The 186,299-nt window shown below is 61.4% G+C and carries 170 protein-coding genes and 4 pseudogenes (1 of these 174 only partly in view); 88 read left to right on the top strand and 86 right to left on the bottom strand.

From position 1 onward, the window contains the following. Positions 1-524: 524 nt before the first annotated feature. From ATN84_RS23970 to ATN84_RS23955, 4 genes are all read left to right on the top strand, one after another. Complete coding sequence (locus ATN84_RS23970; protein WP_068885015.1) at positions 525-1,478, top strand: TAXI family TRAP transporter solute-binding subunit; 954 nt, start codon at positions 525-527, stop codon at positions 1,476-1,478. Between the two features lie 81 nt (positions 1,479-1,559). Continuing rightward, the gene (locus ATN84_RS23965; RefSeq protein WP_068885014.1) at positions 1,560-3,674 is read left to right on the top strand and encodes a TRAP transporter permease; all 2,115 of its coding nucleotides are present in this window, start codon (positions 1,560-1,562) and stop codon (positions 3,672-3,674) included. After that, positions 3,671-4,042, top strand: a complete 372-nt coding sequence (locus ATN84_RS23960) for a DUF1850 domain-containing protein (RefSeq protein ID WP_068885013.1) — start codon at positions 3,671-3,673, stop codon at positions 4,040-4,042. Before ATN84_RS23965 ends, ATN84_RS23960 begins: the two co-directional genes overlap by 4 nt. 150 nt (positions 4,043-4,192) lie before the next feature. Beyond that, entirely contained in the window at positions 4,193-5,836 is a 1,644-nt protein-coding gene (locus tag ATN84_RS23955; protein ID WP_153020364.1) for an ArnT family glycosyltransferase, read from the top strand. A gap of 5 nt (positions 5,837-5,841) precedes the next feature. On the opposite strand, the gene doeB is transcribed toward ATN84_RS23955, so the two are convergent. The 10 genes from doeB to ehuR form a co-directional block, all read right to left on the bottom strand. After that, complete coding sequence (doeB, locus tag ATN84_RS23950) at positions 5,842-6,846, bottom strand: N(2)-acetyl-L-2,4-diaminobutanoate deacetylase DoeB (RefSeq protein ID WP_068885011.1); 1,005 nt, start codon at positions 6,844-6,846, stop codon at positions 5,842-5,844. Between the two features lie 9 nt (positions 6,847-6,855). Then, positions 6,856-8,037 (bottom strand): ectoine hydrolase DoeA, encoded by a 1,182-nt coding sequence (gene doeA / locus ATN84_RS23945; RefSeq protein ID WP_068885010.1) that lies wholly within the window; start codon positions 8,035-8,037, stop codon positions 6,856-6,858. 30 nt (positions 8,038-8,067) lie between these two features. Further along, positions 8,068-9,060 (bottom strand): ectoine utilization protein EutC, encoded by a 993-nt coding sequence (gene eutC / locus ATN84_RS23940; protein WP_068885009.1) that lies wholly within the window; start codon positions 9,058-9,060, stop codon positions 8,068-8,070. Positions 9,061-9,062: 2 nt separating this feature from the next. Further along, positions 9,063-10,052 carry a hydroxyectoine utilization dehydratase EutB gene (gene eutB, locus ATN84_RS23935; RefSeq protein ID WP_068885008.1) on the bottom strand — a complete coding sequence of 330 codons (990 nt, stop codon included), beginning with the start codon at positions 10,050-10,052 and terminating at the stop codon, positions 9,063-9,065. A 4-nt stretch (positions 10,053-10,056) separates the two neighbouring features. Next, complete coding sequence (eutA, locus tag ATN84_RS23930; RefSeq protein WP_068885007.1) at positions 10,057-10,836, bottom strand: ectoine utilization protein EutA; 780 nt, start codon at positions 10,834-10,836, stop codon at positions 10,057-10,059. 10 nt (positions 10,837-10,846) lie between these two features. Then, positions 10,847-11,503 carry an ectoine/hydroxyectoine ABC transporter permease subunit EhuD gene (gene ehuD, locus ATN84_RS23925; RefSeq protein ID WP_068885006.1) on the bottom strand — a complete coding sequence of 219 codons (657 nt, stop codon included), beginning with the start codon at positions 11,501-11,503 and terminating at the stop codon, positions 10,847-10,849. Between the two features lie 9 nt (positions 11,504-11,512). After that, positions 11,513-12,172, bottom strand: a complete 660-nt coding sequence (gene ehuC, locus ATN84_RS23920) for an ectoine/hydroxyectoine ABC transporter permease subunit EhuC (RefSeq protein ID WP_068885005.1) — start codon at positions 12,170-12,172, stop codon at positions 11,513-11,515. 80 nt (positions 12,173-12,252) lie between these two features. Further along, on the bottom strand, positions 12,253-13,104 hold the full coding sequence (gene ehuB, locus ATN84_RS23915; protein WP_068885004.1) for an ectoine/hydroxyectoine ABC transporter substrate-binding protein EhuB: 852 nt from the start codon (positions 13,102-13,104) through the stop codon (positions 12,253-12,255). Positions 13,105-13,150: 46 nt separating this feature from the next. Next, positions 13,151-13,948, bottom strand: coding sequence for an ectoine/hydroxyectoine ABC transporter ATP-binding protein EhuA (ehuA, locus tag ATN84_RS23910; RefSeq protein WP_068885003.1), 798 nt, complete (start codon positions 13,946-13,948; stop codon positions 13,151-13,153). A 124-nt stretch (positions 13,949-14,072) separates the two neighbouring features. Continuing rightward, entirely contained in the window at positions 14,073-15,458 is a 1,386-nt protein-coding gene (ehuR, locus tag ATN84_RS23905) for a MocR-like ectoine utilization transcription factor EhuR (RefSeq protein ID WP_068885002.1), read from the bottom strand. A gap of 85 nt (positions 15,459-15,543) precedes the next feature. On the opposite strand from ehuR, the gene ATN84_RS23900 reads away from it, so the two are divergent. The 4 genes from ATN84_RS23900 (at position 15,544) to ATN84_RS23885 (ending at position 19,817) form a co-directional block, all read left to right on the top strand. After that, positions 15,544-16,035: an Lrp/AsnC family transcriptional regulator gene (locus tag ATN84_RS23900; RefSeq protein WP_068885001.1), complete on the top strand. Its 492-nt coding sequence runs from the start codon at positions 15,544-15,546 to the stop codon at positions 16,033-16,035. 122 nt (positions 16,036-16,157) lie between these two features. Next, positions 16,158-17,651, top strand: a complete 1,494-nt coding sequence (locus ATN84_RS23895) for an NAD-dependent succinate-semialdehyde dehydrogenase (RefSeq protein ID WP_068885000.1) — start codon at positions 16,158-16,160, stop codon at positions 17,649-17,651. 24 nt (positions 17,652-17,675) lie between these two features. Further along, positions 17,676-19,055: an aspartate aminotransferase family protein gene (locus ATN84_RS23890; protein WP_068884999.1), complete on the top strand. Its 1,380-nt coding sequence runs from the start codon at positions 17,676-17,678 to the stop codon at positions 19,053-19,055. 387 nt (positions 19,056-19,442) lie between these two features. Then, the gene (locus tag ATN84_RS23885) at positions 19,443-19,817 is read left to right on the top strand and encodes a helix-turn-helix domain-containing protein (RefSeq protein WP_068884998.1); all 375 of its coding nucleotides are present in this window, start codon (positions 19,443-19,445) and stop codon (positions 19,815-19,817) included. A 101-nt stretch (positions 19,818-19,918) separates the two neighbouring features. Here the strand turns inward: ATN84_RS23885 and ATN84_RS23880 are convergent, their stop codons facing one another. Then, positions 19,919-20,338, bottom strand: a complete 420-nt coding sequence (locus tag ATN84_RS23880; protein WP_068884997.1) for a YciI family protein — start codon at positions 20,336-20,338, stop codon at positions 19,919-19,921. Positions 20,339-20,743: 405 nt separating this feature from the next. Further along, a pseudogene (locus tag ATN84_RS23875) lies at positions 20,744-20,993 on the bottom strand (type II toxin-antitoxin system ParD family antitoxin). 159 nt (positions 20,994-21,152) lie between these two features. Here ATN84_RS23875 and ATN84_RS23870 point away from each other — a divergent pair. The 6 genes from ATN84_RS23870 to ATN84_RS23845 all read left to right on the top strand — a co-directional run bounded on the left by ATN84_RS23870 (position 21,153) and on the right by ATN84_RS23845 (position 27,389). Then, positions 21,153-21,872, top strand: a complete 720-nt coding sequence (locus ATN84_RS23870; protein WP_068884996.1) for a FadR/GntR family transcriptional regulator — start codon at positions 21,153-21,155, stop codon at positions 21,870-21,872. Then, positions 21,869-23,035 carry a PLP-dependent transferase gene (locus tag ATN84_RS23865; RefSeq protein WP_068884995.1) on the top strand — a complete coding sequence of 389 codons (1,167 nt, stop codon included), beginning with the start codon at positions 21,869-21,871 and terminating at the stop codon, positions 23,033-23,035. Before ATN84_RS23870 ends, ATN84_RS23865 begins: the two co-directional genes overlap by 4 nt. Before the next feature lie 39 nt (positions 23,036-23,074). Continuing rightward, complete coding sequence (locus ATN84_RS23860) at positions 23,075-24,328, top strand: ABC transporter substrate-binding protein (protein WP_068884994.1); 1,254 nt, start codon at positions 23,075-23,077, stop codon at positions 24,326-24,328. Positions 24,329-24,530: 202 nt separating this feature from the next. Beyond that, complete coding sequence (locus ATN84_RS23855) at positions 24,531-25,460, top strand: carbohydrate ABC transporter permease (RefSeq protein ID WP_068884993.1); 930 nt, start codon at positions 24,531-24,533, stop codon at positions 25,458-25,460. Between the two features lie 4 nt (positions 25,461-25,464). After that, positions 25,465-26,298: a carbohydrate ABC transporter permease gene (locus ATN84_RS23850; protein ID WP_068884992.1), complete on the top strand. Its 834-nt coding sequence runs from the start codon at positions 25,465-25,467 to the stop codon at positions 26,296-26,298. Between the two features lie 5 nt (positions 26,299-26,303). Then, a complete protein-coding gene (locus tag ATN84_RS23845; RefSeq protein WP_068884991.1) occupies positions 26,304-27,389 on the top strand; it encodes an ABC transporter ATP-binding protein in 1,086 nt (361 codons plus the stop codon). A gap of 11 nt (positions 27,390-27,400) precedes the next feature. On the opposite strand, the gene ATN84_RS23840 is transcribed toward ATN84_RS23845, so the two are convergent. Further along, positions 27,401-27,676: a type II toxin-antitoxin system RelE/ParE family toxin gene (locus tag ATN84_RS23840; protein WP_068884990.1), complete on the bottom strand. Its 276-nt coding sequence runs from the start codon at positions 27,674-27,676 to the stop codon at positions 27,401-27,403. Continuing rightward, positions 27,676-27,945 (bottom strand): CopG family ribbon-helix-helix protein, encoded by a 270-nt coding sequence (locus tag ATN84_RS23835; protein WP_068884989.1) that lies wholly within the window; start codon positions 27,943-27,945, stop codon positions 27,676-27,678. Before ATN84_RS23835 ends, ATN84_RS23840 begins: the two co-directional genes overlap by 1 nt. Positions 27,946-28,141: 196 nt before the next feature. On the opposite strand from ATN84_RS23835, the gene ATN84_RS23830 reads away from it, so the two are divergent. The 12 genes and pseudogenes from ATN84_RS23830 to ATN84_RS27920 all read left to right on the top strand — a co-directional run. Next, positions 28,142-28,732 carry an ANTAR domain-containing response regulator gene (locus ATN84_RS23830; RefSeq protein ID WP_068884988.1) on the top strand — a complete coding sequence of 197 codons (591 nt, stop codon included), beginning with the start codon at positions 28,142-28,144 and terminating at the stop codon, positions 28,730-28,732. Then, entirely contained in the window at positions 28,729-29,964 is a 1,236-nt protein-coding gene (locus ATN84_RS23825) for a CmpA/NrtA family ABC transporter substrate-binding protein (RefSeq protein WP_425287444.1), read from the top strand. Before ATN84_RS23830 ends, ATN84_RS23825 begins: the two co-directional genes overlap by 4 nt. Positions 29,965-30,390: 426 nt before the next feature. Beyond that, a complete protein-coding gene (locus ATN84_RS23820; RefSeq protein ID WP_068884986.1) occupies positions 30,391-31,740 on the top strand; it encodes a CmpA/NrtA family ABC transporter substrate-binding protein in 1,350 nt (449 codons plus the stop codon). Positions 31,741-31,785: 45 nt separating this feature from the next. Further along, positions 31,786-32,871, top strand: a complete 1,086-nt coding sequence (locus ATN84_RS23815) for an ABC transporter permease (RefSeq protein ID WP_068884985.1) — start codon at positions 31,786-31,788, stop codon at positions 32,869-32,871. 9 nt (positions 32,872-32,880) lie between these two features. Further along, on the top strand, positions 32,881-34,641 hold the full coding sequence (locus tag ATN84_RS23810; protein ID WP_068884984.1) for an ABC transporter ATP-binding protein: 1,761 nt from the start codon (positions 32,881-32,883) through the stop codon (positions 34,639-34,641). A gap of 12 nt (positions 34,642-34,653) precedes the next feature. Beyond that, a complete protein-coding gene (gene nirB, locus ATN84_RS23805; protein ID WP_068884983.1) occupies positions 34,654-37,104 on the top strand; it encodes a nitrite reductase large subunit NirB in 2,451 nt (816 codons plus the stop codon). A gap of 5 nt (positions 37,105-37,109) precedes the next feature. Next, a complete protein-coding gene (gene nirD / locus ATN84_RS23800) occupies positions 37,110-37,448 on the top strand; it encodes a nitrite reductase small subunit NirD (protein ID WP_082766462.1) in 339 nt (112 codons plus the stop codon). A 45-nt stretch (positions 37,449-37,493) separates the two neighbouring features. Next, entirely contained in the window at positions 37,494-38,345 is an 852-nt protein-coding gene (locus ATN84_RS23795) for a formate/nitrite transporter family protein (RefSeq protein ID WP_068884981.1), read from the top strand. Between the two features lie 4 nt (positions 38,346-38,349). Then, positions 38,350-41,211: a nitrate reductase gene (locus ATN84_RS23790; protein WP_244491191.1), complete on the top strand. Its 2,862-nt coding sequence runs from the start codon at positions 38,350-38,352 to the stop codon at positions 41,209-41,211. Continuing rightward, positions 41,171-42,253, top strand: a complete 1,083-nt coding sequence (locus ATN84_RS23785) for an NAD(P)-dependent oxidoreductase (protein ID WP_068884980.1) — start codon at positions 41,171-41,173, stop codon at positions 42,251-42,253. The genes ATN84_RS23790 and ATN84_RS23785 overlap by 41 nt, the downstream gene beginning before the upstream one ends. Before the next feature lie 243 nt (positions 42,254-42,496). After that, positions 42,497-42,850, top strand: coding sequence for a DUF488 domain-containing protein (locus ATN84_RS23780; RefSeq protein WP_068884979.1), 354 nt, complete (start codon positions 42,497-42,499; stop codon positions 42,848-42,850). Between the two features lie 325 nt (positions 42,851-43,175). After that, positions 43,176-43,397, top strand: a pseudogene (locus ATN84_RS27920) (choline ABC transporter permease); the annotation flags it as partial. Here ATN84_RS27920 and ATN84_RS23775 read toward each other — a convergent pair. The 11 genes from ATN84_RS23775 to cuyA form a co-directional block, all read right to left on the bottom strand. Then, a complete protein-coding gene (locus ATN84_RS23775) occupies positions 43,396-44,607 on the bottom strand; it encodes a M20 family metallopeptidase (RefSeq protein WP_082766460.1) in 1,212 nt (403 codons plus the stop codon). The pseudogene ATN84_RS27920 and the gene ATN84_RS23775 sit on opposite strands and share 2 nt — an antisense overlap. After that, on the bottom strand, positions 44,604-46,979 hold the full coding sequence (locus ATN84_RS23770; protein ID WP_068884978.1) for a penicillin acylase family protein: 2,376 nt from the start codon (positions 46,977-46,979) through the stop codon (positions 44,604-44,606). Before ATN84_RS23770 ends, ATN84_RS23775 begins: the two co-directional genes overlap by 4 nt. Before the next feature lie 9 nt (positions 46,980-46,988). Further along, positions 46,989-47,966, bottom strand: coding sequence for an ABC transporter ATP-binding protein (locus ATN84_RS23765; RefSeq protein WP_068884977.1), 978 nt, complete (start codon positions 47,964-47,966; stop codon positions 46,989-46,991). Then, positions 47,963-48,958 carry an ABC transporter ATP-binding protein gene (locus tag ATN84_RS23760; RefSeq protein WP_068884976.1) on the bottom strand — a complete coding sequence of 332 codons (996 nt, stop codon included), beginning with the start codon at positions 48,956-48,958 and terminating at the stop codon, positions 47,963-47,965. The genes ATN84_RS23765 and ATN84_RS23760 overlap by 4 nt, the downstream gene beginning before the upstream one ends. 10 nt (positions 48,959-48,968) lie before the next feature. Further along, on the bottom strand, positions 48,969-49,751 hold the full coding sequence (locus tag ATN84_RS23755; RefSeq protein WP_068884975.1) for an SDR family NAD(P)-dependent oxidoreductase: 783 nt from the start codon (positions 49,749-49,751) through the stop codon (positions 48,969-48,971). A 10-nt stretch (positions 49,752-49,761) separates the two neighbouring features. Further along, positions 49,762-50,625, bottom strand: coding sequence for an ABC transporter permease (locus ATN84_RS23750; protein WP_068884974.1), 864 nt, complete (start codon positions 50,623-50,625; stop codon positions 49,762-49,764). Between the two features lie 10 nt (positions 50,626-50,635). Further along, positions 50,636-51,556 carry an ABC transporter permease gene (locus ATN84_RS23745; RefSeq protein WP_068884973.1) on the bottom strand — a complete coding sequence of 307 codons (921 nt, stop codon included), beginning with the start codon at positions 51,554-51,556 and terminating at the stop codon, positions 50,636-50,638. A 17-nt stretch (positions 51,557-51,573) separates the two neighbouring features. Further along, positions 51,574-53,142 (bottom strand): ABC transporter substrate-binding protein, encoded by a 1,569-nt coding sequence (locus tag ATN84_RS23740; protein WP_244491190.1) that lies wholly within the window; start codon positions 53,140-53,142, stop codon positions 51,574-51,576. Continuing rightward, on the bottom strand, positions 53,111-54,046 hold the full coding sequence (locus ATN84_RS23735) for a polysaccharide deacetylase family protein (protein ID WP_068884971.1): 936 nt from the start codon (positions 54,044-54,046) through the stop codon (positions 53,111-53,113). Before ATN84_RS23735 ends, ATN84_RS23740 begins: the two co-directional genes overlap by 32 nt. A gap of 215 nt (positions 54,047-54,261) precedes the next feature. Then, positions 54,262-54,966, bottom strand: a complete 705-nt coding sequence (gene cuyB, locus ATN84_RS23730) for a cysteate racemase (protein WP_068884970.1) — start codon at positions 54,964-54,966, stop codon at positions 54,262-54,264. A gap of 16 nt (positions 54,967-54,982) precedes the next feature. Then, positions 54,983-56,005 carry a D-cysteate sulfo-lyase gene (gene cuyA / locus ATN84_RS23725; RefSeq protein WP_068885040.1) on the bottom strand — a complete coding sequence of 341 codons (1,023 nt, stop codon included), beginning with the start codon at positions 56,003-56,005 and terminating at the stop codon, positions 54,983-54,985. Positions 56,006-56,105: 100 nt separating this feature from the next. On the opposite strand from cuyA, the gene ATN84_RS23720 reads away from it, so the two are divergent. Beyond that, positions 56,106-57,038, top strand: coding sequence for a LysR family transcriptional regulator (locus ATN84_RS23720; protein ID WP_068884969.1), 933 nt, complete (start codon positions 56,106-56,108; stop codon positions 57,036-57,038). Between the two features lie 87 nt (positions 57,039-57,125). Here the strand turns inward: ATN84_RS23720 and ATN84_RS23715 are convergent, their stop codons facing one another. The 9 genes from ATN84_RS23715 to ATN84_RS23675 form a co-directional block, all read right to left on the bottom strand. Then, a complete protein-coding gene (locus ATN84_RS23715; protein ID WP_068884968.1) occupies positions 57,126-59,117 on the bottom strand; it encodes a PhoX family protein in 1,992 nt (663 codons plus the stop codon). Positions 59,118-59,230: 113 nt separating this feature from the next. Continuing rightward, positions 59,231-59,953 (bottom strand): transcriptional regulator NanR, encoded by a 723-nt coding sequence (locus tag ATN84_RS23710; protein ID WP_068884967.1) that lies wholly within the window; start codon positions 59,951-59,953, stop codon positions 59,231-59,233. A 107-nt stretch (positions 59,954-60,060) separates the two neighbouring features. Then, positions 60,061-61,974, bottom strand: a complete 1,914-nt coding sequence (apnL, locus tag ATN84_RS23705; RefSeq protein WP_068884966.1) for a D-apionate lactonase — start codon at positions 61,972-61,974, stop codon at positions 60,061-60,063. After that, complete coding sequence (locus ATN84_RS23700; RefSeq protein WP_068884965.1) at positions 61,971-63,011, bottom strand: Gfo/Idh/MocA family protein; 1,041 nt, start codon at positions 63,009-63,011, stop codon at positions 61,971-61,973. The genes apnL and ATN84_RS23700 overlap by 4 nt, the downstream gene beginning before the upstream one ends. A gap of 2 nt (positions 63,012-63,013) precedes the next feature. Next, positions 63,014-64,078: an ABC transporter permease gene (locus ATN84_RS23695; protein ID WP_068884964.1), complete on the bottom strand. Its 1,065-nt coding sequence runs from the start codon at positions 64,076-64,078 to the stop codon at positions 63,014-63,016. A 299-nt stretch (positions 64,079-64,377) separates the two neighbouring features. Then, positions 64,378-65,922 (bottom strand): sugar ABC transporter ATP-binding protein, encoded by a 1,545-nt coding sequence (locus ATN84_RS23690; protein ID WP_068884963.1) that lies wholly within the window; start codon positions 65,920-65,922, stop codon positions 64,378-64,380. Continuing rightward, positions 65,919-66,596: a DUF2291 family protein gene (locus ATN84_RS23685; RefSeq protein ID WP_068884962.1), complete on the bottom strand. Its 678-nt coding sequence runs from the start codon at positions 66,594-66,596 to the stop codon at positions 65,919-65,921. The genes ATN84_RS23690 and ATN84_RS23685 overlap by 4 nt, the downstream gene beginning before the upstream one ends. Before the next feature lie 161 nt (positions 66,597-66,757). Further along, complete coding sequence (locus ATN84_RS23680) at positions 66,758-67,681, bottom strand: D-ribose ABC transporter substrate-binding protein (RefSeq protein ID WP_244491196.1); 924 nt, start codon at positions 67,679-67,681, stop codon at positions 66,758-66,760. Positions 67,682-67,790: 109 nt separating this feature from the next. Beyond that, a complete protein-coding gene (locus ATN84_RS23675) occupies positions 67,791-68,615 on the bottom strand; it encodes a phosphogluconate dehydrogenase C-terminal domain-containing protein (RefSeq protein ID WP_068884960.1) in 825 nt (274 codons plus the stop codon). Between the two features lie 210 nt (positions 68,616-68,825). Here ATN84_RS23675 and ATN84_RS23670 point away from each other — a divergent pair, with 210 nt between their 5' ends. Next, complete coding sequence (locus ATN84_RS23670) at positions 68,826-70,154, top strand: four-carbon acid sugar kinase family protein (RefSeq protein WP_068884959.1); 1,329 nt, start codon at positions 68,826-68,828, stop codon at positions 70,152-70,154. A gap of 95 nt (positions 70,155-70,249) precedes the next feature. Here the strand turns inward: ATN84_RS23670 and ATN84_RS23665 are convergent, their stop codons facing one another. Both ATN84_RS23665 and ATN84_RS23660 read right to left on the bottom strand, forming a co-directional pair. Further along, the gene (locus tag ATN84_RS23665; protein WP_068884958.1) at positions 70,250-70,627 is read right to left on the bottom strand and encodes a hypothetical protein; all 378 of its coding nucleotides are present in this window, start codon (positions 70,625-70,627) and stop codon (positions 70,250-70,252) included. A 42-nt stretch (positions 70,628-70,669) separates the two neighbouring features. Next, the gene (locus ATN84_RS23660) at positions 70,670-71,065 is read right to left on the bottom strand and encodes a hypothetical protein (protein ID WP_068884957.1); all 396 of its coding nucleotides are present in this window, start codon (positions 71,063-71,065) and stop codon (positions 70,670-70,672) included. Positions 71,066-71,409: 344 nt separating this feature from the next. On the opposite strand from ATN84_RS23660, the gene ATN84_RS23655 reads away from it, so the two are divergent. The 3 genes from ATN84_RS23655 (at position 71,410) to ATN84_RS27105 (ending at position 73,488) form a co-directional block, all read left to right on the top strand. Further along, positions 71,410-72,438 carry a glycoside hydrolase family 25 protein gene (locus tag ATN84_RS23655; protein WP_068884956.1) on the top strand — a complete coding sequence of 343 codons (1,029 nt, stop codon included), beginning with the start codon at positions 71,410-71,412 and terminating at the stop codon, positions 72,436-72,438. Positions 72,439-72,835: 397 nt separating this feature from the next. Further along, positions 72,836-73,108 (top strand): hypothetical protein, encoded by a 273-nt coding sequence (locus tag ATN84_RS27110; protein WP_153020362.1) that lies wholly within the window; start codon positions 72,836-72,838, stop codon positions 73,106-73,108. Between the two features lie 92 nt (positions 73,109-73,200). Continuing rightward, positions 73,201-73,488 carry a hypothetical protein gene (locus ATN84_RS27105; protein WP_153020361.1) on the top strand — a complete coding sequence of 96 codons (288 nt, stop codon included), beginning with the start codon at positions 73,201-73,203 and terminating at the stop codon, positions 73,486-73,488. An 826-nt stretch (positions 73,489-74,314) separates the two neighbouring features. On the opposite strand, the gene ATN84_RS23650 is transcribed toward ATN84_RS27105, so the two are convergent. After that, the gene (locus ATN84_RS23650; protein ID WP_068884955.1) at positions 74,315-75,028 is read right to left on the bottom strand and encodes a GntR family transcriptional regulator; all 714 of its coding nucleotides are present in this window, start codon (positions 75,026-75,028) and stop codon (positions 74,315-74,317) included. Positions 75,029-75,290: 262 nt separating this feature from the next. On the opposite strand from ATN84_RS23650, the gene ATN84_RS23645 reads away from it, so the two are divergent. The 9 genes from ATN84_RS23645 to ATN84_RS23605 all read left to right on the top strand — a co-directional run bounded on the left by ATN84_RS23645 (position 75,291) and on the right by ATN84_RS23605 (position 87,528). Further along, a complete protein-coding gene (locus ATN84_RS23645; protein ID WP_068885039.1) occupies positions 75,291-76,376 on the top strand; it encodes an ABC transporter ATP-binding protein in 1,086 nt (361 codons plus the stop codon). Positions 76,377-76,419: 43 nt separating this feature from the next. Beyond that, on the top strand, positions 76,420-77,712 hold the full coding sequence (locus tag ATN84_RS23640) for an ABC transporter substrate-binding protein (RefSeq protein ID WP_068884954.1): 1,293 nt from the start codon (positions 76,420-76,422) through the stop codon (positions 77,710-77,712). A 246-nt stretch (positions 77,713-77,958) separates the two neighbouring features. Next, the gene (locus tag ATN84_RS23635) at positions 77,959-78,849 is read left to right on the top strand and encodes an ABC transporter permease (protein WP_068885038.1); all 891 of its coding nucleotides are present in this window, start codon (positions 77,959-77,961) and stop codon (positions 78,847-78,849) included. A 1-nt stretch (position 78,850) separates the two neighbouring features. Then, positions 78,851-79,672 (top strand): ABC transporter permease, encoded by an 822-nt coding sequence (locus tag ATN84_RS23630; RefSeq protein ID WP_068884953.1) that lies wholly within the window; start codon positions 78,851-78,853, stop codon positions 79,670-79,672. A gap of 10 nt (positions 79,673-79,682) precedes the next feature. Continuing rightward, a complete protein-coding gene (locus tag ATN84_RS23625; protein ID WP_068884952.1) occupies positions 79,683-80,417 on the top strand; it encodes an aspartate/glutamate racemase family protein in 735 nt (244 codons plus the stop codon). Positions 80,418-80,977: 560 nt separating this feature from the next. Next, positions 80,978-82,831, top strand: coding sequence for a TonB-dependent receptor domain-containing protein (locus tag ATN84_RS23620; protein ID WP_201026436.1), 1,854 nt, complete (start codon positions 80,978-80,980; stop codon positions 82,829-82,831). Position 82,832: 1 nt separating this feature from the next. Then, positions 82,833-86,714 carry a cobaltochelatase subunit CobN gene (gene cobN / locus ATN84_RS23615; RefSeq protein WP_068884951.1) on the top strand — a complete coding sequence of 1,294 codons (3,882 nt, stop codon included), beginning with the start codon at positions 82,833-82,835 and terminating at the stop codon, positions 86,712-86,714. Between the two features lie 23 nt (positions 86,715-86,737). Next, on the top strand, positions 86,738-87,202 hold the full coding sequence (locus ATN84_RS23610) for a MotA/TolQ/ExbB proton channel family protein (RefSeq protein WP_068884950.1): 465 nt from the start codon (positions 86,738-86,740) through the stop codon (positions 87,200-87,202). Further along, on the top strand, positions 87,202-87,528 hold the full coding sequence (locus ATN84_RS23605) for a DUF2149 domain-containing protein (protein WP_068884949.1): 327 nt from the start codon (positions 87,202-87,204) through the stop codon (positions 87,526-87,528). The genes ATN84_RS23610 and ATN84_RS23605 overlap by 1 nt, the downstream gene beginning before the upstream one ends. 9 nt (positions 87,529-87,537) lie before the next feature. Here ATN84_RS23605 and zigA read toward each other — a convergent pair whose 3' ends face one another. Both zigA and aztD read right to left on the bottom strand, forming a co-directional pair. After that, positions 87,538-88,761, bottom strand: a complete 1,224-nt coding sequence (zigA, locus tag ATN84_RS23600) for a zinc metallochaperone GTPase ZigA (RefSeq protein WP_068884948.1) — start codon at positions 88,759-88,761, stop codon at positions 87,538-87,540. 87 nt (positions 88,762-88,848) lie between these two features. Continuing rightward, on the bottom strand, positions 88,849-90,651 hold the full coding sequence (aztD, locus tag ATN84_RS23595) for a zinc metallochaperone AztD (protein ID WP_068884947.1): 1,803 nt from the start codon (positions 90,649-90,651) through the stop codon (positions 88,849-88,851). Positions 90,652-90,770: 119 nt separating this feature from the next. Here aztD and aztA point away from each other — a divergent pair, with 119 nt between their 5' ends. The 9 genes from aztA to ATN84_RS27100 all read left to right on the top strand — a co-directional run bounded on the left by aztA (position 90,771) and on the right by ATN84_RS27100 (position 97,785). Next, a complete protein-coding gene (gene aztA, locus ATN84_RS23590) occupies positions 90,771-91,547 on the top strand; it encodes a zinc ABC transporter ATP-binding protein AztA (protein ID WP_068884946.1) in 777 nt (258 codons plus the stop codon). After that, positions 91,540-92,406 carry a zinc ABC transporter permease AztB gene (gene aztB / locus ATN84_RS23585; protein WP_068884945.1) on the top strand — a complete coding sequence of 289 codons (867 nt, stop codon included), beginning with the start codon at positions 91,540-91,542 and terminating at the stop codon, positions 92,404-92,406. Before aztA ends, aztB begins: the two co-directional genes overlap by 8 nt. A gap of 19 nt (positions 92,407-92,425) precedes the next feature. After that, positions 92,426-93,367, top strand: coding sequence for a zinc ABC transporter substrate-binding protein AztC (gene aztC / locus ATN84_RS23580; RefSeq protein WP_068884944.1), 942 nt, complete (start codon positions 92,426-92,428; stop codon positions 93,365-93,367). A 130-nt stretch (positions 93,368-93,497) separates the two neighbouring features. After that, the gene (locus tag ATN84_RS23575) at positions 93,498-94,568 is read left to right on the top strand and encodes a CobW family GTP-binding protein (protein ID WP_068885036.1); all 1,071 of its coding nucleotides are present in this window, start codon (positions 93,498-93,500) and stop codon (positions 94,566-94,568) included. Next, positions 94,565-94,849 (top strand): hypothetical protein, encoded by a 285-nt coding sequence (locus tag ATN84_RS23570; RefSeq protein ID WP_068884943.1) that lies wholly within the window; start codon positions 94,565-94,567, stop codon positions 94,847-94,849. The genes ATN84_RS23575 and ATN84_RS23570 overlap by 4 nt, the downstream gene beginning before the upstream one ends. Next, positions 94,850-95,665, top strand: a complete 816-nt coding sequence (locus ATN84_RS23565) for a class I SAM-dependent methyltransferase (protein ID WP_068884942.1) — start codon at positions 94,850-94,852, stop codon at positions 95,663-95,665. 104 nt (positions 95,666-95,769) lie between these two features. Next, the gene (locus ATN84_RS23560) at positions 95,770-96,177 is read left to right on the top strand and encodes a DUF2946 family protein (RefSeq protein ID WP_153020360.1); all 408 of its coding nucleotides are present in this window, start codon (positions 95,770-95,772) and stop codon (positions 96,175-96,177) included. Positions 96,178-96,216: 39 nt separating this feature from the next. After that, positions 96,217-97,587 (top strand): PepSY-associated TM helix domain-containing protein, encoded by a 1,371-nt coding sequence (locus ATN84_RS23555; protein ID WP_068884940.1) that lies wholly within the window; start codon positions 96,217-96,219, stop codon positions 97,585-97,587. Positions 97,588-97,638: 51 nt separating this feature from the next. After that, positions 97,639-97,785, top strand: a complete 147-nt coding sequence (locus ATN84_RS27100; protein ID WP_201026435.1) for a type 1 glutamine amidotransferase family protein — start codon at positions 97,639-97,641, stop codon at positions 97,783-97,785. A gap of 119 nt (positions 97,786-97,904) precedes the next feature. Here ATN84_RS27100 and ATN84_RS23550 read toward each other — a convergent pair whose 3' ends face one another. Then, positions 97,905-98,627 carry a response regulator transcription factor gene (locus tag ATN84_RS23550; protein ID WP_068884939.1) on the bottom strand — a complete coding sequence of 241 codons (723 nt, stop codon included), beginning with the start codon at positions 98,625-98,627 and terminating at the stop codon, positions 97,905-97,907. A 3-nt stretch (positions 98,628-98,630) separates the two neighbouring features. Next, positions 98,631-99,860: a GAF domain-containing sensor histidine kinase gene (locus ATN84_RS23545; RefSeq protein WP_068885035.1), complete on the bottom strand. Its 1,230-nt coding sequence runs from the start codon at positions 99,858-99,860 to the stop codon at positions 98,631-98,633. 285 nt (positions 99,861-100,145) lie between these two features. Between ATN84_RS23545 and ATN84_RS23540 the strand changes: the two genes are divergently transcribed. The 6 genes from ATN84_RS23540 to ATN84_RS23515 all read left to right on the top strand — a co-directional run bounded on the left by ATN84_RS23540 (position 100,146) and on the right by ATN84_RS23515 (position 106,572). Beyond that, on the top strand, positions 100,146-101,159 hold the full coding sequence (locus tag ATN84_RS23540) for an ABC transporter substrate-binding protein (RefSeq protein WP_068884938.1): 1,014 nt from the start codon (positions 100,146-100,148) through the stop codon (positions 101,157-101,159). Between the two features lie 109 nt (positions 101,160-101,268). Then, entirely contained in the window at positions 101,269-102,750 is a 1,482-nt protein-coding gene (locus ATN84_RS23535) for a sugar ABC transporter ATP-binding protein (RefSeq protein ID WP_068885034.1), read from the top strand. Then, positions 102,747-103,694 carry an ABC transporter permease gene (locus ATN84_RS23530; RefSeq protein WP_068884937.1) on the top strand — a complete coding sequence of 316 codons (948 nt, stop codon included), beginning with the start codon at positions 102,747-102,749 and terminating at the stop codon, positions 103,692-103,694. Before ATN84_RS23535 ends, ATN84_RS23530 begins: the two co-directional genes overlap by 4 nt. Next, positions 103,691-104,641, top strand: coding sequence for an ABC transporter permease (locus ATN84_RS23525; RefSeq protein ID WP_068884936.1), 951 nt, complete (start codon positions 103,691-103,693; stop codon positions 104,639-104,641). Before ATN84_RS23530 ends, ATN84_RS23525 begins: the two co-directional genes overlap by 4 nt. Before the next feature lie 45 nt (positions 104,642-104,686). Further along, the gene (locus ATN84_RS23520) at positions 104,687-105,601 is read left to right on the top strand and encodes an SMP-30/gluconolactonase/LRE family protein (RefSeq protein ID WP_068884935.1); all 915 of its coding nucleotides are present in this window, start codon (positions 104,687-104,689) and stop codon (positions 105,599-105,601) included. A 71-nt stretch (positions 105,602-105,672) separates the two neighbouring features. Continuing rightward, positions 105,673-106,572, top strand: a complete 900-nt coding sequence (locus tag ATN84_RS23515) for an NAD(P)-dependent oxidoreductase (RefSeq protein WP_068884934.1) — start codon at positions 105,673-105,675, stop codon at positions 106,570-106,572. Positions 106,573-106,585: 13 nt separating this feature from the next. On the opposite strand, the gene ATN84_RS23510 is transcribed toward ATN84_RS23515, so the two are convergent. Genes ATN84_RS23510 through ATN84_RS23485 form a run of 6 tightly spaced genes read right to left on the bottom strand, consistent with a single transcriptional unit; the run spans position 106,586 to position 113,440 of the window. Continuing rightward, positions 106,586-107,521 (bottom strand): hypothetical protein, encoded by a 936-nt coding sequence (locus ATN84_RS23510; RefSeq protein ID WP_068884933.1) that lies wholly within the window; start codon positions 107,519-107,521, stop codon positions 106,586-106,588. 6 nt (positions 107,522-107,527) lie between these two features. Next, the gene (locus ATN84_RS23505) at positions 107,528-108,844 is read right to left on the bottom strand and encodes a TRAP transporter large permease (protein WP_068884932.1); all 1,317 of its coding nucleotides are present in this window, start codon (positions 108,842-108,844) and stop codon (positions 107,528-107,530) included. Then, positions 108,845-109,378 (bottom strand): TRAP transporter small permease, encoded by a 534-nt coding sequence (locus tag ATN84_RS23500; RefSeq protein ID WP_068884931.1) that lies wholly within the window; start codon positions 109,376-109,378, stop codon positions 108,845-108,847. 51 nt (positions 109,379-109,429) lie between these two features. Next, on the bottom strand, positions 109,430-110,404 hold the full coding sequence (locus ATN84_RS23495) for a TRAP transporter substrate-binding protein (RefSeq protein ID WP_068884930.1): 975 nt from the start codon (positions 110,402-110,404) through the stop codon (positions 109,430-109,432). Between the two features lie 58 nt (positions 110,405-110,462). Then, entirely contained in the window at positions 110,463-111,722 is a 1,260-nt protein-coding gene (locus ATN84_RS23490; protein ID WP_068884929.1) for an NAD(P)/FAD-dependent oxidoreductase, read from the bottom strand. Beyond that, on the bottom strand, positions 111,722-113,440 hold the full coding sequence (locus ATN84_RS23485; RefSeq protein ID WP_244491189.1) for a thiamine pyrophosphate-binding protein: 1,719 nt from the start codon (positions 113,438-113,440) through the stop codon (positions 111,722-111,724). Before ATN84_RS23485 ends, ATN84_RS23490 begins: the two co-directional genes overlap by 1 nt. Before the next feature lie 101 nt (positions 113,441-113,541). Between ATN84_RS23485 and ATN84_RS23480 the strand changes: the two genes are divergently transcribed. Together ATN84_RS23480 and ATN84_RS23475 are read left to right on the top strand one after the other, a co-directional pair. Continuing rightward, the gene (locus ATN84_RS23480) at positions 113,542-114,264 is read left to right on the top strand and encodes a GntR family transcriptional regulator (protein WP_201026434.1); all 723 of its coding nucleotides are present in this window, start codon (positions 113,542-113,544) and stop codon (positions 114,262-114,264) included. Beyond that, a complete protein-coding gene (locus ATN84_RS23475; protein WP_068884927.1) occupies positions 114,261-114,983 on the top strand; it encodes an aspartate/glutamate racemase family protein in 723 nt (240 codons plus the stop codon). Before ATN84_RS23480 ends, ATN84_RS23475 begins: the two co-directional genes overlap by 4 nt. 9 nt (positions 114,984-114,992) lie before the next feature. Here ATN84_RS23475 and ATN84_RS23470 read toward each other — a convergent pair whose 3' ends face one another. Beyond that, positions 114,993-115,898 carry a LysR family transcriptional regulator gene (locus tag ATN84_RS23470; RefSeq protein WP_068884926.1) on the bottom strand — a complete coding sequence of 302 codons (906 nt, stop codon included), beginning with the start codon at positions 115,896-115,898 and terminating at the stop codon, positions 114,993-114,995. 114 nt (positions 115,899-116,012) lie between these two features. On the opposite strand from ATN84_RS23470, the gene ATN84_RS23465 reads away from it, so the two are divergent. Further along, positions 116,013-116,723, top strand: coding sequence for a glutathione S-transferase family protein (locus tag ATN84_RS23465; protein ID WP_068884925.1), 711 nt, complete (start codon positions 116,013-116,015; stop codon positions 116,721-116,723). A 61-nt stretch (positions 116,724-116,784) separates the two neighbouring features. Here ATN84_RS23465 and ATN84_RS23460 read toward each other — a convergent pair whose 3' ends face one another. The 7 genes from ATN84_RS23460 to ATN84_RS23430 form a co-directional block, all read right to left on the bottom strand. Further along, positions 116,785-118,734: a putative bifunctional diguanylate cyclase/phosphodiesterase gene (locus tag ATN84_RS23460; RefSeq protein WP_244491188.1), complete on the bottom strand. Its 1,950-nt coding sequence runs from the start codon at positions 118,732-118,734 to the stop codon at positions 116,785-116,787. 110 nt (positions 118,735-118,844) lie between these two features. Then, on the bottom strand, positions 118,845-119,735 hold the full coding sequence (locus tag ATN84_RS23455) for an SIS domain-containing protein (RefSeq protein ID WP_068884924.1): 891 nt from the start codon (positions 119,733-119,735) through the stop codon (positions 118,845-118,847). 23 nt (positions 119,736-119,758) lie between these two features. After that, entirely contained in the window at positions 119,759-120,622 is an 864-nt protein-coding gene (locus ATN84_RS23450; protein WP_244491187.1) for an MBL fold metallo-hydrolase, read from the bottom strand. An 11-nt stretch (positions 120,623-120,633) separates the two neighbouring features. Beyond that, the gene (locus ATN84_RS23445; protein WP_068884923.1) at positions 120,634-121,569 is read right to left on the bottom strand and encodes a phosphoglycerate dehydrogenase; all 936 of its coding nucleotides are present in this window, start codon (positions 121,567-121,569) and stop codon (positions 120,634-120,636) included. Further along, positions 121,566-122,519: a shikimate dehydrogenase family protein gene (locus ATN84_RS23440; RefSeq protein WP_068884922.1), complete on the bottom strand. Its 954-nt coding sequence runs from the start codon at positions 122,517-122,519 to the stop codon at positions 121,566-121,568. Before ATN84_RS23440 ends, ATN84_RS23445 begins: the two co-directional genes overlap by 4 nt. After that, entirely contained in the window at positions 122,516-123,169 is a 654-nt protein-coding gene (gene eda, locus ATN84_RS23435) for a bifunctional 4-hydroxy-2-oxoglutarate aldolase/2-dehydro-3-deoxy-phosphogluconate aldolase (RefSeq protein ID WP_068884921.1), read from the bottom strand. Before eda ends, ATN84_RS23440 begins: the two co-directional genes overlap by 4 nt. 32 nt (positions 123,170-123,201) lie before the next feature. Then, positions 123,202-123,831, bottom strand: coding sequence for a glucose-6-phosphate isomerase (locus ATN84_RS23430; RefSeq protein ID WP_068884920.1), 630 nt, complete (start codon positions 123,829-123,831; stop codon positions 123,202-123,204). Positions 123,832-124,015: 184 nt separating this feature from the next. On the opposite strand from ATN84_RS23430, the gene ATN84_RS23425 reads away from it, so the two are divergent. From ATN84_RS23425 to ATN84_RS23390, 8 genes are all read left to right on the top strand, one after another. Beyond that, positions 124,016-124,996, top strand: coding sequence for a sugar ABC transporter substrate-binding protein (locus ATN84_RS23425; protein WP_068884919.1), 981 nt, complete (start codon positions 124,016-124,018; stop codon positions 124,994-124,996). Positions 124,997-125,079: 83 nt separating this feature from the next. Continuing rightward, positions 125,080-126,588, top strand: a complete 1,509-nt coding sequence (locus tag ATN84_RS23420) for a sugar ABC transporter ATP-binding protein (protein WP_068884918.1) — start codon at positions 125,080-125,082, stop codon at positions 126,586-126,588. Between the two features lie 11 nt (positions 126,589-126,599). Further along, on the top strand, positions 126,600-127,571 hold the full coding sequence (locus tag ATN84_RS23415; RefSeq protein ID WP_068884917.1) for an ABC transporter permease: 972 nt from the start codon (positions 126,600-126,602) through the stop codon (positions 127,569-127,571). Between the two features lie 57 nt (positions 127,572-127,628). Then, entirely contained in the window at positions 127,629-129,131 is a 1,503-nt protein-coding gene (locus ATN84_RS23410) for a xylulokinase (RefSeq protein ID WP_068884916.1), read from the top strand. Then, positions 129,128-129,811: an HAD family hydrolase gene (locus tag ATN84_RS23405; protein ID WP_068884915.1), complete on the top strand. Its 684-nt coding sequence runs from the start codon at positions 129,128-129,130 to the stop codon at positions 129,809-129,811. Before ATN84_RS23410 ends, ATN84_RS23405 begins: the two co-directional genes overlap by 4 nt. 1 nt (position 129,812) lies before the next feature. Continuing rightward, positions 129,813-130,586 carry an SDR family NAD(P)-dependent oxidoreductase gene (locus tag ATN84_RS23400; RefSeq protein ID WP_068884914.1) on the top strand — a complete coding sequence of 258 codons (774 nt, stop codon included), beginning with the start codon at positions 129,813-129,815 and terminating at the stop codon, positions 130,584-130,586. Continuing rightward, entirely contained in the window at positions 130,577-131,668 is a 1,092-nt protein-coding gene (locus ATN84_RS23395) for a glycerol dehydrogenase (protein WP_082766455.1), read from the top strand. Before ATN84_RS23400 ends, ATN84_RS23395 begins: the two co-directional genes overlap by 10 nt. A gap of 14 nt (positions 131,669-131,682) precedes the next feature. Next, positions 131,683-132,429 (top strand): SDR family NAD(P)-dependent oxidoreductase, encoded by a 747-nt coding sequence (locus ATN84_RS23390; protein WP_068884913.1) that lies wholly within the window; start codon positions 131,683-131,685, stop codon positions 132,427-132,429. A 12-nt stretch (positions 132,430-132,441) separates the two neighbouring features. Here ATN84_RS23390 and ATN84_RS23385 read toward each other — a convergent pair whose 3' ends face one another. Further along, positions 132,442-133,590 carry a DUF2778 domain-containing protein gene (locus ATN84_RS23385; RefSeq protein WP_082766454.1) on the bottom strand — a complete coding sequence of 383 codons (1,149 nt, stop codon included), beginning with the start codon at positions 133,588-133,590 and terminating at the stop codon, positions 132,442-132,444. Positions 133,591-133,896: 306 nt separating this feature from the next. Beyond that, positions 133,897-134,979, bottom strand: a complete 1,083-nt coding sequence (locus ATN84_RS23380) for a LacI family DNA-binding transcriptional regulator (RefSeq protein WP_244491186.1) — start codon at positions 134,977-134,979, stop codon at positions 133,897-133,899. 161 nt (positions 134,980-135,140) lie between these two features. Between ATN84_RS23380 and ATN84_RS23375 the strand changes: the two genes are divergently transcribed. Genes ATN84_RS23375 through ATN84_RS23350 form a run of 6 tightly spaced genes read left to right on the top strand, consistent with a single transcriptional unit; the run spans position 135,141 to position 141,103 of the window. Then, entirely contained in the window at positions 135,141-136,175 is a 1,035-nt protein-coding gene (locus ATN84_RS23375) for a TRAP transporter substrate-binding protein (protein WP_068884911.1), read from the top strand. 23 nt (positions 136,176-136,198) lie between these two features. Then, positions 136,199-136,723, top strand: a complete 525-nt coding sequence (locus ATN84_RS23370; protein ID WP_244491185.1) for a TRAP transporter small permease — start codon at positions 136,199-136,201, stop codon at positions 136,721-136,723. Continuing rightward, positions 136,720-137,997, top strand: a complete 1,278-nt coding sequence (locus ATN84_RS23365) for a TRAP transporter large permease (RefSeq protein ID WP_068884910.1) — start codon at positions 136,720-136,722, stop codon at positions 137,995-137,997. The genes ATN84_RS23370 and ATN84_RS23365 overlap by 4 nt, the downstream gene beginning before the upstream one ends. A 10-nt stretch (positions 137,998-138,007) precedes the next feature. After that, complete coding sequence (locus ATN84_RS23360; RefSeq protein WP_068884909.1) at positions 138,008-138,547, top strand: VOC family protein; 540 nt, start codon at positions 138,008-138,010, stop codon at positions 138,545-138,547. Between the two features lie 7 nt (positions 138,548-138,554). Further along, positions 138,555-139,820: a ribulose-bisphosphate carboxylase large subunit family protein gene (locus ATN84_RS23355; RefSeq protein WP_068884908.1), complete on the top strand. Its 1,266-nt coding sequence runs from the start codon at positions 138,555-138,557 to the stop codon at positions 139,818-139,820. After that, positions 139,820-141,103, top strand: coding sequence for a four-carbon acid sugar kinase family protein (locus tag ATN84_RS23350; RefSeq protein ID WP_068884907.1), 1,284 nt, complete (start codon positions 139,820-139,822; stop codon positions 141,101-141,103). The genes ATN84_RS23355 and ATN84_RS23350 overlap by 1 nt, the downstream gene beginning before the upstream one ends. A 9-nt stretch (positions 141,104-141,112) precedes the next feature. Here ATN84_RS23350 and ATN84_RS23345 read toward each other — a convergent pair whose 3' ends face one another. Next, positions 141,113-143,149, bottom strand: a complete 2,037-nt coding sequence (locus ATN84_RS23345) for an acyltransferase family protein (protein WP_068884906.1) — start codon at positions 143,147-143,149, stop codon at positions 141,113-141,115. A 247-nt stretch (positions 143,150-143,396) separates the two neighbouring features. On the opposite strand from ATN84_RS23345, the gene ATN84_RS23340 reads away from it, so the two are divergent. After that, entirely contained in the window at positions 143,397-143,882 is a 486-nt protein-coding gene (locus ATN84_RS23340; protein ID WP_068884905.1) for a hypothetical protein, read from the top strand. Positions 143,883-143,931: 49 nt separating this feature from the next. Here the strand turns inward: ATN84_RS23340 and ccoS are convergent, their stop codons facing one another. From ccoS to ccoN, 8 genes are all read right to left on the bottom strand, one after another. After that, positions 143,932-144,141, bottom strand: coding sequence for a cbb3-type cytochrome oxidase assembly protein CcoS (gene ccoS, locus ATN84_RS23335; RefSeq protein WP_068884904.1), 210 nt, complete (start codon positions 144,139-144,141; stop codon positions 143,932-143,934). Next, positions 144,138-146,429 carry a cation-translocating P-type ATPase gene (locus ATN84_RS23330; RefSeq protein ID WP_082766453.1) on the bottom strand — a complete coding sequence of 764 codons (2,292 nt, stop codon included), beginning with the start codon at positions 146,427-146,429 and terminating at the stop codon, positions 144,138-144,140. Before ATN84_RS23330 ends, ccoS begins: the two co-directional genes overlap by 4 nt. After that, entirely contained in the window at positions 146,426-146,914 is a 489-nt protein-coding gene (locus ATN84_RS23325; protein ID WP_068884903.1) for a FixH family protein, read from the bottom strand. The genes ATN84_RS23330 and ATN84_RS23325 overlap by 4 nt, the downstream gene beginning before the upstream one ends. After that, positions 146,914-148,509, bottom strand: coding sequence for a cytochrome c oxidase accessory protein CcoG (gene ccoG / locus ATN84_RS23320; protein ID WP_068884902.1), 1,596 nt, complete (start codon positions 148,507-148,509; stop codon positions 146,914-146,916). Before ccoG ends, ATN84_RS23325 begins: the two co-directional genes overlap by 1 nt. An 80-nt stretch (positions 148,510-148,589) precedes the next feature. Beyond that, positions 148,590-149,513, bottom strand: a complete 924-nt coding sequence (ccoP, locus tag ATN84_RS23315) for a cytochrome-c oxidase, cbb3-type subunit III (protein ID WP_068884901.1) — start codon at positions 149,511-149,513, stop codon at positions 148,590-148,592. Positions 149,514-149,519: 6 nt separating this feature from the next. Beyond that, on the bottom strand, positions 149,520-149,669 hold the full coding sequence (locus ATN84_RS23310; RefSeq protein ID WP_068884900.1) for a CcoQ/FixQ family Cbb3-type cytochrome c oxidase assembly chaperone: 150 nt from the start codon (positions 149,667-149,669) through the stop codon (positions 149,520-149,522). 11 nt (positions 149,670-149,680) lie between these two features. Then, positions 149,681-150,412, bottom strand: coding sequence for a cytochrome-c oxidase, cbb3-type subunit II (ccoO, locus tag ATN84_RS23305; protein ID WP_068884899.1), 732 nt, complete (start codon positions 150,410-150,412; stop codon positions 149,681-149,683). Positions 150,413-150,423: 11 nt separating this feature from the next. Continuing rightward, on the bottom strand, positions 150,424-152,046 hold the full coding sequence (ccoN, locus tag ATN84_RS23300; RefSeq protein ID WP_068884898.1) for a cytochrome-c oxidase, cbb3-type subunit I: 1,623 nt from the start codon (positions 152,044-152,046) through the stop codon (positions 150,424-150,426). A gap of 261 nt (positions 152,047-152,307) precedes the next feature. Between ccoN and ATN84_RS23295 the strand changes: the two genes are divergently transcribed. Beyond that, complete coding sequence (locus ATN84_RS23295) at positions 152,308-152,745, top strand: hemerythrin domain-containing protein (protein ID WP_068884897.1); 438 nt, start codon at positions 152,308-152,310, stop codon at positions 152,743-152,745. A 19-nt stretch (positions 152,746-152,764) separates the two neighbouring features. Here ATN84_RS23295 and ATN84_RS23290 read toward each other — a convergent pair whose 3' ends face one another. The 3 genes from ATN84_RS23290 to ATN84_RS23280 form a co-directional block, all read right to left on the bottom strand. Continuing rightward, positions 152,765-153,514, bottom strand: coding sequence for a Crp/Fnr family transcriptional regulator (locus ATN84_RS23290; protein WP_244491183.1), 750 nt, complete (start codon positions 153,512-153,514; stop codon positions 152,765-152,767). Between the two features lie 127 nt (positions 153,515-153,641). Further along, on the bottom strand, positions 153,642-154,202 hold the full coding sequence (locus tag ATN84_RS23285) for a DinB family protein (RefSeq protein ID WP_068884896.1): 561 nt from the start codon (positions 154,200-154,202) through the stop codon (positions 153,642-153,644). 41 nt (positions 154,203-154,243) lie between these two features. After that, complete coding sequence (locus ATN84_RS23280; RefSeq protein ID WP_068884895.1) at positions 154,244-155,137, bottom strand: LysR family transcriptional regulator; 894 nt, start codon at positions 155,135-155,137, stop codon at positions 154,244-154,246. 123 nt (positions 155,138-155,260) lie between these two features. Here ATN84_RS23280 and ATN84_RS23275 point away from each other — a divergent pair, with 123 nt between their 5' ends. The 3 genes from ATN84_RS23275 to ATN84_RS23265 all read left to right on the top strand — a co-directional run bounded on the left by ATN84_RS23275 (position 155,261) and on the right by ATN84_RS23265 (position 158,693). Next, positions 155,261-155,878 carry a nitroreductase family protein gene (locus tag ATN84_RS23275; protein WP_068884894.1) on the top strand — a complete coding sequence of 206 codons (618 nt, stop codon included), beginning with the start codon at positions 155,261-155,263 and terminating at the stop codon, positions 155,876-155,878. Positions 155,879-155,917: 39 nt separating this feature from the next. Then, positions 155,918-156,829: an EamA family transporter gene (locus ATN84_RS23270; protein WP_068884893.1), complete on the top strand. Its 912-nt coding sequence runs from the start codon at positions 155,918-155,920 to the stop codon at positions 156,827-156,829. 112 nt (positions 156,830-156,941) lie between these two features. After that, positions 156,942-158,693, top strand: a complete 1,752-nt coding sequence (locus ATN84_RS23265; protein WP_068884892.1) for an adenylate/guanylate cyclase domain-containing protein — start codon at positions 156,942-156,944, stop codon at positions 158,691-158,693. A gap of 35 nt (positions 158,694-158,728) precedes the next feature. Here ATN84_RS23265 and ATN84_RS23260 read toward each other — a convergent pair whose 3' ends face one another. After that, positions 158,729-159,196 carry a MarR family winged helix-turn-helix transcriptional regulator gene (locus ATN84_RS23260; protein WP_068884891.1) on the bottom strand — a complete coding sequence of 156 codons (468 nt, stop codon included), beginning with the start codon at positions 159,194-159,196 and terminating at the stop codon, positions 158,729-158,731. A 134-nt stretch (positions 159,197-159,330) separates the two neighbouring features. Here ATN84_RS23260 and ATN84_RS23255 point away from each other — a divergent pair, with 134 nt between their 5' ends. Further along, positions 159,331-160,326 (top strand): alpha/beta fold hydrolase, encoded by a 996-nt coding sequence (locus tag ATN84_RS23255; protein WP_082766451.1) that lies wholly within the window; start codon positions 159,331-159,333, stop codon positions 160,324-160,326. Between the two features lie 66 nt (positions 160,327-160,392). On the opposite strand, the pseudogene ATN84_RS23250 reads toward ATN84_RS23255, so the two are convergent. Further along, positions 160,393-161,308 (bottom strand): annotated as a pseudogene (locus ATN84_RS23250) (LysR family transcriptional regulator). A 103-nt stretch (positions 161,309-161,411) separates the two neighbouring features. Here ATN84_RS23250 and wrbA point away from each other — a divergent pair. Together wrbA and ATN84_RS23240 are read left to right on the top strand one after the other, a co-directional pair. Beyond that, complete coding sequence (gene wrbA / locus ATN84_RS23245) at positions 161,412-162,038, top strand: NAD(P)H:quinone oxidoreductase (protein ID WP_068885026.1); 627 nt, start codon at positions 161,412-161,414, stop codon at positions 162,036-162,038. A gap of 2 nt (positions 162,039-162,040) precedes the next feature. Further along, a complete protein-coding gene (locus ATN84_RS23240) occupies positions 162,041-163,249 on the top strand; it encodes an MFS transporter (RefSeq protein ID WP_068884889.1) in 1,209 nt (402 codons plus the stop codon). Between the two features lie 4 nt (positions 163,250-163,253). Here the strand turns inward: ATN84_RS23240 and ATN84_RS23235 are convergent, their stop codons facing one another. The 8 genes and pseudogenes from ATN84_RS23235 to ATN84_RS23205 all read right to left on the bottom strand — a co-directional run. Beyond that, positions 163,254-163,979, bottom strand: coding sequence for a GntR family transcriptional regulator (locus tag ATN84_RS23235; RefSeq protein ID WP_068884888.1), 726 nt, complete (start codon positions 163,977-163,979; stop codon positions 163,254-163,256). A 68-nt stretch (positions 163,980-164,047) separates the two neighbouring features. Next, on the bottom strand, positions 164,048-165,244 hold the full coding sequence (gene uxuA, locus ATN84_RS23230) for a mannonate dehydratase (RefSeq protein WP_068885025.1): 1,197 nt from the start codon (positions 165,242-165,244) through the stop codon (positions 164,048-164,050). A gap of 23 nt (positions 165,245-165,267) precedes the next feature. Then, the gene (locus ATN84_RS23225; RefSeq protein ID WP_068884887.1) at positions 165,268-166,761 is read right to left on the bottom strand and encodes a mannitol dehydrogenase family protein; all 1,494 of its coding nucleotides are present in this window, start codon (positions 166,759-166,761) and stop codon (positions 165,268-165,270) included. An 8-nt stretch (positions 166,762-166,769) separates the two neighbouring features. After that, on the bottom strand, positions 166,770-168,047 hold the full coding sequence (locus ATN84_RS23220) for a TRAP transporter large permease (RefSeq protein ID WP_068884886.1): 1,278 nt from the start codon (positions 168,045-168,047) through the stop codon (positions 166,770-166,772). Continuing rightward, on the bottom strand, positions 168,047-168,541 hold the full coding sequence (locus ATN84_RS23215) for a TRAP transporter small permease (protein WP_068884885.1): 495 nt from the start codon (positions 168,539-168,541) through the stop codon (positions 168,047-168,049). Before ATN84_RS23215 ends, ATN84_RS23220 begins: the two co-directional genes overlap by 1 nt. A 76-nt stretch (positions 168,542-168,617) precedes the next feature. After that, positions 168,618-169,610 carry a TRAP transporter substrate-binding protein gene (locus tag ATN84_RS23210; protein WP_244491182.1) on the bottom strand — a complete coding sequence of 331 codons (993 nt, stop codon included), beginning with the start codon at positions 169,608-169,610 and terminating at the stop codon, positions 168,618-168,620. A gap of 76 nt (positions 169,611-169,686) precedes the next feature. Beyond that, on the bottom strand, positions 169,687-170,046 hold the full coding sequence (locus ATN84_RS27910; protein WP_342027699.1) for a zinc-binding dehydrogenase: 360 nt from the start codon (positions 170,044-170,046) through the stop codon (positions 169,687-169,689). Positions 170,047-170,099: 53 nt separating this feature from the next. Continuing rightward, positions 170,100-170,837 (bottom strand): annotated as a pseudogene (locus ATN84_RS23205) (alcohol dehydrogenase catalytic domain-containing protein); the annotation flags it as partial. A gap of 90 nt (positions 170,838-170,927) precedes the next feature. Between ATN84_RS23205 and ATN84_RS23200 the strand changes: the two are divergent. Then, positions 170,928-171,380 carry a PACE efflux transporter gene (locus ATN84_RS23200; protein WP_068884884.1) on the top strand — a complete coding sequence of 151 codons (453 nt, stop codon included), beginning with the start codon at positions 170,928-170,930 and terminating at the stop codon, positions 171,378-171,380. On the opposite strand, the gene ATN84_RS23195 is transcribed toward ATN84_RS23200, so the two are convergent. Genes ATN84_RS23195 through ATN84_RS23170 form a run of 6 tightly spaced genes read right to left on the bottom strand, consistent with a single transcriptional unit; the run spans position 171,377 to position 177,242 of the window. Next, entirely contained in the window at positions 171,377-172,141 is a 765-nt protein-coding gene (locus tag ATN84_RS23195) for a phosphodiesterase (protein ID WP_068884883.1), read from the bottom strand. The genes ATN84_RS23200 and ATN84_RS23195 overlap by 4 nt on opposite strands. After that, a complete protein-coding gene (locus ATN84_RS23190; RefSeq protein ID WP_068884882.1) occupies positions 172,138-173,205 on the bottom strand; it encodes a LacI family DNA-binding transcriptional regulator in 1,068 nt (355 codons plus the stop codon). Before ATN84_RS23190 ends, ATN84_RS23195 begins: the two co-directional genes overlap by 4 nt. After that, the gene (locus ATN84_RS23185; protein ID WP_068884881.1) at positions 173,202-174,047 is read right to left on the bottom strand and encodes an ABC transporter permease; all 846 of its coding nucleotides are present in this window, start codon (positions 174,045-174,047) and stop codon (positions 173,202-173,204) included. Before ATN84_RS23185 ends, ATN84_RS23190 begins: the two co-directional genes overlap by 4 nt. Further along, entirely contained in the window at positions 174,044-174,865 is an 822-nt protein-coding gene (locus tag ATN84_RS23180) for an ABC transporter permease (protein WP_068884880.1), read from the bottom strand. The genes ATN84_RS23185 and ATN84_RS23180 overlap by 4 nt, the downstream gene beginning before the upstream one ends. A 60-nt stretch (positions 174,866-174,925) precedes the next feature. Further along, the gene (locus ATN84_RS23175) at positions 174,926-176,059 is read right to left on the bottom strand and encodes an ABC transporter substrate-binding protein (RefSeq protein WP_068884879.1); all 1,134 of its coding nucleotides are present in this window, start codon (positions 176,057-176,059) and stop codon (positions 174,926-174,928) included. A 25-nt stretch (positions 176,060-176,084) separates the two neighbouring features. After that, positions 176,085-177,242 carry an ABC transporter ATP-binding protein gene (locus ATN84_RS23170; protein WP_068884878.1) on the bottom strand — a complete coding sequence of 386 codons (1,158 nt, stop codon included), beginning with the start codon at positions 177,240-177,242 and terminating at the stop codon, positions 176,085-176,087. A gap of 231 nt (positions 177,243-177,473) precedes the next feature. On the opposite strand from ATN84_RS23170, the gene ATN84_RS23165 reads away from it, so the two are divergent. From ATN84_RS23165 to ATN84_RS23135, 7 genes are all read left to right on the top strand, one after another. Continuing rightward, positions 177,474-178,388 carry a LysR substrate-binding domain-containing protein gene (locus ATN84_RS23165; RefSeq protein ID WP_244491179.1) on the top strand — a complete coding sequence of 305 codons (915 nt, stop codon included), beginning with the start codon at positions 177,474-177,476 and terminating at the stop codon, positions 178,386-178,388. 103 nt (positions 178,389-178,491) lie between these two features. Further along, entirely contained in the window at positions 178,492-180,099 is a 1,608-nt protein-coding gene (locus ATN84_RS23160) for an FAD-dependent oxidoreductase (protein ID WP_068884876.1), read from the top strand. Beyond that, entirely contained in the window at positions 180,078-180,938 is an 861-nt protein-coding gene (locus ATN84_RS23155; RefSeq protein ID WP_068884875.1) for a transporter substrate-binding domain-containing protein, read from the top strand. The genes ATN84_RS23160 and ATN84_RS23155 overlap by 22 nt, the downstream gene beginning before the upstream one ends. 48 nt (positions 180,939-180,986) lie before the next feature. Next, positions 180,987-181,733, top strand: coding sequence for an amino acid ABC transporter permease (locus tag ATN84_RS23150; RefSeq protein ID WP_068884874.1), 747 nt, complete (start codon positions 180,987-180,989; stop codon positions 181,731-181,733). Then, complete coding sequence (locus ATN84_RS23145) at positions 181,730-182,569, top strand: amino acid ABC transporter permease (RefSeq protein ID WP_068884873.1); 840 nt, start codon at positions 181,730-181,732, stop codon at positions 182,567-182,569. The genes ATN84_RS23150 and ATN84_RS23145 overlap by 4 nt, the downstream gene beginning before the upstream one ends. Positions 182,570-182,615: 46 nt before the next feature. Further along, entirely contained in the window at positions 182,616-183,344 is a 729-nt protein-coding gene (locus ATN84_RS23140) for an amino acid ABC transporter ATP-binding protein (RefSeq protein WP_068884872.1), read from the top strand. 134 nt (positions 183,345-183,478) lie between these two features. Further along, positions 183,479-185,524 carry an NADH:flavin oxidoreductase gene (locus ATN84_RS23135; RefSeq protein WP_068884871.1) on the top strand — a complete coding sequence of 682 codons (2,046 nt, stop codon included), beginning with the start codon at positions 183,479-183,481 and terminating at the stop codon, positions 185,522-185,524. A gap of 20 nt (positions 185,525-185,544) precedes the next feature. Here ATN84_RS23135 and ATN84_RS23130 read toward each other — a convergent pair whose 3' ends face one another. Continuing rightward, positions 185,545-186,299: the 3' portion of an NAD(P)/FAD-dependent oxidoreductase gene (locus ATN84_RS23130; RefSeq protein ID WP_068884870.1), read on the bottom strand. The gene runs 541 nt beyond the window's last position; 755 of the gene's 1,296 nt are visible here — the last part of the coding sequence; its start codon lies beyond the right edge, outside the window; it ends in the stop codon at positions 185,545-185,547.

Below are 186,299 nucleotides of genomic sequence, written 5' to 3'. Positions count from 1 at the left end.
AGCTCAGTGAATCATGCGCGAGCAAATGAAGCGAGACGCTTTTTCAACGGCCTGCTAGAGCATCCCCAAATTAAAATGAAAATAAGGTGGAAGGCTGCCAGTCCAGCCATGTCTTGAAGCGAAAGGGACACTCGCGCCTCGAAGCGCGCAACCCGATTATGAGACGGCGCCGACTGCGGCCTTCAAAGAGCATGGTTGTAAGGAATCGCCGCTGCCCGCAAGGTTTATCAGTGTCGGATAGGCGGTATCGAACAGTGTTGGCAACGCTGTCGGTGTTGTGCTCTCGACCAGCATCCACCGTAAAGATACTCATGAGGCAAAACAGGCTGAAGCGCTTCAGGTCAGGACGATATTTTCAGCATCGTGTCTCAATCTACGATCCGATGGCTGTACCGCTTGCGCCTTTGACATGACCGTTTGAAACATACATTAAAGGTTGCTTTTCCCGCCCGATGACGAACTAATTGGAGGGAAGCCCGATCGTCCGGCGATCGGCAGCATATTGAAACGGGAGGTTTATTCGTATGCGTGGAATGAAAGGGAAACTGCTGATCGCTGCCGCTGCGGCTCTGTCGATCGGATTTGGCGCGGTCGCGGCGAAGTCGCAGGAGTTCATCAATATCCTGACGGGCGGAACGAGCGGCGTCTACTATCCGCTCGGCGTCGCCATGGAGAAGGTCTATGCCGATATTCCCGATGCCCGTCCCTCCGTTCAGTCGACCAAGGCATCCATCGAGAACCTTAATCTGATCAACAGCGGCCGCGGCGAGATCGCCTTCACGCTCGGCGATTCCCTGCGCGACGCATGGGAAGGCAATGCGGATGCGGGCTTCACCAAGAAGCTGGACAAATTGCGCAGCGTCGCCGCGATTTATCCGAACTATGTCCAGATCGTCGCTTCCAAGGAATCCGGCATCAAGACGCTTGCCGATCTCAAGGGCAAGCGCCTCTCGGTAGGCGCGCCGAAATCGGGCACCGAGCTCAACGCCCGCACCATTCTTGCGGCGGCGGGATTGAGCTATGAAGACCTGGGGAAGGTGGAATATCTGCCCTTCGCCGAATCCGTCGAGCTGATGAAGAACCGTCAGCTTGACGCGACGCTGCAATCTGCCGGTTTGGGGGTCGCATCTTTGCGCGATCTCGCCAATTCGGTCGCTATCACCGTCGTCGAGGTGCCAACTGCTATCGTCGAAAAGATCGGCTCTCCCTATGTGGCCAGCACCATCCCGGCCGGCACCTATCAGGGCCAGGATGCGGATGTTCCGACCGCCACCGTCATTAATTATCTCGTCACGCGCGAGGATCTCGACGAGGAACTGGTCTACCAGATGACCAAGCGGTTCTTTGAAAATCTCGACCAGCTTGCCGCGGCCCATTCGGCAGCGAAGATGATCAAGCTCGACAAGAATACCATCGTCTCGCCGGCACCGCTGCATCCCGGCGCGGAACGCTATTTCAAGGAAAAGGGGATCGAATAATCCCTTTGCGCGGAGGCGGGAATCATCCCGCCTCTTGCCCTTTTTCGCGCAATCGATTGATCGTTTTGGGAAGCGCCGCTGATGTCTTCAAGCGAGCAGACGGCCGCGGAGGCCGTTGAACATATTCCGGGCTGGGGTGCGGGCGCCGGCGCACGCATCCTTTTCGGCATTGCCGTCGCCTTTTCCACGTTTCAGCTCTGGACGGCGGCCTATTCGCCTCTTCCGAGCCAGGTCGTGCGGTCGGTGCATGTCGGCTTCCTGATGCTGCTGCTATTCGGCCTTTACGCCAATGCCCGCACGGCGACCGGCGGGCGCTCGGTCTTCTGGTGGATTTTGGCTGTGCTTGCCTTCGTGCTCAGCCTCTATCATTGGGTGTTCTATTCCGATCTCATCCTGCGTGCCGGTGATCCCAACACAGCCGATCTCGTTGCGGGCGTGCTGGTGACGGCGCTCGTCTTCCTCGCGGGCCAGCGCATGATGGGATGGGCGCTGCCGGTTATATGCGGGCTCTTCCTCGCCTATGGCCTGTTTGGCCAATATCTACCGAGCCCGCTCAATCACAGGGGCTATGATTTCGCACAGGTTGTCGAGGCGCTCTATCTCGGCACGGAGGGCATATACGGCACGCCCATCTACGTGTCGTCGAGCTATATCTTCCTGTTCATTCTCTTCGGCGCCTTTCTCGAACGCGCCGGCATGATCCAGCTTTTCACCGATGTGGCGTTGGGATCTGTCGGCCATACCAAGGGTGGACCGGCCAAGGTTTCGGTCTTTTCCTCCGCCCTGATGGGCACGATCAACGGTTCGGGCGTGGCCAATGTGGTGACGACGGGCGCTTTCACCATTCCGTTGATGAAGCGCTTTGGCTTCAGGCCGGCCTTTGCCGGCGGCGTTGAGGCCGTGTCGTCGATGGGCGGTCAGATCATGCCGCCAGTCATGGGCGCGGTCGCCTTCATCATGGCCGAAACGCTCAACGTACCTTATATCGAGGTGGTGAAGGCAGCCATCGTTCCCGCCCTGCTTTACTTCATCACCGTCTTTGTCATGGTTCATCTGGAGGCTGGCCGGCTGGGGCTGGAGGGTCTGCCGAAAAGCGAATGCCCGAGCGCGATCGGCGCGTTGCGGCAACGCTGGTATCTGATCCTGCCGCTCGTGGCACTCGTCTGGCTTCTGTTCTCCGGCTATACGCCGCTGTTTGCGGGCACGGTGGGTTTGAGCCTGACTGCGCTGATTATCCTGGGCGCGCCCCTGTCCGGCAGACTTGCCCTGCCGCTGCGCGTCCTGTTCTGGATTGCGCTCGGCCTGATGTCGGCGGCGGCATTCGGGACGAGCTTCAACATCCTCGGATTTCAGGTCCGCGGCATCACGCTGATCCTCATTCTGCTCGCAACGCTGGTGGTCCTGAACTTCCTCATCCGCGGCGGACGGGAGACGTTGCGCCTGTGTCTTGAGAGCCTTGGCGAGGGTGCCAAGAATGCCCTGCCGGTTGGTATCGCTTGCGCGCTTGTCGGGATCATTATCGGTGTTCTGGCTCTCACCGGCGCGGGATCGAGCTTTGCCCGTGTTATCGTCGCGATCGGCGAGAACTCGCTGTTCCTTTCCCTTATTCTGACAATGATCACCTGCCTGATCCTCGGCATGGGCATCCCGACGATCCCCAATTACATCATCACCTCCTCGATCGCCGGCCCGGCGCTGCTGCAACTCGACGTGCCGCTGATCGTGACGCATATGTTCGTGTTCTATTTCGGCATCATGGCCGACCTGACGCCGCCCGTGGCACTCGCGGCCTTCGCCGCGGCGCCGATCGCCAGGGAAAGCGGCATGAAGATCGGCATGCAGGCGATCCGCATCGCCGTGGCTGGTTTCGCCGTGCCTTTCATGGCGGTCTATGCGCCTGTCATCATGCTTCAGGATGGAGGGCCGCTGGTCGCGGAAATGGGCTATTGGCCGGCCGTCGTCTATATGATCGGCAAGGCGCTCCTGTCCATTCTCATGTGGGGCGCGGCGTCGATTGGCTATCTGCGCGGCCGGCTTAAATGGTGGGAGCGCGTGTGGGCCTTCGTGGCAGCCGCATTGATGATCGCAGCGATACCCCTCAGCGACGAGATCGGTATCGCGGGCTGTGTGCTGTTCATTGCCTGGCACTGGTGGCGCACGCGACAGGCGGTCGCGCCCGCTCGTTCCAGATCATGAGCCTGTGCATCCTTGCCGGCGGCGCGGTGACGAGGATCGCCACCGCCGCCTTCATGTTGTCGTGGATGCATAGCGTCGAGAAAATCCCTTGGCAGGAGGATTGGCGCGTCACCCCTGAAGGGCTGCAGATCATCGAAGCGAGGGTCAAGGGTTCGGGTGCCGGAATGGACCCGCCGGAGAATGCTGTCCTGAAAGACGGCTGGTGGCGCTACAGGCCCGAGATACCCCCGCAGCCCTCCGTCAGCCTGGCGTCATCGGGAGTGACCGGCGGCGGCTGGACGCTTTGCGCCAACGGGTCGTGCCGGGTGCTCGGCAGTGAGCCGGGCAAGCCGGTGGTGTTGAAATCCTGCCCGAAGGGGGAAAAATAACAACTGCCGTTGCCGCTCCTGCGCGAGAAGGAAACGGGCGCCGGAAAATTCTCCCTGATCTGCAATTATCCGTCATATTGCCGCCACGGTGAGACCATCAGTCTATCGGCCGAGAGCAGGTGGTATCCTCCAAAAAAGCAGGAATCGTTCGTGGTCCCCCAACCGTCTTCCACGTCCCTCGCGCTGAACCGCGCAAGGGGCCTATCATGGGCCGGCGGTGTTCCGGCGCTGGTGTTCCTTCTCGTCGCAGTCGCCGCCCTCTGGGTGCGCCCGCCATTGGCGATCGATGAAACGCGTTATCTCGCCGTCGAATGGGAATCCTATATAACCGACAATCATCTTCTCCTCACGCTGAACGGTGTCCCCTATACCCACAAGACACCGCTGCTTTTCGCGATGGTCGAGGAGATATGGGACATAACGGGTCCCAACCAGATGTTGGCGCGGCTGATCCCTATCCTCTTCGGCGCGGCCGCAATTCTGCTCCTCCGGGTCCTGACCGGCATTCTGGCGCGCGACGAAGGGGAAGGGGTTCTGCCCGTCGGGCAGCCGCACTGGATACTCGCCGGCCTGCCTATGTTCGCAATCTTCGGCCAGGCATTCATGTTCGACACGATGCTCGCCTGTGGCGCACTCATTGCCATCATCGGTACCGTCACGGCCGCGCATGGGCGCATGCGCTCCGGTCTTCTGTTGCTGCTGCTCGGCGTCTCGCTGGGCTTCGCCAGCAAGGGGCCGGTCATCCTGCTGCACACGGCGCCGGTCGCGCTGTTGGCGCCCTTCTGGGTTATGGGCGAATTGCCGGTTTCGCGTATGAAATGGACGCTGCTGGTGGTTGCCGCCATATTGGGCGGCGCGGCGATCAACGCCGTGTGGGTCGTGCCCTCCTTCATTGAAATGAGCAAGTCCTCGGGCTGGGAACTGGTCTGGACCCAGACTTTCGGCCGCGTCGAGGGCAAGTTCGGGCATCCGCGTCCGATCTGGTTCCTGTTCGCGCTGCTGCCGGCGCTGCTGCTCCCCTGGACGTTGAGCAGCGCCACATGGTCGCGCTCCGTATGGCGGAGAGCGCTAAAGTCGGAAAGCGTTCGGCTCGGCCTCGTCTGGTTCGTCTCCGCCCTGATCCTGCATTCGCTCTCGGCGGGCAAGCAGGCCTATTACCTCTTTCCCTCGCTGCCGGGTGCGGCGCTCGTCATCGCTGGCTTTGTCGAGAGCGCTGCGGCGGAGAGGAAGGATGCGCTGAAATTTCCGTTAGCCGCAGGCGCGATGTTGATGGTTGCCGGAGGCATCATCTTCCTTGCCGGCGCGCTTTTTCCCTCCCAGATTCGCGCGACTTTCGGCTTCGATCCCGCTACCACCGTCCTTCCGCCGGTCGGCCTTTTGCTTTGCGGTCTCGCCTGCTGGGGCATCATGCGGGCGCGCGACGGTCGACGGCTTGCGGCCGGGGCCATTGTTGGGCTTGTCGCCTTCCTGTTCGCGCAGATGAGCCTGGCGCCGATCTGGCAGCAGAACGATCCCTCACGCATTGTCCAGGCTGTTCCGGGCCTGAATGAGCGGCCCGTGGCATGGGTCGGCGGCTATAATGGCGAAATCAGCTTTGCCGCCGCCCGAACCACGCCCATTGATATCCTCGACGACACCAGCCAGGCGCCAGCCTGGTTGAGCGAACATCCGGAAGGGGTTGTCTTCAGCCATGTCGACAATACGGAGGCGCCGGTCACGGGTGTTGACGCGACATTCCTGCGTTGGCGCGGCCATTATCTCGCGGCCCTGACCCGTGAGAAGGCTTCTGAATAACGTCGCTATTCGACCACCCCGACCACGGCCACGCAATCGCCCGGCTTGACGAGGCCGGGGAAATGACGCGCGGCGAGGATGCCGCCCATCCTGGCGCGGATTTCCGCCGGTGCAGCACCCGCGAGTCCGACCGGATGAATGCGCGCGACGATCTGGTCCTCAGCCACCGGGTCACCGAGATCGACCATGGTCTCGATCAGGCCTTCCTCTTCGGCAAAGGCGAAACAGTCGCCAAAGGGCATGTCGAGCCACCGCGTTTCGCGGTGCTCGATCTCGCCCGAGACAATGCCGGAATGGCGCAGCACGTTCATGACGCCGCGCTTGGCGATGGCGATCGTCTCGGCCCGGGCCGTGCCGCCGCCGCCGAGCTCGGTAGTGACGAAGATCTTGCCCATTTCTTCGGCCGTCGTGTCGTACATGCCGACCGCGTCGATCTCGAGCATCCGCATCGACCAAGGGGCGGAGAATGCCTTCACCGCTTCGAAGGCGCGGGCTTCCTGCCCCTTGTCGGCAAGGATATGGGCGGCGGCGAAGGGCACAAAGTCGAGTGTCTTGCCGCCTGAATGGAAGTCGAGCACGATATCGGCACGCGGCAGCAGTTCGCGGGTGAAGTAATCCGCGATCTTCTGCGTCACGGTCCCGTCGGGGCGGCCGGGGAAGCTGCGGTTGAGATTGCCCTTGTCGATGGGAGACGTGCGCGTTCCCGCCCGGAATGCCGGATAGTTCATCGCCGGGACGATGATCACGGTGCCATTTACATCTTTCGGATCGAGCGTGCGGGCGAGATCGAAGAGCGCGATCGGCCCTTCATATTCGTCGCCGTGGTTGCCCCCGGTCAGAAGCGCGGTAGGGCCCCTGCCGTTGCGGATGACGGCGATGGGGATCATCACCGACCCCCAGGCAGAGTCGTCGCGGCTATAGGGCAGCCGCAGGAAACCGTGCTGAACGCCGTTCCTGTCGAAAGCGACGGTCGGCACGATCGGGGAGGGCGGCAAAAGGCTGGCAAGCATTTTAAAGCCTCAATCCTTCACAAGCAGCTTGCGCGGAACATTGGCAAGGCATTCCACGCCCGTTTCGGTGATGAGAATGCTTTCCGTGATTTCGAGGCCCATGTCCTGAAGCCAGAGGCCGGTCATGAAATGGAAGGTCATGCCGGGCTTCAGCTCCGTCCTGTCGCCAGGCCGCAGGCTCATCGTGCGCTCGCCCCAATCCGGCGGATAGGAAAGGCCGATCGGATAGCCGGTGCGGTTGTCCTTGACGATGCCGTATTTCTTCAGGACCGCGAAGAAGGCATTGGCGATGTCCTCGCAGGTATTTCCCGGCTTGGCGGCGGCAAGTCCCGCTTCCATGCCCTCGAGCGTTGCCTTCTCGGCGTCGAGGAATTCCTGCGTCGGCTTGCCCAGGAAGACCGTGCGCGACAGCGGCACATGATAGCGGTTGTAGCAGCCGGCGATCTCGAAGAATGTGCCTTCGCCCTTCTGCATAGGACGATCGTCCCAGGTCAGATGCGGGGCGGCCGCATCGGCGCCCGATGGCAGCAGCGGAACGATGGCTGGATAATCGCCGCCGAATTCCGGCGTGCCGCGAATGCCGGCATCATAGATTTCCGCCACGAGATCGCATTTGCGCATGCCCGGCTCGGCCATTTCGGCGATGCGCTCATGCATCAATTCAACGATACGCGCCGCCTTGCGCATATAGTCGAGTTCCTGCGAGCTCTTCACCGCGCGCTGCCAGTTGACGAGCGCTGTGCCGTCGACAAAGCGGGCATTGGGCAGGTGCTTCTGCAGCGAGGCGAAGGCGGCGGCGGAGAACCAGTAATTGTCCATCTCCACGGCGATGGTCATCTTGTCCCAGCCGCGTTCCGCGATAATCTTTGCGAGATAGTCCATTGGATGGCGTTCGGTCGACTGAACGTAGTGGTCGGGATAGCCGATGACATTGTCGTGGGCGAGATAAGCCGTCCGCTTGGCGCCGTTGGCATCCTGTCCGCGCCCATACCAGATGGGCTCACCCTCGGGTGGGATGATGACGGCCTGGTGCACGTAGAACGACCAGCCGTCATAGCCGGTGAGCCAGGCCATGTTGGACGGATCGCTGACGATCAGGAGATCGATGCCGCGCTTTTGCATTTCCACGCGGGTCTTTTCCAGCCGCTGCGCATATTCCTGGCGGGTGAATTTCAGATTTGGCTCACTCATTTGGTCGTTTCCTTGTCGGGCTAAACCCGTTCAGCTTTCGAAGACTGTTCCGATCTGCGCGCACTTTGCCCTGTCACGGGCGAGCGTGGCGATGGCGGTATCCTGCACGCCGGTTCCGGTCAGGTCGGCGAGCGTGATGGCTTGCGGGGAGGGGCGTCGCACCGCCTTCCCCGAGATGATGTCGCCCAGTTCGTCGAAATGGGCGTCGGCTGCGACAAGACCCTTTTCGATGGCATGGTGCAGTTCGCCCAGAAGCCGGGTCTGGCTGAGACGGTCGGCGACATAAAGGTCGGCCCGGGTGATGACGGCCGGATCGATCTCGTTCTTGTGTTCGGCGTCCGAGCCCATGGCGGTGACGTGCTGGCCGGGCTCCAGCCATTCCGCACGCAAGACCGGCTCGCTCGCCGGCGTCGTGGTGATGATGACATCGGCGTCATGCACGGCGCTTGCCGGGTCGCTTTCGGCCTTCACGCCGATGTCGAGTCTTGCCTGCAAGTCCGCGGCTGTTTTCCGCGCCTTGTCCGTGTCGCGTGCCCAGATGCGCGCTTCGCGGATGGGGCGCACGAGGGTCAGCGCTTCAAGCTGCAGCCGTGCCTGGACGCCAGCGCCGAAGACGGCCGCGACGGCCGCATCAGGCCGCGCCAGATGCTTGGCGGCGACCGCGCCGGCTGCGGCGGTGCGCACATCGGTCAGATAGCCATTGTCGAGAAGCAGTGCTTCCACCAGGCCGGTGCGCGAACTCAGGAGCACCATCATACCGTTGACGCTCGGCAGGCCGAGTTTCGGATTATCGAAGAAGCCGGGGCTGATCTTGATCGCGAAGCCTTCGATCCCTGGAACGTAGGCGGTCTTGACGTCGACCTCGCCGCGATATTCCGGAATGTCGAGCCTGAGGATCGGCGGCATGGCGACGGCCTTGGTCGAGAGCGCCGCGAAGGCGGATTCGACACAGGCAATTGCGTCGCGATCGAGCGGCACGATCTTCCGGAGATCAGCTTCGGTCAGGATCGTCATGCGGGGCATGGTCAGGTCTCTTCCATATGCTTGTCGCCGCAGACGACACGGCGATGCTGGGTCATGTCGATGTTGCGGCCCGAAAGGATGGCGACGACCGGACCAGATGCCTTGATGCGATCGGCAAGCAGAGCACCGATGCCTACGGCTGCCGCACCCTCGATGATCTCGCGTTCCATCGCATAGGCATGAGTGATGCCGGCGGCGATCTCGTCCTCGGAAAGAAGCAGGACGTCATCGAGGAGATCGCGCACCATGGCGAAGGTGTAGCGATTGGAAAGGCCGATGCCGCCGCCGAGCGAGTCCGCAAGGCTCTCGCTTTCCTCGACAAGAACGGGGTGCCCGGCATCGAGGCTGGCGCGCATGGCGGCCCCTGCCGCCATGGAAACGCCGATGATCTTCGCCCGCGGCCGCAATGCCTTCACCGCTGCCGCGACGCCGGCGGCGAGCCCGCCGCCGGAAACCGGTACAAGGGCCGTGTCGACCTCCGGTACATCCTCGACGATCTCGAGCCCCATCGTGCCCTGTCCGGCGATGATCGCGGGATTGTCAAAGGGCGGCACCATAGTAAGGCCGTCTTCCTTCACCAGCCGGTCGACCTCCTCCTGGGCATCATCCTGCGAATTGCCGATGATGCGGATCTCGGCGCCGAGACGGCGGATCTCGTCCACCTTGTTGCCGGGCACGAGGCGGGACATGCAGATGACGGCGCGGACACCTTCGAGCCTGGCGGCATGGGCGAGCGCCCGCCCGTGGTTGCCGGTCGAGGCCGTGGTGACGCCGTGGCGCTTCTCCTCGGCCGAAAGACGGCGCATCGCGTTGGATGCGCCGCGCAGCTTGAAGCTGCCCGTTGTCTGGCGGTGTTCGAGCTTCAGATAAACCGGCACGCCCATCCGTTCGGAGAGGGAAGGCGAGGGGAGCGTCGGTGTGCGCACGATCCGGCCCACGATGGCACGGCGTGCTTCTTCGATCTCGGCGAGGGTGACGGGTCTGTCGGACATGGTCTCACCAGGCAGCCATCGGCAGGCTCATCAAGCGGCCCAGTTCCGGCTGCGGCACGGTCTCGCCGCAGATGCGCAACGTCGCCCAGCTCGTCGCCAGATTGCTGGTGATGACGGGCTTGCCGATGGCACGTTCGATTTCGGCGGCAACGCCTGCTGACCTCAACGCCGTGCAGGAAATGAACAGCGCATCAGCATCGGGGGACATCGCCTCGCGGGCCGCCGCGATGAGCGAGGCTGGGCTGATGCGCGCCATCTGCCGGTCGTCCTCAAGGCCGAAGCAGGTGAAGCGCGCGATATGGAAGCCGCTGGTGATGAAGTAATCGGCCATTGGCGCACTGGTGCCGATCGTATAGGGCGTAAGGATGCTGATGCGGCGTGCGCCCACGGCATAGAGCGCCTTGACCGAGGCAAGCGTCGGCGTGATGACGGGAACGCCGGGTTTCGCGGCCTGGATCGCCGACTGGATCTCGTGATCGCCGATGACGACCGACGCCGATGTGCAGGAATAGCAGACGGCATCGAGTTCCTCATCTGGCAGGATCAGCCTTGCCGCCCTAGTGAGTTCCGGCTGCATGCGCCGCAGGTTTTCCGGCGTTGTCGGATTGGCGTAGGCGACGCGCGCGGTGTAGAGCGCGATGCGGTCGCTCGCCACCATTCTCCGAAAATCAGGCTCGGTGGTGTGATCGGTCGCCAGAATGATGAGGCCAACGCGCTTTTCGACCGGACGGTCGTCATAGTCGAGCGGCATTTCGGTGCGCCGGATGGCGGCGGGAACATCCATGATCCTCTCCTCAGCCGATCCGGCCATAGCGGCGTTCGAGCCAGCGCAGCCCGATGACTGAAATCAGGCTGATGGCCAGGAAGAACGCGCCCACGAGGGTGATCGGCTCGATATAGCGGTAGTTGAAATTGGCGATGCTGCGCGCCTGGTTCATCAGTTCAAGCACTGTGATCGCGGAGAGCAGCGGCGTTTCCTTGAACATGGCGATGAAATAATTGGCGAGCGCCGGGATCATTGGCGGCAATGCCTGCGGCAGGATGACCCGCGTCCAGGTCTGGAAGGCGGTGAGGTTGCAAGCCTTTGCGGCTTCCCACTGGCCACGCGCCACATTCTCGATGCCGGCGCGATAGACTTCGGCGGCATAGGTGCCATAATGCAGCCCGAGGCCGATCACGCCCGCCACCAGCGGCGCCAGCGTGATGCCCATGTCGGGCAGCACGTAGAAAATGAAATAGAGCTGCACCAGAAGCGGCGTGCCGCGGATGAACTCCGCGATGAAGCCTGTCGGCATCGAGATGAGCCGGTATTTCGAACGCCGGAGAATGGCGATCACGAGACCGAGCGCCGCCGCCACGATGGAGCCGAGCAGGGTTGCGAGAATGGTGATCTTCACGCCCTCGAAGAGGGTCGGAAGGATCTGCATGACGAAGGCCCAATCCCATTCCATCGTAGCCTCCTATGACCTGACGCCGTCAAGGCCGCGCGTCATGTAGCGCTCCAGCCAGCGGACGGCGAAGGAGATGACGCTGGCGATGATGAAATAGAGAATGAGGATGGTGAGGAAGGGAAACAGCGTGTTGCCGGTCTGCGCGCGCACCACCTGCGCCTGGAACGTCATGTCGGCGAGCGAAATGAGCGACACAACGGCGGACCCCTTCAACAGCTCGATCGCATTGTTGCCGAATGTCGGCAGCATCAGCACGAAAGCTTGCGGCAGGATAATGTAACGAAGCGTCTGCCACCGGTTGAAATTGAGCGCGACGCATGCCTCATACTGTTCCTTGCCGATGGATTTGACCGCACCGCGCACCACCTCCGCGCCATAGGCGCCGACATTGAGGCCGAGCGCCAGCACACCGGCCTGCAGCGGCGTCAGCGAAAAGCCGAACAAGGGCAGGACGAAATAGGCCCAAAAGAGCTGCACGAAAATGGAGGTGCCGCGGAAGAACTCGATATAGGCCGTGGCAAGCCAGCGCACGACTGCAAACCGCGACAATCTTCCCAGTCCTGCGATGAATGCCATCACAAGCGCCAGAGCCGATCCCATCAGCGTCAGCTTGATCGTTACAAGCGCGCCGTCGAGGATAAGCTGCAGATAACCGGCCCACTGGCCCATAGGCACCGCGCCTCTTTACTAAACCTTGAGAAAGAAGGCTCCAGCCGCGAGCAGGCTGGAGCGTTGGGAATGGCGCGCGGTCAGTTCGATGCCGAGCAGAGCTTTTCGCGCGTCGTCGACATCGCGGCCTCGGCCGAGAAGCCGTAGGGCTCGATGATCTTGGCGAATTCGCCAGACTGCTTCATCGCCGCCAGCTCCTTGTCGAAGGCATCGCGCAGCGCGGTGTCGTTCTTGCGGAAGGCCGCTCCATCGCAATAGACCGGCGCGCCGACGACGGGGGCTACCACCTCGATGTTCGGATCGTTGGCCTTCTTGACGAGATCGTTGATCGAAAGGACCGGCAGCGAATAGACGTCGATGCGACCGTCCTGCAGCATTTTCAATCCGCTCTGGCCGTCCGGCACGACGATGACGCGGTCGCGCGGGACGCCGGCTTCAAGCGAGAGACGCTCTTCCGTGCCGCCGCCCGGCGCGCCGATGGTGGCCGAGGAATCCTTAGCGATATCGGCGTAGCTCTTGAAGCCCTGCGGGTTGCCCTTCTTTACCAGGAATGCCTCGGCGTCGCAGAGGATCGGTTCGGAATAGGCGACGGCGTTGCAGCGCTCCGGCTTCATGAAGAGGCCGGCGGTCACCGCGTCATGCCGGCCGGCCTGCAGGCCGGGGATCATCGCGCCATATTCGGAAATGGAGGCCACCACGTCGTTGACGCCCAGCTTCTTGAAGACGGCACGGGCGACATCGGGGCCCGCACCCGAAACGGTGCCGTCGGGATTGACGGCGGTGAATGGCGGTTCATTGGCGATGGCGATGCGCGCGAAGCCCTGTTCCTTCAGCTTCTCCAGCGTGTCCTCGGCCTTTGCCGGTATGGCGAAAAGAAGGGATGAAAGCACGGCGGCACTGACGGCACCGCCCAGACGATTGATGTTGATCATGTTCCCAGCTCCTTTGGTTTTACGCTAATCACGGCGGACGGGTCGCTCAGACGCGGTGTCCTGCCGCGATGATTTTCTTCAGGAAGGCCTGCGTCCTTTCCTGCTTCGGATGACGGAAAATCTCGTCCGGCTTGCCCTCCTCGACGATCTTCCCCCTGTCGAAGAACAGGATGCGATCGGCGAAATCATGAGCAAATCCCATCTCATGAGTGACGAGAAGCATGGTCATGTCGGTCTCCTCGCAAAGCCGCCACAACACGTTGAGAACCTCCTCGACCAGTTCGGGGTCGAGAGCGGAGGTGACTTCGTCGAACAGCATGATCCTGGGGCTGAGCGCCAGCGCGCGAGCGATCGCCACGCGCTGTTTCTGGCCGCCTGAGAGCTGCGCCGGCATCGCCTTCGCCTTGTCGGCGAGGCCGACCATATCGAGCAGTTCCATGGCATGGCGCTCGGCATCGGCGCGTTTGACGCCCTTGGTCAGGATCGGCGCGAGCGTCACATTATCGATCACGCTCATATGCGGAAACAGGTTGAAAAGCTGGAAGACCATGCCGATCTTGGTGCGCATCTTGTGCAGATGCCGCTCGTCGGCCGGCAGCATGCGGCCATTCTTGGGCATGCTGTAGAGGTTTTCGCCTTCAACAAGGATATCGCCGCTGTCGATGCCCTCCAGCGTCATGAGGATGCGCAGGATCGTCGTCTTGCCCGAGCCCGACGGCCCGATCAGCGCCAGCTTTTCGCGGGGCGCGACCTTGAACGACAATCCGTCGAGCACCTTGAACGAGCCGAAACTCTTGCTGATGCCGTTAATCTCGATGATCGGTGCTGCATTGGCAGATGCCATGCGTGTCTCCCCCTGATTGAGACAGCTTTTGCGCAGACGATGGGGCACTCAGCAAATCATGTCAATTCCAAAAATCAAATCATGACAATTTAAAGTCAGTGTGATGACAAAACGGCCTGATTGCTCAAATGGCGAGCAGCAGATGTTCGGGATCTCCACGCAACAGATTGGCGACGACCCCGAGGCCGGTGCGCAGCTCTTCCTCGGTCGTGGAGCCGAGCGAGATGCGGACGGCGCGGCCTTTCTCATCCGGCGAGATGCGGAAGGAGGCGCCCGGCGCTATAGCCACGCCCTGCAGGCGCGCATGCGAGACAAAAGTTTCCTCGGTGCGTTCGCCGCTGAGGGGCAGCCAGATATGCAGGCTCTGCGGGTGGGAGAGGAACGGGATGTCGGGCAGCATCTGCGCGGCGATCTGGTGGCGCTTGCGCAAGGCCTCCCTTTGCCAATCGACCAGTTCCAGTGCGGTGCCGTCGGCAACCCAGCGGGTCGCGATTTCCGCCACCATCGGCGTCGCCATCCAGTTCGACACCAGATGCCGGTTGGCCACCGCGGCGACATAGCGGTCCGGCGCCACGAGATAGCCGATGCGCAGGCCGGGGACGACCGTCTTGGTGAAGCTGGTGAAATAGAAGGTCCGCTCGGGCGCGAAGGCCGCGACCGGTGGAGGACGGTTCTCGACGAGGGCGCCGAGAATATCGCTCTCGATGATCGCGATGTCGTGCTGCCGCGCCACTTCCGCGATTGCCTCCCGGCGCTCGGCGCCCATCAACGTCGCCGTAGGACTGATCGCCGAAGGCTGGATGAAGACCGCACGAATGCCGGTGTTCCGGCAGCAGGAATCGAGCGCATCGGGCAAGATGCCTTCCTGATCGATGGCAAGTCCCTGCAGCGTCAGGCCGAGATAGGAGGCGAGCGGCGTCAGCGTGTGATGGCCGATTGCTTCGGTCGCGACCGTCGAGCCGGGAGGGGCGGCGCTCATCAGCGCCACCGTCATCGCCGCCGTCGCGCCATTGGTGAGGCTTATATTCGCGGCGGGCGCGTCAAGCCCGCAGACCTTCAGCCATTCGACCGCCATGGCCCGATGGCGGGGAAACACCACATTCGGGCGGAAGGAGAGGGCGGCGCTGGGGGGCAGCGTTTCCGCCAGCCGGGCAAGCGCCTTCTTCATCAGGTCCAGATGCATTGTCTCGCAGACCGGCTTCAGGATCGACAGATCGATGACCTCGCCAAGCCGCTCGGGCAGATAGGGCGGATCCGGCTCGCGCCGCTGCGGACGCACGAAGGTGCCGCGTCCGGTCTCGCCGGAGAGCAGGCCGCGGCGGATCAGTTCCTCATAGGCGCGGCTCACCGTCTGCACGGACAGATCCAGCTCATAGGCCATCCGCCGGTGAGGGGGCAGGCGCGCGCCGCCTTCGAGCTTCCCTTCCGAGATGGCATGAGCAATCTGGTCGGCAAGCGAGAGATAGGCCGGCCGGCGCAGGGTGGTGGGATCGGGTCGCCATATTGTCATGATTTCATAAGTGATCGAAGTCAGTGCAATTGACAATCGAAAAATGACAGCGTCATGTTTGTCAGGCTCTCACGATGGACATGAAATGGCTTCTCTGAAACTCGATCCGATCGATATCCGCATCCTTGACGAAATCCAGCGCGACGGCCGTATCACCAAGCTGGCGCTCGCCGAACGGGTGGGGCTTTCGCCGACGCCCTGCTGGACGCGGCTGCGGCGGCTGGAGAAGGCGGGCATCATCACCGGCTATCATGCCCGTGTCGCGCTGCGTCTCGTCTCTCCGGTGGCGACCGTCCTGGTGGAGGTGACGCTGGGCGCGCACCGGCAGGCGGATTTCGACCGATTCGAACGTGCGGTGAAGACCATTCCGGAGGTGGTGGCCTGCTGGTCGGTCGGCGGCGGCGTCGATTATATCCTGAAGGTCGTGGCCCGCGATATCGACGCCTATCAGCGGCTGATCGACGACCTCCTGGAGCGGGAGATCGGCATCGACCGCTATTTCACCTATATCGTGACGAGGACGGTCAAGGACGATGCGGTCCTGCCCGTCGCCGATCTCGTGTCGCCTCAGGCCTAGTCCATCTTTCTGCAAAACGCGCGAAATCGAGACGATTTCTCCTCAAGTCGCACTGTAAACAGCCTCTTTCTCCCAGAATTCCTGTCAGGATTTGCCTGACCAACAAGCCTGGGAGAGCTTTCATGTCCGCTCATTTCGCACGTCCGGACCGTCATCCTGATATCGACCGCCTGACCGATCGCCGCATGCTGCGCGAACTGGCCTATATCGATGGGCACTGGACAGCAGGGCAGGCAGGCCAGACCTTCGAGGTGCGCGACCCGGCGACGGGTGCGGCCATTGCCTGGGTTGCGCGGCTTGGAGTGGAGCAGACCGATCAGGCCATCGATGCCGCCGCCAGGGCGTTCCCTGGCTGGCGCGATCTTCCGCCGCGCGAGCGCAGCGCCAGGCTTTGCCGCTGGCACGATCTGATTTTGACGGCGAAGGAAGATCTGGCGCTGATCATGACGCTGGAACAGGGCAAGCCGCTCGCCGAATCGCGGGGTGAAATCGACTATGCCGCCTCTTTCATCGAGTGGTACGCGGAAGAGGCGAAGCGGCTTAATGTGGAAAGCGTCACCAGCCATCTGGCCGATGCCGAGATGATGGTCCGCCGCGAGGCGGTGGGTGTGGTCGGTGTGGTCACGCCGTGGAATTTTCCGTCCGCCATGCTGACGCGCAAGGCGGCTGCCGCCCTTGCCGCGGGCTGCACCATCGTCGCCCATCCCTCCTCCGAAACGCCGCTGTCGGCGCTGGCGCTTGCGGAACTGGCCGACCGGGCGGGCATTCCCGCCGGGGTGTTCAACATCGTCACTGGTGATGCCGCGACGATCGTCGGGCGCCTCTGTGAAGACGCCCGCGTCCGCGCCATGAGCTTCACCGGGTCGACCGAGATCGGCCGGCTGATCGCGGCGCAATGCGCGCCGACGGTCAAGAGCCTCGTTATGGAACTCGGCGGCCACGCACCGCTGATCGTCTTTGCCGATGCGGATGTGGAGCGCGCCGTCGATATCGCCATCGGCGCGAAATTCGCCACCTCCGGTCAGGATTGCCTCGCCGCCAACCGCATCTATGTGGAGCGGCCGGTCTATGACGCCTTCTGCAAGGCTTTTGCCGAGAAGATTGCGGCGCTGAAGGTCGCGCCGGGTCTGGAAAGCGACGCGGAGATCGGCCCGCTGATGCACGAGCGCGCCGTCCGCAAGGTGGAGGAGCAGGTGGAGGATGCGCTGAAGCGCGGCTCTCGCTGTCTCACCGGCGGTGGCCGCCACGAGGCCGGGCCGCTCTTCTATCGTCCGACGCTTCTGACCGATGTTCCTGATGATGCGCTGGTCATGCGCGAGGAAACCTTCGGGCCGGTAGCGGCCGTGACGTCATTCGAGACCGAGGAAGAGGTCGTCGTTCGTGCCAATGATACCGAATATGGCCTTGTCGCCTATGTCGTCACCAGGGACGGTGCCCGCATGTTGCGGCTTGGACGGGCGCTCGAATACGGCATGGTGGCCTTCAACCGGGTCAAGATCACCGGCGCGCCCATTCCGTTCGGCGGCGTCAAACAGTCCGGCCTCGGGCGCGAGGGTTCGCGCCACGGCATCGAAGCCTTCACCGAACTCAAATATCTCTGCCTCGACCTGAACTGAAATACGAACTGACAGGAAATCGACATGCTTGACCGCTCGAACGAACTCACCGCCTGGGATCGCGATCATTTCTTCCACCCGTCGACCCACATGGGCATGCATGCGCGTGGTGAAACGCCGACGCGCGTGATCCGCGATGGCGAGGGCGTCCATATCACCGACAGCGCCGGTCGCCGGAGCCTCGATGCATTCGCCGGCCTCTATTGCGTCAATGTCGGCTATGGCCGGCAGGAAATCGCCGAAGCGATCGCCGAGCAGGCGAAAAACCTCGCCTATTACCATGCCTATGTCGGGCACGGCACGGACGCCTCCATCACGCTTGCGAAGATGATCATCGACCGCGCGCCGGAGGGCATGAGCCGCGTCTATTTCGGCCTGTCGGGATCGGATGCCAACGAGACCAACATCAAGCTCATCTGGTATTACAACAACATTCTCGGACGTCCGGAGAAGAAGAAGATCATCTCGCGCTGGCGCGGCTATCACGGCTCCGGCGTCATGACCGGCAGCCTCACCGGCCTCGAGCTCTTCCACAATGCGTTCGATCTGCCGCGCGCGCCGATCCTGCACACCGAAGCGCCCTATTATTTCCGCCGGCCGGATCGCTCGATGAGCGAAGAGCAGTTCTCGCAATATTGCGCCGACAGGCTGGAGGAGATGATCCTGGCCGAGGGCCCGGAAACCGTCGCAGCCTTCATTGGCGAGCCGATTCTCGGCACGGGCGGTATCGTGCCGCCGCCGGCCGGTTATTGGGAGAAGATCCAGGCCGTCCTGAAGAAATACGACATTCTGCTCGTCGCCGATGAGGTCGTAACCGGTTTCGGCCGTCTCGGCACGATGTTCGGCTCGGACCATTACGGTATCAAGCCTGACCTGATCACCATCGCCAAGGGGCTGACCTCGGCCTATGCGCCGCTTTCGGGTACCATCGTCTCCGACAAGGTCTGGCAGGTGCTGGTCAAGGGGTCGGACGAACTCGGCCCCCTCGGCCATGGCTGGACCTATTCGGCGCATCCGATCTGTGCTGCGGCGGGCATCGCCAATCTCGAACTGATCGACAAGCTCGACCTCGTCCGCAATGCCGGCGAGACCGGCGCCTATTTCCGGCGGAGCCTCAGCAACGCGCTGGCGGACCATCCCAATGTAGGCGAAGTGCGCGGCGACGGCATGATGGCGGCGGTGGAATTCGTCGCCGACAAGGACGATCGGGTGTTCTTCGACCCAACGCTGAAGACAGGCCCCAGGATCGCAACGGCGCTGGCGGAGCGCGGCGTCATCGGTCGAGCGATGCCGCAGGGCGATATCCTGGGCTTCGCGCCGCCGCTTTGCCTGACGCGTGAGGAGGCGGATACGGTGGTTTCCGCCACGCTCGACGCCGTCGAGACGGTGCTGCCGCGCGCCTGACACACCGGCAAATAACGATAGAAAATCTGATGGGCCGGGCCTCGAAAGGGACCCGGCTTCTTCTTAATACCTCTCCAGGGGTTGACCCCAACAGGGAATAGCCGGTACTTGGAGTTGTGCCTGTTTTCTTCGCCCGGCATCGCCGTGGCAGAATTTTCACAATAGCCGCGTATAGTCGGCGGGGCATCGGGCAAGCCAGTGGCTTGCCGGAGATGGTGCGATGCGCTTCTCGCGCGCCATCCGTTTCTACCGTTTCGGGTAGAGCTTCCGTTAAAGGCCAGGCGCTCGTCCCATGCTTTGCGGAAGGTTCAGGACAACACTCAGGCGAGACAGGAGGATAGAGCGATTTTCGATCATCATCCCGATAATGAATTCGCACAGGATACAATGGGGGGCCGTATTTCGCTGGCCCGCGAGGCGATGCAGCTCTCGATCGCACAGGCTGCGCGCCGGCTCGGCGTCAAGACATCGAGCTGGAGAGCCTGGGAAACCGACAGCGCCGCGCCACGCGCCAACCGGGTTCCAATGATGGCGGGCATTCTGGGCGTCAGCCCATCATGGTTGCTGGTGGGGAAGGGGCCTGGCCCGTCGGAAGACAATCCGATCAAGCTCGATACGCTGCAGCTCCACTCTCTTCTGCGGGACCTGCGCGTTGCAATGGCGGATGCCGCGTCGGCGCAGCAGCGGGTCCAGGATCTGGTCGGGCAGCTTGAAGTGCTTAACGGCAAGGTCGAACCTGGCGAGAGCGAGCGGGTTTTCTGAAGAAATCCCTATTCGTCCGTTCCTGATGAATAATGCGCCGACTGCAGGCATTGCCAACGCCCGCAGTCGGTGATGGATTGCATCTGCCGCAGTGGGACCGTTCAGATTTTATTCTCTGTGATCTTCTCACCGAGCTTGCGGTGATGTTCCACGGCTTCGCTTTCGCCGAAGTCCTCGAGCTCGAACACCGGGCGGATTTCGAGCTCGCTCGGACCGGGCATTGGATTGGGGCAGCGTTTGGCCCACTCCACCGCCTCGGCCATATCCTTGACCTGCCAGAGCCAGAATCCTGCGACCAGCTCGCTGGTCGCTGCGAACGGCCCGTCGATAACAGCGCGGCTCGAGCCGTCAAAGGCTATGCGCTTGCCGTTTGAAGACGGCTTCAGTCCCTCGCCTGCCAGCATGATGCCGGCATTGATCAGCTCTTCATTGTATTTGCCCATGGCTTCGAGCAGCTCCTCGGAGGGCATCGCGCCCGCTTCACTGTCCTTCGTCGCCTTCACCAGAACCATTACACGCATTGTCTTGTCTCCTTTGTTTGAGGCAGCCTTGCAGGCTCCATGCCTAAATGACGAACGAAGTTGGGCCGAACCGACATCGGCCCGAAACTTTTTGCGCGAAAGGAGAGTGTAGCGTGCAGTAGCGAGTCCGGGATATGGTCGAGCGACTTGAGGCGCTCAACCGCGTGCCATCGAACGTTCAACGAGAGCTTGGCGAGAGTGAGCTTTCTGAAGCAATGCAGCTAATGATCACTGCTCAAGGACAAGCGGGCGGCTGGTTTGGACATCGCCCGCCCAATCCTCTTGTCCGTGGCGCACGCGGACGACGAATATATCGCCGACATGATCAACATGATAGGCGCACACCTTCCTCGGCAATAGCGATAATATCGTCTTCGGCGTGAAGAGAAAGGCGAAAGCCCGCTCTCAGTGGCCACGTGGCTTAGCGGCTCTAGCCAAGGCCGCCGCAAAAAGCTCATCCTTCGACCGGCTGCCCGCCGCTCTCCAGTCCTTCGTCAACAAGGCGCTGCATTGCTGCAATCTTGTCGTTCCGTTCCTGATCTCTTCTGATCAAGTCGCGCACATAATCGCTCGCATTGGCATACCGGCCTGTTTTGGTCTGTGTCTCGACCCAATCTTTCATGAGATCGGGCAAGGATATGTTCATCGTCGCCATGCGACCTCCTTTTGAACAATTATGACATATATTGGCAAAGTTTGTCAAAGAATTGATGCTGTAAGACCTCGCTTGACGCCTGCCTCTCCCCCATGCAATCTATCAGATGTCAGACCAATTTCGGCGGTTCGGGAGCAAGTGGGGACGAGGCTGGACAGCATGAATATCGGCAACACCAGGCCTGATCTGCAGCCATTGCCGCCGGCGGACCGCACGCGCGCCGTGCTCAAGGCGCTTGCCGATTATATCGAACGCTCGAAGCTCAAGGCGGGCGATCGCCTGCCGGCCGAGCGCGAGCTTATGCAGGCCCTTGCCGTCGGCCGCTCGACGGTGCGCGAAGTCATCCGTCAGTTTCAGGCGCTGGGCGTCGTCGAATCCCGCAAGGGCAGCGGAACATATCTCTTGCGCGCCGTTTCCGCCGGCACGGTGCATATGCCGCTGTCGATCGATGCCATGCATCTGCGCGATGCGCTCCTCAAGACGCTTGACGTCCGTCGCGGGCTCGAGGCCGAAGCCGGCGCGCTCGCCGCCATCCGGCGGACCCCGGAAGATTTGGCAACCATCGAGGCGCGGCTGAACGAGATGGAATACGCCCACAACGTGAAAGGCTCTTCGAGCCGCGAGGATCTGGCCTTTCACCTGGCGATCTATGACGCCACGCATAATTCGCTGTTCCCGCAATTGCTGGAGCAGATGCGCGAGGCGTTCGAGCGGTTCTGGGACCGGCCTTTCGATCGGCCGGATTTCGCCCGCCGCTCCTTCCCCTTTCACCGCCAGCTCTACGATGCGATCGCCGCCGGCGACCCCGCCCGAGCGCGCGAAAAGACATTAGCGATCCTGCAGGTCGTTGAGGAAGACATCAAGGACATGGCGAAATGAAAAGCGGCGTCGATATCATCGATCAGGCCTCCCTTATCGTCGCCCATGACGAAGGCAATGCCTTCGAGGCCGTGGTGCCGCCCATCGTTCAGACCTCACTTTTCACCTTCTCGTCCTATGCCGAGATGGAGGCGACCTATCGCGGTGAGAAGGTGCGTCCAACCTATACGCGCGGGCTGAACCCTACGGTCAGGCATTTCGAAGAAATGCTTGCGAAGCTCGAAGGCGGCGAGGATGCGCTCGGTTTCGCCAGTGGCATGGCGGCGATTTCCTCGACCGTGCTTTCCTTCGTTGAGCCCGGCGATCGCATCGTCTGCGTGAAACATTGTTATCCCGACGCCTATCGGCTCTTCGGCACGCTTCTCAAGCGCTACCGTATCGACGTCGCCTATGTGGATGGTCTCGACGAGGAGGCGGTAGCGAAGGCGTTGCCGGGCGCGAAGCTCTTCTATATGGAAAGCCCGACGAGCTGGGTGATGGAAGCCCATGATGTCGGCGCCCTGGCCGCGCTCGCCCGCCGGCATGGTGTGACGAGCGTTATCGACAACAGCTGGGCGAGCCCGATCTTCCAGCAGCCGCTGGCGCTCGGCGCCGACCTGGTGGTCCATTCCGCATCGAAATATCTTGGTGGCCATAGCGATGTGGTCGCGGGCGTCGTCACCGGATCGAGGGAGCTTATCCAGAAGATCAGAAGCATCGCCTATCCCTATCTCGGCGGCAAGCTTTCACCCTTCGATGCCTGGCTCCTGATCCGGGGCCTGCGCACCTTGCCGATGCGCATGAAGGCGCATGAGGCGGCAGCACTCTCCATCGCCCGCCGTCTGGCGGATCATGATGCGGTGGAGACGGTCTGCCATCCCGGCCTCGGCAACCAGCTGCCGCCGGGCCTTTCCGGAACGTCTGGCCTGTTTTCTTTCATTTTCAGGGAAGGCGCCGATATACCCGCCTTCACCAATGCGTTGTCGCTGTTTCAGCTCGGTGTGAGCTGGGGCGGGCATGAGAGCCTGATCGTTCCGGGCCGCATCGTCCTTGCGCAGGCCGCACAGCCCAATTCCGCCGTCGATTTCGGCATCAGCCCGCGGTCGATCCGCCTCCATGTCGGTCTGGAAGGGGCTGACATGCTGTGGAGCGATCTCGAAGGAGCGATAGCGGCTGCCTTGTAACCAGTAGCAAACATCAATCATAAAAAGGGGAGTACGACAATGAAGAAGCTCATAACCGCAATGCTGGCGACAGTGCTCATGTCGGGCGCTGCCTATGCCGAAAACCTCAAGCTGGTGGAGGTCATCACCAGCCCCGAGCGCACCGAGACGCTGAAGAGCCTCGTTGCCAAGTTCGAGGAGGCCAATCCCGGCACGACGGTCGAGATCATCTCGCTGCCCTGGGGCGAGGCTTTCGAAAAGTTCGCCACCATGGTTTCGGCGGGCGAAACGCCGGATGTCATGGAAATGCCCGACACCTGGCTGTCGCTCTACGCCAACAACGGTGCTCTGGAAAACCTCGAACCCTATCTGGAAAAATGGGAACATACGTCCGGCCTGACCAGCCGTGCGCTGGAGCTGGGCCGCGCGGTCGAAGACAAGGCCTATATGCTGCCTTACGGCTTCTATCTGCGCGCGCTTTTCTATAACAAGAAGCTCTTCGCCGAGGCAGGCGTTTCCGAGCCGCCGAAGACGCTCGATGAATTCGTCGAGGTCGCGAAGAAGGTTTCTGCGTTGCCGGGCAAATCAGGCTATTGCATGCGCGGCGGTCCGGGCGGCCTCAACGGTTGGGTGATGTTCGGCGCGGCCAATGCGGGATCAAACGAGTTCTTCAAGTCGGACGGCACCTCTACCTTTGCCGATCCGGGCTGGGTCAAGGGCCTGACCTGGATGGTCGATCTCTACAAGAACGGCTACGCGCCGAAAGACAGTGTCAATTGGGGCTTCAACGAAATCGTCGCGGGCTTTTATTCCGGCACCTGCGCCATGCTTGACCAGGACCCCGACGCGCTGATCGCAATCGCACAGCGCATGAAGCCTGAGGATTACGGCGTCGTGCCGATGCCGAAAGGCCCGGCGGGCAAGGCCTTCCCGACGATCGGCTACGCCGGCTGGTCGATGTTTGCCTCAAGCGAGCACAAGGATCTCGCCTGGAAGCTGATCGCAACGCTCGAAGGTCCGGAAGGCAATATCGAGTGGAACAAGCGGACGGGCGCGCTGCCGGTTCATACCTCCGCAGAGAAGGATCCGTTCTATGCCGGCGAGCAGTTCAAAGGCTGGTTCGAGGAACTCGCCGACCCGAACGCGGTGCCGACCGTGATGCCGACCTATCTGGAAGAATTCGCTTTCTTCAAGGATTCGCTCGTCATCAAGACCAGCCAACAGGCGATGCTCGGCGAGATCACGCCGGAGGATCTGGCCAAGGAGTGGGCCGACTACATGACGGCGGCACAGAAGAAGTTCCTGGCGAAGTAATTCCGCGCTCGCAGCCGCCCCCTCACCGGTTCGCTGCGCTCACCACCTCTCCCCAAGGGGGAGAGGAGATGCAGTAGCGCTGTTTGCACCCTCTTCTCCACTCGGGGAGAAGGTGGCCCGAAGGGTCGGATGAGGGGCCTTGGCGCCATACGCGGTGGTCCCAAGGAGAGAGACGTGTTTGTGGAAAAGGCAAGATGATTTCATGAGCGTGACCGTTGCACACGCACACCCGGAGCACCGGCCGGTGCTCGACCGGCTGGGGCGTGTTCTCGAACCCTATCTCTACACCGCCCCCGCCGTCATCCTGATCGTGGCGGTGATGCTGGTGCCGCTGGTCCTCGGCATTTCCTATGCCTTCCGCGATATCCGCCTGTTGAACCCGTTCTCAGGCGGCTTCGTCGGGCTCGAGCATTTCCAGGCGCTCGCCAAGGACCGCGCCTTTCTCGGCGCCTTGAAGAATACGTTGTGGTGGACCGGCGCCTCCGTCTTCCTGCAATTCGTCCTGGGGCTGATCCTGGCATTGCTGCTCGACAAGCCGTTCCGGGGGCGGGGGTTGGCGCAGGCGCTCGTCTTCCTGCCCTGGGCGGTGCCGAGCTTTCTTTCCGGCCTCAACTGGGCCTGGCTGTTCAACCCGGTGGTCGGGCCGATCCCGCATTGGCTCACCGCCCTCGGCCTGATGGGTGAACCGTCGAACATTCTTTCCGATCCGAACCTTGCCATGTGGGGGCCGATCATTGCCAATGTCTGGTGGGGCATTCCGTTCTTCGCCATCACCATGCTCGCCGCCCTGCAGGCGATCCCGCGCGATCTCTACGAGGCCGCCGCGATCGACGGCGCCAACGGCTTCCAGCGCTTCCTCTCGATCACGCTGCCGTTCCTCGCGCCGACCATGGCGATCACCATTCTCCTGCGCACGGTCTGGATATCGAATTTCGCCGATCTCATTATCGTCATGACCAATGGCGGCCCCGCCGACCGCACGCAGATCGTGGCGAGCTACATCTTCACACAGGCCTTCCGCAGGCTCGATTTCGGCTATGCCTCGGCGATCGCACTGGTCCTCCTTATCCTGCTGCTCGTCTATTCCATGCTGATCGTGCTTCTGCGCCAAGCCATGCTGAGGAGGGGCTAAACTGATGCGAAAGAAACGCCTTGGGCTCACAATAGCGCACCGGCTGGCGATCCTCGCCTATATCGTCGTCGCGCTTTTTCCCCTGTTCTGGCTTCTGAAAGTGTCGGTCACGCCGAACGAGCTTCTCTATTCGGAAGGCGTGAGGCTCTGGCCGTCGAGCACCACCTTCCAGCATTTCAGCTTCGTTCTCGTTCACAGTGATTTTCCCAGGTTTTTCAAGAACAGCGTCATCGTCTCTGGCGGAACCGCCATCATCGTGACGATCCTTGCGTCCCTTGCCGGTTATGCGCTGTCGCGCTTCACCTTCAGGGCGAAGTACTGGATCGTGGCGCTCATGCTTTTGACGCAGATGTTCCCGCTGGTCATGCTGGTGGCGCCGATTTTCAAGATGCTGTCGCCGCTGGGGCTCACCAACAGCCTGACGGGGCTCATCATCGTCTATGTCGCCTTCAACGTGCCGTTCGCGACCTTCCTGATGCAGTCCTTCTTCGACGGCATCCCGAAGGATCTGGAGGAGGCGGCGATGATCGACGGCGCGACGCGCTTCATGGCTTTCCGGCAGATCATCCTGCCGCTGACCTTGCCCGGCATCGCGGCGACGCTCGGCTTCGTCTTCACCGCGGCATGGAGCGAGTTGCTCTTCGCGCTGATGCTGATCTCCGGCAATCAGGCGGCGACGTTCCCGGTGGGGCTGTTGTCCTTCGTCTCGAAATTTTCGGTCGATTTTGGTCAGATGATGGCCGCGGGCGTCTTGGCGCTCATCCCGGCCTGTCTCTTCTTCCTTCTCATCCAGCGCTATCTCGTGCAGGGCCTCACCGCTGGCGCAGTAAAAGGCTGACTTCCATGGCATCCATCCATATCGAAGATATCCGCAAGGCCTATGGCGATTTCCACGTGCTTCATGGCGTCGATCTCGATATCGCCGATGGCGAGTTTGTCGTTCTCGTCGGCCCTTCCGGCTGTGGAAAATCGACGCTGCTGCGCATGATCGCTGGGCTCGAGGAGGTGACATCGGGCACCATCCGCATCGATGGACGCCGGGTCAACGATCTCGACCCAAAGGACCGCGACATCGCCATGGTGTTCCAGTCATATGCGCTTTATCCGCACATGTCGGTCAAGGACAATATGAGCTACAGTCTGCGCCTGCGCAAAGCCGCGAAGGAGAAGATCGCGGGCGCGGTGAACGGGGCGGCCGGCAAGCTCGGTCTCGAACCGTTCATGCAGCGCCGCCCGCGCGCGCTTTCCGGCGGCCAGCGCCAGCGTGTGGCCATGGGCCGCGCCATCGTGCGCCAGCCCAAGGCGTTCCTTTTCGATGAGCCCTTGTCCAATCTCGATGCACGCCTGCGCGAGCACATGCGCGCCGAAATCAAGAAACTGCACAAGGAACTGGGCGCTACCTCCGTCTATGTCACCCATGACCAGATCGAGGCAATGACGCTCGCCGACCGGATCGTTGCGATGAATGGCGGCGTCATCCAGCAGGTGGGAAGCCCGCTCGATCTCTATGACCGGCCGGCCAATCTCTTCGTCGCGGGCTTCATCGGATCGCCGGCGATGAATGTTTTCGAGGCGCGCTACCGCCACGCAGGTGATGCGGCGGAGGCGGTGCTTGGCGACGGAACCACCATCCGGCTTGCGCGGGCCTATCCCGTTGCCGAGGGCGCCCGCATCACCATCGGCATCCGTCCGGAGCATGTCATCGTGGGCGAAAATGGTAGGGGTATCCCGGCGGTGGTGGAACTCGTCGAGCCGACCGGCTTCGGCACGATCCTGCATCTGCGGCTCGATGGCGTGCATATCAAGGCCTTTTCGCTCGAACGCCAGGCGCCCGCGAGCGGAGCGGCGGTCGATATTCGCTTCGCACCCGACCGCCTGCATGTCTTTGACGAGAATGGCGCCCGTATCGAAGCCGGAAAGGCGCCATAGCTCAAGCCGTTTCAGCGGTTCTCTCGGGTGTGCCACAGCCGGAGCACGTAGACGGTCATCCCCTGAATTTCGTAACGCATCTCGTAATGGCCGACGAGCAGCCGCCTGACCTCACGCGGCTGGAACTCGAAGAGCTGTTCGCCAATGCGCGGGTTGGCCAATAGGACGGCCGGGGCTTTTGTCAGTGCCTGCACGACGCGAGCAGCAGCCGGTTTGTTCACAGGAGCCAGGAAGTCGTATAGGCGTGCCAGATCGGAGAGCGCCTTGCTGGTCCATTTCAGCTCCATCAGCGAGGCAGCGGGAGCGGGTCGTCGGTGCTCAGGCTATCCGCCCAGGCTTGTACGGCCTGCTGATCGATGACATTGCTAGAATCCACATCGGCGAGGGCCTCGCGGGTTAGTCGTTCCCGCTCTTCCTCCTGTGCAAGCCAGGCCGACAGCGCCTGCTTCATGATCCAGCCGCGTGAGCGCTCCAGCCGTTCAGCCATCTGATCGACCTTATCGGCCAGCGGAAGCGGGATATGGGCGGTCAGAACCTTGGTTCCTGTCTGTGCCATCGATCGGGCCTTCGATTTTGATTTACTTCTAATCATGGTGATTAAATCGAAATCGGTCAAGCGAATGGCGTTTTTGAATCCTAAAGGGAAGCCATTCAAAATTGCAAGTAGCACAAAAATTATGCATAACGAAATTTGCAAATTGTTTTAGCAATATTGCATTGCGAAAACACATGACCTGCGGCATGAATGCGCCATGACGCATAGCGACCTGACCATTCTGGTGATCGACGAGAACGCCATCCGGTCCTCAATAATCGAGGAAGGGTTGCGGCAGGCCGGTCATGGCAATGTTACCGTCATTCATGATGCCCAAGGGGTAGGGCGCATCATCGAAAATCTTCGCCCCGATGTCATCGTCATCGATCTGGAAAACCCCAATCGCGACATGCTGGAAAGCATGTTCCAGCTTTCCCGCTCCGTCAAACGGCCCATCGCCATGTTCGTCGACCGATCCGATCAGAGCATGATCGAGGCGGCGGTGGAGGCCGGCGTCTCGGCCTATATCGTCGACGGACTCAGGCAGGAGCGCGTCAAGCCGATCCTCGACATGGCGATCAGCCGTTTCAACGCCTTCTCGAAAATGGCGCGTGAACTGGAGGAGGCGCGCAGCGAACTGGAGAACCGCAAGATCATCGACCGTGCCAAGGGCATCCTGATGAAATCGAAGGGCCTGAGCGAGGAGGAGGCCTATCGCCTCTTGCGCAAGACGGCCATGAACCAGAACCGCAAGATCGGCGAGATCGCGCAAAGCCTCGTGATGGCCGCCGGCCTGCTGGAGAAATGACGATGATGGATGGTGCTGAAATCTCCGTCGGCTTCCTGCCGCTTCTCGACAGCGCGATCCTCATTGCGGCTGCTGAAAAGGGCTTTGCCCGTGATGAGCGCATCGAGATGAAGCTGGTGCGCGAGACATCTTGGGCCAATATACGCGACCGGGTGGCGGTCGGCCATTTCCAGGCCGCCCATATGCTGGCGCCGATGCCGATCGCCTCCAATCTTGGCCTTTCGCCGCTCTCCGTCCCGATGGTCGCGCCGATGGCGCTGGGTCTTGGCGGCAATGCCGTGACCGTTTCCGTGCCCCTCTACGAGGAGATGGCGGCGCATGGAATGACCGGCGATCTCGATCCGGCGGATGCCGGGCGGGCGCTCAAGGCGGTGATCGCGGCGCGCGGCGGGGCGGAGCGGTTGCGCATCGCGGTGGTGCATCCCTTCTCCGGGCATAATTACGAATTGCGCTATTGGCTCGCCGCCTGCGGGATCGATCCCGAACGTGACGCCGAGATCATCGTCGTGCCGCCGCCGCTGATGCCGGATGCGCTCGCCTCGGGCAATATCGATATGTGCTGCGTTGGCGAGCCGTGGAATAGCGTCGCCGTCAGCCAGGGAGGCGGCCGCATCATCACAGTCAAGGCGAGGATCTGGCGCAACAGTCCGGAAAAGGTGTTGGGCGTGACGGCACGTTGGGCGGATGCCAATCCCGACGTACTCGATGCTTTGCTGCGGGCGCTTTATCGTGCGGCCGAATGGTGTGGCCGATCGGAAAACGCGGAGGAATTGGCGGCCGTCTTGTCACGCCCGCATTGGCTGGATGTCGATGCGAAGCTTCTTCTCGGCTGCCTGACCGGTGCGTTGGCCACCCGGCCCGATCGCATCGTGCAGGTCGATGATTTCTTCGTCAGGCATGAAAAGGCCGCGACCTTCCCCTGGCAGAGCCATGCGCTATGGTTCTACAGCCAGATGGTGCGCTGGGGTCAGAGCCGGCATTCGCCGCAGAATGCGGAAATCGCGCGCGATTCCTACCGGCCGGATATCTATCGCCGCGCGCTCAAGCCTCTTCCGACGCCGCTTCCGGGTGCCAATCTCAAGGTGGAGGGCGCGCTTTCCAGGCCGCAGCATGTCGGCGCATCGAAGGCCGGGCTGGTGCTGGGTCCCGACGGCTTCTTCGATGGCCGCATCTTCGATCCCGACGCGATTGACGCCTATATCGCCGGCCAAAACCAGCATCGCGGAAAATAAGCGCATTTTTCTGCGCTGCACAAAAATTGGGCCGAGCGCGAAAATTTAGGCTGCTATGGGGTTAGCTGGTTTTGGGCTCCGCTCCTGCGGATACGGATTAAGTAACTGATAACACTGAACTAAAAATTCCATTTTGAAATTGGCACGATTCGTGCTTGTTTATTTTCAAGTCCGGAGGGGACTCACATATAGAAACGTCCAATGAAGGGCGTTCAAAGGCAAAGCTGCCAAAACGACGATCGTTGCCCGTTCGGGCGCGACTGCTCGTTTGGCAGCTTTTTCTGTTTGTGGGCCTCTTTTCCGGAAATGCGGACGCACGTGCAAAAGGCTGGGAATGCCGAAAGCACGATGGGGAACAAAGAACACGATCTGGCAAAGGAGGCCGGAAACATGGTGCCTGGAAGACGATTGAAATGCTCCCTCGCGATGGCGGCCCTGCTTCTCGGCATGGCAGCAGGCAGCGCTCATGCCGAGATGCTCGATGTCGAAAAGGACGAGTTGAAATTCGGCTTCATCAAGCTCACCGACATGGCGCCGCTGGCAATCGCCTATGAGAAGGGCTATTTCGAGGATGAGGGACTGTTCGTCACGCTGGAGCCGCAGGCCAACTGGAAGGTGCTGCTCGACCGGGTGATCACCGGCGAGCTCGATGGCGCCCATATGCTGGCCGGCCAGCCGCTGGCGGCCACCATCGGCTTCGGCACCAAGGCCCATATCGTCACTCCCTTTTCCATGGATCTGAACGGCAACGGCATCACCGTCTCCAATGCCGTCTGGGAGATGATGAAGCCGAACATTCCGCACGATGCCGACGGCAAGCCCGAGCATCCGATCAAGGCAGATACGCTTCAGCCGGTCATCGCGAAGTACAAGGCCGAGGGAAAGCCGTTCAATCTCGGCATGGTGTTCCCCGTCTCCACCCATAATTACGAGCTGCGCTACTGGCTTGCCTCCGGCGGCATCAACCCCGGCTATTATTCGCCGAGCGACGTCTCCGGTCAGATCAAGGCCGACGCGCTCCTCTCCGTCACGCCGCCGCCGCAGATGCCGGCGACGCTGGAGGCCGGAACCATCGACGGCTACAGTGTCGGCGAGCCGTGGAACCAGGCCGCCGTCTTCAAGGGCATCGGCGTTCCCGTCATCACCGATTACGAGATCTGGAAGAACAATCCGGAGAAGGTTTTCGGCCTCACCAGGGAATTCACCGAGAAATATCCCAACACCACGCTGGCGCTCACCAAGGCGCTGATCCGCGCCGCGATCTGGCTCGACGAGAACAACAACGCAAATCGGCCGGAGGCGGTGGAGATCCTGTCGAAGCCCGAATATGTCGGCGCCGACGCGGAGGTGATCGCCAATTCCATGACCGGCACCTTCGAATATGAGAAGGGCGACAAGCGCGAAGTGCCTGATTTCAACGTCTTCTTCCGCCATTTCGCGACCTATCCCTATTATTCCGACGCCATCTGGTACCTGACGCAGATGCGCCGCTGGGGGCAGATCCCGGAGCACAAGGACGATGCCTGGTATGCGGAGACGGCGAAGTCGGTCTACCTGCCCGATATCTATCTGAAAGCTGCCCGGATGCTGGTCGACGAGGGCCAGGCCAGGGAGGAAGACTTCCCCTGGGATGCCGACGGCTACAAGGCGGCGACATCCGATTTCATCGACGGCGTCGCCTATGACGGCCGCCAGCCCAACGCATACATCGATACCCTCGAGATCGGCCTGAAAGGCGACCAGAAAATCGAAGGCGCGGATGTCGTCGGCGGCTGACCCGGTCGGCCGCCGAAACGAGATCGCATTGCAAGGAACAGCGACATGACCAATGCCACCGACATCATCAGCCAGGACAGCGCGGTGCGCGCTGCCCGCCGGGAGGCGCTCCTGCAGCGGATCAACCGGGTCGCCGTCTGGCTGAACGCCTTCGGCCTCGGCTGGCTCGCGCCCATCCTGCGGATCCTTGCCGGCGACAACGCGTCCGAGCAATTCGCCGAGCTGAAGAAGGTGCTGTTCATCCCGCTGGCGGGCATTCTGGCCTTCCTTCTTGCGTGGGGCGTTCTGGCGCCGCGCGTGCAGACGTCGCTCGGGGCCATTCCCGGCCCCGTCGCGGTCGCCGAGCAGGCGCATGTGCTTTGGAACGATCATCTGGCGGAGCGGGCGAAGGCGGCCGCCTTCTACGAACGGCAGGATGCGCGCAATGCCAAGCTCGTCGCCGAGGGAAAAGCCGACCAGGTGAAGGAGCGCGTCTATACGGGGCGGCCCACCTATATCGACCAGATCCTCACCTCGCTTCTCACCGTCGGCCTCGGTTTCGTGATCGCCACGGCAATCGCCGTGCCGCTCGGCATCGCATCGGGCCTTTCCAGGACCTTCAACGGCGCTATCAACCCGCTGATCCAGATCTTCAAGCCGGTTTCGCCGCTCGCGTGGCTGCCGATCGTCACCATGATCATCTCGGCACTTTATACGAACCCATCGGAAATGCTGCCGAAATCGCTGGTCATCTCCGCCGTCACGGTCACGCTCTGCTCGCTCTGGCCGACGCTGATCAACACAGCTCTCGGCGTCGCCTCGATCGACAAGGATCTCGTCAATGTCGGCAAGGTGCTGCAGCTTTCCACGGCGACGACGGTCCGCAAGCTGGTGCTACCTTCCGCTCTGCCGCTGATCTTCACCGGCCTGCGCCTGTCGCTCGGCGTCGGCTGGATGGTGCTGATCGCCGCTGAAATGCTGGCGCAGAATCCGGGGCTCGGCAAGTTCGTCTGGGACGAGTTTCAAAACGGTTCCGCCGCTTCGCTGGCCCGCATCATGGTGGCGGTGCTCACCATCGGCATCATCGGCTTCATGCTGGACCGCGTCATGTACGCGCTGCAGCAGGCCTTCACCTTCTCTTCGAACCGGTAGGAGCTCGGGATGCCCATTCTCGAAGCGAGCGGCGTCTGCAAGTCCTTCGGTGCTGGGGAAAGCCGCAACGATGTGCTGGCAGACGTCAATCTGAAGGTGGAGGAGGGCGAGTTCGTCGCCATCGTCGGCTTCTCCGGTTCCGGAAAGTCGACGCTGATCTCCCTGCTGGCCGGACTTTCCCGGCCGGATAGCGGCGGGGTTCTCTTCAGGAACCGGGAAGTAACGGAGCCTGAACCGCAGCGCGGCGTCGTCTTCCAGTCCTATGCGCTGATGCCGTGGCTGACCGTCAGGGGTAACGTGGCGCTCGCCGTCGACAGCGTTCACAAGGACAAGCCGAAGGACGAACGGCGGGAGATCGTCAGGAAATATATCGACATGGTGGGGCTTGCCCACGCGGTCGACCGCAAGCCGGCGGAGCTTTCCGGCGGTATGCGCCAGCGCGTGTCGGTCGCCAGGGCGCTTGCCATGCAGCCGGAGGTGCTCCTGCTCGACGAGCCGCTTTCCGCGCTCGATGCGCTGACGCGTTCCAAGCTCCAGGACGAATTCGCCGAGATCTGCCAGAAGGAGAAAAGAACGATCGTCCTCATCACCAACGATGTCGATGAAGCGATCTTGCTTGCCGACCGCATCATTCCGCTGACGCCGGGACCGATGGCGACGCTGGGGCAAAGCTTCAAGGTCGATATCCCGCGTCCGCGCGATCGCGGCGCGCTCAATTCCGATCCAGAGTTCATCCGCATCCGCGCCGAGGTGACGGCCTATCTGATGGATCTGGGAGCAAGCCGCGCCAGCGAGAACCAGCGGCAGATCGACCTGCCGAACGTCGTGCCGATCACCCAGAAGCCGCGGCCCGAAAAGCTGCCGGCGGCTTACGCGCGCAAGGCCAGCTCGGCGGTGGAGAAGGGCTATGTCGAGTTCTTCGAGGTCAGCAAGGTCTATCCGACGCCGAAGGGGCCGCTGACGGTCGTCGATGGCTTCGACATGAAGATGACGAAGGGCGAGTTCATCTCCATCATCGGTCATTCGGGCTGCGGCAAGTCCACGGTTCTCTCGATGGTCGCGGGCCTCAATCCGATCACGTCGGGCGGCATCATCCTCGACAATCGCGAGGTGAGCGGCGCCGGTCCCGACCGCGCCGTCGTCTTCCAGGCGCCGTCGCTGATGCCCTGGCTCACCGCTCGCGAGAATGTCGCGCTCGGCGTCGACAAGGTCTATCCCGATGCATCGCCGGCCGAGCGAAAGGATATCGTCGAATATTATCTCTCGCGGGTCGGTCTTGGCGACGCCATGCACCGGCTCGCCGCCGATCTCTCCAACGGCATGAAGCAGCGTGTCGGCATCGCCCGCGCCTTCGCGCTCTCGCCCAAGCTCCTGCTGCTCGACGAGCCCTTCGGCATGCTGGACTCGCTCACCCGCTGGGAGCTGCAGGAAGTGCTGATGGATGTCTGGAAGCGCACCCAGGTGACGGCGATCTGCGTCACCCACGATGTCGACGAGGCGATCCTTCTCGCTGACCGCGTGGTGATGATGTCGAACGGGCCGAATGCCCGGATCGGCAACATCATGGAGGTGGACCTGCCGCGGCCGAGGACGCGCAAGGAACTGCTCGCCCACCCGGATTACTACGCCTATCGCGAGGAACTACTCGACTTTTTGGAAGCCTATGAAGGCGGCGCCAATCCCGATGAGGATCAGCTTCGCTCGATCCAGGAAAAGCGCCTTGCACGCATTGCCCGCCAGAAGGCGGTCCGCACCGAAGCGGCGGAATAGGAGGAAATGATAATGGCAAAACAGAAACTCGTCGTCGTCGGTGCCGGCATGGCTTCGGGCCGCATGCTGGAACATCTTTTCGAGGCCGCACCCGATGCCTTCGACGTCACGCTCTTTGGAGCCGAGCCGCGCGGAAACTATAACCGCATCATGCTTTCGCCCGTGCTTGCCGGCGAGAAGACCTATGGTGAGATCGTCACGCACGATGCCGCATGGTATGCCGAACAGGGCGTCAACTGCCGCTTCGGCGAGACGGTCACGAAGATCGACCGGAAGGGCAAGTTCGTCGTCACCGCCAAGGGGGAGACGCCCTATGACAAGCTGGTGGTGGCGACCGGCTCGGCGCCCTTCATCATTCCCGTTGCCGGCAAGGACCTGCCCGGCGTGCGCGCCTTCCGCGACCTCGATGATGTCGAGGCCATGGTGGCGGCTGCCGGCAAGCCGAACGCCAAGGCAGTGGTGATCGGTGGCGGGCTTCTCGGCCTCGAAGCGGCGGCTGCGCTGCGGCTGCGCGGCATGGAGGTGGTCGTCCTTCATCTGATGGGCCACCTGATGGAGCGCCAGCTTGACCCGGCGGCTGGTTATCTCCTCCAGAAGGAACTCGAGAGCCGCGGCATCAGGGTCCATTGCAAGGCGCAGACCAAGGCCATTCTTGGCACCGACCATGTGGAAGCCGTGCTCCTCGATGACGGCACGACCTATCCCGCTGACCTCGTGGTCATGGCGGTCGGCATCCGCCCGGAAGTGCGCATCGCCAATGACGCGGGCCTGCATGTCGAGCGTGGCATCGTCGTCAACGACCAGATGGTTGCCTCCGATCCCGATATCCTTGCCGTCGGTGAGTGTGTCGAGCATGAGAACATCTGCTACGGCCTCGTCGCGCCGCTCTATGACATGGCCAAGGTGGTGGCGAAGACGCTTGTCAAGGAAGACGCCGCCTTCCGCCCGGTGGAGACTGCGACACAGCTTAAAGTTACGGGTGTAAGCCTTTATTCCGCCGGCGATTTCGCCGAGGCGCCAGACCGCGAGGAGATCGTGCTGCGCGATGCGAGCGCCGGCATCTACAAGCGACTGGTACTGAAGGAGAACCGCATCCTCGGCGCGGTGCTTTACGGCGAGACCGGGGACGGCGCCTGGTTCTTCGATATGCTGCGCAAGGGCACCGACGTAAAGGAAATGCGTGAGACGCTTATCTTCGGCCAGGCCTATCAGGGAGGATCCCCCCTGGACCCTATGGCGGCCGTTGCAGCCTTGCCGGATGATGCGGAAATCTGCGGCTGCAACGGCGTATGCAAGGGAAAGATCGTCGGCACGATCAACGAGAGAGGGCTGACCTCGCTCGATGACGTGCGGGCTCACACCAAGGCGTCGGCCTCCTGCGGCTCCTGCACCGGCCTGGTCGAGCAGCTGATGACGCTGACCCTGGGCGACAAATATAATCCCGCCGCCGTCCAGCCGATGTGCGGCTGCACCGATCTTGGCCACGACGATGTGCGCCGTCTGATCAAGGCGAAGGGATTGAAGACCATCCCCGCCGTCATGCAGGAGCTGGAATGGAAGACCTCCTGCGGCTGCGCCAAGTGCCGGCCGGCGCTCAACTATTATCTCGTCTGCGACTGGCCGGATGAATATGCCGACGATTACCAGTCGCGCTATATCAACGAGCGCGTCCATGCCAATATCCAGAAGGATGGTACCTATTCCGTCGTGCCGCGCATGTGGGGCGGGGTGACCAGTTCGAAGGAACTGCGCGCCATCGCCGATGTGGTCGACAAGTTCAACGTGCCCATGGTCAAGGTGACGGGCGGCCAGCGCATCGACCTGCTCGGCATCGAGAAGGAGGATTTGCCGGCTGTGTGGGCCGATCTCGGCCAGGCCGGCTTCGTCTCCGGTCAGGCCTACGCCAAGGGCCTCAGGACAGTGAAGACTTGCGTCGGTTCCGACTGGTGCCGCTTCGGCACGCAGGATTCGACCGGCCTCGGCATCCGCATCGAGAAGTTCATGTGGGGTTCGTGGACGCCGGCGAAGCTGAAGATGGCGGTTTCCGGCTGTCCGCGCAATTGCGCCGAGGCGACCTGCAAGGACATCGGTGTTATCTGCGTCGATTCCGGTTTCGAGATCCACTTCGCGGGTGCCGCCGGTCTCGACATCAAGGGAACCGAGGTCCTCGGCCTGGTGAAGACCGAGGATCAGGCGCTCGAACACATCGTTGCGCTGACGCAGATGTACCGCGAGCAGGCCCGCTATCTCGAGCGCATCTACAAATGGGCCAAGCGCGTTGGGCTCGACGAGATCCGCCGTCAGATCATGGATGATGCCGAAAAGCGCAAGGCCTATTTCGACCGCTTCGTCTTCTCCCAGAAATTCGCCCAGGTCGATCCCTGGTCCGAGCGCGTCTCGGGCAAGGACAAGCACGAGTTCAACCCGATGGCGACGGTGGAATACCGCCAGGCGGCGGAGTGAGGGAGATGGACATGAACTGGATCGAAATCGGCACCCTTTCCGACATTCCGCTGCGCGGCGCACGTTGTGTGAAGACGCCGCAGGGCAAGATCGCGGTGTTCCGCACGGCGGAGAACGACGTCTTCGCGATCGAGGATCATTGTCCCCACAAGGGCGGACCGCTCAGCCAGGGCATCGTCCATGGCCGCGCCGTCACCTGTCCGCTGCACAATTGGGTGATCTCGCTGGAGAGCGGCAAGGCGCTCGGCGCCGACGAGGGCGAGGTGCGGACGATCCCCGTGAAGAACGAGGGCGGCAAGCTCTTCATCGCGCTGGAACGCCTGATGCTCGCGGCGGCGGAATAGCGAAACCGCTGATCGCTGGATCATTCCAACAACAAGGAAACGGCAATGTCTTATGTTCAACCCCAGGACTTCGTGACCAAGATGATCGATGCCGGCGAGGCGAAGGTTTTCATGTCGACGCGAGATACCCTGATCCGCGCCTTCATGGCCGGTGCGATCCTGGCGCTCGCCGCCGCCTTCGCTGTCACGATCAATGTCCAGACGGGCCAGCCGCTCGCCGGCGCCATCCTCTTTCCGGTCGGCTTCTGCCTTCTCTATCTCATGGGCTTCGATCTCCTGACCGGCGTCTTCACCCTCGTGCCACTCGCGCTGATCGACAAGCGTCCGGGCGTGACGCTCGGCGGGGTTCTGCGCAATTGGGGCCTGGTCTTCACCGGCAATTTCGCCGGCGCGCTGATCGTCGCGCTGATGATGGCGATCACCTTCACCTTCGGCTTCAGCGTGGAGCCGAACGAGGTCGGCCAGAAGATCGGCCATATCGGCGAGGGTCGCACGCTCGGTTATGCCGAACATGGCGCCGCCGGGATGCTGACGCTCTTCATCCGCGGCGTGCTCTGCAACTGGATGGTGTCGACCGGCGTTGTCGCCGCGATGATGTCGACCTCCGTTTCCGGCAAGGTCATCGGCATGTGGATGCCGATCATGCTGTTTTTCTACATGGGCTTCGAGCATTCGATCGTGAACATGTTCCTGTTCCCTTCGGGCCTGATGCTCGGCGGCAATTTCTCCATCATGGATTATCTGATCTGGAACGAAATCCCGACGGTGATCGGCAATCTCGTCGGCGGCCTCAGCTTCGTCGGCCTGACGCTTTACGTAACGCATGGGCGCACCGGCGCCAAGCGCGCCGCGCCTTCTGGCCGGATCATCGATCCCGCCGGCGTTCCCGCGGAGTAAGCCCGTGGCGCTCGAGCTCTTGGGAGGAGAAGTGCCGGCAGGTGGGCCGGGGGAAACGTCCACCCGGACCACCTGCCCCTATTGCGGCGTCGGCTGCGGCGTGATCGCCACCTTGGCGGATGACGGGGGCCTCAGCGTCCGGGGCGACCCGGATCACCCCGCCAATTACGGCCGGCTCTGCTCCAAGGGCTCGGCGCTGGCCGAGACGATCGATCTCGACGGACGGCTGCTTTACCCGGAAATTGCCGGCCGGCGTGCCGGCTGGGATGAGGCACTTGAGCTGATGGCGCGGAAATTTTCCGAGACCATTGCCGAGCACGGGCCCGATGCGGTGGCCTTCTATGTCTCCGGCCAGATTCTGACGGAGGATTATTACGTCGCCAACAAGCTGATGAAGGGGTTCATCGGCTCGGCCAATATCGACACCAATTCGCGGCTCTGCATGGCTTCCTCCGTCGCCGGGCACAGGCGCGCCTTCGGCGCGGATACCGTGCCGGGCGTCTATGAAGATCTGGAGCAGGCCGATCTGGTGATCCTGACCGGCTCCAACCTCGCCTGGTGTCATCCGGTTCTTTATCAGCGTCTCGCCGCGGCGAAAGCGGCACGCCCTGAGATGAAGGTCGTCGTCATCGATCCGCGCCGCACCATGACCTGCGACATCGCCGACATGCATCTCGCCGTCCGCCCGGACGGAGATGTCGCCCTCTTCAACGGTCTCTTGGTGCATCTCGCCCACAGCCAGGCGGTGAACGCTGAATTCATCGGCGACCATACCAATGGTTTCGCGGACGCTCTGGCAGCGGCGCGAGCGAACGAGGCGGATATTTCATCCCTCACCGGCCTTTCGGATGGGGAGATCGAAGACTTCTACGGGGTGTTCGAGGCCACGGACAAGGTGGTCACTTGCTACAGCCAGGGGGTAAATCAGTCCTCTTCGGGCACCGACAAGGTCAACGCCATCATCAATTGCCATCTGGCGACGGGCCGCATCGGCCGGCCGGGCATGGGGCCGTTTTCGCTGACCGGCCAGCCCAATGCCATGGGCGGGCGCGAGGTCGGCGGCCTCGCCAACATGCTCGCCGCCCATATGGAAATCGAGAAGCCCGAGCACCGCGAGCGTGTGCAGCGCTTCTGGAACGCGCCCGTTATCGCCGACAAGCCGGGCCTCAAGGCGGTCGACATGTTCAAGGCCGTGGCTGATGGACGGATCAAGGCGCTCTGGATCATGGGCACCAACCCCGTGGTGTCGATGCCGGACGCGGATGCGGTTGCGGATGCTATCCGTAACTGCCCGTTCGTTGTCGTCTCCGACATCATGCACGACACCGACACCACGCAATATGCGCATGTTCTTTTGCCGGCCGCCGGCTGGGGCGAAAAGGACGGTACGGTGACGAATTCCGAGAGGCGGATTTCTAGGCAACGGCCGTTCCTAGCTCATCCCGGTGAGGCGCGACCCGACTGGCGCATCATCTGCGATGTGGCGATGCGGATGGGTTTCGGTGAGGCGTTTGCCTTCCAGAGCCCGGCGGAGATATTTGCCGAACATGCGGCGTTGTCGGCATTCGAGAACGAGGGTGAGCGGGATTTCGATATCGGGGATTACGCAGGAATTTCCGGGCCTGCCTATGATGCATTGCAACCCTTCCAATGGCCGGCGCCAGTGCGAGGCACCCCCCTCTGGCCTGCCGGCCATCTCCCCTTCAAGGGGGGAGATTACGGTGTCATCGAGGTTCGGCATCAGTCGCAGACGCTGAAGGATGAAAAGGGAGGACCGTATCATCTGATCTACCCCCTTGAGGGGGAGATGGCCGGCAGGGCAGAGGGGGGTAACTTCCGCTTCTTCGCCGATGGCCGCTTCTACCATCCCGATCGCAAGGCGCGGTTCATCGCCGTCCAATCGGCGGTGACGGAGCGCGTCAATACTGCGTACCCGCTGGTACTCAACACCGGCCGCATTCGCGATCAGTGGCACACCATGACGCGGACGGCCAAGAGCGCCCGGCTGTCGGCCCATCTCGCCGAGCCCTTCGCCGAGATCAATCCGGCGGATGCGGAAGCGCTTGGCATCGCCGACGCCACGCTGGTGCGCGTCGCCAGCCTGCACGGCAAGGTGGTCGTCCGCGCGCTGATCACGGCGCGGCAACCGCGCGGTTCGGTTTTCGTGCCGATGCACTGGACCGATCAATTCGCCTCCAACGGACGCGTCGACGCGCTGGTGCCCTCCGTCACCGATCCCACATCCGGCCAGCCGGCGCTGAAGCACGTGGCGGTCTCGGTCGAGCCTTATGAGGTCCGTTCCTACGGCTTTGCCGTATCGGCGGACCGTCCGCTGCCCGATGGGGCGGATTATTTCGCCTTCGCCAGGGTCGGGCACGGTTTCCGCATGGAATGCGCCTTTGCCGAGGCACCGGAGAGCTGGGAAACATGGTGTCGGAGAACCTGGCGGCTGCCGGACGATCTGGAGGCGCTCGCCTATTTCGACCGGGAGACCGGCGACAGCCGCATCGCCTTCTTCGACGGGGAAAGACTGGTGCTCGCCTTTTATGTGGCCCGCCGGCCTGTGGCCGTCTCGCGCACATGGGCCGTGGCGCAGCTTGGCGCCACGCATGGCGAGGCGCGGCGTCGCATCGCGGTGATGGCCGGGCGGCCTGGTGCCGACCAGCCGGATATCGGCGCCATCGTTTGCTCATGCTTTTCCGTCGGCATCAACCAGATCGCCGCCGCCATCGATGGCGGTTGCGGCTCGGTGGACGCAATCGGTGCGGCGCTCAAGGCCGGGACCAATTGCGGATCATGCCGCTCCGAAATCAGGGAGATACTGGATGCGTGTCATCGAAAACACCAGGTTCAGGCGGCGGAATAAGGCGACGGAGGACGCAGCCAGGATCGCGCCTCTCTCGGTTCTTCCGCTGTTCATCTCGCTGAAGGGAAAGCGGGCGCTGGTCGCCGGCGGCTCGGCGGCAGCGGCCTGGAAGGCAGAGCTGCTGGTGATGAGCGGCGCGACGGTGGAAGTCCACGCGCCGGACGACGATCTCCGCGAGGAAATGCATGCGCTTCTGGCGGCGCACGGGCCTAAAAGGCTCCTGCATCGTAACTCTTCCTGGCAGGGCGCCGACTGGCCGGTCTTCGCCTTTGCCATCGCGGATGCGGAGAGCGAGGAGGAGGCGGAGGCTTTCGCCGGTACGGCGCGTGCGGCCGGCGTTCCGTTCAACATCATCGACAAGCCCGCTTATTGCCAGTTCCAGTTCGGCTCGATCGTCAGCCGCTCTCCGGTGGTCGTTAGCATTTCGACCGACGGCGCGGCCCCCATCCTGGCGCAGGCGATCCGCCGCCGGATCGAGGCCATGCTGCCGCAATCCCTGTCCGCCTGGACCGATCTGGCGCAGCGCCTGCGCATGGCGGTGGTGGAGCGGTTGGCGCCGGGCGAGGGCAGGCGGCAGTTCTGGGAGCGTTTCGTCGATCGGGCTTTTGCCGCGGATGAAGCACCTTCCCTGCGGGACGAGCGCTCTTTCCTGCGGGAATTGTCATCCGGAAGAGGCGGCGTGGAACCGGCGCAAGCGACGGTTATCGAGGTGAGGTCGCACGACGCGGAGCTTCTGCCACTCAAGGCGGTGAGGGCGCTGCAGGCAGCCGAAATCATCCTGTACGACGAGGATATTTCCGGGGATATCCTGCAGCTCGCCCGCCGTGAAGCGAAGCGGATTGCAACGTCCGGCGCTTCGCAGCATGCCGTGGCAATGGCTCAAGAGGGCAAGCGGTTGGTCTGGCTCAAATCCGGTGATTTCGGATCGGCGCATGAAGCGACCCTGCATCTGCAGCGGGCAGGCATGGCGGTCGGTTTCATTCCGGGTATCGCAGCTGTGCCGGTGGACGGGCCCTGCATTGTTGCAAACGCGCGGTTTTAGGGCATTTCAAGTTGAAGCAGACGACGTAAGCTCCATATCTCGACCGTCTCCTGCAAAAAGGCTTTGCACAGTCAGAGCTGCATCGTATTCATGGTCCTGCAGGTATGGTTCTTAGAGCGTGATGCCAACGACATTGCCTTGTCCATATTTGTGGAGATTGCCGAGGCGCTTCATTTGCGTCGACAGTGAACAGCGCTCCAATGGCACCGCTGTCCCGTGTGGGTGCGAGCCAATGAGGTTTCCATGAAGCTCCGTCTCAAGCGTGTCTATGAGCCCCCGGCGGAAGGCGATGGTCTGCGCGTGCTCGTCGACCGTTTGTGGCCGCGAGGCCTCAAGAAAGCGGATGCCGCGATCGATCTGTGGCTGAAGGAAATCGCCCCGACATCTTCTTTGCGCAAATGGTTCGGACACGACCCGGAGAAGTGGGCAGAATTCCGCCGCCGCTACGAAATCGAGTTGGAAGAGCGTCGCAACGACCTGGATACTTTGCGTGAGCGCGGCGGCGCAGGCTGCGTAACACTTCTCTATGGAGCCAAGGACGAGCAGCACAACCAGGCCGTGGTGCTGAAGGCGTTTCTGGAGAAGGATCAAACCTGAACGGCGATTTCAGGCGTCGGTCGCCACCAAGGTCCAGGCATCGGTGACGACCGGGACCCCGGGGTATCGGCAGTTGGCAGTTGTTTTCTCTGGTTGTTCACGCGCCGGCATGTGCTGTGCGGACTCTGGATATAAATCACAAAAAGATCAATTGCCTATACACAAAGAATTATATATGTATAAATTTGGCAATTTAAGTTTATATTCCATATTTTTCGTCTTTTTCATTCAGAAATTCTTTGTTGTCAAATAACAATTTAAAAAAGCGATAGTCGATCAATGTTGTGATTATCCGGCGACAGGGTTGCATATTGCTATCGTTGGCGTGGCTGTCGGGCTGGCGCTGATCACTGGCGTGCCGATTGGAATAGCCATTAGTCAGAATCGACGCGCCGCGGCTGTGATACTTTACGCCGCCTCGATGATGATCACAATTCCCTCGGTTGCATTGTTCGGTATCACGATCCCAATCCTGTCGCTTATCGGTCACGGCATTGGCTACGTGCCGGCTGTGATCGCGGTGTTGCTCTATTCGCAGCTTCCAATTATCCGAAACACCTATACGGCGATCTCCAATGTGGACCCGGCGCTACGTGAAGCGGCGCGGGAGATTGCCGATCCAACATCACGATCAGGTTCGCAAGCAGTGCGGTTCTCGGTGCAATACTGCTGACAAGGATATGTTCGTCAAATGTGTGCGCACCGCCGCCATCTGCTCCAAGTCCGTCGAGTGTTGGGACGCCGAGTGCCGCGGTGAAATTGCCGTCTGACCCGCCACCGGTTGTCATGCCGTTAAGTGGGATCCCTAGCATATGTGCAATCTTTGCCGCGTCAGCGAAAAGGGCACGGCTTTGCGCGCTTTGAATGAATGGTGGTCGAGTCAGATACGACTTTATCTCGAAGGTGATATCCGGATCTTCCGGAGCCATTGCATTGATGTTCGCAAATACTTCCTCAGCCGTTGCGATATCGGGAAGGCGCAGATCGATCTGCAGCCGGCATTCCGCCGGCACGGTATTGCGTCCTGTTCCACCCTCAATCGTTCCGACTGTCACTGTGACACCCCGAACAGGATCGTTCAATGCATCGAGTGCCAGCACCAACCGAGCTGCGGCGCGTATGGCAGAGCGGCCGTCAGCCGGGCGTACCCCCGCATGGGCGGCACGACCACGGACAATGATGTCGCATATACCGACGCCCTTTCGCGCTGTGACGATCTTGCCTCCGTCGCGGGCGGGTTCGACTACCAGCGCATAGGCCGCCTTCTTCGCGTATTCCTCAATGACAGGCCGTGAGCTCTTCGATCCGACCTCTTCGTCAGGCACAATCAGCAAGTCAACGGCACAGTTGCACCCAGCCCACGTTGCCAGTTTCATTGCCTCCAGGGCCATCAGCACACCGGATTTCATGTCGTAGATTCCGGGGCCGTAAAGCCTGTCCCCCTCCTGACGCAACGGGAGCTTTTCAGCGAGCGTCCCCGTTGCGTGAACGGTGTCGATGTGGGCCAGGATCAATATCCTGTCAGCATCGGCAACATCCGGAAAAGACGAACGAATGGCAAGAATGTCGCCAAAGCCCATTGTGCCGGGCTTCCGCTCCACTGCGAAGCCTGCCTGCGCGGCCAGCATCTCAACACGGTTCCCCAGGCGATTGACCGCAGCCGCGTCGCAGCTCGGTGTTTCCATCTCGACCCAGAGCCGCAGTTCATCGAGAAGTGAATTAAGATCGAATTCGTCCATCTGGATTGGGAGTTTCATGATCTTGACTCGTCCCCGGATGCCGGCAGAAGTTCGATCAACACGGCAGTCGAGGCATTCACCTTCTCGCGGCTATAAGCCAGCGGCACGAATTCGCCCCTGGACCATGGCCCAGCGAGATCCCGGTAATGCGGCGAGCGTGGATCGCCCGATTGTCCGGGAGCGTTGATACAAACGCTGTTGTCCCAGTCACCGACATCCATTACGAGCCGCACCGAAGCGCCGGCGCTGACGCCGAAATCGCTGATCCGGTAGCCGGCGTGCATAGGTGTCGAGCGGCTGCCGCCGAGCGGCAGCGGTCCGACATCCCACTCGGCCATCCCTTTGGTGTTGATGCGGCTCGTCGCGTGCTCGAAGAGCGCCTTGTGAAGGCTGCCCCATCGCCAAGCCGCTGGATTAGTACCGAACCGCTTTTCGCAATCGGCAAAGCCGGCGGAAAGCGTTGTGAGCAGCATGCTGTCCCGCTCGGCTTCCTTCCAATTTGAGCCGGGTTCGGACAGCAAGGACAGCATGCGGTCGACATCGCCCGGCAGAAGCAGTTGGCGTACAGACGGGTTTGGCGCGAATTTCGCGAGCAGCGCCGGCCGCAGATGTTTCGTCCACCAGACCTCGAAGAGCGCTGCCGGAGCACTTCCCACCCCTAGCTGGTAGTCCCAGCCATTGAAAAGGACGAGCGTCAGCTTTTGTGTTTCGTCAAGAGGATGACGAACGGCCACCTTTTCCAGCACATCGCAGATCACCGAGGCGGGCCGCGAATAGGTATCCGTCTGCAACGCCATTGAGCCCTTCAGCGTATGTTTCGGATCGGCGGCAAGCACGGACCTGATTCGCTTGGCACGACTGATCTCGGCCCATTCATGACCGATCGACGGGGCTTTCGGATCTCTATCGGCGGGCAGGTTCATCTCGTTGGCGGAGGCGACGAAACCTTCGGCCGGATTGTATTTACGGGGCAACTGGTCGGCAGGCAGGAAGCCCTCCCATTCATGACTGCCATGGCCAGGGACTGGCAAAAGGCCTTCCCAATTGCGCCGCACCGGCGTGAAGCCGGCAGTAAACCAGCCGATATTGCCATCGACATCGGCGCTGACATGGTTGACCGAAGGCGTACCCCAGTGGGAAAGCGTGTCGCAGAAAGCCTTCACCGACGTGCTGCGCATATAGGACAAGCTGCCCAGATAGGCGGCAGAACCCGACGAGAGCCAGACGGAACGCATGGCAATGATCTGCTTCTTCTTCGGGTTCTCGTGCAGAATTGGCCCGTGGCGCGTGAAGGAGAGTGTCAAAGTCTGGTCGGCAAAGCCCCTGACCACGAACCGCTCTTCGATGCGGCTGATCTTCTCCCAGCCGTCGCCATAACGATAGCAATCCGGATCACCGTCTCTTGTCTCGTAGACATAAACGTCTTCCTGGTCGGCACCGAAGATTGTGAGCCCGAAGGCGACTTTCTCATTGTGGCCGAGCGAAATACCGGGCGCGGTCGGTTCACCGGTGCCGATGGCATTGAGTCCGGGCGCTTGGAGATGCACGAGATAACGCAGCGACGGCACTGCGTGTGCCCGATGAGGATCGCTTGCCAGGATGGGCCGACCGGTCTCGGTGCGTGAACCATGCACAGCCCAGTTGTTTGAGCCTTCCTCCGTTACGCGCAGGATGATGTCGCCCAGATCGGTGACCTCGGTCCATTTCCAGACGTCGTCGAGGGTGGCGTCAAGCCGGGCCTTGTCGAACGTCACTGGTGCCGTCGCGAGCTTGAAGAGGCAGGTCGCCTCAAGCGGGATGTCGGCGAGGGCAATGCCTTCGGCCGGGTGTATCTCCGTCGGTGGATCAATCTCGCAACGCAGCAGGTCGGTCTCGGCATCGGCTAGCGCCATGATGTTGGCGCGCAGAATTTCCGACAGGCCGTTGCGGGTCAGCGCGTGGCTGCGGATACGCACTACATCGGATGGCTGCCAGCGGGCCGGCTTGGTGCCGAACATCGCAAATTCCGGCGGCAGGCGGGAGGGTTCGGCCTCGCAAAGGGCGATATAGGCATTGATTCCGGCGGCGAAGGCGGTGCAGATCGCCTCAGTATCAGGTGCGTAAGCTGTCCATTCCGGCGCCATGTCGCCGCGGTAGAGGAAGTGGCGGGCTGCATGATCCTGCGCCAGGTAACCCGGACCGAAGTCTGCCGCCAGAAGCCCGAGGCCGCGCTTGCGCCAAAGGTCGAGCTGCCACAGCCGGTCGCGAGCGGCGTTGAAGCCCTGCACGAAGAACAAGTCCTTTTCGCTCGCCGCCTTGATATGCGGGATGCCCCAGCAGTCAATACGGATTTCCGCCCCGGCCTCAAGGCCAGCCAGCTGGAGAGTTTCAGTCGTCGGGGTATCGGTCATGGCAATTTCTCAAGCATGATGGCAGGCGACGCGTGCGCCGTCGGCACGCGGCGTCAGTTCCGGGCGTTCTCTGGAGCAGATCTCGGTAGCCAATGGGCAGCGCGTGTGGAAGGCGCAACCGGAGGGGATATTTGCCGGGCTCGGCAGTTCGCCGCTGAGGATAAGCCGTTCCTTCGATCGCTGTACGACGGGATCAGCTTCCGGCACCGCCGACATCAGCGCCTTGGTATAGGGGTGCTTCGGATTGGCGAAAAATGTATCCCGGTCCGCCATCTCCACGAAGCGGCCGAGATACATGACCACGACGCGGTCGCAAATATGACGAACCACACCAAGGTCATGCGAGACGAAGAGATAGGAGACGCCGGTGCGCTTCTGCAGCGCCACAAGCAGATTCAGGATCTGTGCCCTGACCGAGACGTCAAGCGCCGAGACTGGCTCGTCGCAAATGACGAGATCGGGCTCGAGCGCGAGCGCGCGGGCGATGACAATGCGCTGGCGCTGGCCGCCGGAAAACTGGTGTGGATAACGATCCGCATGTTCCGCCCTCAAGCCCACTTGCTGCAGGAGCGTCGCGACCCGTGCTTTCAGTTCCTTGCCGCTTGCAACGCCGCGGACGATCATCGGTTCGGCAATCGTCGCACCCACCGTCGAACGTGGATCAAGCGACAAAGCCGGATCCTGGAAGATCATCTGCACCTTGCGGCGGATATCATTAAGCTTCTTCTTGCCAGCTCCGACGACTTCCTCTCCGTTGATCCTGACGCTGCCGGAAGCCGGCGCTTGCAGGCCGACGATCGTATTGGATAGCGTGGACTTGCCGCAGCCGGATTCGCCGACCAGTGCCACAGTCTCGGCATGGCCGATACGGAGATCGACACCATTGACCGCTTTCACCACCGGACCGGTGCCGGAAAGAAGACCACTGCGGCCACCGAAATGTACCGCGACGTCGCGGATTTCGAGAACGTTCTTCGTCCCGTTCATGTCGCCACCTTGCGGATTTCGGCCAAGCGGTCGATATGCCAGCAGGCGGAACGGTGCCCGTTGCCGCAATCGACCAGCGACGGTTGTTCCAAGCGACATTTGTCGGTGGCGAGCGGACAGCGATCGGCAAAACGACAGCCGACGCCGAATTCGCTTGGGTTCGGCACCATTCCCTCGATCGTCGCAAGGTCCGCCTTCGGTGCGTCATCGAGTTTCGGCACGCTGGCCAGAAGCAGCGCCGTGTAAGGATGTTTCGGCTCGCGGAAGAGCGCATGCACCGGCGCGATCTCGGCGATCCGGCCGGCATACATGACCGCTACGTCGTCAGCAATGTCGGCGACTACGCCCATGTCATGGGTGATCAGCACGATCGCCGTGCCACGTTCGGCGACCAGCTTTTTCATCAGATCAAGGATCTGCGCCTGGATCGTCACATCGAGCGCGGTCGTCGGTTCGTCGGCGATGAGCACGCGAGGGCCGCAGATCAGTGCGATCGAGATCATGATGCGTTGGCACATGCCACCCGACAGCTCGAAGGGATATTGATACATCCGCCGGCCGGGATCGGGGATGCCGACATCAACCAGCATCTGCCGCGCCTTTTCAAAAGCCTCGGTTTTCGAGACGCCGTGATGGACACGGTAGGCTTCGGCGATCTGCTCACCCACTGTCGTCAGCGGATCAAGTGAGGCACTCGGCTCCTGAAAGATAATCGAGATATCCTTACCACGCACTTTGCGAAACCGACGCTCGGATATGACCGCCAGATCGACGTTTTCCAGCATGATCCGACCTTCGGTACGGCGCGCGGCAGGTGGCAGCAGGCCGAGCATGGCATAGGAGGTTAACGATTTGCCGCAGCCGGACTCGCCCACGAGCGCTATCACTTTGCCTGGCGCCACGGTGAAGGACACCTCATCAACGACATGTGCGCCGGCGATATCGATGGTAAGCCGGTCGACGGAAAGCAGCGGATTTGCGGCAACGTCCATTCCGTTCTCCTCAGCCGGCATCGGCCGCCCGCGGGGGACGCTTGTAGTTGCCGATCGAATTGCCGCCGTCGACGGAAAGAACCGCACCGGTGATGAAGGCGGCCTTCTCCGAACACAGATAAGCGATTGCGCCCGGCGCATCCTCCGGACCGCTGGAGCGTCCGAGCGGAATGTTCTTCAGCATGTTGGCGACGTATTCATCGGAAAGCTCGCTCACTTCGCTGCCCGGTGCGAAGCCCGGTTCGACGACGTTGACGCGGATGCCGTATTCGGCAAGCTCCATAGCGAATCCTTTGGACAGCCGCTCGATGGCTGTCTTCGATGTGCAATATGGCACGGAATTCTGGTTCATCTTGCGCGCCGCGCCCGACGAGATGTTGATGATGGAGCCCTTTTTTCCTTCCGCAATCATCAGTTTGGCCATTTCGCGCGACAGCACGAAGGGCGCGCGAAGATTGACGCCGAAGACGCGATCCCAGTCGGAAAACTCCATCTCGAGCAGGCTGAAGCGGGTATAGATGCCAGCGTTATTGACAAGGATGTCTGGCGCCTTCCATTCGCGGCGTATGAGATCGACCAATTCCAGCATTGAGGTGTCTCTTGTCAGCTCGGTGGCGTGCAGCAGGACTTTCGAACGGTCAAGGCCGAGTTCCGCTACCGCCTTTTCCAGCCCGTCCATGCGGATGTCGCTCAGGCAGAGTCTCGCGCCTTCCCTGGCGAAATAGGCGGCGATCCAGCAGCCGAAGATCCCGGCTGCACCAGTGATGATGATGGTCTTGTTTTCGAATTCCATTTTGAAAACCTCAGCGCGAACGGGAACGAGGGTCAAACTGGTCCCGCAACCAGTCGCCAAGCACGTTGACGGAAAAGACGAGCAGGAAAAGACAGGTTCCGGGAAAAGCGACGATCCACCATGCCCGCTCGAGATATTGGCGGCCGACGCTCATGATGGAACCCCAGCTGGCCGCTGGCGGCTGAATTCCGAGCCCCAGGAAGGAAAGCCCCGCCTCCATCAGGATCATGAGGCCAAATTCCGCGGTCGCAACGATCAGGATCGGACCGGCAATATTCGGCAAAACATGATGGAAGAGGATGCGCGCAGCACCTGCTCCAGCGAGTTCCGATGCCTTGATGAACGGAAGGTTCGAGATCTGCAGCGTCTGCGCATAGGCAACACGGGTGTAACGCGGCCAGCGCGTGAGACCGAGCACCAACACCAGGTTCAGGAAGCCCGGACCGAGGACGGCGACAGTAAGCACTGCCAGAAGGATGGCGGGAATCGACATCATGATGTCGACGAGGCGCATGACAATGATCTCGATCTTGCCGCGAAACCAGCCGGCGACCATGCCGAGCGTCACGCCAACCAGTGTCGAGACGACGACGGACAGAACCGCAACCGAGAGCGACACGCCTGCACCGTGAATGGTGCGGGACAGGAGATCACGTCCGAGATCATCGGTGCCAAGCCAATAGGTGACACCGCGCAGTTCGAAGCCCGGTGGCTTGAGACGCGCAAGCAGGGTCTGCTTATTCGGATCGGCGGGTGCGATCCAGGGTGCGAAGATCGCCAGAAGCACGACCATCAGGAAGATGATCGATACGAAGGCGACCGAAAGGGGAACCCGGCGAAGGCGGACGCCCAGAGCGGGGAGGGCTGTGTGCACGGCAGTCTCCTCAACGAACCAGACGTATTCGGGGGTCGACGAGCGCGTAGACAAAGTCGGCCAGCACGCTGGTCAGTACGTAGACGAACGAAATCAAAAGCACGATGACCTGAACGATCATGAAGTCGCGCGACTGAATGGACTGGATCGCAAGCTGTCCTATACCCGGCCAGGCGAACACGGTTTCGATGATGACAGCACCGGCGAGCAGGTTGCCGATTTCGAGCGCCGCGATGGTAATGACCGGGATCGCGGCGTTGCGCAGCACGTGGCGCACCACGACCGATCCCAGGGACAGGCCGCGAGCGCGTCCGGCTCGGACATAATCCTTGCCAAGTTCGTCGATGATCGAGATGCGGGTCATGCGTGCGAAGGTCGACATGGAAAGAGCACCAAGGGCGATTGAAGGCATGATCAGTGCGGAAAATTCTCCGGAGCCGGACGTTGGCAGCCAGCGCAGTGTCACACCGAAGATGAAAATGAGTAGAATGCCTGAGAGAAAGGTCGGCACGCTCTGGCCTGTCACGACGATGGCCGTCAGGATGCGTTCGATCACACTACCACGCATTGTCGCCATGACGATGCCGGCGGGAATGCCGAAACCGATTGCAACCACAAGCGCTCCAGCGGCGAGCTGGATTGTATAGGGCAGCCGCGATGCGACGATGTCGAGAGCTGGCACGCGCTGGACCACCGAGACGCCAAAATCCAGGTGGAGCAGCCCATACAGATAATCCAGATACTGCACCCAGACCGGCCGATCGAAGCCGAGTTGGTGGCGCAATTCGGCAATCATCTCTGCCGATGCATCCTGGGGAACCAAAAGCAAGGTCGGATCCCCCGAGAGATGCATGACAATGAAGACGATCGTGAGTACACCGAACATCGCGACGAATGCCTGTATCAGACGTTGGGCGGCGTAATTCAACATGATCGCCCTCCCTGACTTTATTGTTGCCAGCTCATATCCATGACGAACATGGCCTCGTTGGCGGACGGCTCCCACTTCAAGTTCTTGGCTGCGCCATAAAGCGCGTACACCTGATACAGTCCGAGACCGGGGACATCTTCGCGGAGGATCTCATAGGCCTGCGCATAGAGTTGCTTGCGCTTTTCGTCGTCGAGAATAGAACGTGCCTCGTCGACCAGGACATCATACTTCTTGTTTTTGTACTTGGCCCAGATGCTGCCACTACGGAACAGCGGATATATGATCCCGTCCGCATCCTGGCAGGCACAAGACCATGCACCGAAGGCAAGGCTGCCGGCATTCTCGGCATCGCCCTGTCGGCGCTTCAAAAAGGTAGCCTGATCGCTCGATGAGATCTCAACATTGAGGCCGACTTCGTTCAGCATCTGCTGGATAGCCTCAACGAGAGCACGGCTGTAGGACGGCGAGGTCAGGAACTCTACCGCTGCTCCTTCCGCACCAGCTTCCTTGATCAGTTCTGCAGCCTTTTCAGGATCATATGGGTAGCCTTTCACTTCCTCTGTGAAACCGAAGATCGGCTTTGCGCCGACGATATTAACCGGAGCACCGTGGCCTTCGAGCAGGGCATCGACGAGCCCCTGTTTGTCGATCGCATAGGCGATGGCCTGGCGGACGCGTATATCCTTGGTTGGGCCGGCTTCGGCATTGAGGTAGAGATAGCCCACACGTTCGGTCGGGACGGACAGAAGCTGGGTGTTGGGATCGTTCTCGATGCTGGATGCCTGATCCGGTGGCAAGTCGCGGACTAGATCCGCCTTGCCGGTCTTCAAGTCGGCAATGCGCGTGGAAACATCCGGTACCGCGCGGAATACAACATTTTCAAAAGGTGGCCGGCCGCGCCAGTAGTTGTCGTAGGCCTCAAGACTTGTCTCGACACCTTTCTTCCACTCGGCAAGCTTGTAGGGACCGCTGCCCATGGGCTTGAGATTGAACTCCTGATCACCGACCTTCTCGACATATGCCTTGGGAACGATAGACAGCTTCACCAACTGGGCGAGCAGTGCGGGATAGGCGGACTTCGTCGTCACTTTCACCGTCGTCGGATCAACAGCTTCGGCCGTATCTATCTGATCGAACTGAGAAAGCTGCGGGCTTTTCAGGGTAGGATCAATGATGCGGTTGATCGAAAAGGCAACATCTTCCGCAGTCAGTTTTGAACCATCCTGGAATGTGACGTCGTCGCGGATCCTGAACGTGATGGTGGTGTCGTTCTCGTAGTCCCATTCGGTCGCGATCTGGGGAATGATCTTGCCGGAAACGTCACGAGTGAGAAGGTTATCGAAGATGTTGCGGTAGACGGTGTAGCTGTCGGTGTTCCACTGCAGATGCGGGTCGAGTGTAGCCGCATCGTTGGGCAGATCGATCGTCAGCGTATTCTTTGGCTGTGCGAACGCGGCTGATGTCATCAGCGTAATTACGACGGCGGCGATTGATGCAAGTCTTGTTCTCATGTCTTCACCCTCTTTTTTTATTGGTTGTCGAACTTCATTGACCTCATGTGCCGGTGGGTTGTGCGGCGGCAACAAGGCCGCATTCCTGGGCGCAGTAGCGCGCCAAATCGGCATGTGTGCAGAACCAGACATCCCCCTTCGACTGGGCAAGCCGGATGATTTCCTCAAGAATGAAGATTCGCGAGCGGTGGCCGATATGATGGGGATGCATGGTGAGTTGGAATAGCCCTCCTTCCTCCCATGCAATCTCCAGTTCCCGGGCGAAAATATCGCAGACCATTGACGGGGCGCCGTAAGGCCGCGCAGCGGCCATCCGGTCCATCGCGAAATAAGGCGCGTCGTCCCTGATCCACTCGACCGGGATTTCGACAATGCCAGTCGGCTCGCAGTCCTCCAGAAGCTCATACGGCTCCTCATCCGCCATCAGGGAGGAATCATATAGCAGTCCCATTTCGCGGGCGATTTTTAGCGTGTATGGGCTGAAGTCCCACGACGCGGTGCGCATCCCGACCGGGCGGATGCCGGATAGCTTCTCGAGCACATCGGATGCTCGCAGCGCCAGTTCACGTTCGGTTTCTTCGTCGAGGCCGGAATTGAACTCGTGGATCCAGCTATGGATGCCGATCTCGTGGCCAGCAGAAATGATGGCCTTCAATTCTTCCGGATTTATCATCGCTGAGACGGCCGGCATGAAGAAAGACGCCGGCACGGAAAATTTTTCCAGAAGTCGCAGGATGCGCGGAATGCCAGAGCGGGCGCCGTACTGACCTTGGCTAAGACGGCCAATCGAGTTTCCCCCATTCTTCAATTCGAGGGTCTCGTGATCCGAGTCAAAGGAAATGGCAACCGCCATCCTTGCGTCGTTTTTCCAACGTGCCGGTTTCAGGGTACGTCCGGCTCTGACCTTGTTTACCTTTTGGCGCCAGATCTCCTCGCTCCAGATCCAAGGCTGGTCAGGCTGTGTCGATGTAACGCCCATGGTGGCTCTCCCAATAATCAGAAGGCCCGCATTCCCCGCGAACCTGTTTCAATACCTTCAAAACATAACGAATGCGGCAAGCACCTGTGTCATGATCAACAGCAGTAGGCTCTCGAGGCCGATAACAAGGACCCCCTGAGATTCCGACGAGAACATCTGCCGAAAATCGCTGTCCACCTTTCATCATGGCGAAAGTCCGCTTTCCACCATCGGATTCATGGTTCTCCATTCGACACAGAGAATTCGACGATTGCTTCGACAAGGCAATCGAGGGTATCGAAAGCGCGGGCACCCGGTGCCACGGCCTCCGCGATGAGTGAAAACTCCGTGCAGCCGATTATCTGCGCTATCGCACCCTGGGCCAGCAGCTTTTCCGAAGCTTCAGTCAGTCCGGCCCTGGCTTCGTCGCTTGGTCCGACGGCCTTTATGTGACGGATGATCGACACCAGCGCAGCATCGTCATCAACGTAGACAGGGTGCAGTCCCGCTTCCGCGAGCGCGGGTTCGAACAATTTGATGAGACGCACGGCGGGTGAGGCAAGGATGCCGATCTTTCCACCCCTGTCAGCCAGTTTCCGTGCCCGAACGGCCGAAAGCTCTACCATATCAATCAACGGTACGGTCGAGGCGGCGCGGATAGCCGGAGCATAATGATGCGCAGTGTTGCAGGGCATTGCCAGCGCTTCTGCCCCGGCCGCCTGCAAGCGGCGCGCCATACCAGCCAGGACCGGGCCGGGGTCATCGCCGGTTCCATCGATTAAACGCTGCAATCTGGACGGAACCTGCGGGTTCTGATCCACGATCAGCGGGATATGATCGGCGTCGTCACGCGCCGGAACTGCGGCAAGCACCTTTTGCATGAGCAGCACGGTTGCCTCCGGTCCCATGCCTCCCAGAATGCCTACGCGACGAAGAACCATCGTTCACACATCTCTCTCAGCCGACCGTTGCCGTGGCAAGTGCTTTGGAAATGACGGCATCGTAGCCGAAGAGAGCCGCCGAGCCGCCGGTATGGAGAAAGACTACCTGTTCTCCCGCCTTGAATCGTCCCTTGCGGCAATAATCGATCAGGCCCGCCGCCGCCTTGCCAGAATACACCGGGTCAAGCAGAATACCCTCGAGCTTCGCAAATATCGCGATGGCCTCAAGTGTGTCCGGGCCCGGCACGCCATATCCAGCCCCAACGTAACTGCAGTCAGCAACAACATCATCCCGCTTGACAACCCCCGGGCAACCGAGCTTCTCCGCGGTGCGTTCGGCGAGGTTGAAGACGCTCTCCTCCTGCTTGTCCTTCGGTGCACGAACGCCCATACCTGACAGTGGAATCTGCGCATTGATCGCCTTAAGGCCTGTAATCAACCCGGCCTGAGTTCCCGCACTGCCGGTTGCCGTAACAAGGTGATCGATAATCAGACCCCGGTCGTTCGCCTGCCCAACCAATTCGTAAGCACAGTTCGCGTAGCCAAGAGCACCGGTGGGATTCGATCCCCCACCCGGAATGATATAGACATTGCGGCCTGTGGCTCGGAGCCTGTCTGCGACCATTTCCATCTCGGCCTGCATATCGCTGCCGCCAGGTCGTTTCTCAGTCGTTGCCCCGTGCAGGTGATCCAATAATACGTTGCCGTTGCTGTTGTAGTTTGGATCATTGGATCCGGTGCGATCCTCCAGCAGGATGTAGCAGGCGATTCCCAGCTTTGCCGCGAAGGCCGCCGTCTGGCGCGTGTGGTTCGACTGCGTTGCTCCCTGCGTGATGATCGTGTCTGCCCCCTGAGCCACGGCCTCGGCCATCAGGAACTCCAGTTTGCGCGTCTTGTTCCCTCCCGTGGAGAGCCCGGTGCAATCGTCACGTTTGATCCAGATATCCGGGCCGCCCAGTTCGCGCGACAGACGCTCCAATCGTTCCAGCGGCGTCGGCAGATGGGCCAGAAAAATGCGGGGAAACCGAGCTAGGTGCATAAGAAAGTGCCTCAAAAGTTGCGTTTTTAGACTTTCCCATATCATTTGCTCCGACTCAAATTCGAAATAATTGAGATATTATGCAAAATATGCAACATAGATGAGCATGCGACTAGAGTGGCTCGAAGACATCCTCGCTGTGGCGGAGACCGGCTCGTTCAGCGAGGCCGCAGAGCGGCGTCGTCTTACACAATCTGCATTCTCGCGACGCATTCAGCAGATCGAAGACTATGTCGGCGTTGAACTCTTTGACCGTCGGTGCAAGCCGGTGCACCTGCGCCCCACCACCGAGAATCAGCGTGAACAGATTGCGCAATTGATCAGCCTGTTGCGGCAACTGATTGTCGATCTGAAAAGGGGCGCGCAAACCTCCGCAAATCGCATCGTCTTGGCCAGTCAGCATGCGCTCACAGCCACCCTGACCCCCTCGCTCATAGAGAAAGCTCAGGCGTATCAACCGGATACGTTTGTGAAAATCCGCTCTGCAAATCTCGATGAATGCTTGGCGCTTCTTCTCTCACGACAGGTAGCCATTGCCATCCTCTATCGCCTGCCGGGTACCGATCATCCTGTCCGTCCGGATTTCGTCGAAACCGTGACAATCGGCACTGATCGACTAATTCCGACCATTGCCGCACGTCAGGTTGACTGGCTGAACCGTCATCTCATGCTGAACGAGTTGCCGTATGTCGCTTATCCAACGGAAGTATTTCTCGGTTGGGTCATGGAAAGATTGGTTTTGTCCCACCTCAGACAAGAGTTCCAACTCCAGCCAAAGGCTGAAACCGCACTGACCCTGGCTGCTCTGGAAATGGCGATGACAGGGATCGTCGTTGCTTGGTTACCGCTCTCATTGGTGCGGAGACGGATTGCGGATGGAACGCTGGTAGATTTGTCCGATCGATTGCCGGGCTGCGGGCTCGAGGTGACCGCAGTACGGCTTGTCGGTACTTCCGAAGCGTTGGAGCAATGGGTCTGGTCGCAAATTGCGCTCCTGCCCGCCCGGGATCAAATCAATAGCGAAGTGCAGTAGGCTACGCGAACGCGAATGTGGGAGCCGTATCGTCATATAGGACTACGCTCCCGCCATGGGGCGGGAGCGTAGAAGCATTGAAGCAGTTTACATCGCGATCTTGCCGCCGCCCTGCTTGGTGATGGCGACGACCGACGGGCGCGTCGGCATGTCGTCGCGGAAATCGGGCCAGCGGGTCGAGAGGTCCTCGTAATAGGACGGGCGGCCATGGCCTTCCCAGTCCTCGCCGCCATCGGCGGGATGCTGCACGGCGACAAAGGCCGTCTCGTCATCCCGCGCAAAGAGCGGGCCGCACATCTCGGCACCCACCGGCACGCGGAAGAAGAGCTTCGAGGTGGCGCGGGCTTCGCCCTGCGTGTCGACGGCCCAGAGCCCGTCGGTGCGCCCGGTCGCCTTGTTGCTGTTGCCGTCGGTAGACACCCAGAGGCGTCCGGCCGAGTCCACCGCGCAATTGTCCGGCATGCCGAACCAGCCGTTCTTGGTCGTCTCGGTCGAGAAGGTGGCGCCGACATCGGCGATCGAGGGATCGCCGCATTTCAAGAGCACTTCCCAGGTGCCCTTAGTGGCGGCGAAGTCGCCGTCTGCTTCCGTGATCTCGATGATGTGGCCGAAAGCGTTCTTGGCGCGCGGGTTGGCGGCATCCACCTGTTCGTCGGTGCGCTTGGTGTTGTTGGTCAGCATGACATAGACCTTGCCGGTGACGCCATTCGGCTCCACATCCTCGGGACGATCCATCTTGGTCGCGCCGAGCAAATCGGCGGAGCGGCGGGTCTCGATCAGCACGTCGGCCTGGCTCTGGAAGCCGTTCTCGGCGGTCAGCGGGCCCTCGCCGAAGACGAGCGGCAGCCATTCGACCGTGCCGTCCTCGGAGAACTTGGCGACATAGAGCGTACCCTCGTCGAGCAGGTTCATATTGGCGGCGCGATCGTCCGGGTTGAACTTGCCCGCCGTGACGAACTTATAGACATAGTCGAAGCGCTCGTCGTCGCCCATATAGAAGACGACACGGCCATCCTTGTTGACGATCGACTCCGCGCCTTCATGCTTGACGCGGCCAAGCGCCGTGCGCTTCTTCGGCACGGAATTGGGATCGAGCGCATCGACCTCGACCACCCAGCCGAAGCGGTTGGGTTCGTTCGGCTCCTTGGAGACGTCGAAGCGGTCGTAGAAATTCGCCCATTCGTAAGAGCCTTCGGGAATGCCCATGCGCTTGTAATTGGCAGCTTCGGGATGGCCTTCCGGCAACTCGCCGCTGAAATAGCCGTGAATGTTCTCTTCCGCCATGATATAGGTGTGCCACGGCGTCACGCCGCCGGCGCAATTGTTGACGGTGCCGAAAACCTTGGTGCCCGCCGGATCGGCTGTGGTCTTGAGCCGGTCGCTTCCGGCGGCAGGACCGGAAAGCTGCATCTCGGTATTGGAGGTGATGCGGCGGTTATAGCGGCTGTCGAGGACAGGTTTCCACTTGCCGTCGACCTTCTCGATCTCGACGATCGTGCCGCCATGGGCAGCCATCTCGACATCGACCTGCTCCTTGCTGAGCGGCTTCTGCACGACCTTGCCGTCGGCAATAGTGACGAGGCCGGGGAACATCAGATGAGGATTGGTGTACTCGTGGTTGACTACGAGCAGGCCGTGGGTAGCCGAGCCGTCGAGCGGGATATAGCCGACATAGTCGTTGTTATAGCCGAACTGCCTGGCTTGCGCCTCGGCCGTCTGCTTCAACGGATCGAACTGAGGCGCATCGGCGAAGAGCGGATCGCCCCAGCGCAAGAGCACATCGGCGTCATAGCCTTCCGCGACATGGTGCTTGGCGTCGACGCCGGCTTCCACTTCCTTGAACGAAAAGGCGGAGCCGCTATCGGCCTTGGCGTTTTCGGCGGTGAGGAGCGCCAGCGGGCTCACCGTCGCTGCGATGGCGGAAACCGCAAGCGAGCCCTGAAGAAAGCCGCGGCGCGAAAAGCGGGCGCTGATGATCTCTCCCATGGTCGGATTGTCGGTCGGGTTGCGCGGCGCGCCGTCGGCTTCTTCCAACTGGCTTGTCCTGAAAAGGGCTTGCTGTGAAAGGTGTTCGTTCATCTGGCTTTCCTCAGTTTGAAAACTGCTCCCGCATTTTAGAGCGTTTTCAAACTGTAGAAGCCGCGTGTAACACGCAGATGAAGCCTGGGGCCGTTTTCCACTCCCATCGCCTGTCACCGTTTGCCCTGCGGAGGATAGGAGTAAAGCGTTCCCGAGCGGTCTATATGGACGATCATGGCTTTCTCCGCGGCGTCCGCATCGCGCTGGCGAATGCAGCCGAGAATGGCGCGGTGCTCACGCAATGTTATCCCTTCCTTGCCCGTCCAGATCAGCATCTCGGTATGATATTCGAAGAGCCAGTTGAGCATGGATTCGCTCAGGGCCTCCAGCATCGGATTGCCGGACATGGCGGCGATCTTGCGATGAAAGGCGATGTCGTCGGCGATGAAGAGGCGCGGATCGCCGAAATGGCTTTCCTGACGCTTGAGGATTTCCTCCAGTTCGTCGATATCGGCGTCGCTCGCCCGTTCCGCGGCAAGCCGGACCAGCCCGCGCTCATAGAAACGGCGCGTATCCTTCAGATGATCGAGCGTTTCCGGCGTGGTCGACATCAGCGTCCGCGCCACCACGTCGATCTGCTTGAACATGGTACGGGCGTTGAGTTCGCTGACGCGGGCCCGCTCGCCATGCGACACCACGATCAGCCCCATATTGTGGAGCGCTTGCATTGCCTCGCGGATGGCGGGGCGCCCGACGCCGAACCGCTCCATCAGGTCCCGCTCGGAGGGCATCAAATTGCCCGGGCCGAACTCGCCGCTGGCGATCAGGTCGCGCAGGCGATCGAAGACCTCGTCGGAGAGCTTGCGCCGGACTATGCGTTCGTCATGCTGTGTCATTCGATCGACGGCCTCCAAAAAGAGAATCCGTTGGGAATCAATCCATATGGTTCAACCAATCATATAACCACTGGCCGGCGCGGCTTATAGCCCAATCCGCACCTCTTTCACCGGCGAAGCCGCATGCGCGCGACCGCATAGGGCGGCAGCAAAAGGCGACCTTCGGTGCAATCCTCCTCCGTATTGTCGAATGTCGCGCCGAAATTTCCGGCATGGAGCACCGATGCCGCGACCGGCGTGAAGCCGAGGCTGTCGCGGGTTTCCACCTGCTGCGCAGCCCGCGTGAGATTGGCGAGGAAGAGGGTGCGACTGCCATCGCCTTCATCGGCAGCCAGCGCCAGCGCGCGCGTCTCATCGGATGAACGGCATGATGCAACGGATTTACCCGACAGCCTGCACAATTCGCGGATGACCGCGTGGATCGGGAGCGGGCCGGATTGCCCGAGAATGCCGAGCGGGCCGGTCAGCGCGGCGGGAACGACGGAGGCGATATCGTGACAGGCAACGCGCGCGGCGTAGCCCAGCATCCAGGCGGCGGCGAACAGGCCCCGCTGCCGCGGGTCTCTCCGCGCCATGGTGATGCGCCGCCCGTCCGGATTGCCCATCGTGTGGGTGCCATAGGGGTTCTGCCGCATCGGGATGGAGCAGAGGCCGAGGCGATAGGTCTTGCCGTCACCGATGATGGCGCGCGCGGAACGGAAGATATCCGGCAGCGCCTCCAGCGTCTCCATGACGCTGATATCGTCGGCGGCATGGACGATCGGGTTGGTGCCGTGGGTGACGAAATCGAGAATCTCCACGGGCGGGCGCTTGCGGTTCAATTCCGTGAAATAGCTGAACATGCCACCGCCGAGCGGCATATCCGGGAAAGCACGGCGCGCGGCATTGTAGATCTCGCCAAGCGGAGGGCAGGGCGGCCATTCGCTTCCCGGCGGCGTCGACTGCCGGTCGACCGAGGGGCAGACGGCAAGTGCGGCGAGGTCTAGATTTGTGTCGCGCACCATCGCTGCAAGTTTTGAGAATTCTTCGATCAGATCGCCATCGCAGGCGACGACATATTCGAGCGTGGCCGGAACCTGGCTTTCCCGTTGCAATTTGGCGAATGCCTGTAGTTCTTTCTCACCATGTCCTGCCGTCGGGTCGAAATGCAGAAGCAAGAACTGCGGCGCGAGGGCTTGCAACATATCAATCTTTGCAGCCGTGGCGGCAAATTCATCTGGATCCACCAATAGCCCGATTTCGGGATGTTTTCGTGCGCCATCCACCTTGCTGATCTCGATCGTAACCGGCCCGTCGCGAGAAGGCGCGGCCTCGACACCGTTCCCCACCGTGATGCGCAAATCCACCGCCTGCCGATTCGGCTGGCCCGCCGGCATGACGTAAGGCCAGGGCAGGGCCAGCGGTCGGACATAGGTTTTGTAGGACGCGTCCGACCAGTTGCGCTGGTCCTCCATCTCGAACACGTCGCCCGCAAAAGTGCAGGTGGCCGTAATGCCTTGCGTCACGTCATGCGTCAGGGCGCGGATATCCTTGAAGGGCTGCCAGGACTCGATCAGATCGGGAAAGACTGTTTCTTGCCGGGACCCATCACTGTGCTCGACCATCGCCGGCTTGCCGGCGACGCCGACGATTGGATGCAAAACGCAGAAGCCGCAACGGTTTGTGGTGAAATCCTTGTCCGGCGTGGCAACGGCGTTGAAAACGAGATGTCCGTTGGAATGCCCTGAGATAACCGCCTCATAGGTGAGAACACCGCAACGCGCCTGATAGTGCACTGTGAAACGGCCCGGTTCCTCTTCGATGTTAAGTCCAGTGATCTCGGGCGTATAGGTGCCCCAGTTCTCGTCGCGCACCACATATGCGATGGCGCGCAGCACCTCATGGCCGCGAAAGCGGATATAGCGGAGGTTGCCGTCCACCAGTTCAGCGGTGAGGTCGCCGGCGCGAAGCGTGCTGAACCGCTGCGGCGGTTCCTCCGTGCCGTAAAGGGCATATGCTTCGCTCGGGCGATTGGACGTCATGCCATTCGCCTCACATCGATTGCTTTCTGGCTGTTGACCGCTGATTCATAGGCCGCGAAAACCAGCGCCATGGTCTTGAAATTATCGGCGCCGGATGTTTCCGGCTCGCGCCCGCCGGTCAGGCAATCGGCCCAGTGCTGCTCTATGTTGAACACGCTTTCCTGTATGTTGTGCCAGGGTCGGCTCGCCCAGCTCAAAAGCTTCGGTGAGACATCCCGCGTTTCCGTGCGGCCGTCGGCATGAATGGTCATCTGGTAGTTGGCGTTGAGACGCAGTGTTCCCTTCGCTCCGTCGATCTCGACAAGCGTCTGCGGGAAAAGCTCCTCCGGCAGATGCGTCGCATAGCTGCAATCGCAGATGCTGGTCGCGCCGCTCTCATGGCTCATCAGAATGGTGGCGACATCCTCGCCGCGAATGGCAGGGTTAACGCGTCTCGTCGTCGCGCTCAGATGCGCGACATCGCCGAACAGGAAACGGGCGATGTCGAGGATATGGATGCCGAGATCCTGGATGATGAAGCGCTCCTCGGTCGCCAGATAGGGCTGGCCGGAGAAGACGTCGTAAGCCGAGCGGAACGAGACCCGGCCCCAGAAGATATCGCCCAGCGTACCGGCATTGATGACCTCCCGCACGGCCCGGATCGGCGCCTGCCAGCGGAAGTTCTCATGCACCATGAGCGGTACGCCCGCCGTCTTGCACGCATCCACCATGGCGCGCGCATCCGCGAGCGTCTCCGCGAAGGGCTTCTGGCAGATGACGGCCACATTGGCCTTTGCCGCCAGTTCGACCAGCGGGCGATGGGTGGCGACGGTGGTGGCGATATCGACGAAATCGAGTTCCTCCTTCGCCAGCATCTCGGCCGCATCGGCATAGAGCCTGGTGATGCCGAACTTCTCGGCCGCCTCGCGAAGGCGCTTTTCGTCCCGGTCGCAGAGCGCGACGATCTCGACGCCTTCCACCGCCGCCCAAGCATGAAGGTGATTGTGAGCGAAGAAGCCGCAACCTATCAATCCGCCTTTCAATGTCTTGCCTACCATCGTCATCCTCCCATGGCCGCCTGCTGTTGCAGAGCGATGCGCTGCTGCATGCGGCGCTGGAACTGGTCGACCACGACGGCGGCGATGATGACAAGCCCCTTGATGACGATCTGCCAGAAGGAACTGACGCCCATCATCACGAGACCGTCGGAGAGAATGCCGATGACGAAGGCGCCGACGATCGTCCCGCCGATCCTGCCGCGTCCGCCGGACATGGACGTACCGCCGAGTACGGCAGCGGCGATGGCGTTCAATTCGAATGTCTCGCCGGTCGCCGGATGGGCGGCGACCAGTTCCGAAGAGATGATCAGCCCGACGATCGCCGCGCAGAAGCCGGAGAACATATAGACGAACATCTTGACCCGGTTGACGCGGACGCCCGAGAGAGCCGCCGCCCGCTCATTGCCCCCTACGGCGTATATCTGGCGGCCGAGCGGCGTGCGTTGGGCGAGATAAGCCGCGCAGAAGCCCACCACGATCAGGAGCCAGATCGAGATCGGCATGCCGAGCAATGTGCCTGAGCCGAGGATCGGAAAGCCTGTCGTGCCGAGTTCCGGATTGCCCACCAGGTTGGGGAAGGTGCGTCCGCCGGACGAAAGCAGCGCCAGGCCGCGGGCGACATAGAGAACACCGAGCGTCGCGATGAACGGCGCGACATTGAGCCGGGTGATGAGCAGGCCGTTGATTGCACCGATGGCAACACCGAGCAGCAATGTGATTGCAATGATTTCAATCACATTGAAGTAGACGGTATAGCCGATGCCGAGGTCAAGCCCGTTGAGGATCAGCCCGCCCGCGACCATACCGGAGAGGCCGACGATCGAGCCGACGGAAAGGTCGATCCCCCCGGTGATGATGACGAAGGTCATGCCGATGGCGAGGAACGCATTCAGCGCCACATGCTTCGACATGATGACGAGATTGGCGGTGGAGAGGAAATTCGGCGCGGCGAAGGAAAAGAAGATGATGACGGCGAAGAGCGCGATGAAGGTGCGCAGATGCAGGAGCATCATCAGAACCGACGCGGAATTCGGGGCGGTGGCCGGTCTGGCTAGCGTGGCGCTCATGGGTGAAGCTCCGTGGTTATAGGGCGAGGCAAGCGATTCCTGTTTTGATGAAGCCGCTTGGAGAATGTCATTCCGAACCCTGGTCGCGACTGAAAGGGTGAGGCATGGATCCCAGTGACAAGCACTGGGATGACGGGGTGGAGGTAGCTTTGCCCTACCGAAAAACGCCCTGCAGGCGAGAAGGTTGGAGATGGTTGGCCAACAACCAAACCGCCGTCATCCCAGTGCTTGTCACTGGGATCCATGCCTCGACGGTGCCGTGGCCGCTTCATGGAAATATGAAAACCCGCCGTTTCCATTTAAGCGTGAACCCCTTCGGAATGTACCTCATGGCCGATGCTGGAAGCGGCGACGACGGCCTCTTCGGTGGCCTCAGCGCGGTCGAATTCGCCGGTAACCCGGCCCTTGGACATGACGATGATACGGTCCGACAGCGCCATCACCTCCTCGAGGTCTGAGGTAACGAACAGGATGCCCAGCCCGTCGGCCGCGAGCTTGCGCATGGTACGGAAGACCTCCGCTTTGGCCCCGACATCGATGCCGCGGCTTGGCTCGTCCATCAGCAACACTTTCGGCCCGGTCATCAGCGCCTTGCCGATCACCACCTTCTGCTGGTTGCCGCCCGAAAGTGACGCCACCTCGTGATCCGGGCTGGCGATCTTGATGGCGAGGTCGCGGACGAAGCGCTGGACCGCCGAGCGCTCCTTGGCGCGGTCGATATGGATGCCGCGCACATAATTCCGAAGGCTTGCGAGGGTCATGTTGTCGCTGATCGACATGATCTGCACCAGCCCCTCGGCCTTACGGTCCTCGGGGATCAGCGCCAGCCCGCCGGCGATCCTCGCCGCCACGTCGGCCTTGGCCAGTTCATTGCCGGCGATGAACACCTTGCCGCCGGCACCCCGATAGCGGCCCATGATGCAGTCAAAGAGTTCGGTGCGCCCCGCGCCCATCAGCCCGTAAATGCCGACGATCTCCCCCGCGTTCAGCGCCAGGGAAACATGATCGACCGTGTAGCCGCCGCCCTGGCGGGCGAGCGTGATATCCTCGGCGCGGAAGATCTCACCGCCGGTCACATGGTCGCCGGCCTTGGCATAATCTTTCGAGGCCGCGCCGATCATGCTGCGGACGATCCACGGAACGTCGACATCCTTCATCGAGCGAGAACCGGTGATGTTGCCGTCGCGCAGCACGGTAATGTAATCGCCGATCCGTACCAGTTCCTCCAGCCGGTGCGAGATATAGACGATGGCGACGCCCTGGGCTTTAAGCTCGTTGATGACGCGGAACAGGATTTCCACTTCCGCCGCGCTGAGCGCCGAAGTGGGCTCGTCCATGATCAGGATACGCGCGTCCTGCGACAGCGTCTTGGCGATCTCGACGATCTGCTGCTGTCCGATACGCAGATTCCCGACGAGAGCGTCGGGCGGAATGTCGTGTTCCAGCCGCCGCATCAGCTTTCGCGTTTCCTCGCGCATCGTGGCCGTGTCGATATCGAAGCCGAGCCGGCAGCGCTCGCGGGTGATGAAGATGTTCTCCGCCACCGTCATGTTGGGAAAGAGGTTCAGCTCCTGGAAGACAATGCCGATGCCGTGGCGGATCGCGTCTTTCGTGCTGGCAAGACGAACAGGCTCGCCATCGAGCAGGATTTCGCCTTCGCTTGGGCTTTCGACGCCGGCGATGATTTTCATCAGCGTCGATTTCCCCGCTCCGTTTTCACCAACCAGCACGTTGACGGCGCCCTTGCGCACGTCGAAATCGACCGCTTTCAGCGCGATCGTGCCGGGATAGACCTTGGTCACCTTGCGGACGCTGAGGACGGTATCATGCGCGGGCTCGCTCATTGTGCGCCTCCGCTCAATGTGACCTCAACGGGGGTAACGACGATTTCCTGTCCCTTGGGCGGCAGGGTGAAGGCGCCGGCTGCCAAGATCTGCTTGCCGACGAGATCGTCGCGCGGCAGCTTCGAGAGATTGTTGTCGTAGACATATTTGTTCAGCGACCGGCCGACATTGGCGTATTCGATCTGGTTCTTGAAGGCGCTGAACGGGATGAAGGGCAGAACATCGCGCAAGCTGGTGCCCTTGAAGACCGGACCAACCTGGACCTTCGCATCGGCTTTGCTATCGCCATCGGTGTCGACCGAGACGAACGCGGCGCGCGACTTGGTGTTGGCGTCAATGATCGTGCCTTCGATGCGAACGGGGAAGCTCCACGGCGTCTGAACCGGATTCTCGCTGTGGCCGTACTTCCTGCCTGCGGCCTGCGGGTCCGTCGCGATCGCCGTCCGGACCTCGTTGAAATCATGCGCATTGTCGCGGAAATAGGGTGCGATCTTTTCCTGATAGATGCCGGCGATGAATTCATCGGCGTTGAAGCCGGCATTGTCGAAGAAGATCTCGACGCCGTTGTCCGCCTTCTTGGCCGGCGGCTCGTTCTTCTTGATCTTGCAGCCGCCCGTCGCCAGCAGGATGGCGGTCATCGAGACAGCGACGAGTATTTTCATGGATGCGTTCATTCGCAAGTTCCCCGACTTCGCCCCTCACCCTCTCCCTCTCCCCGTGAAGGACGGGGAGAGGGGGGGCATGAACGTTGCCACCTCTTCCTTCTCCCCGCGTGCGGGGAAAACGTGCCGGCAGGCGGATGAGGGGCATTCACACACAGACCCGATAGTTCGGATCAATCCGTCAGCGCGAAGGTCTCGAGCTTGCCGGCGTTCTCCGGGGTGATGAGGACGCAATCCATCAACTGCTTCTCGTCCTCGCCGGTGGAGCCGGTCTTGAGGTACTTGTCGGCCTGCTCGACGGCGAGTTCCGCCTGGCGATAGGCCGGCTGAAGCACGGTCGCCTTGATGCCGCCCTGGAGGATGGAGTCGCGCACGTCGTTGCTGCCGTCGAAGCCGACGACGATGACGTCGGTGCGCTTCGCCGCCGTCAGCGCGGCCCAGGCACCCATGGCCATGGTGTCGTTGCCGGAGATCACGCCCTTGATATCGGGATTGGCCTGCAGGATCGATTCCATCTTGGCGAAGGCTTCCGTCTGGCTCCAGTTGGCGGATTGGCGCGATACCATCTTCATATCAGGATATTGGTCGATGACATCGTGATAGCCCTTGGAGCGGATGCCGGCATTGATATCCGCCTCGCGGCCGACGAGTTCGACATAATTGCCTTCCTCGCCCATCAGTTCGACGAATTTTTCCGCACCCAGCGTCGCGCCCTGATAATTGTTGGAGACGATCTGCGCGACGGCGATGCCGGTGGCGTTGATCTCCCGGTCGATCAGGAAGGACGGGATTTTCGCGTCCTTGGCCTTCTGCACGGCGGCGACCGAAGCGTCCGATCCCGCATTGTCGAGGATGATCGCCTTGGCGCCGCGCGCGATCGCGGTGTCGACCAGCTGGTTCTGCTTGTTGGCGTCGTCGTCATGGACCAGCACGATGGTCTCGTAGCCGAGCGCCTCGGCCTTGGCTTTCGCCCCCTCGGCCTCGGCCTTGAAGAACGGGTTGTCATGCGACGGCGTGATGATCGCGATCAGGTCCGCCGCACTGGCGGTGACCGGCGACAGACCAAGCGTAACCGCAGTTATGCCTGCAAGCAGCATTTTCGTGAAAACAGTCATGATTTTCCTCCCAGAATTGACCGATTTTCCCTGGATTCTATGCGTGGTTTTCACCCTTTTTCACGTTTGCATCCGGTTCGGCATGACCTTGTCAGGTGATGCGGCGGATGCTTTCCGCGATTTCCGCCGGCTCGAACACATCAAGCCAGTCGGGGCGCATCAGGCGCGGCTTGCCGTTTTCGATCGCCTTGTTGCAGGCATCGGAGAAAACGCCGTCGATCTCTCCCATGACGACGGCGGCAAGGATGTTCATGTGGCCGAGCAGGAAATCCCGCGCGGCGACCCGGTCGACGCCGCGGCGGATGACCTCCTCCATCGCCTCACGCATCACCACGAGAAGGGTGGCGCAGACGGTCTCGGAAAGGCCCGGCTCCAGCATCGCCATCTGTTCGACGGTGACCCGGTGCGAGCGCAAGATCGGCTTGTAGATCGTCTTGGCGACTTCCTCGCCCAGCGCAAAATCTTCCTCCGGCCCCTGCATCAAGGCGCTGACGATCGACTGTGCCGCCGCCACGCCGCCGAAATGATCGCGCCGCGCTTTCACCTCCGTCTCGTCGTTGAAGATGGGCGGATGGCAGGGATGCGTGACGAAATAGGTGATGTCGTCTCGCTCCGGCAGATGGCCGGCGAAAGGAGCGGCTGCATCGAGCGCAATGACCATCGTCCCGGGCTCGAGCTTGTCGATGATCGCGCGGGAAACCGCGCCAATGGCGGTGTCGGGCACGGCGAGAACGACTGCCTTTGCGCCGGCCAGCGCCTCGTCGGTTGCAACGCAATCGACGCCGAGCGCGTCCTTCAGCCTCTTCCGGCCGGCTTCGCTGATCTCGACATGCGCGACGTCGAAGCGCGAGCCTTTCAGATTGGTCGCAAGGCGCACACCCATTTTTCCACCGGCGCCAAGCAATGCGATTTTCATGGAATTCCTCCCGTCTTTGTTGCGGCGAATATGTCCAGCAATTATCATGATGTCAACTGGTATAATGAGTTGATCTGATGATATTTGACCTGATAGATATCGGCGAAATGAAAACAGTCGCCCGGGAGGAACTGACGCCATGAGCAGGCTCTATGCAAAAAGCCATCCGATCTCTGTTGGGGTACCGGGTGCCTTCCGCTCGAGGCTGGCATGACTGCACCGCTCCTGAGCTATTACGGCGACGATTTCACCGGCTCGACCGATGTCATGGAGGCGCTGAGCAGCAACGGCGTCGAAACGGTGCTGTTCACTGAGCAGCCGGATGAGGCTTGGCTGAAACGGTTTTCCCATGCCCGGGCCATCGGGTTTGCCGGTTACAGTCGCAGCAAGCCGCCAGCCTGGATGGATGCCGGGCTCCCCGCGATATTCCGCTGGCTCGCCGGCCTTGGTGCGCCGATCTGCCATTATAAGGTGTGCTCCACCTTCGACAGCGCGCCGCATCAGGGTTCCATCGGGAGGGCCTTGGAGGTCGGCCTGGAAAGCTTCGGCCAGAACGTCGCGCCCATTGTCGTCGGCGCGCATCAGCTCGGCCGCTACACCTTCTTCGGTCAATTGTTCGCCCGCTTCGGCGAGGAGGTCTTCCGCATCGACCGCCACCCGGTGATGAGCCGCCACCCGGCGACGCCGATGGGGGAGGCGGATCTGCGTCTTCATTTGTCTTATCAAACCAGCCTTCCAATCGGCCTCGTTGATCTGCCCTCTATCCATAATGGCGCGGCAAGTGAAAAGCTTGATGCGGTCTTCGGTACATCGGCCCGCGCGGTTCTCATCGACGTGGCAGATAGTTCGAGCCAGAAGCGCGTGGGGCAGATGCTGTGGAACGAACGCCACCGTCTCGGGCCGTTCGTCGTGGGGTCGTCGGGTGTCGAATATGCGCTGATCGAGGCATGGCGCGAGGCGGGCATCGTCGGGTCTGCGAAACCCTATGAGCCGCTCGATCCGGCGGCCCGCATCGCCGTCGTCTCGGGCAGTTGCTCGCCGACCACGGAGCGGCAGATCCGCCATGCTGTAGTAAACGGTTTCGCGCCGATCGAGGTGGATTACGTCGCGCTTGCCTCTGGGCAGGGGGGTGACCAGGCGGAGGCGGTGGCTTTGGCAAGGGCGTCGGAGGTGCTGCAGGGTGGCGCCAGCCCGGTGCTTTACACGGCGCTCGGTCCTGTCCATGCATCAGAGAATGCCGGCAAGCCCATTCTCGACAACGACCGAGTCGGGCAAAGGCTTGGGGCCATGCTTGAGAGGTTGGCCAGCGAACAGGGATTGAACCGCGTCATCGTCGCGGGCGGCGATACGTCGAGCCATGCGCTTGATGCGCTTGGCGTGGCGGCACTCACCTTGCGCCACCCCATCCCGCAATCGCCCGGTTCTCCTGTCTGTCTCGCTCATTTTGCCGATGGCAACCGGCAATTCGAAATCGTGCTGAAAGGCGGGCAGGTGGGGAAGGATGATTTCTTCGTGGCGGTAAGGGACGGAGATATTTAGCGCTTTTGTTTGGTGAAAACGCCAGGCACCCCCCTCTGGCCGGCAGGCCAGAGGGGGGTGAGAAGCCGAACGTTAACGAGAACTGCTCTGGATAACTATTTATCGCTCCAGGTCATTGTCATCGAATAATAGGTTAAATCCGTCAGGCAATAGGCGAGGGGACCGTTTCCGTCTGATCCGCCATCAGCCATTAGGTTCCAGACCTGGGCCTGGGTGGCTTCACTCGGGCCGACGGCCATCTCCATGTAGCGGTCGCTGTTGTCATAGGTGATGACCACCCCGATATCGTTCCCATAGGTAGAGCCGACATGGACCTGTTTTCCGGGCTGGAGCATATATGGGCTCCCCGAGGTCACATCATCGAAGATGAGCTCCATGTCGTCGAAGTTCGGATCCCGGTCGATCTTGATGGCGCTCCTGGCCTTGTTGATCATCAGTATGGTGTTGTTGAAATCGGCTTTGCTGTTTGCCATGGCTTCTCTCCTGTAAATTAGCTCGTCACACGCAACACTTCATCACTCGCCGTGCCAGATCATCGTCATCGAGAGGGCTGTCTGATCCTCCACATCATAGGTGAGACCGCTTCCATCGTCCCCGCTGTCGCTGACGACCGTCCAGACCTTCGAATCCGTGACATCACTCGGCCCCACGGCGATTTCCAGGAAGCGGGCGTCGTTGATGCCCACACCCATATCCGTCGCATAGGCGAGATAGTCCGGTGGATAGCCGGCGCCGACGTGAACCTGCTTTCCTGGCTCCAGCATGTATGGGCCGGTTGACGGGTCCGGCCACACCACACCATCGAAGACCAGCCGCATATCGTCGAAATTGGGATCCTTATCGATCCCGATCACGGCCTTGGATTTGTTCACCATGAGAACGGTGTTGTCGTATTTGGTATTGGTTGCCATGCTTCCTCCTTTTGGGGCCAGTTCGGATCGGCGCCCATCTGCCTGTGCCATCCGTTCTGCGTGAACAGTTTCACGATCAACGGAAGACGGCAACTGTGCGTTGAAGATGCAGTTAAATCTCTATTTTACGGGTATATGATAGAGGACTGCGGATGAGACTCGCGGTCCGCGTCTGTAACGGTCCTTCGATCCCGACATTTGCTCGGGAGCTTGCCCCCAAGGCCCGCTTTCGGCGCCATGGTTAAAAACCGATTCAATCTTTATTGATAATTTACCCTTAGCACTTGCTGAAAGGGGGCCGACGCCGTCGAGTCTCGCGAGTCTCTTAATTGCGTAAGGTATTCATGCGTTTCTCGGGCGTGTCGGCCATTGTCTTCGGTTGCATGGTTCTGGTCGGTTGCACGTCCACCGGCGCGGGTGTGGACGAGATTCTGGCAAAACCATCGCTTGAGACGACAAGCTCCATCGTCAAGCCGGGAAACGTGGTGCCGCCGGGCGAGATCGGGACGGCCGCTTCGAGCGAAGCGCAGCCGGAAGAGATGACGGCATTGGCGCCGTCGGCTCCGATACCCGATGCAATGGTGCCCATGGCCAGGATGCCGGAAACGCGTACGCCTGCGGCCGAGCCGGTCGCTCTCGTGGTGCCGTCCAAGCCGCCGGCCCGAACATTCGAGCGAGGGCAGGTTTACCGGCATCGTTTCCGCGACGCCAAGCCCATCAATTTCGGACGGGTCTCGCCGAGATCCCTTGCCGTGCACGGCGTCGACGTTTCCCGCTGGCAGGGCGAGATAGACTGGGCGAAGTTGCGCTCGCAGGGCGCGAACTTCGTCTATATCAAGGCCACCGACGGCGGCGATCATCTCGATCCGATGTTCAGGAAGAACTGGCGTCAGGCCGGCGAGGCCGGATTGCGCCGGGGCGCCTATCATTTCTTCTACTGGTGCCGGGTTGCCAGCGAGCAGGCGGACTGGTTCATCCGCAATGTCCCGAAGGTGCCGGGCGCCCTGCCGCCGGTCATCGATGTGGAATGGAACGGTGAATCCCGCTGCAAGCAGCGCCTGCCGCGCAAGAAAGTCCTGGAGAAGATGCAGGTCTTCATGGACAGGCTGGAGCGGCATTACGGCCAGCGCCCGATCATCTACACCGCGCCGGACTTCTACCGCGACAACCTGAAGGGCGAATTCCGGGATTATCCCTTCTGGCTGCGCTCCGTGGCCGCGCATCCCTCCAAGGTCTATCCCGGCAGGGAATGGGTATTCTGGCAATATTCAGGCTCCGGCCTTTCGCATGGCGTCGATGGCAGGATCGATCTCAACGCCTTCCACGGCACCGAGGATCAATGGCACAGATGGGTGGCGGCAAACGCGCGGTGATCGCACACGCGCGGCATTGGCTTTTTCCCATTTCGGGGCCAGAGCGGTTCCTGTTTTGATGGAAATGCCATTGGTCTGCTGGTCAGAGGGGGCATGTAGCGCCAACGTTTCCGCCTAGCCGGGCTCCGTAGCGCGAGCGCCCTTTTTCAACGGCCTGCTAGGGAGATGTTGTTCGGCATGAATGGGCTGGCGACAAAGCTAACTGCTATAATATATCAGAATAAGCATTAAATAACTCAATAGTAATCATCCGCTTACCCAAGGCCAAAATCGTGTTATATTCTGCCATGATTGAAACAGATCAATGGCATCAAAGAAAGATGCATCGACAATTATTTTGTAGATGCGAGCATATTCTCGGTGATAAATATTATTTAAGGTGAAGATGGAGCGTATCATGGCTTGGAGTGGAGAAACAGTCGGAAAGGTTACGGTCCTCAACGGCCTAACGGATGGAACGGGAAATGCTTATATTACAATACATGAGACCAATGGAACCACACGAAACTGGCAATTTGCTGACGCTACATTCGGCCTTGGACAGTCATTTTCCCTAGATATACTTTGGGATTCGCTTCTGAATGGAACTGAAATCACCATAGATGGCTACCAATATGGAAATGTTCCTGATTCTTTTTGGATCAGTTCAGTTAAGAAATCGAACAATTGATGGAATCTTTCATAAAACACAGTGCCGACTCATATTTATATACGCCATCGCGCTTCCGAGCATGTATGATTTCAGGTAGGATGGGAAACACCATGATTTGGCAGGGAAAAGTTACTGGTAAAGTTACTGGAATCGTCGGCATGACCGATGGAACACATAGAACTTATGTTTCATTTCTTGAGACTAATGGCACGAACAGGGATTGGGAAATTAAAGATACTAAAATAAGTCTTGGTGTAGCAATTACTTTAAATATACTTTGGGATTCCCTAGTGAATAAAATTCAAATTAATATGACTGGCTACTCAGATGATGAATCCATGGGAACTGTTTGGTGGATCACATCAGCAACAACGTGGGTTACAGGAAGCTATAGATAAAAAAACAAAATATTAGAACTTAGTTTTGAGTTATTTCTTTCTTTACACAAGAAAAGGAGTTTAAAGTGAACTCAAACTCAATCGTGTATTCAGGATGGGTATCGGGGATATTCGCATCTGTAAATGAACAAAATAATACGCAAATAGCATTTCTTTCAGCGAGTGGAGGAAAGGTATTAAATATATTACATAACACTTTTTCTGTTGGTACAGATCTGGCGGAGAGAATAATATGGTATTCGTTCCTAAATGTTACCATAATCTTTCCCGGTTTTACAGAGAATTCCCAAACAAAATCCCTTGATGGAGTAACACTACCTAAGTCCGCAATAAGCTTAAACGCGCCGACTCTGATCAGCAGAGACGTTCCTCAATTTGACGAACCTTCTGAGGGATTCAGTATTATCCTATGCACGGTTGCCGCGATCAAAGGCGAGACCAGTAGTTCTCGGACCGCAACGATTTCAGTCATAAAAGACGGCGATAGCATCACGACGGATTTCAAGTTCGTCAGTCCCGACTTCAACGTAGGATCATCGTTTGCTAGAGTGATACTGGATTGGGCTCTTCAGAATAGGTCAAAGAAGGTGAGACTTTATGCACATCAAGTCAACGACGATTGGGTTATAGATGCCGTAAAAGTCCAAAACATGGGCGCAAACTGACGGATCAGGATCATCATCCCTTGTCGCGAGGCCGGAATCCGCATTTGCGACATTTGGCTTATGTTGATCATTGCGCTTTCTTTTCCGCGTTGCATTCCTTAGATAAAATTGAAGTGCTTTAAATCCCGCGGCGTTTCCTGGGCTCGAGCAGGGAATATCCGCTAAAGGCTCAATGCCTGGCGCAGCTCGATATCGTCGCTGGACCGGTAGTTCAGATCCGCTTCCAGGTGATCGATATGATGCTGGGTGAGCGCAACCGCCCTTGCAGCATCCCTGGCGGCGATCGCATCGACGATCTCGACATGATCGTCATGTCCGCAGCTTGAAGCGCCGGACTGTCCATAGAGCGCGATCACCAGGCATGAGCGGGCGATGAGCTCGCTCATGAAACGCTGCACGATGAGATTTCCGGCGATCGAGGCCAGAAGCAGGTGGAAATCGCCGGAGGCGCGTATCTCCATGCGGCGCGCGCTCAGACCCCGCTGGCTCATCGCCTCGTTCTCATGCTGCAGATGCTTTCTGAGATGGGCGAGATCGTCATTGCTGGCCTGCTTGATCGCATCCATCGTGATGCCGGGCTCGACCAGCCGCCGCGCATCGAAGATTTGCCGCGCCTCTTCGGGGGAGGGCTTTGCGACGAAGGCGCCCCGATTGCGCTCGATGCGCACTAGGCCGAGAAAGCTCAGTTCTTGAAGCGCTGTTCGGACAATGGTCCGGCTGACATCGAACAACGAGCCGATTTCTGCTTCCACGAGTTTCATGCCCGGCGGCAGGCGACGCTCGACGATGGCATCCTGCAGCGCTTCGCTGATCACGACAGCGCGCTCGGCTTCCTTCGCGGCGTTTCCCCGGGTTTTGATCGCTGTGGTTTCCAAATCAGACCCTGCTTTCCTGCTTCGCCTTCTAGCTCAAATCGTAGCGTAAGGCACGGAGATTTTGAATGCAGAGCTGAATAGAGATTGCATACAATTTTGCCTGTAATCCTGAACAAACGGCCTAGATTTTGTGCAGTGTGGAATCAGCGGGGATATCGTTCCCGGAAGCTGACGGAAAATAACCGGCGATATCAAGGGGGTGTCGAGGGCGAGCGCGATTGGCACGCATTATGCTTTGTTTATCGTGAACATGGAGCCCCGGATGCAAGCTGCCGAAATCGATATCGTTTCCGTTACGAAGAAATATGGTTCGGCGACGGCTGTCGACGGGATCAGCCTGAAGATCCCGGCCGGGGCCTACTGCTGTCTGCTCGGCCCTTCGGGCTGCGGCAAGAGCTCGACGCTGCGGATGATCGCCGGCCATGAGACGATTTCCGATGGCGATATCCGTCTGGGCGGCAAGGTGGTGACGGACTTTCCGCCGGCTAGGCGCAGCACGGCGATGATGTTCCAGTCCTATGCGCTGTTTCCCCATATGGACCTTATCGACAATGTCGCGTTCAGCCTGAAGATGAAGGGCGTCGAAAAGGGCGAGCGCCGCGCTAGGGCGCTCGAAATGCTGAAACTGATGCAGATGGAGGCTTATGCAACCAGGCGTCCGGCGCAGCTTTCCGGCGGGCAGCAGCAGCGCGTGGCGTTAGCCCGTGCGCTCATCACCGATCCGGAAGCCCTGCTTCTCGACGAGCCTTTATCCGCGCTCGATCCCTTCCTGAAGATACGCATGCGCGCCGAACTGAAGCGGCTGCAGAAGAGCCTCGGCATCACCTTCGTTCATGTCACCCACAGCCAGGATGAGGCGATGGCGCTCGCCGATCTGATCGTGGTGATGAACGATGGCAGGATCGAGCAGGCGGCAGCGCCGCGCGAGGTGTTCGAGCGACCGGCAACCGCCTTCGTCGCTCGCTTCATGGGCGATCACAATGTGGTTTCCGGCCGGGTCACCGGTCATGGGGACGGGCTGGTGACCTTCGAGGTTCCGGGCGGCCAGACGCTGGTGGCAAGCGGCAGGGCGATGGAGGCGGGCAGGGCCGTCGATGTCGGGATCCGCACCGACCGTGTGCGCATCGGCGCGGCGGAGAGCCAGGGCTTTGGCTTCACCGCGATCGTCTCCAACATCGAATATCAGGGCGCCTCGGTGAAGCTCTCCGTCACGGGAGCGGGCATCGAGGATTTCACCGTGATCACCGACGACGCGGCGTTCTTCGCCAGCCCAGTCATCGTCGGCGAAGCCATTCCGCTGTCTTGGGCGGCAGGGGACGCATCAATCCTCGGCGCGCTCGATTCATGACCATCGACAACCAGTCCGCAAACACAAGCAAGGGGAACAGGACATGACGAAGAAAACCGAAATGAACAGCGCCGGCATCAGCCGCCGCACATTGCTGAAGACGGGCGCTGCGGCGGCGGGTCTCGCCGCAGGCTCCGGGATCATCACCGGCTTCCCGACGATCTGGGCGCAAAACCCGATCACGCTGCGCCAGTTCGGCACCGGCGTTTCCAACATCAATGCCATCGCCGACAAGTGCAAGGAAGATCTCGGCATCACGCTGGAGATGACGGCGACGGATTCCGACGCCGCCGCGCAGCGCGCCGTTACCCAGCCGGATAGCTACGACATCGCCGATATCGAATACTGGATCGCCAAGAAGGTGTTTCCGTCGGGCGTGATGCAGCCGATGGACGTCTCGAAGATCAAATATTTCGACAAGATCGTGCCGTTGTTCATCAACGGGAAGCTGACGCCCGATAGCGTGATCGCGCAGGGCACGGCGCCGCACACGGTCGGTTTCGTCGAAGCGGCTGATGCCAAGGCCTTCGCCAAGGAGCCGACCAACTGGATGACGCTGATCCCGACGATCTACAATGCCGACACGCTCGGCATCCGTCCCGATCTCGTCGGCCGCGACATCACCAGCTGGGCCGATATCATGGACCCGGCCTTCAAGGGCAAGACGGCGATCCTCAACATCCCGTCCATCGGCATCATGGACGCCGCCATGATCATGGAGGCGATGGGCAACATCAAATATGCCGACAAGGGCAACATGACCAAGGAAGAGATCGACAAGACCATCGATTTCATGATCAAGGCCAAGCAGGACGGCCAGTTCCGCGCCTTCTGGAAGTCCTTCGACGAAAGCGTCAACCTGATGGCTTCGGGCGAGGTGGTGATCCAGTCCATGTGGTCGCCGGCCGTGGCGGCGGTTCGCTCGAAGGGCATCGCCTGCAAATATCAGCCGCTGAAGGAGGGCTATCGCGCCTGGGGCGGCGGCCTCGGCATGGCCAGGCATCTGGAAGGCGCAAAGCTCGATGCGGCCTATGAATATATCAATTGGTATCTCTCGGGCTGGGTCGGCGCCTATCTCAACCGCCAGGGCTATTATTCGGCGGCGATGGAAACGGCCAAGGAATTCATGTCGCCCGACGAATGGGGCTACTGGGTCGAGGGCAAGCCGGCCCAGGGCGATATCCTCTCGCCGGAAGGCAAGATCATGGAGAAGGCAGGCGCGGTGCGCGACGGCGGCTCGTTCGAGGAGCGCATGGGCAAGGTCGCCTGCTGGAATTCCGTGATGGACGAGGACCGCTACATGGTCCGTCGCTGGAACGAATTTATTGCGGCTTAGCGGCAATAAGGCTCTCACCCTTACCCTCTCTCCGCGTGCGGGGAGAGCGGCCGGCAGGGATAGCGGTGGCCTTGATGTCCGGCCGCTGCTGGAATGGCGAGGATCCATTCCGGAACGATCCAAGCGGAAAACCGCTTCGCCGTTCCGGTATCATGCCCAATGTTTCCATCTTGAAATGAACCGCTCCAGGTTCAAAGGCACGGAGATCATGAATTGACCGCAGCCATCGTGGAAGACGAAGCACAGATGGAAAAACCGGCCAAGCCCGCCGCCGAAAGACTCGGCCGGCTTGCGGCTGCTGCCGCCTCCTATCTGCAGGCGCTGCCGCTGACCTTGATCCTCGGCTTCTTCTTCGTCCTGCCGATCCTCACCATCATCATCGTCAGCTTCTGGGATTATGATTTCGCCGGCATCTATCCCGATTTCATGACCATGAATTATACCGACACGCTCGGCTCATGGGTCACCTGGAAGACCTATCTGAACACGCTCAGATATGCGGCCATCGTCTGGGTGCTGACGCTGGTGATCGGCTTCTGCGTTGCCTATTTCCTCGCTTTCCATGTGCGCACCGCCGCCATGCAGATGGTGCTGTTCCTCGTCTGTACGGTGCCCTTCCTCACCTCCAACATCATCCGCATGATCTCCTGGATTCCGGTCTTGGGCAGGAACGGCCTCGTCAATTCGACGCTGGTTCAGGCGGGCATCATCCCCGCGCCAATCGAATGGCTGCTCTATTCGGATTTCGCCGTGGTGCTGGCGATGGTGCATCTCTATACGCTCTTCATGGTGACGCCGATCTTCAACACGCTGATGCGGATCGACCGGTCGCTCATCGAGGCCGCGCGGGACGCAGGCGCCTCCGGCTGGCAGACGCTATGGAATGTCATCATCCCGCTGGCAAAACCCGGCATGGCGATTGGCACCATCTTCGTCGTCACGCTGGTGATGGCCGATTTCTCCACCGTGCAGGTCATGTCCGGCGGGCAGAGCGCTTCCGTCGCGCTGATGATGAAGAACCAGATGTCGCTCCTGCAATATCCGGCAGCCGCCGCCAATGCCGTGGTGCTGCTCATCCTCGTTCTTCTGATGGTCGCCGGCATCCTGCGCGTCGTCGATATCCGCAAGGAGCTCTGAGATGCATCACGAGAAACGCAGCCTCGGCTTCTACATCCTCGCCGCCTTCTTCGCGCTCTTCGTCCTGTTCCTCTATGGGCCTCTCTCGGCGATCCTCATCCTATCCTTCCAAGGGCCGGATGGCGGGCTGACCTTCCCGCTGAACGGCGTTTCGCTCCATTGGTTCGGCAATCTTTTCGAGCGGCAGGCCGTCGGGGATTTCGGTGCGTCCTTCACGCGCTCGCTCTCACTCGGCCTGATGGTGATGGTAGTGACGGTCGTCGTCTCGCTACTGGCAGGGCTTGCCTTCCGGCGCCGGTTCAAGGGCGCGTCGGCGCTGTTCTATCTGAGCGTCGCAAGCCTCGTCGTGCCGTCGATCATCGTCAGCCTCGGCATCGGCGTCGTCTTCCAGCAGCTAGGCCTCAGGCCCGCGTGGTATTCCTCGGCCTTCGGCGCACATCTGACCTGGACGCTGCCTTTCGGCGTCCTGATCATGTTCGCCGTCTTCAACCGCTTTTCGCCGGCTTACGAGGAGGCCGCGCGCGACCTCGGCGCAAGCTCGTGGCAGACTTTCCGTCATGTGCTTTTGCCGATGATCGCGCCGAGTCTGATCGGCGTCGGCCTGTTCGGCTTCTCGCTTTCCTACGATGAATTCGCCCGCACGCTGATGACGGCGGGAACCTACAATACCCTGCCGCTCGAGATCTACGGCATGACCACCAATGTCACGACGCCGGTGCTCTATGCGCTCGGCACGGTGACGACGCTCTTCTCCTTCACCATCATCCTTCTGGCGCTGGCGGTCATCATGATCCTGCGTCGTCGCAGCGCCCGCATGGGTTAGGACTTTCATTTTGCGCATTCTCCTCATCAATCCCAATACCACTGCCAGCATGACGGAAACGATCCGCAGGGCCGCCATCGGCGTGGCGGGTCGCGATACGGAGGTCGAGGCCGTCACGTCGCTGATGGGGCCCGTCTCGATCGAAGGCTATTACGACGAGGCGCTTGCAGTGCCCGGACTTCTGGAGCGGCTTGCCGATGGTGAGAGCCGTGGCGCGCAAGCGGCCATCATCGCCTGTTTCGATGATACCGGCCTCGACGCGGCGCGGGCGATCGCCGGAATTCCCGTTATTGGCATTTGCGAGGCGGCGCTGACGGCGGCATCCCTTATTGCTCAGCGCTATACCGTCGTCACCACATTGGAGCGCTCCCGCATTCCGATCGAGGCGCTGGTCCGCCGCTATGGCGCGGAGGGCCGGGCAAAGGTGCGCGCGGCCGATATCCCTGTTCTGTCGCTGGAGGATGCGGCTTCCGGCGCGATCGACCGCCTCAAGCGGGAGATCGATCGCGCCATCACCGACGACCGGGCGGAGGCGATCGTGCTTGGCTGCGCCGGCATGGCCGATCTCGCTCGCGCCCTGCAGGCGGAATACGGCCTGCCGGTTGTCGACGGCGTCAGCGCCGCCGTCAAGCAGGCCGAAATGCTGGTGGCGCTGGGGCTTTCAACCAGCAAACGCGGCGCCTATGCGACACCGGGCACCAAAATCTACAAGGGCGCGCTCGCGCGGTTCGCGCCGGGCGGTTGATGACCGGTTAGAGTCTTTCAGGTAGAATGGATACGCTGGCGGAACAATGCTTTGTCCTGCCGTCATTCTCGGGCTTGTCCCGGGAATCTGCCATAAAGAAAAAGATAAGCGATTACCGTCCTTACAGATTAAGCTGCGGTAGATTCTCGGGACAAGCCCGAGAATGACGGCGAGAGGGACGCGGTTTGTAGCCCTTCAACTCCCCTATTAAACGTCGTTCAGGCGAAGTTTGCGATTGGCCATCAGACAGTGGCCACGTGGCTGCGGTTGCTTCCTGGCCGCAGCAATTTCTTTTCGGCGAACGGTTGCAAGACAGCGATCAGGCCGTTGAAGCGGTAAAGGTTCGTCTGACTGCCGCTGGCGCCTCTCTGCACAAACCTTCCCTATTGCGTTTTGTTATTTCATAACATAGCGAGATGTTATAACAAAAAGTTAACGATTCACGGTGGGAAGGGGCGTCGATGCGCGACCGGTTGTTGCGGAATTTTTCTATTCTTGTAGCTATTGCGGCCTCCGGACCAACCGGCGCTTATGCTCAGACGCCTGAACACGGTACGATATTGCTCGAACCCATCGTCGTTACGGCTACCTCGGGCGAACGATTCCTGAAGGATGCGCCGGCAAGCGTCACGGTCGTCAGCGGCGAAGAGTTGCGTGAGCGGCCGGTGCATGACCTCGCCCAGGCGATCGAGGGCACGCCCGGGGTCCAACTCACGGGCATCGGACTTGGTCGCCGCGGCATCTCGATCCGTGGCATGCTGCCGGAACAGACTCTGGTGCTGGTGGACGGCATGCGCGTCAGCAATTCGGCTTCGGCCATCGCCCACTCGGATTATGAGCTGGGATGGGTGCCACCCGAAGCGATCGAGCGGATCGAGGTGGTTCGCGGGCCGATGTCCTCGCTTTACGGCTCGGAGGCTCTGGGCGGCGTGGTCAATATCATCACACGGCAGGCGACCGACAAATGGCGCGGCTCGGTCTCGACCTTCGGTTCGCTGACGGAGCATGGCCGGGGCGGCGACGGCTATAATGTCAGCGGCTATGCCGGCGGTCCAATCGTTCCAGGTATTTTGGGCCTTAATATCTGGGGCCAGTACCGCGGCCGCGAGGAACTGGTTTCTCCGCAAGATCCAAGGCTGTCCTCCCTGGGCGATGAGGACGCCTTTACGGGCAACGCGACACTGACCTGGACGCCGGATGCGCAGCAGCGCATCGATCTTTCCTACGGCGCGGGGTATGAGGAACGCTGGCGCAATACGCAAGGCGCCGGACGTTTCCCCACTTTCTACCGCTCTGACGACGATATCCGACGGCAGCGTATCTCGCTGTCGCATGAGGGCAATTGGGATTGGGGCACAAGCCGGGTTCGCATCTACAGCTCCATGCTGGAGCGTGAGAACGAGCGCAGCGACGGCGCGCCGGTCTCCGGTCCGCAGAAATTCACCGATACGGTCGGCGATGCCCATGCCAGCTTCTCGCCCTTCGAGAACCATAAGGTGACGATCGGTGGCGAGGTCCGCCGGGAACGGCTTGACGATCCCACCGTCAACGACACAGGACAGGCCGAGCAGACGCATTTTGCCGCCTTCATTCAGGATGAAATCCTCTTGGGCGATCAATGGGAGCTCGTGGCCAGCAGCCGCTTCGATCATCACGATGCGTTCGGCTGGCATGCGAGCCCGCGGGCCTATCTTCTCTACCATGTCAACGATGCGCTTACCTTCAAGGGCGGTGTGGGCGCGGGTTTCAAGGCGCCGACCTTGAAGCAGCTTTCGCCCGAATACGAGGCCATTGCCGGCGGCGGCCGTTTCACCATCGTCGGCAATCCTGATCTTGAACCGGAGACGAATCTCTCCTTCGAGGCCGGTTTCGAGTATCAACAGGGCATCTGGTCGGCCCGGGCCATGGCATTCCAGAACAATGTCGACAATCTCATCCAGGCGGTCTGCGTCACTCGCTGCGCCGGTGCTCCCGGCGCGATCTGGTCCTATGAGAATGTCGATGAGGCGCGCATTCGCGGCGTCGAGATCGGCGGCGGCGTCGAACTGCCGTGGGACATGCGGCTCGACGCCAATTACACCTGGCTCGACGCAATCGATAAAACAACCGGCGAACGCCTGCCCGACCGCTCCCGCCACGCCGCCAACGCGACGGTGAGCTGGGAACCGGTGGAGAAGCTGAAGACCTCGCTGCGCGTCAACTATATCGGCTCGCAGAAGACGACGACGGCGTCGGGTCGCCAGCCGGCCTATACGCTGATCTCGGTCTATGGCGATTATGCCTTGAACGACCATGCCAGCCTCCAACTCGGCATCGAGAATATCGGGGACATCAGGCTTGCCGACGAGTCCGGTGATTACGCTTTCGCGGATGAGGGCAGGCGGTATTTTATCGGTATGCGGGCGAAGTTCTGACATGCGTATCTTGTGCCTGATTCATCTGGTGCTTGTTCTCGTTGTGGGAGCGGCGCACGCTCAGGATGCCACGCACGTTTCCCGCCCGGTCGTGCGCGTGGTGACCGACAGCTTCGTCCTGCCGGCCAAGTTCGAGGCGCTCCGTCCCATCGCAGAAGAGGCCGGTGTCACGCTCGAATCCATCGATGTGGAAACGGCGAGGACGCCACCGGATGAATGGCTGTCCGGCGCGGACCTCATCGTTCTCGACGTGCCTCGGCCCAATGATCGCGCACGCGTCGAACAGGCGCTGGGCGGAAGGCTCGCCGCTTCGGCGGTTCCCGCCATTACCATTGGTGGCGGCCGGCCCGCATGGAAGGGGATCGCGCCACGCGAAGCTTCCGCGCTCATCGGCTATTATGCGGGAGGCGGGACGGAGAACTTCCGCAATTTCTTCGCCTTTGTCCGCTCCTGGAAGGAGGGCGGGAACCTCGATGGTTTCGCGGCGGCGGAACGGCTCCCGGCCACCGGCTTCTACCATCCGGTGGCGCCACATGTCTTCCAGACGCTCGACGCCTATCTTGCCTGGGGTGCCAGCCGCTGGAAGGACGCGACGGGCCAGGTCGGGTTTGTTATCCATCAGAATGCGGTTTCCGGCATGCAGACAGGGCTGATCGATGCGCTCATCGCGCGCAGCGAGGCCGCCGGGCTGATACCGCTCGTTTTCTGGTTCGATGGTGCTGATCCCGAGGGCCTGACGAAAGTGGCGCGACCGGCAAAGACGGACGCTATCGTCAACCTCACCCATATGCAGAATGGATCGGCGCGCAGCGCCGAGTTTCTCGATCTCGATATACCCGTCATCCAGACGGTTGGCTTCCGCGAAGGCGGCTTGCGGGAATGGGCCATGGCGGCGTCGGGCATTCCGGCGAGAACGGCGGCCGTCTTTCTCGCCGGTCCCGAAAGCTGGGGCATGATCGACCCGATCGTGCTGACGGCTGTAGAGGAGGGGGCGGAGGTCCCGATCCCGGCGCAGCTCGATGCGCTGGTGGGGAAACTGAAAGGCCTCGTCGCCCTGCGCCGCAAGCCAGCGGCGAGGAAGCATCTGGCGCTTCTCTTCTGGAACTATCCCGCCGGAGAGAAGAACCTCGCCGCCTCGAACCTCAATGTGCCGGCGAGCATCGAGGTCATCACCGCGCGGCTCTCGCGGGCAGGCTACGATACTGCGCCGCTTTCGGAGGCGGAGATGATCGCCGCCGGGCAGGCGATGCTGGGCGGCCTCTACCGCACGGTGCCGCTGGAGAACCTCATCGAACGCAATCTCGCGGTGACTCTCCCGGTCGAGACCTATGAGCGCTGGCTTGCGACGCTGACCCCGGAAAAGCGCCGCGCCTTTTCCCATTGGGGCAAGCCGGAAAAACACTGGGCTGTGCGCGAGGTGAATGGACGGCCCAGTTTCATCATCCCTGCCTTCAAGCGCGGGAAGTTGCTCATCATGCCGCAGATGCCGCGCGCAGCGACGATGGGCGCTCATTACCATGACACGGCGAGCCCGCCCGATCACCTCTACATGGCGGCCTACCTCTATTTGCATGAGGCCTTCGGCGCGGACGCCATTATCCATCTGGGCACGCATGGCACCCAGGAATGGCTGCCGGGCAAGGACAGGGGGCTTGCCGCCGATGACGATCCGTTTCTCGCGGTCGGCAATGTGCCGGTCTTCTACCCCTATATCCAGGACAATGTGGGCGAGGCGCTTCAGGCGCGGCGGCGCGGTCGTGCGGTGACGATCAGTCACCAGACCCCGCCTTTCGCGCCCTCCGGCCTCTATGACGAGTTGCGCGACATCCATCACCTGATCCATGACTATGCGCAGCTCGATGAGGGCGCCGTTCGCGACAGGACCGCGAAGGAGATCGCGGATGCCGCGATCAAGGCAAACATGCATGCCGATCTCGGCTGGACCGAAGAGGCAGTGAGGCGAGATTTCGCTGCCTTCCTGCCTGTCCTGCACGACCATCTTCACGAGCTTGCGCGCACGGCGATGCCATTGGGGCTTCATACTTTCGGCCTGCCCGCCGATCCGGATCACCGGCTGGCGACCGTCATGCAGCAGTTGGGCCAGCCATTCTATGATGCCGTGGGCGCAAGTGGCGACGAACTGTTTGTAGATGACTTTGCCAAGCTGAAGGAGACGGCGCCGTTCGCAACGCTGCAAAAATATCTGCGTGACGGCGCGGACCGGGCTTCGCTGGATGAGCCGCTAAAGGGGCTTTTATCACGTGCCGACACGTTGGATGCCAATCTCGCCGCTCCGGGCGAGATCGAGGCGCTGCTGGCGGGGCTGGAAGGCCGCTTCATCGCTTCAAGCGCGGGCGGCGATCCCATCCGCAATCCCGACGTAAAGAGCGGTCGCAATCTCCATGCTTTCGAGCAGGACCGGATACCGACAAAGGCAGCTTACGAGGCAGGCGGCGAGGCCTTCGGGCAACTCGTTGAAGCCTTTCGCAAGGACCATGGCGGGACGTGGCCTACGAAGCTGGCCTTCAGCCTGTGGTCGTCGGAGGCGGTGCGCCATCTCGGCGTCACCGAGGCACAGGTGCTTCACGCGCTGGGCTTGAAACCAGTATGGGACGACGGCGGTCGGGTGCGCACGCTGGAGATCATCCCGGTGGCTGAACTGGGCCGGCCGCGCATCGACGTGGTGGTGCAGGTGACCAGCGTCTATCGCGACCAGTTCGACAGTTTCATGCGGCTTCTGGCCGATGCGATCGATCGAATTGCCGCGCTGGATGGAAGCGGCAATCCGGTCGCTACCAACAGCAGACGTATCGCTGCGGCGCTTGCCGCAAAGGGCGTCTCGCATGCCGAGGCGCAAGAGCAGGCGCGCTTGCGCATCTTCAGCAATGCGCCGGGGAGCTACGGTTCCGGCCTGCCGGAGATGGCCCTGCGCTCCACCACATGGGACGAAGATTCGACGCTTGCCCAGCGCTTCCTCGACGGCACCCGCTTTGCCTTTGGTGCCCGGGCATGGGGCATCAGTCCGAAGGGCGCCAATCTCCTTGGCGAGCAGTTGAAGGGGGCGCAGGCGGTCGTCATGTCCCGCTCCTCCAATCTGCATGGCGTGCTTTCCACCGACCATCCCTTCGAGTTCATGGGCGGCCTGTCGCTCGCCATCCGCCATCTCGACGGCGAGAGCCCGTCGCTTTACGTCTCGGACCTGCGCAATGGAGCCCCGGCGACCACGCCGCTCGCGCGCTTCCTCTCGGATGAGTTGCGCGTGCGCTATTTGAACCCGCACTGGATCGAGGGCATGAAGGCGGAGGGCTATGCCGGGACGCTCGCCATGCTCAATGCCGCCAACAATCTGTTCGGCTGGCAAGTGGTCGATCCTTCCACGGTGCGGGCCGATCAATGGCGGGCCATGTTCGATACCTATGTGGCCGACACGCGCAATCTCGGCATGAAGGACTATTTCGAGCAGCATAACCCGACCGCGCAAGCCCAGATGATCGAGCGCATGGTCGAGGCGATCCGCAAGGGCTATTGGGATGCTCCCGATGCGACCCGCCGGCAGCTGGCGGAGCGCTGGCAGGAACTTGCCGCCGATCACGGCGTCGATGTGGGTGAACCGCTGACCAAGGCATTCATCGAGCAGCTTGCCGCCGGTTTCGGCCTTTCAGCATCGACGGCTGAGGCGGACCAGAGCCCGTCTGGTCCGGAGAGTAACACGTCGCCGGTTGCCAACGCGTCGCAGCCGATACAGGGGCAGGTGCTGGAGCAGGTTCCGCCAAAGGGCGAAACATCCGACAAATGGCGGCAGTGGCTGTCGCTTCTTCTCATGCTTGGCCTCGTCACCATTGGCGCGGGCTGGCAATGGCGTGCGAATGCGCGCCGTCCATAATTAACCGCAAGCAATGGTGTTTCATGAGCAGTTTTGAACTCAGCCTTTTCGAGGTTTCCCGCCTTTTCCTTTTCCCGGTCCTTGCCCTGATCGTTGGGGCACTGGTCTATGCCCTCGTCGTGCTCGGTATGTTTCTCGTGGAAGCCGTGCAGCGCTGGCGCGGAAATCACCGCTCGGTGCTTGCGGGCAGCGGTGTCCATAGCGATGATCTGGAACTCAAGATCATGAAGCGGCTGGAATGGCTGCGCATCGTCTCGCGCGCCGCGCCGATGCTTGGGCTTGTCGCCACCATGATCCCTATGGGACCGGCCCTGCTGGCGCTGGGGGAGGGCAATGCGGCCTCCGTCGGAAACAACCTCGTCGTCGCATTTTCGGCGGTGATCCTGGCGCTCGTTGCTGCCAGCATCACCTTCTTTGTCCTGACGATCCGACGCCGGTGGCTGCTCGAGGAACTGCGCGCGCTGGAACGCGCCGGAGGTGCCGCCTGATGCGCTTCCTCGACCATGACGACGCAGACGATCCGATCCTGTCGGTGGTCAATCTGATCGACCTCTTCCTCGTGGTAACAGGCATCCTGATGATCGTGATCGTCACCAATCCGCTCAATCCGTTCTCATCGCAGAAGGTGACCGTTATCGAAAACCCCGGCGAGGCGGACATGCGCATCACCGTCAAGGATGGCCGCGAACTTACCCGCTACGAAGCCAACGGAAAGATCGGCGAAGGGCAGGGGGTGCGGGCCGGCATCACCTATCGTCTCGATGACGGCCGCATGATCTATGTGCCCGAAAATAGTGGGAAGTCAGCCGAGTAATCGTCATGTTCATGCGGCGCTCCGCTCCCAGCTTGCGAACGGGTCCGGAAGATTGCGCCAGAGCTCCGGCACGAAAACCGGGCTGTCCATAAGGCACGCGTCAAGTTCGGCGCGGATTTTGGCTTCATCCATCGGATCGGCGCCGATGAAGACGATCTCTTGCCGCCGGTCGCCCCAGACGGGATCAAGATAAGGCTTCATTATCTGAAGGAAGCCCGGATCCTGTGGCCAGCGTTCCTTCGGGACGGATGACCACCACAGCCCCGTCTTGCCGGTGCGCACCAGTGCCCCCGCCTGGCTGATTTCCCCGACATAATGTGGCCGCGTCGCGAGCCAGAAGAAGCCCTTGGCCCTGACGACACCGGGCCATGGCTTGTCTATGAATGCCTGGAAGCGCATCGGATCGAAGGGTTTTCTGGCGCGGTAGATGAAGGAGCGGATGCCATATTCCTCCGTCTCCGGTACATGGTCCAGGAAACCATGCAGTTCCTTGAACCAGAGGGGATGTGTTTCGGCCTTGGCGAAGTCGAAGCGGTTTGTGCCCAGCACCTCCTTCAAATCGACTTTGCCGAAATCGGCTTCGATCAGCTTCGCATCAGGATTGAGCGCGACGATGATCTTGCGGGCGGCGTCGCGCTGGTCCGGCGTGGCGGTGCTGATCTTGTTGAGAATAACGACATCGGCGAATTCAATCTGTTCGACGAGCAGATCGACAAGCGTGCGGTTGTCGCCGTCGCCGGCCGTTTCGCCGCGGTCGGACAGGAAGTCCGACGAGGCGTAATCCTTGAGGAGATTGGCGGCATCGACGACCGTCACCATCGTGTCCAGCCGGGCGAGGTCTGAAAGGCTGTGGCCATTCTCGTCGCGAAAGTCGAAGGTCGCGGCCACCGGGAGGGGTTCGGCGATGCCGGTCGATTCGATCAGCAAATAGTCGAAGCGGCCCGCTTCGGCGAGCGCCCGAACCTCGTTGAGAAGATCGTCCCGCAAGGTGCAGCAGATGCAGCCATTGGTCATTTCCACGAGCTGCTCCTGGGTGCGGGAAAGGTTCGCTCCGCCATCACGCACCAGCGCGGCGTCGATATTGACCTCGCTCATGTCGTTGACGATCAAGGCGACACGCATTCCCTCACGGTTGGCGAGGATGTGATTGAGAAGCGTCGTCTTGCCGGCTCCGAGGAAGCCGGAGAGGACCGTGACGGGAAGGCGATTGGAGGATTTGGCTGTGTCGAGCATGGCGGAACCCCTTGATCTTCCGGATATTTTGGAGAGGACGCGCCCGGCCTGATGGCCGGACGCAGGCGATGTGAGTGGATGCCCCGGTCAGTGCGCCATCATTTCACGCACGATCTCCTTCGCGCTCAAGGAGGATGGATAGTAAGTCGGCCAGTTCGTCACTTCCTCCAGCAAGGCGGCGCGATCGTTGCCCCAGTAGAGATGATAGTGGTCGGCGGCCTCAGGTGCGATCTTGTGGTCGCTGAACTGAATGTATTGAGGGGCGGCTTCGTCACCCGCTATCTTCTTGAAGATGAAGCGCACGCCGCGATTGCCTTTCTTATATGTCAGGATCTCATAGCCGTCGTTGGCATAGCGGGCCTCAAGCGGCTTCCCGTTCTCAAAGAACTCTACCGTGTCGCCCTTAATCTCGATCCGCTCGACGTTCGTCCGGTAGCCGATTTCGTAATAGGCCCGGTATTCGTCCGCGGACTGGTCACCCTGCTTTGCCTTGTGCGCCATCACCGGATCGAGCGTTCCATCCCGCAGATAGGGATAGACCGATTGCCAATCGCCCGCCCAGTCCGACAGGGCGCGCTCCTTGACCTGGCTGTCGTCAAAATAGCCTTTGTAGACCGGGTTATCATGATCATGAGCATGGTCATGGCTGTGCCCGTGGTCAGCCCCGGAACCGCCGACGGCGACGACCGAGAAGGGCTGGCCTTCCACCGGAATCGTTCGGATTTCCTTTAGCGTTTCGGGATCGATCACCCGGACGGTCGAGTGCCGCGGATCGGTGATCGCGATTTGGCCATCGGCAACTGCCAGGCGCGGACGCGGATCGCGCCAGTGGCCATCCTTGCTGTAGGGTTCGGTGACCTTGCCCTTGCGGACGATCTCGCCCTTGATGACGTCGAGCACCTGAAGGTTGCCGTCTTCAGTCAGGATATAGGCATTGCGAAGCGTTGCCGGATCGAGCAGGAAATCCACGCGCCGGGTTGGAAGCTCGACCAGCCGGTAGGGGCTCTCATTATCCGGGTCTATGAGGACGACATTATCCTCTCCGTAATTGCCAAGGAAAAACTGCATCGCCTTGCCGCCGAGCAGCGTGCTGGTATAGCCCTTGGGGAAATCGGTGGGGTAGGGGACCATCTCCAGCTTCGGACCGTCGGCGCCGCCCGGACGGGCGACGAGCACGCCTTCCTTGCAGCCGAAAGCAACGAGGCGCGCGGAGGTCGCCTCGCCATGCAGGTCGGTGCATTTGGCCATCTCGCCGACCTGCTTGCCGTCCTTGTCTACAACCCGCAGACCGATACGGGGTGGCAGCTTGTCCGGCGGTGTGTCGGCTTGCGTGTCCGGGACGGAGACAAGGACGTGACGTCCCATGGTCACGGCAACACCGTGATGGGGCTTTGTCGTATCGACGCTACGGACGTCCGTCCTGCCTTCGAGGAGTGCCGCTTCATCGATAATGTCCGCCTTGCCGCCCCGGTCGTAGAAGATGACCGCATGGTCCCCGTGCGGGACGACATGACTCGGGCGCGGGCCTTGCAAGGTAACCGGAAGAAGCGCGACATCCGAGACGTCCAGATCGCGATGATCGCCATGATCGGAAAATTCGATGCCGCTCTTGATGACATTCACCATGTCATGTTCCGATTGGGTGGCGAATATGGTCTGGCCGGAGGCGCTGGCGGTCAGCGCCGCATGGCCCTTCACATCATAGCGGCCAAGCTCCTTGCCGGTTTCGAAATCGATGGCACGGACGATCGGCTGCGTATGGTCGGCGACAAACAGGCGCCAGGCTTTCTTCGTTTCGGGATCGTCATCTGCAAGCGCGCCCTGCGCGGTGAGGACAAACGTCGCGGCTACTGCAGCCGTCAGTGGGCTTCGGGCGAGAGACAGTCTCATGGGGTTCCTTTCTTGGATGCAGGACGGGAAGGGTGCGTCTGATACGTTATTTCGTTACTTTTTATTTGACGAACGTAATAACATTACATATGCAGTCGCTGTCAATCCCCGAGGATGCGATGAGCGACATTTGCGTAGAATTCAAAAACCTGACGCTTGGCTATGAGGGCCACGCCGCCGTTCATCACCTGAGCGGCGAGGTCAAATCGGGGTCGCTGACGGCGATCGTCGGCGCGAATGGATCGGGCAAATCCACACTGATGAAGGGCATCGCCGGCATCCTCAAGCCGATCAGCGGCTCATGCGTGACGCGCTTCAAGCGGCTGGCTTATCTCCCGCAGCAATCCGAGCTCGACCGAACGTTTCCAGCCCGCGTGATCGATCTCGTCTCACTTGGGTATTGGCAGAAGCGCGGCCTTTTGGGGCGCGTCTCGGCTGACGACCGGGTGGCGCTTGGCCGCTGCCTCGATGCGGTGGGCCTGGACGGCTTCGAGAAACGCGCGCTGGACAGCCTTTCCGGCGGCCAGATGCAGCGGGCACTGTTCGCGCGCACCATGGTTCAGGATGCGGACTTCATCCTGCTGGATGAGCCGTTCAATGCCGTGGACGCGCGTACAATCGTCGATCTTGTCGCGCTAATAAAGGGTTGGGTCGCGGAAGGGAGGACGGTGCTGTGCGTCCTCCATGACCATGCGCTTGTGCGTGAGCATTTTCCAAGAACTCTTCTGATGGCAAGAAAGCCGGTGGCGTGGGGGCCGACGCCGGAGGTGCTCACGCGCGATAATCTCGCCCGAGCGAGAGGATTTCAGGAAGCATGGGACGACGCGTCCGGGTGGTGCGAAGAGCAGGCGGCGGTCCTTGATCGGAAATACGGGAAGGTTGCCGCGCATGTTTGACATGCTGCTTTCCCCGTTTCTGCAATATGGTTTCATGCAGCGCGCGCTGTTCGGTTCGTTGGTCCTTTCGGTGAGCTGCGCGCCGGTGGGCGTTTTCCTGATGTTGCGGCGGATGAGCCTGACGGGCGACGCGATGGCGCATGCCATTCTTCCGGGCGCAGCCCTCGGCTTCGTGTTTTTCGGCCTCGACATCATTCCCATGACAATCGGTGGTTTGCTGGTTGGGCTGCTCGTCGCGCTCGGTTCCGGCGTGGTCGCCCGCTTCACCATCCAGAAGGAGGACGCCTCGATGGCGGCCTTCTATCTGATCTCTCTTGCCGTCGGTGTCTTGCTGGTCTCCTGGCGAGGCTCGAGTGTCGATCTCATGCATGTCCTCTTCGGATCAGTATTGGCGTTGAACGACGCAGCCTTGGCCCTGATCGTCAGCATTGCCCTCGTCACCTTCGTCGTTCTGCTGATTTTCTGGCGCGCACTGGTGGCGGAATGCCTTGATCCGCTTTTCCTTCGCTCCGTGAGCCGGATAGGCGCGCCGGTGCATTTTCTTTTTCTGATCCTGGTCGTGCTCAATCTCGTGGGCGGCTTCCAGGCGCTCGGGACCCTGTTGTCGGTGGGATTGATGATGTTGCCTGCGGCCGCATCCCGTTTCTGGTCGAACGAGGTCCGCGCCATGTGCCTGATCGCGATTTCAATCGCCGTGGTTTCGTCAATCGGCGGCCTGCTCCTTTCCTATCACGCCGCCATGCCTTCAGGGCCGGCAATCATCCTGACGGCCGGCGTCATCTATGCGTTTTCCGCCCTGGCGGGCCGGCGGGGGATGCTTGCCAGCGCCCTCACCTCCGGCCGCCACAAAACAGCCTGATCGATAGAAGGAGATTTCCATGTTCAGGACGTTACGCCTTGTCACCTGCGCCAGCCTGCTTACCCTTTGCGGCTTCGCCACCGCCGCCTCGGCCGCCGACCTGAAAGTGGTGGCGAGTTTCTCCATCATCGCCGATCTGGCGAAGAATGTCGGCGGAGATCGGGTGAAGATCACTTCGCTGGTCGGTCCCGATGGTGACGCCCATGTCTATGAGCCGCGCCCGGCGGACGCCGCTTCGCTGGAAAAGGCCAATGTCGTGCTGGTCAACGGCCTCCAGTTCGAAGGCTTCATGTCGCGCCTGATCGAAGCCAGCGGCACCAAGGCTCCCGTGGTCGAGGTGAGCAAGGGCATCGAGCCGCTCAAGGCCGAAGAAGAGGAACATCGTCACGCACATGGCGATCATGGTCATGAAGGCCACCATCATCATGGCGAGTTCGACCCGCATGCTTGGCAATCGATCCCGAACGCGGAAATCTATGTGAAGAACATCGCCGACGCCTTCTGCGCGGCGGACAAGGCCGGCTGCCCCACCTATACGGAGAATTCCAAGACCTATCTCGCGAAGCTTGCCGCACTCCAGACCGAGGTGAAAGCCACCATCGCGTCGATCCCGGAAGGAAAGCGGACGGTCATCACCTCGCATGATGCATTTGGCTATTTCCAGCACGAATATGGGCTGAAGTTTATTGCACCAGAGGGAATTTCCACGGAAGCTGAAGCGTCCGCAGCCGATGTCGCCAAGCTCATCGATCAGGTGAGGGAAGACAAGGCGTCCGCGATCTTCGTCGAGAACATCACCAATCCGCGCCTCGTTGAGCAAATCGCCAGGGAAACAGGCCTGAAAGTCGGCGGCACGCTCTATTCCGACGCGCTTTCGGGAAGCGACGGTCCGGCGCCCACCTATATCGACATGTTCCGCTACAACGTGAACACGATCAAGAACGCCATCCTCGGAAGCTGATCGAGCGGGCTTGCCCGGTATTAGGCTGGGCAAGTCTCTTATTCACCCCGTTAAACCAGGGCAGGACACCATGATAAGCAGGTTGTTCGCGCGGCGGCGCAAACCGGATAACGAGGCGCTGGATAATGAGATGAAGCGGCTCTATGATCCCGTGCCCGTAACGCTTCTGACCGGCTTCCTTGGTTCGGGCAAGACGACGCTGCTCAATGAGATTCTCGCCGATTCCCGGATGGCCGGGACAGCCGTCATCATCAACGAGTTCGGAACTGTTCCGATCGATCATGATCTCGTTCGTGCCGGTTCCGAAACCTATTTCCGCACCACGACTGGCTGTATCTGCTGCACGGCGACCGGCGATATCCGGCAGTCGCTCTACGAATTGCATGAAGCGCGGCTTCGCAATGAAATACCGATCGTCTCGCGCGTGGTGATCGAGACCACAGGGCTCGCCGATCCGGGCCCCATCATCAACAGCATCATTTCCGGAGGCGTGACGGCCATGGGGTTGAGAGACCATGTCGTTGCCCGCCATTATTACCTCACGGAAGTGATTACGGCGTTCGATGCCATAGCGGGCCGCACGACGCTCGAGAGCTTCCTCGAAGGCTGGAAGCAACTGGCCTTCGCCGATCACGTCGTCCTGACGAAAACCGATCTTCTTGGCGAGCGTTACGACGGGATCGAGGACCTTCGCATGCTGAACCCGGCTGCCCATTATCATGACCGCCATGGAGCCGGTTTCGATTTGCCGGCTCTATTCGGCGTGCGCGGCTATTCCATATCCGGCAAAGCCGAGGACGTTCCCGGATGGCTTGCGATGGAGGCGCTTGTCGGGCATCCGGACCACGCCCATGATCCGAACAGGCATGGCGACAAGATCGAAGCAATCAGTCTTATTCATGACGTGCCGCTCGATCCGCGTGCGGTCGATACCTTCCTCCACATTGTAACAAGCAATACCGATTCCGGTCTGCTGCGCCTGAAAGGCATATTCGCCCTTACCGAAGATCCGGAGCGTCCTCTGATCGCCCATGCGGTAAAGCGTCGGCTCTATCCCCGGCAGCGCCTCGACCGATGGCCGGATGATGACCGCCGCAGCCGCGTGGTTCTGATCGGGCAAGACATGCCGCTAAAACCGATCCGCGACCTTTTCGAGGTATTGGCGCCGCGTTCATCCAGAAAGCAACGGAGATCAGCATGAGCCGCCCCTTCGTCAATCCGCTGGCGCGGGGCACACCTGCGGTGATAAGCCATGCGCGCGCTATCAAAAAATGGACGCGGGAGGCGCTTGCTCTGCCCGATGATGCTGTCGTCTCGGTGAATGAACTCGCCTGCCATGTACCCGGTTGCCCGCCGAAGGAGACGGTTGTTCTGGTTATGCAAGGGGGGCGAACAATTCAGGTCTCGGTCCATAAGGCGCTGCATGACGTCACGCGGGACGATATAGCGCTCACTTTCGGCGCGGCCTCAGGGGAGGGATGAATGGACATCCGCAATCATGATCTGAAGGAAGACATCCGCGAGTACTGGTCGAAGCGCTCGCGGACCTTCGACCTGGCTTTCGGACATCGCATCCCGCCCGGATCGGAACTGGATGCCTGGGCGGCTGCGGTGCGCGATGCGATCGGGGCCGCGCCGCAAAAGGTGCTGGAACTTGCCTGCGGCACCGGCGAGGTGACGAAAGTCCTGCTTTCCCTCGGCCATGAGGTGACGGCGCTCGACTTTTCGGAGGCGATGCTTGACGTTGCGCGCGCCAAGCACGCGGGCAACGAACGCGTGCGCTTCATTCTCGCCGATGCCGAACGCACAATGGAACCCCACGAAACCTATGACGCAGTCATCTGCCGGCATCTCGTCTGGACCTTGACGGAACCGGAGCAGGCGCTTGCCGACTGGTTCCGCGTCTTGAAGCCCGGCGGCCGGCTGCTCGTCTTCGATGGGGACTGGGCGAAGCTGACGCCGGTGGGGAAGCTGGCCTCCCTGGCGGTTCGCGTACTGGAACGCTTCATCGGCCAGGATCCCCACTACGACGGGGCGATGAGTGAACGGCACGCAGACATCATGAAGCGCCTTCCGTTCGGTGACGGACTCACGGTCGAAAGGCTCGTGCCTCTGGTGGAGGAAGCCGGCTTTAAGGACATACGACTGCCCACGCGTGGCGCGATCGTCAAGGCGCAACGTCGGAAAGCGGAATTGCGCAACAGGCTGAGGACATTGTTCTACCGGCGTTTTATCCTTGTGGCGTCGCGTCCCGATCCCCTGCGAACAGGCGCATTTGCGGACAAAACCGTGCAATAGATCACGGCTGCGTTCCGTTCGATCGCCGTCAATCATGAATGCAAATGTGCCGATAGTTGTTTTGCCGCAATGACAATTCGACGAATGTGTGGCAGGCGTTAAGCATGAAACATATGCGGTATCTTCTAAAAGACAGGCTGTCGGCAGGCGCTTTTGCCGTGCTGATTGTCTGGCTTCTGGTGCTGCAGAGCCTGCTCGGCGCTCTGGCCCAGAGCGCCATGGCCGCTTCGGCGGCGGATCCGCTCCATGTCATCTGCGCAGCGGACGGGGCGAATGTTCTTGAAAGCGAGGGGCAGGGCGATCTGCCGCAAAAGAAGGCGCCGGAGTGCCCTTGCGCCTCGCTCTGCCAGCTTGTTTCGGGCACAACCACGGCAGTCCTCAATGCCGGTCCCGGCATGCCGGCGTTGTTTCGTTCCGATGCGGGGAAGGTCGATACGGCCTTTTTCGGCTCCCAGCGGCCATTCCTTCGCGGCCTGATCGGCGAGCCAAGGGCGCCGCCGCTTTCTCTCTGACCTCCGTTCAGATTCAAGAACCACGTTTGGAGAGATTCAATGTCCGATCTGACACTCGGGCGGGGCGATGCTGGCGCAGCCATGCGGTCCGCGTCCGATCTTTATCGCGCTGTATGGCGCTGGCATTTCTATGCAGGCCTGCTCGTTCTGCCTTTCATGATCACGCTCGCCGTCACCGGCGCGCTCTATCTGTTCCGCGATGAGATCGACGCCATCGTGCACAGCGACCTGAAACGCGTCGTCGCGCAGGAAAGTATAAGCCGGGTCGCGCCTTCGGCAATGGTCGCTTCCGCGCTCGCCGCCCATCCCGGGACGGCGGTCAAGTTCACCGATCCGCCTGAAACCACCGCATCCGCCGAAATCACCGTCGCGCGTCCCGGCGGCGAGAAGCTTGCCGTCTATGTCGATCCTTACAGCGGCAAGGTTCTGGGTGCGCTTTCCGACCGCGGCACTATCATGTGGACGATCCGCTATCTGCACAGCCTCAAATATTTCGGCTCCTTCACGCGGGCGCTGATCGAGATCGCCGGCGGCTGGTCGATCCTGCTCGTCCTGACCGGCATTTATCTATGGTGGCCGCGCCGGCAGACGGGCGGGGTGGTAACGGTGCGCGGAACGCCGAAGCGCCGTGTCTTCTGGCGCGACCTGCATGCCGTGACGGGCATTTTCGCCGGCTTCTTCATCCTATTCCTTGCTGTGACGGGAATGCCCTGGTCGGGCGTCTGGGGCGCCAAGGTCAATGAATGGGCGAACGGCAACAATTTCGGCTATCCGGCGGGCGTCCGCATCGCCGTGCCGATGTCCGACGAGCATCTCGATCATCTGGCCAAGACCACATGGTCGCTCGAACAGGCACAAATGCCGCAATCTCCGGCGCACGATCACGGGACGAGGCCAATCGGGCTAGACCGGGCCATCGCCATATTCGATGAACTCGGCCTTCATCGCGGTTATGCGGTCAATATTCCGGCGACGCCGGAGGGTGTTTACACCGGCTCGGTCTATCCCGACGATCTCTCGCAGCAACGAGTGGTTCATCTTGACCAATATTCGGGCAAGCCACTCATCGACATGAGCTTCGCGGATTACGGGCTACTCGGCAAAGGACTGGAATGGGGCATCAACGTGCATATGGGGCAGGAGTTCGGCCGTGCGAACCAGCTTGTCCTGCTCGCCGCATGCGCGGGAATCGTCGTGCTTGCCGTTTCTGCCGGGATCATGTGGTGGAAGCGGCGGCCGAAGGGCTCGCTGGGCGTGCCGCCGATGCCATCCGACCGCTGGGTGCTCCGCGGCCTTATCGCCATCCTCGCCGTGGGCGGCATCATCTTTCCGCTGGTCGGCCTGACGCTGATCTTCATGTTGACGGCTGATCAGATCCTCTTTCGCCTGTCGCGACGGAGAAAGACTTGACCGTGGCCACCGGCCCGCTCGCATCGGTATCATCCCCAGCCGGACGACACGGTGGCGGCGGCAAGCGATCCCGAGATGCTGGCCTTCATGGTCGATCGCGGTGCGAGAGCGAAATGCATCGCCGGCGTCTGCTCCGGCCCGTTGGTTCTCGGAGCGGCCAGCCTGCTTGGCAGCTTTCACGCTCCCACCTCACCATGAGGGTGAAGGGGTTGCAATGTCGCGGTAGCCTCATCCTGAGGTGCGAGCCTGGACTTGTCGAGGGGAGCCTCGAAGGCCAGGGCGCCTGGTGTTTCCACCAAAACAAGAATAGCTAATATCTAACGGGTGCGAAGCCACTCTCCGAGTTCGGCTTCGGCCCGCTCCAGGGCGCTATAGTTCAGGAGCTTCCTGAGAAAGGCGACCGTGACGGCGCGCGAGCGCAGGTTGAACCGCCCTTCCTCGTGCTCCGGCATGGATGGATGATGGACGCCGAGCTTCTCATAGAGATGCTGCAGTCGGTTCTGCACGCTGCGCAGCGACAGATTACGGCGGCGGGCGATGGCGCGGTCGGTGAGGCCGAGCGCGATATCGACCAGAATCTCATATTCGGAATCGGTGAAGCCGTTCGTTTGCCCGAGGCTCTTCTGCTGCATGCCGCGCACCTCGCGGTCGATCACGCATTGCGCCTCGATGAAGATGCTGCGCAGCGCCAGCTTGAGTCGGTCGTCGGAAGCCGATTTCAGGACATAGCCATAGGCCGCGCCATCGGGCACGATGCGCGAGACGCCGCGCACATAGGCCTCGTCCGAATAGTTGGACCAGAACAGGATACGGGTTTCCGGCCGCTCCTTCCAAATGGTCCGGGCCGCCTCGATCCCGTTGCGCGGGCTCATCTGCAGGTCCATGACGATATGGGCGGATTTATATTCGCGCGCGATGCGCTCGCCCACGGTTCCGTTCTCCGCCTCGATGACGCTGTCGCATTCCGGCAGCGCCGCGCGCACGGCCTCGTGCAGATAGGAGCGGTGCAGCGGATCATCCTCGACGATCAGAACCTTCATCTTTCACCTCCCATGATCGGATGCGGGCACCGGAAACATGACGCTGACGCAGGTTCCGTCCATCTCCGCATTTGTCCTGATATCGAATTTGGCGGAGATCAGCCGTGCGCGGGTGCGCATGTTCTCCAGGCCGCTGCCGGTTCGCCCGCCGGCGATTTCCAATCCCTGTCCATCATCATTGATCTCGATCGCGATGTTGCCCTTCACGACATGGAGCCAGACCGATATCCGGCTCGCGCGCGAGTGGCGGACGGCATTGTTGATGGCTTCCTGGACGATGCGGAAAAGCGCGATGCTCACCGTCTGGTCGAGCTTGTCGATCGCCCCGCCGGTATCATCCGTCAATTGCCAGTCGATGTAGGAATCGCTTTCGCTGACCGAGCGGTGGAGATGATTTTCCACCGCCTGCGCGAAGCCGAAAAGCTGGAGGACGGTAGGCTTCGCCTGCTCGATGATCTGGCGGAGGTCCTGCATGCATTGCTGCAATCCGCGCGACACTGGCTCCAGTGTTTCCCCTGTAACCTCCGGCAGATGCGTCAGCCGCTCGATCCGCCGCGCCAGCCGGGTGAGGTCGGCAAGCGTCTGGTCGTGCAGGTCCATGCCGATGCGCTGTCTTTCGGTCTCCAGCGCCTCGGTCAGCCGCAACGCGCCGAGGCGCAGGCCCTCCTCGCGCGCGCGGGCTTCCGCCTCCACGATTGCGGAGCGCTGTGCCTGCTCCGCCGCGCGAAGCGCGAAGAAATAGGGCGCCAGCAGATCGGCGATCGGCTGGGCGTTGTGGACATCCTGCATCGTATAAAGATCGGCGGTGCGGCTCGAGCAGCTCAGCGCGCCGATGACGTCGCCCCGCACCTTCAGGGGCACATGCAGCCGGCTGCGAAGCGATTGCTGCTGGATGGGCGCGGAAAAGGCGCCTTCGAAATGGAATCGCGGATCGTTGCAGGCGTCGCCTGTCAGGAGAAATTCATCCTCGCCCCAGAGCACCGTCCGGATTGGACTGCCGGCAAGCGGCGCCGGCGGCGGCTTGCCCCAGGCGGTCTCCAGCCCGGTTTCATAGGCGGTGTGATATTTGCCGTCGAGCATGATGATGCACACATCGAGATGATCGTGCGGGATGATGTGGCTGATCTCGGCCGCCACCGCCTGGATGGCCGAATGGAAATCGAGCTGCCCGGCCAATAGCCGCGATATGCCGATATAATGGTCCAAAAGCCTGGCAGGCGCCGGACTGAGCATCTGCGCTTCCTCCTCCATCGTCCCGTCTCGCCTCTCCCCGGCGATAGGCACCACCTCTATACCCGATTTAGCGCTTTTCAGGGCCATTCCGTCTTGCGGGATCCCGCAGATTTTTGAGAACATACCGCAAATGGGTTGCCTCAATGCGCCTGTACAATACCACCGATCTTCGTCATCCTGCCGGCACTGAGAGGAGGAAGCTCAGTTTCAAAGGCGGTTCTACCCCACGAGGGGAAGAGGACATAGCGGGCCAGTCGCAACGGCGGGCCATGAGGGAGAGAGACAATGAATATCAGAAAGATGCTCCTGGCATCGGTGGCGATAGCGTGCGCGTTTCCAGCGGCGACGTTGGCGGATACGTCTGACAAGAAGATAGCACTTTCCAACAATTATGCCGGCAATTCCTGGCGTCAGGCGATGCTGACGAGCTGGGAAAAGGTGACCGGTGAAGCGGTGAAGGCCGGCGTCGTGTCCGCCGCCGACGCCTTCACCACGGCGGAGAACCAGGCGACCGAGCAGGCCGCGCAGATTCAGAACATGATCCTGCAGGGCTATGACGCGATCGTCCTCAACGCCGCATCTCCGACGGCGCTCAACGGTGCGGTGAAGGAAGCCTGCGATGCTGGCATCACCGTCGTCTCCTTCGACGGCATCGTCACCGAGCCTTGCGCCTGGCGCATCGCCGTCGATTTCAAGGAAATGGGGCGTAGCGAGATCGAATATCTCGCCAAGCGGCTTTCCGACGGCGGCAATCTTCTGGAAATCCGCGGGCTGGCGGGCGTCTTCGTCGATGACGCGATTTCGGGCGGCATCCATGAAGGTGTCGCGGAAAACCCGCAGTTCAAGATCGCCGGGTCGGTCCATGGCGACTGGGCGCAGGATGTCGCGCAGCGCGCCGTCGCCGGCATCCTGCCGAGCCTGCCGGAAATCGCTGCCGTGGTGACGCAGGGCGGCGACGGCTATGGCGCGGCGCAGGCCTTTGCCGCCGCCAAGCGCCCGACGCCCATCATCATCATGGGCAACCGCCAGGACGAGCTTGCCTGGTGGAAGGAGCAGAAGGACGCCAACGGCTACGAAACCATGTCGGTTTCCATCGCGCCCGGCGTCTCAACGCTCGCCTTCTGGGTCGCCCAGCAGATCCTCGACGGCAAGGAGGTCAAGAAGGACCTCGTCGTGCCGTTCCTGCGCATCGACCAGGACAATCTCGAGGCCAATCTGGAGAAGACCCCGCAGGGCGGCGTCGCCAATGTCGAATATACGCTGGAAGATGCCCAGAAGGTGATCGACAGCGCAAAGTGAACGGACGGCCGGTGCTCAACCGGAGCACCGCCCCGCCAATTCGGCTTCATCCGCTGCAGGGCGGATGAAGCCACGTGAAATCCGGATAACAGAGCCCTTGAACCAGGCCATGAACAGCCATTCCCAATCCGTGCCGGTGGTCGAGGCGCGGGACGTCAAGGTCAGCTTCGGCGCGGTGCGCGCGCTTGCCGGCGTCGATCTCGTCATTCGGCCGGGCGAATGCGTCGGCCTCGTCGGCCATAATGGCGCGGGCAAATCGACCATCGTCAATGTCATCAATGGCGGACTTTCGCCGCATGAGGGCACGATCGCCTATAAAGGCGAGGAGCGTGGCCGCACAGGGATCGCTGCTGCGCGCGGCCACGGCATACGCTGTGTCTTCCAGGAATTGTCGCTCTGTCCGAACCTGACGGTTATTGAAAACACCCGGATCATGCACCGCGCGCTCACCGGCTGGGGCTGGCGCGGCCGGGCCGCCGCAGCCATCCGGAGCAAGCTCGACGAGATTTTTCCCGGCCACCGCATCGATTGTTCCCGCGCTGTTGGCGATCTTTCGATCGCCGAGCGGCAGATGGTGGAGATCGCCACCGCGTTCGCCGATGTCGGTCAGGCGCCGAAGCTGGTCATCCTCGACGAGCCGACCTCATCGCTTGACGCGAGCCTCGCTGAGCAATTGCTGGCGCATGTCCGCACCTATGTGGCGGGTGGCGGCTCGGTCATCTTCATCTCGCATATACTGGGCGAAGTGCTTTCGACGGCGACCCGCATCGTGGTGATGAAGGATGGCCGCGTCGTTGCCGATCGTCCCACCGCAGAATTCACGCAAGCCGGGCTCGTCCAGGCAATGGGAAGCGTCGTCGCGGAGAAGAAGGACGCGCGGGTGGCGCGCGCGCTCACCACATCGGAGCCCATCCTGTCGTTACCGCCGCGTCACGGGCGCGGCCTGCCGTTCAAGGCCTTTCGCGGAGAACTCGTCGGGCTTGCCGGGTTGAGCGGGCATGGCCAGACCGACATGCTGGTGGACCTCTATCATTCGCGCAGCGGTAATTGGCTGCGGCGCGGGAACCCGCAGGTGGCCTTCGTTGCCGGCGATCGCGGCTATAACGGCACCTTCCCGCTATGGAGCATTCTCAACAATCTGAGTGTTGCCTCGCTCACCGATCTCTCCCGCGCTTCGCTCATCGACGAGCGGCATGAGGTGGAGCTGGGCGAGGAATGGAAGCGCAGGATCGCGATCCGCACCCCGGATATGGAGAACGGCATCCTGTCGCTTTCCGGCGGCAATCAGCAGAAGGTGCTGTTTGCCCGCGCATTGGCGGTCCGCGCGCCGATCGTGCTGATGGACGATCCGATGCGCGGCGTCGATATCGGCACCAAGCAAGAGGTCTATGATATCGTGCGCAGTGAAGCCGAAAACGGCCGGACCTTCATCTGGTATTCGACCGAAATGGACGAAATCTGCATCTGCGACCGCGTCTATGTCTTCAACTCGGGCGCCATCGTCGCGGAACTGACCCGAAATGACATCAATGAGGAAAACATCCTCGCCGCTTCCTTTACCGAAGCCGTGACCAGGGAAGCCGTTGCATGAAATTGAACCTATCGACCGATAGCGTCCGGCTGCTGATCCCGGCGCTGTCGCTGACCGTTCTCCTGTGCGCGGTTTTCTACCTGCAGCCGCGCGCCATGAGCTATACCGGGCTCAACCTTCTCTTCAATCTTGCTGTGCCGATCACTCTTGCGACGATCGCGCAGATGCTGATCATGACGGTCAACGACCTCGATTTGTCGATGGGCACCTTCGTCAGTTTCGTCGCCTGCGTCGCTGCTACTTTCCTGCCCACCGACCCGCTGATCGGCGCCGCCATCCTTCTGGCAGCGATCGCCGCCTATGCCGTGCTCGGTATCGTCATCCATGTCAGGGAATTGCCGTCGATCGTCGTCACCCTCGGCATGAGCTTCGTCTGGGGCGGCCTCGCCGTGCTGATCCTGCCGGCGCCGGGCGGCCAGGCGCCAGTCTGGGCGCGGTTGCTAATGACGTCCAAGCCACCGCTCGTGCCGATGGCGATCGTTGCCAGCATCGTCATCGCCGTTGTCACGCATTTCATTGTCATGCGTTCGTCCTTCGGCGTGCTGATACGTGGTGTCGGCGGCAATACCCGTTCCGTCGAACGCGCCGGCTGGTCGATCATTGCCGCGCGCGGAGGAGCTTACGCACTTGCCGCCTTCTTCGCCGTTCTGGCAGGCATAGCGCTGGTCGGGTTGACCACGTCGGCCGACGCCAATATCGCGCTCCGCTATACGCTGCTCTCCATCGCCGGCGTCATTCTCGGCGGTGGCGAGTTCGTCGGCGGCCGGGTGTCGCCCGTCGGCGCGGTGATCGGCGCCCTGACACTGACGCTCGCCGGCTCGTTTCTCTCTTTCCTCAGGATTTCGCCGGACTGGCAGATCGGCGCGCAAGGCGCGATCCTGATTATCGTTCTCGCGCTCCGCCTGCTTCTCAACCGGCTCGAAAAGCGGGAGAAGGGCCGATGAACGCGCTCCGCTTGCTTGTCCAGAAGCCATGGATATGGTCCTTCGCGGCGACCGCCATCGTCTGGTTCATCACGATCATGTTCACCGGCGGGGCCAGCGCGGCGGGCCTGTCGCAGGCGGCACTTACCTTCGCGGCGTTTTCGATCATCGTCGGCATCGGCCAGATGTTCGTCATCACGCTGGGGCCGGGCAATATCGATCTCTCCGTTCCGGCAATGATGACGCTCTCGGGTACCGTGGCGCTGAAGCTGATGGGTGTGGACAATGCCATGATCCTGCCTGGCCTTGGAGTGGCGGTTCTGCTTGGTGTGGCCGTTGGCATCGGCAATTATGCCTTCATCAAGCTCCTGCGCATCCCGCCGATCATCGCGACGCTTTCCATGAGCTTCATCGTTCAGTCGATGGCAATCTGGACCAATCGCGGCATCCGGATCAAACCGCCGGCGCTGCTGGCCGATTTCACCACTTCCAGCTTCTTCGGCATTCCGAATGTCGCCATTGTCGCCTTCGTGCTCTCCGTGATTGCCTGGGTGCTGTTGCAGAAAAGCGTTTACGGGCGCTGGATATCAGCCATTGGCCAGAGCATTCCCGCCGCGAGGATGGCCGGCATTCCTGTCGACGGCGTTCGCCTCGCGACCTATGTGCTGTGTGCGGTGCTTGCATCCCTCTGCGGCTATCTGCTGGCGAGTTTTTCCGGAGGCGCGGCGCTCAATATGGGCTCGGAATATCTCCTGATGTCGATCGCCGTCGTCGTCATCGGCGGCACCGCCGTTGCCGGCGGCGATTCCAACGTTCCCGGCATCTGGGGTGCGTCGCTGTTCCTGTTTCTCGTCGTCTCCATGCTCAACACCTATGGTCTCGGCGCGGGCATCCGCCTCGTCATGACGGGCATCATCATCATCGCGGTGATCATGGTGGCGGGCGGACGAAAGCGTGGGCGGGCCTGATGCCGCGCGTTGCCATTTTTAAATCTTTATATGAGGAGCAGGCGCATGCTGCACAATCCGATCTATGAGATCCACGACCGGCGGTTTCGCCGTCTCATCGTCAAGAACGCCGATCTGGAGGAGCTCTATACCGGCTGTCGCTGGGCGGAGGGGCCGGTTTGGTTTGCCGATGCCAATTGTCTCGTGTGGAGCGACATTCCGAACCAGCGGATGCTGCGCTGGGTGCCGGATGGCGGCGTCTCGACCTTTCGCGCGCCGTCCAACTTCACCAATGGCAATACCCGCGACCGGCAGGGGCGGCTCGTCTCCTGCGAGCACGGCACGCGCCGTGTCACCCGCACTGAAATCGACGGGACGATCACCGTCCTGGCCGACAGCTATCAGGGCAAGCGCCTCAATTCGCCCAATGATGTGGTGGTGCGCTCGGACGGCTCGGTATGGTTCACCGATCCAACCTACGGCATCCTCTCCGATTACGAGGGCTACAAGGCCGAGCCGGAGCAGGCGGCGCACAACGTCTTCCGGCTCGATCCCCAAACGGGAACGCTCGAATCCGTCGTGGACGATTTCGTTCAACCGAACGGGCTCGCCTTTTCGCCTGACGAGAGCAAGCTCTACATCGCCGATTCAGGAGGGAGCAATGACGAGGCCCTGCCGCGCCACATCCGGGTCTTCGATGTCGAAGACGGCAAGCGCCTGATCAACGGCCGGCTGTTCTGCACCATCGGCAAGGGCGTGCCGGACGGGATGCGGGTGGATACGGAGGGGAATGTATGGACCAGCGCCGGCGATGGCGTGCAGTGTTTTGCGCCGGATGGCACGCTCCTAGGCAAGATTCTGGTGCCGCAGGTGGTGGCGAACGTCACCTTCGGTGGTCCGCGCCGCAACCGCTTGTTCATCGCAGCGACGAAGTCGGTCTATTCGGTTTATGTCACGGCAACGGGCGCGCAGGTCCCTTGATATGGGGTGACGGCCGTCACTTTCTGCGGGTAGACTGAACAAGAAGTATCGCGAACGGGAGGAGTGACCGCATGAGCAAGGAACGGATCGGTTTCATCGGCGTCGGGCTGATGGGACACGGCATGGCCAAGAACATCGTCGAGAAGGGCTGGCCTCTGACCGTGCTCGGACATCGCAACCGCGCGCCGGTCGAGGACCTGAAAGCCCGTGGCGCGGCAGAAGCGACGAGCGCGCGCGACCTTGCCGAAAAGAGCGATATCGTGGTGATCTGCGTTACCGGCAGTCCGCAGGTGGAGGCCGCCATCAAGGGGCCGGAAGGATTGGCATCGGCCGGCAAGCCGCTGCTCATCTGCGACTGCTCCACATCCGAACCTTCCTCCACGATCAGGCTTGCCGCAGACCTTGCGCCCAAGGGCATCACGCTGATCGATGCGCCGCTCAGCCGCACGCCGAAGGATGCGGAGGCGGGCACGCTCGACGTCATGGTGGGCGGCGATCCGGCGGCGGTCGAGCGCGCCTGGCCGGTGCTCGAGGCCTTTGGCCAGCGCATCGTGAAGACCGGGCCGGTCGGCACCGGCCATACGATGAAGCTCCTCAACAATTTCGTCTCGATGGGCTATGCCGCGATCTATGCGGAGGCCCTGGCGCTCGGCGCCAAGGCGGGCATCACGCCCGCCGTCTTCGACAGCGTCATTCGCGGCGGCCGCATGGATTGCCTGTTCTACCAGACCTTCTTCAAATATGTCCTCGAACGCGACCGCGACGCGCACAAGTTCACGCTTGTCAATGCGCTGAAGGACACGACCTATCTCGCTGCCTTCGCCAATGCCGCCGGCCTTGCCAATCCGGTCGGCTCGGCCGTGCGCAACTCCTACGCGCTTGCCGTCAATACCGGCCATGCGGAGGACTATGTGCCGATGCTCTCCGACATCGTGGCTGAGATGAACGGGGTCAAGCTGTTAACGGAATGAATTTCGGGTGCCGTCAGGCTGCTTTCCCCTTTCGATAAAGCCAGTCCATGAGGATCGGCGTCAGATACATCGGGATCTGGTAGCAGCCGATGAAGAGCAGCAGTGGGTCGATGACGCTCGCCGGCAGTGCGGTGAGGAACAGCGCGATATTGCGGTTGCCGGCGATGATGCCAAGCGGTGCGGCCAGATGCTTCCTGCCGGCCCGGCGCAGGAGAAGGGCGACGGCGATCTGCAGGCCGAAATTTCCTGCGAAGGCGACCGCGAGCGCTACCATGAAAGTGGATGGTGTCTCCCAGATCGCCGGGCCGACGGCCGACATCAGCCCGACGACGACCACCGCCATGGCAATTGCCGAAAGGCCGTCGATCGCGGCGATCGTGCGTAGCGAAGGCGTCTTCAGGAAAAACCAGCGGATCGTAAATGCCGCGACGGCGGCGAGCGCGATGATGGCGAGCAGCCGGCCGGCGGCCGAGAGCACCTGCGCCACGTCGCCGAGCGCCGGCGAAAGCCAGAAGACAGGGATGACGGTCAGTGGCAGCAGCGCGGTGCCGATGACAAGCTGGCGCAGGGCTGGTGCGGGGTCATTACCTGTCAATATGGTCAGGTTCGGACTACCGGAGATGGGAGAGGCCGCCATCATCAGCACCAGGGCGGTTGCCAGCGCTCCCGTCCAGCCGGCGAGGTGGAAGACAAGGAGCGCCGCAAGCGGCAACGCCATCTGGAAGAGCAGGGCGATGCCGATCGAATTGCCGAGATCGCGCAAGGCGCCCACCGCCTGACGGGGGCCGACGCGAAGCGCGGCGATGAAAAGAAGAAGAGCGATCAACTCGCCGATCCACGGCCGCATGGCGAGCGCGAAGCCGGGAAGGGCGATGCCGACGGCAAGGCCGAGCACGAGAATGAGGCGGCCATGGCGTGCCGCATGGGCCAGCGCATCAACGAGGATCATTCCGCATCATCCGCCGGCCGCCGTCTGGCGCATATTGTCGGGCAGCCAGGTGGCAAGTTCCGGAAAGGCGATCAGCAGGAACACCATCATCAGCATGATAGCGAACATCGGCAGGGCGGCACGCGCGATGAAGCTCATCTCATGACCCGTCATCCCTTGCAGGACGAACAGGTTGAAGCCGATCGGCGGGGTGATCTGCGCCATCTCCACCACCAGCACCACGAAGATGCCGAACCAGATGATGTCGATGCCGGCCTGGCGGATCATCGGCTCGACGACGGCTATGGTGAGGACGACGATTGAGATGCCGTCGAGGAAACAGCCGAGAATAATGTAGAAGGCCATCAGCACTAAAAGGAGCTCGAAGCGTGAAAGCTCCATGGCTGCAATCGCCGCCGCCAAGCCCCGCGGCAGGCCGGTGAAGCCCATGGCGAGCGACAGGAAGGCGGCGCCCGCGAGGATCAGGGCGATCATCGCCGAGGTGCGCACCGCGCCCATCAGCGTTTCGAAGAATGTCTTGATTGTGAGCGATCCCTGCCAGACGGCAAGGATGAGCGAGCCGATGACGCCGATCGCCGCCGCCTCCGTTGCCGTCGCGATGCCGGCATACATGGAGCCGATGACGAGCAGGATGAGGAGAAGGACCGGAATGAGGAAGCGTGACTGCCGGACCTTTTCCATTAAGGTCATCGGCGGCTCCGGTTGCGGATCATAGCTTTTGGAAAGCCGCGAGACGAGGCCGACATAGACCATGAACATCGCCGCCAGGACGAGGCCGGGAATGATGCCGGCGATGAAGAGCTTGGTGATCGATTCATTGATGCTGACGCCATAGACGATCAGAGTCAGCGATGGCGGGATCATCAGCCCCAGCGTCGCCGCGCCGGCGAGCGTGCCGATCACCATGCGTTCGGGATAATTGCGCCTGCGCAGTTCGGGGATTGTCATCTTGCCGACCGTGGTCAGCGTGGCGGCGGACGAGCCGGAAACTGCGGCGAAGACCGTGCAGCCGGCAATGTTGGTATGCATCAGTCCGCCGGGCAATCGCGCCATCCAGGGCGACAGGCCCTTGAACATGTCCTCCGAGAGGCGTGTGCGGTAAAGGATCTCGCCCATCCAGATGAACATCGGCAGCGCCGTCAGCGACCAGGAGGAGGCCGAGCGCCACATCACCGTCATCATGGCGTCGCCGATCGGGCGGTTGGTAAATATCTCCATGCCGAAATAGGCGACGCCCAGCAGGGCAAGGCCGATCCAGACGCCCGAGCCGAGGAGGACGAACAGGACAAGCAAGAAGAGGCCGATGGCGTAGAACTGTTCCATCTATTCAGCCCTGCTCTGTTCGGTGAGGTCGGCGCGGATATTGTCGCGGCGGGTAAGCAACAGCGTCACCAGATTGTCGATGAAACAGATCGCGAGAATGACGGCGCCGATCGCCACCGGCGTCTGGACGATCCACAAGGGCGTTGCATCCTGACCCTGACTGACATCGTGCAGCTTGCGCGACCAGTAGACGGTCTTGACCGCGAACCATGCGAGGTAGCTGGACGCCACGGAAGCGATGGCGAGGCACCACAACTCGCCCCAGAAGCGCCGCTCGCCCAATGCGCTCAACAACAGATTGACGCGGATATGCGCCCCGCGGTTGAGCGTGTGGGCGAACGCCAGGAAGGATGCGGCGGCCATCAGATAGCCGGCATATTCGCTGGAACCGGGAAACGGAATGCCGGCCCAGCGGGCGATCACCTGGAGGCTGATGACGAGGAGGATGGCGACCAGGCAGATGGCGGCCAGGGCTCCGGCCCCGTCATAGACAGTATCGAGGCTGCGGCGGATGATATGCGCGGCTTTGGGCATTCCGGATCCTTCGGACCAGATAGGAGACGCCCCGGACGGGGCTCTGGGCTACTATTCGGCGCGATAGGCGTCGATGATTGCCTTGCCGTCCTCGCCGGCGTTTTGCAGCCACTCGTCCGTCATCGTCTTGCCGAAGCCGGCGAGCTCTTCTTTGAGCATTTCGCTCGGCTGCGAGACCTTCATGCCGTTCTCCGCCAGCGTCTTGAGATAGCCGGCCGATAATTCCTGAGACTTTTTCGTGCCCTCGGCGGCGATCTTGTCGCCGCAATCCGAGACCGCCTTCTGCGTCGCCTCGTCGAGATCGTCCCAGGTGTCCTTGTTGATGAAGACGACATTGCGCGGCAGCCAGGCCTGAACGTCATAGAAATGCGTCAGGCTTTCCCAGGCCTTGGAATCGACGCCCGTCGATCCCGACGAGATGAAGCTCTCCACCACGCCGGTCGCCAGTGCCTGGCTGAGCTCAGCTGCCTCGATCTGCACCGGCGCCATGCCGGCCAGTTCGGCGATGCGGGCGGTCGCCGCATTATAGGCGCGGAACTTCACGCCCTTCATATCGGCGACGGAGTTGACTTCCTTCTTGAAATAGAAGCCCTGCGGTGGCCACGGCACGGCATAAACATAGACGAGGTTCTGATCCTCCAGGGCCTTGGCGACCTTGTCGCGCGCCGCGTTCCACAGCTTGTCCGATGCTTCATAGGAGGTGGCGAGGAAGGGAATGGAATCGACGCCGAAAAGTGGGTTCTCATTGGCATGGGCGGAAATCAGGCGTTCGCCGATCGGCGCCTGGCCCGTCTGCACCGCGCGCTTGATATCGTTGCCGCTGAACAGCGAACCGTTGGGATGGGTGACGATCTCGATATCTCCGCCTGTCCCTTCGCCCACGCATTTGGCGAAGGCGGCCGCGTTCTCGGAGTGGAAGTTGGTGGCGGGATAGGCGAGCGGCATATCCCATTTTTCGGCATTGGCGGTACCCGCTGTCATCACGGCGGCAACCGTCGAGGCGAGGAAGATCGAAAAACGCGTCATCTCATTGATGCTCCCATTGTTGGCAAATGTGTCGTGTGGTTCCCTGATTTTTCGATTCTTATTGGAAACGAGAAGGCGCATAGGGTGCAAGGTCTAAATTCGGTGTCTTGCCCGAAATGAGCTGCGCCAATATGCGTCCGGTCTTAGGCCCGCCGGTGAGACCGATATGATGATGGCCGAAGCCGAGATAGGCGCCCTTGGCGCCGGGCACTTCGCCGATCAGCGGGATCGAATCGGCGGGCGCCGGGCGGTGTCCCATCCACTCGGTCTCCTTCTTCCAGGCGAGGCCCGGTATGACCGCCTCGATCTGCTTGATGAGCAGGTCAAATGGCGCGCGGGAAGCGGGGGCATCAAGCCCACCGAACTCGACGATGCCGGCAAGCCTGAGCCGTCCGTCCATTGGCGTGACCACGAACTTGCCCGACGCAACCATCACCGGCGAGCGTGGCATGATATTTGGCTCCCAGAGTTCGACGTGATAGCCGCGTTCGCTTTCGAGCGGCACATCGAGCCCGAGCTTGCGGCAAAGCGGCTTCGACCAGACGCCGGTCGCCAGTACAACGGTCGAGCAGGGAAGCGTTTCGCCACCAATGCGCACGCCGGTCACGCGGCCGTTTTCGCGCACGACGTCACTGACTTCACCCTTGATGATACGTCCGCCATTTGCAGCGACATAGGCGGCGAGGTCCTTGACATAGCGGCCCGGATCGCTGATGCGGCCATGATTGCCGAGGCGCACGGCGAAGTCGAAATCAGGGGCAAGGGCGGGATCGTATTTGCGGACGAGCCGGCCTTCCAACTCGTCCCAGCGGAAGCCGTTGTCGCGGCGGATAGACCAGCCGAAGGCGTCGCTCTCGAAATGCGCGCGGTCACGATAGACGAAGACATAATCCGTGGGCGTCAGCCATTTTTCCGCGCCGGTGCCGTGGCTGAGTGCCTGGTGATCGGCAAGGCTGTCGCCGACGATCGGCGCGAGGGCCGTGGCGATCCGCCCGACATCCTCCGGCGTGCAATGCTTGAGATAGGCGCGCAGCCAGGGCGTCAGCCTGGGCAGATAGGACCATTTCAGGAAAAGCGGCTGATCGGGGTCGAGCAGCATGCGCGGCGCCTTGCGCAGCAGGCCCGGCACGGTAACGGGAACGACGGCGCTGGAGGCGAGCACACCGCCATTGCCATAGCTCGTGCCGTCGCCGGGCTCGCCGCGATCGACAAGGATGACGTCGTGGCCGTCGCGCAGCAGCCAGATGGCCGTCGAGACGCCAACGATGCCAGCGCCGATGACGATGACGGGCAGCTTCTTCCCGGCCTTCTCCGTCATCAGGCCACCCATTCCGAAACGGGCGCCGCAGCCTCGTCAAGCGGTTGGGTGATGATATCGACGAGCGTCGGTTCACCTGTTTCGAGCGCCCGCTTCAAAACCGCTTCAAGTTCCGCCGGGTCTTCCACCTTCCAGCTTTTCAACCCATAGGCGGAAGCGACGGCGGCGTGGTTCGTTCGGGTGAAATCGACATTGTGGAAGCGCTCGCCAAAGCCCGAGCGCTGCCCGGCCTTGATCCAGCCATAGACGCCGTTGGAAATCGTGATGAAGGTGATCGGCATCCGGTAACGCACGACGGTTTCCAGCTCACCGACGCTCATGCCGAATGAGCCGTCGCCCATTACCGCGACAGTCTTGACATCCGGCCGCCCGACATGCGCGCCGATCGCCGCGCCCATTGCGTAGCCGAGCGCGCCATGGGCGCGATTGGTAATGAAGTGCCGACCGGCAGATGGCCAGCGATAATGAGCCGAGAAATAGGGGCAGGGCGTGCCGGGATCGGCGCAGATGATCGCATCCGGGCCAAGCAGGCGCTGCAACGTGGCGATCACCCGTTCCGGCCGGATCGGCGTCTCGCTTGAGGCGGCCAGCGGCTCGAACGCGGCAAGCTTCTTCCGCCACGCAGCACCAGCGCGCTCCATGCCGTCATTCGCTCCCTTGACGCCGCGCCTCTTGAGCTCGGCGAGAATGGCTTCGAGCGCCAGCCGCGCATCGGCGACAATGGCCGCCTCGGTCGGATAATTAGCGCCGATCACCGCTGGATCGGAATCGATATGGACGATCCTTGCGCCGGGCGCCGGGTTGCGCCAGCGCTCCGTCGTGACGGAGCCGGCGCGGCAGCCAATGAAGAGAACAAGGTCGGCCTCCTCGACGATGGCACGCGTTGATGCAACGCCGCCATTGGAGCCGACGACGCCGACGGCACGCGGATCGGTCTCAGCGATCGCACCCTGGCCGGAAACCGTGGTCGCCACCGGCAGGTCGAGCAGGGCGGCGATCTCCGCCAAAGGTGCCATGGCATTCGCCAGCACGACGCCACCGCCACAGATGACGAGCGCCCGCCTGGCCGAAACCAGCGCATCGACGGTCGCTTCGATTGCACCGCGTTCAGGCGCGACCGGCAGGGCTGGGAAGGTCTGGTGGCGCGGGTCGGCCCAGATCTCATCCGGCGTCACGGGTGCTTTCTGCGTATCAAAGGGAAGCGCCAGATGCACGGCGCCCGGACGGCCAGTCATCATTTCGCGGAAGGCCCGGCGCACCATCGCCGGCAGGCGCTGGGCATCATCGAGCGAGGCATTCCATTTGGTCACCGGCCTGAACAGAGCGACCTGGTCGAGCTCGGTCAGCGGGTAGCGGCCATGCGAGGTGGTCGATACATCACTGTTGATCGCCAGCACGGGAACGGAGCTTTCATTCGCTTCCACCACTCCAGGCAGAATGTAAGTGGCTCCGCCGCCCGACGGCCCTTCGCAGACGCCCGGTCGCCCGGTCACGCGCGCATAGGCATCGGCCATATAGGCGGCGTGGCGCTCGTCGCGGGTGAGAAGATGGGTGATGCCGTGATCGAGCCGAAACAGCGCATCGTAGAGCGGCAGCGTCGTGTCGCCGCAAAGGCCGAACATGTGTTTCACGCCATAGGCGTCGAGCATCCTCACCATCGCCTCGGCGCCGGTCAGGGTATTTTGTGAAAGCGGTGAATTCATCGTGTTGGATACCATGGGAAGTGTCGATCGAGCGTGGAATGAACCAGCTTCCCGATCGATGGGAAAAACTGTATACAGGCCTGAATACTGGTTTGAGAGGTGAAGCGAGTCAAGCCGTGAATAGAGAAGCAACGGAGCCGCGCACTCAAGAAGGTCTGGTGGAGACGCTCTACTCCGACATCCGGGCGATGGCGGTCGATTTCCGGTTGCGGCCGGGGGAGCGCGTCAACGAGGTGGCGCTGTCGCGCGCGCTCAATGCCAGCCGCACGCCGCTGCGCGAGGCGCTGAACCGGCTGGTGGCGGAAGGTTTCCTGACCTTCGAGAGCGGCAAGGGTTTCTTTTGCCGGACCTATTCCGTCACGGAGATTCAGGATCTTTACCAGCTGCGCCAGGCGATCGAGCGCTTTGCCGTCCAACTGGCGGTCGAGCGCGCGAGCGATGGTGCGCTCGCTGAGCTCGGCCGCTTTCTCGACCGCACTGCGGGCGAGGAGGGCCGCTCGCCGGAAGAATTGCTGGCATGGGATGAGCATTTCCACGAGACGATTGCCGATCTTGCCGGCAACGCTGAACTGCTGCGCACACTCGGGAATATCAACGCACGCATCCGCTTCTTCCGTTGGGTGGATATGGAGAGCCGCCGCGGCCGTACCCAAGGCGAGCACCGCGCAATCCTGTCAGCGATCGCGGCGCGCGATGCCACCTCCGCCAGCGCGCTGATGGATGGACATATCGTCCGGCGGCGGGAAGAGATCGCGCGGGCGGTCAGGGAATGCCACGCGCGGCTTTTTGCCGACGAGGATTACAGGACACCGGAGTTCAAGACGATGGATGAGCTATGAAGGCGAGAGGCGGCAAATCGATCTATGGCGCAGCGGTCGGCATCCTGATGCTCGACGCGCGCTTTCCCCGCATTGTTGGCGACATGGGCAACGCGCTGACCTGGCCGTTTCCCGTTCATTACAAGATCGTCCGCGGGGCCTCGCCCGATCGCGTGGTGCGGAGGAACGCCGAAGGCCTGCTCGATGTGTTCATCGGCGCGGCGCGTGAACTCGTGGCCGACGGCGTCGACGGCATCACCAATTGCGGGTTTCTGTCGCTGTTCCAGGAGGAGCTAGCGGACGCCGTGGGCGTGCCGGTGGCGACTTCGTCGCTGATGCAGGTCTCACTCGTCAACCGGCTTCTGCCGAAGACGAAACGCGCCGGCATCCTGACGATCTCCGCCTCGACGCTGACCCCACTGCATCTGAAAAAGGCCGGCGTACCGGCCGGTACGCCGATCAGCTCGACGGAGGCGGGAACTGAATTCACCCGCGTCATCCTCGGCAATGAAGAGGAGCTCGATGTCGAGGCGGCGCGTCGGGATAATGTGGAAGCCGCGTTGCAGCTTGCCCGCGCCAATGCCGATCTCGGCGCGATTGTGCTCGAATGCACCAATATGATCCCCTACGCGGCCGACATTCGCGAGGTCACCGGCCTGCCGGTTTTCTCGATTGCCAGCTTTGTGGAATGGTTTCAGAGTTCGCTGCAGCCGCGGCGGTTCCGGCTGACATCGGCGTAGACATTTTCGTCAACTGGACGGCTCGGACCGTTCGGACTCCGCCAGATAATCGATGACGGCCCGGACGGCAGGCAGCTGTCCGCGTCGATGCGGCGTCAGGATCGTCGTCGTGATCGTATTCTCGAACCAGTCGGGCAGGACATGGACCAGCTCACCGCGATCGAGGCTTTCTCGCGCGATCGTCTCCGGTACGCACACGATGCCAAGCCCCGTTTTCGCCGCCTGCAGCAGCATGCCGGCTTCATCGGTTGCGAAGCTGGAGCGCGGGGTAATCACGATCTCTTCGTTCGCCCGGTTGTGCAGCAGCCAGTGCTTCACCGTGAGGCTTCCATTGACGCCGTCGTGTTCTGCCAGTTCCCGTGGCGTATGCGGCACGCCGTGGCGGTCGAGATAGGCAGGTGCCGCCACCAGGATGGTCCGTTCAACCGACATCCGCCTCTGCACGAGGCCGGAATCCGGCAGAGGGGATCTATGGCTGCGCACCGCGATATCGAAATTCTCATGAACAAGGTCCACGAAACGGTCGGTGACGTGCAATTGGACCTCAATTTTCGGGTAGGCCCGCAAGAGTCCCGGCAGCCGATCGGCGAGCCGGAATTGCGCGACGGGGACCGACGTGGTGATTCTGACGATGCCGATGGGCTCGGCCATTCGGCGGCGCACGACGTCATGCGCCGCTTCGGCTTCGATGATCGCGGCGCGGGCATGGTCGTAGAACTCGCGCCCCATTTCAGTAAGCGTGAAGCTGCGCGAAGTGCGGTGGATGAGGCGAACGTCGAGTTCGGCTTCGAGTTCCGCCACCCGCTTGCTGATGGTGGATTTCGGCGAGCCGAGCCGCCTGGCCGCTGCAGCGAATCCGCCGCTTTCCACCGCTTGAACGAACATCCGGAGATCATTGAGATTGAGCATGACGATCGTCCATGAATGGAGACTTTAAGGCGATAACATAGGGTCTACAGGAGCAACGTCCATGAATCTATGTTTTCCAGCAGGGAATGAACCCTCGCACAGGCAAATATGGAGACAGAAATGGTACCGATCCTCTTTTACGGCATCCCTTCGGGATGCTCCTTCGGTTCGATCGTCGCGCTGGAATGGCTGGGTGAGCCCTATCGGCTCTGCCGCATCGACATGATGAGCGAGGTGATCGGGAGCGATGCCTATCGGCGCATCAACCCCGTCGCCGAAACGCCGGCATTGATGACGGAGGAGGGCGCTATCATCAGCGAAAGCATGGCGGTCCTGAATCATCTCGCCGCCCGGGGCATCGACAAGGGGTTAGGCTACAAGCAGGGCACGCTGGAGTTCGACCGCCTCAACCAGATGCTGGCCTATCTCAACACCAGTCTCTTCAGCGGTTTCGCCCCGCTCTGGTATGCTCTCGAACATGGGCTGGAAGGTGCGGAGAAGCAGGCGCTGCGGGCCTATGGCTCGGCCATCCTGGCCAAGGTGCACGCCGATCTGCAGGCGGCGATCGGCGATCGCGACTGGCTGCTCGGCGACCATCGGTCGCTGGCGGACGCCTATTTCGCAGGCATCGCCCGCTGGACGAAATATCACGACGTGATCGACCGCCGCGACTATCCGGCGCTTCAGCGATTGTTCGATAAGCTGGAAGCCGATCCGGCGGTCCGGTTCGCCCATGCCATCGAGCGCGGTGAAGCGCCTGCCGGGAATGGCGCTTTCAGGGGCGAGATTTCGCTCGACGATGCACTCGACACTCTGAGACAGGCTGCCTGAAAAAGGACCGGATAGGACTGTTCACCGGAACTCGGTTCCGGTGAACAGCCTGATGCCGGAACTATCTCACAAAAGATCTCGATTGGTTGATCCATTCGATCGTTTCGCGGTGGGGCATCGGCTTTGCGAAATAATGGCCCTGCATGATCAAGCAGCCGAGCTGCCGCAAGATATTCCGGCTCGCCTCCGTCTCGACGCCCTCGGCGACCACCTCGATCCCGAGCGACTTGCCGAGGGTGATGATGGACTGCACGACATTGCGGTCGTCGGCGGAACCGGCGATGCCGCGCACGAAGGAGCCGTCGATCTTGATGCGGTCGACATGCAATTGCCGCAGCGACGACATCGAGGAGTAGCCGACCCCGAAATCGTCCACGGCGATCCGCACGCCCGCTTTTGCCAAAGCGGTGAGCTTGTCCTGCACCGCGCGGATATCCTTGGCGGTATCCTCGGTGATCTCGATCTCCAGCATGGACGGGGGCAGATCGAGCTTACGCAGCTTTGTGATGATCAGATTGTCGACCGCGATCTGCGAGATCTCGCGCGGAGAGATGTTCATCGCTATCCGCAGATGGGTGAGATCCATGGCGCGAAGAGTCTGCATCATCGTGCACACGTCACGCAGGATATAGCGGAAGAGTGGTTCCGCCAGTCCCGAGAATGATGCGACCGTGACGAGATCGGTGGGGGAGATCCAGCCATGTCTCGGATGGTTCCACCGCACAAGCGCTTCGAGATCCGTGAGCTTGCGTCCTCCCTCGCTAAGGATAGGCTGAAACCAGACCTCCAGCGCATCATTGGTCATCGCGTTGGCGAGATCGCGCTCGATGTCGCGCCGCATCGCGAGGTGGTCGCGCAAATCGTCATCGAACACATAGTGCCGGTTGCGCCCTTGCGCCTTCGCCCGATAGAGAGCCGCATCCGCCCGCACCAGCATTTCGTCCACATCCAGTTGATCTGATGTGCAGACGCCGATGCTGATGCCGATCCGGCCGGCATCGAAGCTGGCGAATGGAATGGAGACCGTCGCGATCAGCTTGGTGGCCAGGATCGATGGTGTTTCCTCGCAGAGCGCCGGGTCCAGCAGGATGGCGAATTCGTCCCCACCCAGGCGCGCTACGAGAACGTGGCCCGGAAGGCTTTCCCGGAGCCTTCTGCCGACTTCCACCAGAACCCGGTCGCCCGCCTTGTGTCCGAAGGCATCGTTGATGGGTTTGAAACCATCGAGATCGAGAAGCATGAGCGCAAAGCTGGTGGTGCCGGACGATGCGAAACATGCGGCCTCTTGCATGAACCCGCTGCGGTTGAGGAGCCCGGTCAGCGGATCATGAGTGGCGCGGTATTCCATCTCGGTCGCGGCCCTGGTCGCCTGATCCTTGGCTGCCGCGAGCGATTCCGCCATCGCCGTCGCTTCATTTTTCAACCTGCTGGATTGCCGGAACAATGCCTCGCTTTCCCGGGCTCCGCGTGTCAGTGCCGCGAGATAAAGGATGGTCGTCCCCGCCAGGCAGTAGCGATCGAACCCGCCTGCATAGACAAGGCAGACGGCGACGGACAACAGAACCGGGACAATATAACAGATCGGCATTCGCGCATAAGCAAAACCGTGGGTTATGGCGCCTGCGGTAATGCCGCAGAGAACGGTCAGGTAGAAAATCGATTGCGGAGCGGTGTAGCCGTCGCACAGGACGGCGATAAAGGCCCAGACGACGCCCGACACGCCGGCCATGGCAGATTGCAGGAAAAGATGCCGCTTGACCGACGCCGGATCGAAGTTCTTCGGCTCGGCGGGCTTGTCCGCGTCGAGCGGCCGTACGGGAAACCGGCACAAAACGACCCGGGCGCCATTGACGAGGCTGGATGTGAGAAACCACCACAATCCCGCCAGCCCGTTCCCATAATAGAAAGCCACGAGCACGCTGGTCAGGCCGAGAACGAAGCTCACCGGGATGGAGATCAACATGCTGCGGCGCACTGCCATCAGCTGGTCGGCAAGGATCAGATGTTGCACGGGCAGCCTACTCGTTTCGGGTGGCGTTCGTCACCTTACCTACCAGAATTGCATTGTTTTGGGGAAGGTTGGTCCACCTATTTGTGAACAACTATTGGTGGTTGCGAGCCTCAGATCGGCTGCATGCGGCGCATGTCGGAGAGCTGGCGCTTCATCTGGTGGACGCGGGCCTGATGCTCCGGCGAGCGGCGCATGGCGACGCTGGTGGAGAGGATGTCGATGACGACGAGCGCCGCGATGCGGGAGATCATCGGCGTATACATATTGGTGTTTTCCAGTGTCTCGACGATCAGCGATACGTCGCAATAATTCGTCAGCGGGGAGTCCGAGCCGGTGAGGCAGATGACGGTCGCGCCGCTGTCGCGGGCGATGCGGGCGATCTCGATGATCGAGCGCGTCGTGCCGGTGTTGGAGATCACGAAGGCCACTTCGCCCGGCTTCATCATCGAGGCGACCATGACCTGCTGGTGGGAATCGAGTTCCGCGGCGCAGGGGACGCCGAAGAGTGGAAATTTCTGCTGCGCGTCACGCGCGACGATACCCGAAGCGCCGAAGCCGAAGAAGACGATCGATCTCGCCGCCGTCAGCACGTCGATCGCCTTGTTGAGCGCCTGCTTGTCGAGGCGCGATCGTGCCCAGTCGAGGCTGGTCATCGTATAGTCGAAGATCTTTTCGGCGACCGTTTCCGGCTGGTCGGTGTCGAGCAGGACGGAATGGGTCGCGGGTGTGCCGAGCGCCAGGCTCTGGGCAAGGCGGATCTTGAAATCGGGAAAACCGCTGCAGCCGATCGCGGTGGTGAAACGCAGAACGGTCGGCTGGCTCACCTCGGCAAGCGCCGCCGTTTCGCCGACCGTGGCGTTGAGAATGCGGCGCGGGTCTTCCAGCACGACATCCGCCACCTTGCGGTCGGACTTGCGCAATTCGGGCCGCATGGTGCGGATGACCTCGATGATGTTCCGCCCACCCTGGTTCCGACTGTCGATGCGCGAATCCGTATCCATATGTCTGCCCTTCTGAGGAGACTCTATGTCAGGGTCCATTCGAAGGCAATCGCCTGCCTTGCTCGCTCGATCCTGACGTCGTCCAAAGATTGTGCCATGGAATCAATCAGTTCTGGCTCGATCGTGTTGAAATCGAAAAGGCCGTAGTGGTGAGCGATCATGTTGGGCGCGCGGATTGCGCGCGTAAGTTCCACCGCTTCCGCCAAACTCAGATTGCCCGGAACGCCTTGCGAGGAGAGTTCCTGTCGGCGGCCATTGACCGGCAGCAGCGCGATATCAGGCCGATGCGGTGATACCTCCTCGACCTGCCCGTCGAAAGGGATCGTATCCCCGGAATGCCAGAGCGTCACGTCCTGGCCTTTGATGAGGAAACCGAGAAAGCGATGATTGCCATCCGCGTCCCGCTCGATCGTCTCGTGTGCCGCGCGGGTCGGAATGACCTCAAGGCCGTCCCCGAGGCTGATCGTTTCTCCGGCGTCCACGAAACGCGTGCGCGTTTCAGGCAGACCTGAGCGCTCCAGTGCGGCGGCGCGCACGGCGCGGGGCGCGATCAGCGCGGTGGCCGGATTGGCGGCGAAAAGCGCCGGCAGGGTGCCCGGATCCATGTGATCCGTGTGAGCATGGGTGCAAAGCACGTAATCGGCGCCCATAAGCTCCGCCGGCGCGATCGGCGGCGGCATCATCCTCCGGTGCGGGTAGCGCGCGCCGCGATATTTGATTGCGAGGGAATCGGAAAGATAGGGATCAATGACGAGACGCTTACCGGCGATGTCGATGACGAAGCCCGCCTGGCCGAGCCAGTAGAAGGTTGCGCCTGGGCCCGGCTTGCCGGCAAGAACAAGGGCAAGCGCCCCTTCGAATGGCTTTTCGCGAAGCATTCCCGCCATCGTCCGTTCCATTAGTTTTGTAATGCGGAGAGAAGATTATCGGCGGCAATGCGCGTGGCGCGATCGACGCTCTCCGCCGTGAAGCCGCCGATATGGCTGGTCGCGATCACCCGCGGATGGGCGGCGAGGCGGAGATCGACCGGCGGCTCGGGTTCGAAAACGTCGGTCGCATAGCATCCGATCCGCCCGAGGTCGAGCGCCTCGATCAGTGCATCCTCGTCGACCAGCCGCGCACGGGCCGTATTGACGAGCAAAAGCCCGTCGCGGAGCGACGAGAGCCGCTGGCGATCGAGAAGCGCGGAGCCGTCCTTCGGCAGGGGGCAATGCAGGGAGAGGATCTCGGCGCTCGCGACGATCTCATCGATGTCGCGATAGGCGAAATGCGTGGACGGCAGGTCGAGATTGGGGCGGAGCGGATCATAGGCGATCACGCTCGCGCCCAGCGCCACGACCATGCGCGCCACCTCGCGACCGATCGCGCCGCAGCCGATGATGCCGACGGTTCGGCCATGGATTTCCAAGCCGCGCACCCGCGGCCAGTTGCCGGCCTTGATGCCGGCATCGGCGAGCGGAATGGCGCGCAGCGCGCTGAACGTGAGGCCGATGGTGAGCTCGGCCACGCCGAGCGCATTGGCGCCCTCGGCGATCATCACCTTCACCCCGCGCTTCGCCAGCACATCAACCGGTAGATTGTCGATGCCGACGCCATTGCGGCTGATGACCCTGAGGTTTGCCGCCGCCTCGATGACGCGCGGGGTTACCGGCTCGACGCCGGCCAGCCAGCCGACGCAGTCGGGCACGAGCTGGAGCAATTCACCCTCGGTCGGCGTCTGGCCCGCCTTGGAATAGACGATATCGAAGCCGTTCTCCCGCAACCGCTCGATATCCGGGTGCGGTTCCGCGGTCAGCGAGCGGGGGGTGACGAGAATTCGGGCGTTGGCGTTCATCGTCCTGCGGCCTCGTGTGCGATGTCGGAAATGTGGTCGAAGGAAGGGCCGGAAGTGGGGATGTCGATCGCGAAGACTTCGGCGATCACCTGCGTCCAGCCATGGATAAAATAGGTCCAGCCGTCCTCGATCTGCAGCGCGCGCGCTTTCCCCTGTGCCCGCGCCTGATCGAGGAAGACGAGATCGCCACGATAGTTAAGGTCCCAGACGACCGCCTTTTCGGGAAAAATGGCCGCATCGGACAGCGGCGAACCGGGCGCGTCCTTGCCGAGGCCGGTTGCGTTGATGACGAGCGAGCCCGGCTTGAGGCCGGCGAGCACTGCATCATTGTCCTCCGGCTTCGGGGCAAGCACATAGTCGACAGGAACATCGCTTTCGATGCTTGCGTGGATGCGTTTGATCTCGTCGAGCCGGTGCTTGCTGCGGTTGGAGACCACGATGCGGCCGGGCACGTCCCCGCCGCGCGCCCGGCGCATCAGGTGCCAGGTGATCGCGATCGTCGAGCCGCCTGCGCCCATGGAGAAGAGGTCCGCCCCGGTGCGCTCGAAATGGCCCTCGCTCAAAAAGCCGTCGATCGCGAGCCCCGAGGAGATCGGATCCTTGGCATGGCAGACGAGCTTGCCGTCGCGCTTTGAAATGCAGCTCGTCTCGCCCATCAGCAAGGCGTGCGGGTCGATGATGCCGAAGAGATCCTTGCAGGCGGCGAAGAGATCGATCTTGTGGGTGGTGACGAGGGCGCCCATGGAAAGCGGATCGTCGCGGATGAATTCCACGGCGGCGCGATAGGCGGCCGGATCGTCATGCAGTTTGAAATCGATGCCTTTGATGACGGCGTCCTTTAGGCCGAGATATTCCGCCCAGGCTGGGAAAACCTTCATGATCGAGCTTTTGCCCGTGGTGACGCCGATGAAATAAAGCGTCGGCTGGGTTGCTGGCTGATATTGCGTCACGCGCGTTTCTCCAAGGCTTCCTTGGCCGTCTTCACGGCTGCCGCCGCATTGCGGGAAATCTCCGCGAAACGGCCTTCGCGAATATCTTCCGTCTTGGCGATCCATGTGCCGCCGACGGCTATCACCTGTTTGACCGCGAGCCACTCGCCGATCGTCGCTTCGGTTACGCCGCCGGTCGGGATGAAGCGCATGCCGAGATGAGCGAAGGGCGCGGCGATGCCGGAAAGCGCCTTCGGCCCGCCCGCCACGCCGGCCGGGAAGAACTTCGCCAGACGAACGCCGCGTGCGCTGGCGAGTGTCAGGTCCGTCGGTGTCATGATGCCAGGGCAGAAAGGCAGGCTCGCAGCCTTGGCGGCTTCGACGATTTCGGGATCGTAGCCTGGCGCGAGCGCGAAGCGGGCGCCGCAGTCAATCGCGCGCTTTAGGCTGCCCTTGTCGAGGATCGTTCCGGCGCCGATGCAGAGCTCCGGCCGCGCGTCGCGGATGGCGGCCAGGACATCGGCAGCCGCTTGCGTGCGGAAGGTAATTTCCGCGACCGGAAGCCCGCCTTCGAGAAGCGCATCGGCGAGCGGCACGGCGTCCGAGGCGCGCTCGATGGCGATGACGGGCACGACGCCGAGACCGGCGATCAGGTTGATGGGATTTTCCATGAATTGTTCTCCTTGCGGGCTGTTCGACCGGCTCATGCGTATCGTTTCATCAGGGCGGCAGCCGTTTCGCTATTGCGGGGGCGATAATCCCGGTTCTCGACGAGGGTCCAGCCGCCATTGCCATCGGTCTTCACTCGGTGCCGCATGCCGTTCGAGGCTTCGATGATGCCATAGTCCTGACCGCTGTCTGAGGGATAGGCGAAGACCATCACCAGATCCTCGTCGCCGACATTGATGGAACGGTGGATCCAGTAGGGCGGCACGTAGCAGATGGTCTGCGGTCCGATCTCCACGATGCGGGTTTCGCCCTCGGGCGATTCGAGCTGCATCAGGCCTTTTCCCTTCTGGCCGAAATAGATTTCCGGGCGATCCGCCTTGGCGTGGATGTGACCGCGGGTGAGAAAGAATTCGTCACTGACGCGGCCGGGGCTCATACGCGTGACGCCGTAGATCAGGTCGCCGGCACGGTCGCTCGGCCGGAAATCCTCGACCGCATAGACGACGGGATTGCCGAGCTTTTCCGTCAGATTCGCATGGGCGGCGGCGTCCTCATAAAGACCGGCGAGGTCGCTCAGCCGCTTCTCATAGCGTCCTGTATTGCCGCTCATGCCGCCCTTGTCTGCGTCAACGATGCTCGTGACCGGTTCTCTCAACATATCCATCTCCAATTTAGGTAGTAAAATTACATAAAATATTGCTGATGAACGCACAAGCAGAAATTTGCGGCACGAACATGCCAAAAAATTTTGAATATTTATGTTGACGATGAAAAATTTGGTAACTACGCTACATAAATGCCAGGAGGAAATGGCTCGCGATGGAACGCGCTCACCCGGAGGAGAAATCATGACCCGCAGAAAGAACACTATCCGCAACGTCGCCTTGGCCGCCGCCGTATCGCTGCTTGCGATCGGCTCGGCGCAGGCAGCCGACTGCAAGATCGGCATTTCCATGAAAACGCTCGATGCGCCTTATTTCGCCGCGCAGGAAGTAGCGGCGAAGAAACATGCCGAGGAACTCGGCTGCGAGGTGATCACGGCCGATGCGCAGAATGATCTCAACAAGCAGATCGCCGACATCGAGGACATGGTCGCGCAGGGCATAGGCGCGCTCATCGTCAATCCGCGCGACAGCAAGGGCATGGTTCCGGCGGTCAATGCCGCTTCGGCGGCAGGGGTGAAGGTATTCGTAATCGATTCGACGCTCGATCCGGCCGCGAACTTCGTAACGCTGGTTCAGTCCTCCAACAGCCGCAACGGCATGCTTGTCGGCCAGTGGCTGGCCGACCAGACGAAGGGCAAGGATCTGAAGATCGCGCTCCTGTCCGGCGATAAGGGCAATGAAGTCGGCCAGGAGCGTCGTCTCGGCGTGCTTGCCGGACTGCTCGAAGGCCAGCTCAGGAACGAAGGTCGCGCGCGCGTCGAAATCGTCGGCCAGGGCTGGGGCCTGTGGGGCCATGAAGGCGGCCTCAAGGCCATGGAAGATCTTCTGGTCGCCAACCCGGATATCAATGTCGTGCTGGGCGAGAACGATTCCATGGTGCTCGGCGCGAAGAAGGCGCTGGAACAGGCGGGCCGACTCGATGGGGTGCTTCTGGTTGCCGCCGCCGACGGCCAGAAGGAAGCGCTCGCGATGATCAAGGAAGGTGGCTACGGCGCGACCGGCCTCAACGATCCAGCGCTCGTCGCCTCCACCGCGGTCGACCTTGCCAAGAAGGCGCTCGATGGCGATCTGCCGGCCGACACGCCGAAGATCACCTATACGACGCCGGTGGCCATCATCAAGGGCAATGTCGATCAGTATTACAAGCCCGACGCCGTATTCTGATTGCCCAGTCTCCCGAAGCCGTCGGCGGGTCCTGCGTGACTTGCCGGCGGCAGTCGAACTGACCCCGAAGAAGCATTCGCGCAATGGAAAATCTCGTAGAACTCTCCGGCATCCGGAAATCCTTCGGCGGCGTTCATGCGCTCCGCGGCGTGGATTTCACGCTTCGAGCAGGGGAGGTCCATGCGCTTCTCGGCGAGAACGGCGCCGGAAAATCGACGCTGATGCGCGTGCTGGGCGGCGAACATATTCCCAGCGCAGGCACCATCACGGTCGGAGGAGAAGAGCCGCACTTCCGCTCGCCGTCGGATGCAATCGCCAAGGGTATTGCGATCATCCATCAGGAAATGGCGCTTGCGACTGATCTGACCGTCGCAGAGAACATCTTCCTCTCCGAAATTCCTTCCATCATCTCGTGGCGCGACCTCAATCGCCGCGCGCGTCAGCTGATCGACAGTCTCGGCTTTTCCATTCATCCGGGCGCAACCGTGAGAGACCTTTCTGTCGCGCACCAGCAGGTGGTGGAGATCGCCAAGGCCTTGTCGCGCAATGCTCGTGTCATCGTCTTCGACGAGCCGACGGCCGTGCTCTCAGTCCAAGATGCCGAGCGGCTGCTCGGCATTATCCGGAAACTGCGCGAGCAGGGCGTGGGCATCGTCTATATTTCCCACCGGCTTGATGAGGTGTTCCGCATCGCAGACCGCATCACCGTGATGAAGGACGGCGCTTCGGTCGCGACCGTCAACCAGGCCGAAATCCAAATCGACGAGGTGATCCGGATGATGGTCGGCCGTTCGCTGAAGGCGCTTTTCGGCGAGGATGTCGCGCGCCAGCCGGGCGACGAGGTGCTGCGTGTCGAAAACCTCTCCGACGGTGGCCTCATCAAGGGCGTTTCGCTCAGCGTGCGGGCCGGCGAGATCGTCGGTCTGGGCGGCTTGGTCGGCGCCGGCCGAACGGAGTTTGTCCGCCTCGTCTTCGGCGCCGAGCGCGCGCATTCCGGCCGCATCTTCATCCACGGCAAGGAGAGGGCGATCCGCTCCCCCGGTGACGCGGTGAAGGCCGGCATCGGCCTCGTGCCGGAGGATCGCAAGGAGCAGGGGCTCATCCTTGATTTCCCCATCCGCGTGAACGCCACGTTGGCGAAACTCGGGCCGCTCGTCAACCGTTTTGGTTTCGTGCGCCGCTCCAGGGAGCGGGCGACGGTGGAGGAACTCTCCAGCCGTCTGCGTCTCAAGGCCGGCAGCCTCAACGATCCCGCGTCGAGCCTTTCAGGCGGCAATCAGCAGAAGGTGGTGCTCGCCAAATGGTTCCATGCCGACGGCGATATCCTGATCTTCGACGAGCCGACGCGCGGTGTCGATGTCGGCGCCAAGACGGAGATCTATTCGCTGATCAAATCGCTTGCCGCCGAGGGACGGGCTGTACTGGTCATCTCGTCGGAGCATCTCGAACTTTTCGGGCTGTGCGATCGCATCCTGGTGATGCGCGAGGGCGAGATCGCCGGCACGCTTCTCCCGGAAAACTATACGGAAGAAAATCTCCTCAAGCTCGCGATGGCGAGCGCCGCTACGCCCGAAATGATGGTTGTGAACTGATGAGTACCGCCATGACAGACGTTACCGAAACCGCCCGCCCGTCGCTGAACATCAGCCAGATCCTGCAGCGCTACGGCACGATCGCGATCCTTGTGGCGCTCGTCATCGTGGCGGCCAGCATGTCGGACGTGTTCCTGACGGAGCGCAACATTATCAACGTGCTGCGCCAGATCTCCGGCACCAGCCTCATGGCGATCGGCATGCTCTTCGTCATCCTGACGCGCGGTATCGACCTTTCGGTCGGCTCCGTCGCGGCGCTCGGCAGCGTGCTTTCGGCGATCCTCATCCAGCAATATGGGCCGGGTCTTTCCATCGCCGCGACCCTCCTTGCGGGTGCCGGCTGCGGCCTCGTGTCCGGCGTGCTCGTCGCATTTCTGAAATTGCCGCCCTTCGTCACCACCTTGGCCATGATGACCGTTGCGCGCGGTCTTTCGCTGATTATCTCCGCCGGCCAGCCGATCGTCATGGGCGACGGAGGCGCCGTGATCACCGCCTTCGGTTCGGGCGCCCTTGCGGGCATTCCATACCCCGTCATCCTGATGGCCGTTGTCTTCCTCGTTGCGGGAACAGTTTTGATGTTCACCCGCTATGGCCGCCTGGTGAAGGCGATCGGCTCGAATGTCGAGGCGGTGCGGCTCTCCGGCATCCCGGTCGCCTGGTACACGATGTCTGTCTATGTGATTTCCGGCGTTCTCGCCTCCGCCGCCGGCATCGTCTCGGCAAGCCGCACTGGCGTCGGCTCGGCGAATATCAGCGTGGGAGCGGAGCTCGACGCCATCGCCGCCGTCGTCATCGGCGGCGCAAGCCTGATGGGCGGACGCGGCGGCGCCTTCAATACCTTCATCGGCGTGATCGTGCTCGGTATCATCGCGAACATGATGAATCTTGCCCGCGTGCCCGGCTATCATCAGCAGGTCTTCATGGGTTGCATCATCATCGGCGCCATGCTCCTGCAATACGCGTCCAACTGGCTGCGTCGTTAAGAACCTGGCCATGCCGGCCTGTGATCAGGTCACGGAGGAGGCGGAGTAGGGAGATCCATGTCCGAAGAACTGTTTCTCACCATCGACGTCGGGACCGGCAGCGTGCGTGCCGCTCTCGTCAACCAGCGCGGCAAGGTTCTGGCGATCAGCGCGCGGGAGCACGAGCAGATTGTGCCGCAGTTCGGCTGGTCCGAGCAGCGGCCGGCGGACTGGTGGAACGGGGTCGTTGCCGCGATCCGCGACCTGCTTTCAAAGGAGCCGGATGCGCGGGGGCGCATTTCCGCCGTCGCGACCTGTGGCCAGATGCACGGCACGGTGCTCGTCGACGATCGCGGAAATCTTGCACGCGATACGGCGCCGCTCTGGAACGACAAGCGCACCGTCGCCCATGTGAAGGCGTTCGAAAAGGCGCATCGGCCGGAGACCTATCTTGCCGACAGCGCTAATCCGGCAGCCCCGGCCTGGCCGGGCTTCAAGCTGCAATGGCTGCGCGACATGGACCCGGAAGCCTGGCGCAGGACAGCGGCGGTGCTGATGCCCAAGGACTGGATCAATCTCAGGCTCACCGGCGAAATCACCATGGACCGCACCGAGGGCGGCGCGAGCTTCCTGATGGATCCGCGCACCGGCGAATGGTCCGACCGGATGATCGGCCTGCTTGGTCTCGATCGGGCGAAGCTCGCGCCATTGCGCAATCCTGTCGAGATTCTGGGGCATGTCACAGCGGAGGCGGCACGCCAGACGGGCGTGCGCGAAGGCACGCCGGTGCTTGTCGGCGGCGGAGATTATCCTGTGGCGCTGCTTGGCTCCGGCGTCTGCCGGCCAGGCATCGGCTCGGAGGTGATGGGCACCTCCGCCATCATCACGGCAATCGCCGAAAAGCCGCTGCTCAATGCTGTGGTTTCCAATGTCGGCACCGTCGAAGGCAATTGGGGTGCCTTCATGCTGCTTGAATCCGGTGGCGACGCCATGCGCTGGGCACGGCGCGCCTTTCATGAGAAGCAGGTGAGCTATGAGGATATCGTGGCCAAGGCGGCCGAGGCGCCGGCGGGCTGCGACCGTCTCTTCTTCATGCCCTATCTCGCCGGTGAGCGGCTTGGCGACCACCGCAATGCGCGCGCCCAGTTCTTCGGTATCGGTGCGGCGCACGGGCTCGCCCACATGCACCGGGCGGTGCTGGAAGGCGTGGCCTTCGCCGTGAAGCGCCATATCGACATCCTCGACGGTATTTCCGGGACACCGCTGCAGCGCGTGATCGCCTCGGGCGGCGGGGCAAGGACCAAGCTCTGGATGAAGATCAAGGCCAGTGTCTACGGCATTCCGATCCTCGTTCCCGCCGAAGCCGAATGCGGCATTGTCGGCTGCGCGGCAATGGCGGCAGCGGCGACTGGGCTTTATTCCACCGTCGAGGATGCGGCGGAAGCCTATGTAACCTATGCGGAGGAGGTCATGCCCGATCCGGCCTGGGCCGAGGTCTACCGGCCGATGCAGGCCTTCTTCGAAAAACTCTATTTCCATAGCCAATCGCTTTATGATGATCTGGACCGGCTGTCGTCATGAGCAACAAAGCCGTTCTCTTCGATATGGACGGAACGCTGATCGACAGCGAAGTCCTGCATTTCGAGACGCTGGCGGCCGCTGTCGAAAGCTTCGGCTACGCAGTGCCCGACGGCTATGCCGAACGCGTTACAGGCAGAACGATCGGCGACTGCCACGCCTTGCTGGCGGAGATGATCGGCTTCGCACCGCCGCTCGATGATTTTGTGGCGCGGAAATACGCCCTTTATATCGAAAGGGCGCGCGTGCTGCGGATGCGGGAGGGTGCGCAAGCGGTTCTGGGGCTCGTCCGGTCCTCCGGTGCCGCCATGGCCATCGTCTCGAATTCGGACCGGATACTCGCCGATGCCAATCTCACCGCCGTCGACCTGCAGACGCCGGGCCTCGTCAGCGTCACGCGCAATGACGTGCGTTCCGGCAAACCGCATCCGGAGCCCTATCTGCGCGCCGCCTGGCTGCTCGGTGTCGAGCCTGCCGCCTGCATTGTGGTGGAAGACAGCGCACCCGGCGCCAGCGCCGGTCTCGCGGCGGGTATGACCGTGATCGGCTGGCCGGAGCCGCATCGCCCCGACATCGTCTTTCCCGTCGGAACCATCAATGCCGATCCGCATGATCTCGTAGCGACGCTCCGGCCGCTTCTTTCCAGTTCGTTCGAAACCGTATCCGTCTCAAGGATCGCCTGACATGTATCTCGACAAGTTCAAGCTCACCGGCAGGATTGCCGTCATCACGGGTGCCGCGCGCGGCATCGGTCTTGCGACCGCGGAAGCGCTCGCCGAGGCCGGCGCGACCGTCGTGCTCACCGACATGAACCCGGATTTGCTCGCCGGCGCGACCGATGTGCTGAAAGGGAAGGGCTATCCGGTCGATGGCGAAGTGCTCGATGTGACGGATGTCAAGGCCGTCCAAGCGGTGCATGATGCCATTCTCGCCCGCCATGGCAGGATCGACGTGCTTGTCAACAATGCCGGCATCGCCATCTCCAATCATCCGGCCGAGACCATGGCCGACGAGGTCTGGAGTAAGGTGATCGATGTCAATCTCAACGGCGTTTTCTGGTGCTGCCGTGCCTTCGGCAACACGATGCTGAAGCAGGGCGTCGGCTCGATCGTCAATGTCGGGTCGATGTCGGGCTTCATTGTCAACCGGCCGCAGGAGCAGGCGAACTACAACGCCTCGAAGGCCGCGGTCCATCATCTGACGAAGTCGCTTGCCGCCGAATGGGGTGCACGCGGCGTGCGCGTCAATTCGGTCGCGCCGACCTATATCGACACCGAGATGAACAAATACGTTTATGAAGACGAGGAGATGTACCGCCACTGGGTCGGCGGCACGCCGATGAACCGGCTTGGCCGCACCGACGAGGTGGCCTCGGTCATCCTGTTTCTGGCGAGTGATGCGGCGAGCCTTCTGACCGGCTCAATCGTGCTGGCCGATGGAGGTTACGTATGCTGGTGAAGGCGGATCAGGCGGGTATGGTGCGCGGCGCGCGGTTTCCCGGCCGCTATATCCAGGGCCCCGGCGTTATCGCGCGGCTCGGCGCTGAGGCGAAGGCTTTCGGCGACAATGCGATCGTTCTGCTCGACAATGGCATTTTTGATCTGCTGAAGGCCGATATTGAAGCCGCCTTCGCAGAAGGACCGGCGGTCGAGATCGTCCGCCATGGCGGCGAGTGTTCGGAAATAGCGATCGTATCTCTCGCTGATGCCGCAAAGGCGGCGGGCGCCTCAGTCATTATCGGGGCAGGGGGCGGCAAGGCGCTCGATACCGCGAAAGCGGCCGCGCGCGATGTGGCGTTGCCCGTCATCGTCTTTCCCACCATTGCTGCTTCGGATGCGCCCTGCAGTGCACTTGCAGTGGTCTATAACGAGGATGGCACGGTCGCCTACGATACGTTCCTCCCGAGCAATCCCGATCTCGTCATGGTCGATACCGCCCTCATCGCCAGGGCGCCAGCTCGTTTCCTGGCCGCGGGCATTGGTGATGCTCTTGCCACCTGGTACGAGGCCGATTCCTGCCGCCGCAGCGGGGCTTTCAACTGCATGAAGATGCCGGGCGTGCCGCTCGCCTATGAAGTTGCGCGCTTCTGCCGCGATACGATCTTTGAATTCGGGCCGGCGGCTTTGCAGGAATGCGATACGAAGAATGCGGGGCCGGCGCTCGAACGCGTGGTCGAGGCGAACATCCTCTTATCGGGCATCGGCTTTGAATCCGGTGGCGTTGCGGCGGCTCATGCCATCCATCATGGGCTCTGCGAGCTCGACGACGTACACCATCACCTGCATGGCGAGAAAGTGGCGATCGGCGTGCTCGCCGGGCTGAAGCTGCATGATTTGGACGACGAATATGAGCGGGTGCGGCGGTTCTGTCTTTCCGTCCGCCTGCCGACGAAGCTTGCTGATATCGGCATTGTCGATGCGACGCCGGAAAAACTGTCCATCGTCGCCAGACGCGCTTGCCGGGCGGGCGAGATCATCCATAACGAGCCCATGCCGGTGACCCAAGAGATGGTCGTCAGAGTGCTTGAAGCACTGGTTTAAGAGTGGAGGATAGGATGAAGGAAGTAAAGGCTTTCAGGCCCGGACTGTTCTCCGGCAATACGGTGGTCGTCTCCGGCGGCACCAGTGGTATCGGCCTTTCGCTCGCCAAGGGTTTTGCCGAGGCCGGTGCGACGGTGATCGCCACGGGCAGTTCCGAAAGGCGGCTCGCCACCGCGAAGGCCGAGGAGCGGGGCGGCATCTCATTCCAGCGTCTGGATGTCCGCGACAAGCAGGCAGTCACCACTTTCTTCTCCGGCCTTAAGCGGCTGGATGTTCTGGTAAACTGCCAGGGCGTGGCACGGCCGGATGCCGAGTGGGAGGAGGAAACCTTCATGGATGTCATGGACATCAACCTCTCCAGCGCCATGCGGCTGTCGCGGGAATCCTTTCCGCTGTTGAAGGAAGCCAAAGGCAGCATCGTCAATGTCGCCTCGATGCTGAGCTATCTGGCGGACGAGACGGTGCCCGCCTATACCGCAAGCAAAACAGGCATTGTCGGTCTCACCCGGGCGCTTGCCCATAAATATGGGCGTGAGGGGGTTCGGGTGAATGCGATCGCGCCGGGTTATCACCGCACCGAAATGACGAAACCGCTCTGGTCGGTTCCTGACAGCGAAAAGAAAATCAGCGACCGTTCGGCCCTGAAACGGTGGGGGACGACGGAAGATCTCGTCGGCCCGGTGCTGTTCCTGGCGTCGCCGGCGGCCGCATTCGTGACCGGCGTAACGCTGCCGGTCGATGGCGGCTATCACGTTGGATAGAATATCGGCTCCTCAGAGGCTCCGGCCGTTGGAGACGAGGCGCATGGTCGCCTCTCCCCGGCTCGGCACCACGACGAGCTGCTTGACCTTGCCCTGCTTGAAGGCTTTCAGGAACCGGTCATAGTCCTTGAATGCGACGCATCCGTGGGACTGCGCCTCCCTGCCGCGCAGCAGATAGCTGTGGGTCAGGAAGCCGTCGCGGCCATATTTGTTCTTGCCGTCCACGGGCAGCATGCGGATGGCCTCCACGCCATGAAAGCGCTTTTCGCGCATCCTGAGATTATAGGTATGAGGCGGGGTAGGGCCGTTCATCTTGACGTGGACGTAACGCGGGTTATCGGCCATCTTGCCGATGCCGGAATGGGCCTCGAGCACGCTGCCGTCGGGCATATAGACCTTCGCGGCGCTGATATCATAGACCGCCACGCCGTTTCCCGGCTTGGGGCTGCCTCCGAACAGATCGCGCAGCGTTTTGCCGAAACCGCCGCCTTTCGCCCTCTCCGTAGGGTTGTCCGGACGTGCGTAAGCGAGCATCTGCGGCTTCGAGGTCTCGCGTTCGGGGGAGGCTTTCGGCCGCGGCGGCTCTTCGACCGGCTGGACGGCGGATTCCGCCATTTCTGCGGCGAGCCGGCGACCTTCCTCGCCACGCGGGCGAAGCTGCGGCAGAGGAATGTCGGAAGCATTGCCGTCGAAGCCGGGCAGGGCGGCCACGTCCTCGTCCGTGTCGGTATCTGCATCCTGCGATGCGGCGGACTTTTCCCGCAATGACGCCGCCAGCCAGGTAGACAGGGCGGCGCCAGCCGCGGCCCCCGGAACAGGAGCCGCATAGGCCAGCAAGTTCTGGGGTTGGCCGGTCGAGCCGGGTGCGCGCGGCCCAAACCGCTCCGCGGCGGGTTTGCCAACCTCTGCCATGAGGTTCTGCGGCTTGGCGGAATCGGGTCGACCAGGGTGGCGGGCGACTTTGCCGCCAGCAACGCTCACGGGCGCAACGGACGCCTCCAGAGCCGCGATGAACTTCAGCGCCTTGTCCTTCATGGCCTGCTCATCCGGCCGTTGCACCTTCATCTTCTCGAAGGAGTAGAGCTGCGGCTTGGGCAAAAACGAACCTGAACCGTAAGAAAGAGTGCTGGTCATCGCGACCATGCCGGCCACCGACCACATGGCTCCACCCGCTAAAGTGGCGCCGAGGATCGTTATCAGCAGCGGACGCAGGAAACTGCGCAAGGATTGTACACGAACAGTTTTACTCACAACGCTTACAAAGCCGAAATCCCGCAAAGATCTTCAGGCCGGCGAGCGACCGCTACTGCGTGATTTCCGGATTTCCCTCAGTTTGACCCGTATGATTGAGAAAAGATGGCCAAATATGGTTAAATTTTGCTTTTCAGCGCATAAAATATTTGAGCCTTGCCTTCTCGATGCTGGAGAAGGACTGTCGGAGCGCCGAATGTCTGGCTGTGAGAGGGTTCAAAACGGGTGCCTGCCGCGCCTTGTTGCGGCGCCGCCGGCGACGGATTGAACGGGTGGAATGTTCTCGCGGAAGATGATGTCCATCTTGACCGGCGGCAGCAGTGACGGGTTGGAAATACCGCCGCGCTGGAGGTCGCTGAAGAGCCGTAGCGTGGTCGCCAGCAGCACGTCTGGATCGGAATTGATCACCGCGTCCATGGTGCCGTCGATGAGGAGCCGCCTTGTATCCGCCGTCAGCCCGTGTCCAATGAAAACCATCTCTCCGGACAGGTTCTTTTCCCGCAATGCCCGGCCGATGCCGTCGGACGAGCCGCCGACATTGTAGATGCCGACGAGATCGCGGTTCTGCTCGAGAAGCGAAAGCGTGAGACGATAATTCTCGTCGCGGTCGTCATGCCCCTCGCGCATGCCGATGACTTTCAAGCCGGGATAGAGTTCCTCGATCAGGCCGAGAAAACCCATTTCCCGCTCGGCGTGGGCGCGGTAGTTGCGGCTCCCCGCCACCAGGGCGACGCTGCCCATGGGCCGGTGGCAGAACCGGCCGAGCAGATAGCCGGCGGTGCGCCCGGCAGCCTGGTTGTCGAGGCCGACATAGGCGTCGCGCAGCGAATGCTGCAGGTCGGAGACGATGGTGACGATGCGCTTGCCGGCGGCCGAGACCTCTTCGACCGCCTCGCGCACCAGCGGATGGTCGATCGCCATGAAGGCGATGCCGTCGGCCCAGCCGGCATGGTGGCGGATGGCTGAGGCAAGCGCGCCGGCATCGAAACTCTCGATGAAATAGCACCGCACCTGCGGTTCATCGCGCGATTTCGACTGGGCGATGGCGCGAACCTTGTCGCCGAACAGCCTCAAATAGGGGTTGCCGCCCATCGGCAGCAGGAAGACGACGTTCGGCGGGCGCGGATGAACGAGCCGCGCGTGATCCGCCTCGCTGACATAACCGAGATCGAAAGCGACCTGGAGCACGCGCTCGACGGTTCGCGCCTTCACGCCCTTGCGCCTGTTCAGCACCCGGTCGACCGTCGCCAGCGAAACCTGTGCCGCTTCGGCGATATCGGCCATGAGCGGTGCCGGCAAGTTGTTCCCCTGATCTGATGACACCTCAAAAAACCTCAAATTTTCTCATTTGACCAGAAGCATGCGAGTTCCTAGCCTTGTGTCAAGTAGGCAGCGACCCGGGGAGGAGACCGGATGGGCCGCCGCCTTAAAAACGTCAGAACATGTCATGGGAGGATTCGATGAACCGGAATTCAATACACCTTGGCGGACGCCCTGTCAGTCGCCGGACGGCGCTCGCGCTGGGCCTTGGCGCCAGCGCCGCCGCCATGCTTTCCGGCCCCTCGCTGGCGCAGTCGGTGACGCTGCGCTATGGCCACAACAACGAGCCGGCGAGCGTTGCCGGCGCGCAGGCCGACTGGTTCGCCGAAGCGGTCGCCAAATATTCCGGCGGCGATCTTGCCGTCGAGGTTTTCCCGTCCTCGCAGCTGGGCAAGCTGCAGGAACTGGCGGAAGCCGTTTCACTCGGCACGATCGCCTTCTCACATAACACGGCCGGTGGCATTGGCTCGCTCTATGAGCCCTTCGCCGCTCTCGACACGCCCTATCTCTATCGCGATGTCGACCATCTCATGAAGGTGGTGGACGTCAGTTCCCCGGTGATGCAGGAGTTGAACGAGGGGCTGATCAAGGCGGCCAATGTGCGCGTGATCTATGCGCATTATTTTGGCCGTCGCAATCTGACGGCCAATAAGGCGGTCTATTCGCCGGCCGATCTTGCCGGCGAGAAGATCCGCGCCGTTCCGTTCCCGATCTATACGACCGCCGTCGAGGGGCTTGGAGCTGCGGCCGTCCCGGTCGACTGGTCGGAAGTGCCGACCGCGCTTGCGACCGGTGTCGTCGCCGGCCAGGAAAACCCTGTGAATGTCATCCTCAACGTCAAGCTCTACGAGGTGCAGTCGCACCTCATGCTGACGGGACACATGTCCAATGCCGAGGTGGTCGTCATGAACGAGGACGCCTGGCAGGGGCTTTCCGATGAGCACAAGGAGGCCGTGACGAAAGCCGCGGTCGAAATCCGCGAACGCGCCACCAAGGCGATCCAGGAGAATGAGGAGAAGGATACCCGGGCACTGCGTGATCTCGGCATGACTGTGATCGGCCCCGAGGAAGGTCTCAAGATCGATGCCTTCCGCGCGTCCGTCGACAAGCTCGTACAGGAGCGCTTCGGCGAGAAATACGGCGCGCTCTATGAGAAAATCAGGGCGATCAGCTAAGTGAGCGTTGATCGAAGAGCAATATGATGCGTATCGGTTCCGTTGTCAGGACGGCTGGCGGAGGCTTGAAAGCGGTCTCGCTTGCCTGCCGCACCATGGCGATTTTTCTGCTCGCCCTGATGGCTTTGCTCATCGTCACTCAGGTCGTCGGCCGCAACATCTTCAATCTCGGCATGCCATGGGCGGATGAACTTGCGCGCTTCAGCGGCATTGCGCTCGTTTTCCTCTCCGTCCCGCTCCTCGCCCTGCGCGGGCAGCACGTGGCGGTCGATCTCGTGCCGATGATGCTGCCGCAGCACCTTCGGCGCTATGTGCTCGCCTTCATCGAGATCGCGATATCGGCCTTTTGCCTGCTGACCCTCTATGGCTTCCAGTCTTTCCTGTCGCGTGCCGGAAAGTTCGCAACACCTGCCATCGGCATATCCAACTGGCTGTTCTACGCGCCAGCGCTCTTGGGTTTCATATTGCTTCTCATGATTTCGCTCCTCCGCCTTGCCGGGCTTTTCACCCAGAGCGCTGACATGCCGGAGGACAGTGCAGCATCATGAGTCTCGTCCTTCTTCTCGTCTTCGCCGTCACGCTCGTGGCCGGCGCGCCGGTCGCCGTCTCGCTCGGGCTTTCCTCAGCGGTGGTGATCGCCGTCTATGGATTGCCTATCAATGTGCTGGCCCAGCGCACGGTCAATGCGCTCGATTCCACACCGCTGCTCGCCGTTCCCTTGTTCATCCTCGCTGCAAGCCTTTTGAACGCGATGGGGGTGACGACCCACATCTTTGATCTCGTGCGCCTCCTCGTCGGTCGCATCCGTGGCGCGGTAGCCCAGGTCTCCATCCTCGTCAGCCTCATCTTCTCGGGCGTCTCGGGCGCTGCCCTTGCCGATATCGGGGCGCTGGGCAAGATCCAGATCGACCAGATGACCGGCCAGGGCTACAAGAAGAACTTCGCCGCCGGCATCACCATCGCCGCCGCCACCATCGGGCCGATCTTCCCGCCCTCCATCCCCATCATCATCTATGCGAGCGTGGCCAATGTTTCCGCCGTGCAGCTTCTGATCGCCGGCATCGTTCCGGCGCTTCTGATCACGCTCTTCCTGATGGTCCAGGTCGCAATCATCGCGCGTCTCTACGATTTGCCGCGCGATGTGGTCAGCCCGTCCCTGCGTGCAGTGGCGAGGAAAGCGTTCGTCTCCTTCCCGGCGCTGCTTACGCCCGTGCTCCTCATCGGTGGCCTTCTGAGCGGTTGGTTCGGTCCTACCGAAGTGGCGGGCATCACCGTTGCCTATGCCCTCCTGATCGGCTTTGCCGTCTACCGCACGCTGACGCCGCAAAAGGTCTGGGAAAGCCTGCGCGAGACGGTGGAGGCGACCGCCAGCATCCTTTTCATCGTCGCGGCGGCGGCCGTCTTCGCCTGGGTGCTCACCCTCGACCGCGTACCAGCCAAGGCAGGCGCATTCCTGCTCGGCCTCTCCGACGATCCTTTCATTCTGCTGCTTCTGGTCAACATATTGCTGCTTGTCGTCGGCATGGTGCTGGAATCGATCGCCGCCATCCTGATCATCGCGCCGATCGTCGCTCCCGCGCTCCACGCGGCGGGTGTCGATCCCCTGCAGCTCGGCATCGTCTTCGTGCTCAACCTGATGATCGGCCTGCTCACCCCGCCGATCGGCATGAGCCTCTACATGGTGTCGATCGTCGCCAAGATGCCGGTGCATGCGGTGATCCGTGGCGTGCTGCCCTTCCTGATACCGCTTCTTCTTTCGCTGCTGGTCGTCTCCGCAGTTCCCGCGATTTCGACCTGGCTCCCAAGACTCATGATGCAATAGGAATTCGAATATGAGCAGATTTCTGGGCGCGATCCGCCAGCTCGGCTATGTGGTGGACGATATCGAGGCTGCGATGGCCCATTGGCACTCGGTCATGGGCGTCGGCCCCTGGTTCTATAATCCCCGGGTGCCGATCGAGGATTACCGCTACGACGGTAAGTCTTATGAGGTCCACAATTCCGTCGCGCTCGCCAACAGCGGTCCCCTGCAGGTGGAGCTGATCCAGACACGCAACGACGCGCCCTCGATGTATCGCGATTTCCTGCGCGCCGGCCGCAGGGGGCTGCAGCACGTCGCCTACTGGACGACGGATTACGATGCCGATCTCACCCGTATGGAAGCCGAGGGTTTCGGCCAGAAGATGAGCGGCAAGGTGGGTGCCAATGGCCGTTTCGTCTATTTCGACCGGGAAGCGCATCCCGGCACGGTGATCGAGCTATCGGAGGTGATGGGGCCGAAAGGCCGGCTGTTCGACCTGATCCGCCAGTCATCCGAGGGTTGGGACGGCGCGGATCCGGTGCGCCCGTTCCCCGATCTTTCCACCCTGTGAGGCGGCGATGAGGATAGAGGCGCATTACCTGATCGAGACGCCGCTGGAGCCTGAGAAGGTGGCGGCGATCATGGCTGGCGAGCAATCGAGCGGCACTTTCGTCCGCGTCGCGGGAGAGACGGATGAACTGCGCGAGCGCGCCGCCGCCGAAGTGCTTTCGGTCGAGGAGCTGGAGCCTGTGGCACAACCGAGCCTCGCCAGCGCCTATCTCGAGCGCAAGGGCATTGCCGGTCCATACCGGCGGGCGAAGGTGAAAATCGCCTTTCCCACCGCCAATATCGGCGCCAACCTGCCGACACTTGCGGCGACGCTCGCCGGCAATCTCTATGATCTCGGAGAGGTGACGGGGCTACGGCTCACCGATGTTGCGCTGTCGGAGGCCTATCGCGCGCGTTTCGAGCGGCCGCGTCTTGGCGTCGATGGAACGCGCCGCCGGCTCAATGTCGAGGATCGTCCGTTCTTTGGCACCATTATCAAGCCGAATGTCGGCATGCGGGCATCCGAAATCGCCGATCTGGTGGGACTTCTCTGCGAGGCGGGGGTCGATCTCATCAAGGATGACGAGGTCTGCGCAGATCCGGACCATGCGCCTCTTGCCGAACGGGTGCCAGTGGTGATGCGCAAGGTCCGCGCCTATCGGGAAGCGAGTGGCCGTGACGTCATGGTGGCTTTCAACATCACAGACGAGACCGACGCCATGCGCCGGCACGCGGAGCTCGTGGAAAGGGAAGGGGGCGCTTGCGTGATGGCGAGCCTCAACTGGTGCGGCCTCTCGGCCCTGCAAAGTCTGCGCCGCGCTACCCCGCTCGCCCTGCATGGTCATCGCAACGGCTTCGGCGCCTTTGCGCGGCATCCTGCCCTGGGCATCGGCTTTGATGCCTATCAGGCTCTCTATCGTCTTGCCGGCATCGATCATTTGCATGTTCACGGCATCGGCGGCAAGTTCTCTGATTCCGCCGAGGAGGTGGCCTCCGCCGCCCGCCGCTGCCTGAAGCCGCTTGCCGCGGATGCGGTGGATGATGCGGATGCGGTGCTGCCTGTTTTCTCCTCCGGGCAATGGGCGGGCACGCTGCCCGTAACGCATCGGGCCGTCGGCTCGGCCGACTTCATGTTCCTGGCCGGCGGCGGCATTCTCGCCCATCCGGATGGGCCTGCCGCCGGGGTGAAGGGCCTCCGCCAGGCTTATGAAGCGATTGCCTCGGGCCTCTCGCTTGGTGAGGCGGCCAGGGACCGGCCGGAGCTGCGTCGCGCCCTTGGCTTCTTCGGAGGCTGATGGTGAGCGTCAACTATGTCTTCATCGGCGATGATTTCACCGGCGCATCCGATACGCTGGCGACGCTCGCCCGCGCTGGCCGGCGTGTGCGCCTGTTCCTCGCCCCGCCGGATCCCGGAGCCATTGCCAAGGAAAATCTGGACGCGATCGGCTTTGCCACCGAGTTTCGCGCACTTGCTCCGGATGCCATCGCCGCCGGGCTTGATGCGCTGGCGCCAGTGCTGAAGGTGCTTTCGCCACGTATTCTCCACTACAAGGTTTGCTCCACATTCGATTCCAGCCCTGATATCGGCAGCATCGGAAGGGCGGTCAGTGTCCTTGAGCATCATCTGGCTCCCGCACTCGTGGCGGTCGTCGGCGGTCAGCCGAGCCTCGGCCGCTATTGTGCTTTTGGCAATCTCTTCGCCCGTGGCCCGCACGGGCAGGTTCATCGGATAGACCGCCACCCGGTCATGCGCAATCATCCGGTCACACCGATGACGGAGGCGGATCTGCGCCACCACCTCGCAAAGCAGGGACTGGAAGACCTGAGACTCATAGCGCTGCCGGTGATAAAGGCGGCGCCGACAGCATTGGCGGCGCATCTGGAAGACCTGATGCGTGCGGGGGAGCGGCACATCCTATTCGACGCCTGCAGCCAGGCACATCTCGCCACGATCGGCAGCGCCTTGGTGCATTTCGGAAATGACGGCAGACCGTTGCTGGTCATCGGCGCGAGCAGCGTGGCGGAAGCTTTAACGGCAGGAGAGGCTCCGCGGGTCGCGCAATCATCGACGAGCAGAAAGAAGGGCAAGGACGGTCCTTGTCTCGTTATCGCCGGCAGCCGTTCCGAAATAACCGCCGCCCAGGTGCGGGCGGCCCTGGGTTTCAAGCGCATGCCGATCCGCCCGATGGACCTTTCGCACGAAACGATACGCCAGCGGTTTATTGCGCACTGTGTCGAGGCGCTCGCGGCGGGAGATAATGTTCTCGCTCATCTCGTCCCCGACGAGGATTATGGCCTGAACGGTGCCGATCTCGCGCGCAAACTGGCTAACCTCGCGGCGGCCATTCTCGACAGGCAGGCGGTGCGTGCCCTGGGCATTGCCGGCGGCGATACGTCGAGCATTCTCGTCCGCCGTCTCGGTTTCTCGAGCCTTGCCTTCGAAAATCAGCTCGATGACGGTGTTGCAATCTGCACCGCACGTTCCGCCGATCCCCAGCGTGATGGCACACGGCTGATGCTCAAGGGCGGGCAGGTAGGGTCTGAAACGGTCTTCGATCGGTTCATGACCACGACATAGAAGCCACATCTATCGAGCCATCGGGACGGCTCTGTCTTTTGCCGCATTGGTCCTGCCGTTCTGGATGTGCGCCATCTGGTTTTCAAAGACCGCCCGTTCCATCGGCGCTGCCAGGGATGCAGCGTAAGGTGTCGCGATATGGTGCCTGTCGCGGAAGGTCAGCTTGCCGTCGATCATCGCCTGGCATGTTGTCTCGCTGCAGAAGAGATCGGTCATGTCGACATAGCGTGCATTCTCGACGCGCGCGATGATTTCCCTCTCCGTCTTTGCATCCGCATCATCCATTGCTTCGGCGCGCGGCGTGTCGCAGACCGACGGCTCTCGTTTTTGCCACAGCGCGCGCGCGACACATTTGTCGATATAGGATTTATGGGTTGGGACATCACGGAGGTAGACGACGTCGATGCCGACATCGCTGAGTTCCTCCGCCGTCGATGTTATGCCCTCGGCCCATTGCTGCTTGCGAAGCGGATATTCGGAGGGGTCGCTGATTTCCTCGTCCAAGTGACTGATCGAAAGCTGCGAGACGATGACCATTTGCGGCTTCATCGCGATGATCTCCTTTATCGCCTGCTCCCGCCAATCATCGCACTCCGTATAATCGCGTCTGAGCTTGATATTGTATGTCGTCATCCGTGTCGCGCGGCAGGAGGACTTCATATAGGTGATGAGGCGGAAGCCCTCCTTCTTGGCGATCTCGATCAGCGGTGTCGACCAGTGATCCGCATGGGAATCCCCGAAGAGGACGACGGTCTTATCCGACATGGATGCCCCGAACACGCAAGGCCTCGGCTTGACCGTCTCGAGATCGGCGACACAGCTTTCATCGGTCTGCCGTACGCTTGATGAGCGTTCGGCGCTTGTAGCGATCAGCTGCTGTTCAGGATTGAAATTACGGCCCGCGAATTTGGCGTTGCCATAGGCCAATGCAGCGCCGCTCACGGTGAGGATCGCGGCGAGCCCGATGGAACGGCCGGTGCCGGCGACGAGCCAGGCATTCCTGCGGATGGGGTTTTCGACGAGGTGATAGCTGATGATCGATAGAACGAAGGTCAATGCCAGGCATGCGAGGCGCTGCACGATGCTCATGTCGGGCATCAGCATCGCTGCATAAACGATCACCGGCCAATGCCAGAGATAGAGGGAATAGGAGAGTTTTCCCGTCCACTGAAAGGGCGCCATCGCGAGAATATTCTTTGGCGCCACGCGGCTTTCGCGCATGCCGCTCAGAAGCACCATCACCGTTCCCATTGCCGGTGCCAGCGCGATGAAACCGGGGAAGGGGTCTTCTTCCGAAACCGTCAGGTAGGTTCCCAGGATCAGGGCAAGGCCGGCCCAGCCCAGTAGAGGCGAGATGGCGGAACGCTTCGCCCAGCTCTCCGACAACGTCATTGCCGCAAGGCCGCCGAGCGCGAATTCCCAGGCACGGAACGGTGAGAAATAGAAGGCCCAAGGTTGCGAGACGTCCGTAAGCCAAGCGCAAGCTGCGAAGGAAATGGCGGCGATGCCGGCCATCATGATGAAGAGACTGCGCCTGTCAGCCCGCACCCGGACGAGGAGCAGGAGGAGCGCCGGCCAGACCAGATAGAACTGCTCCTCGACCGACAGTGACCAGAAATGGATGAAGGGATTGTTGCTTGCATCCGGGGCGAAATAGTCGAGAGACCAGCGGATCAGCCACAGATTGATGACGTAGGTGGAAGCAAACAACGCGCCTTTCGAATAAAGCTGCTGCTCCGACGGCGCCAGAATGAAATAGCCGGCGAACAGTGTAACCAGAATGACGAAGATGGACGCGGGGAGCAGTCGACGGGCACGCCTGGCATAAAAGGTCAGGAGATCGACCGTGCCGCGCCGGTCTATCTCCTGGAGGAGATGCTTTGTGATGAGATAGCCCGAGATGACGAAAAAGACGTCGACCCCGACAAAGCCGCCCGGCAGGTCGGTGACGCCGAAATGGAAGGCGATCACCCCCAGAACCGCGAGGGCGCGCAATCCTTCGATGTCGGGGCGAAAAGATTTCGGTTCGGCGATGATGGCGCTCATGCGATCGTCGACCTCTCAATTGGTGGCAAGCCCGCCCTTGAGGAAGCCAACCATAGGCAGCGTCGTGCTGCAATGCAACAAAGCGGCGCCGGAGCAGTCGCCAGTTGGGAACACGAATTGCTATCGGTCGATCGAATATGTGATCCGGTTAATGTATTGACAGAGATTGATTATTGCCCTGATCGGTCCGGATGCAGTATGTCGGCCCGCCATATCCGCGAAATTCATCAGATGATAACAAAAAACCATGCCCTCCTACAGAAGAGATATTTCGGAGAGATCGCCGGCATGGCCCACGCTGGCAAAGCATTTCGCTTTTGGTCTTGCGATCGCCTCGTCTGTTCAGGCCGTCATCGATCTTTTCTATTGGTATACCGCTCAATGGTTTTTCATTGGCAGCGAACGTTTTCTCGCGGGAGACGCATTGGCTCCCATGGATAGTTTCGTTGAATCCCTGATCATAATGACGGCGATAACTGCCGCCACGGCTTTCCTTCCGGCATTGGCGTTAACGGCGTTTTGCCGTTGGCGAGGGATTCCCGGGCCGGCCGCCTATGTCATAGGTGGAGCATTGACAGGCGTGATGGCAGTTCTCGTGACAGTTTCGGATCCCTTTCATCAGGCCGCCGCCGTTTATGCGGCGGGATTGGGGATCAGTGGCGCAGCCAGTGGTTATATCTTCTGGCGTGCGTCGCTTCACGGCATAAACAATTCTGAGGGCGCGTGCCTGTAACCAGTCGACATATGTCAAAGATTGTCACGACCGAGATTTGGACAGGTCATTATTCTCCCGCTGGCAGGCGGTTGTCCAGCTTCATGGTTCCGCGGTAGACCGCATCGGAGGTCTTTTCTGCGGGATCGTCGAGCAGGATGCGTTCCGCAGCCCCGTCGAGATCGTCATATTGGCCGTTTTTCAGCGACCAGAGGAACGCCACCAGGCCGAGAACTCCGAGAAAAAGCGCGATGGGGATCAGGACAACGAGATTGGTCATTTGGAAGACCTTTGCAACATATGTCCCGCAAAAATCGCAGCCAGCCCAGCCAAAGCTGTCGCGCCCTTCTGGGGCGCCGCCTTCACCCTGAGCCGCATGGCATTGGCGACCACGATGATCGATGAGAACGACATGGCGAGCGCGGCGACGAGCGGCGTCACATAACCCATGACCGCGATCGGCACGGCGAGAAAATTATAACCGATGGCGAGAACGAAATTCTGCCGGATGAGCGTCTTCGCCTGACGCGAGACTTCCATGGCGAACGGTACGGCGCCGAGACTCTCCCGCAGGAAGACAAAATCGGCGGCGTTGCGCCCGATATCGGCGGCGGTCGCCGGCGCCATGGAGACGTGCGCCGCTGCCAGGGCGGGCGCGTCGTTGAGCCCATCACCGACCATCAGTACCTTGTGGCCATGCTGCGCGAGGGTTGCGATGCGCGTTACCTTCTCGCCCGGGAGGGCGCCTGCAGTGAAGGCCGGGACGCCGAGCCGGGTGGCGAGTTCAGCGGCCGCGTCATAGCGGTCGCCCGAAATGATTTCGATATCGATGCCGCTGTTCTTGAGCTCGGCCACCGTCTCGGCCGCGTCTTTGCGCACCCGGTCGTCGAAGCGGAAGGCCGCCACGATGCGGCCGTTCAGGGAAAGAACGGTTTCCGGTCCGCCATGGGGCGCATCGGCCGCGCCAGCGTTACCTTCCGCCGCCCACTCACGCCGTCCGAGCCGCCAGGTCGCATCGCCCGAAACGGCCACCAGGCCGCAGCCCGGCACTTCCTTGAAATGTTCGAACCGCGCGGCCTTGCTCCTGATCCCCTTCGCCGCCTGTGCCAATGCCTTTGCCAGCGGGTGGCTGGAGTAAGAGGCTATCAGGGCCGCCTGCGCCAGCATTTCGGGATCGACATCGTGCGAATTCGTCAATTGCGGCTGGCCGAGGGTCAGCGTTCCCGTCTTGTCGAAGACGATCGTGTCGGCATCCGCCAAACGTTCCAGTCCGGAACCGTCCTTGACCATGATGCCGTTCTCGAAAAGCCTGCGGGCCGCCATGACTTGCACCATCGGCACGGCGAGCCCCAGCGCGCACGGGCAGGTGATGATGAGAACGGCGATGGCAATGAAGATGGCGCGGTACCAGTCGCCCGTGGTCACGATCCAGCCAAGCGCGGAGAGAAAGGCGATGATGTGCACGACAGGCGAATAGATCTGGGAGGCACGGTCCGCGATACGCCGATAGCGGGCCCTCCCGCCCTCGGCGGCCTCCATCAGTCGTACCATGTCGGCGAGGAAGGATTCATTCGCCGTCGCAATTGCTGAAAGCGTCAGCGGAGCGGTCAGATTGAGCATTCCCGCCCGGATGATCGAGCCCTGGTGGACCGCCTGCGGTGCGCTTTCGCCCGATACGATGGAGCAGTCGAGCTCGGATGAGCCTTCCTCGACGCGGGCATCCACCGGAGATCGCTCGCCGGTCGTCAGAATGAGCCTAGTGCCCTCCCTGATTTCTGAAATGGGCCTGTATTCCCGTTCCCCGGTTTCCGTGACGATGAGCGCTCCGCGCGGCACGAGCCGCGACAGGCCAACGACGGCGGAGCGTGCCCGCTCGCGCATCATATGATCGAGCGTGCGGCCGATGAGCAGAAAGAAGAGCAGCGAGACCGAAGCGTCGAAATAAGCATGCCTGCCATGGTTGATGGTCTCGTAGAGGCTCATCGCGAAGGCGAGCGTCACGGCGAGCGAGATCGGCACATCCATGTTCATGTGCCCGCCGCGCAGCGCACCCCAGGCCGAGCGGAAGAAGACACGGCCCGAATAGACGAGGGCGGGGGCCGCGATCATGGCCGATATCCAGTGGAACATATCGCGGGTCGCCGCTTCCGCGCCCGACCATACCGACACCGACATAAGCATGATATTGCTCGCGGCGAAACCCGCCACCGCCAGCGCCCGGATGAGTTCCGAAAAAGTCTTGTCCTCTCCCGCATCGTTATCAAAAAGGTGGGACGCATAGCCGAGCTTGCGGAGCGTGGCGGCGACCGGTGGTGGCGCTTTGTCCTCACGCCAGCGCACCATGAGCCGTTTCGTCGAGAGGTTGACGCGCGCGCTCTCCACATTATCGAGCTTGGCCATCGCCTGTTCGATGGTCTGGATGCATGCGCCGCAATGGACGTCCGGGACGGAGAGGTCGATCTGGCGCAGTCCGTTGCCAAGTGCGCGGCTTGCGAGCAGAAGCTCTTCCGAAGAAGGTCCCTCGCCCAGAACGGCGTTCGGTTCGAGGCCAGGCGCGCAGCAGCTCATTGCAGGGTTCCATTCGTGATATGGTGGCGCGAGATATCGTGGTAAGGTGCCCGACCGGAGATCCCGGCCTCGACGTCGATGATCCAGATCCCGTCCCGCACGGCGACCGGAGTGGAAAAAGCGTTGCCATGGGGCTGGAGTTCCACCGTCATGTCCTCGGCTTCATAGGCCGGGCGCCGCAGCGTTACCTTCACGCTCGTCAGCGTCACCGGCGCGCCCTCGGCATTGGCCAGGCTGTAGCTGAGCCTGCCGTCTCGGTAGGTGACGGTGCCGCGCCAGCCAAGCGCGGATTGGGCCCGGCCAAGTGCCGCCTTCTCGTTGAATTCCTGGCTTGCGACATAGGAGTTCTTGACGACAAGGCCGGTCCAGCTCGTATTCGCATAGACGGCCATGGTCACGTTGACGGCAATGATCGTCCCGAAAAACAGGGCAAGCACAATCAACATGTGGCGGCCGGTGAATTCACGAGGGGCAGAACTCGACATCACTTCTTCTCCGGTGCACTGAAGGTGGTTTTGTAGACGGCGCTCTCCATGCCGTCCTTATCGACGACATGAAACTCGAACGGGGTAATTTCCTCGTCGAGCGAGCCGGCAGGCACCGCCACGAAGACCTTGAAGGTGCGGACGCGATCGGGCTCGGCCTCGACCGAGACCTTCCCGTCGGAAGCCTCCGCGATATCCGGAGCGGACATGGTCGCATCCGGCAATCCGTCGATCGACATGGTGAACGCGCGAGGCTCCGGGATCATGTTGAGGATCTTGACCGTGTAGCCGTTGCGGATCGAGCCGTCGGATAGCGTTACAAACTGCGGATTGCGATCGTGGAGGACGTTGAGTTCCAGCCGTCCTCTGCTCATCAGCATGGTGAGAATGCCGATGCCGACGAGGACCCAGAGTGAGAAATAGACTGCGGTACGCGGCCGGAAGATGTGACCCAGGCGGAAATTCTTCACCTCTTCCGTCAGCTTGCCCTCGGCTGTGCGGACAAGAGCCGGGTTGATCGGCTTCGTCCCGCCGACGGTGGCAATGTCCATGTTGTGCTGGTAGTCGAGAAGCGTCGTGTAGGAGATCAGGCCGCGCTCCTTGCCGAGCTTGTCCATAACGCCGTCGCAGGCGTCGATGCACAGCGCGCAGGTGATGCATTCAAGCTGCTGGCCGTCGCGAATGTCGATACCCTGTGGACAGACAGCAACGCAGGCGTTGCAATCAACGCAATCGCCAACCAGCTTTCCAGCCGCGACGCTCTTCTTGGCACCTCTTGAACGGGGCTCGCCGCGCCAGGCGTTGTAGGTGACGGTGAGCGAATCCTCATCGAGCATCGCCGCCTGAATGCGTGGCCACGGGCACATATAGGTGCACACCTGCTCCCGCATGAAGCCGCCGAAGACATAGGTGGTGAAAGTCAGGATCACGACGGTGAAATATGCGATGGGCGCGGCCTGTCCGAGGGTGAAATCCCTGGCGAGGGTCGGCGCATCGGCGAAATAGAAAATCCACGCACCGCCGGTGAAAAAGCCGATGGCGATCCAGATCAGGTGCTTGACGAGCTTCTTGGTGATCTTGTCCAACGTCCAGGGCGTCTGGTCGAGCTTGATACGTGCGTTACGGTCGCCCTCGACGGCACGTTCGACCACGAGGAAAAGGTCCACCCAAACGGTCTGTGGGCAGGTATAACCGCACCATGCGCGCCCGGCCACGGAGGTGATGAGGAACAGCCCGGCGCCCGCCATCACGAGGAGGCCGGCGATCAGGATGAATTCCTGTGGCCAGATCTCAATGGAGAAAAAATAGAAGCGCCGGTTGGCGATATCGACCAGGATGGCCTGGTCGGGAGCATAGGGACCCCGATCCCACCGTATCCACGGCGTCAGGTAATAGATGCCCAGCGTGATGGCCATCACCAGCCATTTGAACTGCCGGAATGCGCCGGATGCCCTTTTCGGATGGATCTTCTTTCGGGCAGCATAGAGCGGCTGCCGGACCTTGGCCGAGTTGACAGCCTCGGCGTCGACCCGTTCGATCGCTTCGTTCCCGCTTTCTTGCACTTCTCGCACGTTGACCGTCACGGTCCGTTCCATTCTTCCGCTAAATTGCCCTGCCGGCCAAAATTCCGCCGGCAGGGCCCAGTTTCGTGAGTTTGCGCTTCCGGTCGGTCCGGCTACTGTCCGGCCGCCACCGTCTGCCCCCCGCCGAGCGAGTGGACGTAGACAGCCAGTTCCTTGACCGTGGTGTTGCCAAGACGCGCGCCCCAGGCCGGCATCACGCCGTTCCTTGGATGCATCATCTGCTGCACGACGGCATTTTCGCCCGAACCATAGAGCCAGATCGCGTCCGCAAGATCGGGGGCGCCCAGATCCTTGACGGCTTCGGCATCGACGCCCTTCGCCGCCTTGGCGTCGCTGCCATGGCACGAGGCACAGTTCTCGGCGAACAGGGTCGCGCCGGCCTCGACCTTGTCCGGGAACTTCGGAGTACCGGAGAGGCTGACAACATAGGCGGCGACATCCGCCATCTGGTCGGGTGTCAGGACGCCATCGAAGGAGGGCATTTCCGACTGCCGGGTTTCCTCGTCCGCCGCATAGCGGACGCCATGGTTGATCGTGGTGTAGATCGACTCGATATCACCGCCCCACAGCCAGTCGTCATCGTTCAGGTTCGGATAGCCCGCGCTGCCTTGCGCGCCGGAACCGTGACACTGGACGCAATTGACCTTGAATGCGGCGGCGCCGGCGGAGATTGCAAACTGCTTGAGCACGGGATTGGCGACGATCTGCGCCACGTCCTCGCTCCTGACCGCCTCCACGAGGCTGCCGCGGGCGGCCTCGGCCGTTGCAAGTTCGTCGCGCACCTCGGCTCGGCTGGAATAACCGAGATATCCCCCGGTGGCGCTGGTCAGCATCGGCCAGGCTGGATACATAATCGTATATCCGATGGCCCAGATGATGGTGGCGTAGAACGTCCACAGCCACCAGCGGGGTAGGGGATTGTTCAGTTCCTGGATGCCGTCCCAGAAATGGCCGGTCGTCTCGACGCCGGTTTTTTCATCGATACGTTTTCCATCGATATGTCTTGCATCGTCCATTTTGTTTCAGTCCTCTTTCAACGGGACGCGCGCAGCATCGTCTGCCAGCTTCCGGCTGCCTGGGCGGAAGGTGAAAAGGACGGCCCCCACGAAGAAAATCACCATGGCGAGCAGGCCCCAGCTGTCGGCGAATTGGCGCATTATGTGATAATCCATGGCGCCCTCCCTCAACGGTAACCGGCGGCTTCGTCATAGGTCGAGAAATCGACCAGCGTGCCGAGCATCTGGAGGTAGGCAACGAGCGCATCCATTTCGGTTACGGCCTTTGGATTGCCGTCGAAATCGCCTACGACCGCTTTCGGATAGCGTGCCTGCAAGTCGGAGGTATCCGCGTCGGGATTCGCCTGCGCCTTGAGATCCGCCTCGGCGTTGGCCAGCATTTCATCGCTATAGGGCACGCCGACCTTCACATTGGCCACGAGATTGGCCTGGATGTTCTTGATGTCGAGCGGCGCGCTCTTCAGGAAGGCATAGCTCGGCATGATCGATTCCGGCACGACGGAGCGCGGATCGGCCAGGTGCTGGACATGCCATTCGTTGGAATAGCGGCCGCCGACGCGCGCGAGGTCCGGTCCTGTGCGCTTGGACCCCCACTGGAAAGGATGGTCGTACATGGATTCAGCCGCCAGGCTGTAATTTCCGTAACGCTCGACCTCATCGCGGAAGGGGCGGATCATCTGGCTGTGGCAGGTATAACAACCCTCACGGATGTAGATGTTGCGCCCGGTGAGCTCCAGCGGTGTATACGGCCGCATTCCCTCTACCTTTTCGATCGTGTTCTCCAAATAGAACAAGGGGGCGATTTCGACGATGCCGCCGACCGTGACGACCAGGAGCGATCCGACAAGAAGCAGGGTCGCGTTCTTTTCAAGTATCTGGTGTTTGTCTAGAAGACTCACGGTTTTATTCCTTATTCTGCAGGTTGAACGGCCATGCTGGTTGCGATCGGCCGTTCGGCGCGCTCGCGTCCAGCGATGGTCATTGCCAGGTTCCAGGCCATGATGAGCGCTCCGGAGAGATAGAGGAGACCGCCGAAGGCACGCATGATGTAATAGGGTTTCATCACGGCGACGGATTCGGCGAACGAGTAGACCAGGAAGCCCTGTTCATCGTATTCGCGCCACATCAAGCCCTGCTGGATGCCCGCCACCCACATGACTGCGGCGTAGACCACGATGCCGAGCGTCGCCAGCCAGAAGTGCCAGTTTATGAGGCGGAGCGAATAGAGCCGTTCGCGGCCCCAGAGCTTCGGCACCAGATAGTAGAGGGCGCCGAAGGAGATCATGCCGACCCAGCCGAGCGCGCCCGAATGGACGTGGCCGATAGTCCAGTCCGTATAATGCGACAGCGAGTTGACGGCCTTGATCGACATCATCGGGCCCTCGAAGGTCGACATGCCGTAGAAGGCGATCGAAATCACCATCATGCGGATGATCGGATCCGTGCGCAGCTTGTCCCAGGCGCCGGAGAGCGTCATCAGGCCATTGATCATACCGCCCCACGACGGCATCCACAGCATGATCGAGAACACCATGCCGAGCGTCTGCGCCCAGTCGGGAAGGGCGGTGTAGTGCAGGTGATGCGGGCCCGCCCAGATGTAGAGGAAGATCAGCGCCCAGAAGTGGATGATCGACAGGCGGTAGCTGTAGACCGGCCGCCCGGCCTGCTTGGGGACGAAATAATACATCATCCCGAGGAAGCCGGCGGTCAGGAAGAAGCCGACCGCATTATGCCCATACCACCATTGCGTCAGCGCATCCTGCACACCGGAAAAGGCCGAATAGCTCTTTGCGCCGAGCAATGATACCGGCATCGCCAGATTGTTGACGAGATGCAGCATCGCGATCGTCACGATGAAGGACAGGTAGAACCAGTTCGCGACGTAGATATGTGGTTCCTTGCGCTTGAAGATCGTACCGAGGAACACGATCAAATAGGCGACCCAGACAATGGTGAGCCAGACATCGACATACCATTCGGGCTCCGCATATTCGCGGCTCTGCGTGATGCCAAGCAGATAGCCGGTTGCCGCCATGACGATGAAAAACTGGTAGCCCCAGAAGACGAACCAGGCGAGATCGCCGCCGAAGAGCCACGCGCGCGAGGTGCGCTGGACGACATAGAAGGACGTGCAGATCAGTGCGTTACCGCCGAAGGCGAAGACCACCGCCGAGGTGTGCAGCGGGCGCAGCCGGCCGAAATTGAACCACGGTTCGATGTTGAGGTCGGGGAAGGCGAGCTGGGCTGCAACGACGACGCCGACGAGCAGACCGACAACAGCCCAGAACATCGTGGTGATCGCGCCATAGCGGATCACGTCATCCATATAGAAGGAGCTCTCGGCTTCCGCCTTGGTGGAAACGATCTGGGTGCGGCGCATCAGAAGAACCGTGCCCGCGAGCAGCGTAAAGAACGCCACCCACATATGCGCCTTGAAAAGATCGTCCTGGGCGAAAGCCGCGCCGAGCAACGCTAGGAACGCGGCTATGCTGAGAGCCACGATCTCAGTCGAATGCTTAAATGTGTAGTTCATGGATATGTCCCCAAGGCATGGCGGTTCGACACCCCCAATGAGCAAGATCACCGACAACGGTCGCGGTGTTCTCAACTGTTATCGATGAAAGGCCAGGATCGTTTGATCTGGATCAAAACGCGGTATCGCCATGATCGGCACGTTCCCGGAAATCACATCATCCCGCGCAATTCCTGGTTCAGATCGTGAGCGCATAAGATGAGAAGCCGAATACGATCGTTTCACGGGTACGGGCGCACGCAATGGCCCCGGGGAGAGGACGTGCTGTTCCGCGGCGAGCCGATGGAGGTCATGGCGAGGGTTCTGGAAGCGCAGTCGGTCCTCTGCGATCAGCTCGAGGCAGTTGCAGACTCGCTGCCGAATGCAGTGGATTCAGAGACTTGCTTCCGTCTCGCGGCTGTCATGAAGGTGCTTGTAACGGAAGCGCACCGTTTCAAGGAAGCCGTCGTTTACCCCTTGTTCGAGGCAAGATTCGCCGATCGCATCGAGATGCCCGCCATCATTGCGCGCTTGAGATCCGAGCACGCCGAGGACGAGACCTACGCCCAGGAACTGGCGGAGGCGCTCACGGCCGGCCGCCGGAACATGGTCGAGAATCCGGAAGCTATGGGATATATGTTGAGGGCGTTTTTCCGCGGACTGCGCCGTCAGGTTGCGTTCGAGCGTGAACAGTTGGGCGCCTATGTCGCACTTCAATAGTCGTGCGGAAGGGGAGGGATCAGATGCAGGCGCGGCATCGCAATTGCTTGATATCCGTGACGGTCACGGAACGGGGCGCCTCCATCAGAATCACGCCGTCCTTGCGCAGTTTCGATAGTTGGCGGCTGACGGTCTCGAGTGTCAGTCCAAGAAAATCAGCGATTTCGCCACGGGATAACGGCAAATCGAAACATATGCCGTCTTCGGCGCCCGGCGCCTCGGGATCGAAGTGCGTTGCTATCAGATAAAGGAAGCTCGCGACCTTCTCATCGGCCATCTTGCGGCCGAGCGTCATCATCCATTCCCGCGCTTCGTCGAGTTCCTTGAGGGTCTGGTCGAGGAGACGCTCGCGCAACTGCGGCGAACGATCGATCATCCGGTCTATGGCCGATTTGGGAAAGGAACAGATCGAAACCCGGGTGGCTGTCTGGGCATCGACGGTGCTCTGCGACCCGAGCGGGCGACCGACGAAATCGGGAGCAAACTGCAGGCCAACGATTTGCTGCCTTCCGTCATGGAGCGTCTTGGTCAGCTTGACGACGCCGGAAAGAAGATTGCAGTAGGCGGTGATCTCGGCACTGTCTCCGGCCAGTTCGGCACCCGTTTCAACCGTGCGTCTGGAGGAAAACCTGTTCAAATAGGCAAGTTCTTCAGGCTTGAGCGCACCGCAGACGCCACGATGTCGCGCCTCGCAAGCCTGACATACAGCCGGCACTTCCAAGGTGGCGACTTCCGCGAAAGGTTTCGCTACGGTCTCTGCGAGCGACAAGGATCAACTCCATAGCATTTGCAAAAACACATAGTTTTCCCAGCGGTGGAAAGCTAGTCGATATGACGGGGTGCGACAACGCGTGTAGGAGAGACCGACCGGGCTTGGTCCCGTATGCGTATCCCATTCATTGCGCTAACCGGTCTTCGGTCCAGCCCAGCGTTTTGAGATCGTCGACGCGCGCATCATCGTTTCCCGACAGGATGAATTCATCGATCTGGGGCGGCGGAACATTTGTTCCCGAAAGCATGGAATGGATCTGCCCGCGATGATGCTGGCCGTGCAGGAAAATATGCAGAAGCGTATCGGCGACCGTTTCGTTGATGACTTTCGTCGGCCAATGGATTTGGATCCTGCACGAGAGGTCTTGCGCCGTCAGGCTTTCGCAGAACGCAATCAACCAGTCGTCGACCTGTGCCCGTTCGTGCGCGAATTCGGCCGCTGATGCGCGGTTGCCGGCATCCGGCGGCCCGGGGCGTTCGCCACGCAGCGCGTCGATATAGAAGCGGTCGGCGTTGAGAAGATGGATCATTGTCTCCTTGATCGACGGAAAGAAGGAAGTTCGCGGCGCTTCCCATTCGCCGGCGTATAATGCCGCGCACGCGCGATCGAGCCGCACATTGGCGAGGCGGGCGTTACGGGCGAGCTGGCGGTATGGCCGCCCTGCGGGATCCACGGAAGCTGACATGCCGCTATCCTAAGACATTTGATGCTCACGTCGAGCGAAAGTCACACCTCCTCCCGCGTCTCTTCGATGAGGAAATCCACGAAGGCGCGGACCTTCGGCAGCACATATTGCCTGGAGGGATAGACGACGTAGACCGATGTTTCGTTGGGGGACCAGTCGTCGAGAACGGTCGTCAACCGACCTTGCGCGATGTCGTCCTTGACGTAAAGCCAGGGAATGAGGCTCACGCCGAAGCCTGCGAGGAGCGCGTCGCGAACGGCGAGACTGCTGGTCACCTTGTAGCGGCCGCGGACGGGCACTCGGACGGTGCGGTCCTCGCGCGTGAAATCCCATTCACTGGCATGACCCGACAGGGTGAACTGCAGGCAATTGTGGTTGCGGAGGTCCTCCGGTGTCCGGGGATGGCCAGCATGCTCGAAATAGGCCGGTGAGCCGCACACCACATGCGGTAGCGACATCAGTCTGCGCGCGATGAGGCTTGAATCCTCCAGCCCGTCACTTCCCCGGATCGCGAGGTCGAAACCCTCCTTGACGATGTCGACCCGGCGATCCTCCAATTGCAGGTCAAGCGTCAGATCCGGATAGCGGGCGAGAAAACCGACGATCGCACGGGACAGGCGGGTGAGCGTGAGCGTCATCGGCGCGCTGATGCGCAGAAGACCATGCGGCATCTGCTGGAGGGGACCCAGCGAGTGATCGGCCTCCGCAAGATCGTCGAGGATGCGGGCCACCTGCTCGAAATAGCGGGTGCCGGCTTCCGTCAGGCTCATCCGGCGCGTCGTGCGATTCAGGAGCCGCACATTCAGATGTACCTCGAGCTCGCCGATATTCTTGCTCACGGCCGCTGGCGACAGTCGCATATGCCTTGCCGCATCGGCAAAGGAGCCTCGCTCCACAACCTGACGGAATACTCTCAATGCCGTAAGCTGATCCATGATTATTCACCTGGAGTGATCAGTCTCCATACTGGATAGCGGATTATATAGTGAGGGGAAAGGAATTATCTCTGCCCGGACTGCGGGAGAACCCGCCCGAAACAAGCCGAAAGGGCAGATATCATGAAGAACGAGATCGTCTCCGCTATTGAAAATCGCGTCTCCACCAATCTGTTCGATCCCCTGAGATCCCTTGCAGAGGAGGAAATCCACGAACTCGCCCGTTTGGCCACGCGCGCGCCCACCGCATATAATCTGCAGAACTGGCGCTTCATCGCCGTCAGCACGCCTGAGGCGAAGGCGCGCCTACAGGCGACAGCCTATGGCCAGGCCAAGGTGGCGGACGCGGCTGTCACCTACATCATCTGTGGCCAGATGCCCTCGCATGAAGCGCTCGGAGAGCGGCTCAAGCCAGCGGTCGAGGCCGGCATCATGCCGGCGGCCGTCGCCCAGTCATGGACCGACGCGGTGAAACGGACCTATGCCGGCGATCCGCAGATGCGGCGTGACGAGGCGATCCGCACTGCTTCGCTTACCGGCGCCTTCCTGATGTTCGCCGCGGCGGCGCATGGTCTCGCCACAGGGCCGATGGTCGGGTTTGATCCGGCACTGGTCGTACGGGAGTTTGGGCTTGCAGCCGACGAAATCCCGGTCATGTTGATGGCTGTGGGGCATCCTGCCGAAGGAAACTGGCCGCAGAAGCCGAGGCTCCCGGTCTCCCGGGTCCTCGAAACGGTCTGAGTGCCGCAGCGTCGTCAAGCATTTCCTGAGGAAACACCAATGTCCCGAACTTCCGACCTTCTCCTGACGGCACTCGCCCCCTGCATCTGGGGCAGCACCTACATCGTGACGACCGAGCTCCTGCCACAGGGCTACCCCATCACCGTCGCCATGATACGGGCGTTGCCGGCGGGACTGCTGCTGCTCCTGCTTGTGCGGCAATGGCCGAAGGGCATCTGGCTCTTGCGCTCCTTCATTCTCGGTGCGCTCAATTTCTCCATCTTCCAGACGTTGCTCTTCGTCGCGGCCTACCGGCTACCCGGAGGCATAGCGGCGACGCTGGGGGCCATCCAGCCTCTGATCGTGATATTCCTCGCGAGCGCACTACTCGGTTCGGCCGTGCGTCTGACGTCCATCCTTGCCGCCCTGGCGGGCATGGCCGGCGTTGCCTTGCTGGTCCTGCGCAACGAGGCGGCGCTCGATCCGCTGGGCATTGCAGCCGCGCTCGGTGGTGCGGTATCGATGGCGCTTGGCGTGGTTCTCACCCGCAAGTGGCAGCCGCCGGTTTCTCCGCTCGGCTTCGCTGCCTGGCAGCTGACGGCGGGTGGCATTCTGCTTCTTCCCGTCATGCTGTGGTTCGAACCGGCATTGCCGGTGCCGACGCTCCCCAATGCGATGGGTTTCACCTATCTCGTGCTCTTCACCGCCATCACTTACATTCTCTGGTTCCGTGGCGTGGCGCGGCTTGAGCCGGCGGCGGTCTCTTCACTGGGCTTCTTGAGCCCGCTCACCGCAGTCCTTCTCGGCTGGGGTATCCTCGGTCAGGCCCTGAGCCCGATGCAGATATCAGGCGTGGCGGTCGTCATCGCCAGCGTCTGGCTGAGTCAGAGGGCAAGCCGGAGTGGCGCGCGCTCCAGCCTCGGATCGCAACAGCAAGTCGCACCTCGGGAAAGCGTATCGTCCTCGACCTGAGGAACGGGTTTTCCGAAGAAGGGGCGTCTTCTCGGAAACCTCCGCGCCTTGCAGGTCAAATTGCTGGATTTGCCGACTCATGCGGCGTAAACTCAAGCATTGGTTAAAGGCGATGGAACAGAGGTTAGCCGCAATTCTGGCCGTCGATATGGCGGGGTACAGTCGGTTAATGGAGGCCGACGAATCCGGCACGCTCGCTCGCCTTCGGGCCCATCGCATAGAACTGATCGATCCCGCGATCGCCAAGAACAAGGGACGGATCATCAAGACCACTGGAGACGGCATGCTCGTCGAGTTCCAGAGCGTGACCGACGCGGTGAAATGCGCCGTGGAAGTCCAGCAGCGCATGAAACGCCGCAATTCCGACGTATCGCAGGACAGACGGATCGAATTCAGGATCGGGATCAATCTTGGCGATATCATATTCGATGACGAGGATATTTTTGGGGACGGGGTCAATATCGCCTCGCGCATCGAACAGCTTGCGGATATCGGCGGCATTTGCGTGACCGCGGCGGTCGCGACACAGATCGCCGACCGTCTTGAAGTGCCGATCGAGGATCTGGGCGAGAAGATGCTGAAGAATATCAGCCGCCCAATTCGCCTCTACCGCATCGGGTTCGACTATCCTTCGCATCCGCCTCAACAGACCGAATTGGAGGCAACGCGACCCGTCTCCAAACCGTCCATCGTCGTGTTGCCATTCAACAATATGAGCGGCGATCCGGAGCAGGAATTTTTCGCGGACGGCCTGACGGAGGACATCATCACCGAATTGTCACGCCACCACGAACTGTTCGTCATCTCGCGCAACTCCAGCTTCGTCTACAAGAACCAGGCGGTGAACGTTCGGGAGGTCGCGGAAAAGCTCGGCGCCCAATATCTCGTGGAAGGGAGCGTTCGCAAGATCGGCGACAGGGTCCGTGTTACGGTTCAGCTGATCGATACGGCCAGCGACGCGCATATCTGGGCGGACAAATACGACCGGAAGCTGGACGATATATTTGCAATCCAGGATGAAGTGACTGCTGCGATCGCGGCAACGCTGCCCGGCCGTGTGGAGGCAGCGCAGCGCGACCAACTCGCGCGCGCGAAGCCCGCAAATATGGCGGCCTATGAATGCGTGCTTGCCGCCAAGGTGTTGCACCACCGAAGCACCATTGCGGATAATGAACGGGCGCAGGTCCTGATAGACAGGGCCCTCGAACTCGACCCGGATTACGCCCACGCCCATGCCTGGCGCGCCTGCATTCTCGGGCAGGCCTGGGTCCATGGCTGGTGCGAGGACAAGGATGCGGTATGGACCGAAATCTGTGCCGAACTGGACCAGGCGCTGGCCCTCGATGACAATGACGCGGACGTCCATCGCATCCTCGCCGCGGTGAACGTCAACAGCAACGCGCTGACGACGGCGCGCTATCATCAGGAGCGTGCCCTCGCGCTCAACCCGAATTACGATCTGGTCGTGGTTCAGCAGGGCGAGCTTCTGACATGGCTTGGCCGGCCGGAAGAAGGGGTCGAGTGGATCCGCAAGGCCATGCAGTTAAACCCGCATCATCCCGAGCGGTTCTGGAGCCACCTTGGAAAGGCACATTTCGCCGCGTGCCAATATGGTGAAGCGATCGAAGCTTTCATGCATCTCACGGCTATGGATGCCGGTCAGCGCGCCTTCGCCGCCGCGTGCTATGGTTGGCTGGGTGATGAGATCGCCGCCGCTGCGCATCTCGACCAGGTCAAAAAGCTCGATCCCAAGTTCAATCTGGAAACCTTCATGGGGACACTGCACTATGCCCGCGAGACCGACGCGCAACATGTTCGCGACGGGCTCCTGAAGGCGGGCATAGCGTCCTTCGGATTGGTTTGATCGTTTATCATCCGTCATCCGTCATCCGTCATCCGTCATCCGCGGCCGGTGCGGTCGAGCGTATTCCGCAATGCGGTGATTTCGGCCAGCAAGCGTTTGGCTTCACCCATTTCCAGCCCTGAAGCTTCGAGGATGCATTGCGGAACCTCCGCCGCTTTCTCACGCAAGGCGCGGCCTTGGTCGGTCAGCTGAACCCGTACCTGGCGCTCGTCCGCGAGGTCGCGGCTGCGTTTTACGAGTCCCAGCGCCTCCAGCCGCTTGAGCAGGGGCGTCAGCGTGCTCGATTCGAGAAAGAGCTTTTCGCCGAGCCCGCCGACCGTCTGGTTGTCTTCGCCCCAGAGCAGGACCATAGCCAGATATTGCGGATAGGTAAGGCCGAGCCTGTCCAGGAGGGGTTTATAGACGCGGTTGAATGCATGATTGGCGGAGTAGACCGCAAAGCACAGGAAATTGCCCAGATTCAGGACATCATCCGGCTTCTTGTCGTCTTTTGCGTTGGGCATGGGTGTACCTCGTCACCTGATCGTGATCACTTATATCGCAAACGATATTATCGAAGACGCTTGACTTTGGCAAATATCGGCGTATTTGTATCGTGTACGATTTAATCGTGCATGATATATATAGGAGCAGCGTTATGGATGTCGTTTCATCCGATCAACCCATGAATGGAAGCAACGTCTCCCGGCGGCGGGTGTTGGTCGCCGGCGCGAGCATTGCGGCTCTACCACTAATTGCCGTCGCGACCGGAACGGCCGGCGGACATATCCTCTCAACCCCCACACCCCAACCATCAGGAGTAAGAACCGTGAGCACCATCACCACCCGAGACGGCGTCGAGATCTATTACAAGGACTGGGGCAAGGGCGATCCCGTCGTCCTCAGCCATGGCTGGCCGCTCAGCTCCGACAGCTGGGAAGCCCAGGCCTTCCATCTCGCCTCGAACGGCTTCCGCGTCATCACCCATGATCGTCGCGGCCATGGCCGGTCCAGCCAGCCCTGGGACGGCAACGACATGGATCATTATGCCGACGATCTGGCGCAGGTGATCGAAGCGCTCGATCTGCGCAATGTTTCGCTCTTCGGTTTCTCGACGGGTGGCGGCGAGGTGGCGCGCTATGTCGGACGGCATGGCACGGGCCGCGTCGCCAAGCTTGGCCTGATCTCGGCGGTGCCGCCTTTGATGGCGAAGACAGAAGCCAATCCCGGCGGGCTACCGATCGAAGTCTTCGACGGGCTTCGCACCGCCAGTATCGCCGATCGCTCGACGCTCTATCGGGACCTCGCCAGCGGCCCATTCTTCGGCTTCAATCGGCCTGGCGCCAAGGTGAGCCAGGGCATGATCGACTCCTTCTGGCTGCAGGGCATGCAGGCCGGCCACAAGAATGCCTTTGACTCCATCAAGGCCTTCTCCGAGACCGATTTCACCGAGGATCTGAAGAAGTTCGACAAGCCGACCCTGATCGTTCATGGCGACGACGATCAGATCGTGCCGATCGACGCGGCGGGTCGCGCCTCCAAGCGGCTGGTTCCGCATGCCGAGCTCAAGGTCTATCCCGGCGCGCCGCATGGCCTCGCCGACACCCATAAGGAGCAGCTCAACGCCGATCTGCTTGCCTTTTTGAGGTCGTAACGATGACTGCCGGGCCGGCCATGGCCGGTCCGGCATCCTATATGCATGCCCGTTGCGCAGGTTCGGTTAGGTAGCTGAAGCGATCGAGATTTGCGTCAGCGCCTTGCGAAATGCCTGCGCTGCCGGTCCGAGAGGCTCGTCCAGGCGATGGGCGAGATATGCCTCCGAGGTGACCTGGCTCCGCCGTCCCAGAGCCTTGGTGACAAGACGTACCAGACGGCCTTCATCGAGATCTTGCTCGACCTGCCATCCTGGCAAGCGACCCCAGCCGAGGCCCGCAAGAATGAGCGCATGTTTGGTCTCCTGATTGCTGACGCGGCAAGTCTGGGGAGAAAGAACTCCGAAGTCCCGCCCTTCCGACAGCGGCGTCGGATCGGTCAGGACGATTTGCAGATGATCCGCAAGATCGGGCAAGCCGATACTTTCACCATGCTGCTGCACTGCGAGCGGATGTCTGGCTGCAACGACAGCCACTTGCGCGACGGACGAGAGTGCTTCCAGAACAATGCGCGGATCGCGGAAATTTTCGCCCACCACGATTGCAAGCGTGCTGCGTTTCTCAAGCAATGAGGCAATCGGGCCACCGAGCGGCTCGACAGCCAGCCGGATCGAAACCGAGGGATGCGCTGCTCGCACTTCCATCAGCGCCATACCGATTTCGTCGATCGGATAAAGTGTATCCACGACAAGCGACAATTCGCGTTCGACACCTTCACCGAGACCTCTGGCCCGGGCACGCATCGCATCCACCCGGAGGAGGATATCGCGAGCATTGACGAGAAGGGCCTTCTTCCGCCGTCAGCACAGGGCGATGTCCCGAGCGGTCGAACAGCGTGATGCCGAGTTCCGTCTCGAGATTGGCGATAGCATGGCTGACGGCCGACTGGACGCGAGACAGCCGGGCGGCCCCAGAGCGGAAGCTTCCGCTCTCCGCAACGGTGATAAAGGTTCTGATCTGGTCCAGCGTCAGCGCATCCAGCATGATCTATCCAATCGATTGATTTCATCGAAATTATATTACTTCTGTAGATAGAGCAGAAGCGCCATTTTATCTCGAAACGCAGTTGCAATCGAAAGGATCGATGATGGTGAAGGTTCTTGTGCTATATTATACGTCCTACGGCCATATCGAAAAAATGGCAGCAGCCGTTGTGGAAGGCGTAAGCGAGACCGGTGCTCTGGCGGTGCTCAAGCGGGTGCCGGAGATCGTCCCCGAACAGGTCGCCAGAAAAGCCGGATACAAGCTCGACCAGACGGCCGAAATCGCCAGGGTTGAAGAATTGGCCGATTATGATGCGATCATCATCGGCACGCCAACCCGTTTCGGCAACATGGCAGCCCAGATGAAGAATTTCCTGGACCAGGCCGGCGCGCTCTGGGCGAGAGATGCGCTTGTCGGACGTATCGGAAGCGTCTTCACCTCAACCGGCAGCCAGCATGGCGGTCAGGAGACGACCATCCTATCCACGCATATTGTGCTCCTGCATCTGGGGATGCTGATTGCGGGCCTGCCCTATAGTTTCAAGGGGCAGTTGCGCATGGACGAGATCACCGGCGGCTCGCCCTATGGGGCATCGACACTCGCCGATGACGGGAATGGAGGCGATCGTCTGCCTAGCGGCAACGAGCTCGATGGCGCTCGGTTTCAGGGACGTCACGTCGCGGAACTCGCCCGTGCTCTTGCTGCTGCCCGGGTTACGGAGGCGGCGTGACGATGGTCGCGGTCTTGTCTCAGCCAGGCCGGGCCACGCATTGGCCGGTGATCGGCGCCGTTGTTGGGGCGGGGATTGTTGCTTCGCTTCAAGTCGGCAAGGTTGCCATCGCCGCCCCCATGCTGCAGACCGAACTTGGGCTCGATCTGGCTTCGGTCGGATGGCTGACGGGCGTTTTCGCCCTTCTCGGCCTGGTCGGTGGTATTCCGGCGGGCACCATTATTGCCGGCGCCGGTGATCGCCGCATCATGGCTTTCGGCCTGTTTGCAGTCTTTCTTGGCGCTGCCTTTGGGGCGGTAGCGCCTTCCTTTCCGGCGCTTGTCGCCTCCAGGGTGATTGAGGGGCTCGGTTTCCTGCTCATCACCGTCGCCGGTCCGGCGATCCTTCGGCGCGTTGTGGTTGCCGGTCAGCGTGATATCGCCTTTGCCCTGTGGAGCTGCTTCATGCCCGCTGGCATGGCGATCGCCATGTCCGCTGGTCCGCTCTTTGGCGATTGGAGAACACTCTGGTGGTGCAGCGCCGGTGTTGCGGGGGTCGCGATGATTGCGATCGCAATTCTCGTGCCGCGCGCCGAGACAGGCAAGATGCCTTCCTGGCGCAACCTTGTCACAGATGCCCTTGCAGTCCTAGGGAAGCGTGGTCGTGGTCCTCAATTGCTGGCGGCGTGCTTCGCGCTCTATAGCTTGATGTTCTTTGCGCTTTTCAGTTTCCTGCCGGTACTGCTGATGCAACGCATGGGGGTGGCACACGAGACCGCCGGTCTCCTTAGCGCACTCGCGACGGGAGCCAACATCATCGGCAATTTGGCGGCAGGCTATCTTCTCGCCCGTGGCGTCGGCCGTCCGGCATTGATCGTCTGTGCCAGCATCGTCATGGGCGTTTCGGCACTGGGCATCTTCCTACCCGTGTTCGCCGATACGCCGACTTTCCTGCTTTGTCTTGTGTTTTCAGCCGTGGGCGGCCTGATCCCGGCGACACTCCTTTCATCTGCATCAGTGATTGCATCGTCCGCCATGCTCGCCCCGATCGTCATCGGACTGATCATGCAGGGTAGCAATCTTGGCCAGATCGTTGGTCCTGTCGCCATTGGCGCGGCGATCGATGCCCATGGCTGGCCTGCCGCCGCGGTAGCCGTTCTCGTAGCAGCCATTCTCGCGAGCCTGATCGCTCTGGCCCTTGGAAAGCACTTCGAACGGGGAGAAGAAAGCTAAAGCCTCACCGCCTGGCCGGGGAGCCGGCTCTTTCCCCGAACAGCGATGGATGCTGCTTGACGAGCTCGTCGATGGAATGAAAGACCTGCCTCAGATGCGTCTTCATGTACCGGGCCGCTAGGTCGGGGTCGTTGGCCCTCACCGCGGTCGCGATATCCGCATGCTGCACATAGAGCTGTTCGATATGTCCCGGCTGCGGCAGACTCAGATAGCGCACCCGGTCGAGCTGGCTCTTTACCGATTGGATCACCTTCCAGCTGCGCGGCAGCGCGGCGATGTCGGAAAATGCGTGGTGAAACTGGTCGTCGAGCGCCATGAAATCGTCGAGCTGCCGCGCATCAACGGCCTGTTTCTGCAGCCGCAATTGCTCGTCGAGGCGGGCGGCGAAGGCCGCATCGGCTCCGCGCGCGACACGACGCACCACGGCGATTTCGAGCGCCTCGCGGATGAACTGCGCTTCCATGACTTCCGCGACGCGGATCGGCGAGACATAGGTTCCGCGCTGCGGGAAGATGTCGACCAGTCCCTCATCGGCCAGCTTGATAAGCGCCTCGCGCACCGGTGTACGGCTGACGCCGAGCTTCAGCGACAGTTCCTTTTCGCTCAAACCCTCGTTCGGCGCCAATTCGAGCGTCAGGATCGCCCGTTTTATCTGGCTGTGGACCTGCGTACCGATCGGCGCTTTCGGATCGATCGCGCTCGGCCAGTCTGTTGCCTGACGAACTGACAAGGTTTCTCCTCCCGTTCCCTATCCAGCGGCCGGCAGTCGGGTCGATCGCCGGACAGGTGATGTGTTGATCACGCCCCGGCGCCCTCCAACGCCGTGACAGCGGCCATGACGCCGCGGAGCTCCGCCAGGCCCCTGAGGCGGCCGATGATCGGATAGCCTGGATGGGTCTTGCGCGTGTGATCGTCGATCAGCTCATGGCCGTGGTCGGGGCGCATGGGAATGCGCCAATCCTCGCGGCCCTCGGTCTTGCGGCGGCGGCATTCGGCGAGGAGCACGCGCACCAGCTTGACCATATCGGTGTCGCCGCCAAGGTGATCAGCCTCCATGAACGAGCCGTCCGGATCCTTCTTCACATTGCGCAGATGTGCGAAATGGATCTTGTCGGCAAAGCGCTCTGCGATCGCGGGAACGTCATTGGCCGGATTGGCGCCGAGCGAGCCGGAACAGAGCGTCAGTCCGTTGGCAGGTGAGGGGACCGCCGAAAGGACGAAATCGATGTCCTCGGCAGAGGAGACGATCCGGTCCAGCCCAAAGAGCGAGCGCGGCGGATCATCCGGGTGCACGCAGAGCCTGATCCCGACCTCTTCCGCCGTGGGCACTACCTCGCGCAGGAAACGGGCATAATTCTCGCGCAGTTGATCGCGCGAGACATCGCTGTAGCGCTCGAGCATGGCGCGCAGCCCTGGCACGTCGTAACGGTCATAGGCGCCGGGCAGGCCCGCCATGATGTTGGTGAGCAGCTGCTCGCGGTCGCTTTCCGACGATGCGGCCATCCATGCGCGGGCCTTGTCCAGCGTGGCGCTGTCCTGCTCATCCTCGGCGCCGGGGCGTTTCAGGATATAGCAGTCGAAGGCGGCATATTCATGCAAGTTGAAACGCAGCGCCGTGCCGCCGCCGGGCAGGGGCTGGCCAAGCTCCGTGCGGGTCCAGTCGAGGATCGGCATGAAATTGTAGCAGATCACTTTCAGGCCGCATTCGGCGAGATTGCGCAGCGACTGCCGGTAATTGTCGAAGAGCAGCGTCAGATTGCCGGCGCCGAGCTTGATGTTCTCATGGATCGGCAGGCTCTCGACCACCCGCCATTCCAGCCCGAGCAAAGGATCGGCGCCTATGATTGTCTGCCGGCGCTTGATCTCATCGACCGTCCAGACTTCGCCATAGGGAATGTGGTGAAGGGCGGTGACGATGCCGCGCGCGCCGGTCTGGCGGATGTGCTTCAGTTCGCACGCATCCTCCGGGCCGAACCAGCGCCAGGTTTCCTCCATGGTGATCGCTCCGATCTGATCTGTCATTTCTCTTGTTTCGCTGTCTGGTTGATTGCGCTGATCGCGGCATGGGCGCCGCCGGAAAGAAGGCTGCGATAGGCAGCCTCGACTTTGTTGAAGAAGCGTTCATCGCGTCCGAGATCGGCGCCGAAGATGCTCCCGATTGCGATCACGCGGCGCAGATGCGTTGCCGGATCGACCCCGCCTTCAGCTTTCAGCTGGCCGGCCAGCGGATCCCTGACGTCGATCGGCCGGCCCTTTTCGTCCGTGCCGGCGGCATAGAAGATGAAGGCGACGACCGCCAGCGCCAGCCGGTCCCAGGGCTTGTCGGCTTTCAGCCGGTCGCGGATGGTGCCGAGTAGGCGCTGCGGCAGCTTTTGCGAACCGTCCATGGCGATCTGCCCCGTGCGGTGGCTGATGGCGGGGTTCGCGTAGCGTTCGAGCAGTTGGCCAGCATAGGCGGCGAGATCGGTGCCTGCTGGGGCTGGAACCGTCGGGATGATTTCCTCATGCCAGAGACCGGCGAGGAAATCCTGGAAAACGGGATCGGCCACCGTCTGCGAGATGGTCTCGTAGCCGGAGAGAAAGCCGAGATAGGCGAGCGAGGAGTGCGTGCCGTTGAGCATGCGCAGCTTCATCAGCTCGAACGGCTCGACATCGGCGACGAACTGCGCTCCCGCTCGCTCCCAGGCGGGCCGCTCGGCGGTGTCGAAAATATCCTCGATGACCCATTGGCGGAAGGGCTCGTGGATGACAGGCGCCAGATCCGTGAACCCTATGAGGTCCTGGGTCAACCGGAGATCGTCATCGGTCGAGGCGGGAACGATGCGATCCACCATGGTGCTGGGGAACGCAACGTTGCTCTCGATCCATGCGGCAAGGCGGTCGTCGCGCAGCGCGGCGAAATCACGGATCAGGCCGCGCAACAGCTTGCCGTTTGAGGGTAGATTATCGCAGCTGACGACCGTGAATGGTGCGATCCCGCGCGCTTCACGCAATGTCAGCGCCGCAACGATGAAGCCCGGCAGGGAGACGGGTGTTTCCGGATGTTCCAGATCATGGACGATATCGGGATGGGCCGGATTGAGACGCCCCGTCGCCGGATCGTGGCAATAGCCCTTTTCCGTGACCGTGATGGTAACGATGCGGATGCCCGGGTTCGCCAGGATCTCGACGAGGCCTTTCGGGTCTTCCGGCGCCACGATCGATTGCAGCAGCGAGCCCATGATGCGCGGCTTGTCGCCGGAGGCCGAGCGCTCGACCGTGGTGTAAAGACCGTCCTGGGGGCCAAGCTTGTCGCGCTGCGAAGGGCTGCGCAGGCTGACGCCGATGATGCCCCAGCCACTGTGGGACGCCGGATCGCTCTCGATCGCGTCGTCATTATAGACGATGCCGTGGGCCCGGTAGAACGCGCCAAGGCCGATATGAACGATGCCGGGCCGCAGTTTCGTCCGGTCGAAGCCGGGGAGGCAGGCCTTCGCGTTTTGCAGCGTTGCGGTGCCAAGTCTCTCGGTCATGGTCGTGCTCAATCGAAGAAGAGGGAAGGCAGCCACAGGGACAGCGCCGGAACGAAGGTGACCAGCATCAGCACGATCAGATTGCTGAGGATGAAGGGCAGGACCTCGCGGCTGATGATTCGCAACGGCACTTTACCAATATTGCCGGCGACGAACAGGCAGATGCCGACCGGCGGGGTGGTCAGGCCGATCATCAGATTGATGATGGCGATCATGGCGAACTGCACCGGATCGACGCCGACCTGCTGCGCCACCGCGAGCAGCGGCGGGAAGAGGATGATGAGGGCCGCGATCGTCTCCATGAAGGTGCCGACGAAGAGCAGCAGAATATTGATCATCAACAGGATCAGGAATTTGTTCTCCGTCACCGACAACATGGCGCTGGCGATCATCTGCGGGATCTGCTCGCTGGTGAGTATCCAGCCGAAGACGTTTGCGAGGCCAACGAGAAGGATCAGCGCTCCCGAGCCGATGGCGGATTCGAGCATGATGCGCGGCAGTTGGCTCAGCGTGAAGCCCTTGTAGATGAAGAGACCGATGGCAAAGGCATAGAGCGAGGCGACGATCGACGCTTCGGTAGGCGTGAAGACGCCGCCGACAATGCCGAAGATGATGATCAGCGTCATCAGCACCGCCCAGAAGGCGGCCTTGCCGGAGACGAGCACCTCGCGGAAGCCGACCCATTTGCCCTTGGGATAGTTGCGCAGCCGCGCGATGATGTAGACCGTCAGCATCATGCCGAGCCCCATCATCAGGCCTGGAATGGCACCGGCCAGGAACATGCGGCCGACCGAAAGGCCGGTCAGCGTGCCGACGATGATCATCGGCACCGAAGGTGGAATGATCGGGCCGACTGTCGAGGCGGCAGCTGTCAGCGCCGAGGCGAAGCCGGCGCCGTAGCCGGATTTCTTCATGGCGGGGATCATCACCGCGCCGATCGAAGCTGTTTCCGATACGGCCGTTCCCGAGATGCCGGCGAAGATCATCGATCCCGTAACGTTGGCGAGGCCGAGCCCGCCCCGTATATGGCCGACGAGGGCATTGCCGAAGCGGACGATCTGGTCGGTGATGCCGCCATTGTTCATCAGATTGCCGGCCAGCACGAAGCCGGGAATGCACAGCAGCACGAAGCTGTCCATGCCGGAATACATGAATTGCGAGACCACCGTCAGGTCGATATCGGCGAGGTAGAGATAGACAGCCGAGGAAATGCCGAGCGTGATGGCGACGGGAACGCCGAGCGCGAGACAGATGACGAAAGTGCCGAAAAGGGCTGCGACCAGCATTACAGCGTCTCCTGATGTTGCATCGGTTTGCCGAAGCCGAGGAGGCGGGCGAAATAGAAGAAGGCAAGCGAGACGGGGATGATAAGGATGGTGCTGTAGACGATCACCATGGGCGCATCGAACGAGCGGGCACGCTCGCCGACGCTATTGATCACATAGGCATAGGCGCCGGGAATGATCGCCAGCGCAAAAACGATCGCGGCGATGTCGACCAGCTTGTCGATGGCGGCCTGCACCCTGGCCGGCAGGGTCGAGGTCAGGAGATCGACATTGACCAACTCGCCGTCCAGCACCGCCAGTCCGCAGGAGAAGGCAACGAGATAGAGCAGGGCGAAGCGCGAGACTTCCTCTGTCCAGATCGGAGCCGCGATTCCGGGGATGCGGCCCAGCACCTGCAGGGTCACCATGACGATCAGCACTGCAAAGGCGACGACCGTGCCAACCCGGCACAGGACCGCCGCGCCCTCAATGATTTTTCCCAGCAGATTTCTCATGGCTTCAAATCCCTGAAAACGATCGCATCGGTGCGGCCGCCCGCGAAGGGCAGCCGCATCGCAAGCGCCTGGATGTCTACTTGACCGTCAGCATCTCTTCATAGAGCGGCTGGACTTCCGGATCGAGCGCCTTGACTACCGCGTCCTTCGCCTTCTCGGCAAAGGCTGCCTTGTCCACCTCGACGAACTCCATGCCCTTGCTCTGCAGTTCGTTTCTGAAGCGTTCCTCATCGGCAAGGAATAGCTCGTGTTCATAGGCCTGCGCCACCTTGGCCGCTTCCATGACGGCGTTGCGCTGCTCGTCCGTCAGGTTGTTCATCAGGCGCTGGCTGCCGACGAGATAGATCCAGCTGCGTACGTGATCGGTCATGTTCACGTATTTCTGGACTTCATAGAAGCTTGCCGAGCGGATCAGGGCGAGGGGATTCTCCTGGGCGTCGATGACATGGCTCTGTAGCGCGGTGAAGACTTCCGAGAAGGCCATCGGCGTCGGCTTGGCGCCGAGCGCCTCCCAGACCGAGACGAACAGCGGCACGTTCGGCACGCGCAGCTTCAGCCCGTTGAGCTCGTCGGGAGATTTGATCGGCCTGTTGGAGGTCAGTTCGCGCGGGCCGCGCTCGAACCAGGTGAGCGGTACCAGCTTGGCCTTGGTCTCGATTTCGGAGGCGATCTTCTGTCCGATCGGGCCTTCGACCACATTGCGCATATGCTCGCTGTCGCGGATCGCATAGGGAACGGCCAGTAGCGAGGCATAGGGCGTCCAGTTCTGCAGGGATTCGCCGGTGATGGTGAAATCAACGGTGCCGAGCTGCAGCCCCTTGATCAGGTCGGTTTCCTTGCCGAGCTGCTCGTTCGGGAAGACCTGCACTTCGAGCTCGCCATTGGTGCGCGCCTTCACCTCCTCGGCGAATTTCATCGCGGCCTTGTGCCAGGAATTATCCTCATTGCCGAGATGGCCGAGCTTCAGCGTCTTGGCTTCCGCCAGACTGGGCGTCAGTCCGGTCAGGGCAACACAGGTTGCAAGCAGGCCGGCCAGCAGGCCGCGTCTCTTCAGGGTCGTCTTGATCATGTTATCCTCCCTTGGTTCATGCCCGCCCGAATATCGGTGGGCCATGTTTGGTCCCGCGGCTTGAGTCGCGCTTCAATCAGCTGAAATCCAGCTGCACCTTAACCGTTTTTTCCGGCGCCTCTTCGATCAGCGCGAAGGCATCCTTCGCATCGCTGCCGGGGAATGTCTGGGTGATCATCGGCTCCGGCTTCAACTGACCGCTTTCCAGCCACCCTACCACCTCCGGCAGAAGCCGCCGGCTGAGCCTGGAGCCGACGAGCGTCAGTTCCTTCTTGACGATCTCCTGCTGTGAAACATTGCAGGGGGCCGGCGAAAATCCAAGAATGCCGATCCGTCCGGCGGGGCTTGCCACGCGGCAGGCCTCTTCGAGAAGGGCTGGAATCCCGGCGCCGTCGATGACCAATGTCGGTCCGAGCCTGTCATTTTCGGTCGCCACGCTTGCTGGTATTCGTCTTTACCCGTCTGTAGAAGCCGATCGGCGCCGAACTGTTCCGCGCGTTCGAGGCGCCGCTTGTCCGGATCTGCGACGATGACCCGCGCGCCTTTCAGTTTTGCGACCTGCAGGACGGTCAGTCCGACGGTACCGGAGCCGTAGACGAGGACTGTGTCACGTTCGTCGCAGCCGGCGCGCGACAGCACGTTGGCGGCAATGGAGAATGGTTCGGCAAGCGCCGCCACCGCAATCGGCAGGTCCTTCGAGACCTTCACCGCATTTTCGGCGGGCACGACGACTTCCGAGCCGAAACCGCCGTCGCGATGCACGCCCATGACTTCTAGATTGGCGCAGACATTGGAGCGGCCGATGCTGCAGGCATAGCAATGGCCGCAGGAGATGACGGGATCGACTACGACATGGTCGCCAATGGCAACGGAGGTGACCGCGCTACCCACCGCAGCGACGGTGCCGGCAAATTCATGGCCGATGACGCGCGGATATTTGGCGAAGGGATTGGAGCCGTGCAGGATATGAATGTCGGAGCCGCAAATCCCGGCGGTCGACACGATCACACGCACTTCGTTCGGGCCTGGCTCGGAGCGGTCAACCTCGATGACCTCCAGGGAATGCGGCGCGCGCACGCGAACTGCTATCAATTTCTTCTTCCTCCCGTATTCCACCACGAGGCGGCTCGGCGTCTGCGGACCATCTCTAATACTACCATGGTAGCATGTCAATGGGAGTGGCAGGTCTGGCCGAATAGCGCCGCTTCCTTGTAACGGTCTCCCCATTGATCTATATCGGGCACAAGCGAGGACGACCTCCCCAGACCTCTGGGACGACTGTTCGGGACGACCCGAATGTTTCCCAGGAGGGTATGGATGCGCACGGCACGCGATCGAATTCGTCACGCGATCAGCTTTGAAATCATCGGGTTAGCCACGGTCACGCCGCTTGGGGCGTGGGCCTTCGATAAGCCTTTGCACGATATAGGCGTGGTCGGGGTCGCAAGCGCTACGCTCGCTACGATCTGGAATTACATCTACAATTGGATTTTCGATCAGGCGATGCAGCGCCTTCGCGGGACGACCCGAAAGACCGCGCTGGTTCGAATAGCGCATACGGTGCTGTTCGAGCTCGGCCTGCTGATCGTGTTGCTGCCGCTAATCGCATGGTATCTGGGCATCGGCCTTTGGGAGGCGCTGCTGATGGATATATCCTTCGCCGCCTTCTACATGGCCTATGCTCTCGTGTTCAACTGGGCCTACGACCGCCTGTTCCCATTGCCGGAATGGAAGGATGAAGCGGCGCAGATGGCGACAGCGAAACGTTAGACCTCCGCCGGGTTCCGGCAGGGAAACTCGTGCATATGGACGACGATGTTGTCGTTGTAGGCCAGGATCACGGCATAGGCCGGCGCCTCGGAGCTGACCTCGTGCGGACCGCTGAAGGTGAGTGCCGACTGCAGACTGGTGGCGCGCACCGTTGCAAACGGGATGCCGCTCCAGCTGCCCGCGGCGAACCGGTGCACATGGCCGGCGAAAATATGCCTCACATTGTTGTGGCGAATGAGAACGTCCCGCAGGCGCCCGGCGTCGGACAATCGCCATTTGTCGAGGGAAGGCACGCCGATGGAGAAGGGCGGATGATGCAGGAAGAGCAACGCGCTTCGCGCATCCGCCAGCGCGGCATCGAGCCAGGCAAGCCGTTCTTGGCATAGCCTGCCCTCGATAAGGCCGGTCTCCAGCGTGTCGAGCAGCACGATCCGGCCATCCGGCAGGTCGATGGAAGATTGTACGAAGCCGTCGTCACCTGGCGCGTCGGGGAAAGCCGCGCGAAAGGCCGCGCGGTCGTCATGATTGCCGAGCATCAAACGGAACGGCGCGGCAAGCCCGGCGAGCCGTTCCGCCAGTGCGGCATAGGCTGAAGGTTCGCCATCATTCGTGAGGTCGCCTGAGAAGACGACGAGGTCGGCGTCTGCGTGGTTGCGATTGAGATCGGCGATGCAATCTTCCAGCCGTGCCAGAGGATTTATCCCCAAGAGCAGTTCGCCTGGAACGCGAAGATGGAGATCGGAGACCTGAATGATCTTCATGGGATATTTCCATATTGCCATTTGTGTTGAGCGCCACCCGGCATCGTGCTCCGCCGCTCGATAAATCTGGCTTCCAGATGCGCCGTGGAGGGCGGTGTATACGGATCGGCGAGGCGCCGGTCCAGATGCTCGATGGCGTGAGCGGCAATCGCATCGGGATCCTGCCTGAAGGTGCTGAGTTGGTAAGCCTCCCACGCGGCTTCCGGAATGTCGTCAAAGCCGATCACCGATATATCGTCCGGCACCTTCAGCCTGAAACGGTAGCGAACGGTGTCGATGAGGCCCATGGCCATGAGATCGTTGACGCAGAAGACCGCCTGCGGTCGGTCCTCACGGTCGAAGAGCTGCGCGGCCGCTTCCTGCCCACCGGCATAATCGGAATCGCTTCCATGGGATTGAAAGATTTCTGCTCCGAGCCGCCCTGCCTCATCGATGAAGGCCTGCTGGCGTTCGACGATGCTCGGCGTGCCGGAAGCCGATGCCACGAGACCGAGCCGTTGCGATCCGCGCGCCACGAACAGCGCGGCTGCTTTTCTTGCCGCTGCGGCATTATCAATGCGGACATGATCGCAATCGGGTTCCGAGCGGCCGATCATCACCAGAGGCTGGCCGTTCTGCCGGGCCAGTTCGACGAAGGACGAAGGCGGAGAGCCGGACAGGACGATCGTCGCCTCGGCGCGGTAGCCGAAGAGTGCCGCCTGCGCTGCCTGTATTTCCTGCTCGGAGCTTCCGGTATTGATGAGGAAAGGCACGCTCCCCCGCCGGATCAGCGCCTGCGTCAGCGCCGAGACGAGATGCGCGCGGAAGCCAAGCTCCGGTCTGGTGACGACGAGGCCGACCAGCCGGCTGCGATTGGCGAGCAGCCCGCGCGCCAGATCGTTGACCTGATAGCCGAGTTCCATGGCTGCCCGCATTACCTTTTCGCGCGTCTCCGCCGCGATGCTAGCGCCGGGGGTGAAGGCCCGCGATACCGCCGAACGCGAGACACCGGCAAGCCGGGCGACCTGCTGGGCGCTGACAAAGCCGCGAGACGGGGTTTCTTCTTCTGTCGGCGGAATTCTCAATGGCCTACCTTCGACAGGACGTCGGATTTCAGGAAACGTTCAACCACCAGCATGAAGCCGACCGAAGGGATGAGGAGCAGCAGCGCCGTGATCGACGCCACCTGATAATTGCCTCCGGCCCCCGCCGTATAGAGCAGGAGCGGCAGCATGTTCACATCAGGGGCGCCGACGAAATAGCTGCCGGTGAACTCGTCGAGCGATTCCAGGAAGACGAAGATGGCGCTGGCGAGCAGGCCGGGCGCGGCGAGCGGCAGCGTCACTTCGCGGAAGGCGCGCAGTGCGCCGGCGCCTATCGAGCGGGCCGCCTGTTCCAGCTCGGCGTCAACGGCGGCGAAGGCGGCCGTCGCGATCCAGACCGCATAGACCAGTCCGTGCGTGGCGTGGACGAGCACGACGCCGGCGATCGTGCCGTTGAGGCCGATCTCATAGAAGAGCCTGGCGATGTTCACATAGACCGGCAGGTTCGGAAAGGCCTGCGGGATGAGGAAGGCGAAGAGAATCGCCGCCCGGAAAGGCAATCTGAGCCGCGCCAGCGCGTAGCCCGCGGGGATGGCCAGTGCCAGCGAAACGACGACGGTGAGCGAGGCCACCAGGATGCTGTTGGTCAGCGATTCCATAGCATTGCCGCGCGGCGAGAATACTCGTCCCCAATAGCTGAAGCCATATTCGAGCGGCAGCGTGTGCGGGAAATACCACTTTTCCGCCACCGTCCACAGCAGGAGATTGGTGAGCGGGCCAAAGATCGCGAAGGCGATGAGACCGAGGACGATGGCGCGCGGGATCCACCAGAGATCAAGGCGGAAGCCGGGCGCATTCGTTTCGGGAATGGCGGCGGTGCTCATGCCCGCTCCTTCATGCTGTGCCGCAGATAGAACCAGGCGACGCAGGCGGTCACGGCCAGCGAGATGAGGCCGAGCGCGTTGGCGACGCCATAGTCGCCATAGGCATTGATGCGGAAGGCGATATCGGCGGTGATCATGGTCGGCGACTGGGCATTGATCATCAGCGGTACGGACAGCACGGACATCATGGTGACGAAGGAGAGGACGAGCCCGACCATCAGCGTGGTCGTCACCTGCGGCACGAGGATTTCGAGGAGGATGCGCAGGCGCGAGGCGCCGAGGTTGCGCGCGGCCTCGATCGTGCCGCGGTCGACGGAGGCCATCGCGCCCGCCACCAAAAGCGTGACGAAGGGCGTCTGCTTCCACACGAAGGCGATGACGATGCCGCGCCAGTCGAGGAAGCTTGCCGCCTGCAGCGGCGTGATTATGCCGGCGCCGACCAGCATGTTGTTCATCAGGCCATTCTTGGCGAGAAACGTTCTGAGCACCTGGCCGACCACGATGAAGGGGATGAACATCGGCCAGCGGTAAAGCCAGCGGAGGATCGCGACGGCTCGCGGGTTTTCACCGAGCGTCAGATAGCCGCCGATGGCAATGGAAAAAAGACCGATCAGGACCGTTGAAAGGCTGACGATCATCACCGTGAACATCACATCGGAACGATAGAGTTCAAAGGCCTTGGTGAAATTGCCAAGGCCATAGCTGTTCTTCTCTTCGAAAGCGCCGACCACCGAGGCGGCGAGCGGGACGATGAAGAGCAGCAGGATCACCGCCAGGGCGGGGAGAACGAGGACCAGTCCGATCAGGCGTTTGGGCATTCGGTCGTTCCGGATGGGCGGCCGCCCGGATATCCGGACGGCCTGGATTGCGGGTTAGGCTCAGTTGGTCGCCTGGCGCTCATAGGCTTCCAGGATCGCGTTGTTGTAGGGCGCGATCGGGAAGGGCTTGCCGTATTTGGCGAGGTCTTCCGGCGTGATATCGACGAAGAGCTTGTTCCAGGTAGCCTCGTCGAGTTCGGCTTTTACATGCTCGGCGTCGATACCGGGATACCAGTTGAAGCGCTTGACGATGCCTTCGGCCTGCACCTTCGGGCTGGTTGCCAATTCGACGAACTTCTCCGCCAGTTCCTTGTTGGGCGCATTGGCCGGAATCACGTAGTGCATCGGCTGGCCTGGCATGCCGGGCGCGGGCAGGAACAGCTTGAAATCGGGCGGCAGCTGGCCGTTGGCCTGCCAGGAATAGAACATGTCCACCCAGACCGGACCCATGGCGATTTCGCCGCGCGACAGGAGGTCGAGCGTGCCGGCATTGCCGGGGGTGAGCGTGGCGTTCTGGGTGAATTCCCCGAGGCTGGCGAAGGCACTGTCCCATTTGGCGGTTTCGGCCTTGTCGAACGGGCCGTTCATCAGCTTGTCGGCATCGTCGCCGAAGGCATAGATCCAGCCCATGACGAAGCTGACGCCCGAAGCGCCGCCCTTGATGCCATTATAGCCGAACTGCTTGGGATGCTCCTTCGCCCAGGCCGCCAGCGCCTCGTAGCTCTTTGGCGGATTGGAGACGAGCGCCGGATTATAGGCGATGGCCGTCTGGCTGTTGAACATCGGCATGACATAGCCGGTAACCTTCGCGCCGAGCGCCATGTCGGCATTGGCGCGCGTGACCATCTTTCCGGTTGCGATCCTGTCACGATAGGCCTCGAGATAGCCGCCCTCGATCATCGGGCCGGCGAATTTCTCGTGCACGACGGCAACGTCGGTGTCCCATTTCTCCGCACCGGCCTTCTTCTGTGCCTCGAAACGCTCAAGGATCTTTTGCGATCCGGCGTCGCCCGGGCCGGTGCCGACGGCGCGCACCGTATTTCCCGGGTTCTGTTCTTCGAACAGCGGTGCGAGATATTCGTTGATGTAGTCGACCATGTTCTGGTCGCCGGCGGTGATGACGGTAAGTTCCGCTGCGTTGGCCGGTGAGGCCGCAAGGCCCAAAACCAGCATCGCCTGAAGGAGTCTCTTCATGGGTGTCGTCTCCATTGATGAATGATCACGTCTCGGATGCTTCCAGGACGCGGCCTTTGCGGCCGTCGTGCAGGGAATGGGCGTGCGGGCGCTCATGCGCGCTCCGCGTGTTGAAAAGGAAGAGCTTTTCCGCGGGGATGCGGATGCGCACCGCGGAGCCATGCTCGAACGGGCGAGGGGCATCGACGAGAATTTGAGCTTCGCCTATGCGGATCGAATGCCGCCAGATGCCGCCGGGATAGCTCGCCGCTTCGACACGGCCGGAAAGCTCTAGCGCCTGACCCGGCGCACCGGCAGGGGCGTCACCCGTCATCAGCTCCGCCGCCTCGGCCCGGAAACGTGCTTCGAACATGCCGCTTTCGAGCGTCCGGCCGCCAAGCGGCAGCAGACAACGGTGGTTGTTCGCTCCCGCTTTGATCGCGACCGCGCTGGCGTCGACATTGCCCGAAAGCTCAAGCACATTCTCCGCGCCCATGAAGGCAGCGACGAAAGGCGAGGCGGGGCGGTTATAGACCTCCTCCGGCGTGCCCTGCTGGGCGATGCGGCCCGCATCCATGATGACGATCCGGTCGGCCATCACCATGGCTTCCTCCCGGTCGTGCGTGACGTGGACGGCGGTGATGCCGAGCCGCTTCTGCAGCGCGCTGATATCGTGGCGCACCTTCAGGCGGATGCGCGCATCGAGATTGGAAAGCGGCTCGTCGAGGAGCAGGATCTGCGGGTTGATCGCAAGCGCCCGGCCGAGTGCCACACGCTGGCGCTGCCCGCCGGAGAGAGCTGCTGGCTTGCGGCTCCCAAGACCGGTCAGGCCAAGCATCTCTTCCAGTTCGCCGACGCGCTGCGCGATTTCAGTACGTGGCAGTCCCTTCAGCTTCAGCCCATAGCCGATGTTTTGCCCGACCGTCATATGCGACCAGAGCGCATAGGACTGGAAGACCATCGCCATGCCGCGTCGATCCGGCGGCAGGCGGGTGACGTCCCGTCCCGCCACGATGATGGAGCCGGCGGAGGGCTTTGCAAAGCCGGCGACGGCCCGCAGGAGCGTGGTCTTGCCGCATCCCGACGAGCCGAGCAGGGCGACGAATTCGCCCTTGCGGATATCGAGATCCAGCCGCTCCAGCACCCGGGTGGCGCCATATCCGGCCGACAGGCCGGCAATGCGCAGAAAAGTTCCGTTATCCATTTTTGCCCTTTGCACAGCTGTGCAATGGAAGGCGAAACCCCGCCTCCTTCAACGGGCGAAGCTATAAGAGGCAATCATAACGGGCAGATGACATCCGGGCACTTGCCGGAGCATGTGACAATGTGCGTTCATGATGCGTGTCATTGCCCGCTTGCTATTTGCCCGGAATCTCAACCTCATGCGCAATGCGAGCACATCGTTCTGATGAATCCGGCGGAGGATCATACGCCGTTGAAAAGTACGTTGAACCTTCTGCATTACGCGGCGTTCCGCGCCGTCATGCTGACCGGCACGGTGAGCGGGGCGGCGGAGCTTCTGGGGCGCAGCCAACCGGCCGTGAGCCGGCTCCTCGACAGGTTGGAATATGAACTCGGCGTCTCGCTTTTCGAGCGGCGCAGGGGACAGGTCACCCCGACACCCGTCGCTCACATGCTGCTCGACGAAATCGAACGCGCCTATGTCTCGCTTGAGGCGCTGAGCAGCTTCGCTTCACGGCTGGCGAGCGGGGAAGGTGGCAAGATCAGCCTTGCGGTGATGCCCGCCCTCGGCATCAATTTCGTGCCGCATCTGCTCGCGCGGTTCCGCCAGGACTGGCCCAAGACCAAGGTTACGCTGAATGTGCGCATGTCAGTCAAGATCGAAGAATGGGCGGCCGCCCAGCAGATCGATTTCGGCCTGGCGGAGACGCCGTTCAGGCGTTCCGGGTTCCGCACCGAGATTTTCAGCGATGCGCCCTATATCGCGGCGGTCCCACGCGACCACCCGCTCGCGGATCGCAGCCGGCTCGGCCCGGTCGACCTGCATCAGGGGCCGTTCATCTCCTGGACGTCCTTCGTCTCGGCACGGCATCTCCTCGACCAAGCCTTGCAATCCAGCGGTGTCAAGGTGGATGCCGCCTATGAGACCACCTTCTCGGTTTCGGCATATGAGATGGTGAAGCAGGGTATCGGCATAGCGATCATCGATCCCTATACGGCGGTCGAGCAACTGGACGACAGGGTCAGGCTGATACCCTTCGCCCCGAAAATCCCGTTCAACGTCGCATTGCTGCGACCGGAAACGCGGGTGGCCAATCCAGCCGCAGATGCCCTGCTGGAGCTGATGGCTGAAAGGCGCAATCGGCTCCTGGCGCAACTGCCGCACTGATTGGTATGCATTTCGCGCATACCAATAGCTGATAATTCTATTTTGCACATTGCGGAATCATCGCTTTATTGGCGTGGTTGATCATCCAGGGAACGGGCTGCCAATGCTGCCGAAGCTTACCGAGATGCAGGGCAGGGATTACGACGTGGTCGTGATCGGCGCAGGCATCAACGGTGCGAGCACGGCACGTGAACTTGCGCTGGCCGGATACAGGGTTTTGCTCGTTGAAAAGCGCGATTTCGCCGCTGGAGCATCCAGCCGCTCCTCGCGCATCCTGCATTGCGGCCTTCGCTATTTCGAGACACCCAGCCCCGTCGCCACCTTTGCGCTGCATCCGCTGCGCTTCGCCAAGGCGGTGCGCATGGCCCGGGCCGGAATGGAGGCGCGGGCGGAACTCGTGGAACGGGAACCGGGCCGATGCAAGCCCTTCACCATGTGCTTTCCCATCTATCCCGAAAGCCCGGTCCGCGGCTGGCATCTTGATGTCGGTTTCCGTTTGCTGCGCCGTCTCGGGCCACCGGAGCCGCCGCTGGATTATCGTCGGCTGACGAAGGGCTTTGAAGCTCATCTGCCTTTTGCCCGCCATTTGCGTGATCCTAAGGGGCTGCGTTCCGTTGCTACCTATCGGGAATACATCATGGACTGGCCGGAACGGCTGTGCGCGGATGCTGCGCTCGATGCGCAGGAAAATGGCGCGGAGATACGACTGTTCTGCCAGGCAGAGATCATAGGGAGAGAACAGGGCGGCTGGCTCGTCAGGCTTTCGGATATCGAGCGTGGCGAAACCGCCGAAATACGCGCCATTCTCGTCATGAACATGGCCGGCACCTGGATAGATGAGGTCAATGGCGGCACGATGACTGGCGAGGCCGCTCCCCGGCTGATCCGCGGAACGAAAGGCGCCCATATCGCAGTCAGGCTGCCCGAGGCCTATCGTGGCTTCGGGATCGCGACCATCCATCGCGGCGGCATGCCGTTTTATTGCCTGCCTTCGCATGACGATTATTTCTATTTCGGACCGACAGAGACACCCTTCGACGGCGATGCCGGCGACGTGGCAGCCACGGACGAAGACATCGATTTCCTGCTCGCAGAGGCCGATTTCATGCTTCCCGGACTGGGGTTGAGCCGTCGCGACGTGGCGTTCACCTGGGCCGGCGTGCGGCCCCTGACTTTCGACATCCGGCAACCGATGGGCCGGCGCACGCGGGAGGTTCATGATCTCGCCCGTGCGGGGCGGCCCGGCATTTTCGCCATGACGGCCGGCCCGGTGATGACGCATCTGAGCGCCGGGCGCGAGATGCGGCGGATTGCCGAAAAGCAACTGAAGCCTTCCTATGCCTCCGCGGGAAAGCAAAGCGCAAACCCGCCGGACCGCGGTTGGTCCAGCATCTCAAGTCTTTTGACGGAGAACAGGCGCGTCGCTTTCCGCCGGGCCGTATCCGCCGAACATGCGCGCGACCTGAAGGGCATACTCTATACCAGGACCGGCCTCGCCTGGCGCCGCCATCTGACCCGCGGTGAAGTGGAAGAGGCCGCACATTCCATCGCCGATCTGTTGGGTTGGTCGCGGGAAAAAACCGCAGGGGAAGTCGACAAATTCATCCGGTACCAGAAGACGGTTTTCCGCACGGGATCGGATCCGATGCCTGAAAGGGCAACGACATCAGCAATGGGAGATATAGAAGCATGGAACGCAGATACACATTGAAGAGCATTGCCGCCCTCGCCCTCACGCTTGCCGCAAGCACGGTGCTTTCCATCAATGGGGCGCAGGCGGCCGGTTCGCGGCTGACGGAAATCATCGACCGCGGAACGGTGCGTGTCGGCGTGCTCGGCGCTTTCAAGCCCTGGTCCTTTCCCTCCCCGGACGGATCGATGCAGGGCATCGAGATCGATCTCGCCCACACGGTCGCCGATACTCTCGGCGTCAAGCTCGAGCCGGTGGTGATCACCTCCGCCAACCGCATGCAGTTCCTTCAGCAGGGCAAGATCGATCTGATCATCGGGGGCATGTATGATACCGCCGATCGGCGCAAAGTGGTCGGAATAATAGAGCCCGCGTACTGGACATCTGGTCCGACGCTGCTTGCGAAGGAAGGCATCATCAAGGATTGGAAAGACATTGCGGGCAAGCCCGTTTGCGGCAAGCAGGGTGTCTTCTACAACAAGACCATTGAGACGGAATACAAGGCCAAGGTCGTCGCCTTTACGGGCAACACAGAAGGCAAGGAGGCTTTGCGTTCGGGAAAATGTGTTGCCTGGGTTTATGACGATGCCAGCATCACGGCCGACCTCGCTTCCGGCGAGTGGGAGGGCTACGAAATGCCTGTGTCCGTCCTCTACAACAATCCTTGGGCTGCAGCAGTTCCCTTGGAGGAATTGGACAGGGCGTGGGGTGTGTTCATGTCCGGCATGGCCTATCGCTGGCAGGCTTCCGGAAAGCTGCTCGAACTCGAGAAGAAATGGAATGTGAAGCCGTCGGACTGGATCGCCGAGCAGCATGACAAGGCGAAGTGGGATGCGAGCTATCTGAAAGCCGGCAACTGAACCGATGCTGGACAGAACATCGACCCCTGATCGGCCGCGGGAGCTGAAATGTTCCAGTTGATCGCGCCATTCTTTCAGGATCTCTACGAGCGCACCGGGCTGAACTTCATCGTCTTTTACGACCATTATGAATATGAGCGGTTCCTCTCCGGCATCAGCGTGTCGCTGCAGCTGATATTCTGGTCGATCGTCCTGTCGCTGGTGATCGGCGTGCTGGGGGCCTGGGCGCAGGGTGCCCGGTCCCCCGTCCTGCGCGTCTTGATGGACGCCTATATCCAGGCGTTCCGCAACACCCCGCCCATGATTCAGCTCCTGTTTTTCTATTTCGCCCTCGGCACGTTCACGCCGCAGGTCGACATGGGAGGCTATTACCAGCCGTTGATCTCCTCCTTCATGTGGGCGGTCATTTCGCTCAGCATTTTCGGCGGTGCATTCAATATCGAGATCTTCCGTTCCGGCATGGAGGCTGTGCCGGAATCGACGAAGGAAGCCGCCGAGAGCCTGTGCATGACGAAATGGCAGACATATCTGCACGTCATCCTGCCGCTGGCATTCCGCATCAGCCTGCCAGCGCTGACGAACAATCTGGTCAGCCTGGCCAAAACCACATCGCTTGCCTACGTCATTTCCGTCCCGGAGATGACCTACACGCTCAATCAGGTCTGGTCGGACAATGTGAACGTTCCGGAGATGATGCTTCTGCTGTTCCTCTTCTACGTGCTCGTGGTGTCGCTTTTGGCAGCCGGGCTCCATTTCATCGAGCGCAGGCTGTCGCTGCCGGGGTACGGCCAATGAAGGGCGAGGCTTTCCGTATCGAAAGACGGCGCTTTGCCGAAGGCGGCTTCTGCTCCCGAATCCACTGGCGGCAAGGCATGTGGCTGGTGCTGGCGTTCTTCGGTTCGCTTGCGGTTGCCTATGCCCAGTCGGAACCGCAGCCGGCAAGTCCCTCGGCGATACGCACGCTTGTTCTCTGGCTGCCTTTCATCCTGAAGGGATTCGGGCTCAATCTGCTGATGAGCTTTATCGCCATGGCGGTGGCGACGCTGTTCGGCGTCGGTCTCGGTCTCCTGCAGATCAGCCGGTCGCGGCTGTTGCGGATGCCGGCGTGGCTGGTGACGCATCTGTTCCGCAATTCGCCATGGCTGGTGATCCTGTTCGTCATCATGTTCCTGATGCCATTCGAGATCCGTCTGCCTGGCGGCGGTACGATCATCATACCGGATTGGGTAAAGGCCACCTTCGCCTTCTCGCTGCCGGTGATGGCCAATATCAGCGAGATCGTGCGCGGAGCGATCAATTCGATCCCGAAAGGGCAGTGGGATTCCGCCGAGAGCCTGGCCTTCAGCCGGGGGCAGACATTGCGCTGGATTATCCTGCCGCAATGCATCAGGCGCGCCATCCCGCCTTGGATGAACTGGTATGCACTCCTGGCGCTGGCGACGCCGATGGCCTCGATTCTAGGTGTGCGTGAGGCGGTCGGCAATGCGCAGGCCGCTATGGAAGCGGCGGGTGCGCGCCCGGAATTCCTGATCCCGTTCTACCTTTTCCTCTTGTGCCTGTTCTTCGCCTACATCTACCCGATCGCACTCTTGACGCGGAAGCTTGAGCGTAAATATGTCTTTGCAAATTAATTCGAATGCTCGCGAAGCGGGCCCGCAGGCGAGTTGGTCGCCGGACATGCCGATCATATCGCTGCGGGACGTTCACAAGTCCTTCGGAGCAGTGGAGGTGCTCAAGGGTGTCAGCTTCGACGTCAGGAAGGGCGAGGTGGTCTGCATCATCGGGCCTTCCGGCTCCGGCAAGTCGACGCTGATCCGCTGCATCAATGGCCTCAACAACATCCAGAAAGGCTCGATCAAGGTCGAAGGGCAGGAGGTGAACGATCCAAAGCTCGATCTCCTCGCCCTGCGCAGGAAGGTCGGCATCGTCTTCCAGCAATACAATCTCTTCCCGCACAAGACCGCGTTGCAGAACGTCATGATGGCGCCGGTGCTGGTTCTCAAGGAGCCGAGGAGAGAGGTCGAGGAACGGGCGCGCGCATTAATCGCCAAGGTGCGGCTGGAAGGCAAGGAGGACGCCTATCCAGGCCAGCTCTCGGGAGGCCAGCAGCAGCGCGTCGCCATTGCGCGCAGCCTGGCGATGCGTCCCGATATCATGCTCTTCGACGAGGTGACCGCCGCGCTCGACCCGGAGACGGTGAAAGAGGTGCTCCTGACCATCCGTGAACTCGCGGCGGAGGGGATGACCTGCATTCTCGTGACCCACGAAATGGGCTTCGCCCGCGAGGTCGCCGACCATGTCTATTTCACCGATCGCGGCGTGATCGTCGAGCACGGTCCGCCGGATCAATTCTTCACCAAGGCGAAGGATCCCAGGACGAGGCAGTTTTTGAGCCAGGTACTTTAGGATCGAATGAATATAGGCCCGGACCTCGGGTCCTGGACCACGGAATTTAACCAGACAGGCCGGCGACGGCGGCGTGCGGACGAACTCGTTCGCGCGGTTGATGGCGCTCGGCCGAAATTCGGCAGGAGAAAGAAATGAACGGCCCGGAAGCCAGGACGAATATCAAGGACCCGCTGCTGCAGCCGCTGACGATCAAGAAGCTGACGCTGCGTAACCGCATCATGAGCACCAGCCATGCCTGTGGCCTGGAAGTCGACGGCATGCCTGAGCAAGCTTACCAGCGTTATCACGAGGAAAAGGCGCGAGGCGGGCTGGCGCTCTCCATGTTCGGCGGCTCGTCCAATATCGATCGCGACTCGCCCAACATCTTCCGCCAGCTCAATGTCGGCACGGATGCGATCATCCCGCATCTCCAGCGTTTCAGCACGCGAATGCACGATCTGGGAGCGGCGCTCATGTGCCAGATCACCCATCTCGGCCGCCGGGGCGATCCCTATGCGGGGGACAGGCTTTCGACCATCGCACCGTCGCCGGTGCGTGAGACCCTTCACCGCAGCATTCCCAAGGAGATGGACGAACACGACATCGACCGTGTCGTGAAGGCCTATGCGCGGGCCGCGCTGCGTTGCAAGGAAGGCGGCCTGGACGGGATCGAGACACTGGCGGCCGGCCACCTGATCGGCCAATTTCTATCACCCTTGACCAACCGCCGCACCGATCGTTTCGGCGGTTCGCTGGAAAACCGCCTGCGTTTCGGCCTCATGGTGCATGAAGCCATCCGAAAGGCGGTTGGAGACGATTTCCTGGTCGGCATGCGTTTCGTGGTGGATGAGGGCCCGGATGGCGGCCTGCCATTCGAGGAGTGTGTCAAGGCCGCCCTCATCCTCAAGCAGGCGGGCGCCGTCGACTTTTTCAACGCCATCTATGGCACGATGGATACGACGCGAGCACTGGCGGAAGAGAACATGCCCGGTATGGGCTCGCCTCTGGCGCCATGGGTCGAGCCGGTCGGCGCTTTCCGCCGCGAGGTCGGTCTTCCCGTGTTCCACGCGGCGCGGATCGCGGACGTCGCTTCAGCGCGTTTCGCCATCGCGGAAGGCAAGCTGGACATGGCGGGCATGACACGCGCCCAGATCGCCGATCCGCATCTGGTGACAAAGCTCGCCAGCGGGCGCGAGGCCGAAATCCGCCCCTGTGTCGGCGCTACGCATTGCCAATCGCCCTATCGCCCGTCCTGCCTGCACAATGCGGCGACCGGCCGGGAACTGACATTGCGCCATGTCATTGAGAAAGCGGAAGGGGGCGCCCGCGAGGTGATCGTCATCGGCGGAGGGCCGGCCGGACTGGAGGCGGCCCGTGTCAGCGCCGAGCGCGGCCATGCCGTTTCACTCTATGAGGCGGGCAGCGATCTCGGCGGACAGATCCGCATCGGTGCAACAGGCTCATGGCGTCGTGATCTCCTGGGCATCGTCGAGTGGCGTGAGGCTGAACTGCAGCGCCTCGGCGTTTCTGTTCACACCAACAGCTATATGGAAAGCGCCGATATCGCGGCGCTCGAGCCGGATGTCGTGATCCTCGCCACGGGTGGCTTGCCACAGATCGATCTTAAGGAAGGGGCGGATTTATGTCTCAATACCTGGGATGTGCTCACCGGGCAGGTTCCGATGCGCGGCAAGGTCCTGATCTATGATGGTACGGGCCGCCATCCCGGTCCCCTTGCCGCCGAGCAGGCCCGCGAAGCGGGAGCGGAGGTCACCTATGTCTCCATCGATGCCCAGCTTTCGGAGGAGCTGACCTATGCCGAGCGGCTGCGATGGAAGAAGCGTTTCCTGCAGATCGGCGTGAAGCCTGTTTTCGAAAGTCGCCTTTTCGCCGTCCAGCGCAGGGACAACCGGCTCGAGGCGTGCTTCCTCAACGAGATATCGCGGGAGGTGACGAGTGTCCTGGTGGACCAGGTCATCGTTGAGCAGGGCAGCGTGCCGATGGACGAGGTCTATTTCGGACTGCGCGGGCAATCGGCCAATGACGGCGTTACCAACCTCGAAGCCATGGTGAGAGTGGCGCCGCAACCGCGCCTGCGGCAGAATGGCTTCGAACTGCACCGCATCGGCGACGCCGTCTCCAGCCGGAATATCCATGCCGCGATGCTAGACGCCTTGCGGATATGCAGTGCGTTGTGACCATGTCCATGTCGGCGGCGTCAAAGACCGATACGGTCGAGAAACTGGTACCAGCCTGCGACCGTGCGAACCGCAGGTTCCCGCAGAAAATAGAGGGGGATCGGCCTCGGTCCGTTCCGCTCCATCAGGCCGAGATCGGGCCTGTCTCCGAGCATCAGGTCTATAATGCGACGGCCCATCAGGCTGGACATGGCAATGCCTGCGCCATTGTAGCCGAGAGCGAAGCCCGTTCGCTCGTCGAGCATACCGACCTGCGGCAAGCTGTCGATCGTCATGGCCACGAGCCCGGACCAGCGATGGGTGATCGCGGTGCCGACGAGCTGGGGGAACATCCGCTTCAATGCGGTTTCCAGGGCATGAAAGGCGGAGGCGGAATCCTCGCGCCCGAAGGCGCCGCGCCCGCCGAACAACATCCGGTCGCCCGCCGGTCGGAACCAGCGCATCATGCGCCGGGACTCGCTATAGCTCCGGCCGTGCCGCATGAGCGTGGCCCTGAGACCCGGGTCGAGCGGCTCGGTCGCGATCATGGCACTGCGGAAGGGAATGAGGGTTCCGCGCACCGGCGCCGTGGCGGCGGTAATGTTGGAATAGCCGTTGGTGGCGATCAATACATGCCGGGCAACGACCTGACCACCCCCCGTTGTCAGGATCACCCGGCTGCCATTGTTGCTGCGCGTCAGTACCGCCGAATGCTCGTAGATTTCGCCGCCGCCCGAGCGTATGGCCGCTGCAAGGCCGCGGGCATAGTTCAGCGGGTGAATGATACCCGCGTGGG

The sequence above is a fragment of the Paramesorhizobium deserti genome (assembly GCF_001558695.1).
GTDB classification, from domain to species: Bacteria; Pseudomonadota; Alphaproteobacteria; order Rhizobiales; family Rhizobiaceae; genus Paramesorhizobium; species Paramesorhizobium deserti.
Note: the sequence above shows the minus strand (reverse complement) of the source record. Positions and strands in the feature narration are given on the sequence as shown.

Excerpts from the sequence above, each read along its gene's own strand:
- ATN84_RS23325 (WP_068884903.1), bottom strand. The coding sequence starts at position 146,914 with ATGTCGAGTTCTGCCCCTCGTGAATTCACCGGCCGCCACATGTTGATT.
- eutB (WP_068885008.1), bottom strand. The coding sequence starts at position 10,052 with ATGTCCGACAGACCCGTCACCCTCGCCGAGATCGAAGAAGCACGCCGT.
- ATN84_RS23385 (WP_082766454.1), bottom strand. The coding sequence starts at position 133,590 with ATGTGGTCGGTGGCCGGCATGGTCGCGATGACCAGCACTCTTTCTTAC.
- ATN84_RS23520 (WP_068884935.1), top strand. The coding sequence starts at position 104,687 with ATGCTGCACAATCCGATCTATGAGATCCACGACCGGCGGTTTCGCCGT.
- ehuC (WP_068885005.1), bottom strand. The coding sequence starts at position 12,172 with ATGGGCCAGTGGGCCGGTTATCTGCAGCTTATCCTCGACGGCGCGCTT.
- ATN84_RS23510 (WP_068884933.1), bottom strand. The coding sequence starts at position 107,521 with ATGATCCTCGTTGATGCGCTGGCCCATGCGGCACGCCATGGCCGCCTC.
- ATN84_RS23425 (WP_068884919.1), top strand. The coding sequence starts at position 124,016 with ATGACCCGCAGAAAGAACACTATCCGCAACGTCGCCTTGGCCGCCGCC.
- ATN84_RS23870 (WP_068884996.1), top strand. The coding sequence starts at position 21,153 with ATGAATATCGGCAACACCAGGCCTGATCTGCAGCCATTGCCGCCGGCG.
- ATN84_RS23540 (WP_068884938.1), top strand. The coding sequence starts at position 100,146 with ATGAATATCAGAAAGATGCTCCTGGCATCGGTGGCGATAGCGTGCGCG.
- ATN84_RS23550 (WP_068884939.1), bottom strand. The coding sequence starts at position 98,627 with ATGAAGGTTCTGATCGTCGAGGATGATCCGCTGCACCGCTCCTATCTG.
- ATN84_RS23545 (WP_068885035.1), bottom strand. The coding sequence starts at position 99,860 with ATGCTCAGTCCGGCGCCTGCCAGGCTTTTGGACCATTATATCGGCATA.
- ATN84_RS23180 (WP_068884880.1), bottom strand. The coding sequence starts at position 174,865 with ATGCCCAAACGCCTGATCGGACTGGTCCTCGTTCTCCCCGCCCTGGCG.
- ATN84_RS23635 (WP_068885038.1), top strand. The coding sequence starts at position 77,959 with ATGGAAAAACCGGCCAAGCCCGCCGCCGAAAGACTCGGCCGGCTTGCG.
- doeB (WP_068885011.1), bottom strand. The coding sequence starts at position 6,846 with ATGCTTGCCAGCCTTTTGCCGCCCTCCCCGATCGTGCCGACCGTCGCT.
- ATN84_RS23405 (WP_068884915.1), top strand. The coding sequence starts at position 129,128 with ATGAGCAACAAAGCCGTTCTCTTCGATATGGACGGAACGCTGATCGAC.
- ATN84_RS23760 (WP_068884976.1), bottom strand. The coding sequence starts at position 48,958 with ATGGACGTTGCCGCAAATCCGCTGCTTTCCGTCGACCGGCTTACCATC.
- ATN84_RS23820 (WP_068884986.1), top strand. The coding sequence starts at position 30,391 with ATGGCGGCCCTGCTTCTCGGCATGGCAGCAGGCAGCGCTCATGCCGAG.
- ATN84_RS23415 (WP_068884917.1), top strand. The coding sequence starts at position 126,600 with ATGACAGACGTTACCGAAACCGCCCGCCCGTCGCTGAACATCAGCCAG.
- ATN84_RS23775 (WP_082766460.1), bottom strand. The coding sequence starts at position 44,607 with ATGAAACTCCCAATCCAGATGGACGAATTCGATCTTAATTCACTTCTC.
- ATN84_RS23310 (WP_068884900.1), bottom strand. The coding sequence starts at position 149,669 with ATGGATTATCACATAATGCGCCAATTCGCCGACAGCTGGGGCCTGCTC.
- ATN84_RS23275 (WP_068884894.1), top strand. The coding sequence starts at position 155,261 with ATGAAGAACGAGATCGTCTCCGCTATTGAAAATCGCGTCTCCACCAAT.
- wrbA (WP_068885026.1), top strand. The coding sequence starts at position 161,412 with ATGGTGAAGGTTCTTGTGCTATATTATACGTCCTACGGCCATATCGAA.
- ATN84_RS23155 (WP_068884875.1), top strand. The coding sequence starts at position 180,078 with ATGGAACGCAGATACACATTGAAGAGCATTGCCGCCCTCGCCCTCACG.
- ATN84_RS23535 (WP_068885034.1), top strand. The coding sequence starts at position 101,269 with ATGAACAGCCATTCCCAATCCGTGCCGGTGGTCGAGGCGCGGGACGTC.
- ATN84_RS23330 (WP_082766453.1), bottom strand. The coding sequence starts at position 146,429 with ATGAGCTGCTGCGCGCCTGGCCTCGAACCGAACGCCGTTCTGGGCGAG.
- ATN84_RS23285 (WP_068884896.1), bottom strand. The coding sequence starts at position 154,202 with ATGTCAGCTTCCGTGGATCCCGCAGGGCGGCCATACCGCCAGCTCGCC.
- ATN84_RS23260 (WP_068884891.1), bottom strand. The coding sequence starts at position 159,196 with ATGCCCAACGCAAAAGACGACAAGAAGCCGGATGATGTCCTGAATCTG.
- ATN84_RS23525 (WP_068884936.1), top strand. The coding sequence starts at position 103,691 with ATGAACGCGCTCCGCTTGCTTGTCCAGAAGCCATGGATATGGTCCTTC.
- ATN84_RS23655 (WP_068884956.1), top strand. The coding sequence starts at position 71,410 with ATGCGTTTCTCGGGCGTGTCGGCCATTGTCTTCGGTTGCATGGTTCTG.
- ATN84_RS23505 (WP_068884932.1), bottom strand. The coding sequence starts at position 108,844 with ATGGAACAGTTCTACGCCATCGGCCTCTTCTTGCTTGTCCTGTTCGTC.
- aztB (WP_068884945.1), top strand. The coding sequence starts at position 91,540 with ATGTTTGACATGCTGCTTTCCCCGTTTCTGCAATATGGTTTCATGCAG.
- ATN84_RS23855 (WP_068884993.1), top strand. The coding sequence starts at position 24,531 with ATGAGCGTGACCGTTGCACACGCACACCCGGAGCACCGGCCGGTGCTC.
- aztD (WP_068884947.1), bottom strand. The coding sequence starts at position 90,651 with ATGAGACTGTCTCTCGCCCGAAGCCCACTGACGGCTGCAGTAGCCGCG.
- ATN84_RS23445 (WP_068884923.1), bottom strand. The coding sequence starts at position 121,569 with ATGAACGCCAACGCCCGAATTCTCGTCACCCCCCGCTCGCTGACCGCG.
- ATN84_RS23280 (WP_068884895.1), bottom strand. The coding sequence starts at position 155,137 with ATGGATCAGCTTACGGCATTGAGAGTATTCCGTCAGGTTGTGGAGCGA.
- ATN84_RS23360 (WP_068884909.1), top strand. The coding sequence starts at position 138,008 with ATGAGCAGATTTCTGGGCGCGATCCGCCAGCTCGGCTATGTGGTGGAC.
- ATN84_RS23485 (WP_244491189.1), bottom strand. The coding sequence starts at position 113,440 with ATGGTATCCAACACGATGAATTCACCGCTTTCACAAAATACCCTGACC.
- ATN84_RS23555 (WP_068884940.1), top strand. The coding sequence starts at position 96,217 with ATGTCCGATCTGACACTCGGGCGGGGCGATGCTGGCGCAGCCATGCGG.
- ccoN (WP_068884898.1), bottom strand. The coding sequence starts at position 152,046 with ATGAACTACACATTTAAGCATTCGACTGAGATCGTGGCTCTCAGCATA.
- ATN84_RS23560 (WP_153020360.1), top strand. The coding sequence starts at position 95,770 with ATGAAACATATGCGGTATCTTCTAAAAGACAGGCTGTCGGCAGGCGCT.
- ATN84_RS23375 (WP_068884911.1), top strand. The coding sequence starts at position 135,141 with ATGAACCGGAATTCAATACACCTTGGCGGACGCCCTGTCAGTCGCCGG.
- ATN84_RS23830 (WP_068884988.1), top strand. The coding sequence starts at position 28,142 with ATGACGCATAGCGACCTGACCATTCTGGTGATCGACGAGAACGCCATC.
- ATN84_RS23865 (WP_068884995.1), top strand. The coding sequence starts at position 21,869 with ATGAAAAGCGGCGTCGATATCATCGATCAGGCCTCCCTTATCGTCGCC.
- ATN84_RS23210 (WP_244491182.1), bottom strand. The coding sequence starts at position 169,610 with ATGATCAAGACGACCCTGAAGAGACGCGGCCTGCTGGCCGGCCTGCTT.
- ATN84_RS23695 (WP_068884964.1), bottom strand. The coding sequence starts at position 64,078 with ATGAGCGCCACGCTAGCCAGACCGGCCACCGCCCCGAATTCCGCGTCG.
- ATN84_RS23675 (WP_068884960.1), bottom strand. The coding sequence starts at position 68,615 with ATGAAAATCGCATTGCTTGGCGCCGGTGGAAAAATGGGTGTGCGCCTT.
- ATN84_RS27105 (WP_153020361.1), top strand. The coding sequence starts at position 73,201 with ATGATTTGGCAGGGAAAAGTTACTGGTAAAGTTACTGGAATCGTCGGC.
- ATN84_RS23850 (WP_068884992.1), top strand. The coding sequence starts at position 25,465 with ATGCGAAAGAAACGCCTTGGGCTCACAATAGCGCACCGGCTGGCGATC.
- aztA (WP_068884946.1), top strand. The coding sequence starts at position 90,771 with ATGAGCGACATTTGCGTAGAATTCAAAAACCTGACGCTTGGCTATGAG.
- ATN84_RS23785 (WP_068884980.1), top strand. The coding sequence starts at position 41,171 with ATGCGTGTCATCGAAAACACCAGGTTCAGGCGGCGGAATAAGGCGACG.
- ATN84_RS23700 (WP_068884965.1), bottom strand. The coding sequence starts at position 63,011 with ATGGTAGGCAAGACATTGAAAGGCGGATTGATAGGTTGCGGCTTCTTC.
- ATN84_RS23835 (WP_068884989.1), bottom strand. The coding sequence starts at position 27,945 with ATGGCACAGACAGGAACCAAGGTTCTGACCGCCCATATCCCGCTTCCG.
- ATN84_RS23900 (WP_068885001.1), top strand. The coding sequence starts at position 15,544 with ATGGCTTCTCTGAAACTCGATCCGATCGATATCCGCATCCTTGACGAA.
- eda (WP_068884921.1), bottom strand. The coding sequence starts at position 123,169 with ATGGAAAATCCCATCAACCTGATCGCCGGTCTCGGCGTCGTGCCCGTC.
- ATN84_RS23815 (WP_068884985.1), top strand. The coding sequence starts at position 31,786 with ATGACCAATGCCACCGACATCATCAGCCAGGACAGCGCGGTGCGCGCT.
- ATN84_RS23145 (WP_068884873.1), top strand. The coding sequence starts at position 181,730 with ATGAAGGGCGAGGCTTTCCGTATCGAAAGACGGCGCTTTGCCGAAGGC.
- ATN84_RS23665 (WP_068884958.1), bottom strand. The coding sequence starts at position 70,627 with ATGGCAAACAGCAAAGCCGATTTCAACAACACCATACTGATGATCAAC.
- ATN84_RS23200 (WP_068884884.1), top strand. The coding sequence starts at position 170,928 with ATGCGCACGGCACGCGATCGAATTCGTCACGCGATCAGCTTTGAAATC.
- ATN84_RS23680 (WP_244491196.1), bottom strand. The coding sequence starts at position 67,681 with ATGCTGCTTGCAGGCATAACTGCGGTTACGCTTGGTCTGTCGCCGGTC.
- ATN84_RS23170 (WP_068884878.1), bottom strand. The coding sequence starts at position 177,242 with ATGGATAACGGAACTTTTCTGCGCATTGCCGGCCTGTCGGCCGGATAT.
- ATN84_RS23450 (WP_244491187.1), bottom strand. The coding sequence starts at position 120,622 with ATGGCGGGAATGCTTCGCGAAAAGCCATTCGAAGGGGCGCTTGCCCTT.
- ATN84_RS23880 (WP_068884997.1), bottom strand. The coding sequence starts at position 20,338 with ATGCGTGTAATGGTTCTGGTGAAGGCGACGAAGGACAGTGAAGCGGGC.
- ATN84_RS23605 (WP_068884949.1), top strand. The coding sequence starts at position 87,202 with ATGCGCTTCCTCGACCATGACGACGCAGACGATCCGATCCTGTCGGTG.
- ATN84_RS23565 (WP_068884942.1), top strand. The coding sequence starts at position 94,850 with ATGGACATCCGCAATCATGATCTGAAGGAAGACATCCGCGAGTACTGG.
- ATN84_RS23220 (WP_068884886.1), bottom strand. The coding sequence starts at position 168,047 with ATGCTGGTCGCAGCCCTTTTCGGCACTTTCGTCATCTGTCTCGCGCTC.
- ATN84_RS23400 (WP_068884914.1), top strand. The coding sequence starts at position 129,813 with ATGTATCTCGACAAGTTCAAGCTCACCGGCAGGATTGCCGTCATCACG.
- ATN84_RS23135 (WP_068884871.1), top strand. The coding sequence starts at position 183,479 with ATGAACGGCCCGGAAGCCAGGACGAATATCAAGGACCCGCTGCTGCAG.
- ATN84_RS23175 (WP_068884879.1), bottom strand. The coding sequence starts at position 176,059 with ATGAAGAGACTCCTTCAGGCGATGCTGGTTTTGGGCCTTGCGGCCTCA.
- ATN84_RS23365 (WP_068884910.1), top strand. The coding sequence starts at position 136,720 with ATGAGTCTCGTCCTTCTTCTCGTCTTCGCCGTCACGCTCGTGGCCGGC.
- zigA (WP_068884948.1), bottom strand. The coding sequence starts at position 88,761 with ATGCTCGACACAGCCAAATCCTCCAATCGCCTTCCCGTCACGGTCCTC.
- eutC (WP_068885009.1), bottom strand. The coding sequence starts at position 9,060 with ATGCCCCGCATGACGATCCTGACCGAAGCTGATCTCCGGAAGATCGTG.
- ATN84_RS23150 (WP_068884874.1), top strand. The coding sequence starts at position 180,987 with ATGTTCCAGTTGATCGCGCCATTCTTTCAGGATCTCTACGAGCGCACC.
- ATN84_RS23340 (WP_068884905.1), top strand. The coding sequence starts at position 143,397 with ATGCCCTCCTACAGAAGAGATATTTCGGAGAGATCGCCGGCATGGCCC.
- ATN84_RS23240 (WP_068884889.1), top strand. The coding sequence starts at position 162,041 with ATGGTCGCGGTCTTGTCTCAGCCAGGCCGGGCCACGCATTGGCCGGTG.
- apnL (WP_068884966.1), bottom strand. The coding sequence starts at position 61,974 with ATGACGTCCAATCGCCCGAGCGAAGCATATGCCCTTTACGGCACGGAG.
- ATN84_RS23265 (WP_068884892.1), top strand. The coding sequence starts at position 156,942 with ATGGAACAGAGGTTAGCCGCAATTCTGGCCGTCGATATGGCGGGGTAC.
- ATN84_RS23475 (WP_068884927.1), top strand. The coding sequence starts at position 114,261 with ATGAAGGCGAGAGGCGGCAAATCGATCTATGGCGCAGCGGTCGGCATC.
- ATN84_RS23570 (WP_068884943.1), top strand. The coding sequence starts at position 94,565 with ATGAGCCGCCCCTTCGTCAATCCGCTGGCGCGGGGCACACCTGCGGTG.
- ATN84_RS23670 (WP_068884959.1), top strand. The coding sequence starts at position 68,826 with ATGACTGCACCGCTCCTGAGCTATTACGGCGACGATTTCACCGGCTCG.
- ATN84_RS23140 (WP_068884872.1), top strand. The coding sequence starts at position 182,616 with ATGCCGATCATATCGCTGCGGGACGTTCACAAGTCCTTCGGAGCAGTG.
- ATN84_RS23345 (WP_068884906.1), bottom strand. The coding sequence starts at position 143,149 with ATGAGCGCCATCATCGCCGAACCGAAATCTTTTCGCCCCGACATCGAA.
- ehuD (WP_068885006.1), bottom strand. The coding sequence starts at position 11,503 with ATGGAATGGGATTGGGCCTTCGTCATGCAGATCCTTCCGACCCTCTTC.
- cuyB (WP_068884970.1), bottom strand. The coding sequence starts at position 54,966 with ATGGTTCTTCGTCGCGTAGGCATTCTGGGAGGCATGGGACCGGAGGCA.
- ccoS (WP_068884904.1), bottom strand. The coding sequence starts at position 144,141 with ATGACCAATCTCGTTGTCCTGATCCCCATCGCGCTTTTTCTCGGAGTT.
- ccoP (WP_068884901.1), bottom strand. The coding sequence starts at position 149,513 with ATGGACGATGCAAGACATATCGATGGAAAACGTATCGATGAAAAAACC.
- ATN84_RS23370 (WP_244491185.1), top strand. The coding sequence starts at position 136,199 with ATGATGCGTATCGGTTCCGTTGTCAGGACGGCTGGCGGAGGCTTGAAA.
- ATN84_RS23685 (WP_068884962.1), bottom strand. The coding sequence starts at position 66,596 with ATGAACGCATCCATGAAAATACTCGTCGCTGTCTCGATGACCGCCATC.
- ehuB (WP_068885004.1), bottom strand. The coding sequence starts at position 13,104 with ATGATCAACATCAATCGTCTGGGCGGTGCCGTCAGTGCCGCCGTGCTT.
- ATN84_RS23530 (WP_068884937.1), top strand. The coding sequence starts at position 102,747 with ATGAAATTGAACCTATCGACCGATAGCGTCCGGCTGCTGATCCCGGCG.
- ATN84_RS27110 (WP_153020362.1), top strand. The coding sequence starts at position 72,836 with ATGGCTTGGAGTGGAGAAACAGTCGGAAAGGTTACGGTCCTCAACGGC.
- ATN84_RS23845 (WP_068884991.1), top strand. The coding sequence starts at position 26,304 with ATGGCATCCATCCATATCGAAGATATCCGCAAGGCCTATGGCGATTTC.
- ATN84_RS23575 (WP_068885036.1), top strand. The coding sequence starts at position 93,498 with ATGAAGCGGCTCTATGATCCCGTGCCCGTAACGCTTCTGACCGGCTTC.
- ATN84_RS23755 (WP_068884975.1), bottom strand. The coding sequence starts at position 49,751 with ATGGAATTCGAAAACAAGACCATCATCATCACTGGTGCAGCCGGGATC.
- cuyA (WP_068885040.1), bottom strand. The coding sequence starts at position 56,005 with ATGCACCTAGCTCGGTTTCCCCGCATTTTTCTGGCCCATCTGCCGACG.
- ATN84_RS23710 (WP_068884967.1), bottom strand. The coding sequence starts at position 59,953 with ATGACACAGCATGACGAACGCATAGTCCGGCGCAAGCTCTCCGACGAG.
- ATN84_RS23270 (WP_068884893.1), top strand. The coding sequence starts at position 155,918 with ATGTCCCGAACTTCCGACCTTCTCCTGACGGCACTCGCCCCCTGCATC.
- ATN84_RS23455 (WP_068884924.1), bottom strand. The coding sequence starts at position 119,735 with ATGGATACGGATTCGCGCATCGACAGTCGGAACCAGGGTGGGCGGAAC.
- ATN84_RS23350 (WP_068884907.1), top strand. The coding sequence starts at position 139,820 with ATGGTGAGCGTCAACTATGTCTTCATCGGCGATGATTTCACCGGCGCA.
- ATN84_RS23960 (WP_068885013.1), top strand. The coding sequence starts at position 3,671 with ATGAGCCTGTGCATCCTTGCCGGCGGCGCGGTGACGAGGATCGCCACC.
- ATN84_RS23720 (WP_068884969.1), top strand. The coding sequence starts at position 56,106 with ATGAGCATGCGACTAGAGTGGCTCGAAGACATCCTCGCTGTGGCGGAG.
- ATN84_RS23355 (WP_068884908.1), top strand. The coding sequence starts at position 138,555 with ATGAGGATAGAGGCGCATTACCTGATCGAGACGCCGCTGGAGCCTGAG.
- ATN84_RS23610 (WP_068884950.1), top strand. The coding sequence starts at position 86,738 with ATGAGCAGTTTTGAACTCAGCCTTTTCGAGGTTTCCCGCCTTTTCCTT.
- ATN84_RS23745 (WP_068884973.1), bottom strand. The coding sequence starts at position 51,556 with ATGTTGAATTACGCCGCCCAACGTCTGATACAGGCATTCGTCGCGATG.
- ATN84_RS23420 (WP_068884918.1), top strand. The coding sequence starts at position 125,080 with ATGGAAAATCTCGTAGAACTCTCCGGCATCCGGAAATCCTTCGGCGGC.
- ATN84_RS23160 (WP_068884876.1), top strand. The coding sequence starts at position 178,492 with ATGCTGCCGAAGCTTACCGAGATGCAGGGCAGGGATTACGACGTGGTC.
- nirB (WP_068884983.1), top strand. The coding sequence starts at position 34,654 with ATGGCAAAACAGAAACTCGTCGTCGTCGGTGCCGGCATGGCTTCGGGC.
- ccoG (WP_068884902.1), bottom strand. The coding sequence starts at position 148,509 with ATGGAACGGACCGTGACGGTCAACGTGCGAGAAGTGCAAGAAAGCGGG.
- ATN84_RS23395 (WP_082766455.1), top strand. The coding sequence starts at position 130,577 with ATGCTGGTGAAGGCGGATCAGGCGGGTATGGTGCGCGGCGCGCGGTTT.
- ATN84_RS23780 (WP_068884979.1), top strand. The coding sequence starts at position 42,497 with ATGAAGCTCCGTCTCAAGCGTGTCTATGAGCCCCCGGCGGAAGGCGAT.
- ATN84_RS23490 (WP_068884929.1), bottom strand. The coding sequence starts at position 111,722 with ATGACGGAGAAGGCCGGGAAGAAGCTGCCCGTCATCGTCATCGGCGCT.
- ATN84_RS23410 (WP_068884916.1), top strand. The coding sequence starts at position 127,629 with ATGTCCGAAGAACTGTTTCTCACCATCGACGTCGGGACCGGCAGCGTG.
- ATN84_RS23860 (WP_068884994.1), top strand. The coding sequence starts at position 23,075 with ATGAAGAAGCTCATAACCGCAATGCTGGCGACAGTGCTCATGTCGGGC.
- ehuA (WP_068885003.1), bottom strand. The coding sequence starts at position 13,948 with ATGGCATCTGCCAATGCAGCACCGATCATCGAGATTAACGGCATCAGC.
- ATN84_RS23495 (WP_068884930.1), bottom strand. The coding sequence starts at position 110,404 with ATGACGCGTTTTTCGATCTTCCTCGCCTCGACGGTTGCCGCCGTGATG.
- ATN84_RS23965 (WP_068885014.1), top strand. The coding sequence starts at position 1,560 with ATGTCTTCAAGCGAGCAGACGGCCGCGGAGGCCGTTGAACATATTCCG.
- ATN84_RS23735 (WP_068884971.1), bottom strand. The coding sequence starts at position 54,046 with ATGGGCGTTACATCGACACAGCCTGACCAGCCTTGGATCTGGAGCGAG.
- ATN84_RS23825 (WP_425287444.1), top strand. The coding sequence starts at position 28,729 with ATGACGATGATGGATGGTGCTGAAATCTCCGTCGGCTTCCTGCCGCTT.
- ATN84_RS23970 (WP_068885015.1), top strand. The coding sequence starts at position 525 with ATGCGTGGAATGAAAGGGAAACTGCTGATCGCTGCCGCTGCGGCTCTG.
- ATN84_RS23500 (WP_068884931.1), bottom strand. The coding sequence starts at position 109,378 with ATGCCCAAAGCCGCGCATATCATCCGCCGCAGCCTCGATACTGTCTAT.
- ATN84_RS23810 (WP_068884984.1), top strand. The coding sequence starts at position 32,881 with ATGCCCATTCTCGAAGCGAGCGGCGTCTGCAAGTCCTTCGGTGCTGGG.
- ATN84_RS23890 (WP_068884999.1), top strand. The coding sequence starts at position 17,676 with ATGCTTGACCGCTCGAACGAACTCACCGCCTGGGATCGCGATCATTTC.
- ATN84_RS23660 (WP_068884957.1), bottom strand. The coding sequence starts at position 71,065 with ATGGCAACCAATACCAAATACGACAACACCGTTCTCATGGTGAACAAA.
- ATN84_RS23895 (WP_068885000.1), top strand. The coding sequence starts at position 16,158 with ATGTCCGCTCATTTCGCACGTCCGGACCGTCATCCTGATATCGACCGC.
- ATN84_RS23640 (WP_068884954.1), top strand. The coding sequence starts at position 76,420 with ATGACGAAGAAAACCGAAATGAACAGCGCCGGCATCAGCCGCCGCACA.
- aztC (WP_068884944.1), top strand. The coding sequence starts at position 92,426 with ATGTTCAGGACGTTACGCCTTGTCACCTGCGCCAGCCTGCTTACCCTT.
- eutA (WP_068885007.1), bottom strand. The coding sequence starts at position 10,836 with ATGGATGTTCCCGCCGCCATCCGGCGCACCGAAATGCCGCTCGACTAT.
- ATN84_RS23795 (WP_068884981.1), top strand. The coding sequence starts at position 37,494 with ATGTCTTATGTTCAACCCCAGGACTTCGTGACCAAGATGATCGATGCC.
- ATN84_RS23715 (WP_068884968.1), bottom strand. The coding sequence starts at position 59,117 with ATGAACGAACACCTTTCACAGCAAGCCCTTTTCAGGACAAGCCAGTTG.
- ATN84_RS23770 (WP_068884978.1), bottom strand. The coding sequence starts at position 46,979 with ATGACCGATACCCCGACGACTGAAACTCTCCAGCTGGCTGGCCTTGAG.
- ATN84_RS23465 (WP_068884925.1), top strand. The coding sequence starts at position 116,013 with ATGGTACCGATCCTCTTTTACGGCATCCCTTCGGGATGCTCCTTCGGT.
- doeA (WP_068885010.1), bottom strand. The coding sequence starts at position 8,037 with ATGAGTGAGCCAAATCTGAAATTCACCCGCCAGGAATATGCGCAGCGG.
- ATN84_RS23225 (WP_068884887.1), bottom strand. The coding sequence starts at position 166,761 with ATGACCGAGAGACTTGGCACCGCAACGCTGCAAAACGCGAAGGCCTGC.
- ATN84_RS23885 (WP_068884998.1), top strand. The coding sequence starts at position 19,443 with ATGGGGGGCCGTATTTCGCTGGCCCGCGAGGCGATGCAGCTCTCGATC.
- ATN84_RS23515 (WP_068884934.1), top strand. The coding sequence starts at position 105,673 with ATGAGCAAGGAACGGATCGGTTTCATCGGCGTCGGGCTGATGGGACAC.
- ATN84_RS23645 (WP_068885039.1), top strand. The coding sequence starts at position 75,291 with ATGCAAGCTGCCGAAATCGATATCGTTTCCGTTACGAAGAAATATGGT.
- cobN (WP_068884951.1), top strand. The coding sequence starts at position 82,833 with ATGCGTATCTTGTGCCTGATTCATCTGGTGCTTGTTCTCGTTGTGGGA.
- nirD (WP_082766462.1), top strand. The coding sequence starts at position 37,110 with ATGGACATGAACTGGATCGAAATCGGCACCCTTTCCGACATTCCGCTG.
- ATN84_RS23630 (WP_068884953.1), top strand. The coding sequence starts at position 78,851 with ATGCATCACGAGAAACGCAGCCTCGGCTTCTACATCCTCGCCGCCTTC.
- ATN84_RS23690 (WP_068884963.1), bottom strand. The coding sequence starts at position 65,922 with ATGAGCGAGCCCGCGCATGATACCGTCCTCAGCGTCCGCAAGGTGACC.
- ATN84_RS23390 (WP_068884913.1), top strand. The coding sequence starts at position 131,683 with ATGAAGGAAGTAAAGGCTTTCAGGCCCGGACTGTTCTCCGGCAATACG.
- ATN84_RS23185 (WP_068884881.1), bottom strand. The coding sequence starts at position 174,047 with ATGAGCACCGCCGCCATTCCCGAAACGAATGCGCCCGGCTTCCGCCTT.
- ATN84_RS23765 (WP_068884977.1), bottom strand. The coding sequence starts at position 47,966 with ATGAACGGGACGAAGAACGTTCTCGAAATCCGCGACGTCGCGGTACAT.
- ATN84_RS23255 (WP_082766451.1), top strand. The coding sequence starts at position 159,331 with ATGGATGTCGTTTCATCCGATCAACCCATGAATGGAAGCAACGTCTCC.
- ATN84_RS23215 (WP_068884885.1), bottom strand. The coding sequence starts at position 168,541 with ATGAGAAATCTGCTGGGAAAAATCATTGAGGGCGCGGCGGTCCTGTGC.
- ATN84_RS23430 (WP_068884920.1), bottom strand. The coding sequence starts at position 123,831 with ATGGATATGTTGAGAGAACCGGTCACGAGCATCGTTGACGCAGACAAG.
- ATN84_RS23840 (WP_068884990.1), bottom strand. The coding sequence starts at position 27,676 with ATGGAGCTGAAATGGACCAGCAAGGCGCTCTCCGATCTGGCACGCCTA.
- ehuR (WP_068885002.1), bottom strand. The coding sequence starts at position 15,458 with ATGACAATATGGCGACCCGATCCCACCACCCTGCGCCGGCCGGCCTAT.
- ATN84_RS23195 (WP_068884883.1), bottom strand. The coding sequence starts at position 172,141 with ATGAAGATCATTCAGGTCTCCGATCTCCATCTTCGCGTTCCAGGCGAA.
- uxuA (WP_068885025.1), bottom strand. The coding sequence starts at position 165,244 with ATGGAGGAAACCTGGCGCTGGTTCGGCCCGGAGGATGCGTGCGAACTG.